Genomic DNA, 230686 nt, shown 5'->3' with positions numbered 1-230686 from the left:
GGACGACAATACCGCACGGATCTATCCGCTTGACCAACCGGACAAGGAAGAAACGGTCTCGCTCAACAGCTTGACGGAGCCTTCTCCTTTCAAGACGGACGGCGTCCACATGAACTGCGCAACCAATCGCGACTAAGCAGCATCAAAAACAAAACGGCCATGCTCATGATGACATGAGCATGGCCGTTTCCTGTAATGGAGTCTCTAAACTTGATTCTAGGTTATCAACCGATAGCCTAATCCCCATTTCGTTTGAATATATTCATCACCAGGCGAGTACTTCTCCAATTTTTCGCGTAATTTTTTGATATGGACAGGAATCGTATTAGGATCTGAAAATGTATCATATCCCCAAACATGTTGGAGGATCTGTTCTTTTGAAAAAACTTGATTCGGGTGCTGTATAAGAAGTAGTAAAATTTCGAACTCTTTTGCTGTTACCTTTACTTCTTTGCCATTTAAATAAACTATTTTGGCATCAGGTAAAACCTTAAGATCACGAATGCTCACTTCTTTAGTCTTTATTGATCCATTTATGTTTGCTTTTAAACGAGCATAATTCGATAGCTGTGCCTTAACTCGAGCAATTAATTCACCTGGATTAAAAGGTTTTACTAAATAATCTGTCGCGCCTAGTCCTAATGCTCTTACCTTGTCATATTCACCTTCTTTAGCAGAAATAATGATGATCGGAATATCGTAGAAAGGACGAATTTCTTTACAAATCTCAAACCCGTCGATACCCGGCAAGGTCAAGTCAAGAATCAGTAAATCGATTGAACGTTCATTGATTACTTTTAACCCTTCCTTACCATCATGCGCAACAATAACTGAAAATCCATTAATCTCTAGATAGTCTCTAACAAGAGAGGCAATGGACTCATCATCTTCAATGATAAGAATTTGCGACATATATTGTTACTCCTCATTGGATTCAATTTTTTCCTGTGATAAAGTAAACCAAATACTAAATCCATTTTTTCTTCCGCTGATAATTCCGCATTCTCCGCCCATTTCCTTAATTGTATATGAAGCAATGGATAGACCTAGGCCGCTTCCTTTAACCGTTTTATTATGTTTAGCTCTAAAGAAGCGATCGAATAGATAAGGGATTTCATCATCTTTTACACCTGGGCCATTGTCCGTTATTAGGATTTTTATTTTATTTTCATTCTCTGAAAGGTTAATCTGAATCTTAATTGGGTTACTGCAATACTTGATTGAGTTTTCCAAAATGTTGTTTAATACTCTTTTCAGGTGTTCCTCATCTGCATATACAAAAGGATTTGCAATGGCTTGTACATCCAATTCAATCTTGCCGTTATGTAATTGAAGCTGGGTATCATAGTTTTGAATAAACTCATGTAAATACGATATGATATGGATTCGATTCATTTTAAATGTCATTTGATGTAAATTGAGTTTGTAGAATAACACAAATGATCGATATAGTCTTTCTGTTTCGTCAATCTTTACTTTTATTGTGTCCAAATATGCTTTTTGTTTTTCCGGAGTGTTTGCGACACCTTCTAATAAGCCTTGAATATAACCTTTAGCAGCCATAAGCGGATTAGCGAAATCATGCGTAAAACTTGCTAATGACCATTTACGGACTTCTTCCATTTCCAATTGTTTTCGCATGCTTTCCTTAAGCCTTTTTCGCAAATCATCAAATGCGTTTGCTAAAACTGAAATTTCTCCTTTTCCAGAAGTCTTCATACTAAAATCCAAATCTCCATTTGTAACTCTAATCGTTGCATCCGTTAAAGTTTTTAATGGTCGGATCACTTTTCTTGAAATGATAATTGAAAGTACTCCATTTAATATCATGATCGCAATAAAAATATAAAGGATAAGCGCAGGATCATATCTAAGTAATAGTTTCATTATAAAAGTATGATTATTTATAACAAAAATAGTTCCTTCACTTCCATCATCAAATTGGAATGGATATGATTTCATCGTGTATGTACGATAATTGGATTTAATAACATGATTATCACCAAGTGAACCTGGATAAAATAGGATGTTTTTAGAAACATCTTTATAAAGATTACTTGTTAAATAAACGATTGTTGATCCGTGTGAAATTCCAACGTGAAGATTAGCTTCCTTTAAGGATTCATCTAATTGAACTAAATAATCATGATCAAAAAACTCACTTGGGTTATTCTTAGCTACTTCCAACAAGCTGTCAATTAATTGTTTATCATCAAGTGATTGATTGTTTGTATGATTTATATTCGAAAATAAATAAATATTCAATGTCGCATATAAAACATACAAAAAAAACAAAGTTAATGGAATAATAACGAGAAAGTAATTTAATAATACTCGAATTATTTTATTTGACTTAATAATCATCACTTGATTTCAAACCTCTCTATAAAAATCCCTGATAAAATCACATTTATGCTTAGTCTTCTCACTATCCAAAAACTTAAAACCAAATTCTGAAAATGGTTCTATCTATATCTCGAAAAGTTCGAATGACCAGAGGGCTTTATGGAGATCCCCTGGTCATTTAAAAGAATACTTTAATCGATATTTCGATATGGGTTTTGAGGTAACGTAAACCAAATCCGAAACCCATTCGATCTTCCGCTTTCAACTCCGATATTGCCACCCATCTCTTTAATTGCATGATAGGCGATTGCTAGTCCTAGTCCACTTCCTTTAACTGTTTTATTATGTTTAGCGCGATAAAAACGATCAAAGACATAAGGAATTTCCTCATCCTTTATACCCGGGCCGTTATCGGTCATTTCTATTCTAGTTTCATGATTGCTCTCTGTAAGCCTGATAGAAATCAGTAGAGGATTATTACAATATTTCATTGAATTTTCTAAGATGTTTCTCAATATCCGTCTTAGGTGCTCTTCATCGGCATAGATAAAAGGAGACATCTCGGGTGATTCCTCAAGTTTTATCGACCCGCCATGCAGTTGAAGTTGAGGGCTGCTTGTATTTACATAATCTTGAAGTAACGTGAAAATGTTAATTTTAGTTGAATTCATTTTCATTTGATGCGTATTTAATTTGTAGAAAAGAAGGAAAGATTTATACAAGCTTTCTGTCTCGTCTATTTTTATACTAATTGTGTTTAGATATGCTCTTTGTTTCTCAGGGGTATTTGCAACTCCATCCAATAAACCTTGTACGTAACCTTTTGCCGACATAAGCGGTGTAGCAAAATCATGAGTAAAACTTGCAAGCGACCACTTTCGCATCTCTTCTTGTTCCATCTGCAATTCCACACTGCGTTTAAGCTTCCTGCGCATTTTATCAAATGCAGATGCTAATTCTGAAATTTCTCCATTACCTGAACTCAGTATCTGAAAGTTCAAATCACCTTTTGAAATTCGTTGCGTAGCAACAGTCAATGAGACCAATGGTTTAATGGTTTGTTTTGAGATAATCACGGATAAGATCCCGTGTAAAAGCAAGACAAAAACAAATAAAGAAAGCAGAATGGATGGATCGTATCTTAACATGAGCTGCATAAAGAGATTTAAATTTTGATTATTAAATATTATTAAAGACCCAGGCGTACCATCCTTATAATGAAAAACGACTTCTTTATAAGCATATACTCTAAAATCCGTTTTAAATAAGAAATGATCTCCTATTGATTCTGGATATAATAGAACTTTAGTAAAAAATCGATTTGTTAGATAAATAACCGTTGTATCATGCAGTATTGCAACTTTAAGATTTGCTTTCTCCAATGTTTGGTCCAAAAGACTTATATAGTTTTGATCCGTGAACTTATCCGGCGTTGTTTCCGAAACTTTCATCAGATCCCGAATTAATTCTTCACGGATTTTTGCAGTATCGGAATTATGGTCAAATCCAGAGAAATAAAAAACATTTAACGATGAATATACAAAGAATAGTAGTACCAGCGAAAGTGGGACTATTAATAAATAGTAGTTCATTAGTACTTTAGAAAATCTTTTCGATTTAATCTTTATCATCTGACAGTCCTCCCTAAGTTTGAATTATATCGGGGGGACTTAAAGAAAAATAAAACAAAAAATTATTTTTTTATAATAAAATGGCCGGTACCATCAAGAAAAGCTTCGGGGTTCCGCTCCCCAAAGCTAAGGTTAATAAAATACTACGTTTACTGGTGCGGATATCGCTTCGTCTTCAAACTAGCTCGGTTGCATTATGGGGCATCGATTAAAGTCCAATTAATCGTAGCTGAATAATCTCCCGCATAAACGAAAGGATCGACTTTTAATAGAATGCCTTTATCATTATTCCAGTCTAGCGATACTTCTTGTGCGCTATCTGTGGTGTATGTGAACACAGTAACTGGTGTACCTAGGCTCATATTCGTTTCAAGTCCATTTACGTCAAAATACTTTAATGCATTAGTTAAATGATATCCTTCACTACCGATAAAATCAGTTGCTAAAGTTGCTGTGACACTCCACGAAGAACCTGTCCCACGAGTATCCTTCACACGAATATCCCAATCCATGCCTCTCATTGCCAACGTAGGTTGAGTAGGAATACTCATGTTCTCAAAGCTAATATTGGGAGCTGTATTCGTAAAACTTAACGTTCCCATTACCGTTTGCGTCGCAATACCACTGAATGTTCCGCCAGCTAAAGTTGTTGCCACCCATGTTAGTTGGTTCGTTCCCGCTGTACTCCACGTCAATTTGTTATTGCCATAAGTTCCGGTTGCCGTTCCAAACCCAACAGTCGGCGGCAAGCCGTCGGTATTCGCCAATGTAAAATCAACAGGAACGCCAACAACTCCATCTGTTAAGATAATGGCTTGATCCTCTGCATTAAATGTTATTAAGTTTGTTAGCGCTGATAGTGAACTAATATCACTGATGTGGTTTTTCGATATATTTAAATTCGTTAATTGCACCAGATTTGATATTGGACTGATATCACTGATTTGGTTGTCGCCTACATCCAAATAAGTTAATTGCGTCATATTTGATAATGGACTTAAATCACTAATCTGATTGCTGCCTACTCGTATTTGCGTTAGCTTTGTCAGATTCGACAACGGACTTAGATTGTTGATTTGATTGGCTGTCATCCATAAAATCTCTAAATTTGTTAGGCGCTCCATGCCTGCCAGGTCCAAAATGCCTTTATTTTCTCCTTCTCCCCGAATCTCTCTAATGGAATCTAATTCCGTTTGGGAAACGAAAGCGTAACTATCTGTCTTGCTTAACTTCGTTGCAATCACTTGTGCCAAAGCAGGATCTGGAAAAATGTCCATGACTCTTTCGCCTGTAACATCAACAGTCAGACTTTCAACATTCGATTTTCTATTCGAATCATCAACTGTATAGACAGAAACTTGTTGCGGGTCTGTTAAAATTGCACTCGGCGGGATATCAAATGAGTAATTTACAGGGTCTCCTTTTATTGCCGCATTAGGAGCATTTAAAGCAAATTGAACAGGAGTCCCGTTATTGATCTGGTAGTACAAATTAACGGTACTGCTATCCGTGTCGCTCCAATATCCAGATATCGTGAAGGGACTCCCGTAATTAAGCTGAACCGTGCTGTCTGCCCCGCTCAACGCAATCGATGGTGGATTTCCCACGAATATGTTTACATCAACTGATGAATAAGCGCCGAAAGTATCTGTTGAGATTACTTGAAACTTATTTTCTCCGACTTGTAACTTATCAGCTGTTATAAGATAACTCCACGGTACTGGATCTGTAGCTCCTCCATTATTAAGTGATTCCGTTTTGAGCTGCGCTCCATTTAGCCGATAATTCAAGTTGTTTATCGCATTGTCTGCATCAAACCATGTACCATTCATTTGCAAGTCTTCACCAACTGTTAGATAGATCGGTCCAACATTTTGCGTCGTGACAATCGGTGCATAGTTAGCGAGGATGCCATAGTTTACTGGCGCAGTATAATAATTCGCATTCTCTCCTTTAAAAGAAGCTGTTTCATAAATATTCGTCACCATAGCTGGTTTATTAGCCTTGACTTTAAAGGTAATGGACATCTCGTTTACGTCAGCATTTAAATAAGGGACAGTGTACGAAAGCGTTTGTCCTGACCAATAACTATCCGACAATACATTAGTACCGCTAGGCAGCGTCAATGTCATGGAACCAGGAATGTATGAAACATTGCCATTAATTACAGTGTTCGCTATGACATTGGTCCAATCTTGTTTACCGGATAAATATTTCGCATTAAGCGTGTAAGTGAGCTCCTCTCCTGCACTGACTTGAGCACCACCCATCACCGCAGTACCATCTGCTCTCTTAATCGTTTCATTCACTTCTGCATTTACTAATCCTGGGACCACATCAAATGCTACGCGGCTTGTTTGATACTTGCCTCCTGTCGAACCCGTGAATCCCCAATATACTGAAGTTGCCCCAAACACATTTTGAACATCGAGCGGCACATTTACGGGCGCTAACCCTTGTAACTGATACGTAAGCGCTGAGGTGGCTGCATTCCAATCTACCGTAAATTTGCGCCAGGTATCGTTGCTCAGCGTGCCTGGATATTGCACCTTATCAGGTGCATCAATATTCATATGTTTCATCGTTCTGGCATTGGTTTGAAACGGCCATACACCAAAAGTGAAATCGATATACGTTGAATCTTTTCCTGGATAACTCCATGCTACGTGGTCTCCCTTGTTAGCATTATTATCAAAAAAAGACTCAGAGCCCGAATTGTTTACCCAAGTATCGAACTCAACTGCAAAACTATTTTTAATCCCGTTTTTTGGTCCGCCGTAATTTGGGGACGAATAAACGCCAAGTCCTGCATTATAGTTCGGCGAGAGGGCATTCGTACCGTTTGGGTCATTATGCATGACAAAAGCCATCCCATCAGCCGCGTTTTCCATCTGATTTCCGAAATACAAATACATACTTGCATGGAAATCTTCTGTTAAGTCCAATTTATTTACTTCGGTTGACCAGATCCCCCCTACTTTGTTCGTTATATTGGGCGTTACTTCAACGATTTTATTATTTATTACCGTACTACTCGTTCCACTTGAAGGCGTAACGAAAATATTCGTTAAGTTTATTGCATTTGGCGGATTATCCCTAACTGTAGAAGCCGCTAACGTGTTGATGGGCCTCACGATGTCTAGCAGCACAGAGCTTGTCAACATGACTGAAATCAGACCAATGCGAAGAATTATATTAGGTAAATGATTCTTCATTTGTTACCCCTCTTTTATTCTTTCTGAGTAAAACGATGATAAACAAAATTAATGCTAGAATAATTACAGCTAAACCTATAAAAATAAGCATCAAATTATGATCTTTTTCTAATTCGACCGCTTTATCGTTGAGTTTTTTCGCTTCCGTATTTTTTATTTCGAACACCTTATCAAAATTCCATGTCGCATGGCCATTTGTTGCGGTTACATATAAATGATACTTACCTGGCTCTAATTTTTGGTTGTCCCAGTCAATCGGAAAATCAAAATTTGAATTGGGAGCCATCGATAAGTTTTTTTTCTCCGTTTGATGAAGCGTCTTGTTCGTTCCTTCTTTTGTGATTCTAGCTTCTACATCTAAATTTTTCACGATAACCGGTTTTACATTTTGCAAATTGGCGGTTACAACCGTATGATAATTCACCAAACCAGCCGTAACCTCATTTAGTTTTAATTCGGGAAATACGATTTTCGCTGTTTCCCTTAGCTTTGCGCCTACCACATAGGAATAAGCATTTTTTATTTGAATGTTCTTGTTATTTCTGACTTCCTCTTCCTTACCGTCACTTCGGTAAACATAGAATCCGCCCAGAATAATGCCATCAAACGTTTGCTTAGGCATTTGGATATCGAAAAATACTTTCTTGGATTCCTTTCCTTTCAAACTTACGGTTTGACTTGGAGAAATAATATCAGAAAATGCATGCTTCAATGAGCTATCATTCTCGTGGTTATGTTTGCTATAATCAATCACTCCGTTTTGATTGGTGATCGCCGCGTTAGGTTCAATCCTTACTTGGATCTCTTTATTTGAACTATTTTCTACTGTCAGCGATATTCTTTGTGATGACGAAGGATTCATTTGCAAATCAAAATAAGATAGATTTTTATCAATCTGGTTATCCGGAATATTGGCTCTAACTGAAAAATCCATTCCGGAAGCATGGGCAGGCTCAATTTTTGAAAACAACCCTAAGCCAGGTATTGAAGCGATTAAAAAAATAATGAAAAAAGCTTTTTTCATGATGTATCACCTACTCTGTCGAAATAATGAATGAAGAATGCATTTAAAAAACGTCAAACTTGGCTGCAACAATGTATTGCAGAACCAAGCTTGACTTAGAAGATTGCTTAATGATTCTCTCTGTCATTTACTTCCATTAAGGTGCGTCAACGAGTGTCCACGTTAATGTAGCCGTATAATTTCCAGCCAAGTTGCCTGCCGGAATGGTTAATTTAATTTGAGTCGGATCCATCAGATCAGCCCACGTTCCCATACCCGAACCTGCTTCAGCACTCATCAGGTCTACCGCTGTTCCCGCTGTTGTGTCTAAAGTCACTGCATTTAGAACCGGTGCGGTGGAAGTATTCCCACTAATCGTTTGTGCTGTACCCGCTGGTAGATAAATGGAAGCACCTTTCAACGTATTGCCACCGCTTGCAAAGGTAGAAGATGCCACTTGCAATTTCCATCCGGCACCCGTACCGCGTACATCCGTAACCTGAGTATTTGGATTAGATATCGTAGAAGCTACAGTAAGCGTTGTGTTCGAAACCTGCCATGAACCGAATTCTAAACTTGTGATATTATCAATTGTCAACGCGCCAATATTTCCTGTAGAACCATCTGGTACATTAGGATAAATCGGATCTACCGGCGTCGTAGGGGCGCCAGTTGTCAATGATACATGACCCGTAGAAGTACCTGTGTTTGCAGTAGCCGCGATTGCCGCCGGCGAAACTAAAGTCAATACGATTAGTAAACCTAAGACGCCACTGATTAAAGATTTCTTGATATTCATTTTTCAGTCTCCTTTTGTTTGATAAGAAATAAATAAGTACTCAAAATCCTCAAGATGCATGCTACAGTAAATGTTTTAAAAAAAAACAAAAAAATAATGAAGTAAATATTACCTGAGCTAGAAGATTACAGGCAGTAGACTCAAAACAAAAACCCCGGTTTCGGGGCTTTGTCTACATCTGTTCCTATCACTGAAGCACTATATACCGCTAAGTTTTTTCAACTGGTTTGGCGGGCTGTGGAGTTTTTCGTCTGTCATGATAAACTCGACGAATCTCAACGCTATTTGAGGATCAAATTGCCTGCCAGCGTTGGTTAAGATTTGATTTGCAGCCGTTTTCTTATCCAGGGGATTCCGATAATGGCGTTTCGATGTCATCGCATCAAATGAATCAGCAACCGTTACAATTTTGGCTGCCAATGGTATTTCATCTCCTGCAAGAGAATCAGGGTACCCTTTCCCGTCAAATCTTTCATGGTGATGCAAAATGATATCGGAGATCTTTGATTTCATGAGATGATTCGAATGTCTTAACAAATCAACCCCTGCCCTAGGGTGAGTCTTCATGATTTTCCATTCCGACGAGGTCAATTTGCTGGTCTTTTTTAAGAGCACCTCAGGAATTTGGGTCTTACCGATGTCATGAAGCAGAGCGCCAATGTAGACATTATTAAGTTCCTCAGAGCTTAGGTCGAATATATTAGCAAGAGTATAAGCGTAATTTGCTACGTTTATGGAATGCGTCCACGTAAAGCAATCAAATGCTTTAAGTTTACCGGCAAGTATAATAATGTCGCTTAGAGCCTTTGTATCGAATGTGTTGTTGTACTTGGAGGGTCCCCCCATCTTGACAGCAGGAACCTTGTTCTCTACGTCCAGTAATTTCACCTCATTGCACGAATTGACTAGAAAAGAGACTGTTGACTCAAGACGCCTAAATTTTATTCTTTCTAGACACTATCATTAAAAAATAAATTTTTTATTATTTTTATATTAAGCATAAATTTAAAGAGGCAAAAAAAGAGACCCGCAGCAACGGGCTGCAGGTCTTCAAGAAATATATATAATAGGGGGTTGAGTCTTATTATAGGCGCTCAAGATTAAAACGAGATGAAGTTGGCATTGCAGTTATATTACAATTGCATGTCAGTACATGACCAATCGTTGGAAATGCCGCCTTAAGCCAGTTTCGGATTCAGCCCGCCATGAAACGGAACGCCGATTTCCCAGTCAAGGTCGTCCGTGCACACATGCCGCGCGCCGCTGTAGGTGGTGCCGTCCTTGAGGAAGACGATCGCCATGGCGCGGCGCGGCTTATCCGTCTTGTTCGCATGGGCAAAATGGAACGTCATGCCGTCATGAAACGTGCAGCTGCCGGCCTTCATGCGGCAAATGACAGCCGTATTGCGGTCCACGTCTTTCGCGCCTTCCTGCTGAAAAATATCCTCCGGCGTTACAAGGTCGACGCCTTTCAAATTGCGGATCTTCTGCGATTTCGGCACGAACATCATGCAGCCGTTGTTCTCGTCGACATCGTCAAGCGCGATCCAGATCGAGAATGCGACCATCGGGTCCGTTTCCTTAACCGGCCAATAAGGGCGGTCTTGATGCCATGGCGTCACTTTGGAATCGCCGGGCATCTTCAGCAGCGCATGGTCATGGAAGAGACGGATGCCGTCAAAACCCGTCAGCTGCTTGCCCATGTCCGCGAACCGTTCACCCAGCACGAACCGTGCCATGCCGCCGTGATCACGCCACGTATTTACCCGCTGATTCAGCACCTTATAATAGGCGGCGCCTGTCTGGCTTGTCTGAAGGCCGCGCGCTCCCTCGCTGTGCATCGTCTCGTCCATATACTGCCGGAACTCAGCCAGCTCCTCGGGCGAAAGGATATTATCGATTTGCACGAAGCCATTTTCCCGGTAAAATCGCACCTGCTCGTTTGTCAGTTGAATTTTGGAATTCAGCATGCCCTCAAGTCCCCTTTGGATTCGGATTATACCTTCACTTTACACCCGAAACGGCCGTTCAACTTGGGGGATATGAGATAAAACTAAGACGATCTGCCAAAATCACTCCGATTATCGTTTCTGCTATCAGCCGATAATGACAGCGGCCACCTTACGAATGGCATGAATCACGTCGTCGCAATCCTCTTGCGACATTCGCTGATGGAGACCGATGCTAATTGCACGCCTTAAATAATTCAAGGTGACGGGGCACATATCCGGGTCGTAGCTCACGCTGCCCTTATATTCCGCGCAATTCCATGGAGTCCCGTTGGGTGAAGCCATTCGTTTATTCAAAATATAATCCCAATTCCGGTAAATATGGCGATCCGCAACGCCGCCGTTATCGACCGTCCCATTGGGGATCCCTTCGGCTTGCAGCGCTTTGCTGAACGTTCCGGCAGCCCGGCTGTCCGGAAGATAGAATACGATACTGACGCCGCAGTCCCCGGCCGGATCGACAACGCGCTGAAGCGCCAGCCCGGGAATAGGCGCCAAACCATCGGCAATCCGCTGCTTATTCTGCCGCAGCCGTCCCAGAATCGTGTCCAGCTTCTGTGCCTGCGCCAAGCCGAGCGCGCCGTTAATCTCGCTCATCCGGTAATTTTCGCCGGGAATGGTATCCACCCGCTCATCGCCGCCCCAGAACTGAAAGGCGCAGTCATGCTGATGTCCGGCGCGGATATAGCCCTCATGGCTGTTCGTTACGACCATCCCGCCTTCACCCGCCGTAATGACCTTATAATGCTGAAAGCTGAAGCAGCCGAAATCGCCGATCGACCCTAGCGCCCTTCCGAAATAAGAGCCGCCGTTCGCCTGCGCGACGTCTTCAATGACAGTTAAGCCGTGCTGCTTGGCAATAGCCGTGATTTCGTTCATTTGCGCCATAACGCCGCGCATATGAACGGGAATGACCGCTTTCGTGTAAGGCGTGATCGCAGCCTCGAACGCGGCGGGATCCATATTCAGCGTATCGTCGCATTCAACGATGACGGGAACGGCCCGCACCGCGACGACTGCCGCCGCCGTCGCAATAAACGTATACGCCGGAACGATCACTTCGTCTCCCGGGCCGATACCGGCAGCGGCCAACGCGCAAATAAGCGATGATGTGCCTCCATTGACGGCGAGCGCATACGATACGCCTAACCGATTCTTATAAAATTGCTCCAGCTGCGCCGTGAACGACTCTTCCCGCTTATTCATGAAACGGAACATTTTACGGGAGTCCAATGCCTTCAGCACATATTCCTTCTCCAGCTCGCCGATTTCGTCGGGGCCGTGGAAATGAAAGTTCCACGGCTTGCTGCGAACGGGCTTCCCCTGTTCGATCGCCAAACGCTCCACCGGAATCATGCCCCTTCCGTCTGTTAGTTAATAAATTCACTAAATAAATTATATAGGACTAAACGGTTGACGGTAAATAACAATTTGATCATATCCATAAGTCAATGTGACGGCAGGCATGAATTTTTCAAAACCATACGTATAACAACTAATTTAATCGATGTCGTATTCGACACCACGCGAAACGCTTGAATTGGATGGACAAACTGCCTTTACTTTCGCGATAATCCGGTCATATAATTTATTGTGTAAATCAATTTATCGAACGAAGGGGTGATCAAGAGGTGGCAAAGCTGTTAATTGGCTATGACGTCGAAGCGATGGATGAGCGAACGGACCGATTTCTGAAGAAGGCCATGCAGGTGCACGCCGAGCTTCGCTCGCCCGCGAGCATGTTCATCGTAGGGAAGACGCTGGAGCGGAATGCGGAGCAATGCCGGAAGGCGGCGGAGGAAGGATGGCTTGAGTTTCACCAGCATACGTATTCGCACGTGCTGCTCAAGACCGTCGTGCAAGAGAATGAAGAGGGAATTCAAGTGTTTCCCGGTGTTTCGTTCGAACAGGCTAAAGCAGATATCCTTCAAGGCCAGAAGGCGCTAAAGGATATCCTCGGAATCTCCTGTACGGGCCTGACGGCACCTTATAATTATTACCGCGGGCTAGGAGACCGTCTGGACTTGCTGGAGGTACTTCGCGAATGCGGCATCAAGATCATCCGATCGGCCGGGCGCAATGAACGCGATTGGCAGCCGGTTCCGCTGCAATGGCAGCCTTACTTTTATGCACCGCAAGGCTATCCAGAGCTATTGGAATGTCCGCTTCACGGCTGGCAGGATTGCATTGCGCGGGAACAGCTCGGGTGGGAAAACGTGGCCGGCTACGTTGAGTGGCTGAAACGCGACATTGACGAGGCCGTTCGGCTGGATCTGGACTTTGTTTACTGCAGCCACGATTGGAGCAGCCTTGCCTGCGATCCCGAATTGACGCATATTCGGGCGATGATCGCCTACGCCAAGGAGCGCGGCATGGAACTCATGAGTTACTCGGATTACTATGCGTTCAAAACCAGCCAAGCAGCTTCGATTTCGCAAGAGTAAGCGCGCCTGCGACGCCCTCGTCGCTGCCGAACGTGCTGCGTTCCATGAGCAGCCGCTGCGTCGCGAATCTGTTCGCGCGGAGCTTGATCGTCCTCTTCATTTCATCGAATACCGCCGGCAGCTGCTCAATGACGGGCCCGCCTACGAAGATGGCTTCCGGATTAAACAAATTCACCATGTTGCTTAACGCGATGCCGCAAGCTTCGCCTGCTTCGAGACAGGCGTCCAGCGCGATTTTGTCGTTTGTCTGGTATGCTTCCAGCAAAGAGTCGGATTGGCCGCCTTTCGCGCGGTAGGCCAACTCAATCATCGGATAGGTAATGATATTTTCCAGGCATCCGTAGTTGCCGCAGGTGCAGCGGATGCCTTTATTGTCGGCCGTAATATGACCGAGCAGGCCGGCAACGTTGTTCGATCCCCTCAGAAGACTGCCGTTCACGATAACCCCCGCGGCTATGCCGAAGCCAATCTGTACCGTGATGAGATGCTCCAGCTTCTTGCCTTTGCCTTCGAACTTCTCCGCAAGCGCCATCGTTCGGCCCCCCTCGTCCAAAAACAATGGACATGCGAAGGCTTGCTTCATGGATGCGGCCAGCTCGATATGGTTCCAGCCTTCTGCGTTGGGAATGTTAAGGATCCGCTGCAGTCCGGCATCCACGACGCCGGTCACGCCTACGCCGATCGCGTCGATGGAATCCTTCGCAATCCCGTTGTTTGCTAGGAAATCCTCGATATGCTCCAACAGGAACGCCGCTTTGTCATTGCGCTCGGCGAAATGCCGCATCTCCCATTCCGCCCGCGCATGAATGGTCAGGCTGTTATCCGCGACCGCGGCACGGATTTTGTAGCCTCCGATATCAACGCCCAGCAGCCGGTGCCTGTCGGCTCTCGCATAGAGGAGGACTTCCTTTCTCCCTAAACCGCTGCCGATCCGTTCGCCTTCCGCTAGGTAGCCTTGCTCCATCAGGGCTCGCGTGATTTTCGTCAGGCTCGCTTGCGACATGCCGGTTTCCTCGGACAACGCTTTGCGGGAGATGCCCTTTTCCAGGTTGATCAGCTTTAAGATCTGACTCGATGCGTCGCTCGGTTTCATCCTCAGGCTCCATTTCGCTACATAATTGAGTGCATTATAACATGAGCTTAAAGGTATGAGAATGCTATGCCTCTTCGAACCCGGGCCGACCGTCGTGACGCTTGCGCTCTTCACGATGGTCGGCCAATGGAACTCCTGGTTCGATAGCATGCTCTATATGACGAATCACGACAATTATCCGCTGGCAACGCTGCTGCAAACGATTGTTCAACAGGACTGCACGAAGCCATACGTGAAGCAGGGCATCGTGCTCGGGTCCGTAAAGGAGTAGTCGCTAGGTTCCCCCGCGGCTACCGAATTTCAAGTTCCACCGTCTGCCCCGCAGTCAGAACAAGCTCGACGATCGCGCTGCCAGAGCCCGCGTCGTACTGGACCTTGGCCGTCCTGCCGCCAACCTTCACGCTCGGCATGCTCGTTGCCGCCAGCTTGATCCGGCTTGTTCCCGCGCCCTGGACACGTGCCAAAATACATCCGCCCTCGCACTCGTAATCTAGTAAATCGATGCCATAGCCCTGCTGAATGATAAATGGATAAGGCTGCTTAGCAACGCGGCGGACAATCACATGCACCCGTTCATCGCCTTTCGCAGCGTCAACGGGCAATTTGTTCGTGCCGATGATCTTAACCCCGTTAACCTCGATCTCGCGTATATAAGGACCGCTTCCTTTCATCTCGATGTCGAAAGTTCGATTCAGGAGGCGCAGCCCCCTCAACGCCATCTCCTCGCCCGAATACGGGTAGAAGGTCAACCCTCCCGCTTCGAGCCCCACGCCGACAACGCCGTGGACTGCCGCCTGATACCAGCCGCGAACCGAGTAGCTGTGCCAGGCCCCCTTAAGTGAATTCCAGCGGTCGGCGTTCGGTTTATCCGTGTCGATATAGCAGGAAATGCCCTCGGGACAAGTGAGCTGCTTCGTCCAGTAGCTGACCCATCCGATCCACTGCTCGATCAGGTCCGTGCGGTTTTGATCATTGATTAACCGCATGTAATATTCGCCCGTAACCGGCCACCAGCAGTGGAGCTGGTTCGCATCCATGTCGAACGCCCGGGACCACGCCGGAATTTCCCTCAGCCCGGCTTTGCACACGATATGCCGCTCGAAGAAGTCGAGACAGTCCGCAGCCACCGGGCCCATCAGCTCGCCGCAGTAATGATTCTCCCATTTGACGGCGTTGGAGTTGAACGAGTCCCGCTTCTCAAGCGTCTTCGAATCGACCGAGCTGACGACGAACTTGCGGTCTTGGTCAAAGAACAGCTTCAGGAAGTTCCGTTCGATTTTCTCGAATACGTCCTTCGCATCCCTCGCCGCTTCCTCGTCCCCGGCCAGCTCCGCCAACGCTTCCATCGAACGCGCCGCGCAATACCAGATCGTGTTGTTCAAGCTGCTGATATCGTGCCCGGTCTCCAGCATGAAATACGGAAAATCAGGAAACAAGGAGGCGTCCTCGCACATGCCGGTTCCTTGTACTTCCTTGTTCAGGATAAGGTTGAAAATCCGCTTCGCGAACGGATACCGCTCCTGAATCTCCCGCAGTTCGCCTGTCGCCGCGTAGTACTGGTGAAGCAGCGTGATATACATGCTCTGCGCCGGCAGCGCGCTTACGCTGTTGAGAGCCATGTCATGCCTATAACTGTGTCCGATGCCGAACTGCGGATCCGCCGTCACTTCGTAGAAACGCAGCATATCCCGGATGAATGCCTGATCGCCCCAATAGAGGGAAGCGTAATTGCTCGTGATGCCGTCCCAGCCCCACACCCAGTACATCGTGTTTTTCGCTTTGATAGCGCCCGGCACGTCCGTCACCTTGGACGATTCATGGTACATCGGGGCCAGCGCGATAAAATCATTCAGCTCTTTAAAGGAGCTTACAAGCTCGGGGCTTTGGCGGCTCACCTGCTCGTAGCGCTCGAATTGTGCCCGGACCGCTTCCTCGATGCGCGTAAACAGGCTGCCGATTTTCCGGTGCAGGCTTTCGCGCTCAGGCGCGAACGCGACGATGAAGCTGTACGTCCGTCCGGGCTCCAGCGGCTCTTCGCCCAGGAGAACATACTTCTCGTTGTAAGGCCGCTTCTCGATGCGCAGCGGAAAATCCGCGCTCATGCCGATATGAAGCTCGGCGGAGCCGCGCGTCTCATTGGGATGAAGACCTTGGTTGTTGATCTCGATCTCGTCGCGATGCACGGGCGTGTCGGCCCATGAATCCTCGAATGTCCCATAAATCCCGTTGCCTGCTTCGCTGATCTCCCAAGGCTGCCAGGTCCGCTTCGCTCCGCGATCGTTGAAGCGAAAATCGCCGGCGTCCAGAGGCGTCAGCGCAAATTCCTTGTAGAACTCCAGCTTGAAGCGGAGATTCGCAGGCAGATCGGCTGGCGTGGCGAGCTGGAAGACGACCGCCTCCTCGATGGCCAGCACCCGGTGGCGGAAGACGGCCCCCGCTAAGGCGCAGCTTGACTCTACCCCGAACGGCCAGATCCGGGAATGCTCATAAGGAAGCTTTAACGTCGTTAAATCGTGCTGCACGAAAACGCGAAGGCCATCCCACAGCCGCTGCAGGAAAACCGTCGTGCTGCCGCGGTACGCCATCGGGTTATGATAGTCGATTTGGGTGACGGCATGCTCATCCAACTGAAAGCTTAAGCGGCTGTCCGAAAACCACCGCGGAGACTCCGGAATGCCTCGCTCGCATTCGATAATCCCTTTGTTCACCTTGTAATTCATGCCTCAGGTTGCACCTCCGCCGGTCGTTTCGCAAGCGTTAGAACCCAATCTTCGTTGTCGGGCGTCACGGTTCTCCACATCCAGCCGCAGCCGTAGCCGGAATATTGCCCTTCCGCCTCCCGCCATTCGCCCGTTCGCGGATTAAACCACCGGCCGTCGTACGGCTCTCCGGACCGCTCCAGGATATGTGCCATGACAGGTGCCGGAGCATGGCCTCCCGTAATGTAGATCACGTAGTATTTCCCCGGAACCGCGGCGCAGTAGACGCTGTTAGCCTGCTCCGTCGTGACCGCTTCGCGATTGGGCTCGAGCTCCCACCACTCGAACGACTCCATTAATGTCCTTAAGTGCTTCATCTGCGTCGAGCCGGGCAGATTCAAATCATGCTCCCAGAGATCCGGCCGTTCATCGTCGCGCCATTTGTCCGCTTCATCGCCGTCGAACAATGACCACATGCCGTGCGCCCCGTACGTTTGCCCGACGCAGCCTTGCAGCAACGACACATAGGCGGCAAACCGGATGTCACGGTCATCGATCCATCTGCCGTCGTCCATCAGCCGGTTCGGATGGTTCTCGTACCATGACTCGCTCATAATCGCCGGCTTTGCCGGCTGCAGCCGGTAATCGATCTCGGGCAGCGACTCCATGAAATTTTTAAACGCAAGGACATGCCCGACCTGAATGAGGTTAAAATCGTACCAGTCTTCGGCATGATAGTGCTGGCTCCCGCTATGCGGGGCAACGGAATGGACGGAGGTCGGATGCCCGTACGGATCGCAGCGGTCGATTTCTTCACCGAGTTCGCGCCAAGCCTGCACATCCCACGTGAACAGATACTCGCCGGCGGGAGACCAGCATACGTTAAATGCGGCATATCTGGCGACGATGTACCGGATATACGGTATTGCGGCCGCCAGCCGCATCGCTTTCAGTTCCTGGCCCCACATGGCCATCAGACAAGGCACGAAGCCCATATCGGCCATCAGCCTGACGCGCTCATCCACATGCTTGAAATAATCGGGATTGATCAAATCATATCGGCGGGTATACGGCGCCCCGCCTTCGTTTAAGTACGCACGGGGGGAGTAACCGACATACCCGGTGCTGTCTTCGTCGGTCTCGCCGCCCGTCGGATGGCCAACGACCATCTGGATGACGGAAAAGCCCTTCTCCTTGCGGTCTCGGAGGTAGGCCGGGAGCGTCCGTTCCATGTCGCACCTGGACGTGTGCGCCGCCCACAGCGTATCCCCGAGCCAGTAGAACGGGGTTCCGTCGGCATATTCGAAATGTCTCCCTCTCTCGTTAACGCGGATGAACCCTCTGCGGTTCGGATTCGCTTCAAGCTCCGTCCCGGTCCACGAACCGGCGTTCAGCCGCCCGCTCAAGCCATGAAGACCGCGGTCCTCCGGCCTGCTGCAGCCGGACTCCCAGCTCCACTCCCCCTCCGCGACAGGCGCGAACCGGACCTTCCACTGGCTGCCTCCGTCCCAATACCCCGGAACGAGGAGCTCTTTCCCGGACCCGCTCGAAAATCGAACCTGCAGCCGAACGTCCGTAAACGGATTGGCGTATTCGTACTCAGCCGTGAACGAGAGCTCTACGCACTCCCACACATGCGCTTCTATGCGATCCTTCAACGAAACCCCTCCTATTTATTTGCCGGAATAGGAAAAAGGCCGGCGCTTTCGCCGGCCTTTTTGCCCTATCGCGCTACTTGATATTGGCCAAGAAATCTTTATTGACTTCGTTGAAGTATTTCGTCATGGCCTCCAGCGATTTCTCGTCCGCGCCTTGCTGAACCGCGAGCGTTTGGAAATTTTTCCACATCGAGTCGAATTGAGCGTCATCCTTGGCTGCCAGCGTCTTCGTCAGCGCTTTCTCGAACGCGTCGCGGTTTTTCCAGAAGGCGTCCGCTTCAGGTACGCTGCCGAAGAAGTTCCAGATTTCGTGGCCTTTGTTCATGTAAGTCGCGAATTCCGACTGCGCTTCGCCCGGCAGGTTACCCGGGTCGAAGTAGGCCAGCGCATCCGCCGCGCTTGGCGTTCTGGTGTACGTGTTGTAAGGAGCCAGAGGGCCTGCGCCCCACATATAGCTTGGATAGTACGGCCATGCGGTACCGTAGCCGTCCGTCGTGGAAATGCGGGTGTTAAAGAGATTATAAGAGAGCTGCGCGCCGTTGGATTGATTCGTGTAAACCATCGCGTCTTCCACGTCTTTGTTGACGAATACGCGCTGGCCGTCCTTCTCCTCGAACAGTCCTGCGCTCTTCGGTCCCCACTCGTACATTTTCTCGCCCACTTCGGAGATCATGTAGTCCAGGAAACGAATGACTTGCGGCAGGTCTTCTTCGGCCACTTTGTCTTTGAAGACGAGGATCGAGAAGTTGATGCCGTTCTGCCCGTAAGGCATGATCGTTCTGGAGAAATCGACCGGCGCGTCAATCCACAGCTTTCTGTAACGATACGGCTTGTTCGCGGACTTCAATACGGCGGCATCCGGCGTATCGTACATGTAAGGCACCGCATATTGACCGTTGTTCAGCTTCTCGAGATGAGTCGCGTTGTTCTCAAGGAGCGAGTTCGGATCCATGACTTTGTCGCGGACAAGCTTGTTGAACTGCGAGATGCCGGATTTGAACCAGTCCTGCTGGAACGAGTACTTAATCGTCTTCGAAGCCTTGTCGTAGTAAGTAAAATAGTTGTTGTTCGCCGGAATCCGGTACAGGTTATTGAAGAATTGCGTCATCAAGCTCCAGTTGTCGCCGCCGCCGAATGCATAGCTGACTTGCACCGGCTTGCCGTTTTCCTTCAAGTCTTTCTCTTTGATGAGCGCTTGAACGTCATAGAGGAATTTGACCATGTCCTCGGTCGATTTGATCGGAACGTCGAAGATTTCTTCTTTGGTGAATTTGCCGCCGTTCTTGAGATACAAGGCGTCGATTTCGTCTTGCGTTTTGGCGTTCGGATACAGCATTTTCAAAATATCGTCGCGCACCCAGACCCAGTTGTAGCCTAGCGAGCTATTGAGAGAGCTTGGAGGAACGAATTCGGGATTCAGCTGCTTGATCGAACCGTCCGGGTTGCCCACCATCGACGGGAAGCCCCAGATTTTTTTGCCGTCCAAATATTTGGCCGTAATTTGCTCTTCGATCAGCGGGAATACGTCAAACGGCATCCGCTTCGCGACATGAGGCGCATATTGGGCGATCGCGTCGGTCAAGTCGTACACCTTGCCCGCTTTAATCAAGTCTTGGAAAGGTCCCATATCGCTGACGAACGCCAGGTCCGGCCAATCGTTGGACGCGTTCAAGAGGCCCATTTTGACTTTCACGTCTTGGCCGCCGTTATCGAACGAACCATCCTTATCGAAAGTCACGCCCGTCACGCGTTTGATTTCCGGCGTAACGACGTCTTTGTCCGAGGACGGACGTTTGGCGTCGCCGCTGCCGTGCGTATACCAGACTTTTAAGTTAAGCTGCTTGCCCGTCCAATCCGGAAGCACCGAGCTGTCGGCTACCGTGTCGAGCATATCGTAGTACATTTTTGGCGATTCGGTTGTATTCGTTTCCGTCTGGTCGGTGGTCTGCTCCGAGTTCGTGGTTGTATTCGCGTTGGTCGTCGTGCCGGTATTCTTGTTTTCGTTGCCGGCATTATTGTTACTTGAGCATCCGGCGATCCAAGTGGTGATCATGAGCGCCGCAATAATCGCGGAGAGTGCTTTTTTACGTCTATGCTTCATTCTTTAGCCTCCTGATTTTGACGTTATCGGTATGGCATGAGATAATAAAGCCGCATTACGAATTCCTTGAACATGTCCGGCAGCGTACAAAGGCCCGTAACGTTTGGCGACCGCATCGGCCTCGACACGCATTCCCGGCGTGTTCTTTTTTTTCCCTCCCTTCCTTCCCTCTCATGGCCCCTTGATCATACTGCTGCTGCTTCAATCGGCGAAGCCTCACCTCCTACATGAACTGAGACCTTATACGTTCAAATTCGGGTCGTTCTACTCCTTGACGGCGCCCAGCGTAACGCCCTTCACGAAAAACCTCTGCAGGAACGGATAGACGATAATAATCGGCAGCGAAGTCACGATGATATTGGCGGCCCGGATCGCCTGCGGCGTAATGTGAGGCTGACCGGACGAAATAACGGTAATATTTTTCATCAACGCCTCTTCCATCAGCTTGGCGACCCGTTCGCCCTCCTTCAGAATTTGCATGAGAATGTATTGCATCGTATACAGCTTGTGATCCGTCACGTAATACAGCGTCGTCGTCCAATCGTTCCAATGGTAAACGGCGGTCCATAGCGTCATGACGGCGATAATCGGCATCGACAGCGGCATGTAAACGCGGGTCATGATCGTCCAATCGTTGGCGCCGTCAATCCGGGCCGACTCGCCCAAACTGTCCGGAATCGTGTACAAGTAGGAGCGAATAATGACCATATTGTAGAGACTGAATGACACCGGAAGGATGTACACCCAGAACGTGTTTGACACATGCAGCTCGGAGTAGATCAGGTAAGTCGGAATCAGCCCGCCGTTGAAATACATCGGGATGATCAGGAAGATGAGGATGGCCCCTCTTCCCGCGACCTCCTTCAAGGTGAAGGCATAGGCACAGGCGAATTGGACGAGGACCGCGATCGTCGTTCCCGCCGCGACCCTCGCCAGGGATATCCAGAGCGCGTGGATCACTTCATCGTTCGCGAACAACAGCTTGAAGTTGTCGAGCGTGAACACACGCGGATAGATCGTAATGCCGCCGAACTGGGAATCGAGCGGGTCGTTGAATGCGAGAGCCAACACGTTCAGGAAGGGGAACACCATGATGAACACCAGCACCGACAGAAACGTGATATTGGCGGCTTTGAACACTTTATAAGAAGCGGATTCGTAGTTCATAACAACCCTCCAAAACGGCTGCGTTAAAAGATCGAAATGCGGGAAACTTTCTTGGCGATAAAGTTAGCGGATATCATGAGCGTGAAGGCGACCAGCCCCTCCACGAAACCGACCGCTGCCGCAGTCGAGTAATTCCCTTGCTGGATACCGGAAGAGAATACGACCGTCGAAATGACCGGGAAATCGATGAACGCATTTTGCATGCCGTAGACGAGCTCGAAATTGCTGCCGAACAGAGCGCCCAGCGTGAAGATCAGCATAATGACGGCCGTCGTCTTCATCCCGGGAAACGTGATGTGACGGTGCTGCTGGAACCGGTTGGCGCCGTCGATCTTAGCCGCCTCGTACAGGCTCGGATCGATGGAGGTGATCGCAGCGAGGAACACGATCGTGCCCCAGCCGACTTCCTTCCAGACGCTGAGGATGAGCAGCATCGGCACGAACAGCGCCTGATGGGACAAGAACATCGATCGCTCGGCATCCGCGCCGAGGAGCAGCAGCTTCAAGTCGTTGATCGGCCCGTCGACATCGAGCAAGGAGTACGTCAGCCCGACAACCGCGATCCAGGACAGAAAGTGCGGCATGTAGCTTAAGGTCTGTACGCTTCGTTTGAACAGCCCGTTCTTCAGCTCATTCATCAGCAGAGCAAGCAAGATCGGAGCCGGGAAGCTGACGATAATCATCAAGACGCTAAGGAGCAGGGTATTGAGGATCGCTTGCCTCAGCATCGGGACTTCAAAGACCTCTCTAATGTGCTTAAATCCGACCCAAGGGCTGTTCCACAAGCCGGCAAAAATGTTATGGTCCTGAAAGGCGACCAGAATGCCGGGCATCGGCAAATAACTGAAGATGAGCGTCAATACGATGGACGGAAGCATCAGCAGGTAGGCGAAATAGCTTTTCTTAAGCTTTCGCCTCCAATTCGGCTTCGCGGCCAGCTTGACGGGCCTTGCCACGTTCTCTGCGCGTGTTGTGACCGAGTTCACGTCGGGTACTCCCTCCTAAACGTAACTGTCCTTCATGGCACTAAGCATACCTCGTGAAAGCGCTTAATTAAAGTAAAAATACGGATGAACGATACAACAATACGGAAATGTTCATAAAAAAGCCTGCGCAGCAGCGCAGGCTTTTCGCGGTTATCGGGCAATTCCAAGCGGATATTCCGCATCGGCGGCGGCCGGCACCCGGATCAAAACCGTCGTCCCGTGGCCAGCCTCGCTGTGGATCTCCAGCATGTGCCGCTTCGGATAGAACGTCTCCAGCCGCTTAAGCACGTTCTTCATGCCGTAGCTCCCGAACTGGCCGCTTGCTTCGCCTCTGAGCAGCTGCTCGATCTTATCCTGCTCCATGCCGGCCCCGTTGTCGGAGATGGCGAAGACAACGTCATCGCCTCGTCTCTTGGCCGAGATGCGAATGACGCCGCCTGTCTCGCGTCCGTTGAGTCCATGCAGGACGGCGTTCTCCACGACCGGCTGCAGCAAATGCTTCAGAACGGGGCGCGCGCCGATGTCCTCGTCGCGTTCGATGCTATAGACGAAATCATTGCCGTATGCGAACTTCTGAAGCCGCAAGTATTCCTCGATCATGTCCAGCTCTTGCGTGATCGTTATGATGCCGCTTCCTTTGTTCAGGGCGATCCGATAATATTTGACCATCGAATTGATCGCGTCCTTTACCCGCATGTCCTCGCTGATCCACCGAATCGTCGACAACGTGTTGTAAAGAAAGTGAGGATTCAACCGTTCTTGAAGAAGCTGCGTTTCCAGCATCTTGCGTTCGAGCTCGTATTCCGCGATCCGTTTGTAATATTCTTTGACCCTCTGGATCAGTTCATAGAAGGAGTTGCCTATCTTTTCGAATTCGTCATGGTTGGAGTAGGTCAGCATCGTCTCGTCGTCGCCCATGAGGCTTTCTACGTTTTTGTTCAATTTGCGAAGCAGCGTCTCCAATCGCTTGGTCAAATAATGCGAGACGATCTCGACCGTAAACACCAGGATCGCAACAATGATCAGGAAAATCGCTCCGACCGAAACCCAGTACCACTTCAGTTCCTCAATCACGAGGCTTTTCGGAACATACCAGGAAATATGGCCAATTGGCATGTTCATGGGCTCGCTGAGGGTATAGAAGGAGGATTCCGGCTTATCCCCGGAGCCCGCTTTCAGTTTATAATCGCCATACTCCCCGGCTCCCTCGAATGAAATATAGCTCCCTTTGGGGATGTCATAAGGAAAGAAGCCGAGAAGCTCATTCAGCGGAATGCGCACTTCGATGATGGCGAGCGCTTTGTTAAGCGAGATTAATTTTTTATAGGCATAAATATAATCCTGGCTAATATCCGAATTGGCGTTCAGCTTCGCTTGTTTGATTTTCCACACTATATCTTCGTTTTTGGCGTTCAGGATCTCCTCTTTGAGACTCATTCCCGAGTGGCCCCGTTCTTTCTCCAAATTCGAAATGCTTCGTAAAAACTCGCCGTCGTAGTTCGTATCTTTAAGGGCGTAAATAACGATCTCCGTCTGGGTGTTCTCCGTCTTTGCCGCCTTCATGACGCTCTGGAGATAATCGCTGAAGTCCATGATGCCGACCAGATTCTGATCCGAGTTCGTCTCCAAATAGTTGATGATGTAGTAGTTGTTGTTGATAAACAGGATTTTATTGACGCTCGAAACGAGCAGCGCGTTGATTCCCTTCACGCTGCTCACAAGCTGGGCGTTCTTCTCGGCCAATATATCCTTCACCTTGCTGTTGTAGATCCGGCTCGTTAAGAACGAACCGAGCACGAGCATCGGCAGAAGCGCGAAAACGAAGATGATGATCGCGATTTTATGCCGGTACCTCAGCCGTTTAAATGTGGCCATACGCCCGCCTCCGGTTATGCGGCACGCCCCTCTTACAGGGGCAGTGCGGCTTTGCTTTTGAATTCAGCCGGCGTCATGCCGACGTTCTTCTTGAACGCGAGAATGAAGTAGGATGTATTCAAGTAACCGACGGCTTCGGCCACGGCAGCCACCTTGCTGCCCTCTTCCTTCAACAATTGCTTGGCCTTCTCGATGCGGAACTGGATGAGATAGTCGAAGATCGTCTGGCTGGTCTCTTTCTTGAACAGCCCATTGGCATGGCGGCCGCTCAAGTACACGGACTTCGATATATCCTCGATGGAGATTTGCTCATGGTAGTTGTCATGGATCATCTGCTTGATCGCGCCGATGACTTTGACGTTTCTGGAGGCGTTGCGGTCGGTTAACCGCTCTTTGATCGCCGCGAAGGTTTGCCGGACCCATTGGACGACGTCTTCCTTGGTGCTCATGCGGTTCAGCTTATCCCACGCCGCGGCATTGTCGCCAAAATGGCCGGGTTGATTCGATTCCAGCAGCAGAATGCCCGTCAGATGGGAGAACAGCAGCGCGAAGCCTTTCACGTAACTCTCGCCATGCTTGGCGCTTTCGTCGTTTAAGTACTTGCCGATGAACTCCTCGATGTCTTGGCCGCTGCCGAAGGACATGAGCGCTTTCATGTCCTGGTAGACGTCCTCGAGGCTTGGCATTTCCTCGAACGGACTATCCGAACGGTCGTCGATTTCCTCGAACAGAATGATCGGGTTGCTTCCGCTGTAGAAGCGCGTATTTACCGCTTTCTGCGATTGCTTGTACAGCCGCTCAAGCTCCGTCAGCTCCCTGGAGCAGGTGCTGATGCCCATCGTGGCCTGAATGCCCAGCTCCGCGCTTATCGACGTGTTCAGCTGCACCGCCGCATCGATAACGCCCTGCTTGTCGCCCTGCTGGTCGAAGACGATCGCCGCGTAATCTTCAGCCGAGAATTGGACCGGAACCATCGCTCGCTCCGGGGTTTCCGACCGGGCAATCCGGTTCTTGATGGAATAGGATTGAAAATAGGCGTCCATGGCGCTCTGGCGTTCCCGTTCGCCTTCCGCGCGGGGGCATTTGACGGAGATCACGCTCATCGTCGCATGTTCGATGATGGGGAGCGCAAGAAACTCGATCCGCTGCCGGATATCGTCTTCATTGCGGAAATTGCCGAGCAGCACTTCCTTCAGAAATTGCTCCTGAACGAGCGGCAGCATCCCTTCCAGCTGCTGCATCATCCGCTCCTTCTCCATCTGCTCGCGGTGCTGTTCCGTAAACTCGGCGAGCAGCTTGTGCAGCGCCCGCTCCAATTCATCCGCAATGATCGGTTTAAGCACATAGCCATAAATGCCGAGATCGACGGCTGACTTGGCGAATTCGAAATCGCTGTGGCAGCTGATGAAGATGATCTTCACGTCCGGATGGGACTGCCGGATGCGTTCGGACATCTCGACGCCGTTCATGAGCGGCATCGCAATATCCGTAATGACGATATGGGGTTTGAGCTCGTCTATTCGAGTAAGCGCTTCCAATCCATTGGCGAATGTACCGACGACTTGAATCCCGAGCGATTGCCAGTCGATCGATTCTTTAATGCCGTTCCGTTCGTACTTATTGTCATCCACGATAAACAATCTGAACATCGGCTTCACGACCTTATCACGGAATGCGTTGCTCCTTCCATAATAGAATAAACCGCTGCAGCGCATCAACAGCTGCAGCGGTTTATTGCGAAATTAACGCGAATAGGCCTCCCGGTATTGCGCCGGCGTAAGCAAGGAATGCTTCTTGAACACGCGCGTGAAATGCGCGGGCGAGCCGAACCCGACCTTGCGGGCGATTTCGTGCACCTTCAGGCGCGGCGACTCTTTCAAGTACCGCTTCGCCCTGGCGAGCTTCGCCTCGGCAACGTAATCGAACAGGGCGCGCCCGGTCGTCTGCTTATAAAGCCTGCACAGATAGCTAGGATTGAAGTAGACCGTTTCGGCCAGCTTCGACAGCGACAAATCCTCATCCAGATGCTGCTCGATGTAGGCATGCAGGCTCTCCAGCCAGCCGCCCTCATCCCGGCAGCCGGGACAATGCAGCAGCGCGCAGGCGAAGGAGCGCAAGTAATCGGCCGCTTGGCGCGCCGTGCTGTGGGCGTCCCACCGCAGCAGCGCGTCTGCGTCGAGCGGCTCAAGATTGGCCGCGGTGATGCCGTTCTTGTGCATATAAGCGAGAAACTGCGCGGCAAGAATCATATAGGCTTCGAGCCAAGCTTCTTTGTCCGCTTCCGGGATGGCCGCGAACAGCGAATCGAATTGCTTGAAATAAGCGTTTCGTTCTCCGCCTTCCAGGGAGGCTCTCAGGCTCTCTCCCCTTCTCAGCAGATCACCGAAGCTGATCGGTCTTGATTGTCCCATTTGCCGCACCCTCCTTAGGAGAAACGTTGGCGGAAGTCAGCATAGTCGGCCTCTTATTCCTTCACGGAGCCCAGCATAATGCCGGAGATGAAGAACCGCTGAAGGAACGGATAAACGAGCATGATCGGCAGCATGGAGGCGAAGATTTTGGCCGCGCCCAGCGTCTTGTCGGATACGGAAGCGAGGCGCTTCACGTCCTCGATCGACTTGATGAGCGTCGGGTCGATCCGCACGACGATTTGCTGCATGTACGTTTGAAGCGGAATGCTGTCCTCATGGTTTATGAACATCATGCCGAGCATGAATTCATTCCACACCGTCACGATCAGAAACAGCGTCGTTGTCGCAAGCACCGGCATGGACAGCGGCATGTAGATGCGGAACGCTTTATACCACGGACCGGCGCCGTCCATGGCGGCCGATTCGTCGAGCTCCTTCGGAATGCTGCGGAAATAGTTGACGATCAGGATGACGTTGAATACGTTCACGAGCATCGGCAGGACGAGCACCCAGAAGGAGTTCATAAGCCCCATCTGACGGATAATGAGATAGAACGGGATCAAGCCGCCGTTGAACATCATCGAGAAAATGAGCAGCCACATGTAGACGTCGCGGAGCTTAAACTCTCGTCTCGAACGGGACAGCGGATACGCCATCAGCAGCGAGATGAAGAAGCTGATGAAGCAGGTAATGCCGACCCGCTTAACGGAAATCCAGAACGACTGGAAGAATACGCTGTCTTCGAACAGCTTCTTATACGACTCTAAATTGAACTCTTTCGGAAAGACGGTGACGAAGCCGGCCATCGCTTTCGCAGGCGAGCTGAAGGAAATCGCCAGGTTGTGAATGATCGGAAACAAGGACGAGAACGAAATGAGCGCAAGCGCGGCAATGAGCAAAGCTTCAGCCGCCTTGGTGCCGAACGTTTGATTGCGGACCATGCGGAATTCCTCCTTCTGCTAGAAAATGCGATAGTTGGCGAACCGGCTGGCTAAGCCATACGAGATGATAATGAGAATGAAGCTGACGCCGGACTTGAGCAAGCCGATCGCCGTACCGACTTCGTAATGCCCCTCCTCAATACCGGCTCTGTACACGTACGTATCGATGATATCGGAAGAATCGTAGACGAGCGTGTTGTAGAGATTGAATATTTGGTCAAAGCCGGCGTTCAGCACGTTTTGCAAGCTGAGCGTACCGACCAGAACGATCGTGGTTGCGATGCCTGGAAGCGTGACGTACCGAAGCTTCTGCATCCGGGTCGCGCCGTCAATATCGGCCGCCTCATAGAGCGATGGATTAATGCCTGTCAAGGCTGCCAAGTAGATGATGGTGCCGAAGCCAAATTCCTTCCAAATATCGGAGCCGACAATAATCGAGCGGAACCAGAAGTTTTCGCCCAAAAACATAATTTCGTTAATGCCGAACATGCCAAGCATTTGGTTGACGATGCCGTCTACGGCAAAGAAATCTCTTAAGATACCCGCAAGCAAAACCCAAGATAAGAAATGCGGCAAATAAACGATCGTTTGCACCGTGCGCTTAAACCACTGGATACGCAGCTCATTCAGCATGAGCGCAAATACGATCGGAATGAGAAAACCGAATCCGATCTTCATCAAGGCGATGACGACCGTATTTTTAAAGACGCGAAGCGCTACCGGCGTATCGAAGAGGTAGGAATAGTTTTCCCAGCCTGTCCAAGGCGAACCCCAAATTCCTTTCGTCGGAATAAAATGCTTGAACGCCAGCACAATGCCGCCCATAGGCCAGATCGTAAACAGCAGTACGAGAATCATGCCGGGGAGCAGCATTAAGTTAAAATGGATTTGCTCAGACCATTTGCTGCGCATTCTGCACAACCTCCGCTTCAATGTCAATCTCGTTCCCAATTAGCAGGAGGACGCAAGACACTGCCTCGCGTCCTCCCACAATTCAAGCGTTATTTGCTTGCCTCTTCGTTGATCTCTTTCAAAATGTCGTCTCCGCCTTGCGCTTTCCAATCCGCTACGAATTGATCGAATTCAGCGTCCGCGTCGGCTTTGCCCATGATGATGCGGTGGTACGCTTTCATTTGCAGCTCGTTCAGCGCCGTCAGCTTCTTCTCCATCGTAGGCGTTTGGCCGTCGTATGCGGAGTAGACGATATTGGTCTCCAGCTTGGCAGCGGAACCCATCGCATCGTACCAGCTGCGCGTATTTTGCCATTGCAGCACGTTCTTGCTCGCCGCTTGCGGCTGGGATTGGAGCTCGTCAATAAACTTCTTGATGTTTTGGTAGGCGTCATTGTTCTTGAACGGCAGAGACGCCGGATCCTTCTCGCCGTTTACGGCCGCAACGATTTCTGCTGCTTGGTTAACGATAGCATCCGTGCTCATGATGGACATGCCGCCCCAAACCGTCGCTTTTTCGTTTGCGTCTTTATACTTTTCCTGCGTCGTTTTGATCCACCACTCGGTGCCGTCGTTCTCGTTGATCACGTTCAGCCATTTCATCGGCAGCTCTGGGTATTTGAAGCCTTTCTTCACGACCATGACGGATCCCGAAGTGTTCATTGCGCCCATGTTCAGCTTGCCGTTTGTTTTTGCCGGGATTGCATAAGGCTTCCAGTCCGCGTCAGGAACGTTTTGCAGCGTCATGAACAATGGGTACCATACGCCCCACCATGCTTGACCTACGATGCCTGCGCGGCCGCTCGCCAAAATTTCTTGCAGCTGTCCCGTATCTTTCAGTGCGAAATCCTTCTCGATCAGACCCTCTTTATACAGGTTCGCTATCACTTTCAAGCTGTCTTTGATTTGCGGCTGAATACCGCCGTATACGACTTGACCGGATGCATCTTTGTAGAACAGGCGAGGGAAGGCTTCGAATTGGTCGAAAATAAAGCCCGGTCCGAACAAGCCGTCCGTCTCCGTTTGCATTTGCATCGCGACCGGAATGGTCGTGCCGTTGCCTGCAGGGTCATTTTGTTTGAACGCCTTCGCGATCGCTTCAACGTCCTCGAGCGTCTTAGGCTCGGCCAGGTTCAGCTTCTTGCGCCAGTCATCGCGAATCCAGACAAAGTTGAAGTTTTCCAGGCTGCCCTGGCTAGGGATGCCATAGAGCTTGCCGTCGACTTTGTACAGGTCAAGTCCGCGGTTGTCTGCAGAAGCATATGCTTCTTTAATCGCCGGGGAAGCGTACTGCTCGTACACGGTTGTCAGATCCTCGATCATGTCCGCTTCAACGAGACGTTTTACAGTCGCTTGAACCTCTTGGATGCTTTTGCCGACGATTGTGAAGACATCCGGGATGTCATTACCGCCGATCGACAGGTCGAGCTTCTTCTTGTAAGCGTCGCCATCTTGAGGCGCCATCCAGACGAACTTCGGTTTTACGTTCAGCTTCTCTTCCATGAACTTGTTGAAAACGTTCTCTTCATACGATTCGCCTTCAGGGAACTTCGGGTTGTTCATCGTCGGTCTGATGGTCGTAAACTCAATCAGCTCCGGATACTTGCCGAACGGATCGGCAGCAACCTCAGGCTCGGCAGCCGGTTCGGTTGTATTCGTGCCCTCAGCCGTGTTGCTTGCTTTGTTGCCTTCCGCGGCGTTCGTTGCGGTATTGTTGTTATTGCCGCCATTTCCGCAAGCGCTAACAAAAACCATCAGCACAACGAAAATCAAACTTGCGAACTTTTTGATCATCCTGTCAAAAGCCCCTCTCTATGACAAAGAATATAGTGTTTGATTCGATTCCAATCATAACGTGGCGGAGCGTCGGGGCAATATGGAAAAAACGCACCTTCTGACTGAACATTGTCAGAACATGCGTCCTTCACCGTACAATTTTCACTTGTGAGGAGACATTTTTCACTTTGCAAGCAAAAACGGCTTTCCTATTTCAGTGCTGGAGGCCAGCGAAGGTAATCGCCGTAGACCGTTTGTTTCTCGCGGAATTCGCGCGGCGAGCGGCCCGTCTCCTGCCGGAACAGCTTGCGGAAGTATGATTCGTCGGCAAACCCGCAGCGCGCGGCGATCTCCTGAATGGCGATCCCCGTCTGCACGAGCAGCCGCTTGGCCTGATCCATGCGCAACATGCGCATGAAGTCATTGTAGGTCGCGCCTGTCGTCCGCTTGAAGCAGTCGCTGAAATACCCGCGGCTCAAGTGCACCGCCGCTGCCGCTTCTTCCTGTGTAATGCCCTCATCGAGCCGCAGCAGCGACCACTCGATCGATTGGACCATTCTCGCCGTAATGTCTTTATCGATGCCGCTCCCTTCAAGCATGCTTCGCAAGGAACGTCGGACGCGCTGCAGGAAATCCTGCCACTGCGCCCAGGTTTGAAGACCGCCGAGCTCGCCGAGCAGCTTCTCCCGCTCCGCCCAGCGCTGCATGCTTCTCCACGACCAAACGGTTTGATGCATGATGCCGCTTAGCTTATTCGGATCCGGCCGCTGCTCGGCAATTTGCGCCATCATGGACTGAAACGCTTCATCCTGGTAGAGCCAGTCGAATTGGCGCCAGTCCTTCACCCACTCCTCATTCGGCTGCTTCGTTTCCCAGAGCAGCACGTCCTGCATGGAATCGTGGACCGCGGATGCCTTGCCGGTATGCTCCAGCACATAGAAGGAATGGCGGCGGATATAAGTCTCCAGCAGCCCCTTGATCCGGCTTCGATCCTTTAGCGCGACCTGGTGCAGGCAGAACACCGCCCAGCGCGAGGACAGCTCCGCCTGGGACTCGGCTTCCGGCTGAAAAGCCAGCTCCTCCGTAAACCATGCGTTGCCGGGCAGCGCCACGAGCGGGCGATCCTTCAGCGCCGGCTGCGCATACAGCTCATGCACCTTGCAGTCGGGCTTCAACGCCAGCAGCAGCGTGACGGACGAATGCGCGGATGCTGCGGCTGCCGGCTGCGTGCGGACCGGTTTCTCTTCCTTATGGGCCAGCTTCTCGGCGATCCGGCCGAACAGCCTGTCCAACTTGTCGTCATCCAGCTCGGTCTTCACGATATAATCGATGGCGCCCAGGCGCAGCGCGTCTTGCACGTATTGAAAATCCTGATGGCAGGTCAGGATCGCCGTTTCCGTATTCGGAAACCGTTCCTTCACGGTCCGGATCAGGTCGAAGCCCGACATGCCCGGCATCGACAGATCGGTCACGAGCAAATCGACGTGCTCGTTCTCCATCCACGCAAGCGCTTTCTCTCCGCCTTCAAAATCGGCGGCAACCTCCATCCCATGCTTCTGCCATGGAAGAATATGAATCAGGCCTTTGCGCACAATGTGCTCGTCATCCACCAGAATGGCGCGGATCATGGCTGCTCGCCTCCTTTCCCTGTCCGTATGACAATCGTAATCGACGTACCGATGCCAAGCCGGCTCTCAATGCGCAGCCCGGAGCTTGGCCCGTAATACGCTTGAATCAAGCGGTGCACGAAGCTGAGGCCAATTCCCATGCCGACCGACCGCGATTCCGGTCCTTTCTCTTCCAGCAGCGATTGCAGCCGCTCCTCCGGCATGCCCTCCCCGTTATCGGACACGCACATCGTGATCCCGCCCTCGGGAAGAGGCTCGATGCTAACGCTGACCGTCCCGTTGCGGTTGCGGAACCCGTGATAAATGGCATTCTCGACGAGGGGCTGCAGCACGAAGCGCGGGATCATCACATCTACCGTCGATGGATCAACCTTCATCGCTACCTCGAACTGATGGCTGTAGCGGATGCTCTGCAGCGCGATATAATCGTTGATATTGTCCACTTCCTCACGCACGCGCACATGCGTCCCCTCTTTTCCAAGGTTATAGTGCAGAATGCGGGTGAAGTGCGTAATCAGCTTGACGATCTCGTTCTGCTTGTTCATCTTGGCAATAACTTGAACGGTGTTAAGCGTGTTGTGAATAAAATGCGGATTGATCTGATGCTTCAGCTTCTCGACCTCCACATTGCTCCTTGCCTTCTCCCGTCGCTCGATTTCCTTCAATAGATCGAATACCCGCTCCTTCATTGCGTAGAAACGGCCGAGCACCTCGTCGAATTCGCGGAGCCGAAGCCATTTTTGCGGACGGTAGGACGGGTTGTCGCCCACCCATTCAATCTCCCTGCGGAACACGTTTAGCGGCCTGTAGATAGTCCGCCAGCAAATATAAGCAAGCAGCAAGCTGAGCATCAGCGTGAACAAGCCGACGGTCACGAATTTGCCAAGCCAAGAGTTCAATTCCTTCTGAAACGCGTCTCCCTTCATGACGACCGCAAGCTTCCAGCCCTGATCGCTTTCCGCAATGAATCGCAGGTCTTTGACGCTCTTGTCTTCCGTCTTAAACTTGGCATGAAGCGGAAACCGGGCGAGATCCTCGCTGTAGACGATCTGATTGTCCGCGTTCAGCAGCAGGTGCTTGACCGGCTCGCCGTATTGCACATTCTCGAACAATCGCTTCAGCGTGTTGAAATTGCTTTCCGTATAGACATAAAAAGAGGTTTTGGTTCCGTAATCATTCACTTTGCGCGCGAGCGAAAATACTTGCGTATGGTCATTATTATATTTATCCGTCGACGGATGCGGGGCAAAATAAGAGACGCCGTTCGCCTCGAGCAGCAGCGGGTTATCGAACATGTCGATTTTGTCTATGATGGGGTAGCTTTGGATGAACGGACGCTTCTCTTTCTCGTCAACGAGCGCGATGACGCCGGCGAACGGACTCGTATAATTAATGAGCGACATCCGGTCCAGCACGCTGAGCAAAATATCCGTTTTGCGGATTTGATCGTCAGTCGTCAAATACTCTTGAATGCGGGACGTGATCGTCTTATCCAGCGCGAGCTGCTGGGAGGCGAAGTTCAAGTTTTTGAGAATATTGTCAAGGCTGGTCAATTCCTTCTTCAAATTCTCGTTAATCCCGCTTTTCAACTTGTTTTCCATAAAAGAGTGAAAAGAGTAGTACGACAATCCTCCAAGCAGGGCAAGCGGCACGATGGAGCTGAGCAGCAAAATGGCAATCAGCCGTCCCTTAATGGAGTCCCGCAGCATCGACAGCATAGGAATACCTCATTTTCTGTAGGAAATAGTACGCTCTTCGGTAACAAGCCATATTCGACTCGAAGCTTCTTTTTCCTCCCTTGTTCGTCAGGGAATTACAGGATCGCGGCAACACATTGGGACTCGATCCAAAACAACAGACTCCTACCAGTAATAACAGCTGGTAGGAGTCATTAGTCCAGGGAACGGTGAAAGGCGAACTCCGCCACCTGATAAAGTCTTTATAATGGAAGTTCACTTTTATTGCTATATAAGTTGCACTATCCTGTCCTTCAATATGACCAAGATTAAGAAACAAAAATTCGGATGTACTTGTAGTCTTTTATCATGAAAATTGATTCCGCTGTTTGCTTAATCATTTAAACTAAATACCGAAGATACACATACACGCTTGACATGATTATGGATATCAGCATTAAAGGTATGCCATATTTCAAAAAGGTCACGAATCGAATCGGGTATCCTTCTTTTCCGGAAAGACCGGCAACAATAAGGTTGGCGCTGGCTCCAATTAATGTACCGTTCCCTCCTAAGCACGCACCTAATGCAAGGCTCCACCATAATGGTTCCGAATTTTCAATCCCCATATTACCCATCTCTTGAATCATGGGGATCATCGTGGCAACAAAAGGAATGTTGTCAAGAAAGGATGAAGCAATTGCACTCATCCATAAAATTAACATTGATGATAAGACTAAATCTCCACCGGTGAGATCCATCGCCTTCGCAGCTAATTCCGCAATCACGCCGGTCTCTACCAGTCCTGAGACGAGCACAAAAAGACCAACAAAGAAAAAAATGGTCGTCCATTCAACTTTACTCAGAGCATCCTCCATTGCATGTTCGCCAGTTAATAACAATAGGATAAAGGCCCCCGCTAAAGCGACTGTCGCGGATTCCAGGTGCAGCATTTGATGCAGGAAAAAACCAATGATCGTAATTCCCATAACGCTTAAACACTTTACAAGCAATGCCCGGTCACTTAATACTTCCCTTTCGTCTAGTGCCATAATACTTTGCTGTAGCTCAGGCGTAGTCCGGATTTGTTTTCGAAATATCCAAATAAAAATAGGAATGTATACGACTATGATCATTGCGGCAATTGGGGATAAATTCACGATAAAATCCATGAACGTCAGCTCTTTAACCGCACTGCCGATCATGATATTGGGCGGGTCCCCGATTAAAGTAGCTGTGCCTCCTACATTAGAAGCGAAAATTTGTGTAATTAAATAAGGTACTGGATGAACACGAAGCTGCCTTGTGATGCTGAACGTGACCGGTACCATTAGCAGTACAGTCGTAACATTATCGAGAAATGCGGAGCCAATTGCAGTAATCAATAACAGTGATACCATAATTCGGACAGAATCGCCTTTTGCCAGCTTTGCTGCCTTTACGGCAATGTAAGTAAATAAGCCTGTTTTCGCCGTAATGCTCACAATGATCATCATTCCAATTAGCAAGCCTAATGTATTGAAATCTATATGATGCAGTGCATCCTCTTGATTGACAATTCCAAACATAATCATTAGAACAGCGCCAATTATTGCGATAATTGTACGATGAATCTTCTCAGAAATAATCAATGCATAAATGACTAAGAAAATAATAATAGCTGTCAATGCTTGATGTTCCATATTCCATGTGCCCTCCAAAATTCCTAATGTTTATTCATAACTATTTTTTATTTTTACTACGTGATGCAACATAAACAACAATCGAAGGCACAATCAACAAAGGAAGAACGGAAACTCCAGTTGATATCCTATTATTCGCATCTTCAGTAGTGACAAATTCGACAATTATTCCAAGAACAAATCCACAATAAATGAGGAGTATACACCAAGTAATAAAGAATTTTCTTATCATTTCCATGCAACTCCCACTATTTTCCTTATAAAAGACAAAAAGAGCCCTTGTTGACAGGCTCCACCAGTTCACAACTATTTAACTATTTTTCAAGAGTATTCTTAATTCATTAGCAAAGTTACGGATTGTCAAGAAAATGTGCCGACATGTCAATCCACTCTTTTTAAATACCCGTACCATAAACATGATCATTAATAGATGAATTGTAATCCCAATTGCAAAATAACACAATGCTAAATAAGATTGACCTTCAGCTCCCTCTAAAAAGGTCTTAGCCGGCCAATAGGTAGGAATCCATACCCCAAGCAACTGCCCCAGCCAATCCGACTTAAAATATGTCGCTCATACGATATATAAGCCCACCTATAAACGATATAGTTCCAAACGAATGCCTCAATCCGCGCAGGTTTGCTCCCTGAAAAACACGAAATTGTCAGACTGAATACATAATGCTGTCATTACCAAGAATACAAAATAGGAATATAGTAAATCTGACAGAGGTGAACTTGTTTTTATGTTCCGAAGACTCGTATATATGATCTTGATTGTCATATCCATGCTAGTAGCATCATCCCAAACTTTCGCTATTGAAAAGCCAAGTAAGATGCAGAAGGCACTGCAGAAGTTGGAGAAATCCCGGGTAGCTCAACTCAAATGGAATGAAGAGACTGACACCCCCAATCTGCTTACGGGCAGTTTTTCGCGTCCGTCAAATCACAGCCCTGCTTGGATTGCCTACGAATTTCTGAACAAATATAAAGCTTTGTATGGCCTTCAAAATCCCGTTCGCGATATGAAAGTCATAAAAGTTGAATACAATCCTGACAGGACATTCATTCATTTTCAACATCTGCTTTTTCAAATACCGGTATGGGGGGATAAACTAATCTTTGAGATCGGCAAAGATGGGGTCATTCGTCGTGTAGAAGGCACCATTTATCCTGATCTCGAAAAAATCCACTTTAATCGGCCCATGCACGCCGCTATCTCCGAAAAACAGGCTGTATCAAAGGCGCTTGCATCAATTGGAATCCATAACCTTCGGATCACAATGCCTGATTGTCAAGCGTATTACCTGCCTACCCGAAAAGGTACACCGCTCATCTATGTCGTGAAGGTTCGCCTTTCGGAACAGGAAAATAGTGTGAAGTTATTGTTTATCCATTCCCTTACCGGGAAAACCATCGATGAAAAAGTCGTGTCAGGATAAAGTTCACATTACGTCGTTATCCATTCTACACTTTGCAATAGGCGCTGCTTCATCATTTCAAGGACAAAATCGGCATAGAAATCCCGGCGTACAATAACCCGATACTCATGGTTCAATAGAACATAAAAAAATACATCCGTTATCACATCGTTTTCATCGAAAGCTTTTTGTACCTGTTTCATTTTCTTCGCATAAGGTTTTTCTTGCAGGATGTGGATACTGAACTCTACATCCTTTTCGTTTTGGATTTCCTGAATACGAATTATGTTTGAATCATATTTGTATGTCAACATCGTCAGAACCACCTTTCTTTAATTACATCAAGTATCTGAAATATAGATACACGCTTGATAAAACAATGGAAAATAACATCAGCGGAAATCCGACTTTCAAAAACTGTACAAATTTGATTGGATGCCCTTCTTTGGCCGACATTCCTGCAACGATTAAGTTGGCACTTGCTCCGATCAACGAACCGTTTCCTCCCAAGCAGGCACCAAGCGCAAGACTCCACCACAGCGGCTCAAGATTGCTTACACCCATATTTCCCATCTCTTGTATCATCGGAATCATCGTTGCTACGAAAGGGATATTATCCAGAAAAGCAGACGCGATGGCGCTCAGCCACAAAATCAGCATCGAAGTGGCAATTAAATTCCCTCCTGTCAATTCAATGGCTTGTGCTGCCAAACTGGCAATGACACCAGTTTCGATTAGTCCCGAGACAAGGACAAACAAACCGACGAAGAAGAAAATGGTCGTCCACTCCACTTTAGTAAGCGCACTCTCCATCATATGTTCTCCAGTAAGAAGAAGGAGCAAGAATGCACCCGCCAATGCGACAGTGGCCGATTCCAAATGCAGCAACTGATGAAGAAAAAAACCAAGAATCGTGAGGCCTAATACAGCCATGCACTTCTTTAACAGCTTTTGATCCGTGATTAACTCTTTTTCATTCATTTCCATAATGCTGTGCTTTAGTTCAGGGCTCGTTTGAATATGCTTGCGGTATAGATAGATAAAAATCGGAACGTAGGTTGCAATTACAATCACCGCGATAGGAGCCAGATTGTAGATGAACGCCATGAATGTTAATTCTTCCACTGCGCTGCCAATCATAATATTAGGTGGATCTCCAATCAGTGTCGCTGTTCCTCCGACATTAGACGCAATAATCTGAGTGATTAGATACGGCATCGGATTCACCCGCAGCTGACGTGTAATGCTGAATGTTACGGGGACCATGAGAAGAACGGTTGTTACATTGTCAAGGAATGCAGATCCTACGGCTGTTATCCCGACTAATGCAAGCAATATCCTCATCGGATCACCTTTGGCTTTCTTGGCTGAGAGCACAGCAATGTACTTAAACAGTCCTGTTTCTGCCGTAGTGCTCACAATGATCATCATCCCGATCAAAAGCCCAAGCGTATTAAAGTCGATGTGGTGAATAGCTGTTCCCTGATCGACAATTCCTACTCCAACCATCAATACTCCACCGATCATAGCTACGATTGTGCGGTGGACTTTTTCTGCAATGATCATGCCATAAATGACAAGAAATACCCCGATTGCTACAATAGCTTGTTGTTCCATGTTAACCTCCGTAGGGATGATATGACATAAAAAAACAAAAGGAGCCCGCTGTTGGCAGGCTCCTCCGGTAATCATCCATATTATGTTTGTAATTATCCCGATTATACGGTGAAGTCTTTGTATTTGTAAAGATACTAATGATATCCATCAATATGGCCTCCTCATTACCCCGTTCCATTAACCAATCATAATTTTCTCTTCAGGATAACGAAAAAGTCGTTTGTTTTCAGTTCGGGCCAGTGCAAAGGCTAGTGTTTCAAAATAAATTACTACTTATTCATTCTGACCAATAAGTATGTAATAAAAACCTCAGGTACTTCAATAAAATTCGTTAGTTCCAGCCGGCATATAAATACGAGATCTATCGTCATCTCGTATTTAACTTTATGCTTTGTCCACCGGACTCTTTAGGTCATTTCGTTGCTTTTCCACCAAAGGGAGGTATCTGGTACCTCTCTTTAGGCTTAGCCATAGGACGCCTTACTCTGGGAAGACTTCCTTAATCCGGTCGTACAGCAGCACGGCATCCTGCATCACATCGAACTCGCCTGTTTCCAAATACTCGATCGAGAAGCCGCCCTTATAGCCGCGACGCTTCAGCTCTTCCAGCACCAGCGACGTATCGACTCCCCCTTCGCCGAGGCGCACCTGCATCTTATCCTGCGCCGCATCCCGAAGATGGACATGTGCCGCGCGGTCCAAGAACACGAACGTCTCTTGCAGCGAAACCCCCTGCATGACAAAATGAGTCGGATCGTACACCAGCGGCAGCTCCGGCAGCTGCTCCATGAGGCGCAAACACTGCTCCATCGTCTCGAACGGACTGTTCACGTGAAATTCCAGCGCCATGGCGATACCTTCCTGTTCGGCAATCGCCAGCTGTTCCCTTAGGGATGCGATGCAATCATCCTGCATCGCCTGCCACGGCCGGGACCGGTCGGGCTGGCGCGGCTGAATGGCCGCCAGGCCGATACCGAGCGCCTTCATCCACCGGATGAGGCCGAGCGTTTCGGCTTTCCGCTTCTCCACGGACTCGGGCGAACGGTCATGCAGCTGCGGCGAGACGCCGCTGTTCGTCGCAACCGGGGTCAGATCATATTGATGCAGTAAATGTTTTGTCCTGTTAATTTCCTGCTCAAGCCCATCTTCCGTTACCAATGCGCTCGTGTTTACGTGGACCCAGCCGTCAATGGAGAGGATATCGACATTGCGGAAGCCGGCGGCAGAGATGGCTGCCAGCGCCTCCTCGAAGGAAGAGCCGCAGCGAACCGAAGTTGAACATGCGATTCTGCTGCTCATGGTGCCGTCACCGCTCCTTCCAGCATAAGATCCAGCGGGAACCGGTCCTGCTGAAGCGGCAGCTCCAGTCTGCGGCCAAGCCGTGCCGACTCATAGGCCGCCATGACAATCTCCATGACGCGAAGCGCGGTAGAGGCTGCAAGCGGATGAGGCTCCCCTGTGCGAATGGAGTCGGCCAGCTTGCGGAACACGCCCGGCAAGACGTCATTGTAGATATCCGGCGTATTCAGCTCGATCCCTCGGAAGCCCCCGGCTTGCTCATCCTGAATGAGCACATCCGGGTTCGCGCCGTCGCCTGCCCGCCAGAGGCGGCCTTGATCGCCGAACACTTCGATGTCCTGATAGCCGCGGCCAGGCAGCCGGGCATCGCCGGTCAGAAACTCCGCCCGAAGGCCGCTTTCGAACTCCAGCGTCACCATCATGCCGCTTTCCACTGCGTGTCCATACCGGCGTCCGGTAAAGATCGCGTAATCGTACTGATCCGGCAAACCCGGCTCCACGTCCTGTCTGAACATGGCGGCGAGCACCCATTTTACCTTGTCTTCGCCTGCGAGATAGAACAGCGTGTCGACGCTGTGCGTCCCGTCGCTTAGAAAATCGCCCGCGCACGAAGCCCGCATCAGATAGGGCTTGCCAATCGCGCCTTCCTCGATTTGCTGGCGCATCGTGATGAAAGGCGCGGACATCCGGCGCTGATGGCCGATAATGAGCAGTGCGCCGGCAGTCTCGCAGGCTTCCGTCATCCGGCGCGCATCCCCCATGTGAACGGCCATCGGCTTCTCGCAATAGATGGCTTTGACGCCCGCTTCGGCTGCCATGATCGTAAGCCGCGCGTGCGAGCCCGACGGCGTCGCGATGACCGCCACATCCGGCTGCAGATCCTGCAGCATAAGGGCAAAATCGGTATAAACCGCGGCGGAACCGCCTGTCGCGGCAGCCGCCTCGCGGGCGGTATCCGCGTTCAAATCGCATACGCCGGCCAGCTCGAATTCCGGCAGCGAGGCGATGGCTTTTGCATGGTTCAGTCCCATTTTGCAGCCGATGACGACTGCGCGCAATTTCTTTTCTTGGCTCATTGGACGATCTCTCCTTCTTGAGATGCTGCCGGACTGCCTGCGGCAGGCTCCAGCGATTGAATAAACTGCAGCGAACGCTCGAGGCACAGCTGCGGATCCATATCGGTCGGGGCGATCATTTCGACCTCGAGGACGAGCTTGTCTTTCAGCGGCGCATGCTTCATCAGCAGCTCATAGCATTCGCGCAGCGGCACGTCGCCTTCGCCGAGGACGGCGCCTTTCACCTCAAACTGCAGCGGATACACGTCCGGTCGCGGTCCGACGATATGATCTTTGAAATGAGTGCCGATCGTATACGGTGCAGCCAGCTCGAACGCAGGCAGCGGACGCTCCCCGATCAGGTACGTATTGCCGGTGTCGAGATAGATGTACAGCTGCTTGGTCGCCTGGCAGAGTTGGACCAGATCGGCAATATAGAAATCGCCATGGTTCTCAACGCCAAGGGGGGCGCCAAGCTCCGAGCAAATTGCCGCAAGCGGCGCCAGCGCCTCGGACACGCGCGCAAGCTTCTCCTCAAGCGGCAGCTTCCGATCGAACCTATGGCCGGCGCACATCTCTGTCGTGACGATTTGGCCCCGCATGAGAGGCAGCCATTTCCGCAGCTCCTCTGCGATTCGCTCCGTCTCCCGCTCGCGATCCTCCTTGCCAGCGTTCAAATAATCAAACTTGATCCGGGGCGTGAGCCGCAACCCGTGCTTTGCCAGCTCCTCGCCGACCCGGTCGCGCTCGGCGGCATCCATGCCGACGACCTCGGATAGGCCCGCTCCCGTCGTAACCAGACCATGACGTTTCAGAAAATCGAGCTTGCCCAGCATCGATCCGTACTCCCCTTGCCGAATGAATCCATGATACCAAACGAGTGCATATCCCCAAGTCAGCGGGCGGCGCGCAGTCCTGCCGTTTGACCAATTCGGGCCTGTGCCATTGGATAACATCATTGCAAAGCTTCATTCCTTCCATCCCTAAGCTTCAGCCGTCCGATGCGACAGCCTATGGCTTGATTGTAGCAAGTGCTCTATCTTGGTTCTATGCGCCAATCTTTACATTCATTGCTTTTCGTTTACATCATCATTAAAAACGGACATGCCCGCCGCGTCCGGCGAGCATATCCGTCTTCTTTTAGCGGACGTATTCCAGCAATCTTGCGAGCGCCACAGCAGCTTCCGCGCGGGAAACCGACTGCTTAGGGTTGAAATTGCCGTCTTCTGCCGACATCAGTCCGGCTGCTACTGCCGATTGGGCGTCATCCAGCGTACCCTCCGACAGCTGCTTCGCATCCTTCAGCACCATCGCTTCCGGATGCTTCACCGTACGGCCTGTGCCAGCCTCATAAGCCTGCACAAGCAGTACCGCCAACTGCTCGCGGCTGACAGACGGGCTGCCCGGATCCGGCGCCGCGTAGCCGGCAAACGCCGACGCGGAACGCGATTTCGCATAGGCCGCCAAGCGGTTCAACATCTCTTTCAGCTCGCTGCCTTTCAGGGCACGATTCGGATGGAAGCTTTCGCCGGCTTCCAGAACATCAGCGGCATACAGCGCCTTAACGGCTTCATACGCGAAATGATTTTCCTCCACATCCTGGAACGGCTGCGCATCGGTGCCGAGCAGCGACGTTAACGCTTCATATTTTGGCGTCTCCAGGTTAGCGAAAATATCCTCGGTCGCGCCCCACATGCCATAGCGGTTGTAGCCGCTTGTCAGCGTGAAGTACATGAACATGTCGCCGTTCTTGTCGAGGAAGTTGTTGCCGACATCGTAGGTGACGAGATCGCCCATTTGTTCCGAGCGGTGAGCGGCGATGCGGTTTTCCACGTTGATCGTGCTGCCGCCGCCGGAATCCGGACCGCCCTCATACGTGAACGACTTCAAACCGTACTGATCCGCCAAGCGGATCAAGGACATCTTGCTGCCATCCGGGCTGCTGAAGCGCTTGCTGTCCTCCTGCATCGCCGTCAACACCTCGGTTACCGATGCCGCGTCGCTCGCTGCGCTTGAATTGAAGTAAGGCGCGCTGCCGATCGCATAGAAATACTGTTTCGGATCGCCGTATACCTTGCTGACCCAGTTCAGCATATCCTCATACTGGTCCGGAATGATCGCGAACCAGCTCAATACCGGGCGAACCCGCGTGTTCAGCGCATCCTCGCCGAACACCGTTTGGAACTGCCGGCCGATCTCGATCAGCCGCTTTGCTACGCGGTGGCGCGTCCACGAGCGCTTCGCCGGCGTGTAATCCGCATCGTTCGGGTCGTCAAAATACGACTGCATCGTATGCAGACGCAGCACGGAATCTTCCTGCCCGCCTTCGGCGATCGCCGCCGCTTTGTTATAGGCTTGCTGGCTGAACAGGTCGTTCCATACCTCATTGGAATATTCCACATAGATGTCGATGCTAGGATCAAGCTTTTCCTTCAGCAGCTTCGCCAGCGAATTCACGTAATCGTCGCTGGCCGCCACCGGAATGTTGATCCAGATGTCTTTGCCCGTGCGGTTGGCCAGTTCAATGACATACTCCCAGGCCACGCCGTGGGTGCCGTCTTGAATCAGCTGCGTCGCATCGGTCGTCAGCTTCCGGTCGCTCCATTCCGTCTTCGCCGGATAAGCCGGATTGTTATTATTCGTGCTCAGCCAGTCCATGAAGCGAAGCGTGCCGAACGGCTGAAGCGCCTCCAGAAACTCTTTCGTAAACGTCTCTTTGCCGTCAAGCGAATAGCCCGGACGCATCAGCTTTACGTCGCTTACGCCGCCGTTCGTTTGCTTAAAGGTCATGAAGAGCAGGCCGCTTCCTTTCGGCAGCACGATATCCGCCGTCGTCGTGTTCGTCGGCGCGTCGTATTTCTGGTTCTCTACCGTGAACGGGCTGGAAGGGTCCATATTGCCAAGCACGGCTTGGCCTTTGAACTGCAGCTTGTATACGCCGCTAATGTCCGGGAACTTCTTAAACGGGTCATCGATGTCATTCAGCCATGCCGCGACTGGCCGATGATCGAAGAACACCGTTGCCGCATCCTCCAGAGGCCAGCCATTCGCATCGACCTGAACGCCCTCGCTGCCGTCCGCCTTCACCCACTGGCGCAGCGTTTTCGCCGCGTCGGCAAATTCGAAGCCGCGTCCGCCGATTCCTTCCAAACCGACGCCGATTTGGCCCGGATAGATGTGGCTTGGAGCCGCCGGAAGCGGCGTACTCGTATGGACATTCAACGAATTAGTGGCAAACGACTGCTGGCCGTCCTTGGAAGCCACTACCTTGAAATTGTATGAACCGCCAGACTGAAGGCCGTCCACCGTGAAGGATTCGTCCGAGGTTTCGCCCACCGCGGCATCATCTTTATATACCGTGTACGTCACATCCGGGTTCCCTTGCGGCTCCTCCCACTCCAGATCGACCGTCGTTTCCGCATTATCCGTAGAATGCAGGAAGGAAGGCGAAATCGCTTCTTTCTTCAAATCGTCGTCGGTCGAAACCTTCTCCAGCACGACGTCATCGAGGTAGAAGTCCGCGTTCGACCATTTTACGAGCAGCAGATTGGAATTAGAAGACGGGAACAGCTCAGGCGGAGCGGTAAACACCGTTTCCACGTAGTGGTATTCGCCATCGGAATTCGTGAAATCCAACTGCTGCGAGAAGCTCTTGCCGAGCGTCAGCTTCAAGTTCGCCCCGGGATCGCCGTTCACGAACTTATACCAAGCCCCGAACCGGTACGTCCGATTCGGTTCCACCGCGCCGAAATCAAGCCCGGTAATGCCGAAGCCTGCCGGAATCTTCAAGGCGTACTCTTGCCCGTGCGGCTGTTCTTTGCCGATCTGGATGTTGACCCAATTCGGCCAGCTAATGGCACCGCTTTCAAAAGTACCGTTCGGAACAAGGTTGCTTCCGTACACGACACCGTCGGCTGAAGTCCCGTCTGCTATCGCGTAAGAGTTCATTGGCGCGAGCAGCAGCATGGCCATGGCAAACGTGCCCAGACGTTTCTTCATGGTAAATCTTCCTCCCTGCATGTTTTTTCCTAAAACTTACATTACCTACATATTGTACAATCGCCGCTTGAGCCTGCCTATTGTATCCTGTTGACTTTCCTTGCTATCCATTAACCTTTTTCCTTTATTTTTTGATTTCCGTGCAAATAGAAAAACCGCCCTATTATTGAGCGGTTAATTCTCAACTGTTGTTCTCTGAGGGAGCTGAAACTGGCTGCTTATTGATTTCTCACAAGCTCCAATTAAGTCTTGGTAGCAGCGATCAATTAACGCTCCACTCTATATGAAAGCTGCCACTGAAGTGGGAGCCATACATGATGAGCTTGACCGTGCCGTCTTTATCGATTGGAAATTCAGCCCAGAATTTACTTTCATACTTAGCTTCATGGAGATTGTTTGACATCTGAACCTCATGTCCCTCTTCATCGAAAATCTTCATGTTATAACTTTGGTTGTTCTTATGTTCGGCTTCGATGGTAATTTCGAATTTTTTGCCTTTTTTAACTGCAATCGGGATCTCATGCTTCCCGTTAAATAACTCAAATGACGCGTCATAGGTTGTCTCGGTTTTTGTTTCAACCCATTGTTTTTTTACGGTGAAGTCGATCATCGAAAGCAGCAGCAGTGAAAGCGATATTACGATGGCAAACATATATCCAGTCTTTACGAAACGTTTTGCGAGCAATGTGCCGATAAAATATAGGAGTCCAAATATGAAATTTATAGCATATTGAAGTTCCTTATAGTCCGGATCAGTGCTAAACAACGTCACAAAGAACATCCCCGCGACAGGGTGAAGAACGATTTTAATGAGGATGTTCTTCTTGATCCAACCCGTGCATACGTCGATTAATACCGAGCAGATGATCATGTAAGCCGAGAGATATGCAAGCCCTGTCGAAAGCAAACCATTCGTAAATTCTACAGCATCAAAAGATCGACCGAGTAGCGAAAAGATTGCAATCAAGACGTAAATCAGTCCTGCGCCTGAGACTTTTGAAATTGCATAATGAATGATTCGAAATTGGTCCGGCCGAATTAGCATAAAGAACACCCCTTAGTCCAACTCGAATTTTTCAAAAAAGGTGTGCACAACACTATTGCCGTCAGACATATACCGACACAACTAATATAAATGCTTTCGTTTTACTTAGTTAGTACTATCTTTTTCTAGTACCACCATAATTTACGGGCTTCTGTGCATGCAAAAAGGCGACCTCACGGCCGCCTCTGCAATATAAAATCCCCATTTTCAATTAATCTCCCATGAATGCTTCCCGAAAGGGAGCGACAATCTGTGATCAGACGGATTCGCTTCACTGAACTCAAGCAACTATGAAAGCGTCTCCAATTTACTGCATTTTTGCCCACGGTATGGAATATGGTTTTAGTGAAACGTCGTACTGCAAATACCCACCGGGAAGGAAGGATGGCGTATGGCGGTTTCCAAATGCTGCGGCGCTGAGACAAAGGTTGAGTTTCGGCCGGATCGTCCTTTTATTTACGATGACCACTATGAATTGCTGATTCCAATGCTGGTATGCACCAAATGTGAGAAAGTTATTGGCCTCTTATCCGACAAAGCTCCTGAAGACCATGATTAATATCGCCAGGAAACTAGATGTAAAGGAGAATGTTTATGCAGCTGCAGAGAGCCTTGACCCCGAGTAGAAAAGCAGACCTCTTAACAGAATTGGTCCAGACGGTCAGTGGCTTGTTGTTGGTCGGTTTTCTATGGACACATATGCTGTTCGTCGGATCGATCCTGTTAGGCGTGGAAGCGTTTAACCGTCTTGCTGATTTTATGGAACAGTTCCGTCTATTGGATATCGCTGTCGTATTCGTTATCTTGACTGCCGGAGCCCATGTTGGAGCGGTATTGCGTCGGATTCCCAGCCGGTGGCAGGAACAAAAAATCGTCTGGAAGCACGCCCGGACCATTAAGCATAATGATACTTGGTCCTGGATTTTTCAAGCGGTAACCGGCAGCGCCATGCTTATTCTGATTACCATTCATGTGTTCGTCGTGGTCTATGCGGGGATTGATTCGAAGTTAAGCGCGGACCGCGTTCACTCGTGGATGCTTGCCTTTTACGCCGTTCTGCTGGTTTTAGCGGAATATCATGCCAGTGTAGGTCTATATCGGGCGCTTGTAAAATGGGGCGTCGTCAAACGTCACAGCCTCAAACGCGTATTAACCGTCATTACGATCTGCACGATCGGGTTGGGGCTTGCGAGCTTAGGTGTATTTTTTGCGTTGGGAGGTTCCTAATGAGTCGATATGACATGTTTAATACGGATGTATTAGTTGTCGGTGCCGGTTTGGCGGGTGAGCGCGCGGCGATTGAAGCGGCCACTCAAGGCCTGAATGTCATCATCTTAAGCCTGGTCCCTCCCAGAAGGTCCCACAGTTCAGCGGCGCAAGGCGGCATGCAAGCATCGCTGGCGAACAGCGCCATGGGCAAGGGGGACAATACGGATGTTCATTTTGCCGATACGGTCAAAGGTTCCGACTGGGGCTGCGATCAGGACGTCGCCCGCCTCTTCGCGGATAATGCGCCGATTGCCGTTCGCCAGATGGCTTACTGGGGAGTTCCATGGAATCGAGTGGTGCCTGGCAAACGCATGTATGACGGGAAGGAAATCGTTGAAGATTCGGAAAAAGAAGGACTGATCGCGGCACGGAACTTCGGCGGCACCGCCAAATGGCGTACATGCTATACAGCGGACGGCACCGGCCATACCCTTCTCTATACGATGGACAGTGTTGTCGTCAAATTGGGGATTACCGTTCACGACCGGACCGAGGTTCTGTCGCTAATCCATGACGGCACGCGCTGCAGCGGGGTGGTCGCAAGGTGTTTAAGAACCGGTAAACTGCGTGTGTATACGGCAAAATCCACTGTCATGGCCACAGGCGGTTACGGCAGAGTGTACGGCGCATCCACCAATGCGATCATCAACGAAGGAAGCGGCATGTTCGTCGCTCTGGAGACGGGTATTGTCCCTCTCGGGAACATGGAGGCCGTTCAGTTCCATCCGACAGGCATCGTCCCTACCTGGATTCTGATCACGGAAGGTGCGCGCGGGGACGGCGGATACTTACTGGATAAGGATCTGCACCGTTTTATGCCGGATTATGAACCAAATAAAAAAGAGCTGGCTTCGCGGGACGTGGTTTCACGGCGCATCATGCAGCATATTCGTAAAGGATACGGCGTCGACAGTCCGTATGGAGCCCATGTCTGGCTGGATATTCGGCATCTCGGCGCGAAACATATCAATACGAATTTGCGTGAAATTGCTAATATCAGCCGAAATTTCACAGGCATCGATCCTGTCCATGACCTTATCCCCGTTCGTCCGACGCAGCATTACAGCATGGGCGGCATTCGCACCAATATTGACGGTATGGCCTACGGGCTGGAAGGTTTGTTCGCGCTCGGCGAAGCCGCTTGCTGGGATATGCACGGATTTAACCGATTGGGCGGCAATTCCCTTGCGGAAACAGTTGTTGCCGGCATGATTATCGGGGATAAAATCGCTAAATATACGAAAGAAGCCTCTTTGCAGGTATCGTCGGGACTCATCGAAGAACAAGTTAAGCTGCAGGAAGACCGAATTCAGGGACTGATTCAGTGTCGCAATGGCAATGAAAATGTCTATCAGCTTCGCCGCGAAATGGAGCAAATCTTAAGCGAGCACGTCGGCATTTTCCGCTCGGAGCAGCCATTGATGAAAGCAGTCGGTCAATTACACGAGCTGCATCAAAGATCTTATTGCGTTGGTCTGCGCAGCGGCGGACTGGGCGGCGATCCGGAGTTGGCCTCCGCTTTACGAATTACTGGGATGATCCGGTTGGCCTATTGCATTGCCGCTGGAGCGCTCGCCCGCCAAGAAAGCCGCGGCAGCCACTTCCGGGAAGATTACCCGAAACGGGATGACGACAATTGGCTGCAACGAACCCTGGCCTATTGGCCGGCCGGATCGAATCAACCCGTGCTGAAATATGAACCCGTGAAAATAACCGAATTGCCGCCCGGCGACCGGGGATACGGTGAAGCGAGCGCTCAAGCGGCGAAAGTTTAGGCGAAGATGGAGGTGCACCAATAATGAGTTCACGACAATTGACTCTTCATATTTTTCGATATAACCCGGAAACCCCGAAGCAGCAACCGACAACCCAAACCTACTTGCTGCAAGAAGAACCGGGGATGACATTGTTTATCGCGCTGAACAAAATCCGGGAAGAACAAGATCCCGGCCTGAAATTCGACTTCGTGTGCCGGGCCGGCATTTGCGGATCTTGCGGCATGCTGATTAACGGTCGGCCCACCTTGGCTTGCAGGACGTTGACGAAGGATTTGCCGGCGAATATCACCCTCATGCCCCTCCCTGTGTTCAAGCTGCTTGGCGACTTATCTGTGGATACGGGAACTTGGTTCCGGGATGTATCCGTGCGGACGGAGGCTTGGGTACATACGGACAAAGCGTTTATCCCCGATGCGCAGGAAGAACGGATGGACAATGAAACCGCGCAGCAAATCTACGAAGTCGAGCGGTGCATCGAATGCGGCTGTTGTATCGGGGGCTGCGCCACGGCGAATATCAAGCCGAATTTCATCGGGGCCGCGGGGGTCAACCGGCTGTCACGATTCATGATCGATCCCCGAGATGAACGGAACGAGCAAGAATACTTCGATGTCGTCGGTTCCGAGGATGGGATCTTCGGCTGTATCGGACTCATGGCGTGTGACGACAATTGTCCGATCGGCATCCCTCTGCAGGGCCAACTTGCCTATGTCCGCCGGAAAATGGCGTTGGCCGGGTGGAGACGGTGACCTTCCCCGTTAGCTTAACGAATGGCAGCCCAACGTTGAACTGGCATTGAAGAAAGAAGCTATTCATCAATATCTATTAGGAAGTGAAGGGGGTAACAGCATCACGGTAGGCCTTCGCTAGCCTTCGTTCGGGACCTTCACCCTAGAGATGACGCCCATGCCGGGCGTACAACAAAAATAAGCTGGCGCCGCAACGGGCGCCAGCTTTATTTCGCCATATTACCCGACAATCCGGGCTGTCAGCCCTTCCGGAACGCGGACGTAATCAAACACACGCGCTCCCTGCCCGTCGGTATGCCATTTGACTTCAATCAGCCCGAGCGCGTGCGGAACCGCACCCTCGGCTTCCGTCACATCCGCCGTCTGCACATGGATCACAACTTCATCCGGCCGTTCGACCGTCGGCAGTTGAACGCCAAGCAAATTCGCGGACATGAAATAGGTCGGGCATGCAGACCAAGCGTGGCACAAGCTGTCGCTCAGATTGAAGTACTCCGGCGTCTGCCTCAGCCCCATCTGCAGGAACCAGCCCCAGCCTTGGCGCATCATCCGCTCTGCCGTATCGGCAAGTCCGATCAAATACAGCCCTTCAAAGATATAAAACGAGAAGCTCGGCGATACGAACACGCCGTCTTCCGGCCCGTACCCGTTCGCGAACAGCGATTTCAAATCACGGCGGACATGGGCGCGCACCGGCTCCAGCTGCTCCGGCGTCAGCACGCCCGCCCGCGCCGCGAACAGGCTCGCATGCGCGGAATGCGAAAGCTTCCGATCGTTGTCGCCGTAGCAGCCGCGCTCCTCATCCCAGAACGTTTCGCGGATGGACCGCTCCAGGATGGCGATTCGCCGCTCCAGCTCGCCAATCTCGTCTTGCCGGCCGATGACCGCAGCCAGCTTCGCCGCGCACCGAAGCGCAATCAAATACGTACAGCTAAACACGCAATGGATGCCGGTTATGTTGAGATACCCCTCCACAATGGCCAGATCGCCGTGGAAGCCGCCATAATGCGCCTTGATGCCGCGCTTGACGTCCCACTCCGCGTCCAGCAGCAGATCGTCCCGCTCGTCGGCGAGCTCATGGAACCAGGCCAGGTTACGCTGAATCGCATGCCAGTACGTCACAACCAGCCCGGCATCTCCCGTCTGCGCGTAGTAGGCCCAGAAGCCTTCCAGCGCATTCAGCGCAAAATCCGAAATCGTATAATCGCCCGTATTCGGGTACACGGCTCTGAACTTGCCGGTCGCGTCCGGCGACTGCCCCATCAGCTGAAGGCTGCGCCGCATCAGCGCGTGATCGCCGAACACCGCGAGATTGTTGTGATACTGGATGATCGTATCGCGGATATACTGCCCGCGCTCGCGCGTGACGCAGTCCGTGTAGGCATCCTCCATGTTCACCGCTTCCGTCCGCACGCCCATCTCCCAAATTTGCTCCAGCAGCGGGTCCGAGCAGCGGAACGAACCCTTCTTCTCCGTCGGATAGCTGGCTGAGCCGAGCTCCAGCGCCTTCAAGACGACGTCCTGCTTCGGCCCGCGCACCGTCAGCCGCACATAGCGGAAGCCCCGCGGCTGCGTCAGCCGCCAGTCCAGCTGCCGGCTCCGCTCGTCCGCGTAAGCGCGATCGCCGAGACCGTACCAATGGTAGTGGCGCAGATGTTTGCCGTCCGCGTTCAAATGCTCGCCATAGGTCAAATCAATCGTCGCGCCGCCCGCGCCTTCGAGCACGACCCGAGGAAGGACCAGCCTGGTCATGCCTAAATCAAGCAGCAGCGAGAAGCCATGAGGGTAATCCGCCAATTGGAACACGCGCTCTGCCAGTTCCTCAACCTTCAACGATTCAAAGGCAAGGCCATACGTATCCCAGCCGCTCGACATCGTCGGGCTTTCCCCATGCTCGCCGGCTAACACGTCTACCCAGCCTCCGATATCGGTCAGGTCATCCTCCGGCGCAAACGGCAGCTCCCGCCCGCTAAGCGCAGACGCATACTGCTCATGCGACACAACCGGAGTTCGGCGGAACTGAACGCTTCCGTCCTTATCCCGGTCCGCCGACACGATAAGCCCGCGGCCCTCGGGCAGCGCAAGATAGTGGTGATACATATCCTGAAGCGCATCGCATTTGGCAAAATACGAATTCCAGCCTTGGCGCAGACTTACGCGATGGTTCAGGCGCATGCTTTTGTCATCGGCATACAGGCCGGACGCAATCGGCTCGCCATTGATCCAGCTGTTCTGGTAGAACAGCCCGATCGTGATGTCAGCGGCCTCCGGCGAGTAGATCCACGTCTTCGCCGCCATGAAGCGGCTCGTTTGATCCGGCTCATGGATTTCGCTCACATGCGGCATCGGCACGCTGAACGAGCAGAGCAGCTCGCTCCGCTCGAGCGGCGCCGTGTGCAGCACCTTTTCCACCGGAACCGGCTCTCCGGACATATACGGGATCGCGCGCGGCTCCGGCTCTCCCCACGCTTCTTGATCGGCAAGCGGAACGCCGGCCTTCCAGCCGCCATCGTCGAATGCCGCGCCGCTCCAATCGCCTTCTTCCAAGCGCTGGTCGTAGCAGTCGCCCGCTTTGAGAAAGAGGCTCGATTTAGCCGCATAGCGGTAAGCCGCGGCGGGAGCCGCCTTCCATTCCGCTTTGCCCGTCGTCAGGTCAATCTGCGAGCCGTCCGCCAGCACGACCTCGCCCCAAGCGGTAAAACCGGCTTGCGAAAGCATCGTGATGAACGTTTTGTGCCCGACATAGTTGACCTGCACCGCGATGACATTGCGTCCTTCGCGCAGCAGCGCGCTTAAATCATGCGTATCGTAAACAGGATGCTTCGGGTCGAAGCGCAGCGAGCCCAAGCGGATAAACTCGCCGTTCACATAGAGCTGATAGGTCGTATCGGCAAACAGATGAAGCAGCGCCTTCTCCGGCTTGCTCTTCAAATCCAGCGTCAGCCTGAACCTCGCGTATAAATTGCGTCCTTGCCCGGACTCGTCGTACCAAATTGCAGCTGCCTGCATTCGTTCACACGCCCCTCTTTCCCTGAAATTTATTCGTAATCCCGCAATTTTCCGTCTTCATCCGCGGATTTCATCACTTTTTCGACGAGCCGCAGGCTCCGCAGCCCCTCTCGAATCGGACAGGCTTCCGGCCCTTCGCCGCGCAGCGCCGCGATAAATGACTCGTTCTCGGCCGCGTAGACATCCAGTTCCGAACCAACCTCCCGCCGAACCGGCTCCGCCCCGCCCGTAAAGATGAACTCCGCTTTATTGGCCCCCTTGAAGTGCGCGGTCAGCTTACTGCAAATGACCGTAAAACAGCTGTTCCATTGGCCTGGAACGGCGTTGTTGGAGGCGGTGATGGAAGCCATCGCCCCGGAGCGGAAACGGATCACCGCCGCGCTCGTATCCTCGACCGTATAGCCCTCCGCCTCTTGATGGTTCAGGTTCGCCGTAAAGCCGCTAATCCGTTCCGGCGTTCCGAAGAAATACATCGCCAGGTCGTACGTATGGATCGCCTGCTCGAAAACCTGGCCGCCCGACAGACTGCGGTCCCTCCACCAAGGCGAATGCAGCGAATTGCACTCATAGCGGCCGTCGAACAGCGTAGGGGCGCCGGCCGTCCCGTCGTCAATCAGCCGCTTCAGCTCCTGCACCGCTGTGCCGAAACGGTTGTGGTAGCCTACCTGCGACACAACGCCCGCTTCCTCAATCGCAGCTACCATCCGTTCCGCAATGTCCGTACTCAGCGCGATCGGCTTCTCGATGAAGACCGCAACGCCCTTGCGTGCCGCTGCTTCCACTTGCCCTTGATGGGCATACGGCGGCAGGCAAATATAGACCGCATCCAGCTGCTCCCGCTCCAGCATGGCGTCAAAATCGTCATAAGCGCGAGCAGCTCCCCCGGTGTGCGAAGCGCAGAACGCTTCCGCTTTTGCGTGCGTAGTGCCGCAAGCCGCCGTCACTTCGACTCCGGGCATGTTGATCAAATGTTTGGCGTGCAGCTGTCCCATCATGCCAAGTCCGGCAATGCCGACTCGAATCGCTTTTGCCATATCGATCGTTCCTCCATCACGGTTATAGTAATGTACCGCCCGCTATCCGGCTGGTACGGTATTTGAGCGGGGAAAGGCCGGTTTTGCTTTTGAAAAAACGGGAAAAGTCATCGATGTCCTCGTATCCCGTCAACCGCGCGATTTCCGCAATCGGGCGGCTCTCCGTCTCCAGCAGCTGCATCGCTCTGCGCAAGCGAAGCTGCAGCTGAAGCTTGGTCGGCGTGATGCCGAACAGCTTCTTGAAGCGCTCCGCGATATACGTCGGATGCATGAAGTAGCGCCCGCCAAGCTCGGCTAGGTCGACTCTCCGCTCCGGATGGTCGAGCAGTTCCGCCAGCATGCTCATGAATGGATCGGAATGCTCCGCTTTCTGCTGCACGTCCGGATGGTGAATGGCCGCGTCGATCAGTATCGCGACAAGCTCCAGCGCTTTGGCCTTCTTCATCAGACTGTTCGACAGCGAGGCCATCCCGTCCGCGATGCGGCAGTATTCGTGAAACGCCGCTTCGAACTTCTCGGGCTGGGGCAGGCGGAAAATAATCGGAAACCGGAACGCCTGCAGCGCGTCGATGCTCTCCGCAACCTGGAGCGTAAAATGCCACCACAGAAACTCCGTTTCCTCATCCGTGTCTTTCACGTGGTCATGCACCTCGAACGGAGGAATGAACACCACGTCGCCGGGGCCGGCATAGTAATCTTTGCCTGAGATTCGAAGCCTGCAGGAGCCGCTTTTGATGTACGAGACAACATAAAAGGGCAGCTTGCGGTTCACTTGCCGCATCTCGGTTCGCCTGTGCAAATCATGCCCCAGCATATGCAGCGAGGCTTTCTCCATCAAAGCAAGCCACGGATTGTCTTTCATGTCAGGACCCTCCACAATTTCCTTCTGCCTCGCAATGGTTGTCTATCCATCTATTATACAAACCGCTATCTCCGTCTCGTGAGGGAATTCTGTCCGCTGGTGGTGGATTTCCGTCCACTTCTTCGGCTTCGGATAAAACAAAAGCTCCGGCGAGACCGCCGGAGCTTGGAGCACATCATATTCATTAAAATTGAAGCGCGACCTGCAAGGACGGCTCCGCGTTGGCATCGAGCATCCGGTACGCTTCCGCAGCTTGCTCGAACGGGACCCTGTGCGTGACCAGCTCCGTCAGCTTGAGCTTGCCGGACAGAGCCAGCTCCATCACGGTCCGCTCCATGCGCAGCCGGTCCCAGCGGTTGGTCAGCTGCAAATTAATGCCGCTAATTTGCGAACCGATCAGCTGGATGCGGTTATGATGGAACTCTTCGCCGAGGAAGAGATCCTTTGCTCCGCCTTGATAAAACCCTGCCGTCACGACCCGGCCGTTATAGGCGACGGAGCGGATCGCCTCGTGAAGCGCGCCCGAAGCGCCCGAGATTTCAATGGCGATATCTGCGCCGCGATCCCCTGTGAGCGCCTTGATCTGGCTAGCCGCATCGGCCTCGCGCGAATTGATCGTATGTGCCGCGCCTAGACGTTTGGAAAAGCCGAGCCGGTAGTCATCCAAATCGATTGCAACGACTTCCGCGCCGTTCAGCCGTGCCAGCTGGGCGACAAGCTGCCCGGGCACGCCCTGCCCGAACACCGCTACCGTCTCGCCGACGTGGATATCCGCATCCAAAATCGCATTCAGCGCAATTGCGCCCATCTGCGAATAGATGCCTGCAAGCGGGTCAAGTCCTTCCGGCAGCAAATGATCGCGCGCGAAGCTCTCGGTCACGACATGCGTGCTTTTATGGCCCCAAGTGCCGTATACGACATCGCCTTCTTTAAGACCGCTAACGGCCGAACCCAACTCCGATACAACGCCAACCTCTTCATAGCCCCAACAGCCCCGGACCGGGTATAGGGAGGGTGCCTCTTCCGTTCGGTCCAAGAAGAGCCGGCGATCGCCGTCAAATTGCTTCTTCACGAACGGATTGATGCCGCGGTAAGCCGTCAACTGCGTACCGGCGCTAATGCCGGAGTACAAGGTGGACAGCCTCACTTCATTCGCTGCCAGCTGCTGCTCTTCGATCTCCACAAACGCGACTTCCTTCGGTGCGCTAAAATCCAAACGCAATGCCGCCATGCCCGTCAGCCCCCTCTATTCAGCTTGTTTCCGAATAACCTGATGCTATCGTAGCACTGGGCCAGCTGGTGCTCAATCTCGTAAGGCCAGCTATTTTTGTCATTTCTACATGCGGGCGCGTTCCACGCATCGCCGCGGATCAGAATCATCATTGTCACTTCGGCATCTTCCGGATTCCAGATCATGACATTCATAAAAATCCCGCTCTGCGTTATGATGCATAGAAAGTAGCCGGAAAGGAAACACCTCCATGTATTTCAAACAATTTTCCGAAAGCATTCCAAATCTGGACTCTATTCGATCATCCCGCGAATCGCAAATCGTCGCGCCGCCCGAGCACTGCCACGTCCTAATTGTTGTGCGCCGCGGCCATATCAAAATTTCATCCGGTCACAGCCCGGAGTCCTTCGTTTGCACGCAAGGCTATGCCGGTCATGCAGATCGAGGCCCTTATGTCGTTCAGGTACCGAATACGAAGCAAGCCGAATACACCGTCATCTACTATCGGATCCTTCCGGATGGCCGACATTGGGATCTCCATGGTCTTTTAACTACCATCAGCGAAATCAAAATCCACTACATGCTGGACGAACTTCTGAGAACGAATCAATTGGAATCCGTCCAAACCTTTTCGGGGGAGGAAGAAGCGGCCCAAATATGCCGCAAGCGTATGATGCTCGAGCGGATTTTGTTTATATTCATATACGAATCTCACATCCGTACGCCCGATGTGAATTCTTCCCACGCCATCGAAGAATCGATTTCCTATATCAACGAGCACTATATGCTGAAATTAACGCTTCCTATGCTTGCACGCCGGGCGGGAATGAGTGCCGGCCATTATACCGTGTTATTCAAACAGGCGACCGGTCGGACGATGACCGCATACTTACGCTCGATAAGAATCGAGAAGGCAAAGCAGATGTTCCGGGAAACCGGCCAATCCGCCAAGGAAATTGCGGGTCTCTCAGGGTTTACGGACTATTTTCACTTCAGCAGAGTATTCAAACAGGAAACCGGATTCTCCCCGACAGCCTTCCAGCAAACGCTGCTGGACAGGTAAAATCTAAAAATATAACAAACAACTTCTGAATTTTAGACATGTCCTTCTGAGCGCCGGTTAGCTACAATTCATTCAGGTGAGAATAATTATCATTTTCAGGAGGATTCGGAAATGCCCCGATTTATGAAAAGACTTAACAGCTTTACCGCACTCATTTTGCTTTTGCTGCTTGTTACCGCTTGCGGACAAACCGGGAGCAACAACCAAGCTGAAACGCCGGCTGCCAATACCGGCACCGAGACTTCGAAATCCGCCGACGGGTCGATTACGGTGGAAGATGCGACTGGCACGGTCACGCTGACCAAGAGGCCTGAGCGCATCATAACGATGGAATTCAGCTTCGCTGACGCGCTTGCCACATTGGGGGTTCAGCCCGTTGGCGCCGCCGATGACGACGATCCCGCTTTGTTCATGGATGAAGTCAAAAGCAAACTGACGAATTATACGTCCGTCGGTTCCCGCTACGAGCCGAACATTGAAGTTATCAGCTCGCTGCAGCCCGATCTGATTATCGTCGACCTGGTCAAGCATAAGGAGGTCATGGAGCAGCTGAAAGGCATCGCCCCGCTTCTCGTGCTTGACGATTATCAAGCCGATTACGAGCAAATGCTCAAGAACTATATGATCATCGCCAAAGCCGTCGGCAAAAAAGCCGAAGGGCAGAAGCGCCTTGAAGAACACGAAGCGAAAATCGCCGATGCGAAAAGCAAGCTCCAAAGCACGGATTTGAAAGTGCTGCCCGCTGTCGTCAATCCGAAAGGCTTCTTCGCCCATTCGGATCACGCGTACACAGGTTCATTCCTGGCCAAGCTCGGCTTCACCGATCCGGTTAAAGATGAGAACTCGTATCCGCAGCTGACACTGGAGCAGCTTGTGGAAACAAACCCTCAGGTGCTGTTCTTGATGCCGACCGAGAAGGAAACAATCGTCAATCAGTGGGAAGCAAACTCGCTGTGGAACAAGATCGATGCTGTGGCGAACAAGAAAGTATTTACGGTTGAACGCCGCGACTGGTCGCTCGCACGCGGGCTGATCGGATCCGAGAAAATGGCGTCGGATATCGTAAACAGCCTTGGGAAGTAAACGCTATGATTTCCTCATCGCATAAGGGAAAGCAGAACCGTCCGCGGTTCCTGCTCTTCCTTTTTTCCGTTCTGGTTGCTCTTCTCGCTATTGGTATTCTGTGCAGCTTAAAATGGGGACAAGCGCCGGTTTCATGGGGGGCGCTGTGGGATGCCGTTTCTTATCGTACCCATGATAAGACTTCCCTGTATATTCAGACGCTGCGCCTGCCTCGCGCGCTGCTGGCATGCATGGTCGGGGTGCAGCTTGCTTTGGCTGGCCTGCTGACGCAGCTGCTTGTCAAAAATCCGCTCGCTTCGCCGCATATTCTAGGAATCAACGCGGGAGCCGCATTCGCGGTCGTATTCGGCTTGGTTGCCTTCGCCGATTTATCGATGATGAGTACCGTCGCATTCGCCTTCTTCGGAGCTGCAGGCGGCGCGGCGCTTGTGCTCTCGCTTGCCGGAACGAGCCGCAACAGCTACGTTCGCATGGCTCTGGCCGGCATTACGATCCATTTCCTTCTGTCTGCGTTAACCGAGGGACTCATCATCCTGAATCAGGAAACGACGGACAGCATGATTTTCTGGCTTGTCGGTTCAGTCAGCCAGGCTGCCTGGAAGGATGTTCAGCTCCTTCTTCCCTTCTTCGCCGCAGGCCTGATTTTGGCATTCTTCATGCTTCCTTCCTTTAAACTGCTGCAGGTGGATGAGGAGATTTCGATCGGCATCGGCGGAAGGCTGTCGGTCATCCGTATCGTCGGCATGCTGCTTGTTCTTCTCCTGGCCGGATCTGCGGTTGCTCTGTGCGGGCCAATCGGATTCGTATGTCTGATCGTGCCGCATATCGCCCGATCATTGGTCGGCGGCAGGCTTACCGTGCTGCTGCCGCTGACGGGACTCCTAGGAGGCGTGCTGCTGGTTTACGCCGACTTTGTCAGCCGGTTCATCGCTTTCCCTTATGAATCGCCTGTAGGCCTGCTGACCTCCGCAATCGGAGCCGCGTTCTTCATCTACTTGGCAAGACGGAACGGAGGTGCTGCCGCATGATGAACAAGAACGCGATCTCTCTTCTTGCAGCGTTCCTGCTTATGATTATCCTATCGGTCGTGTCGATAAGAGTCGGGGCAGTCTCGGTACCGTTCAAAGAGATTTGGCTGACGCTTCAAACGCAGCCCAACAAATCCTTTTTTATCGTTCATGAGCTTCGTATGCCGCGCGTCGCAGTCGCCATATTGGCGGGTATCGGGCTCTCGGTAGGCGGAGTCATTCTGCAAAGCGTGCTGCGCAATCCATTAGCGAGCCCGGATGTAATCGGGCTGACTAAAGGGGCGGGTTTTTTGGCAGCCGCCGTTCTCTTCCTATTTCCCGCGTCACCAAGCTATTGGCTTCCCCTTGCGGCGCTCGCCGGGGCCTTTCTCGCATTCGCTCTGCTGCTTCTGCTAACCCGCAGGCTGACGCTTCCTCCGGCTACCCTTGCATTAGTCGGTATCGCCATCGGTGCCGCTTTTGGCGCCGGCACGCAATATTTAATCGTAAAGCATCCGAGAGACATTAGCCTCGCGCTGCTTTGGCTTGCCGGCAGTCTCTGGGGCAGAAACTGGCACGACGTGTGGACGCTGCTTCCTTGGATCGTCATTCTGCTTCCGGCAGCATGGCTTAGCTTCTCTAAATTAAACGTACTGCAGTTCAATGATATGACCGGCGCTTCACTTGGACTGAACATCTTTCGCGAGCGCTTCTTGCTTATACTGCTTGCCGTGGCGCTTGCCGGGATTTGCGTCTCCGCCGTCGGTGCGATCGGCTTCGTCGGCCTGCTCGCGCCACACATCGCGAGAAGCCTCGCAGGTCCGCGTCATCAGCGGCTCATACCGCTTGCCGCATTGATCGGAGCCGATCTGATGCTGCTGGGAGATTTCCTCGGCCGCATTATTATCGCTCCGAGGGAGGTGCCGGCCGGCATCATGACGGCCGTGATCGGCGCGCCTTACTTTGTCTATCTGTTAAGGCGGGAACGGCGTATGCGGTCAACTAAACAGGCTTGAAAAAGCCGGATACGAGTCCAACGACTTGTATCCGGCTTTTCTGTTCGTCTTATGAAGTCGTGCTGACTTCAACCGTTCGCGTTCCGGCATTCCAAGCTACCTGAATGCCAAGCAGCTTGCCGATATCGCTGACGGGTACGTACAAGCTTCCGCTCAACACGACTGGCGCGAAGGTCAACGGGGTTTGCCCGCTTCCGTCCGTTGCCTGCGCAAAAGCAGCGCCTTCCGTAAGCGTGAACGAGCGGTCGCGGTACGTGACGGTCACCTGCTTCGTTTGCGCGTTGTAGCCCGTTTTGGCGCCGATTTCATTAACCAGGAAGCGAAGCGGCACCAGCATGCGGTTGTTTGCGGTCACCATGCTTGGTTCGAATGCCTTTGCCTTTCCGTTGACGGTGAGATTAGCCTGCGCTTTCACGAATGCGCCTGTGCCGGGTCCGTTGCTGCTGACAGGTTTGCGAAGCTCGGCCGGAAGCGCGAATGCGTAGAGCTTCCCTTCCGCTTGCACGAGCAGCTTGCTTCCTGCAACTATGAACGGCGCATAACTACGGGCTTCCGTCTGGTAGCGGAAGAGCGCTTTGCCGGTCGCTACGTTCAGCGCATAAATTTCGCCGTCAGTCTGCCCGACATAGAGGCCGGAACCGATCAAATCGACCCGGCTGGCCGGATTGTCCAGCCCTTGGAAGTAGACGTACGACTTATCGAAGAGCTTGCGAGCATGCAGGCCGATATTATCACGATTTTTATAAATCAGCTTGCCGTTATAGGGACCGGCGATCCAAGCGCCGTCATCTTGGAAGATCTCCGCTTTGACGGCCGCCGGGTCGGCATGGAGGTTATATTTGAAGACCTCATTGTCTTTGGTGCCTACGTAAACATCGTTACCGTCGATAGCAAAATTGGAGGCATACTGGTACATCGGGTCTTCCCCTTGCTTGACCGGGACGAAAGATTTCGTCTCCAGTACGCGGCCCGAGTTCAGATCGACGATATCCAGATCCACGAGAAACTTGGTCGTATCGCTCTTCGGCCAATCGTTGACAAAATACAGCTTCTCTCCTTCAATCTTGAGCAGATTCGAATGGCTGCCTGGAAGGCGCCAGAACGTCTTGCCGTTTGCCTCGTCAATGGCATACGTAGTCGTGACGGTGATTGCGCCGGATTCCATCGCATGGACAAGCAGCTTGTTCCCGACCTTCATCGGGATGCCGTTGACGTCCGTATTGCGCCATTTTTCTTGCCCCGAAGCAAGGTTGACGGCGGCCAGCCCCAGTGATGAAGCGTAATAGAGCGTGTTCCCTTCCACCTTGAATTGGCCGAACGCCGACTTTTTGTTCGCTTGGTAGATGCGTTTGGAGGTGCCTTTCTTGGCGTCCAGCTGATAGACGGCTCCATCCTGCCCGGATATATAGAGGCGATTATCAAGCGCTTGAATCGATCCCGCCTGCAGCTTGGAGCCGAACGACCAGAGCAGCTTGCCGGTATCCAGGCTGCGCGCTTGCAGCACGCCGCCCTTAATGAGGTAAAAGGCTCCGCCGATCGTGACGACCGGGGGCTGATAACTGTTATCCATCGTCAGCTTGTCCAGGTCGGCCGTCCAAACGGGCTTGGCATAAGGGACTTTATTCCACGCGCTTGGCGTTGCTTGGGCGTCATAGCTTGCATTTGGATTGGACTGTGCGGATGCGGATTCGGCCTGACCGAGACCGGTGCCGGATACAATTAGACCTGCAGCTACGAGCGATAACGCGGTATGCTTCCATGTTTTCATTTTCATTATTACAGCATGCTCCTCTCTATTGGCGGATCATCACCTCTATAGACGGGAGGAGCGCGGAAATGTTACATGGGCCAAACTTCTTATGTCCGATTTGTGCGCATTGCCTTGAATTGTTTAATCCTTTTATCATTCATGAGATTCATATATTCTTCGGACTCCACGGCATATAACGCCACTTTGCCCTGTTCATCATGGTGAATGCCCCAACCGTAGCGCTTGCCCAATGAAGATGTCCGGAGACATGGCTGCCCTTTGGAGAAAAACCGATCGCGTGCAGCCTTCCGCTCCGCTTCCGGTATATGATTCCGCCGAGCGAATACTTCGAATAGCACATCTTCTTGCGTATAAAGGTAAGGATGGTTCGCTATCATCTCGTATTGCAAAACCGGAATAGTCTTAGAATCGCTCTTAGCTACCGGTATGACGGCCTCTCGGACAGGGCAATCATCAGCTACCTGTATAAACGCGCCGTAATGATTCATGTCCTTCATTTTATCTTTGTTCCTCCTTATGCTTTCAACCTTAGCGCAATTTTTGATCCGAACCGCGCATCATTCCCAGTATAAGCGGCGCATTCGAAGAAGTCTGTCGAATCGAATCAAAAAAGGATCAAACCGCATCTACGGTCTGACCCTTCCTTTAAACGCTCAGGCATTACGCTCCTAAAGCATGAGTCCTTATTCCCCTGAAGCGGTTTCGATTGCCGTGCCCGTCACATCGCCGTCTTCGTCAATATGCGATACGGCAGACAAGCCTTCATATACGGTAGCGATCACAGCGCAGGACACGGTCTCCCCCGGCTGCAAAATCCGATGCGTCCCGCGCTCGATGCCGTCCTGCAGCCCGACCGGATAACCGGTGCACGGCTCCAGTACGACCGTCTGCAGCTCCCTCCAGCCGCCGTAGGAAGCGAACAGCCAGCATGTCGGCAATACTTCGTTATCATAGCTGAGGCCAAACCCGATGCCCTCCCGCGTATGGGTCAAAGCGCACCAACCCGCCTGCATATCGGTCGCGTACTGAAATTCGCTGACGCCCGACGAATGAGGCAGAGCCCAGCGCATATCATGCGCGGCGCCGCTGTCATCCTCCGCATATGGCCACTGGTAAGCGAACGAGGTACGCCCCGTACGCGGCGTGCCGAAGCCCTCCACCTCCATATTGCGGGCAGGCAGATCGATGCGCGAATGCTCGTCCGCCGCCATCGCCGCATGCAGCTTCCACAAGTAAGGCTGCGGTTTGCGGCCGAGATTGGCGATCGTATGCGCGAAGCGCAGCTTCGCCTCGCCGGCGCGAAGCGTAATTCGCTTGCTTAGGCGAGTGGCGCTGATCGGCGTCTCCACCCACATGTGCAGCGTCGCTTCCTCTTCGTCGGCACGCTCCAGCGCATACTGCCACGGCAGCGTCCAAATCTCCCCGTGGTCCGGGAACATCTCGCCGTCGATCGCTTCCGCGATATCGTTCGGGTACAGCTCATCCCAACCGCCGAAGAAGTGATCGTCGTAAACGGTATGCAGCGCAAGCCGCCGCGGCTTCATCCGCGGGTGATGCCACAGCAGATCCTTGCCGAGCGGCTTGAACGTGATTTGCCACACCTTCGCACCTAAGTCCGGCATGACGATAACGCGAAGCAGATCATTCTCCATGACGACGGTCCGAATGTCGTTGTAGGTCCAATTGGTATCCACCTTGACGGTCACAGGCAAGTCCCCCTTTGAGCTGAGCTAATCCGTGATTGTTGCAAGCAAATCCTCGCGCAGCGGCGTGAACGTCTCAATGACCACCGTATCCTCGAGCGCTTTGACCTCGTGCACCGCATCGCCAGGCACATAGATTTGTTCGCTTGCGCCGACAATCGTCGTTTCGCCGTTCATGACCATCGCGATTTTGCCGCTGATCACGAAAGTGAGCTGCTCATGCGGATGCGAGTGGGCAGGCCCAATCGCGCCCTCGTCCAGCTTGATCATCATGCTCATGATCGATTTGCCGGGCGGAAAAATTTTACGGCTTATGCCGGCAAGCGGCGAGTGCCATTCCTCAAACCGCGGCATTACTGTTCACCTCCCGGAATCAGCAGTACCTTCGACACGTTCCCCGCCGATCCGAGCAGCGTCTCGAACCACTTCGCCCCTTCGCTCAGCGGCGCTTCGACAACGCCCTCGTCAAGCCGAATGCGTCCTTGCTCCAGCCACTGCAGCGCCGTGACGAAGTTAACCGCCGAATAGGCGAAGGAGCCGACCATCGTTACTTCGCTGCGGATCGCGATATTGATCGGCAGCGGGGATTCTTCCTCATGCAGACCCGTGAATACAACCCGGCCGCCAGCTGTGCATGCCAGAACGCACTGTTTGCGCGTCAGGCTGCCGCCGACGGCGTCAATGGCAATATTCACGCCGCTTCCGCCAGTCAGCCGCTTCACTTCCTCCAGCGTGTCAACGCCGGCCGGACAAATCGCATGCGCAGCGCCAAGCCGGCGCGCAATCGCCAGACGATCCTCGTTCATGTCTACGACAATGACGTCACGGACGCCATATTGAAGCACGGCCTGCAGCGACAGCAAGCCGATCGGACCCATGCCGATGATAAGCACTTTATCGTTTGGCTTCGCGGCAGCCAGCTCGGCAACGCGAACGGCACATGCCGTCGGCTCGGTCAGAGCCGCCGTCTGCAAGGTCATCGAATCCGGCACCGCATACACGAAGGAAGCCGGCACCTTCACATACTCCGCATTGCTGCCCGGCAGAGCCGCCGAAAGCAGCTTGCGCGACACGCACAGCTGCTGCTTGCCGCTTGCGCAGCGCTCGCACTGACCGCACGTGACGAGCGGATTCGCCGTCACGCGCTGGCCGATTTGCCAAGCTCCGGACGCTTCCGCCTTGCTGCCCATCGACGCGATCGTGCCGGAGAACTCGTGACCGAAGATCATTGGAGGCTTGCGGAGCGAGTTTTTGCCGAGATATCCGCTCAGCTCCGAGCCGCAAATGCCGGTAAAAGCCACCTTGATGACGATGTCGTCTTCCCCTGCCACCGGCGTTTCGACTTCGCGGATATTCATCTCTTTCGGGCCTTCATAAATCAGTGCCTGCATCATCAACCGTCTCCTCTCTGGATGAAAGAGGCGCAAGGATCCCAATGTCCCGCACCTCTCCCGTTCTTGTTAAAAAGTTATCGACAACCCGCCGTCAACCGGAATGACAGCACCGCACATATAGGACGCATCCTCGGAGGCGAGGAATGCGATGACGCCGGCCGCTTCTTCCGGTTGCCCCTGCCGCCTCTGGGCGATTTTGCCGCGGGCGACGTAAATGTCTTGAAACCAATCCGTTTCGTGCTCCTTCACGCCATCCACGACGGACATCGGCGTTTCGATGAAGCCTAGCGCGACGGAGTTAACCCGAATTCCGTGGTCGATCAGCTCCAACGCCGCGTTGCGCGTCAGCTGGTCGAGCGCTCCCTTGCCCGCATTGTAGCTGGAAGACTCGTAGAGCGCCCGGCTGCCGTTGATCGAGGACACGTTGATGATCGAACCTTGAATGCCTTTCGCCGTCATGATGCGAGCGGCAGCTTGCGTGCAGTGGAAAGCCCCGCTCACGATAATGTCGAACACCTTGCGCCACTCGCTCATCTCCGCGCCAAGAAATTTCATCGGTTCGAACGTTGCGGCGTTGTTCACCAAAATATCCAGCCGACCGAACTGCAGCTCGACTTGCGCGAACAAAGCGGCAACCGCCGCCTCGTCCGATACGTCACAGCTGATAAAACGAGCCGAATAGCCCTGCCCGGCCAGCTCGGCCGCGGCGCGTTCGCCGACGTCCGTGCGGCGGCCCGTGATGACGACCTTCGCTCCTTCGGAGGCGAAGCGGCTTGCCGTCGCGAACCCGACGCCCGTAGCGCCGCCTGTAATCAGCGCGACTTTACCGTCAAATCTGCCCGCTTTCCCCATGCGCGGCCGCCTCCTATTTCACGCGGTATTTGTCCACGATCGCTTCGTCGACCGTGACGCCAAGGCCCGGACGATCCGGCACATGCACATAGCCGTCTTTGAACGTGATCGGCTCCGACACCAAGTCGCGCGCAAGCGGCGACGTGGAGGTCGTATGCTCGATCATGAAGCCGTTCGGGATCGAAGCGGCAAAATGCGTGCTCGCCGCAACGAGAATCCCCGTCTTGAACGCATGCGGAACGACCAGCTTGTGGCGCTCATGCGCCATGTAGGCAATGCGCTTGCCCTCGGTCAAGCCGCCGCAGCGGCCCAGATCCGGCTGCACGATGTCGTGCCCGCCATCCTCGATCAAGCGGCGGAACGCCCGAACGCCGCTCTCTTGCTCTCCGCCCGCCACGCGAAGCGTCGTACGTCTCGACAGTTCCTTATAGTCTTCCAGATTTTCCGGATGCAGCGGCTCCTCGAGCCAGAATACGCCGTATTTTTCGTAGACTTCCGCCATGCGCAAAGCGCCCTTCAAATCCCATGCCAGCCCGCCGTCGATCATGACGTCGATGTCATCGCCGACCGTTTCGCGGATGGCGCGGATTTGCTGCTCGTCGAATTTAGGGTCGCGGCCGATCGGGCCCCAGCCGAATTTCATCGCCTTATAGCCTTCGGACGCGAATTGCCCCGCCAGGCGGACCGCCTCTTCGATCGTATCCGGCATGAGCGAGCTCGCGTATGCCTTCAGCTTGGAACGGTGCGTGCCGCCAAGCATTTCCGAAACGGGACGGCCCGCTTTTTTGCCTGCGATATCCCACAGCGCCATGTCGATGCCGCTCATGGCATGCATCGCCGGACCTCCGCGGCCGAAATAGATGGTGCCGCGGTACATTTTGTCCCACAAGCGGTCGATCTCCAGCGGATTTTCCCCGATCAAGAGCGAGCGCAGTCCTGTTGCGATGGAGTGGGAGGGCGGCGCGTCGATGCAAGCCTTCGCGACGAGCGGCACGGAGTCCACCTCGCCGTAGCCGACGATGCCTTCGTCCGTATGGATACGAATCATTAGCGTGTCTTGCGTGCCGTCGCAGCGTTCCGCATCCAAGTCCGGAATGCGCAGATAAACCGATTCCACTTCGGTAATTTTCATGACAGGTTCCCCCATTCTGAATTATTAAATATGTAAAAGAATTAGATTCTAAATCTATAGCGCTTTCACAATTGTAGTTCTGCCAGAAATATATTGTCAACAATATTTATTTATCGTGTGAATCGCAAATTGTTGACAAAATACAAAGCGTGTGCAATTTAAAATTTTTCACGTATACTAGAGTTAATGCGATGAAACAAGGGAGCAATCTAGCTATGGCTGAATTTACATTCAAGCAGCAAGCCAATACGTCGCTGCGCGAGAAAGTGACGCATGACCTGCGGGAGGCGATTTTGAACGGGCATCTTCTTCCCGGCGCGCGTATTAAAGAAATGGAGATTGCGGAGCAAATGGGCGTCAGCCGCGGCCCGATCCGGGAGGCCATCCGCCAGCTTGAGCGAGAGGGGCTGCTGCTTTCCTATCCGTACAAGGAAACGGTCGTCGCCGATCTTGACGCCGACGAAGTGCAGAATATTCTGATGCCGATCCGGTTCCATATCGAATGGTTCGTCGTCAAACGGTACCTGGACAAGCTTGATGACGGCTTCTTCGGCAAGCAGCAAGCGATTATAGACGAAATGAAAGCAGCGGTCGCAAACGGCGCCAAAAGCCGGCTCGTCGACCTCGACATTTTGTTTCACCAATCCATTCTGGAGATGGCTTCCGAGCGGACGGTCATGCTGACCTGGCAAAGCATCGTCAACCAAATCCGGCTCCACTTCTCCAAGAACCTGCCCTTCTACAACCTGGACCACATGGAGAAGGACCATCAAGAATTGCTCGATGCGTTCAAAACCAAGGACCTGGTGCTAATCCAGCAAGCGATTTTGAAGCATCTCGACAGCGATGACAATTTGCTGTGCTTTGCAAAATAAGCTCTCGCTTTGCTTTTCGTGCCGCTGGGGCCGGTGAGAGCACGTTTTCGTGCTCTCAGCTCGGCAGCACCGGCCGGGGCGCCGGTTTCGCTATGCGAGAGCACGATTTCGTGCTCTCGCTTTGCTTTTCGCGCGAAAGGTTAGTTTTAGAGAGCTGAGCGTCGGAATTATCGACTCTCAGTTTTTATTTGGGGCATTTTCGCCGATGAGAATCGGTTTTTCCGACTTTCGACAAGAGCGTTATTGGGCAGGTGAACCGCTGGAGCGACTCATGCTTTCGAATATCAAAAAAAACCCAACGAAGAACGGAACCCTTTCTCCATTGGGGTCTTCAACCTATCAAACGATCCGCACCGGCAGACGCGGGAGCTGGCGGGTTCGCTCGGCATAGTCGCCGCAGACGGCGTCGACTTGCTCGAGATGAACGCGGCGCTCCGGCGTAGCGCTGCTTAACATGGCCTGACCATAGTAGTGGTCACGGCGGTAATGGGAGTGAAGCAGGATGTAATGGCGCAGCTCTTCAATTTCCTCCGCCTCGAACCGCTCGCACAGGATCCACGAATGGGACGATCATCGTCCGCTTTGAGCCGTCATGCTGCTCCTCCAGCATCGGAAAAACAGCTTCGAACTCCTCCGTAATCCAGCTGATTTCATCCCTCAACAGTCCGGCAAACTTGATAAAGCCAAAGGCGTCGAAAAACGCAAGCTGCTCCTCCGTCAACTTCATCGCTTTTGCTCCTCCCATTGTCCATCCATCCTACAAAAGCGCTCCTGTCTACGCGTATGCAACCAACAATTCCTTTAAGCCGACCTCCGGCGCGGCAACCGGGAAGTATTCCAAGCCCATGTAACCTTCATACCCCGCCGCTTCGATCGCTTGGAAAATCCGCCCGTAATGCAGCTCGCCCGAGCTAAGCTCATGCCGTCCCGGATTGCCCGCCGCATGAAAGTGCCCGATCAGCTCCAGATTCGGAATGATGTTAGCCAGCAGGTTGCCCTCGGTAATTTGCTGGTGATAAATATCGAACACGAGCTTCACGTTCGGGCTTCCGACTTTACGTACGATATCAAACGCTTCCTCCGATGAAGATAAATAATAGCCTTTGTGATCGACAAGCGTATTGAGCGGCTCCAGCACGAGGGTGATGCCCGCTTCCTCAAGCAGCGGGGCGCCTGCGCTCAGTCCGTCCACGATCGATTGATGCTGCGCCTCCCGCGGCACATCCGCCAACTCCTGTCCCACAGTCGCGATCAGGGAGCGGCAGTCCAGCTGCTTTGCTGCAGCGATGGATGCCTTCAGCCCATCCAAAAAGGCATCTCGCGAAGAAGCGTCCACCAAATTCGCGTTTTTTACGCACATCGACGCGATGGTCAGTTTTTGCTCGCGGACGATTCGGGCAAGCCGATCCACATCCTTGTCCCACCACGACCAGAACTCGATCGCATCGTACCCGATCGCACGCACCTCTTCCAAGCTTGCAAAAAAATCTTTGCCGCCGTACACGGCATCCAAACAAACAGACAGCTTCATAAACAGCCTCTCTTGGCGCACTGGATTTGCCCTGCCTTGCCCTGCTCTTGCTTCGAAACGCGTTAGTCTGTTGTGCAAGCTCCTTCTGGTGTCGATTATAGGACTGCTCCGGCGGACTGTAAAGCGGATAATGGAAAAGGGCCGAGCGCCGGCATGATGCCGGCACCCAGCCCCTATTAACAAGACCAATCTTACCCTTTCACTTGAAAAGCTTCTTTCAAGGTCCGCAGCCCTTTGCTTGCGACCTCCAGTGCCGTCTGCGAGCCGAAGTCCGCAATGAACAGCTCCAGCGACAAAAAGCCGCGGTAGCCTGATGCATGCAGCGCTTCAGCCAACTCGCCGAGCGGTGCGATGCCTTCGCCCGGGAATACCCGCTCCGCATCCGTAATGGATTCCCTGCCCGGCGAAGCCGGATAGTCATTGGCATGCACGATGCCGATCTGGCTGCCGCTAAGCTGACGCAGGTCCTCGATGCTGCTGCCGCCGGTGTACATGTGGAACGGATCCAGCAGCACTTGAGCTTCCGCGATTCCGGAGGCTGCCATCACTTCTTTTGCCTCGTTCACCGTCGACAGCTTGCTCGCTCTGCCCCAGAATTCCACATAGACCTCAATGCCGATTTCGCGCGCAAGCGCCGTCAATTGGGCAAAAAATTGCCCCATGTCGCTCAAGGAAACGCTGGCTACATCGCCGAATGGCGGCGCAGCCGCAGCGCGGCAGCCCAGCTCCGCAAGCATGCGCAGCTCGCGCTCCGCTTGAACGAACGCCTCGGCGCGAACAGCCGGATCCGCGTCCGCCCATTTGAAGAAGGCGATCGCGTTCGCGAATGCCACGCCGCTGCTTGTCAATGCTTCACGAATTTGTTCGGACGTACCGCCGCCCGCTAGAAACGCTTCAATCTCCGAAACCCATAGCTCGATACCTTCGTAGCCCGCTTCGGCCGCAACCGCAATTTGCTCCAGCACGTTCAGCTTGAACGGGAACAAGGTCGAAGCGTTCAATGACGCTTGAAATGGAAACATGTCCTGGCTCTCCTCCTATTTTGGCTAACCGTTAATCTGTTTACAGCGTAACCGGCAGCGTTCTGCCTTCTTCGCAGCTTTGAAGCGCAAGCTCGATCAAGCGGATGGCATTTCTCGCTTCCTCCGGTTTTACGTTCAGCTCCGCTTCGCCGATGATATGGCGGTAAACGTTCTCGTAGTAGCCGGTATAATTTCCGTGAAACGTTTCGACAACGCCTTCAACATGGAGCCCGCCGACCGTCGAATTGAGTTTTCCCCAAATCTCGCGCAGTTCAATCCCGAAGCCGTAATCGCCAGGCATGCCGCCGCCAAGCAGCGTCGCTTCCTGCGGATCGGTTCCGTATTTGACGAACGAGCCCTTCGTGCCGTGCAGCACATATCGCGGGTTCGCCTCACGTACGAATTTGGATGACTTCACTCGTACCTTTAGCTGGTTGCCATAGAACAGCGTCACGTCAAAATAATCATGGGCCGATGCTCCTTCACGCTGAATGCGCACATCCCCGTTGATTGCATCCGGCACGCCGAATAGCGTCAGCGCTTGATCGAAAAAGTGTACGCCCAGATCGTAAAATACGCCCGTGCCCGGCTGCGAGCCTTCGCGCCAGTTCGTCGAATTCATGACCGGACTGAAGCCGTCCCAGGAGAACGTGGCTTCCCGCACATCCCCGATCATGCCTTCCGCTAGCAGCTTCTTGATCGTCAGGTAATCGCCGTCATAGCGGCGGTTATGGTACACGCTGAGCACCAAGCCCTTTTCTTTCGCAAGGGCAATCAGCTCGTCCGCTTCCGCAGCCGTCGGCGTGAAAGGCTTCTCCACGACGACATGCTTGCCAGCCAGCAGCGCATCTCTTGTGAACGTAAAGTGATCGGTGCTCGGTGTCGTGACGACGATAAGGTCGATGCTTGGATCCTCGTACAAATAACGAACATCGTTAACGACGTTAACCCAAGGGTATTTTTCCTTCGAATGCGCGCTTTTGCGCTCTACAACTGCGGCCAGCTCCAATCCTGGAACGGCATCAACGAACGGGGCGTGAAAAATGCTGCCGGCAAAGCCGTATCCGATCAGCCCGACACGGATATTTTTACTCATGTTCGACAAACTCCTATCAATGTGTAATTTAAAAATCTAGTTGATTATATCTCAAACCGAGCGGCAGCGGAGCAGGACGATCGCATGGAGCCGTGACCGCAATATGCTTGCCGCTCTCCGCGCTGTCCAGAATGCCCAGCGTAACATCCAGCACGTGGCGGGAAAGCTCTCCGCTTGCGCGGTGCGGTCTGCCCGATTGGATCGCGTACGCCATGTCGGCCACGCCGATGCCGCGGCTGTTCTTCGAAAAGCCGTGCGAATATGGGAATTCTTTGACCGTGCCGTTCGCTTGCTGCAGGATCACCGCACCGTCGAACATGTTCGGATCGTTGACGACCAGATTGCCCTCGGTGCCGTAGATTTCGAGACGCGGCGTATAGCCGAAGCTCTCTTTGCCGACCTGCAGGGTTGCCGACACGCCGCCGTCGAATTCGAGCAGCGCTGATGCGTGCATCGGCGCGGTTACCGGTACCGTTTCGCCATAACGGGGCGACTTCGGATTCGTCACCGTAAACTCGCGGTTCACGTTGCCTACCGAGCCCGATACTTTGCGGACCGGACCGAGCAGGTTGACGAATGCCGTCAAGTAGTATGGCGCCATATCGAAAAGCGGATCCCAGCCGGTTTGCAAATAGTTGTGGAATTGCGGGCGCATCGCATCATACGCATTGCCCATAATAATCAATCCGCTTGCCGCATACGGCGTGCCGATCCAGCCATCTTCAATCAGCTTGCGGCTGGTTTGCAGCCCTGCGCCAAGGAACGTATCGGGCGCGATCCCGACGCGCAGCCCCTTTTCTTGAGCCAGGTTCAGGACGCGGTCCGCATCCTCGCGCGTCAACGCAAAAGGCTTCTCCGCGTAGACATGCTTGCCGGCATTCAGGATTTGCAGGTTCACTTCCGTATGAACGGTAGGGGAAGTCAAATTGATGACAATTTCAATTTCAGGAATCGCCAGCAGCTCTTCGACGGAGCAAGCTTTTGGAATGCCGAATTCCTCTGCGCGTTTCTGCGCAGTCTCGATAAACAGATCCGCAATGGCGACGACTTCCAATACGCCGCCGAACATGCCCGTACAGTTTTCCAAGTAGATGCCGCTGATTGCTCCGCTGCCGATTACGCCCACTTTCGTTTTACGCATACGTCCACCCTTCCTAATGCGAGACCATTGGTTTATTCTATTAAACTTTTACCTGTTCAACTTCTCCCTTGATGTCCTTAACTCCTTCTTTTGAGCACCTCAAAAATTTGGCTGAAGCGAGGATCGGATTTTATTTTCCCTGTTCTACTATGGTAAAGTTTGAATTAGCAATGTAGTGATGCACACGGAAAAATCGCACCTGGCGGATCGTCCGCCTACGGGGAGGCAGAGGAAGAATGGAGTTGGAGCGAAATTTACAGCTGCGATGCAGCGACGGCTCAAGCCGGTATGCCATGGAATGGACGCCTCCGGAGGGCCTTCCGGTTAAAGCCGTCATTTGCCTTGTCCATGGCATGGGCGAGCACATTGGCCGGTACCGGCATGTCGCGGATATGCTTACCGAGGATGGCTATGCTGTCCTCGGGTTTGACCAGCTCGGCCACGGACAGACGGATGGCAGGCGCGGACATACGCCTTCGTACGAGGCGCTGCTGATCGGGATCGATGCGATGCTGGTTGAGGCGAGGCAGCGTTTCCCTCGCGCGCCGCTGTTTCTGTACGGGCATAGCATGGGCGGCAATGTAACGCTGAATTACGTGCTGCGGCGAAAGCCGGAGCTGGCCGGCGTCATCGTGACGGGTCCGTGGCTGATGCTCGCCTTCAATCCGCCGCCGCTCCAGATCGTCATCGCACGGATCGTAAACCGTCTGTTCCCGACGTATTCGAACAATCGGCCGATGGTCGGCGACCACCTCACCTCCGATCCCGTCATGATCAAAAGGTATCAGGAGGACCCGCTCGGCCACGGCTCCATCACGGCGCGCTTCTTCCTCAGCGTGCAAAGCGCCGGCGCGTGGGCGCTGAAGCATGCGGCGGAATGGCGGTTGCCGCTCCTGTTGATGCACGGCGGAACCGACAAGGTCACCTCCATCAAAGCGAGCCGGCAGTTTGCCGATGCCGCGGGCAATTCTTGCAACTTCATGGAATGGCCAGGGCTGAAGCACGAGCTCCACAACGAGCTTGATCGCGACGCCGTGTTCGACGTCATGAAGGAGTGGCTCGACGAGCGCCTCGAGAAGTAACGGGCTGCCGGATTTCAATGAAAAGAGAGGGAACCATTCCCTCTCTTTTGCCCATTCCGCCAATTTCCCACCCTTGTGCGGTAACCATTACCGCTCTTGCACTGATTTCAGCCAAATTCCCACCCTTGTGCGGTAACCATTACCGCTCTTGCTCTCACTTTGTCCCGGCAAAGGCCGCCGCCCCCAAACTCTCAGCTTCATTCTCCCCATAAATTACCGCCGGAAGACAGTACGGCCTTAACAAAAAAAAGCCGGGAGCAAGCCGCGAAAGCGGCCTTCTCTCGACTTCCCCAAGCTTCCTCTACCCGAGCACGATCCGGTCGTCCGCCAGCTGGCGGCCGCTGATCCGCTCGAATTCGCCGAGCAGCTGCGGGACCGTCAGGTCGCGTTTGCGCGACTCCGGAATGTCCAGAATGATGCGGCCTTTATCCATCATGATCAGGCGGTTGCCGAGTCGGATCGCCTGCTCCATGTTGTGCGTGACCATCAGCGTCGTCAAGCTCATGTCGCGGACGATTTCCTCGGTCAAGTCCGTAATGAGCTCGGCGCGGGCCGGGTCAAGCGCTGCCGTATGCTCGTCCAGCAGCAAAATTTGCGGCTGCGTGAACGTCGCCATCAGCAGGCTGAGCGCCTGCCGCTCACCGCCGGACAGCAGGCCGACCTTCGCGCTCATCCGATCCTCCAGCCGGATGCCGAGACGCGACAGCTGTTCGCGAAACAGCTTGCGCTTAGCCGCGTTGGCCCCCCAGCCGAATCCCCGCGCCTTGCCGCGCTTGTAAGCCATCGACAGGTTCTCCTCGATGGACATCGTCGGTGCAGTGCCCGCCATCGGATCCTGGAACACGCGCCCGATCCAGCGGCTGCGCATGTGCTCAGGCAAGTGGTGGATCGCCTTGCCGCCGATGCGTACCTCGCCGATATCCGGCTTCATGACGCCGGATATAATGTTCATCAGCGTCGATTTGCCCGCGCCGTTGCTGCCGATAACGGTAACGAAATCGCCAGGCTCCAGCTTCAGCTGAATGTTCATCAGCGCGATCTTCTCATCCGGCGTCCCCGGGTTAAACAGCTTCGATACTTGCGAAATATCCAACATTACGATCGACCTCCCTGACTGCCGGCCGCGGCTATCAATTCCTGCGTGCGCCTGCGTGCGACGGACTTCTGTTTCATCGAGCGCCGAACGGTTGGAATGACCAGTGCCCCTACAACTATAACTGCAGTAATCAATTTCAGATCGGACGTATCGAGGAATTCCACGCGAAGCGCCAGCGCCACGATAATCCGGTACACGATCGAACCGAGAATAACGGCCAGCGTAGCGCGAACAACGCTGCGAATGCCGAAGATCGCTTCGCCGATAATAACCGACGCCAATCCAAGCACGATTGTACCGACGCCCATCGACATGTCCGCGAAACCGGATTGCTGCGCGATCATGGCGCCGGAAACCGCAACGAGGCCGTTGGAAAGGCTGACGCCGATGATTTTGGTCGTATCGGTATTTGCGCCGAGGCTGCGGATCATCCGTGCATTGTCACCAGTCGCCCGCAGCGCTAGCCCGAGATCCGTATGGAGAAACGCATCCAGGAGCAGCTTAACCATAATAACTACAATAGCCAGCACGAGCAGGTACAAGACCGTATTTCCCTCAATGGACGTAAACAGCGTATCGGTATTCACGAGCGAAATGTTCGGCTTGCCCATAATCCGCATATTGACGGAGTAGAGCGCGATCATCATCAGAATGCCGGCAAGCAGCCCGTTCACTTTCCCTTTCGTGTGAAGAAGTCCCGTAACGGCTCCTGCCGCCAGGCCGCAGCCAAACGCGCAAATGGTCGCAAGCAGCGGACTGCCGCCATTCGAGATCATGACCGCAGCAACCGCGCCGCCTGTCGTAAAGCTGGCATCCACGGTCAAATCCGGAAAGTCCAAAATTCGAAATGTAATATACACCCCGATCGCCATCAAGGCATAGAGCAGACCGAGCTCAACCGCTCCGGTCAAAGATTCCAACATGTCCGTTCGCCTCCCCATAAAGTGAAAACGGAGTGAGCGACAGCAATCGCCCACCCCGTCATCTTGTGATGTTATTGGATAATGTTGTTCGCTTGATCCTTCACTTCGTTCTTCATGTCATCGGTTACCGTAATGCCTTGGGCTTCGGCAGCCTTCAGGTTCATAATCAGATCCAGCTTGTCCGGCACCGTTACTTTCATGTCGCCGATCTTCTTGCCGTTCTTCAAGATATCGACCGCCATCTGGCCGACTTGGTAGCCGTGGTCGAAGTATTTGAAGCCGACGGTTGCAAAAGCGCCCTTCTCAACCGTATCGCGGTCACTCGAGAAGAATGGAATTTTGTTGTCGTTCGCCACTTTGATGATGGAATCAACTGAGCTGACCACCGTGTTGTCGAGCGCGATGTAGAGCGCATCCGCGCGTCCAACGAGCGATTCTGCCGCTTGTTTAACCTCGGAAGTCGCTGCCGCCGGCGCTTTCTCCAGCTTTATGCCGTGCGCCGAAAGGGCTTTTTCCGCAAGGTCGGCCATGATGACGGCATTCGGCTCGCCTTCGTTGATAACCATGCCGACTGTCTTCACGTTTGTGAAGTGCTTCGCGACAAAATCCATCAGCTGCGTAATTGCCGCAGGGTTCGTGTCGGATGCGCCGGATACGTTGCCGCCCGGCTTCTCCAGGTTGCTTACGATTTTAGCTGCGAGCGGGTCCGTAACCGCTGCGAACAGGACCGGATTTTCTTTCTCTTCTTGAACGACTGCTAGCGCGGAAGGCGTTGCGATGCCCAGCACGAGGTCGTAGTCTTTGGATGCGATTTTTTGAGCGATCGATAAATTATTGCTGGCGTCTGCCTGTGCGTTTTCCAGATCAACTTTCAGGTTGTCGCCTTCCGTAATGCCGGCGTCTTTCAGCGCGGCCAGGAAGCCTTCACGGGTTGCGTCAAGCGACGGGTGTTCAACATACTGCGAAATGGCGATCGAATAGCTTTTGGAATCCGCAGAATTACCGGAACCGGACGAATTTTCGTTCTTCGCCCCGCAGCCGGTTACCGCTACTAGAGCTGCTGCAGAAACTAGGAGAGTTGCTAGCATCTTTTTCTTCACAATCATTACCCCTTCTACTGTTGTTTGTCTACTAACCACGTTAACGCTAATATGCTTTCATCCATGAAAGCGCCAAAGAGTTATTCCTATTTTAATAGGGCGACACAAATTCGTCAATTTGTTGACACGATATCGGTTTAAATTTTTATCGAAGATGTTGAATTTTAATGCAATAATACACATATTATCCCATTTATCGGAGGATTTGCCACAGGATAAAAGAAGAGCCGTTAGGTGAGATAGGGGATCGACCCATAGCACCTGACGGCTCTTCTTTTTTTGGGATGGGATTTTGGCGGTTAGGCTTCCTGCACGTGGGATCGCTCCCGCTTCTGAAGCACATAGCCGATGACGATCACAAGCAGGCCGATGATGAACGGAAATACCGTTTCGGCATATTCCGAAATTTTGTGCAGTACCGAGGAAATCCCTTTGTTTTCTTCGAGCATCTCTCCGGCGGTGTAGCCGAGAATGCCCGCGCCCAAAAAGATGAAGATCGGGAACCTGTTCAAAAGCGACATGATCAACTGGCTGCCCCATACGATGATCGGAATGCTGAGCGCAATCCCGACGGACATCAGCCAAATATTATTTTTGGCAATGGAGGCGATCGCCAGCACATTGTCCAAGCTCATAATAAAGTCGGCTGCCACGATAATGCGGATCGCTTTCCATAGCGACTGCGCGCCTTCGATATCTTTGCTCTCTCCGTCATCCTTCAGCAGCTGTATCGCCACCCAGATCAGAAGAAGCGCTCCGGCCACTTGGATGAAAGGGATTTTTAGCAAGTAGACGGCAACCGCGGTCAGCACGATCCGCAGCCCGACCGCCGCCATCGCCCCCCACCAAACCGCTTTCTTCCGATGATTCAAAGGTAAATTGCGGCTAGCGAGCGCGATGACGACGGCATTGTCGCCGCTAAGCACGAGATTAACCAGCATAATTTGCGCAAGCAATAAAAGGTATTCCATCCCTCAAGCTCCTTACGTCACATAGATTCTCATAGTAGCCCATTATCGCATAGACACGCTAAAATTGTCTATTAACGTAAGGTGCCCGGTAATAGCGTGTTTTATGGTTTCGGCAGCGAAATAGCCTCCATGCTGGCTCTGACGGTTGATTTCATAGCAGCGGCTCTAGAGCGAATAGAAACGCTCACTATCCACAATATTATCCACAATGTACCCACATTTCCTCATTTTTCTGGGGATAACTACCCGAGTTATCCCACACCGCAGCTTTTTTTCGAGGCCCTGCCGCCAACTGCGCCTGCAGCGAGCTGTGGATTACTGCCTTGCGAGTGCTTATACAGCTCCTCGTAATAGCCGCCGCGCCTTAGCAGCTCGCGATGGTTTCCTTCCTCAATGATCGCGCCGTTCCTCATGACGATGATCCGGTCGGCGCCCATGATCGTCGAAAGCCTGTGCGCGATGACGAGCGTCGTTCTCCCCTTGGAAACGACGTTCAGCGCTTCTTGAATGAGCTGCTCGGAGTGCGAATCCAAGTTGGCCGTCGCTTCGTCGAGGATGAGGATTTTCGGCTTGAACACGATGATCCGCGCGAACGAGATCAGCTGGCGCTCGCCCGCAGACAAGCCGCTCCCGCGCTCCGACAAACGAGTGTCGTAGCCGTCCTTCATCCGCCCGATCAGCGTATCGGCGCCGACCAGTTTGCAGGCTTCGATGACCTGCTCCCGCGTAATCGTCTCGTCGAACAGCCGCACGTTGTCGATGATGCTGCCGGAATACAGATACGGTTCCTGCTGCACTAAGCCGATCAACCGGTGAAGCGTCTCCTGCGGCAGCTCCCGCACATCGGTGCCGTCGATGCGCACATGTCCTTCCTGCACTTCGTAGAAGCGGCAGAGCAGACTGATCAGCGAGCTCTTGCCCGCTCCCGTCGTGCCGACAATCCCGATCATCTCCCCGGGCTGCACATGCAAATCCAGCTTATGGATGACAGGAATGCCATCGTTGTAGCCGAATTTGACCCCGTCAAAATCAATCTTCCCCTTCACGGCCGAAACGTCCACATTCCGGACTTTCTCCGCATCCTGCACCTCAGGCACCGTATCGAAAATATTCCAAATCCGGTTCAGCGACACCGTAGCGGACTGCAGCGTATTCCACTGCTGCGAAATGTTGTTGATCGGCTGGAAGAACTGGCGGATATAAGTAATAAACGCGAAAAGCACGCCGAACGGGATGCTCTCTCCGAGCACCGCATTGCCCCCAAGCCATGTAACGAACGCAACGGACAGGTTGCCGAGCATTTCGAAAGAGCGGTTAAACAGCACGTTCGTGCGAATCTCCCGCATATTGGAGCGGAAGTAAAGCTGGTTTTTCTCATCGAACTGCGTCTGCTGCTCGCGTTCCTGATGGAACACTTGAATGATGCGCATCCCGGCCAAATTTTCCGCTACGAACGCTACGAGCCGCGACAAATTGGTTCTTGCCATCTGGTAGGTCCTGCGCATGTAAGAGCGAAATGCAAAAGCATTCAGCGCAATAATCGGCAGCAAAACGAGGCAGTAAAGCGTCATCTGCACATCGAGCTGAAACATTAACGCAATAATGAATAAAAGCGTCAAGCCGTCGCGCAGCACGCTGAGCAGCACCGAGGTGAAGAACTGGTTGAGCGACTCCGTATCGCTCGAAACATGCGTAATGAGACTGCCGCTCGGCACGCGGTCGAAATAAGACATGGACTGCCGAGTAATATGGCGGAACAGTTTCTTGCGGATGGAGGCGACAATGCTTTGGCCGGCCAGCTGCATCAGGTTATTTTGCAAATAAGAAAAAACAAAGCCAAGAACCGAAAGAAGCAAATAAATGCCTGCAATGATGAAGAGCGTCTTCGCGCTGCGATCGCCTGCCATGAGGTGATCGTCAATCGCCACTTTAACCAAGTAAGGCTGCAGTAAATCCGCCGCAATCGCCACGATAATACAGCCGAACATCGCCAGAAAAGTCTTTCGGTGCGGCTTCGCGAACTGATACAGGCCCTTATAAGCCGCTTTGTTCGGCCGATTGTTCGAGTGAGCCGCGAGATCCGCGCCCGAATCCGTTTGTCTGATATCGATCGCTTTAGCCAACGCCGCTTCCCTCCTCTTGAATCGCATGCAGCATCGCATAGATGCCGTCCTGCTGAAGCAGCGAATGATGTGTTCCTCGCTGCACAATCCGTCCTTTGTCCAGCACGATGATTTCATCGGCATGCTTGAGCGCGCTGATGCGGTGGGCGATGATAATCGTCGTTTTGTTCCTGCGCTGCTTGCGTATCGTTTTAATAATGGCCGTCTCGGTGACGGCATCGACAGCGCTCACGCTGTCATCCAAAATCAAAATCGGCGCATCCATCATCATGCCGCGCGCAAGCGCGGTCCGCTGGCGCTGCCCACCGGATAGCGTTACGCCCCGTTCGCCGAGCTTCGTCTCGAAGCCATCCGGGAAGGACATGATGCTGTCGTGAATTTTTGCATGTTTAGCCGCCTTTTCCACCAGGGACAGCTCAGCGCTGCGCTTGTAGAAGGCAATGTTATCGCGGATCGTCGAGCTGAACAGAAAGCCGTCCTGCGGCACATAACCAATGCCGCCGCGCAGGTTCTCAAGCGTTAAGCTGCGCACGTCCTTGTCGCCGATCGTTATCGAGCCGGCCGGCGGATTGTAGACGCGAAGCAGCAGCTTAATGAGCGTGGTCTTGCCCGAGCCGGTCTTGCCGACGATGCCGAGCGTCTTGCCGGGCTCAAGGCGAAGCGAAATGTGCTGCAGCGCTTCTTCCGGCGAATCCGGATATGTGAAAGACAGATCATTGACGGCGAGCACCTCACGCGACCAATCGGCCTCGACGGCGGACGGCTCCTCTTCAATCTCCGGCCGCTTCGCCAGCAGATCGTTCAGCCGCTGGACGGAAGCTCGGGAACGCTGAATCGTATTAATCACGTTACCGATCGCCTGCAGCGGGTTAACCATCATCCGCACGTAGAGCGTCAAGGCGACGAAGTTGCCGAGGGTAATTGCGCCCGCGAGCGCGAGATAACCGCCGAAGGCCAGCGCAATGATCAGCGACAGCGCCCCAAGAAAAGGAATGAGCGCCTGAAAATAAGACGAAATCCGCACGAGCTTCAACTGGTTATCCTTAATCCGATCGACCGTCCGGCCGAACCGCTCGTTCATGATGTCTTCCACCGCGAATTTCTTCGTGACCCGGATGCCGCCGAATTGCTCCTCCGCCGATTCCGTCATCGCCCCCAGCGACTCCTGCACCTCAAGAGAGCGCTTCCGAATACTCGGACCGATACGGACCACGACCCAAGGAATGAAAATTAGCGGCGAAATACAAACGAGAATCTGATATACCGGAATGTTACTCAGAATCATCATGACGATGACGGAAATGATCAGCATTGTGGCGTTTGCCGTCTGGTTGACGCCCATCGCAATCGATTCCCTGACCGTCGTCACGTCGTTCATCACGTAGCTAAGCAGCTTCCCGACGCCGTTCTTGGAGTAATATTGCTCGCCGAGCTTGGTGAAATGGCCGAAAAGCCTTCTGCGCGTAAACCACTCAAACTTCCTGCCCACGTACATAATGTGAAATTGCCCGATGCCGCCCAGCACGCCGTACGCGACGCCGACCCAAATCAGAATTAAGCTGTAATGCAGTACGGCGTCCTTCGTAAGCCCGCCAAGCTGAAGCTGGTCGGTGAAATTGCCAAGTACCTTCGGATAATATGCCTGAAATAGATTTGCCGCAATCGAAAACGAGATGCCGGATGCGTAGATATACCATTTGGCACGAATATACGACGTAAGTAATCCCCGCTGGCCTTCCATGTAACAGCTCCTCTCCATTCCCATGAATTGCATATTTTCACACAATTTTAGAACCATATTTCCGCATACGCTTCCAGATTTATCAAGGGAATGCAACTTTGTAGGACGATGAAAAATTCACAATTATCACACAAATTACTCAGCAAAAAAGCCTCTACCGGAGGCCGGCATTTAGAGGCTTTAAGTGACGGCTAAATTAAGTGCTGCCTTGAACGGCGAGACGGATCTCAATCCCGGACGGGTCGCGTACGATGATCGTGCCGCGGTCGGTTCGCAGCGGGACGCTTGCGGCTTGCAGCCGCGCGAAGAGCGCCATTTGAGCTTCTTCCGTTGGAAGAACGATTTGAAAATACGCCAGGCCCGGCGCCGTTTCCGGAATGAGCGGTGCGCCGATACCGGCCCAAACGTTGAGCCCGATATGATGGTGATAGCCGCCTGCCGCGATGAAGAGGGCGGAATCCGCCATTTGCGCGACAAGCTCGAAGCCCAGCACATCCGTATAGAAATGCTCGGTCGTCGGCAGCTCGGTCACATGCAAGTGGATGTGGCCCATCGTCGTGCCCGCAGGCAGACCTTCCCACGGCGCATCCCCGGCTTCCGCCAGCAAGTCTTCCCGGTCTATGGGCTCTAGACCCATCACGATGTTCCCGTTCGCATCCCGCTTCCATTCCTCGCGCGGGCGGTCCCTATAAATTTCGATCCCGTTATTGTCGGGATCCGAGATGTACAGCGCTTCGCTCACGAGATGATCGGAATGTCCGACATGAATGCCGCTTGCCAGGAGGTTTCGCAGCGCAAGTCCAAGCGCTCGTCGGTCCGGCACAAGCAGGGCAAAATGATAGAGCCCCGCCCCCGACCGGCGCGGCAGAGGCGCCGCATTCGGAATTTCCCGTAAATGCAGCAGAGGCGCAGAACCGCCGGATACGCCAAGCGCAGCCGTACCTTCACCGCGTTCAAGCACCTGAAGCCCGACAACTTCGCGGTAAAAAGCGATCGAACGCTCTAATTGGCTTACCCGCAAATGCACGCTGCCGATTCTAGCCCCAGCATCAATTACAAACGACATTCCGATCACCTCATTGTTATAGATATTCCGCTACGATCTCTTTAATCCGGTCAAGTCCTGCCCACATGTCGCCGGGACCGTCGTAGATGAGCACGATCGCCCCGTTAAACTTAGCGGTGCGGACCGTTTCGAGACACCGGATAAATTCTTCGCGATCCGGCAATCCGTCGCCGTCGTACTGCGCTTTGGCGTGAACGGAAACGCTGCGCGGCAAGGTCAACGCGAACTCTTCGTACTTGGTCGGATACTTGAAATTGCCGAAGTCCGTAATAAAATCGGCCGCGTCGCCGACACGCTCAAGCAGCTTCACGCAGGATGAGCCGGTGGACGTAAGCGCTTTGAAATTTTCGGAAATGACGCGTACGCCCTTCTCCGTCGCATAGCGGCCAAGCTCGATCAGCGCATCTGCCGACATGCGGATCGCTTCGTCCTGATCCGGCTTGGCATCGCCTGCAATAATGCGAATTTGCTTCGCGCCTGCCAGCGCCGCGATATCGATCCATTCGCGCATGAACCGGATATCCTCTTCGCGCTTCATTGCATCCTCCGACGTCAAATCGCCGTAATCCAGCAGCAGCGTGTCAAAGGACAGGTTCGCGGCGCTGAACGCTTCCCGCAGCTGATGCAGATAAGCAGGCTCTACGGAAGGAAAATGAAAATGGCATACCTCGGCAGCTTGGTAACCCCTTCTTGCGAGCTCGGCGGGCAGCTCCAGCAAGGTGAGCGCCTGCGGCTGTTCTTGCACGCTTTGCTCATGCTTGCCGGTCTCGGCATTCCATGCCGTAAACCGCAGCGGACCGAGTAAGCGATGCAAGCTCCATGTACTAACGGATAAATAAGACACTGTACTACCTCCCCGATATGTGGATTTTTCATGAACACGAAATGTCTTTATCGTATCACAATCCGGAAAGTTTACCAATTTCGGGAAGCCGGAAAATAACCGATTTGAGGCCCGAATGGGGCAGTGATCCTTAGTGATCCATCCTTTTTGGCGTTTTGCTTATTCTTGTAAGTAGACACGCGGCTTGCAAGATTGTAAATACGCATTTCCATTTGGAAGCCCCGGCGGTTTTTCTTCCGGCTAACATGTTCATGGGAGGGTTCCTGGTATATAATACGGGTTGACTCTACTTGACTCATACATAACCTTCTGAATAATGGGGGAATGGATATGGATATCATCCAAATTGCGATGCATTTGATCGACGAGGATACCGACCAGCCGCGCTATCAGTTTGACGAGGAAGCGCTGCAGGAACTGATGAAGAGCATCGACGAGCTCGGTCTGCTCTCCCCGATCAAGGTGCGGACGACTGCAAGCGGGCGTTATAAAATCATCTACGGCAACCGGCGCTATAAAGCGAGCAAAATGCTCGGCAAAGAGACGATTCCCTGCATCGTATCGAATGCGACCGATGAAATGGAAATTTATCTCGAACAGATCGCAGAGAATTTGACGCGCGAAGGCTTCTCGCCGATCGAGGAGGCGGAAGCGTTCCATAAGCTGATGAACGAATCGAGGTTCAACAGCTCGATCAAATATCTCTCGAGCAAGCTCGGCAAGCCGGAGAGCTATATCAAAAACAAATGCGAGCTGCTGAAATTCGGAGGCTCCGTGCGCAAGCTGATCGTGAGCGGCACGGAAATCCGCAAGGATAAGCTGACCGAGGATCAGCTGCTGCCGATCAAGGATTTGCCGATCGAGCACCGCGATCCGCTCGCGCTCATTATCGCAAGGGACGAGCTGCCGGTCAGCGATGTGAAGAAGATCGCGAAGCTGTTCAAGGACAAGGACATTTCGTCCGGCACGAAGGACAAGCTGCTGTACAAGACCGGCCATGAGCTGCTGCAAACGTGGTCGACCGTGCAGCAGAACAAGGCGGAACGCGAGCGCGCCGCGGAGCTGAAGGCGGAGAGAGCCGAGGCTGCTGCTGCGGCGAAGGCCGAGAAAGCGCGGCTGGCGGCCGAGGCGGCGGCGAGTGCCGAGGCGGCGGCGAGTGCCGAGGCGGCTAGCGCGACTGGCGGTGCAGCGGGCTCGGGCGCAGGCGGCACAGCGCCGGACGCGGGCGCGAGCAGCGCAGCGGCCGCGGTTGCGAGCGGCCGCTCGGCGGGAGCTGCGCCGGGCGCAGGCGCAGCCGAGGCGCCGCTCACGGCGGACGCAGGCGCAGCTGCGGCGGCCCCAAGCGGCGCCGCCCTTGCCGCGGCAGCCGCCGAGGCGGCGACGGCCGCAAGCTCGGGCGCAGCTTTGGCGGCTGTGCTCGAGGAAGCGCGGCAGCTGTTGTCCGCGCTTCCTGCACCGGACCGCATGCCGGATACGGCGGCGTCCTACGAGCAGCTGAATGCTTTTGTCGCTGGCGTCGACCAGCTGCTGATTGAGCTGGAGCAGCGCGGGGCAGCCTGGCGCTCCCTCCGCGAACAAGCGGCTGCCCGCGCGAACGGACTGCTGCTATAACCTATTGCCTATTGGACGGCCTCCTGTGGTACTATTAGCAGGAGGTTTTCTTCAAGCATTTTTTTAGACGAGAAAGCGAGGATATATCCGAAATGAGAGTTGTTATCCTAGGCGGTACCGGCAATATTAGTACAAGCATTGTTCGTCTGCTGGTGGCGCAAGGCCACGAGGTAACCTGCTATAACCGCGGCCAAAGCGCCGTTCAATTGCCCGAGGGCGTTCGCATCATTAACGGCGACCGTCAAGATCGGGAAACATTCGAGAAAACGATGCAGCAGGAGAAATTCGACGCAGCCATCGATATGATCAGCTTTAACAAAGAAGATGCGGAGAGCAGCATCCGCGCGTTCCGGGGCGTGAAGCATTTTGTCCAATGCTCCACCGTTTGCACGTACGGCGTCGAGTATGAATGGCTGCCTGTCAGCGAGGATCACCGGCTTCGTCCGATCAGCGGATACGGCCAAGGCAAGGTTGATGCCGATAAGGCGCTAATGGAAGCCTATTACCGCGAAGGCTTCCCGGTCACGATTCTGAAGCCGTCCACGACATACGGCCCGGCCATCGGCATTCTCCGCCAAGTGGCGTGGGACTTCACATGGATTGACCGCATTCTTAAAGGCAAGCCGATTCTGATCTGCGGCGACGGCAAAGCGCTGCACTCCTTCCTTCATGTAGACGATGCGGCAAAAGCTTTCGTCGGCGTTCTCGGCAAGGCCCACTGCGTCGGCCAAACGTATAACGTCGTGCCTCGCGGGTTTATTACGTGGGAAGAACATCATAAGCTGGCGATGAAGGTGCTTGGCAAAGAAGTCGAGCTCATCGGCGTGCCGCTGCAAACGTTGAAATCGATCGATTCGGGCCGCTTCGGCATTTGCGAAGAGATTTTTGCGCACAACGACTACTACAGCTGCGAGAAGCTGATGCGCGATGTGCCTGAATTCGTGCCGACGGTATCGCTCGAAGAGGGCATGCGCCAAGTGTTCGACGTAATGAAGCAAGAAGGCCGTATCCCGAACTCCGATAACGAGACGTGGGAAGACGAAATTATCGCAGCGTGGCACGGAGCTTTTGCACCGCTGGCCAACGCCGCTAAAGCGTAATAAAACGGAAAGACCCTGAAGGCTCGCGGCTGCGCGGCCTCAGGGTCTTCTTTTCGTTAAGGGAGCAGCAATCGGTCCAATCCGATCGCGCTGATCAGCATCCGTTCCTTTTTACCGCCTAACAACTGCTGTGTCCAATCGACGTAGCCGCCATCGCCAATGTAATGCACCTGACCGCCAATCGTCGTCTTAATAGTAAACTGCAATCCTTTATAATACGCGTTGCCGTTCGGCTCCGGGTTGACGGTAACCGCCAGCTCCGGCGCCTGCTCCGCCAGGAACCGCACCGTTCGGGCGAGCAGCTCCTCCCCGTCGGGATAACCGGGACGGGCATTCAATATAATCTCGATCCCGGCCCCAAACTGCGTCTGGAACATATCGCGGTAAACCGAGATATGCTCCCACAACGCCTGGATCTCAAACGAGTAAGAGCCGCCGTCCCGTCCGGCGGTCACCATCGCATAAAGGCCGAAATGCGGCAAAAAGCCCGGCGCATCCGGAAATTTCTGCGCACGCACATGACGGTGGGTCGTACAGTAGCGGAGCAGGTCCGGCTCATTCCGCAGCTTTCCCGATTTGATGCCGTCCGCGATATGCAGCGCGATCAGGTTCGTGACATCCGCCACGACCTCCGTTCCCCGGAGGGCGGAAATGATTTTGTTCTGATCAGCCGGCGCGATCGCCGAGCAGGAGCCGAGCGGCGCGACAGGCGACAACTGCACCGGCTCGAACGCATGCCGCTTCGCGATCCGCAGCAGATCGATCTCCAGCTGCTTCAGCGCAAGCGGGTCGACGACGGCCGGCTTCACGAAGCGGTTCTCTTTGTAGCTGCGAAGAAGCTCGACGGGAGACCGCCGCGCCGCGCGCCGCCGGAACACCTCCAGCAGCAGCGTGTTGAAATCCGAGCCGGACAGTCGTTCGGCTAACGTCTCGATGAGCCCGTCCTGCCCCAATTCCCCGAGAATTCGGGCGAGGTCGCCCCGATCATTCTTTTTTTCTGTCGTCATGCAGGTTCCCCCCTCTTCCATTATTTAAACCCGAGTATACCCTATCCAACGGGGGAAAAGGAACAAGGCTGCCGTCTTCTGACAGCAGCATTTTTCGTGGGGGCAGCAGATCCATTTGCGCCAGTTATTGAATTATTGGCAGAAGGCTAAATGCGAGACCTTGCCAGTTGCTTTCGCCATTTTCAAATAGTCGGCGATTGTGTCTGGCAATCTTACCGAAGAGCCGCAATGTAGAACGAGCGTCCATTTGGGACACATCTTTGTCGAGATGCTCAGAGAGCAGCTCGTCAAGAAGAGCGCGAACCGAATTCCGGTCCCAAAAAGCCGCGTTCATTTCGCAATTGCCGAAAAGAGAATAGTGATGCAGGTTGCATGAGCCAACAGTGCCCCATTCTCCGTCGACTAGCATAAGCTTGGAGTGAATCCAAACCGGCTTACGGATACCATCGTCTCCTAAACCGGCGATGCCTGCTAATGTGAAATTACCGAATGCCGCTAGATTGGACAATTGTTCAGGGGCTTTGTCTTCCGCCGGCACTACGACAACAATTTCCACGCCGCGCAGCAGAGCTTGATGCAAGCACTCGATGATCTCCGGAACCGCGACATACTGGTTCTCGATATATATCGAAGTACGGGCTGCTTCTATTGCAGAGCAATACTGGTCAAAATTCGAGAGTTCGCCTGCTTCAATAGGAAAGGCAGAGCCTTGAGGCGCCGCATGTCTGTTGGCAAGCCGACCGCTATGGATCGTCCGCTGAATTTGAACGATGGCGTCTCCTCTTCGGCAAGGTACCCTTGTCGGAAATGCAAGATCGATTTCGCTGCCCGCGCCCCATCGTCCATCGGGCTGAACCCGTTCACTCGCTTCGTTCCAGCGCTGCACAAAATTATGATGGACATCGACCGTTGAGGGTCCGGCAAGCTCTATATACACATCATGATTTTGGCCTTCGCCGCGATGGCCGGGCGCGACCACTGAATGGGGATTGAGATTGATTCCTCCTAGAAACGCGGTCTCTGATTCAGTTCCGGCATCGATAAGCCAACTCTTCTGATGTTGGCAATATCCCGGCTGGGCTCGATCCCAACGGACGAGAATGGATGAATGGCTTGCTCTCAGCCTCTCGAAATGTTCAGAGTTCCCCCAAAAAGCATTTGTTTTCAGGTATTCCGTTTCTCGATCGGGGCGCCAGAAGATGACGCGAACGTCTATGCCTTTTTCGGCGGCCCGATTAAGGACATCGAGCGGCGTACCTCTTCCGTCCGGCATCCGGCACGTCGCCCACATAAACGTTACAGTTGCCCAAACGCTATGTTTTGCATGTTCAATCGCCTCGCAAACGCGGCGGAATGCAGGTTCTCCGTCGATGAGCGGGTACAGAACATTTCCGGGGCGAACGGGGTATGATGCACTCTGAGGGGGTGGGATGACTAAAGAGCTTATCGCCAAACGCTCGATCCAGCCCGGGTTGCCGCCGGCGGTCCGCATGCTTGCGAGCAGCCACCGCTTAGATCGTTCGTCAGTCACACGTCTGCAGTACACATCAAAATCATGCTCGTCCTCCGGCCGAGTACTCAAGCTTTTGAACAAGAGCTGCCAAGCCGGATTAACATAGGGCCAGGCGGCATCCCCTAAGGCGAAATCGCGAAGCGCCATGCGGATGGCCCGGTTTTTCCGAAAAATCACTTCATCGCCTTCCCGCTCGGTCACCAAAATCTCCAGAAACTCGCCGCCTTTAAATAAGTGCAGGCAATATCTCGGAAGTTCCATATCCGCGGGCGAGCGATAGGGAATCAGCCGGTGCTCGCCGGGTACCGCGACCTGAATATCCCATTCATGAAAATAGCCGACAGCATACGCGAGGTCCTCTCTGAACACGCAAATGTCCATGTCCTTATGCGTCCGGGTTTCCTCGCCGACGGCCATATCGATCGTCCAGCCTCCTGCAATGTACCAGGGCCGGCTAAACGCGGCCATGACTTGCTCTATATGCCGAAGCGCAGCAGCCCGCTGCAAATTGCCGCTCACCTGTCTACCTCCCCGCGTTCTCGTTCATTCCTGCTCGTCTACCCTTGCAATGATCCATCTCGCGAGTTCATCCCAATTTTTCCCGTCCGTATTGACTTCCATCGTCGCTACCTTGGACATACGCGCTTGCGCGCGCAGCTGCTCCTGGGTTTCCAGCAGTTCCCGGCATGCCTGCCCGATCTCATCGCGAGGTTTACCGGCCCATTCTGCCGGAACCCGGCTCTTGATCCGCTCTTCCGCTACCTCAGGCGAAATCGTTAGCAGGACGCATTTTCCGCCAAGCGCCGCCAGGTCCTCTTCAATGCCCGTAATTTCGGCAGGATCCGCATCTGCAAAAGCGACCCGGTGATTCAAATGGAACCTCTCCAGCACAAAAAACAACCCTCTAGATTTCCGTGAATGCGGTCCGAGCTGTACCGCCCACTCATTCAACTGCTTCAGCATCCCGACCCGGCTGCGCAGCAGCTCCAGATGCTCCTCGCGCGACAGCCTGACGAACGACCCGCGTACGAGATTTAAAATTTGCGAATAGTGCTCGCCGAGAACGACAACGCTGCTCTCCGCGGCCCCGTCCTCCGCCTGAAGCCGCTTGATGGCCCGCAGCAGCGAGGTTTTGCCTGCATTGGAGAAGCCTTCTAGAATGATGCCCCTGATGTTCAATCTGCTCTAGCCTCCTTTACGCGCAGCAAACGTTAGCCAATTGCCTCTAAACTCGATCACGCGGCCGTTCTTTTGTTCCACGATGCTTTGCGGAATCCAGCGTTCGATGCGGATCTCCCAATCCCGGTAAAGATCTCGCAGCATCCGGACCGCCTCTTCGGTATCCAAATAAAGCTCGATCATGCCTTGGCGCGCCGCGCCAAGCTCGACATCGCTTTCTATTACGCTGGTACTCATCTGCAGGCAATTAATTCCGCCAGGTCTCGTGCCTTGCATCATCCGCTTCACCACTGCTGCAAAAGCATCGCGGCCAGAAACATGCTCCAGACACGAACAAGCAACGATGTAGTCGTACGTATCCCGTTCGATCGCAAGGTGCTCGACGTCCGCAACTGCCGTTTGCAGCATAGAACGAACGTCATATTGCTCCGCATACTGCTCCAGCTTCTGAATGGCAATGGGCAGCAGATCGACGCAAACGATCGTTCCGCCGGCGTTCCGCTTCAACAGCTGCGCCATCGGTATGCTATTGCGTCCAATGCCGCATCCCAGATCAAGCACGTCCAGTCGCTCACCCTCGTCGAATTCCAACAGCTGCTCCATGACGGCCTTTACCGGCTTGGCCAGCCAGGTTCCGGGTTCAAACAGCAGCGTCTTGCGATAGAGCGTTGCATGGTAGTCGATTTCTTGCGCTCGCGCTTTCTGAAAATGAGTCATCTGTTGCCACTCTCCTTGCTACTCCGTCTGAAACCGCAGCACGTAAACGTCTTTATAGCTTTTAATCGTTTCTTCCACATTGGAGCTGGTGCTCATCTCGTTCTTGCCGTTATCCAGCACGATCACGCCTAATGCCTGCGGGCCGTTTCCCGTCTCCGTCCATTCGTTGACGAGCGGATAATTCATGCTGCTGTCGAACGTCATATTTAAAGCCGTGTACTTGGCACTGTAGACGCCCCTTCTGCCTTGCCTTACCCCCAGCGTCCACAGCTCCTTGTTATCCTCCAGCTTCATAGCCGTCAAATAGAGTCGGGTCAATTCGCCCTCCGGAGCATCCGTCAGCTGGCCGATCGCCATCGCGAGCAGCTTCTCTTTAAAGACGCCATCGACGTAATGATCCGTCCAGAAGCTCAGCTTGCCGAACTTAGCGATATCGCGCAATTCGAAAATCATAATCCGATCCGCGCCGGCAGCTCTTATAACGGAATAGTCCGTATCGGAAATGGTTACTGCTTTTACTGCCGCCGTCTCGGCCGTTATGGTCTCTATCGAGCTTGGTTCGGGCTCGGGTTCGACTGCATGATTTGCGTTACAGCCACCAAGCAGCAAAACCGCCAACATCAGCGGCAGCAGCATGTTCGCCATCTTCATCGTTCTAATCCTCCCGTATGCGCAGGTAGATCCTCTTTGGATTGGTTTATTCTGTTAACTATTCGCAAACGAATGAAGAATTTCCTTTTTTTAGAGAAAAAAGCCGAGTCCAAGGGCAATTTAGCCCGAGAACTCGGCTTTATTAACTCATTAACACGGCTAACGAACTCAGATGACGTTATTTCGGCAAAATAGCCTCATTCGGAAATCTAACGAACCTCAGAGACGCTATCCCAGGCCAAACTCGCGAAAATCGGCCCGAATCGGCAGAATAGCGTCACCTGGATTCGTTAGATTCAAACAAGGAGCGATTTCGGCGAAATAAGGTCAATACGGTTCGTTAGCCGCCGATGTGCTGGATGCCCGGCAAGTTTTTGGGCCGCTGCCCTTGCGGGTCAAGCCGCAGCCTTGCCGCAACTGCACGACGCTCAACATGGCGCCATCGCGCAACGCGCAATGCGGCGCAGCCGTTTCCGCTACCGCGCGGTACGCACCCACGGCGCAGCCCCGCCGTTTCCGCGCTGCGCCGCCTCGCGGCTGCCCCGGCTACGCTTCACGCTCCGGACGTCCGGCCATCCAGTCTTCAAGCGTTGCGACGCGCTCCGGATATTTGCCGCTCCGGCATAGGAAGCCTGCCCCGTGCTGCGGCATGGGGTCTTGGTCCGTCGGCTGATAGCGCAGATCGACGCTCCAGCGGACATGATCGGAATGGTTCGGCGTCGACATATGGAGCAGCCGGTCGTTGAACAGGATGGCGGTGCCTGCCTTGACCGGCAGCGTGACCGTTTGGCGTGGGCCAAGCTGGTGCTCGTGCAGCGCCGTATAGCCTGTGCCGCTGTACGTTTCCGCATGCCATTCAAGCAGCTTGGCGTTCTGGGTTCTCGGCTTAATGTGGAGACAGCCGTTCTCAAGGGTAGCATCCACGAATGAAATCCAGACGGTGATGACGGGATTGGCGTTGGAGTCCGGCCAATACGATTTGTCCTGATGCCATGGAACCGCTCCAGCGGCAACGCGCGGCACCTTCGGGCGCACATTGTAAACGGGACTGCAGAAAATTTCATCCCCGATGAGCGACTCGACCGCATCGATGATTTTCGGATTGCTTAGAAGGTGGTAGTAGCCTTCGATCCGGTCGCGCCAGCCTCGGCCAAACTTCAAAAAATCCTTATCCGTCAGTCCGTCGAAAAGCTTTGCCAGCCGGTATTTGAACGGCTCATTCTCCAGCTTATCCGTGATCAGCCCGTTCACGAATAGATCATCGGCAATCATGGACACCTTCTGTTCCATTGCCTGCCTCGGCGCCGCCATATCCTCGTCGTTTAGCAAATCTTCCAATACCAGATAACCGTCCCGGTTATACTGCTCAAGCTGCTCATTCGTCAAACCTCCACGCGTTTCGCGGTGTATAGCCATGCCACTACCTCCATAACATAGAGTCCTTTATGTGTTAACTATATCACCGCGCCGCTCAGCTGTATTTGGTCCCCCTTCCAAAAATTTATCAAAAGTTCCGCCTATCGAAAGCCTACTCTACCGTAATCATCGTATAGACCTCGCCGTTATAGCGGCTATCTACCACCGATTCATCAAGCGAAAAGTCGCAAAACGCCGAGATCAGATAGTTGCCCGGAGGCAGACGCAACTCCTTTTCCGCATAAAATTCACGCCAGAATTCGGCATCGGGATCATCCGCGCCGAAACCGCCGCTCTTGAAGAACGGATATTCAGTCGTAACCCCTTTTGCAAGCTTGGTAGAAGCCAGCTCCGACGTATTCGCCCCTTCCATCCGAAACGTTTTCCCGTCTGAAATGTTAAAACCGATGTACGTGCGGCCTCCCCATATCGTAATCGAGTCTTGTTCTCCGATATAGGTCAGGCTGGTTGAATAGACGATCGGCTCATCCTGGGCAAAGGTGGTTTTGGCAATGTTCAGCTTCATTTCGAACAAGTCGTCCTTATGCACCAGCTTCGGTGCAGACATCTTCGCCAATACGGCGGGATCGGCGGCGGCCTCTTCCTTCTCTTTGCGTCCGGAGCTTCCGCATGCCGACAATAGCAGAACAAACAGCAGGATGATGATCCTTTTCATCGATCGCGACCTCCCTGGTACAGTCTTCTTGATTTCAAGACGCTGCTCAGCGAGAAAAGGTTACCGCCCCCCTCTAGCTGCCCTCCCTATATTTCCGCGGCGTGACGCCGTTTACTTTCATGAACACGTTGTAAAAAGACGGCTCGCTCTGGTACCCGACGATCTCCGCAATCTCCTTCACCTGCAATTTCGTCGTGCGCAGGTAACGCTTCGCAGCCTCCATCCGGCAGTAAATGAGAAACTGGATGGGGCTGACGCCAATCTCGTCTTTGAACAGGTGCGCGAGATGATATTTGTTCAGATACGTTTCCTCGGCCAGCGACTCCAGCGTAAGCGGCGCGCTGTAATTTTCCTCGATAATCCGCTTTGCCTTCCAGACCGCTTCTTTAGCAGGCACGCGCGACCGTTCGGCAGCATCGCTATAGTGGGCAAGACGCGCCAGCTTGGCGAAGAGAATGCCAAGGTAATGGTTCGCGATTGTCTGCGACTCCGGCTCCTGCTTGCGAAACTCTGCAATGCAATCACGCATTAGCTTGCGAACGGCCGGCAGCTGGTCATGCAGCTGAAGCAGCGGCACCTCATGAGGAGGAAGAAAAAAGTCCGTCGCCAGCTCCCCGACTTGCAGACCGCGAAACCCGATATAGGTCGCGCGAAAAGGATGCTTCGTGGACAACTCCTTATGCCACACCCCACGGTGATAGATCAGCAGCGTGCCCGCCCCGGCCGTATAGCTTCTCCCGTCGATCTCAAACTCCCCTTCGCCCTCTTCGATCAGCAGCATCTCGCTGTTGGCGTCGTGCTTGTGCAGCTCCAGCATGAAGCAGTTCGCTCCGCCGCTCAAATCAAACGAACTGCCGCCCAGAAATACGGCCTGACTGCGAAAAATGGTCGGTTCCCCCACTTGATCACCCCCATGCAATATCGCAAGAATCGATAGCTTTTTGCCCAAGTTCTCTTATTGTTTCACCCGAATCGATGTCATACCCTAATATAGATAACGCTTGCAATCTATGATTACAGCATAATCCAGAACAAGAACGACGTACAACATTAAATAGTTTGCCAAGGAGCGTGCATGATGGTGCTCGAGTTCAAGAAGAGACAGCTGTCCGAGGAAAAATACGAGGCATGCGCCGTGTTCGACGTGAACGGCGATGGCATTCCCGACATCGTCAGCGGCGCCTATTGGTATGAAGGGCCCGGCTATGCGAAGAAGCATTTTATATGCGACGTGTTGGAAATCTCCGAATATCACGATGATTTCTCCGACTATCCGATGGATGTCGACGGCGATGGCCGGCTCGATATCATTACCGGCGCATGGTGGGGCGAAACGCTCCGATGGCGGCGCAATCCTGGCGAAACAGGCACTGCCTGGGAAACGTTCGACATCGACAAATGCGGAAGCATCGAGACGATCCGCTACTACGACATCGACGGGTGCGGGGTACCGGAGATCTTCCCGAATACGCCGGGCATGCCTCAGTCGTTCTACAAGCTTGTCCGGGATGCGGATGGGAAAGGAACCGGTGAGTTCCTTAAATACACCATTAGCGAAGGATCCAGCGGTCACGGCATGGGAATCGTCGATGTGAACGGTGACGGCCGCATGGATATTGTGCTGTCGGGCGGGTGGCTGGAGCAGCCCGAGGATCCTTTTGCCGGCTTGTGGACGTTCCATCCCGAATTCTCTCTGGGCAGCGCAAGCGTGCCGGTTCTCGGTTATGACGTGAACGGCGACGGACTGACCGACCTCATTGTCGGCCAAGCGCATGACTACGGGCTGCACTGGTATGAGCAAGGATGTGCCGCTGACGGCTCTAGGACGTGGACCAAGCACGAAATCGACATGACGGGCTCGCAGTTTCATGACCTATGGCTTGCGGATCTCGACCTTGACGGCGAGCCGGAGCTGATTACGGGCAAACGGTACCGCGCCCATAACGATGGCGATCCCGGGGCTCACGACCCTGTAGGGCTCTATTATTACAAAATAGATGGCGGCAAGTTTATGAAGCATGTGATCGATTTCGGGCCGGCTGGCGAGGCGTCGGGCGCAGGCATCTATTTTTGGGTGCAGGACCTGACCGGCAACGGCTACCCAGACATCGTCGCACCAGGCAAAGACGGTCTCTATTTATTTGAAAATCTCGGAAAAAGAGAGGATTAGCGATCATGAGCAAATTACGAATCGGATTTGTCGGCGGCGGCGGCATGGGGCAGATGGCGCACCTGAGCAACTATGCGGTGCTGAAGGATCAATGCGAGGTTGTCGCGCTGGCGGAGGTGCGGCCCCAATCGGCGGCTCTGGTTGCCCGGCGGTATGGGATTCCCGAAGTGTATGCAAACCACCACGAACTGCTTGCGAACGTGCAGGTAGATGCGATTGTCGCGCCGCAGCAATACCGGCATCACCCGGCATTGATTCCGGATATTTTGCGGGCGGGCATTCCGGTGTTTACGGAGAAACCGCTCTGCTTGACCGTTGAGGCCGGCCGGGAATTGGTGCGCATCAGCGAGGAAACCGGCACGCTTCATATGGTCGGCTATCATAAACGGTCAGACCCTGCGATGGAGCGCGCCAAGAGGGAAGTCGACGCTTGGAAGGCAAGCGGCGATTACGGCAAGCTGCGCAGCATCCGCGTTGTCATGCCTCCGGGCGACTGGGTTGCCGGGGCCGACATGCCGCTTAGCGCCGGCGATCCCTATCCTGCGCTTGTGCTTGAGCAAGGACCGGCGGATTATACGGAGCAGCAGACGCGCGAGCTGGATACGTTCGTGAACTACTACATCCATCAGGTGAACGCCATCCGCTTTTTCCTCGGCGAGAACTACAAGCTGACGTTCGGCGACCGCGCAGGCCTGCTGCTCGTCGGCGAGAGCGAGAGCGGCGTAACCGTGACGCTGGAAATGGCGACGTACCACACCTCTATTGAATGGCATGAGCAGGTGCTGTGCTCATTCGAGAAAGGTTTTGTCCGCGTAGACATCCCTGCCCCGCTCGTACGCCAGCAAGCGGGCAAGGTGACGATCTACAAGGACAATCCGCAGCTGGGCCAGCCGGAAATCGTGCAGCCGATCATGCCGAACGTTTCGGCCATGCGCAACCAGGCGCTGAACTTCCTCGCCGCCGTCCGCGGCGAACGCCCTGCGCCGTGCACATCCAAGGAGGCGCTGGAGGATCTCATCCTCGCCCGCTCCTATATCGATTTCATGTCCCGCACGTACGGGCAGCAGCCCGCGAGTACTTAAGGTACGGAACGGACTTCGCAGGCTGTGCCGGAATCCGCGCGGCTTTAGTAGGTACAGGCCCGTGCCACGGTCGAGTCGGCTAACGAACTCAGTCGTGCTTATTTAGGCAAAATGCCTGCGAACTCCAGAAGCGTTATTTGCCTCTGGAACACTCCAACTTGCTTTAATAACGTTAAATAAGGCTGGCGGAGTTCGTTAGGTCGTTAAAAAGGCCGTTTTCGCGAAAATAAGCACCATACGATTCGTTAGCCAACAGGCATGGCACGCAGTACGGTGAGCCGGCCACCCGGGCACCGCAAAAAAACGTTGAAGGAGCTGAAACGAGCGATGAGAAGAATCGCGATCATTGGCGCGGGCAGCATTGTATTTTGCAAAACGCTGATACTGGACATAATGGCGACGAAGGATTTGGAGGAGACGGAGTTTGTCCTGATGGCCCCGTCGACGAGCAAGACAGCGCAGGTGAAAGCTTTTGCCGATAAGGTCATTGCCCATAACGGCTTGAAATCGAAGGTAACGATTACGACGGACCGCCGGGAGGCACTGCGCGGCGCCAATTACGTCATCACCTCTTTCCAAGTCGGCGGCGTCGATCTCTTCGAGAAGGATTACAAAATCCCGCTCTCCTACGGCGTCGACCAATGCATCGGCGATACGCTCGGGCCGGGCGGCGTTTTCCGCGCGTTGCGCAGCATTCCGATCATTCTCGATGTTGCCCGAGACATGGAAGAGCTTTGTCCGGATGCGACGCTGCTGAACTATGTCAATCCGATGGCGATGATTTGCTGGGCGCTCGGGGAAACGAAGATCAAGTATGTCGGTCTTTGCCATGGCGTGCAGACGACGCTTGACCTCATCTCCGGCTATGTCGGCGTGCCGAAGCACGAAATCGACTACGTCTCCGCGGGCATCAATCATATGGGCTGGTTTACGAAGCTGTCGCATAAAGGGCAGGATCTCTACCCGATTCTGCGCGAGAAGTTCGAACAGCCGGAGTTTTACGTGAACGAAAAGGTGCGCGGCGAAGTGTTCCGCCATTTCGGCTATTTCATGACCGAATCGACCGGCCATCTGTCCGAATATGTGCCGTGGTTCCGCTCCAGCCGGCAGGCGCTCGACCTCTATTGCGACGAACCGTCCTTCGGCGGCGAAAGCGGCGCGTACTACACCTGGTGCACCTATGTAGCGAACAAGTACCGCGAGAAGGATGTGCTGGCCGACGAGCCGCTCGACCTCCCGCAGCGCAGCGTCGAGTATTGCGCCTATATCATCGAAGCGCTGGAAACGGGCCGCACCTTTAAATTCAGCGGCAATCTGCGCAACAACGGCATGATCTCGAACTTGCCGGACGACTGCTGCGCCGAGGGGCTCGTTTTCGCCGACCGCAACGGCCTGCACCGCACCGTTGTCGGCGAACTGCCGCCGCAATGCGCCGCCCTCAACATGACCAACATTAACGTGCAGCGCCTCACCGTGCTGGCCGCGAAGAGCGGCGATCCCGAAACGGTCGTGCAGGCGGTGGCGATGGACCCGCTCACGTCCTCCGTGCTCACGCTCAAGCAAATCCGTGAAATGGTAACGGAAATGCTCATCGCCCAGCAGGAATATCTGCCTCAGTTCGAGGGCAGGCTTCCGCGTCCGACGCCGACCGTCCATATCCCGGCGAACGTGCAGCGCGCAGAGGTGCCGATCGACCCGGCGCTTGCCGTCTACTCCCGGTTCGGTGAGCTGGCGAAGTAAAGCTGCTTGCAAAAAAATCCGCCTATCAATGGCGGTCAAATTGCAGATAAACCCGACGTTTTTCATAAAACGTCGGGTTTATCATTTTCGACACTGCATGAGGGCAAGCTTCTAACCTGTAACGGTTGTGACAGTGGTTAATTTGCATAAAAAGCCCATTAATTTTTTCTAACGGTTGCCAAAGAGCTTATTTGAGTATTTTCCAATAGCAATCAACCATTTTACAGCGAATAACGACGGTCACAACCGTTAGAATTTTAAAAGCAGTTATTTTCATGAAATAGGCACGCTGACAACCATTAAAGTTTGTTCCTGAATCAATTGAAAAAAAGGGCCACCGAGACTTTCTCGACAGCCCTTTTTTCAGTATCCGTTTATCGTAATGTTTTCAACGCGCCGCTCCAGGCGATAACCTGGTCCAGCATCGTATTGACCGCTTGTTCTTGATAAGCGGCCGGTTTGAAAATACTGAAGTTTTCAAAATCAGTCATTAAGGAAAGGCCGACTTGAGCGCGTACATCGGCGATATGAAGCTCGCCGACGATCAGCCTAAGATTCTCGATCGCGCGCGCGCCGCCGCTGCCGCCGTAGCCTACGAAGCCTGCCGCTTTATCCTTCCACTCATGGTAGAGAAAGTCGATGGCATTCTTGAGCGCTCCGGAAGTGGCGTGGTTATACTCAGGCGTAACGAATACGTAGCCGTCAAAGGAAGCAATTTTATCCGACCAAGCGATCGTATGCGGTTTGCTGTATTGTCCCATGGATGCAGGTACCGGCTCATCGAGCAAGGGCAAATTGTAATCCGCAATATCGACGAGCTCGAAGGTAGCGTCGCTGCGTTTGTTTGCAATCTCAGTCACCCATTTCGCTACAGCTTCGCCATTGCGGCCGGGGCGCGTGCTTCCTAGAATAATCGCTATTTTCAACATGTTAATTACCTCCGCGTATGTTATGTTTTTTTATCGCTATCGTTGTCTTGACGGTCCCGATCCTGAATGCCATACCCGATTTTCTTGAGCAGAACAATAAGCTGATGCTTCTCCTCATCCGTAACAAAGGACAGATTGCCGGTAATTGTTTGCACGTGCTTGGGAAAGATAACATCAAAGTAGCTTCGTCCTTCCCCGGTCAACGCGACATTCGTTTTACGCCGGTCACCCGGAATCGGAAGCCGCTCCACGAACCCCTTCTTCTCCAGCTTATCGACCACGTAAGTGATGCTTCCGCTTGGAATGGAGAAGGTGTCGCTTATTTTCTGGATGGGATGCGGACCCTTATTGTATAGAAACTCGATAATTTGGAAGGTTTCTATATCGAGGCCATAGCTCAAGATATCCCGTTCCAAGCTTCCGAACAGCGTGTTCACCATGTTTCTCATGACGCGTATTAACCTTAAATCAAGATCCGCACCTTCAGCATCAGGTTCAACCATAACTTAACCACCTTATCTTGCTTTTTTATACAAAGGATATTCGACTTCGGCAGGAACTTCAATTAGAAAAATGCGAAGCTTCTCTCCTTCAGGGCGAATGCTGATTTCTCCCTCTTGTTCGCTTTGAATGATCGCAAAGTCTTTTTGCTTGAAGGCAACGGGTTCTCGTCCGGATGACAAGAAGGAGCCGCCATCGCCTCTAATCGCCAATGCCGCAAGCGTCCGGTTTGGCATGATACGGTGGATATAGGATGCCCCCGGCTCAATCTCGACGTCGAACATCCGCGCATCCGCTACCAGCTGTTGGATGGGCGACTCTTCTCCCAATATCGTCTTTACGGTGACTCCGTCTTGACTCGACCGAGGAAACTGTTTGTGCTTGAACAACGAATAGGTTGGTTTACGTCTTACGGCATCGTTCAGATACGGCTCCAGCCAGATTTGAAAACTCTCGAAGCCGGCTTCCACGCTTTCGGCGTGTTGAAGTCCTGAACCGGCTTGCATGAGCTGAATATCGCCGGCCTCAAGGTAGCTTTCGGTGCCGAGCGTGTCTCTGTGAAGACCTTTGCCTCGAATGCCGTAGGAAAGGATCTCAAAGCCTTGGTGAGGATGAAACCCGATTCCTCCTGCTGACTCCGCATGACCCCAAGCCCAGTAGAATAGCGGTCCAAGCCGGACGGTAACAGCCCCCTGACCGGAGAATCCCAATGGTTTCTGTGCGTTTATTTTGCCGCCGTCGAAGGATTCTTTGCCTTGAAATTCAGGGCCTAAGATTTGAATGTTCACTTGAATTGCTCCTTTCATATCGTATGTTTTTGTTCAGCTTTATAAACGAATTATTCTATATTTATTTATCCTAATACTAGTTATTATAATTTTAGGATATATTGTTGTCAACATGTCATTTGGGCAATAAAAAAAAGCCTATCCGCTCATCCACACGGCGATGTCCGCCGTGAATTCGAGGGTAGGCTTTTCTACATTAGCTATTCATACAAACTATTTCTATACTCGCGTAACAGTCTTTCGCTCTCAACGAGCAGCTACTTCAGTTCCCGCATAACATCCCGCAGAAACTCCCATGTCCGCTCCACCGACGAAATCGACACATGCTCCTCCGGCGTGTGGAAATTGTACATGTTCGGACCATACGAAACGGCGTCAAGATAAGGCATTTTCTCGATAAAAATGCCGCACTCAAGCCCTGCGTGGATCGCTTTCACTTCCAGCGGCTTGCCGTATTTGCGCTCGTAAACCTCAGCGAACACCTCGCGCACCTTCGAATCCGAGCGGTATGGCCAGCCCGGGAAATAATGGTCGTGGCGGAACGGTACGCCTGTAACCTCGCCCAGCGTCTGCAGCTGCTGCAGAACGGCATCGAGCTGGGAACGGTGGGAGCTGCGCACGAGGCTTTCGAACACGATCTCGGTCTCGCGCATCGTGATCGTTCCGATATTGGTCGATGTCCGCACCAAGTTCTCGATCGCCTTGTTCATGCTCAATACGCCGCTTGGCATTAACTCAAGAAGCCTAATTACGGTCAGCTTCGTCTCCTCCGACAGCCAGCGCATCGAAGCCGCTCCGCCTTCGGACGCACGAAGCACCACTTCAACCCCAGGGTCCGATACTTCGAACTCATCCCGGAAGATCCGGTTCCACTCCGCTATTCGCGCCTCCGCAATACGCAGGCTTTCTTCGCTTAAACCGACGGCCGCTTCCGCTTCGCGCGGGATGGCGTTGACTTTCATCCCGCCGGAGATGCTCGCCAAATCGAACGCCGTATGCCGGCGCAAATCATCCAGCACGCGCCCAAGCAGCTTGTTGGCATTGCCGCGCTCATGGATGATGTCATCGCCGGAGTGGCCGCCCTTCAACCCTTGAACGGCGATCGTATACGCCGGCACACCGGTACCGGCACCGCCTTCCGCCCAATTGATCGGCATGGTATGAAACGCCGACGCGCCGCCTGCGCTGCTCACGAACAGCACGCCCTCCCGGTCGGAGTCGAAGTTGATGAGCAGCTTCCCGCTCAGCTGCGATGCATCGAGGTTCTCGGCACCGGCCATGCTTGTCTCTTCTTCGGTCGTCAGCAGAATCTCAAGCGCGGGATGAGCCAGCTCCTCCCCGGCATCGATCAAAGCCATTGCGAACGACACCCCGATGCCGTTATCCGCGCCGAGCGTCGTATCCTGCGCGTAGATCATGTCCCCGTCCAGCTTGAAGCGGATCGGATCTTTGGTAAAGTCATGCGCGGTCGATTTATTTTTCTCGCATACCATATCCAGGTGCCCTTGAAAAATAACGGTCGGCGCCTGTTCGTAGCCCGGAGAGGCCGGCTTTTTCACGATCACGTTATAACGCTCGTCTTGAATCGCCGTGCAGTTGCGCGCTTCCGCGAACCGGACGATAAAATCGCTGGCCTCCTTCTCGTTGCCGGACCCTCTCGGAATGGCCGACAGCTCTTCGAAGAAGCGGAGCACCTTGCAGTCTCCGGCGTACACTCTATTTTGCTCTACCATGGAAAACCTCCTTGGATATAGACGCAGATTCGGCCCGACTCTCCCCCGCGAGGCAAAGTCAGGCCGTCATCCTTCACTTCCTATTTGCAGTGTACCGTATGCGCGTCTAGGAATCCAGCGGCTCCGTATCTCCCTCTATGCTTCGGAAGAAGTCGAAGCTTCGATCCAGGCATCTCCGGTAATGCTCCTGTTGAAAGGATTTGTCGAACGGATTCATGAAGCCATGATCGGCATCTACGATCTCCACGGTCAGGTTCTTTTTTGAAGCTTGTAATTTTGCAGCCAAATCCGGTACGTCAAATGAAGTTTCATGCCGTGAAAAAAATAGCAAAGTCGGGCAATGAGGTTCCGTTTCAACGTAATTCCTTATGCGCGAGCCATAGAAGCCGATGACTCCATCCACCTGATCCTCGCTGCACAGCCATGCCAGCGTTGCGCCGGCACTAAATCCGACTAAATAAATCCGTTCGTAGCCTGCTCTATACTCGTTGATGATTTGCTTCACTTCTTCTTTGGCCTTGGCAAATCCGATTTCGCCGACAAAGTAGGTATGAGCAAGCTCTTCCTCGTCGTAGGAAAATGCTTCCCGATGGAGCAGGTTCGGGACGATGGCGTCAAAGCCCGCACCCAGCATCATCTCCTGGCAGGCAGCCATATGATCATTAACCCCGTAAATTTCGTGAAGGAGAATGACCAACGCGTGTTTTGTAAATTGATCCGTATTCATCGTAGTTCACAACTTTCATCTATTGGATTTCGCAAAGAGACAGCACTATTATACGAAACCTTCCAAGATAAACCAAATCGAGGTCCCGACATGCGCAAAGCCCGCACGATTGGCGGGCTTTGCGACACTCTTGTTATTCGATTACTGCTCACTGCCCTCTTGAAGGCTCAGCTTATCTTCCTCGTTATCGCGAATCGTCTTCTGCAGCACAAGGCAGGACACGATCAGGAATGCGCCGCCGATGGCGTAGTAGCCTTTGACGTAGAACGGCTCCTGCAAGTTAAAGAGGCCGATATATTCAGCAAGCACGGCGACCGCGAAACCGGCCCACGAGAGGAAAGTAAAGGCCGGCGTATTCCGGTTCCGGTGACTCGGATTGAACTCCTTCAAGAAGCGGTCTTCGTCGTTGTCGCGCGCAACCTTCTGCAATAGAAAAGAAGTAATGATCAGCAGAAATCCCGTTACGGCATAGTAGCCTTGCACGGAAAGCGGCTGCTCCAGCGTGTAGATGCCGATAAATTCGAAACCGCATGCCAGCACGAACGCAGCCCATGCCATAAACGTGTATGTTGGGGTGTTGCGGCGGCGGTAAATATTTTTGCGATGGTGCTGAGTTGTTGCCGTTGTATTCGTCATCGTTTCGATCATGGCTGATTAGCCCTCCCGTATAACCTGAAAGGTTATTTGATGACTTAAGCATACAACGGATAAAACGCAGCTATAAGTACCATCTTGTTCTAGTACCTGGTATTAACCCATGGTCCGGCGCAAAGGCAAGCCCTGCTCATCGAGGATGGCTACTTTACGTCATGGATCTCCGCCGCTTTCAACTCCCAGATCTCCATGGCTGCGATATGAACCTCGCCGATGGCCTGCAAATGGATGCCGCTGCTGTCATCCAAGGAAGGGTATACTCTTGCCGTGATGCAGGTTTCGTCCCCGGCAAACACTTCAATGATCGATTGGTCGACGAAGAAGCGCAGGTTTATCGTTTCAGCAGCGTCATCCAGGTTTAGCGCGCCGACTAGCGCAGTTTTGCGCACCTCCGGGAACAAGCTCGATTGCGTGCGATCGACTGCAACTGTACCTCCAGCAAAATCGACGCGCAATTCCGTCCGTTCCCGACCGCATGCCGATGCAAGCACCGAAACGATCAATTCGCCGGTTCCGGCGGCCGGCTTTTGGATGGTCAGCGAGCACTCGAAGGCGGTCGAGCGAACGCCCGTATCAAGCGGCGATGCGCCAACTCGCAGCTCCGTAAAGGTACGGCTTTCGCCCCGTAACGTTTCCGCCTCCGGGATCGGCGTTATGGATAGCTTGCCGTTCTCTTTCAGCTCCCCAATACGCGGCAGCGCTAACGCTCCTGCCCAATCCAGCGCAACCGGGAAGTTCTCCCCTCTGCTCTCCGGCACCCAGCCATGCAGAATGCGGCGGCCTTTCTCATCGACGAACCCCGTCGAGGCATAGTAACCATCCCAGCCTCCGAAGTCGACGGTGCCTTTCACTAGCTCCCCGGACAGTTTGTTATCGCGTATCACGCCGGAGACGTATTGAACCGGACTGCTAGGGGAATAGAACAAGACGGCCCGATCGCCGAAGCGGAACAGATGCGGACATTCGAAGATCGTTTCTTCGCCCAGATGGAAAATGCCGTTAAACGTCCAATTCTCCAAATCCGCGGACTGATAGATCAGCGCACAGCCTCTGCCTTCGTACGTGCCGCCAAGGAGCATCCTCCATTCGTCTTGTTCTTTCCAAACGTAGGGGTCTCTCCACTCCGTTACCTGCAGATCTCCGTGAAGCTCCGTTGTGAGCAAGGGATTGATCTCCCCAGGTTTGCGCCAAGCAAGCAAGTCATTGCCTTCGCCTTTGACCGTCCACTGCTGCGCTCCTGTCGTCGCGTTCCGTTCGCCTTCGCCAATGCTCGTGTAGAACAATCGGACCTCTTCGCCGTCAACAACCGAACAGCCGGAGTAGCAATGGAGCTCCCCGAGTTCAACCGACGGGGCCAGCGCAATCGGCAGCCTCTCCCAATGGATGAGATCCTTGCTCTTGGCGTGCCCCCAGTGGATGTCTCCCCAAACCGGTGCCGATGGATTGTGCTGATAGAACAAATGATACTCGCCGTTCAATTGAAACGGGCCGTTCGGGTCATTCATCCAATTGGCGGGCGGCGTAAAATGATACCTTGGTCGATAACGATCCATTACGTTCGCTCCTTCAGGGTGATCAATGATTTATTTGAATTGCACGCTCTTGCTAAGCTCGACGACCATCTTTGCGGCATTGGCCGTGCACAGCGGCTCGCCCAGGTACGTGAGGTTCGAAATCTCCACCTGCTCAATGCGATGTTCGGCGTCATAGCCGCGAATAATGGAAACCGGCAGCAAGCCGTCCGTGATCGCGATATCACTGAACCGAATATTGCGGACATGGCCGCGCTTGGCATCGCGCGAATATTGGGAGAACTGAACCTTAATATCGATCAGCTTCTCTTGGGAATCCTCTACGCGGATGTTGCTGTATAAGACGTTATGCACGTCTGCCCGGTCGCCGTTATGAATCGTGAACGTGCCGCCCGACTCATAGCCTTCGAACTCGCAACGGATCACGTCGCAGTCGCTGAATTCAATCTCCGAAATCGAAGCGCAGCGCGTTTCGTAGCCGATCTCCAGCGCGTTGCCCCACTCCGCGTTCCAGAAGACAGAGCGGGTGACGCGCACGTTCTTCACATCGTGCAAGCCTGCCGGATGGAAGTAGTCCACCGCTTTGATCGCGATACAATCGTCTTTAGAGCGGACGAAGGCATTTTCAACGATTACATTCTCGCAGCCTACGATATCGATCCCGTCGCCGGTTCCGGCATAGGTAAGGATGTTCACGTTCTTGATCGATACATCCTTGCAGCCCGTCGGCACGACATGCCATGTCGGACCGTCAATGACCGAAATGCCCTCGATAGTGACGCCCTGGCAGTCCGCGAGCATCATCATGAGATGCTTTTGGCTTCCGTCTTCGGCCGTTCTCCACAGAGAACCATCCAGGATTCCTCTGCCGCGAACGGCAATGTTCGAAGCTCCTTCGGCGAATATCCGGCCGTGCACGATAGATCCCTCTTCGATATAGACGGTCTCGCCGTCCGACAGGACGATTTCGCCGGCACGATGAACTTCTCCGCCCTTGAAGTAACGGACCTTTGGATCGGACGAATCCGGGCGCGGCGCCGTTTCCGGCGGGTTAATCCAAATGAATAACGGTTCCCGGATATGGCCGTCAAATTCGACGGACAGCTTTATAGGCGCTACTGCTTCAAACCGAAGCACGCCTCCTTGCCGAACAGGCTTAATGCCGTGACGGAGCGGACGGACGACAACCTCTTCGGCCGCACGGGTGTCCTCTATCTCAACCGTAACTCTCCCTTCGGCCGAAAGCAAAGCAAAGCCAGCCCCTTGACTGCCGTAAACAAATACGGGCTCTCCGTTGATCCAAACCTTGTAGCGGTCAGAGGCAGCGGCTGCTGCAGCAGGCCCCTGAAGTTGAATTCTCGCTTGCGTCATCGGTATACACTCTCCCGGAATGCTAGTTTTTCTTCATTCTAACAATGAAGCACGCTAGCCGTGAGAGAAACTTGTCCGCACTCCCTGGAAACTCATCCTATGCTTACATGCTTCTGCCGTGAAAACAGCCCCGCGAGCCAGGCGCATGGCGTTCCGGATTTCGCGGGGCTAATGGTTAACTATCTCAATTGAATCAGGACGTCAAACGGATAACGTCCGGCATTGCGCCCATAGAGAGCAAGACCGCCCTTCTCCGCCTCGAGAGTGAGCTTGAAGCTCCGGCTGCGGTCAAGCTTCGCCGTGATGCGGCTTGGCAGCGTCACGCTGCACAAGTAACCGTAGGAACCCGCCTCATCCAGCAGGTTATGCACCTCTTGATAGTGCCAAGACAGCACCCCTCTGCTGTCCGCCGGATTATCCGGCAGCAGGAAGGAGCCGACTCGCTCCCCGTCGATCAGGACATGGACGCGGGATTCATGGCGCTCTTCGTCGGTCATGTAATACGTGTTCCTATTGTATTCCACGTTAGCGGAAGCCCCGTGCATGAAGTCGATGCCATGCGCTCGATCCTTTGCGCCTTCGATATTGCGGGCGAGCAGCCGCTTCGCGCTCGCTTCGAAGCGGATATCGAGGTGGTGGATGGCCGCGTGCTCTGCAGCGGAAGGCAAGTTAATGTCATAAACGAATTGGCCTGCGCCGCCTCCGTTCGCTTTTTGCTCTTGAATCGCGTTCCACTGGATGCCAAAGCTTTGCTCCGAGAAGCCGGTTACCGGCTTGTTGACGAACCGGCCCTCCCCTTCGTAAACACCGTCTTCGCTGCCGCTGCGAACGTCGAAGGTAATGAAGTTGCGCGTCACGACATGGCCGTCGGCATCTTTCAAGCTAATGGCCAATACGGCGACTGCATCCTCATTCGGCAGGTTGATGGTAAGCGGCGAAGCGATCGGAGCGACGCCAAAGCCGTTCCAATCGAGCTGGACGGTGCCTTGATCCGATACCCTGCGAATGCCGAGGCTGTCATACCATACCTCATACACCAGCTCCAGCTGCTGTCCGTGATAGCGGTCCGAATAGCTCGAGCGAAGCAGCGGCACCTCCGCTTGCCCGCCTGCTTGAACGGTCTGGCAAGGCGGCGCATCGATCACGATAAAGTCCGCCGCATGCAGGTCGGCGATCGACATGCCCGGTACGAACTCCTCGTAGCCGAAATATTTGTCCGTGCCGTCCAGACGGTAATAGCCGTTAAACTCATTCGTCACATCGCGGAATTCGGTAAATACGAACCCGCACATTTTGTCATGGCGCCGGAATTCGTTCAGCATATACCGATAGTGCCAAGCCAGGTCGCTGTCGCCAGCTCCGCTGAGGAAGCCCCATACGTTGCCGCACTCGCTGTTCATAAGCGGAGCATCGGTTTGCACATTGCCCCCAATGCAGTTGAAAGACGAACCCGGATACGTTTTCTCCACAATCTCCGTTACATGCTCGCGCACCTGCTCATAGCCGTTGATATAGAAATGCCACGTATTGAGGTCCGTCTCCACATGGTCATAGTTGCACGGCGAGTTGTCCTCGACGATGCGGGTTGGATCAACCTGCTTCGCCCAGCGGTAGATTTCGCGCACCCACTCCTGCGTCTCCGGCAAATAGCTGCTCGGCTGGCCCTGCTCGCCGGTCAAGCCGCCCCCTTGCGGGTTCGTTTTCAGCCCCCAGGTTTCGTTGAACATGACCCAGCAGAAAACCGACGGATGGTTGAAGTCGCGGTCGATGATTTCGCTCGCTTCGCTCTCGTACGACGCACGGGCCGTCTCGTCCGGGTTGCCCCAGAAGCATGGCATATCTTCCATCACCAGCATGCCTAGCTTGTCGGCCCAGTACAGCTTCCGCGGCTCCTCCGGCTTGATGTGAATCCGGACCATATTCAGGCCGAGCCTTTTCAGCAGGTAAATTTCATTGCGCATTTCCTCATCGCTCGGGTACGTAAAATACCCTGTCTGGTGGTACGACTGATCCAGCGTTCCGTTCAAATAAACCGGCTTTTCGTTCAGCGTGATCCAACGGTAAGACCGGTCGTCGAACCGCGCCGTTCCAATTTCCCGGATGCCGAAATAGGTCTCGATCGTGTCGCTGCTTCCGGCACCTTCCGCCGTCAGCGTGATGGCTCCTTCGTACAGATGCGGCGTTTCCGGGCTCCATAGCTGCGGATCGCTCACGATGAACGACGTGTTGATCGTATTGCTTCCTGCTTCTAATTGAACGGAAGCTTGATGCTGCACGGTTTGATCGCCGAAACTGAACTTCAGCGCGGCTTCTCCCGCTTGATGGGCAACAATCGTCGCTTTCACGTCGACTGTGCCGTCGATCCGCGTCGTGAACTTCGCCGACTGCACGTACGTCTGCGGCCGCGCCTCCAGCCAGACCGGCTGCCAAATGCCGCGGATCTCGCCGTAGCCTTGTTTGCCGCGCGCTTGCGAGCTCCGGTCAAAATCTTCGGCGCGCACGACAATGCTGTTCTCCTCATCACGCTTCCACAAGCTGCTTACTTCGAACTCGAAGCTGCCGTAGCCGCCTGCGTGCGATCCGGCATGAATGCCGTTGACCCATACGTCGCAGCGGTAGTCGACTGCGCCGAAGCGTACGAATACGAGCGAGCCGCTCTCTGCCGGCGACCACGTAACGGTTTTCTTATACCAGCCGGTGCCTTTATCATCGCGGCCGATTCCGGACAGCGGGCTGGACCAGGAGAAGGGAACGATAATTTCCGAATCGAATTGGTCGGTCGGCTGAAGCGAACCGAAATCGCTTACAAGTTCTTCCGTGTCCAATCGGAATGCCCATGCGCCATTCAAATTCAACCAGTCTTGTCGTTGCCAGTCCGGACGCGGATATTCGGGACGCGGCATTTCCGTTTGTGCGGATTTTATTGCTTGAGCAGCCATCGGGGAAGCACAACCTTTCACATCATGGATTTGGATTTGCCCCCATTTTAGCACCGGTATAATAATTAGGCAATACATATTATACTTTTACAATACACCTGATATAGAGTACACTGATGTGAGAATAAAGCAGAACGATGAAGGGTTGAACCGCTCATGAGTGAACTGATCCAAGATTTGAACCGCTACCCATCTACCCGACTGATCGAGGTTGCCAAAGCGTTGTCCGGCGACGTCCGCTTGCGCATCCTGGAGGCGCTCGGCGAGAAGCCGATGAGCGTCAGCCAGCTTGCCGAAGCGCTTGGCGTCGCACAGCCGACGGTGTCCGTCAATGTGCAAATCTTAGAGAACGTGGACTTGATCACTTCCACGCTTGGCGCGAACCGCGAGAAGATTTGCACCGTCACTTGCCGCTCCATCCAACTGGATCTGCCCGTTAAGCTCGGCGAAGGGCTGCTGCGCACGGAGGAGCTGCGCATGCCGATCGGCATGTACGCCCATTGCTCCGTGCAGCCTACTTGCGGCATTGTTACGCGCGACTGCGTGCAGCTCGGTTCGGTCGACGATCCCCGCGCCTTCTATTTACCGGAGCGCGTGGATGCTTCCCTGCTCTGGTTCTCGGGCGCCGGTTATGTCGAGTATTACTTTGCCAATCCGATGCCCCCCGGCGTGACCATCGACGAGCTGCGCTTCAGCGCCGAGCTCTGCTCTGAGGCTGCCGGCTTCCGGATGGACTGGCCCTCGGATATTTCGCTATTCATCAACGACCAACTTGTCGGTACATGGACAAGTCCCGGCGATCTCGGCGACCGCAAAGGCAAACTGACGCCGGACAAATGGAAGAGCGGAACCGAATACGGAATGCTGACGGAGTGGCGCATTTCCCGGGAAGGCAGCCGCGTGAATGGCGCGACGTCATCAGACGTCACCGTGAACACGCTTGCCCTGCAATACAACAAGCCGATCCGCATCCGGCTTGAAGTCAGCGAAGATGCGGTCAACCGCCGCGGCCTCAACTTGTTCGGCGCCGACTTCGGCGACCACAGGCAGGATTTGCTGCTGTCGTTTATCCGGTATGCGGAGGCTTGAAAATCAAGCCGCAAAACAGAAAACGCCGCCTCGGCCAAATTCACCAATGAAGGTGCGATTTGTGCCAAAGCGGCGCGTGCTTCACGACCGTTACTTATTGTTAGTCTACCGGGAATGGTGGTTTTTTCAAGTTCGCGGGGCAATAGACCGCTCTGTCCGCACGATGCTCCAACCGACCTGATCATCCGCCGGATTCCACTCCACCCGGCCATTGAGATAAGCACCCGCTTCCAGCATCGCCTTAAGAAAATCTTTATGATACCCTGGCACCTTCTCATTCCGATCGATTCCGGCTAAATCAATCCAATGCGAGGATTGCTTCTCCGGCTCGCCTGATACAAGCACGCCTTCAACGCGGTGCGCTAGAAAAAAGAAACATACCGAGTGATAGTCCTGCCTTGTGAAGGTCACCACGCCTTTCAGCTCAAGCTCCGAAACAATCAAACCGGTCTCTTCCCGCATCTCTCTGGCACAGGCTTTTTCCAGTTTCTCTCCGAACTCTACATGTCCACCCGGAGGAATGTATTTTAGATAAGTTTTATAAGCTGGATTCTTCTTCTGAATCATAGCGATTTGGCGGTCTCGGATTGCAAGGCAAGATACTTGTACATGTATAGTCACGTGGGGCTCGTCCTTTCTTGAGGTCCGCTACAGGATAAATTTCCAGATCAACCAAGAAATCAAGGCGGATAGCCAAGAGATAAAGCCGAATACCATGACGATCTTGTTCTCGCTCCAGCCGTATTTCAAGCTAAAGTGATAATGGATCGGCGTCATACGGAATATGCGCAGCTTCGTCTTCTTGTAATACCAGACCTGTAAGATGACGGATAGTTGTTCGGCCAGATAAACTGAAAATAAGATGGGAATTAAAATTTCAACCTTCTCAATGACGGCCAAGAAGCTAAGAGACCCGCCGATTGCCAAGGAGCCCGTGTCCCCCATGAACGCTTTTGCCGGATAAATATTGTAAATAAATAAGCCTAGCAAGCAGCCGATCATGACTAACGAGAATGCCTGCACCTCAACCCTGTCGGATATGACGAAGAAGAAAAAGAAGGTCGGGATCGAAACATTAATGAGCAGGCCATCCAGTCCGTCCGTGAAATTAATCGCATTTGCAGAGCCAACTATAAATAACATCATAATGGCCAAATAAATCCAAGGGGGCAGTTCGAGAGTGTAGTTAATAAGGGCGATGCCGGTGCCCAAATCGAACTCCATCAGCAGAATCAGCAATAAAGCACAGGTAAAGCCAAACTGGAAAACCAGTTTCATTTTCCCCGAGATTCCGGACGGGTCTTGGAAGGCCGCTTTTTTGAAATCATCGAGAAAACCGATTAAACCGAACAACACGAACGTCGCGCCAATAAAAAGGATGAGCGGTTTCGGGTGGAAGTAGGTCGACGTGACAACGCCAATCAGCAGGATAAGTCCGGACATAAGCGGCGTGCCGCGTTTGGCTTGATGATCCGGCGGCAGCTCCTCGCGGATCGGCTGCGTAAGCTTCAAGCTGCGCAAACCCCAGATGAGCAGCGGGGTCAGCAGCGTGACGAGCAGAAACGATATTCCAGACACGCCAAGTATTGAGGTGTCCATAGGAGGTTCTCCTTCCCGAGTGCGGATTTGTCCATCGTCTTGCATGCTGCTTCTATATCAATCTAGCACTACTTGGAAAAAACATGCAACATAAAAAGCGATTGTTCCCACACAAAAAAATAGGATGAAGAGGGTGTGTAAACTTGGACAGCTTAGAAACCGTAAGAAGATTTTATGATGAAACCGTGCACGATGAATGGGAACGTCTTGATCGGCACAAAGTCGAGTACGAACTTAGCAAAAGGTACATGAATCGTTATATGAAGCCGAACGACAAAGTGCTTGATGTTGGCGGGGGTCCGGGGAAGTATTCGCTCTACCTTTCGGAGCTTGGCTGCGAGGTGACGTTGGCTGATCTTTCTCGGAACAATGTAGCCTTTGCGTTAAAGAAGGCAGAAGAACTCGGATTTCCCCTTCGCGGCGTGTGCGCCGATAGCCGTGATTTGTCAGCTATCGAAGATGGCCGGTATGACCATGTTCTCTGCATGGGTCCCATGTATCATCTGAAAGCCGAACAAGACAGGATCGGAACCATAAAGGAATGCCTGAGAAAATTAAAGCCGAATGGGATCCTATTTGTAGCTTTTGTTTCATCTTATTCATTCGTGTGGGATTATTTGATCCGAAATCCGGATTTGATCCTTATGGATGAGCGGAAAGCGCAACTGGATTGTATGCTTAACGATGTGGATTTCACCGGAGTAGGATTTACCGATAATTTTTTTATCCGTCCCAATGACGTGCTTCCGTTTTTTGAACAATTCGATCTGGTTAAATTGCATCTCATGAATTGCGAAAGCTTCTTGTATTTACGAGAAGCCGAGCTTCTTAACCAATCGCCTGAAGTTGCAGCTGCTTGGCTTGACTTGGCGGAGCAAGTTTGCGAACGAGAAGATTTACTGAGCATGGCCGAGCATTTCATGTATATTGCAAGAAAAAAGGGATAGAAGACAGGCGTGAACGGATCACGCCTTTTCAGCTTACTCCCCTAACAACCCTGCCGCCAAATAAACGCCCGTTCCCCACATGACAACGGCCGACATTTTGTTCAAGACGACCATCAGCCGCCCGGACTTGTCCAAATTGCCCGCCAGTCTTCCAGCCGCGGCAAGGCTGGTGAACCAGAGCCATGAAATAGCGATGCAAGCTGCCGCGAAGGCCGCCTTCTCCGCGCCTCCGTATTGGAGGGAGCCTGTCCCGATAACGCCCACCGTATCCAATATGGCATGCGGATTCAGGAGCGACACGGACGCGGCGAACGCAATTTGCTTCTTCGCTCCGAGCGCTTCGGAGGCCGAGTCCGTCCTGCTTGCCGTCTTGCTACGCCAAGTCATCCAGCCCATATAGAGCAGAAATACGATGCCCGCCGCAAACAGCGCCGTTTTCAGCCAGTCGAACTGCAGCACGAGGACGGACACCCCGAGAACCGCCAACAAAATCAAGATCGTATCGCAGACCGACGCCGTTATGATGACCGGCAGCGCCTTGCGGAACTTCGGCTGCGTCGCGCCTTGATTGAATACGAACACATTCTGTACGCCCAGCGGCAAAATCAAGCCCAAAGCAAGTATAAATCCATGAATGATTGCACCGATCATCTATCTTTACGCTCCAATCTAGTTGTCTACCCCGGCTTCTCCGCCAAGCGGTCAATGTGGGCCATCACCTCGCTCCAATTGGCGGCGCGCATGACGTACTCGCTTGTCACCATCCGGTTATACGGCTGGTCAAAGAGAATGATAGGCTTGCGCAATTGCGCAAACTGCTCCGCATAGTGAGGTCCATCTTCGATTAATACATCCACTTTAGAGGCAACGCAGACCTCGAGTTTATTTTCGACAAAAGCGATGTTATTGTACGTAATGCTGTGATGCTTGAGCCACTCCACCGTCACATCGCGGAACATCTCCGGCCTCGCCGTAATGATGGAGATCTCATGCCGTGCGGCAAGCTGCCGCAAGCAGTTGACCGCCGTTGGATACGGCACGGAGTTCCAATGAATCTCATGTCCGTATTTCGCATAAACGGCATCCCGCTCTTCCCGGCTCCAGCCATATTTCAGGTAGATATAAAACTCGTTCGCGTCGTCCGGGGTTAACGAGAGCCCCGACGCCAGATTATAATAGGTTACATGCGCCGAGGTCGCATCCAGAACCGTATTGTCTAAATCTATCGCAATATGCACAGCATCATCAGCTCCTTCTAGGCGGTGTTTGCCGATTCAGCATATTTACCCATTATCGGTTCCCTATTGCAGAAAAACAAGAGGTGTCAGCCATTATGAACGTCAATGAGATTCGCGATCAAGACCCTATCGATACCGAAGAAGAGCTGCGCCAGCTCATCGGTTACCCTAGCGAACTAGCGAGCCGGAAAACGATCCATTCGATCGACCGGCATTGCGCCGATTTTATAAGCCGTTCGCCCTTCCTCGTCATCTCCTCCTCCGACCGACTCGGTCGCTGCGATGCATCGCCGCGAGGAGATCAACCCGGATTCGTCCTTATTCAGGACGAGCACCGGTTAATCATTCCGGAAAGGCCCGGAAATAAGCGAATCGATACGCTGCGAAACATTCTTATGAATCCTTATGTCGGTCTGCTCTTCCTGATTCCCGGGCTTGGAGAAACCCTCCGCATAAACGGCCGGGCATCGCTTATGAAGCAAGCTGAGCTGCTGGAGCAGCTCGCCGTTAACGGCCGCAAGCCTCTGCTCGCCATCAGCGTTGAAGTGGAGGAATGTTTCATACATTGCGCCAAAGCGTTCATCCGATCCGGGTTATGGGAACCAGGCTCATGGTCGGATAAAGCCGCGCTCCCTTCCGCCTCCCGAATCATTGCGGACCATGCCGACCTTCCCGGAACTGATGCCGAAGCCATAGCACGCAGGCTTGAAGAAGGATATTCGCAGCGCTTGTACTAGCGGATGAGATCGAGAAAGCGGTTTCGGCACGTGTATCCCAATGTGGATAACTCAAGCTGTGGATATGTTCATACGGTTCTGATAGTTATACCCGAATCATGGTTTTTGGGTGTTGACACTGGGGATAACCTTGTGGGTAACTGTTAGCTTCCTGTGGAGAAGCGTGAATAGCCTTGAGGCAGCAAGCATTGAATCGTGGCTCATATCGGCGGCATATCCAATCGAGCCCGTTCTGTTCGAATGATTAACGACGCGAGAACGCGTTCGTCATCCAGATTTTGTGATTCGGCAACGTAGGACCAGCTTAGATAGCAATCCGGGATCAAACTGACTGCGATTTTACGACATTATTCGTGGTGCATAGGCAAAAGGAGGAGCGGTCCGCAGGGCCGCTCCTTCAGATTGTAAAGAATCCCACCATCGTATAATTGGCAGGCTTGTCGACTTTTATATGGTTAGCGTGTGCTCGGAAGCACGAAAGAGCGCCCGAAAATTTTAACGGATGCTCCAGCGCTTATTTGCACAAATATAGCCTTTCTTAAAATCTAACGGTTGCCAGAGGCGTTACTTGGCTCAAATCGGAAGAATTCGCTGCCCCGATCGCCAAATAGCGTTCCTGAGAACCGTTAGAATTTTAAAAGGGCCATTTGAGGCTAAATAGCGTGCGTGGCAACCGTTAGCGTATGCGCGGTAGCCTGAAGATCGCTGAACAGCGGCCATTCCTTCTTCTAATAATTAATAGGTAAACCATCGCATCAACCCGTCTGCCACAAGCTCATGCCCAGTCCGGTTAGGATGGTTCGACCAGGATAAGAGATCCGTCGGATCGCCTCCGTTTGCCCGGTAGGCTTCGAACAAGCCGAAGCTGTCCACAAGGCCGATCTCATACTGGGAAGCCAACTGCCGGATTTGCTCCCGGTGCGCACACAGCTCTCGCCAAGCTTCCGAGGATGGGTCGCGGTACGACGTATCCCAAGTCGGCGTCAGCAGAATCACCTTGCTTCCCGCAGCCAGCGCCTGCTCGATCATCGATTGCCAAGCCGTCCCGGCCGCCTTCAGCCCTAGACCTCTGTCGTTCAAGCCGTAATCGATGGTGACGACATCCGGCCGCAAGGAAAGCACTTCCCGGGCGAACCGTTCCGCCCCGCTTACGGCATGCTCGCCGCCGATGGCCGTCACGGTCACGTTGATCACGGCAAAAGGAAACCGTTCCTTCAGCTTCCGGTGCAGCAGATGCGGGTAGGCGTTAAAAGCATCTACTACAGGGGTTGCAAAATACCCGGCCGGCACGCTGTGCCCATGGCATGCTACCGTGACGCTCCGGTTATCCGGCCAATGCTTCATTAATTCCCCGACGGTATTGCGCAAATAGTGAACCGGTTCGGAAATTGTCAACGCTATTCCCCCTTGCAGGCACTAAGCGCGCCTTGGATGCTATCCATTTTCGCGGCATGCCCATGCATTCCCTGCCATTTCCGCAAAAGAGAATTCCATTTATAATAGAACAAACTACGATTAGGAGGCTGACCCTATGCCGCAACAACCAATGAACGGCCCTATCATTGCCACGCCTATGCTTGGGAAAATACTCTCCGGCTCCGATTTGGTTCTGGCCGAATGGACTGCAGATGGCTGCCCTCCGGGTACCGAGCCGATGCGCATCGCACCGCTCCACCGTCACCTTGAGGATGATGAAGCATGGTATGTGCTGGAGGGAACGCTTGCCTTCCAAATCGGCGACGACATCATCGAAGCCGGCAGCGGCAGCGCCGTCATAGCCCCGCGCGGAGTGAAGCATACGTTCTGGAATCCCAAGCAGCCCCCAGCACGTTATCTGATTATCATGACGAAACGGATCAGCGGGCTGATCGACGCCATTCACGCTGCGCAGCAGCGCAATCCCGCTGCGATGAAAACGCTGTTCGCACGGTACGAAAGCGAGCTGCTCGAATAGCAGCCGCTTAAATCATGCCATAAGATTTTAACGTCTTTAACCGTTCTACCGTGACGAAACCGCGCCATTCCGCTTCCGCTCCGGGACTTACAGCCGGCCAGCTGATCGGCCAGCCGCCGTCCTCCTGCTGCTGGCCGATCAGAGCATGAAGATGACGCTCGATTTCCCCCTGGGGAATAACTCTACCCGCATAGCTATCGCGTTTCGGCGCCCAATCCAGCACCTTATGCACATAGCCCTCAGCTTCCGGATCAAACTCGATGACGCCCGGCTGCTGCAGCCAATCATCTATTCTTGCCAAATAAACCGCTGCCTTCTCTTGATCTGAAGCATTCTGCAAGAACGTAATCCATTGTATACCGTCATGGAAACCGGACGGCTGCTCCTGCTCGAACACGCGCCATAAATAAGCCGTATTCCGCAGAAACCACTCTTCCTGCCGAATGTCCATCCTAGCATTCTGTTTGCTCAGATAGCCTATCAATAAACCCGTAGGATTCACCGAAGCGACATCATCCCGCTCCACTCCCCACCATGGAGCATGCGAGTAGTCCTTCGCGTTGCAGAAGACGAATGGCATCCCTCCATCCGGCAGCGTAATGCCGCGGACATAACGGATGATGCCGTCCAGCAGCTCAGCATCGAGGCAGCCGACCTCATCCATGAGCGCAAGCGCCACTTCAGTAGGGACCGGCTGGCTGTACGGACAGCGGATATCCGGCTCAAGCGCATGGCCAAAGCCGCCGTCCGGATTTTGATACGCCCGAAGCGCGCCAATCACCGACTCTTTCGTTCCATCCTCGAATAAAAACTCGAATCTTTTGCGGTCAATAAGCCTCGCATTCTTGTACAAAAACGATTTTGCGCGTCCCAAAACGCTGTTGTCACTCATGATTTCATCCTCCTCTTCGTATCCTTCATCTAACCTTCAGTCGTATGTCCCGAGCCATATCTGCCGCATAACCGTTTCGCCATGCCAAACAGCGCTTCCTTCAGATGCGCAGGCGCTTTCACCTCGGCATCCATGCCCAGCGTAAAAAAGAACCGTTCCGCCCAGCTCCGCTCGGAGGCCGGACAAATGAAATCCAGCTCCCACGTCTCCTCGTCAACTTGCCTGACGCTATCGCCGATATGGAGGTCCTGCTCCGCAAGCAGCGCCCCCCGATAGGTCAAGCTGGCGATAATGCGTGTAGATGACTCCTCTTCCGCTTCAGCAGGCCGCTCCAGCAAGCTGGCCATACGAGCCGCTTCATCGGCTGAGAGCTCCATCGCCTCCACCTCGATCATCCTGTCAATCCGAAACGTCCGCCATTCGCCGTGCGTCACCGAATAAGCTTCGCTGTACCAATAGCCGTGGGCGGTATAAATTTTGCGCGGCCAAAGCTGGAGCCACCGCGTCTGCTTCTCGGAGCGGTAATGAACGCGAATCCACCTGGCTTCCGCCGTGTGGGCCAGCAGCTCGGACAAATAGGGCGACTGCACGCTTCGCTGCGGCACCTCGACCTCCACAACCGCGAGCTTCGATTCGATGTACTCGAGCGTTTGCTCCGGCATGACGGCCTTCAGCTTATCCAGCACGGTCCACCTCGCCTGGCGAAACGGGGTATCCGCCATCTTCGTCAAGCTGCTCAGCGCGAAGAACACGGCTAATGCCTCCCCGGCATCCAGCTGCAGCGGCGGCAGCCGGAAACCGTCCATCAGCCGGAAACCGCCCGAAGGACCGCTTACGGCATAGATCGGAACGCCCATTTCGGAGAGCGACTGCATATCCCGCAAAATCGTCCGTTTCGTTACCTCGAACTTCTCCGCCAATCGCTGCGCGGTTGCCGGCTCCTGCTGCAGCGCGATCAGTATCGCCATCAGTCGGTCCATTCGTTTCAAACCCGCATCCCCCGTTTCTGGTACCAGTATATCACCTTATTGGTGACATCTAGTTTGTCACCAAATTCGATTGCAAACATATGTTCGCTATTGTATGATGGAAATATCAGCCGGCCATAATGAAACGGTTGACCTAATCATAAAGGAGCGAATACGATGATTACCACATTGATCCCTTACCTCGTGATGAACGGAAATGCTTCCGAAGCAATTGATTTCTACAAAGAAGCGCTGAATGCCGAGGTCATGTTCGTGCAAACCTTCGGCGAGATGCCGCATGATACGCCGCTGACGGAGGAATCCAAGAGCTTGATCGGACATGCCACGATTAAAGTGGGTCAAACGGACTTGATGCTCTCCGACGCGTTCCCGGGCATGCCGCATCAAATCGGCACCCAAGTGACGATCTGTCTGTGCACAAGCGACGTGAGCACGTCCAAGCAAGCACTAGCGGCGCTTGAACAAGGCGGCCAAGTCGGCATGCCGCTGACGGAGACGCATTTCAGCCCAGGCTACGCGATTGTAACCGACAAATTCGGCGTTACATGGCAAATTTACACGGAAGGCCAGCACTAACCGCTGCCGCCTTAAACAGGAAGACACTGCCTCGCATCAAGCGGGCGGTGTCTTTTTTTCTTTTTCGAGCTGAATTAGATAAAAATTACATAAAAAAATGTCTCTTTTTGTCGGATTTATTTCATCTATGTGCAATTTGCTTCTGATATAATAGAATCATCTAGTCCAAATGGCGTAAACCTATTGATAAATGAACATATGGATTCCAATGATGCTAGGCCTTATACTACTAACTTAGGAGGGAAATGCGGTTCAATGAATTATCTTTATTTTTCCATCGGATCATCAATCGAGTATTTCTCGGTTTTCGTGCTCATGTTCACGTTATTCCGCTTTCCCGTTACAGAACGGCTGAACATCACCTTGATCGTTTCTCTCATGATGAGCCAGGTATCTTACTTCTCGCGGCTCATGCCGGAGATCGGAGACTTCTCATCCTACATACAGCTTGGCCTGCTCGTCATTGTACTATGGATCTTGTTCCGGGTTCCGCTTTATTACTCGCTGATCATGAATGCGGCGGCTTTCATCGTCGGCTTCGCCATTCAGGGGCTGACCTTGCTGATCCTGTCGTTGTCCGGTACTCCCCTTGAGTTCGTGACAGGCACGCCGATCATTTCCGCAGCGGTCCAGCTGCTAACCGCCGCTATCGTGTTCGCGATTAGCCGAACCATCTATATCAAGCACTGGGGGTATGATTACGTGCCGGCTTCGCACCGCGCGAACGTCAGCATTACCGGAACCAACGCGATCCTGCTCGTTGTCGTCGTGACGAGTTTGGTCGTCGCTGCAGGCGCAGGGCTTGTCCTGAGGGGCAATTTCAAAGACTATGCGATTGTCGCAAGCGTCATTTTTCTGCTAACGATTCCTCTATTTCTGCACTACTCCATTAGAAAAGACAAAGAAGACGCTGGATAGGAATCGTTATTACTCTGAGAAGGAGGTGATAACGATGCAAAAAAAGGCTTATCAAGTCCTGGCGGCAGCCATTATCGGCATTTCGTCTTTGTTTGTACTGACAGGTTCGTATTTCCTTTTGCACCAACCGCGCATTCCACAAGAATTAAGAAAGAAGGGCGTGTAATATGAAGATACCAGTCGTAAAAAGATACAATAAAAAAGAGTTCGATATCGTTTTTATTGATCTTGAGGACGTTCTTCTTATGCGCAGCTACCGCGGTGAGGTATACTATCAAACAAGAGAAGGTCTTTACAGTCAAATCTCCACCTTTGAAGAGCACGAGCGCTTCTTGGTAGGCGAAGGCTTTAAGAAGGTCGATCGCTGTTATGTCGTACAAATGGATCAAGTGGAGTTTTTTGATGAAATTCAGCAGCGTCTTTACTTCGTGAAAAAACCAGTAAATAGCGATTCGCCAAGCGCACCTGTTTCCGGCGCTCATCTGAAGGAAGTGGAGCGGCTCTGCAAGGATGCAGAAACGCCAGCGGTCCGGAATGATTTGGCCGGCGGATTATCGACATCATAGTTTAGCATATATACATAAAGCCTTCTTCACCGAGTACGGGAAGAAGGCTTTTTTATTATAGGGCGGCTTGAATGGCGGTCGCCCGGGCACGGCGAATGCGCAGCGCCATGAGCGAAGCCAGCAGGCAGAAGAAGCCGGACACGACGAAGGGCACCGTATAGCTGCCCAGCCAATCCCGCAGCAGCCCCGCTTCGTAAGCCGCAACGGAGGCGCCCGCTTGATGCGCCACCACGACCCAGCCGAAGATCATCCCCGCCTTCTCCTTGCCAAATGCATCCGAAGCCAGCTTCGCGGTCGGCGGCACGGTCGCGATCCAGTCGAGCCCGTAGAACACCGCGAACACGGTCAGCTGCGTGTAGCCCGTGCCGAGCGCGTAAGGCAGGAAGATCAGCGACAGTCCGCGCAAGCCGTAATACCAGAACAACAGCCACCGACTGTCGAAACGGTCGGAAAGCCAGCCGGAGAGCGTCGTGCCGACGAGATCGAACAGTCCCATCAGCGACAGCAGGCCTGCCGCGGTGACGATGGGAATCCCGTAATCGCCGCAAGCCGGGATGAGATGCGTGCCGATCAGTCCGTTCGTGGAGAAGCCGCAGAAGAAGAACGTGCCGGCAAGCAGCCAGAACGTCCCGCTTCCCGAAGCGGCAAGCAGCGTTTGAATCGGCGTGAAAAACAGGTTGCCCGTAAACGGGACAGGCTTTGCGGTCTCCGTCGTGCCGAGTGCGGCCGCACCGACATCGTACGGATGGTTGCGCATCCAGATGCCGACGACCGGCGTCAGCACGAGCAGCACCCCTACCACCGTGTAGACGGCGGTTCGCCAGCTGATGTCCTCCGTCAGCTTCGCGAGCAGCGGCAGGAAGAGCAGCTGCCCGGTAGCGGCGCTTGCCGTGAGCAGGCCGATAACGAGCCCTTTATGCGTGACGAACCAGCGGCCGGCGACCGTCACGCCAAGCACGTTCGCCAAGGAGCCGGTGCCGATGCCGACCATAACGCCCCACAGCAGCGTCATTTGCCAGATCGACGTCATGAACGGCGTCAGCGATAGGCTGATGATCAGCAAGAGCATGGAAATGACCATCACCTTGCGGACGCCGTACTTCGCCATAAAAGCCGCCGCGAACGGTCCCATCAAGCCGTACAGCAAGATGCGGATCGAGACGGCGCCCGATACCGCGCTGCGGTCCCAGCCGAATTCTTGTTCAAGAGGCAGCATAAGCACGCTCGGCACGGAGTTGATTGCCGCGGAAACGAGCAAGGTCAGAAACACGATGCCGACCACAACCCAGCCGTAATAGAGCCTAGATGACGTTTTAACCATGTTGCCCACTCCCTTCTATTTCAGCTTATAGGCCATGAGCGCCATTTCGAGGCAGCGCCGTTTATCGGTCTCAAGGAAGTCTTCTCCCAGCAGCATAGCCAATTTATCCAATCGATTGTAGAGCGTCTGCCGGTGGATGTGAAGCCTTGCGGCCGTCTCCTGCTTCGAGCCCATGCACGCGAAATACGCATCCAGCGTCTCGATGAGCTGGAGATGATGCTCCCGGTCATAGGCCAATAATGCCCCTAAATGATCCTCCACATAGGCAGCGAGAAAGGACAGCTTCGGTACAGCCTTCAGCAGCTGGTACACGCCTAGCCGGTCGTAGAACATACATCCCTCATAAGCAGGCACGCTCCGCGCGACGTCGATGACCTGCTGCGCCTCCTCATAGCTTCTCGCCGATTCGGAAATTTGCGCGCGCAGCTTGCCGAAGCCGGCATACAGCTTGAGCGATGATGAGTGCTGCTCGCGCGTCGATTCTCTAAGCTCTTCGATCAGCCGCAGCAGCGTCGCCTGAAAGTTGGACGGCGAATCCATGTGCAGCGCTTCTCTGGCGCAGAGCGTATAGATGCGGTTGTTCTGCATCATGACCAAGCTGTTCAACCCAAGCTTCTTGAGCAGCTGTCTGACCAAAATAAGCAGGTCCTGCTTATCCGCTTCGATCGTGATCGGCTCGCTATCGGCTGTGTGCTGAATTTCGATAATGCCTCCCGCGAACAAATACTCCCCCTTGCTCAGCTGGCGAAGTCCCATTCTAGACAGCGCCTGATCTTCATTCTCGATCCGGTTGTTCATAATATCCAGAATAAATTCGTTATGGTCGCGCGACAGCTTCTCTTCCAGAAACTCCGTGCGCAGCGTAATCGCGGCAACGGCTTTGGTCGTGTAATCGAGCAGCAGCGTGAGCGACTCGGTAATTTCGGGCTTGTTATGAAGGAGTACGCCTACGTAGGAAAACGTCTGGCCGAAGCAGATCACCGGCTGTACGACGAGCAGCTGCTGCGCATTCATCGGCAGCATGGACACGTCCTTGGCCGAAAGCGCCTTGGCATCCATTTGACGCTGCAGGAAACCGGAAATCGGACTGGAGGCTTTCGTCGTGAGCGCAGGATAAAAAATGCTGTGATCGAGCGAGGAGAAATACAACACCTGCCGCCCGGTCTGCTCATGGAACGCTCTAAGAATCTGCGCGATGCCTGTGCTCTCGATCGTTAGGCGTTGCAGCTTTCTGGAATACACCTCAAGCTCCTTCAGAAACTGATGCTGCCGGTTGATGAGCAGCGCATGAATGTCCTGCGTAATTTCGACGAATCGGACCGGCTGCTCGAACACGATCAACGGAAACTGGTGCTGGTCCGCCAGTTCCACGATTTCCTTCGGGATGGCGTCGACGGTAGTTTTCATCTCGATGCATAGCCCCGCCGCATGCTGATCGATCAGCTGCTTCATATAGGCGAACCGGTCCTGCTCGTTCTGCTTGAGCCAGAGCCCTGTTGTTAATATCAAATCGTTCGGGCTTACAAATGGAGCCACGTTCGTTATTTCGAGCACATGCACCCAGCCGACGGGGCGATGCATCCCCTCCCGCCCGGCAGCCAGCTTCGCGGAGCGGAAGATCGGCCTCGCCAGCAGCTGGCCAATATCGAATTTCAATGAAGTGTCCATATTTTCAACCCCCGATTAGACAAAATGTCTATAATGGCTAGTCCCACTATACAAATATGTCTATGATCCCGTCAATCCGCTTGATGTTTTGTACGATGAATAAGTGACAAGCCGATTTTATAATGAAGCTATAAAGTTCCCATTACGACTAACGAGGAGCGAAGGATCATGAAGATCGGCGTACCGAAGGAAATCAAAAACAATGAATGCCGTGTCGGGGTAACGCCATATGGCGTAAAGGAATTCGTGCAGGACGGCCATATCGTCTATGTCGAGACAAACGCCGGCCTGGAAAGCGGCTTTACCGATGCCGAGTACGCGCAATCCGGCGCTATTATCGTGACGGACGCCGCATCCGTATGGCAGCAAGCGGACATGATCGTGAAAGTAAAAGAACCGCTCCCTAGTGAATACCCTTATTTTCGAGAAGGTTTAATTCTCTTTACGTATTTGCACCTCTCCGCGGATCCGGCCCTAGCAAAGGCGCTGGTGGACGCGAAGGTGACCGCCATCGCTTATGAAACCGTCAAAGAAGGCGGAGCGCTGCCGCTGCTTACGCCAATGAGCGAGGTGGCCGGCCGGATGGCGGCCCAAATCGGCGCGCAGCTGCTCGAACGCCCCAAAGGCGGACGCGGCATTCTCCTCTCCGGCATTCCCGGCGTGGCCCGCGGCAAGGTTACCATTATCGGCGGCGGTGTCGTCGGCACGAATGCGGCCAAGATCGCCGTAGGCTTAGGCGCGGATGTAACGATTCTCGACCTTAGCGCGGCGCGTCTGCGCCAGCTCGAGGACCTGTTCGGCAATCAAGTGCAGACGCTGATTTCCAGCCGGCACAATATCGCGCGCAGCGTAGCCGAAGCCGACCTGCTCATCTGCGCCGTGCTCATTCCGGGCGCGAAAGCACCCGTCCTCGTATCCGAAGACATGGTGAAATCGATGAAGCGAGGAGCCGTTATCGTGGATGTCGCTATCGACCAAGGCGGCAGCGTCGAAACGATCGACCATATTACCACCCACGATAATCCAACTTATGTGAAGCACGGCGTTATTCATTACGCCGTCGCCAACATGCCGGGCGCCGTGCCGCAGACGTCCACCATCGGACTCACCAACGCTACGATGCCGTATGCGATGCAAATTGCCCGCAAAGGCGCGTTCCCAGCCATCCAAGACAGTCCCGCCCTGCAAAGCGGCACAAACATTATCCATGGCAAAGTGACCTACAAAGCCGTAGCCGATGATCTTGGTTATGCATACACTCCTCTAGCCGAAGTGCTGGAGCTGCATACCGTTCACATATAATCAGCCTCTTCATTTTTTAAACCCCAACGCCAAGCCCCCTTGAGAAAGTCTCAAGGGGGCTTGGCGTTTGTAGAAGTATGTCCGGGTTTCTAACGAACCCATTTGTGCTTATTTCGCTGAAATTTGCTTAAAATGCGAGCTAACGAACCTAGGAAGCCTTATTTTGCAGAAATCGGGTGATTTGCGGTCATTCTAGAGGAAATAAGGTGTCTGAGATTCGTTAGCACCGCAATTATAGTGATATTTCCAAATAAGCTCTATGAGGTTCGTTAACGATCCCTCACGATTCATCCTTGGACTTTCGGAAGCTTCACTGTCACGTAAGTACCTTCACCGGCTTCGCTCATAATGCTTAATCCATAACCGTTTCCGTATTGAACTCGAATTCGCTCCTGCACATTATAAAGTCCGTAGCCTTTTGACTGCTTCACCAGCACCTCATCCACTAATTCTTGGGTCATGCCCGGACCGTTGTCCCGCACCGTAAACACGATATAATCATGCAGGCTTGCGCCGCTGATCCGCAGAAGTCCTTTGCCTGTCCGCTTCTGGTCGATCCCGTGCTCGATGGCGTTCTCCACGATCGGCTGGAGCACCAATTTGATCATCTGGCAATCCAACATTTCCTCATCAATGTCGTATTCAACGTCAAACTCGTAATCGTGCATAATCAGCTGCATCTCGATGTAAGACTTGGTGTTCAACAGCTCGTCCCTCACGGACATAATGTCCTTGCCCTTGTTGAGCGAGGTGCGATAGAAGGTCGACAGCAAGCCGGCTACGTCGCTGATATCCTCTGCCCCTGCCGAAATCGCCTTCCAGTTGATGACCGAGAGCGAGTTGTATAGAAAATGCGGGTTGATCTGCGACTGCAGCGCCCGAAGCTCCGCTTCCTTCTGGCTGATCTGGTTCTTGTAGCCCTCTTCGATGAGCACATTGATGCTGGCAAGCATTTTGCCGAACCGAAGCTCGAGCTCCCCGATCTCGTCTCTGGCCTGCACCCGGGAATCGATGTTAAAAACACCCTGCTCGACCATCCGCATCTTCGTGTTCAATTGGCCGATACGGCTCACGAACAATCGCGAGAACAGCCAGATGATCCCGAACAAAACGATAAAGCAAATGCCTTCGATCACGATGGTGGCGCGAATGATTTTCCAAGGCTGAAAGGTTACCGCGTCGGAGGAGGCAATGAGCGAGAGCGTCCAGCCGGATTCATGAATCGGCCTGCTCAGGACCAAGTCCCCGCTGCTTTCGCCGCTTGCCGGCAGCTTTACTGACGGCTTGCTGGCGTAGACGACCTGCTGATGCGCATCCGTGACGGCGACGGTAAACTCGCGTGAACTCGACTCTTTCAAGGAATTGGCGAAGAACTCCGGTTTGAGCTCCATGTAGACTAGATTTCCCTTATCCTCTAACGTATCGCCGAATATGCGCCGCACGCCGAACACTTTGCCGTCCTGCGCATACCAGTTTGTCTCGGACGACTTCATGGCCTCGTCAAACCAGAATTCATGCTCCACCTTCGCAATCGGGATGATCGAGTTCATGCGTTCGGTAATGTTATTGCCTGTGTAGATCATAATGCGTTTAATATCGTTATTCAGAAACAGCGTCGTATCGAGCAGCGGGTCCACGTTTTCGCTGAGATCTTTATACATCGTGTAGTAATCCGAGTACGCATCGTTGAAAATATGGGCAAACACCGGGTTGTACGCAACCAGCTCAATCGCCGAATTGAACCGCTGCAGCTTGTAACTCAAATTGTCTTCCATTTTGCTGAGGCTGTCCTGCAGGACAACATTCGCTTGCTGCAGCTGCAGCTGCCTCGACTGCTGATACGAATATGCGCCAAGCAAGGCAAGCGGGATCATAATGACCGCCAAGTAAGAAACGAACAGCTTCCGCTTCATACTGGCGTTTCTCATAAATGCCGGAACCATGGACCGATCCTCTCTCCCCTCGCGCTAACAGCCGGCTTTCCGTTCATTATAGGGGAAATCCATGATTCAGGAGTAGAGCAGAAAATTCCAATTGGCCAAGCTGCGGCCCGGCTTTACTCTTTCACCGCACCAAGCACAATACCGCTTACGAAATATTTCTGCAAAAACGGATAAATCAGCATAATCGGCACCATCGAAACCATGACTTTAGCGGCGTTAAGCAGCTGGCTCGAGATGTTGGACAGCCGTTTGACTTCCTCGGGATCCGTCGTATTCATGATCGAGCTGAGGTTCACGATCAGCTGCTGGATATACGTCTGCAACGGCCAGTTTTCCTTATGCTGCATCAGAATCATGCCGTCGAAGAAGGCATTCCAATGACCTACGATGGAAAACAGCGTGACGGCTGCCAGCGCCGGCAGCGAGACCGGCACGAATACCATGAACAATGTTTTCCACGGTCCTGCGCCGTCCATGTTCGCCGCCTCTTCCAGCTCCTTCGGAATGCCCTTGAAGAAGTTCATGAGCAGGATCACGTTGAAGACCGGCACGGCCGTAGGCAGCACAAGCGCCCAAATCTTGTCGAGCAGGCCAAGCGAATGGATCGTCATATACCATGGAATGAGTCCGCCGCTGAACAGCATGCAGAACACGATAAACCACATATAGATGTTGCGGCCCGGAAACAGCTTGGCTGATTTGGCGAGCGGATAGGCCATGAGGACCGTGATAATGAAGTTAATGGCGCCGCCCAGGAGCACCCGTTCCACCGACACCCCGAAGGAGCGGAAGAAATCGCGGTCGCCTAGCACCTGTTTGTAGGCACTCACATTGAGATCGACCGGCCAGAAATAAACTTGACCGGACATTGCGGCAACCTTGCCGCTGAACGAAATGGCGAGCGTATTCAGTATCGGAGCCATCGAGAAGAAGGCGACAACGGCTAGCATGCAGTAAATGACGGCATCAACGATACGGTTGTTTCCTCGAATCATCATGAGTGATCACTCCTAAAAAATCCGGTAGTTCGCAAAGCGCGAAGCGAGCGTATAAGACAGTGTAATCAGCAGGAAGCTCACAACGGATTTAAGCAAGCCGACTGCGGTTGCGAGGCCGTACTGCGTCTCCAGCAAGCCGGCGCGGTACACGTAAGTATCGATAATATCCCCGGTCTGATAAACGATCGGGTTGTACAGGTTCAAGATTTGCTCAAAGCCGGCGTTCAGCACGTTGCCGAGGCTTAGCGTCGCGAGCAAGATTACGGTCGGCAGCAGGCTTGGAATCGTTACGTACAGCAGCCGCCCGAACCGGTTGGCGCCGTCAATCGCGGCCGCCTCGTACAGATTCGCATTCACGGAGGCCAGCGCCGCGATATAGATGACGGTGCTGAATCCGAATTCCTTCCAGACGTCGCTGGCAACGACGATCGGGCGGAACCAATGGTTGCTCTGCAGGAACATGATGGGCTCGAAGCCAAACAGCTGAATGATGTGGTTAATAATGCCGTCCAAGCTCAATATGTTTATCATCACGCCGGACAGAATGACCCATGACATGAAATGGGGCAAGTAGACGATCGTTTGGATGGTCCGCTTGAATTTGACGCTGACCACTTCATGAAGCAGCAGCGCGAACAGAAACGGGACGATCAAGCCGGCTATTATTTTCATAATCGCTATGACCAGCGTGTTGACGAGGATGAGCTTGCTGTCGGGCAAGCTGAACATATAAGAGAAATTCTCGAGGCCAACCCAATCGGAATGGAACAATCCCAACGTCGGTTGATAGTCTTGAAAGGCGATCAGGATGCCGAACATCGGAATAATGCTGAACAAAATCAGAAAAATAATGCCGGGCAGCAGCATGAGATGATAGCTCCATACATAGGACCGATTAAACATGCGATCTCCACCTATACGTGTTGTAGTAAGAAGGGTATCGCTCGCTTACCGGCAAGCAAGGATACCCTTCTCGTTTCGATTTACTTGATCGACTCTTCTACTTCTTTGGCTACCGTATCGCCGCCGGTGCTCTTCCACGTCGTGACGAACTTGTCAAAATCGTCAATCGGCGCTGCGCCCGTAATGATGCGCAGGAACGTTTCGTTCTCCAGCTTGTCGAGGTTCGCGCCTCTCTTCACCATGGTTTCGGTCGAGCCGTAGAAGATCGGGTTGACCTTCGCGATTTCTTTGGCGCCCGTTACCGCACCGGCAACGTAGAACGCGAGAGAGTCCGCGAAAGCAGCAATATCCTTCTTCGGTTCTTTATGGTTCTTCAGGATCGAATTGACGCGCGGAATGAGGCGGGCCGGCAGATCCTTCATGTCGTTGTCCTGCAGCACCTTGTCATAAACCGGAATGTCGCGGGCAAGCGCATCCTGGAAGTCCAGCTGCAGGTTCAGCGGGTAGTTGAGCCAGCTGACGCCCTTATCCTTGTAAATCTCCTGCGATGCAGGGTCGATCAGACGGATGCCTTCGTACTCGACGCTGAGCATTTTCAGAGCCGCTTCCGGATGCTCCGCGTTCTTGCTGACGACCAGGAACGTGCCCGAAGGCGCGGATGGTACGACATTGCGTTTGCCCTCGCCGTCAACCGGACCCGCTACCGGAACCCACTCCGCGTTCGGATCAGCCTTCACGTTATCCGACAGCATCCAGCCGGCGAACCATGGCGCGAACAGAATCCCCGCTCTGCCGCTGGATACGAGACCGGCGTTGTCTTCCCATTTGCGCGTCAGGAACTCTTTATCGATCAGGCCGTCTTTATACATCTCGCTCAGCTGAGCAAGGGCCTGCTTCGTTTCAGGCGTTGTCGAGCCGTATACGACATTGCCGCTGTCATCTTTGAACCAGCTCTTCGGATAGGAGTGGTTCAGGTTGAAGATCGGGTCGAAGGTGAAGAATCCGCCATCGCCTACTATGGATTTGTCGCCAAGAAGGCCGACCGTGTCCGGCTTGCCGTTTCCGTCCGGATCTTGTTCCTTGAACGCTTTGGCAACCGCCTTCACGTCTTCGATGGAGGATGGCACCTTCAGGTTCAGTTTGTCTAGCCAGTCCTTGCGGACCCACAGCAATTGGTAGCTGCCGTCGATGTTCGTATTCGGCAGGCCGTACAGCTTGCCATCGATGCGGCCCGTATTCAGCACGCGGTCATCGGAGTACGAGCTGTAATACTCTTTAATGAGCGGGGAGCTGTATTTCTCGTAAATGTCCGTCAGGTCTGCCAGCGATCCGGCCTTGGCCAGCCGCTTGAACTGCTGCTCGTTGACGACCATAATGTCCGGGATGGTGCTGCTTGCGATCGTCAGGTTCACCTTCTGGTTATACGCGTCCATGTCTTCGACGGAGAACTCGTACTTCACTTTCACGTTGAGCCGGTCTTCGACGTATTTCAGAAACTTGTTGTTCTCCAGCGTATCGCCGTCCGGAAGGTTATTGCCGGATACGCCTTGTCTGCCAAGGGAGACCGTAATCTGTTCGTCGTATTTCGTAAACGGTCCGTCGTCTTTTGCTGCGGGCTCTGTATTTGTTGCGGAAGCATCATTCGAGCCGGTCTCCGAGTTGGCAGCCGCAGCTTGATTGCCGCTCTCATCGGCGTTATTCGAGCCGCAAGCCGTTAAACTCATCGCAACCGATGCACATAGTAACAAACTTAGCGCTTTTGCTTTCATCGTCATCCCCCAAGTCCAAGTTTTTTCTTTACAGGTTCATTATATAAAGCAACCGTTTTCATCCTCTATGCGAAATTTTTTCGAATGGACATCAAATTTTTACGATGCCGATTCCCGGTATTTAGCCGGACTGACCCCGTGATGATTGCGGAAAATCTGAATAAAATACGAGGAATTGCTGTAGCCGAGCGACTCGCTGATATCGATGATTTTCATATTCGTGCGCGTCAATAGCTCCACTGCCTTCTCCATGCGGACATGCGTGATGTAGCGGACCAAGCTGCGCCCGGTCTCCTTCTTGAACAAGTAGCTCAAGTAGCTTGGCGTCAAATGAACCTGCTCCGCAATGGCCTCGAGGGATAGATCCTGACTGTACCCCTTCTCGATCAGCTTCTTGATGCCCGTAATGAGCTTGCTTGCCGAATCATCCTTCCCGCTCTCGTCTTTGGCGGGCAACAGGCGTTCGATTATCGATCCGATTAACGCTTTCAGTTCCGTCAGCGAGCCTGCCCGGAAGATTTGGTCGACATAGACGCTGATATCCTCGATGTCGGCACGCCCTTTATCCGTCTTGGCATACACCCGCTTCACCAGTTCGGAGCAAATGAATTTCGTATAAATGACGGACAGCTTGCCCTTCGAACGAAGCGCAGAGAAAAGCAAATCCACGCCATAAAGCGCGCCATGCGCATCATGGCCCTCTACATAGCCGTATATGCGCTTCAGCATGGACTCCACCTCCTGCTCGTCCAGCGCCGGCTGCTCTTGCGTCTCCTCGCCCGTAAACAGCACCGGATTCCCTTCGGCAAAAAATTTGTAGTCGATAGCCGCTTCCATCTCGTTAAAGACGTCGCTCAGCCTGTCCAGCCGGTTCACGGGGCGGCCGACGACGATGCCGGCTCCGGCTGCCGCGAAGCTATCGTCCATGCCGCGAACGATGCCGTCCGCGAGCGGAAGCAGCTCCTCCTTCCCGAGCATGCGGCTGCTCTTGACGAGAATCGCGCTTTGATGCTCGTTTAAGTTCACGTAATCGTGGTCATACGGAATAAAACCGCTCATAAGCGCGGTAAACGGGGCATGGTGATTGTCAAAAAACCGACTGCCGCAGTCGATCAGCATCAGATGCAGCCAAGCCGCATCCGCGTCGTGCTCTTGATGAACGACACCGTATAGAGCGTCCATAAGCACCTTCTCGCGCTCATACGCCAGCCCCCTGTTATATCCCTCTAGCAACTGTTCGTTCTTGATCCGATCCTCGCGCTTCCGGTCGCACGCCTCGATAACCTGCTTCATCACGGTCATGAATTCCGGAATCTGGATCGGCTTGAGCAAGTAATGGTTCACGTTTGTCTTCAGCGCCCTTCGTGCGAACTCGAAATCGCTGTAAGCGCTGTATATAATCATCGGAATGTCCGGCTTTAGGCTGCTCACCCGCTCCGAGAACTCGAGGCCGTCCATAAAAGGCATTTTAATATCGGTGATGATAAGATCGATCTGCTGTTCTTGGACGATGGCGAGCGCGGCTTCCCCGTTCTCGGCAAGCACCGGTTCAAGCGGAAACCGATGGCGTCTGATCAGCTGCCGGATTCCTTCGCGTTCAATCCGCTCGTCGTCGACAATTAAGATACGGTACATCACGGATCCCCCGATTCGTTAAGTTTGTCACTTGCTATGCCAAAAAAGGGCGTATCTCCGAAAAAGCGCTGAAAAACGACATTTCAGGCTCTCCCAAAGATAACACCCCTGCTGCTCGTTTGCCTATCCTTACTTTGATCGGAACGAAATCGTTTCCAGGTTCAAACTGTGGCAAATCTGCGCCGCCTTCTCCGCGGAATCGATGTGGCTGCCCCATTCGACGGTATATCGGAACTCATAGAAGCCGCCGAGCGTCGCTTTGAAGTTCGTCTCCCAATAGTTCGTGAGCACCCATGCGTACAGAGGATGCTTCACGCCCGCCTCCTGCTGGCCGTGAACCTGACGCTCCCCGTAAGCAAGCGTTCCCGTTTGCATCAGCGGCGTATCCGGCGTCGCGATCAGCAGGCCGAGGCCTGGGGAAAGAACGGACAGCCCCTCTTGAATGCAGTAGAAATCAAGCCCCGTGCCCGGCAGCTGATCGACGCCCGGACGAATGTGCGCGCCCGCCTTCTCAAACCACAGCTCGCTGTCATCCCGACCACCCGCGAACGGAAGCGAAATGTACACGTTCTCCGGATCCCATACGCTGTCCTTATGCATCCGAACGGACACTTCGACGCGCGGCTGGGTACGGAACACTTTCAGGAACAAGGAAAAGTAGCTCAGTCCCTTGAGCTGATAGGTAAGCTCCACGATGCCGTAGATCGGGCCGTTCGTTACCTCCCGCACGCCGATCAGCTCGCCGGCCGTGCGCTCCACGTTCATCCCTTTGCGGTTACGGCCCATGATGCGGCGGACGTTCGCCATTTGCTGCATTTTGCCGGCAGGGGTCACCTCGTAGACCGGAGTGAATGCCGCGTGCGCGCTGCCTGGATCGATAAGCTCCTTGCCCGTTTCTTTATCCAGCCAGCTGACGATGCCTGCTCCGGCTCTCCAGGCAATCCGCACAAACGGCGATTCGATGGCGTTCTCGCTGATACGCAGCTTGGCGGCCTTCTCCTCGTCTCCGAGATGAACCAGATTCGGAATATCGTGAATGCCGTCATTGCCGCGCAGCCGCGTGCTGCTTGTCGTGCGCGAGTCCGATTGAACGGCAGGCCGGATTTCGTACACCCGCTCCTCATTCGGCTGCAATTCGATCATGATCGCGAATTGGTTGCCGCGACTGACCGCCTCCAGCTGATGCGGAATGATGCTGCCCGTTTCCGTGTCCACGATCTCAAGCCCATCCTTGAAATACGACGGCTCCCACTGATCCTCCATATAGAAATGAGCCAGCGTCCGTACCGCATAATCGAATGAGTTGATCACTTTGTACGTAAAAGCCCGGTTCGGCCGCAGCAGCGCATCGCCCCACTCTACGAGCACGCGGTCCAGCGCCGTATGAACGGCACGGCTTGCATTTGCAGCGTATGCTTCCTTGCGCAGTCCCAGCTCCTGCACCATGAGATGCCACGGCTCGCGTACCGAGGAATGGTAGCCCCACGTATGCTCGGCATACATCATCAGCTGCTGCTCCGCATCGCGAACCGCGGCTTCTCCTGCGAAGGCATGCTGCGGATCGAGCCGGTTGACCGCGCCTAGCATACGTTGCGCATTGCGGAAGATTTGGGTATGGATGGCCGTCGACGCCACGCCGTCGGACCACCAGTCCGGCCAGTCGCCGCGGTAGACCGGAATCGGCACATCCTGCCGCTTGACCAGATCGAAATACCGGTTCAGCGTCGTCATTTCAATTTCGACGCGTTCGCCGTGCTTCGCGTTCCACTCTTTGATGAAGCTCATCACTCTGCCGTTCGGTGCCGCGTTATCGCGCAGCAGCCCCATGACGTTGACGAGGAGGAACGGATACGGATAATTCTCCGCCTCCAGTTGGTTCAAATACCGCGAAATGCGCGTCTCCGCCAGCTTCATGTAATCGTCCGGAATGCCCCACACCGGCGTCTCGTCCTTGATCGTATACGAAAGCGCGCCGTCGGGATTGAGGCCGAGGTCGTTGCCCATCATGTAATGCTCGCCGTTCCACACAAGCAGGCGCTGGCCCTTCGGCGTCTCCCAGTAGAACGGGATTTGCTTGCGACCGACGGCAAACATGCCGTGATGCGTATGGACACAGGAGAGCAAATGCTCGATTCCCGCATCGGCCATCGCTTGCGCATAGCCCCAGCTGTAGCCGTTGATGTCGGCGGTCATCGCCGAGCGTACCGCAGGAAGACCGTGCTGTTCGGCGAACGCTCCCGCACGCGAAAGCATGCCGCGCAGCAGATCGTAGTTAATGAGCTCCGTCATATTGAGGTAGGTACCCGATAATTCGATATCGCCCCTGCGCAGCGCGGCGACGAATTGCTCCTGCTCCTCCTCCGTCGCTTGCTCCAGAAACTTCTCCACCGCCCAGAACGTTTCGCAGGTCCATTTGTAGCCCTCCCACTCGGGATGCGCATCGGTGCGCGAGTTATTGCAAATAGCGATGGCCTGACGAATAAAGTCTACATGGTACTGTTCGATCTTCTCTTGCCTTTCCGTGTAGCCGATATCGGTATGAGAATGGTGGATCACATAGATTTTCCAATGCTTTTTGTTCGATTTCATAAGGACGGCTTCTCCTTTGCGCTCAAAATGAATAGGTTACTTCTAATTGTAGCGGCATTGGAGAATCGTTCCTATAATGGTTTCTTTCGAAATATAATAGTTTTTTTAGATGTTTAATCGAGTGCTGCCGGCTAATAACCCGTCTGCCGTGCAGGGATTGCGGTCCTGCGGTGCAGCTTTCGGTACCGTGCGGGCGTCATGGCGAATCTCGCCGCAAACACTTTGTAAAAATAGCTGAGGCTGCTATAGCCGCAATCGAGTCCGATATCGACGATGGCGGTCTCCCCCTGCTTGAGCAGCAGCGCGGCATGCAAAAGCCTCTGTTCATTGAGCCATTCCGTTGGCGTAAGACCGAAATATTTGCGCATTTCCCGGCATACGTGTTCAGGCGAATAGGGAGCCAGCCGGTAGAAGGCGCCGATCCCTTCGGTGACGCATTCCCGCTTGCACGCTTTGGCAAGCAGCTCGTTCAGCCACCTGGGCGCATCGGGATGGTTCTCCGCGCGCGGCGGGGCGAAATGCTGGACAAGCAGCTGGGTGAGCAGTCCGCGCGCTGCAGACCGGATAGCGGCCTTATGGTCAGCGTTGATCGTACTGATACGCTCGTATTGACCAATGAGCCATGCAACTTGCTCCGGCATCAGGCTGCATCGCGGCGGCAGCGCCGGGTCGATTAGCCTTGCCGGCTCGAAGCCCTCTCCCAAGTAGGCAAAAGTCTCCTCCATCATGGACGTTCGGAAATTAATGTTGAGCAGCTCCACTTCCTCATCCCCGAATCGCTCGTAGCTGTGCACATCGGCAGGGCGGATGAACACGAGCTCCCCTTCCGTCAGCAATTGCTTCACGCCATTAACCAGATGATAAACGCTGCCCTCCGTAATCAGAAAGCATTCATAGAAGTCTTCGTGATCATGCACAATCGTCCAATATTGCAGCTTGCGGTGATAGTAGAATTCCGTTTCGAGCTGTGGATGGATAAGTTCTTGCGCGGTTAGTCGCAGCATTGGCAGACGCCTCCCATATGCCCCCATTATATCAGCAGAGAGCAAATCCGAATCAGCAGAAACGAAGATTCGTCGTCGCTTCGGATGATACGCTATCAGCAGAACGAAATATAGCAAGGAGATGAACAGACGATGCTGCGAATTCCGCTCCACGAAGAATGGCAATTGACGCATGAAGACTTGTCCTCGGGTCCGTCCGAGGCTTACCGCGTGCTTGGCAAAGAAACCGGATGGCTGCCCGTCGCCAAGCTTCCCTGCGACATCCACATGCCGCTGATCGAACAAGACCAGATTAAAGACCCGGTTCTCGCCGATTACTGCTTCGCCGCGGAGTGGACGGAAACGAAGTCCTGGTGGTTTATGAAGCGTTTCTCGCTTGGCCCGGATACGCTTTCGCGAGAGCGCATAACGCTCCATCTGGAAGCGCTCGATTCGGAGGCCGACGTTTGGATGAACGGCGTCCATCTCGGTCATCACCGCAGCGCCTTCTACCCGTTCCGCGCCAACGTCAAGGAGAAGCTCCGCGAGGGAGAAAACGTGCTGCTCGTCCGGGTGACGTCTGGACTGGAGCACGTGTCCGCCCAGGACATGGTCATGACGGCCGGAACGCTCGCGGAAATCGAGAACGCGACCATCGGCAAGCGCGGCGACGACCGGCGCGCCAATGTGCGCAAGCCGCAGTTCGTCTACGGCTGGGACTGGGGTCCGCGGGTGGCGACGACGGGGATCGTCGGCGGCGCCTGGCTGGAAGCGGACAGTACCATCGCCATTCGCAACGTAAGCGCCGTGACGCTTGAAGCCTCGGCTGGCGGCGGCGCGGCACTTTTGCGCGTTGAAGTGGAGGCGGAGCAGCTCCACGCTTTCAAAACGCGGGAAGCGAAACTGTCGCTGCGGCTGCTGCAGCCGGATGGAAGCGGCGCAGCCGCGGCCGAGGCAAACGAGCAGCTATGCCTGCGCTCCGGCCTCAACTATCTGGCCTACGAGATTGAGGTGCCGGATGCCCGGCTATGGTGGCCGAACGGCATGGGCAGTCAGCCGCTCTATACCGTTCAAGCTTCGCTCGCTTGCGGGGACGAGCTGGCGGTTTATTCGGATGTACAAATCGGCATTCGCACGGTGCGCATCAATACGGACCTTGTCCTTTTCGGCGACGATGAGGCCGAGCGGCAATTTACGCTGGAAGTGAACGGCGTGCCGGTTTTCTGCAAAGGCGGCAACTGGATTCCGGCCGACTCGATTATCGCCAGGGTCAGCGACGAGAAGTACGAGACGCTAATTAGCGAGGCGCGGGGGGCCGGCTTCAACATGCTGCGCATTTGGGGCGGCGGCCACTATGAGCGGGATATTTTCTACGAGCGCTGCGATGCTTACGGCATCTTGGTGTGGCAGGACTTCATGTTCTCCTGCGGCAAATACCCCGACCACCTGGACTGGTATAAGCAAGAGGTGACCCTGGAGATCGACTATCAAACCCGGCGGCTGCGCAATCATGCCTCGCTTGCGCTCTGGTGCGGCAATAACGAGAACCACTGGGGCTTTGACGAATGGTGGAACGGTACCCGGCACCCGGACTTCTATGGCGGATCGGTCATTTACAATGAGATCGCGCCTGCGCTCATCCGTAGCAACTGCCCGCATATTCCATACTGGAACAGCTCGCCTTACGGGGGCGAGCATCCGAACGGCAACGCGATGGGCGACCGCCACCATTGGCATGACGGCACGATGAACGCGGATATGCAGCGGCGCATCACACCGGAGATCTATGACGAGGTGCAGGCGAAGTTCATATCGGAATACGGCTATATCGGGCCGTGCCGGTTGTCGACGATCGAGACGTATTTTGACGGGGCGGCCATCGACACGGGCAGCCGCATTTGGGGCCTGCATACGAATACGTTCGAGAAGGATACCGTGAGCGCCGGCATCCGGAAGCATTATTCGGATCGCGACGACCTTTCGCTCGATGACTATCTGCTGTACGCAGGACTCTGCCAAAGCCTGATGTATCAATATTCGCTTGAATCGATCCGCAGCAAGCCGTTCTGCTCCGGCGCCCTGTTCTGGATGTACAACGACTGCTGGGGCGAAGTCGGCTGGACGATCGTGGACTACTACTTGCGGCGCAAGCTGAGCTACTATGGCGTTCGGCGTGCATTTGCCCCGGTGAAGCTCATTCTCCGCGAGCAGGCGGGCATGGTGGAGGTGACCGCCATTAACGAGACGGATGCGCCGATCGCGGAAACGCTTGAATGCGGCTTCCTCTCCTTCGACGGCCATGAGCGGCGGACGGAACGGATCGACCTCGTCATTCCGGCGCGTTCTCGAGGCGTGCTGCACCGGTTTGCCAAGGAATCGCGCAGCGGCGGCGTATTCGCGGCTATTCCATGCGGGACCGGGGGTACGCCGATCCTCCAGCCGGCGATTCTTCGCCCGGGGGATACGCGCACGCTCGGTCTGCCGGACGCGAAGATCAGCATCCTGTCCGTCGCAGCCGACGGCGAAGACCTGCTGGTCACGTTAACGTCGCAAACCTTCGCTCATGCGGTACATTTCAGTCTGCCTGATGATCTCCGGCTGAGCGACCATTATTTCGATTTGCTGCCGGGCGAAACGCGTACGATTACGATCTACGGCGGAGCGACGCTCGAATTAGCGGGATTAACCGTTCGCGCTATTAACTAGACAGCACAAACGAAACGGCGGCAGTCAAAGACTGCCGCCGTTTTTCTTAGGCTTGAGAAACCTGGATTTTATCAAAATAAGCCGTGCCCGGGTACCACATGTTCGTAGAATATTGAAGCTGCGAGATATTGCTGGACGATGCCATCACTGGCGCGTTCGTCAATACGGCTGTCCCGTTGATCGAGAGATTGAACGTGCCGGCGGCCAAATTGACGACAATGCGGACATCGTACCATTGGTTCGCGGCGTAAGACACCGTCGTATCCGTCCATGCGATGCTGGAATTGACGTAGCCGAACTTTCCGTTGTCCCGGAAGGCGATTTGCACGATCGGCGTTCCGCTGCTGTTCAGCAAAATCGGGCCGGAGATGAGCGCGTTGGTCTGATTCGCCATCATGCGCGTATCCACGGTTACCGTTCCCGCAGCCGCCGCGAACGTTTTCGTCGCGGAGGCTCCGCCTGAACCGTAGGTCGTCTGCGTCAGGGCAAGCGCACGGTTCGTCGCGTTCGCTCCGTCGGCAGCCTGCTGCGCCGAGGCCGAAGCGCCGGTGGCGCTGACCGTCCACCCCGAAGGCATTTGCCCGATCGTCGTGCTATCGAAGCTTTCCGCATAAAGGCTCGTTTTGGCCTGGACGGAGCTGCTTGCCGCCGACAGATTGTTTGCGGCATCGTAAGCTTTTACCGTATACGCGTACGAGGTGTTCGCCGTCAATCCGCTGACCGTATAGCTCGTGCCGGTTGCAGTCCCCGCTTCCGTGCCGTTCCGGTACACCTTGTATCCGGTCACGCCCACATTGTCGGTCGAGGCCGTCCACGTCAAGGATGCGGTCGTATCCGTTACCGAAGCAACGGTCACGCCCGTCGGAGCCGTCGGCGCTTGCGTATCCCCGCCGCCCCCGCTGCCGGTGCCGACTTGGATATTGTCAAAATGAGCCGTGCCCGGATACCACATGTTCGTCGCGAATTGAATTTGCGAAATGCTGCTGGAAGACGCCATTACAGGTGTATTCGTCAACACGGAAGTGCCGTTGATCGATAAATTGAACGTGCCTGCCGCCAAATTGACGACGATATGAACATCGTACCATTGGTTCGCCGCGTACGACATCGTCGTGTCCGTCCACGCCATGCTCGAGCTGACATAGCCGAACTTCCCGTTATCCCTGAAGGCGATTTGCACGATCGGCGTTCCGCTGCCGTTCAGTAAGATCGGGCCGGAGATAAGCGCATTGGTCTGACTCGCTTTCATGCGCGTATCGATCGTGACCGTTCCGGTTGCCGCCGTGAACGTCTTCGTCGCGGAAGCCCCGCCCGAACCGTAGGTCGATTGCGTCAAGGCAAGCGCGCGGTTCGTCGTATTCGCTCCGTCGGCAGCTTGCTGCACCGAAGCCGAAGCGCCGGTGACGCTGACCGTCCACCCCGAAGGCATTTGCCCGATCGTCGTGCTTTCGAAGTTCTCCGAATATCCGCTGCCCGAACCGGCCGTTGTCGTCGCCTGAACGGAATTGCTCGCTGCCGACAGGTTGCCCGCGGCATCGGTCGCTTTTACCGTATACGTGTACGCGGTGCTTGCCGTTAGTCCGCTGTCCGTATAACCGGTGCCTGCAGCGGTACCAACTTCCGCGCCGTTTCGATACACCTTGTAGCCGGTGACGCCTACATTATCCGTCGATGCCGTCCATGTCAACGAAGCCGTCGTATCCGTCACCGATGAAGCTGCCAGGCCGGTCGGCGCGCTTGGAGCCATCGTGTCGCTGCCTCCCGATACAGCCGTCGTCGCGGTGACCGCAATATCGTCGACAAACGCATAGCCGCCGGTTGTCGGCTTATAGCCGTAAATCGTCACGCTCGTGTTCGCTGAGCCCGTCGTAAACGTGAAGTTCTTCTCTTCCCATGTCGTTGCGGTCGTTTCCTGATACGAATCCGTGCCGCCATAGTTCTTCACGCCGAGTCTCACGGATTGACCGCTCGAGCCGGCCCGCAGGAAGCCTCTGACCGCATAGGTCGTATTCGGCTGCAGCCCGGTGATCGTCTGCTCGATGCCGTCTGCGCCCGTACCTAAGCTGATGCCGGTTTCCCACTGCCATCTCGAGGAAATCTTCTGGCCGGAGTAGTCGAATGCGGGCTGCGCCGTCTGCGAGTTCGTTTTCGTCCACCCGTATAAGCTGTCGATATTAGGCTGGCGCATCCGGTTCAGGTCCAGCCGGCCGTTAACGACCAGATTTTTGTAATCCGTATCCACGAGCTGATAGGTTGGGTTCGGCGGATTAGAGAAGTTGACGCCCGCCGTCCAATCTGCCCCGCCGGATTCGTACGCTCCCGCATCCGGTGCAGAGCCGACGTAACCGTCGGTAATCCCCCGGATCGGCGTTCCGAAATTGATGGCGTCCGAGCCGCCTACGTACTCGAATTGGTTATTCCCCGTGCCCACTACGCTGTCATTCACGGTCGTCGTAGTTGAACCGTTAATGATATCGACCCGGTCCGCCACGTGCCAGAAGTACGAGGAGCTCGCATTTTTCGTGCCGGTTACTCTCACTTTCATGGTATGCTGGCCGGCACTCAGCGTCGGGCTTGTGTAGACAAGCGTGTTGCCGGTATGGGTCGCTGAATACGTATCGACCATGGTCTCCGTTCCGCCGTCGATCGATACGCCTACAATGCCCATGAGGGTATCCTTCTCCGAGTACAGCTTGATCTGGGTGCCGTTAAACCGGACCTGGTAATAAGCGCCGGCCGTTGCCGAGAAATGATTGTCGCCCTGATAATCGAGCGCATTGCTCGCCGTCGCCCAGGTTTGCAGCCGGAAATCGTTCGCCGACGTGTTCACGTAGTTCGGATTGCCGGAGGTCAAGTTGTTGGAGAAAAGCGCCCCGATGGTCGATGCTCCCGTATCGAGCGCATCGGTCGCAATATTGTTGACGATCCGGTCCTTGTAGGCGTCGATGCCATACGATGGGAAAGATACATAAATATCCGACGTATTGTAGGTCGTATTGTTATAGATCAGGACATGGTCGGAAAAATGGTTGGCGATGATGCTGTGCCAAGGCAGGCTCCAGGTGACGTTTTTGTACACGAGCGCATCCGTCGTATGTTCGTCTAAGTAGATGCCCCCGACCCAATCCCCGCGCGTTCCGTTCGGCCCGTTATAGCGGTATCCGCTGCCGTGCCAATAATTGTGGTGAATTTCCGAGTTGCCCAGACCGTTATGCGCGGTGTACAGAAGTCCGGTATCCGTGGCGAAATAGTTTCCGTCATGGAAATTGTTGTACTGAATGACGCTGCCGTAGAACTCGCCGCCGATTAACGATCTTCCCGAGTGATACACCTCGTTGTGGCTGATCAGATGGTTCATGCCGAGGATTTCGACCGCCGAATTGAATACGATCGGCCCATACGTCCCGTCATGGATCAAATTGTTGACCAGCTTGTTGCCCGATCCCGAAATCGTCACCAGCGCGCCGGACGAATACTGCAGTTCGCTGTTCTTAACCGTGCTGTTCGTCCCGCATAAGCAAATGCCCGCGGAGTAGGTGACGCCTTTATTGAACTCGGATAAATATTTCGCGTTAATCCCGTCGATCACATCGTTGTTGCCGTTCGTCATATCGATCGTCGCGGCAAACAGGTTAATTCCGCTGACCGTGATGTACGATTTGCCCGTTAAGTCGAAAGCCAGATTTCTCGCTTTTACTTCCACCGTATGATTGGCTGGCGTGTCGCTCGCTGTCGTGCGCAGGTACAGAGTTCCTGTCGTTTTGTCATAGTACCACTCGCCAGGATAGTCGAGCGCGGCAAGCTTGCCCATGATGTAGTATTCAGGCGTGCCAAGACCCCAGTCGGCCAAATCGATTACGCTTCCGGGCGGCTCTTCTTTGCGGAACTGCATATAAATGATGCCTCCGGAGGCACTTGTCAATTTTACATCCGCGGAATACGTAAAATCCTTCGCCGTCGTATTGGAGAAGTACCACGACGATCCCGAGGTAGTCTGCGGCTGGGTATATCCGGTTAATGTCGTGCCGTTGGCCGTCCAATAGCCTGCCGATTCATCCTTGGCCCAGCCTTTAATGTTGCTGGCGAAGTTCGGCGTGTATCTGCCCGTTGGCTGATTCGGATTTTGGCTTGTAATCGTGGCGTTCACGTTCGTAAAGGTTGCCGTTGCTGCGATTGACGCGTTGTTCGATTCCACGCCTACGCCGAACGAGCCTTCCTTCAGCGCCGAATCCGTCGCCGTAATGACCGGCGTCGCGCCATTGTTTAAATACACGTTCAACGAGCTGCCGGATGCGGTTACTTTCAGGTTGTAAGTTGTATTGGTTTGTACGGTCACATTCGAGCTGCCTAGTTCGGAGCCGTTGGCGCCGAGCAGCTTTAACGTATTGTCGTAGGAGGATAATTTGAGGCTGTAAGCGGATTGCGAGGTTTTCAAATTCAGTTGCCCCTGCGTATACGTGGTGCCGAGCGCGCTGCTGAAGTTCCATGCGCCGGAATCCGCAATAAACAGAGCCGCATTGTCCCAATATCCGTTCGCTTGCGTCAGATTGACGGGATCGACCAGGACGCCGCGGTTCGTTTCCGGATATTTCGCCAGGTACAAATTAGGATCATACAGGTTGCCCACTGGAGTATTCGGTGAGCGGGCCAAGAAGTTGGCAACGCCGTCGACATAGACCGAATCGAGAAAATCCCCCATGTTCAGGCTGGTCGACGTTTTGTAAATCGAGCCCGAATGCACGGTCCAAGGGCTGGTGACGGGATCGGCGCCGCTGACGGTGACGTTCGCTCCGGTATCCGGCATAAACGTGATCGGGCTGCCTGCCGATCCCGAATTGGCCGGTTTGACGGTCTCGCGGTACGTACCTGAGCGGATTTTGACCGTGTCGCCGGCAGCGGCTATGCCCGCCGCCTTGCTTATTGTTTTCCATGGACTGCCTGTACTGCCGTTGCCCGTTGCGTCATTCCCGTTGACTGCGTCAACATAGTACGTGCTTCCTGCTGCGGATGCCTGCCGGGGCGGCGAAACCATCAACATCCCAGAAACCAGCGCGGTAATCAGCCCCAACATCAGAATCCTTTTGCCCATTAATCCACATCCTCTCACCTTAAACGTATTTATTTCAAACCCCGTAATCGAGGCCTGAAACCGGAGTAGTGAATAGAACCGGCTGCGACACCTTCCTTTCTATAAGCTGATGAATTGAGTATAGACGAGGAGCGGAATGAAGGATAAGAGATTTAACTACGATTTTTGGACTGGGCGGATTGGACGGGCAAGGAAACGATATCGAAGCGAGATATCGGGTCTAATGAACTTGCCTGCTACTAGGGTCATATAAGAAAAACTTGGAAAATTTAGTGCCATTCACCTGATTTTCCGGGAGGTCATCTAAGAACCAAAAAATTAATGTATGATATTGGAGAATAGAGATTCTGAACCGAAGGAAGGGTTAAGCTTTGAACCGAAACTCGACAAGCAACCACAGTTCCCGAGCCGAACGTTCGCGGAAAAACAAGACTACTTCTCTGCTCTTACAGGCAACCGTGGCGACCCTGCTCATTAGCGGCGGAATTCTGTATAGCGTTTATGCGAACCTATCCGGTTCGGCTCAGGAGCAACCTGCCGTAAGCGAGAACACTACCACAGTCGTGGCACCAGCCGAAAATGACGCCGCTCCTTCGACGGACCCAGACACGGCTACGACCGGAGATGTGCAAACAAGCAGCTTGCATGCCTCTGAGACAGCAGCGGTTGAAACCGTTCATGCGCCTGCGAAAGCTGCGGATCCAGCTAGCTCGGCAAAGGGAACATCCGCACCGAAGCAAGCACTCAGCAGCGGCAAAGCTTCCTCTTCTAAACCATCGAGCCAAGCAGCAAAGCTGCCGAAGACCTACGTCATCAAAAAAGGGGACACGTTGTCCACTATTTCCATGAAATTCTACCATTCGAAACAGCACGTGGCCCTTTTGGCGGAGTACAACGGCATTTTGTTTATCAATGAGATGAACGTCGGGGAAACCATCAAGATTCCCGCGCTATCCTCGAAAGCGGCATCCGGACCGGGCAAGCAGAACGTCGACTACTCGAAAGTAAAATTGCCGGCAACCTATTTGGTCCGCGTCGGCGATACATTGTTCACGATTGCGATGCGATTCTATCAGTCTCAAGATTATGTAGAATTGCTGGCGAAACACAACAAGCTGAGCACGACCGAAGGTCTGAAGGCGGGAACCGATCTTATTATCCCCGCTATCCCGACTGCGAAGAAGGTTGCTTCAACCAAACATGTCATTCAGGAAGGCGAGACGCTTTCCAGCATTTCCAGAAAGTACTACGGCTCCAGCAAATACGCGAAATCTATCGCCGCCTATAATCGGTTGTCGGACAATGACGTCGTGAAGAGCGGGGATGTATTGAGCATCCCGAAAGTTCCTTCTATCTGAAGAAAAGAGGCTGCCGAGGTTTGATATGCTCCCCAAATAGTAGACAGGTAAAATAATAAAAGCCTGATGCTAGGAGGGGAGCATTTTTTCATGCCAAAAAATCAATACCATGCTGAAGAGAAGCTGTCCATTATCGAAGAGATCGAGCGTGGCGAACTTGGGATTATGGCCGCTACTTATAAATATGGGATATCAAAAACAACTTTGGTTAAATGGCGGCAACGGTATGAGGTCTATGGATTTGAAGGGTTAGAGGTTCAAACGGGCAACAAGTACAAGATTGCGAGCCGGACACAGCTTTCTGACTGGGTGAAGAAGTATAATAGTCATAGCAGCTTAAATGCTTACAACGAGGGAGCAAAGGCTATGACGATGAAACGTTCAACAACTTGGCAGAACGACTGGAGATTGTTCAGTACTGCCTCACACATAACCAGGACTACGGGAAGACAGCGGAGCAGCATCAAGTTTCCTACCAGCAAGTTTACCAGTGGGTAAAGAAATATCAGACCGGTGGGCAGGATGCCCTACAGGATGGCCGAGGACGAAAAAAGGCAGATGAGGAGTTAACCGACGCAGATCGTCAGCAGCTTGCATTGAAGAAGCTTGAGGCTGAGAATGAGCGTCTACGGGCAGAAATTGCATTCTTAAAAAAGTTAGAGGAACTGGAAAGAAGGCGACGCTAAGTCAAGTACGTCAAGAAAACATCTATCTTGCTATTCAAACTGTTCAGCAAAAAAATCAAACTAGCGTGAAGGTGCTTTGTGAAATAGCTGAGATCCCACGTTCGAGCTATTACAAATGGTTGCATCGCAAGCCGAGCGCTCTTGAGCTGGCGAACCAACAACTTGCAGAAGCGATGATCTCGTTGTACGAAAAGGTTGGCGGCATATTACAGGCAAAACTAAACGGCCTCAGTCCGATGGAATTCAGGACGAAGGCCGCTTAATTGATTTTATTTATTTCGACTGTCTACTTGACGGGGTGCTGTTCAGTTCGGCAGCCTTTTGTCGTCATTCTCTATTCGTCCTCGTCCTCGTCCGCGAAATACGTGCACTTAAAGCGCTCCGTGCCGGGATACTTCTCGCCTAAACTCTCCACCGTAAACCGGCTGCTGCGATAAAAGTCGGCCGCTTCCTCGTCCGTTTCCGCCTGCAGCGTAGACGGCTTCTCCAACTCCAGCAGCTCCAAAATCATGCCCCTGCCGTAGCCCTTATACCGTTCGGCCGGATCAACGGAAATATGATCGATCTCAATCGTGCCGCCGCCCGCATCGTGGTAGCCGATGAGGCCGATAATCTCATCCTCGGATTCGTAGCCCAGCAGCCTCATCGCGTCATCGTTCTTATACCGCTGCACCGCCCGCTCCAGATGCTCCGGATCGGGGAATACCGCCCAGCCGAGCAGATCCCGGATCGCTTCTTCGTCCAGTCTTGCTTTAATATCAATCAACATTCGGTCTACCGCCTTTATTAGGGTAACTATGCTATGAACCGAATTATACCATAATCGGCTTCATCGGCGCTTCCCTCCTGAACCGGACACCGCTCGGCGGATGGATGAGCAGGAGAATGGTTGCGGGAACCAGAACCTATTAGAAATAAATACAGGACAAGTCATGGAGGATGGATGAACGATGGAGAACACGCTCATAGATGAAGTATTTCAAGCGGCTCAAACAGGGGATGCCGCAAAGTTGAACGAAATGCTGGCGGCTCATCCGCAGCTTGCCAATACCGAGAACGGCCAAGGTCTTACGCCGCTTGGCTACGCGGCGCATTTCGGGAAAGCGGCTGCCGTGCATACGCTGCTGGATCGCGGGGCTGCAGTGAATGCCGTGTCGCATTCGAAGGTACCTTTCATTCCTTCGAATACCGCGCTTCATGCGGCAATTGCGGGGGAACGCAGCCTGGAAGTCATCAAGCTGCTGCTGGCGCATCAGGCGCAGACTACGATTGCCGACAGCAACGGACATACCGCTCTGCACGTGGCCGCATTTCATGAAGACAGCGCAGACATCATCCGCCTGCTGCTCGCACACGGCGCCGATGTCCATGCTTGTCGGGCTGGCGGGGATACCGCCTTGTCGCTAGCCGTCAAGCAAGGCAATACTAAGGTGGCGGAGCTGCTTCGGTTTCATGGAGCAGTCGATTAGGAGCAGGCTGGCTGTAACGAACTCCAGAATGCTTATTTGAGCAAAAGTGGTGAATTGGAGTGCGTAACGAACTCCAGACGCCTTATTTCGTGCAATGATGGCCGATTTTGCACCAAAACCACGAAATAGCGCCGCTGGAGTTCGTTAGATTCCGATGCGAGTCATTTTCGGATCATTAAGCACGATTGAGTTCGTTAGCTCGGACCGAGGCTTTTCGGGGCGGACGCAGCTGACCGCGTGTTTCCGTGCTCTCAGCAATCGCCGCCCCAGCCCGAAAAGCACAACTTAAAAAGTCCTGCCCGGTATTACCGAGCAGGACTTCACTATACCGGCACCGGCTGAAGCGCATCCTGCGCAGCCGGCTTATTGATGTAATACCCTTGAATGCCCCAGCAATCGAGTGCCTTCAGCATGTGATACTGCTCCGCATCCTCTACACCCTCGGCAATGACCTTCAAATTGAGCGCCCCCGCCATGACGAGCATGGCGGAAAGCAACGATTCGTTCATGTTCGCGATGAAGGATCGGTCGATCTTCAGCGTGTCGATCGGCAGCAGCGTCAGCATGCTCAGCGAAGAATAGCCCGTCCCGAAATCGTCCAGCGCAATGCTGAAGCCAGCGGACCGCAGCAAGCCCAGCGTCTGGCGAACTCCCTGCGAGTCGTGAATGACGGTGCTCTCCGTCAACTCCAGCTCAACCGCGTGGGGCGGAACCCGCTCCTCCTTCATAATCTCAAGGATCCGTTCCACGAAATCCGGCTCACTCAACTGCACGCTCGAAATATTGACCGCCACCTGGATCCCCTCATCGTAGCGGCTTTTCAGACGATGCCAATCTTGGCACGCCTTGCGGAGCACCCAATAGCCGATCGGCACGATAAGCCCGGTTTCCTCGGCGACCGGAATAAACTGGCACGGCTGAATCATGCCCGCATCCGCCCGCTTCCAACGCAGCAGCGCTTCGGCGCCGATGACCTTCTCCTGCTGAGGGCTGTAAATGAGCTGATAGTGCAGCTCGAATTCTTCCTCTTCGATGGCCCGCACCAGCGCCAGCTCGTGGATGAAATTCTCGACATGGTCATACTTGAAATTCGCTTCGTAGACATGGAAACTTTTGCGGCCTGCTCCCTTCGCGCGATAGAGCGCAATGTCGGCTTGCTTGAGCAGCGTCGGAATATCCTCCTGATCCTGCTTCAAGGCTATGCCGATACTGCTGTTCAGCTTAATCTGCTGGCCGTTGATGGCAAAGGGGGCCTGGAAGACATCCATGATCCGCATTGCCAGCTGCTCCGGCTGCGGCATGCTAACGTCCGAGGCTACGATAAACTCGTCACCGCCGAGCCGAACGAGCGTATAAGCCTCGTGAAACGCCCCGTTCAAACGGGCGGCCACCTCGACAAGCACCGCATCCCCGGCGTCGTGGCCGAACGTATCGTTAATGTTTTTAAAATAATCCAGATCAAAAAGGAACAGCGCCTCGGTCCCTTTCATTTTCTCCAGCAGAAATCTACGGTTGTACAGCTTCGTCAAATCATCGTGATAGGCATAGTCGAAGAGCAGGTTCTCATAGTTTTTGCGGGCGGTAATGTCCCTCGTAACGCTGATGACGTAGTCGACCTCGCCATGCTCGCCAAAAATCGGGGACAGCACCGATTCCCCGCTCATCATCCCGTTCGGCATGACGATCCCGTCCTCGTACCGGATGGGGGTCCGTTCCGTAAGCACGTTCGAATATTTCTTATATAAATAATCCGCCATAGGACCTGAATAGCGTTCGTAGATGGTTTTGCCCGCATCCGCCATCGTAATCCCGGTCATTCGGGTAGCGGCTTGGTTGACATAAAAATAAGTCAGTTCGCGTCCATCCGCCTTCATGACGAAAATGCTGTCTTCAAGCCCATCCATCATGCGGCTGAGCTCCAAATGAAACTCATAGGGGTGGTTCATCCCTGTTCAACTCCTTATGCGGTACCTCTTGGATGTTCACATAACCATTCCCAATACTTCTGCAATTAGAAGCTTTTTCCCTTCTACTCCGGGCTATTCGGCACGTGAATATTTCATCCCCTTAACGAAGCGTCCCTCTCGACAATGCCGGTTAAATATTGCATGCTTAGGGGTATAGCGAAAAACAAAAAGAATGGAGGACAATCGAACATGGATTTAGGGTATCGCAATCGTACGGTTATCGTAACGGCGTCTAGCAAAGGACTTGGCAAAGCCTCCGCCCTCCGCATCTCGGATGAAGGCGCGAACGTCGTCATCTGCGGCAGAAATTCAGAAACGATTGAGGCAGCTGCAGCCGAGATCCGCGCGGCGACCGGCGGAGAAGTGCTTGCGTTGCGAGCCGACGTCTCCTCGCCATCCGATATCGAGGCGCTCATTGCTTCAGCCGTAGAGCGGTTCGGCCGCATTGACGGACTGGTTTGCAACGCGGGCGGCCCACCTGGCGGGACGTTCGCGACGATTACGGACGAGCAGTGGGAGTCCGCGTTCCAACTGAACGTCATGAGCGTCGTTCGGCTTGTCCGGCACGCGCTGCCGCATTTCCCTGCCGAGGGTGGCCGAATCGTCTACGTCTCCTCGACTTCGATCAAGCAGCCGATTCCCGGCCTTGTGCTCAGCAACTCGCTACGGCTCGGCGTGCAGGGGCTGATCAAGACGCTTGCGAGCGAGTTGGCTCCGCGGCAAATCTTCATTAATGCGGCAGCACCCGGCCGGTTCGCGACCGACCGCGTCCGCTCGCTGGACGAGGCCAATGCGTCAGCGGCGGGTATCGCCTATGAAGCGCAGCGTGCCCGGTCCGAGAGCGAAATCGGCGTTGGCCGCTACGGCGACCCTGCGGAATTCGCCCGTTATGTCGCCTTCCTCGCATCGCCTGCGAACAGTTATATGACCGGACAAGCGTTGATGGTCGACGGCGGATTGGTAAAAGCGTTATAGCCCTGTTGCAAGGGATGCCTCACAAGCGGCGAATAACCGCTCATGAGGCATCTTTTTTAGGACGGCTTATTCCATGTATCCTTCAATGGCACAATCCGGTTAAACACGAGCCCGCCTTCTCTTCCGCTGTGCTTCTTATCCACGCAGAAGAACCCATGGCGAAAGAATTGCACCTTATCCTCCGGTTGGGCATCCCGGGCAGACGGCTCAAGCAGCGCGTCCTTGACGATCACAAGCGAGTCCGGATTGACCGCTTCATCCCAGCTGCCGTCCTCGCCGGAAGGCGCGCTCTCGCTCTTCAGCAGTTTGTCGTACAAATGCACGTCCGCCTTCACCGTATGTGCCGCCGACACCCAATGTATCGTACCCTTCACCTTGCGGCCGGCAAAGCCCGAACCGCTCTTCGTAAGCGGATCGTACGTGCAGCGAAGCTCGATGATCTCCCCGGTCTCCTGGTCTTTGACCGCTTCCTCGCAGCGGATGAAATACGCTCCCTTCAGCCTGACTTCGCCGCCCGGAACCAGCCGGTGAAACCCTTTCGCCGGCTCCTCCATAAAATCATCCTTCTCGATATAGATCGTCCGCGAGAAGGGCACCTCCCTGCGGCCCAGCCCCTCGTTCTCCGTGTTATTTTCGATCGATAGCAGCTCCCCGGCAGTCGTCTCGGGATAATTCATGATGACCACCTTAAGCGGTCTCAGCACAGCCATCACGCTGATCGTCGATGCCTTCAGCTCCTGTCTCAAGCTATGATCGAGCAGCGAGATATCAACCGTGCTCTGGGTGCGGATGCTGCCAATCTCCTCGATAAAGCGGCGTATGCTCGCCGGTGTATAGCCTCTTCTGCGAAGTCCCCGCAGCGTCGGCAGCCGTGGATCGTCCCAGCCGTCCACATAGCCGCCTTCGACGATCTGTCTGAGAAATCGCTTGCTCGTCACCACGCCCGTCAAGCTTAGACGCCCGAACTCCCTTTGCCGCGGCGGCTCCGGTATCTCCAGCTCCTGGAACACCCATTCGTACAGCGGACGATGATCCTTGAATTCGATAGAGCATAAGGAGTAAGTCACGCCTTCAATCGCATCCTGGATCGGATGGGCAAAATCATACATCGGGTAAATGCACCAAATATTTCCCGTCCGGTAATGCTCCGCATGGATGATCCGGTATAGGACGGGATCGCGCAGGTTCAGGTTAGGCGAAGCCATGTCGATTTTGGCTCGGAGCACTTTGGAGGAGGTCGGATAGCTCCCCTTCTTCATGGCCTCGAATACCCGCAGATTCTCTTCGACGGACCGATCCCGGTAAGGGCTGTTCCGGCCAGGCTCCGTCAAGGTCCCGCGGTAATCCTTGATTTCATCGGGGGTCAGTTCGCACACATACGCTTTTCCCCGTTTGATGAGCGAAACCGCCGCGTTATAGATCGCATCCGAATAATCGGAGCCGTAGTAAATATGCCCGCCGGGATCGTAACCGAGCCATTTGATATCCTCGATGATCGCGTGGACGTACTCGAGATCTTCCTTGAGCGGGTTCGTATCGTCGAAGCGCAAATGGAACTTCCCGCCGAACCGCTCAGCCGTCGTATAATTCGTGTGGATCGCATACGCGCTCCCAATATGGAGATAGCCGTTCGGCTCAGGCGGAAACCGCGTACACATGCGCCTCGCGAACGGCCCCCGTTCTAGCTCATCCATAATCAGCCTCGATAAAAAATGTTCATTCTCCATGGCTGGCGCCTCCTAATGAATGGTTGATGCGGCAAGAACCGCGCAAAACAAAAAAAACTTCACCCCCAAGACAAGTTGTCTTGGGGACGAAGTCGTTCGCGGTGCCACCCCAGCTTCATTAATATGTCGCCATATTAACCTCTTCAAGTACGACGCCCGCTTCCCAGCCAAGGCGGTTATACTCTAGCTCTGTAACGGGAGCTCCCGTCCTGCCATCCCCCTTTACGGTTCCGGCAAACTGCTCAGAGGCTTGGTTCGGGAACTGGCTCTTTGCTCCTTCTCAGCTGCCGGAGCTCTCTGTTAAAGAACGGTCGTTCCTTACTCTTCTCGTCATCGCGTTTTGAATATGAGTTGGTTAGATAATACCAGAATATTTCATTTCCTGTAAACTGCAACGGATAGGCAATAAAATGTACGATATCTATAGATTGCCCGATGCCGGATTCCCGCGATGCAGCGCAGCGATGCGCGGCGCTCTCCGGGCCACCGCTTCGGCGGAGCAGCTTGCTTGCACAAGCACCGCCGATGCGTCATCGCCGACGGCCGGCCAAACGCGCTGCCCTTGGTCGTTCAGCGGCAGCACGCCGCCGGTAATAAACCGAAGCGCGCGGGACAAGGAGTACTCGTCCGACATGCCGTATGCCTCAGCCAGACGGCCGGCCTTCTCCAGATTGTCGCCGTTGCCGAACGGCGACCAGTGATCCGTCAGGCTGTCCGTTCCCAGCTCGACGCGGACTCCTTTGCTGTGCAGCATCGGAATCGGCATGACCAAACGGCCGATCGGTACCGTGGACGCAATGGAAATGCCCGCTTCCGCGAAACGCTCCGCCAGCTGCTCCGACTGGGCGGCCGTACCGCTGGCAAATCCGAAGGCGTGACTGACCGTCACGCGGCCCTGCCACCCGGCATCGATGGTCATGTCCGCAAGGCGGTTCATCGTTGCATAGCCGGCCTCGCCTTGCTCATGAAGGTGCATATCGATGCCCGCTCCGGTCTCGACCGCCAGCTCCATCATCGCATGCAGCGACCGCTCCAAGTCGCCGTCCACGGAGGTCGGGTCCAGCCCGCCGACATGCGTCGCTCCCATTTCGATGGCTTGTCTCACCAGGCCGATCGAATCCGAACGCAACAGCCCATGCTGCGGAAACGCCACAAGCTCGTAACCTAGCTTGCCTACATATGCCGCTAGCGCTTCCTGCGCGACCTCGAGTCCCCTAAGGCCGCTCGTCGGCTCAATGTTGACATGGCCCCGGAGATGCGTGGAGCCGTGACCCAGCAGCAGCTCGATAATTTGCTTCGCCCGGTCTACGGCGACGGGCAGCAGCTTCGGAAGCAGCATTTTCTCCTCTTCGATCCGGTCGAAAATGCTGCGTGCCGGCTTCACCGCCTGCCATGGACCGCCGTAATACGTCTTGTCCAGATGAATATGCGCATCCCTGAACGCCGGGAGCAGCAGCATGCCTTTCGCGTCCCGCTTCGGACGCTGATCGCCGGCCGGGATCGCTTCGAAGGAAACAGCCTCGATTTGGCCATCCGCAATCAATAGATTTGCAAGCGCCGTTTCAGTTTGGGCCACATGCCCGTTCTCATGCCGAAATCCGGTTTCGAGCCGCACGTTGTGCAGCCAATATGACGTCGCGATACTCATAATTGATTCTCCCATCTTCATTCGATGAAATGTAGGTCTCGATCTCATTTACCACAGTTTGGCGTGCGGGAAATCAAAGCGCGGATGCGCCCGTTTACGCCGCTATATATCGTATCAATCCTAGCAGGGCAAAGGCAAATAAGACGGCGCAATGAAACAAGCAGACATCGGCAATTTACCGGCGTCTGCTTATGTTTGTTGCAGCGATGGCCTCACGTTACTTCTTATCGACCTGAAGCAGAGTTATATTTTTGACTGCGTACGTATCCTTCAGCTTCTCTTCATCCAGGACATTCAGCTTCACCAGACCTGCGATCTTAGACGTGTCCGGCTTGGACAGCAGCCGCCACACCTCCAGATCGGGAACCGCTTCGAACAGCTTGCCCTCATCGTATTCCTTCCGCTCCTGATGGATGACCTTGACCCGGTATTTCTCGGTTTCCAGTTCGGACACGCTCTGCTCGGAGCAATGGTTCAAAATATGCCCGCGCAGCTCCGCCATCTCCTGCTCGATCTCCTTCTGCTTCCGCTTCAATTGGAAGTACCGTTTGACTTTCTTGTCCACTAGTTTCACGCTCCTCTGATACATACCTATGCAGAGAAAGCGCCGGATATTTGGTTTACATGATGCAAAATCGCCTCAAGTCAGCTCGTAGCTTCCTCCCAAGGAGGCAGGGAATCGGTACATGCCGCCCGGCAGCCGCTCAGCGTCAATGAGGTTCCCGTCCCCGTCCGTAATCGTGAGCGGCCGCTCCGAACGAATCGTGCAATGGCCGCCGGCATGCGCCTTTACGGCAGCCCTGTTCAGTTTGCCTGCCTGCCAGTCGATAGCCACCTCGAAGCCGCCGCGCGCGCGCAGCCCCTTCACCGACCCCTCCTGCCACGCATCAGGCAGCGACGGCAGCAGGTGCAAATAGCCCTGATGGGATTGCAGCAGCAGCTCGGCGATGCCCGCCGTAGCGGCAAAGTTGCCGTCGATTTGGAACGGCGGATGGGCATCGAACAGGTTCGCGTACACGCCGCCGCGGTGATAGTTGTCCGGCTCATATTCATCGACCAGCTGAAGCAAATTGTTCACGAAGCTAAGCGCCCGGTTACCGTCGCCGAAGCGTGCCCATAGGCCGATCTTCCAGCCGAGGCTCCAGCCGGTTCCGCCATCCCCGCGGCGTTCCAAGGATTGGCGAGCCGCCGCGAATAGCTCCGGCGTGTCCGCTTCCGTCAGCTGGCGGCCCGGATATACGCCGAATAAATGAGAAACATGGCGGTGGAACTGGTCCTCATCTTCGAAGTCCTTGTACCACTCCTGAAGCTGGCCGTGCTTGCCGATCTGCAGCGGAAACAGCCGCGCTTTCGCTTCCGCCAGCTCCGCGCTCCACTCGGCATCCACGCCCAATTCTTCCGCAGCCTCCATGCAGTTCGTGAACAAGTCCCAGATGATCGACAGATCCATGGTGGATGCCACGCTCACGCCGGAGTACCCGCCATCCGCCGCGAATTTATGCTCCGGCGACGTGGAAGGGGACGTGATCAGCCGGCCTTGTTCATCCTCGATGAGCCAGTCCAGACAGAACAGCGCCGACTCTTTCATGATCGGATAAGCCTTATTCCGCAAGAAGTCCTTGTCTCTGCCGAAGGCGTAATGCTCCCATAGATGCTGCGCGAGCCATGGCCCTCCCATCGGCCAAAGCGCCCAGACGGCATCGCCTTGCCCGAAATCGCCGACCGGCGCGGTATGTCCCCAAATGTCGGTATTATGATGGGCTGTCCAGCCCCGGGCTCCGTAATGGACGCGCGCCGTTTCCCGGCCGGTCGCCGACAGCTTCCCGATCAAGTCCAGCAGTGGCTCGTGACACTCGGCCAAAGCGCATGTCTCCGCCGGCCAATAATTCATTTCCGTGTTGATGTTAATCGTATAGTTGCTGCTCCACGGCGGCCTCGTCTCCTGATTCCAGATGCCCTGCAAATTCGTCGCCTGCGTTCCCGGACGCGATCCCGCAATCATCAAATATCGCCCGTAGTCGAACAGCAGCTTCACAAGCCCGTAATCGCGGGCTCCGAATTGCTTGATCCGACGGTCGGTCGTAAGGTCCTCCCCGTTTACCGGCGATTTATCAGCGCCTAATTGCAGCTGAACCCGGTCGAACAGAGACCGGTAGTCCTGGATATGCCGCGTGCGAAGCTCTTCATATGGGCGGCTCAGCGCCTGCCGGATACGCTCAGCCGTCAACTCAGGCGGCTTCTTGCCATGACCGAAGTCGGTGTCCGCGCTAAAGATCAAGACGGCGCTCGTCGCGCCGGTCACCCGCAGCCCGTCATGGCCCGCTTCCGCGGTGCCTCCCTGGACGACTGCCGCCAGCCTTCCGGCAAACCTTATTGCCTTGGTAGACTCCTCGCTGCCGTAACGAATGGGCTCGTCTACAGTCTGGTAGCTTGGCGCGACATACTCGGGAGCCATTCCGGTCATCAGCAGCTCTTCTCCGTCTTGCCCCGTGCGGTGGCGAAGCGGACTGCTCAGCTTGGCATGGAAGCCAAGCTTGCCCGGATGGCTCGATGCCAGCCTGACGACGATGACTTGATCCGGATGCGAGGCAAACACCTCACGCTCGTACGCCACGTCCCCGATGCGGTAGCTTACCGTGGACAGCGCTTCATCGATCCTCAGTTCTCGGCGGTAGTCCCGCGCAATATTGCCATGATCGAACTGCAGCTGCAGATGGCCGAGCGGCATATACGATTGCGTATAAGCCCCCATCATGCGCTTGCACATCTGATCCGCCTCGACATACCGCTCCTCCGCAAGCAGGCGGCGGACTTCCGGCAGCGCCGCAAGCGCCTCCGGGTTGTTCCACCCTTCGCCGGGTCCCGACCACAGCGTATCTTCGTTTAACTGAAGCAGTTCGTTTTCAATGCCGCCAAAAATCATCGCGCCTAATCGGCCGTTGCCGATCGGCAGCGCTTCCGTCCATACGCGGGCAGGTCTTGAATAATGCAGTTTCATATTCGTCTTCGCTCCTTTTCGTGGTTGAGGACACATGCTTCTTACAATTGGCTAGACGGAACCGAAATCCTGCACGGCAGCTTAATCCAAAAAGAAAAGCCCGCGTTCTCAGCGGGCTTGTCATCAATCTGAAGCATGTAAGCTGCGATTAGGCAAGCGCAAATTTGGATTGCCCGCGTTTTTGCGGGATAATCCGATGCCGATTCGTCCAATGATATAGCTTCCCCATGTGAATCGGTTTAGCAGCGAAATCGCAATCATCGATCCGGCAAGGGCAAATACGAAGAAAACGACTAATCTTACTAGACTGTTATCAAACACAAGAACCCGTTCACCGACTGAAAGCACCAATGGGTGCAGCAGATAGATTCCAAATGAATATTGGCTGATTTTCACAAAAAATGCAGGAATCGTTTTAAACTTAGATGCTAAGATGATCAGCGTGAACGCCATGCTCAGCGTAAAGAAGATCAGGTCAAAGCGTTTTGAAGATAAAACGGGAATAATGTTTTGTTCAAGAAGATAAATGGAAACAAAACCTGTTAGAGGGACCAATGCAAAGATATAATATCTAAATCGATTGAGTTGGTTTAAAAATGCGGCATAATTTTTTCCTAAATAATAAGCAATGACAAAATAGAAAATCCAGCCTAGGAAAGGAATCCTGTAATATCTCTCCCAAATGAATAACGCAATCTCGTTACTAGGCGGGCTGATTAGATTAAAGAATGCCAGATACATAACGTTAACGACACCGGCCGTTACTACGATCCATAGAGGTCTAAAGCGGTTAAACACATGGCGGATAAATAAAATATGCAGCAAATAAAATTGAAAAATAATGATGACAAAATAGGCGGGTGTTTCGCCTAGAAGCAAGCCGCTGGCCAAGTTCAAACCAAGCGATGCCTCATTCCCGTCTCCGCTTAGCGAGAATGTACTTTGAAGAGAATACAACAGGACAAAACAGAGATAAGGGACCGCGATATAAAGAATTCGTTTCTTCAGAAATCCTTCTGGGGTTTGCGTCGGATAAGCGTTGGCCAAGACGATCTCGGAGATGATGATGAACGCTGGCGTACCGAATGAGAGAATCAATCTTAAAGCATCGATAAAGCCGCCATCCGATTCATAAATTTTTGTTACGCAATGTAACAACACAATGCTCAGACATGCGATCGCCCGAAGAAAAAACACTTCGTTTATGATGTTCTTTTTCATATGACGCTTCTCGCCTCCATGTATATTAGCGTATTTTTGCGTCGCTTCTTGTAGGAATGGAACGTTTTACGCTTTGTATACAGATCGTATCAAATAGAAGGCGAGAAGTAAATATAAAACTACAAAATGTAGTTTCAAATTTTATTTTACATTCCCCCCCTTTAGATCTCCGCGGGGGTTTAATCCTACGATTCGTAGTATTTATTCTTTATTCTCTTTCTTGCTTGGTTTTCCTCCGCAAGGATGATTTTTTACAAAACAAAAAGGAGCGGCAGAAGCCGCTCCGCATTGCTTAGCCCATGGTTCATGAACAACTGCTAAAAACAGCTGCAGTCAATAAGACAATCGAAGAGATCGAAAATATGATCGAGTGATATTCAAACAGAGGCACTTTAATTTCTTGATCCGGAACTACCACTTGTTGAATACGGTAGTTAATGGCAACATCGGCGAAGCCAATGCCGACGGATTGCTTTTTCGCCAATTGAGAGCTTTGAAGCAGAATACCGGCCAAATCTCTGGATGTTCTCATTTTCCGAATCGAGTTTTGGTCCGCTAATAGCTCCATCCAAACCATGATGTAGTGAGAAAACCGACGAAGGATCGGAAAATAAGGCAAGCTCATCTCTAGAGTCCGAAGAATGAGCGAACGCAGCGGGTCTCGATTTCGGCAATGCGAATATTCATGCCAGATGACGGTATCCAATTCCCGATCGGAAAATTGCCGGATTACTTTTGTGGATAAGATAATCCGCGGGATCATGAAGCCGCATGTCATGGCCACGAAAGACTCCTCTTCGATAACGATGATCCGAAAGCCTATGTTCTCAAACTTTTGATTCATCTTTTGTGTATATTGCTTATGTACTTTTATGTTTACTTTTCTACTCCATTTAATCTCATAAACGAACTGCTCCAATAAAAACCAAAGAGCCTTTAAGCCGCCATACACCGTAAGAAAAAAGAGTCCATGAAAAACCAATTTATCGAATGGGGTCGGTTTTCCTAAAATGTGATGCAGAATTCCCCATTGCGGGTTATAGCCAAAAAATTCTTGAAGCCATAGCAACAGGATTTGAAACCATACGACAGCACCAATCAGAAGAGCCAGTCCAAACGTCAATTGATTTTTTATTCTCATAAAGGATCACGCTTCCACTCGCTAAGTCTCGCTTCCAGCAGACTGAGCAGCTTCGGATCAACCTTTTGAACCGCGTCAAAAAAGTGGTTAACCACCAGCTCGCCGTATTCGTTCAGCAAATCTTCGGTCATCGCCCTCGTCTGCTCTTCCAGAAATTCGTCCTTGCTTTGGACCGAATTATATTTGCTTAACCGGTTTCGACCGGAACCGGTCGTTATTTTTTGCAAGTGCCCTTTTTCATGAAGGCGATTCATAACGGTCATCACCGCGTTGTAAGAAACATCCTCTTTAAGAAGCGATTGAACCTGTTTCGTCGTAATTTCCCCGCGTTCCCAAACGATTCCCATAATTTGCGCTTCAAGATAACCGAAAAAACGATTCAGTCCTTCTTCGTTTATTCTAATCCGAGGTACTTTCAAACTACCAGCCTCCTTCTATAGTCTCATAGTATCATAATAGAACGACTCCGAACGTCACATTTAACGCCGCTAAACAAAAAAAAAATGACCTCGAAGCAGCAGCGCCGCCCCAAGGTCCTTGCATGTATGCTAATCGGTTAACGCGGCCATCTCTTCTCCTTCGGAAGCATGGCCGGGAACGGCGCATGCGGCTCCATCTGGTACCAGTAGGCCACGGATGAAATATCGTCCGAACGCTCGAACAGCCCTTGATGGTCATGCCCGATCTGCTGGACGGTGACTTTCAGGTCGGATTCGAAACGGATCGGATCCGGCAGGTGCCAGCGGTACATGCCGTGCATCGGCACGTTGTGACCGTACCATGGATCGATCTTCGCCGTCTCCTTATAGAACTTATAGCCAAGGAACGGCGTAGAATACGACTCCGGCCCGTCCTCGCCGGCAAAGCACCAAGCGCCGCCGACGTAATCCTCCGTGCCGGTGCCGCAAATCGTCGGCCACTCATCGTCGCCGTCCATATAAAACTTCAGCTCGCCTTCGCCCCACCAGTTCCGCTCCAAGGCCGCCCAGGCCAAGTACGTCCCGATGTATTGGCCCGTGCCTTTGACATTGTCCAGAATGGTGTAGTCCTTCGCGATTTCGGTCACATGCTCCCTTCGCCACTGCGCGTGGAAATAAGCCGTGTTCTCCGGCAGCTCGTCCATCAGCGTATAGTTAAAGGTATAAAAGAAGGCGCCGATATCGTAGGCATGCTGGTTCTCAATGGTTATGGTAGCCGATTTGCGGAACGGCATCGGAAAATAGCAGTTCATGCCGCCCGTCGGGTTGACGGAAATCGGCATCGAATTGACGATCGTGCGCGTCGCAAAGCCATTGCAGAAGAAATCGCCCAGCGGCACTTCGACTGAAGGCTCCGCTTCCCCGTCCCAATAGATGCGCAGGATCAGGTCGCGCAGCACGAAGCTCGCTGCAAATCCCTTCTCTTGCGTCTTGTCGGTTACCGTGATCCAGAAATGCTGAAGGACGCCCGTACCGTCGATTTGCGCCAGCGTGACGGTTTCACCTGCTTTTAGCCGGATGCAAGGGCGGCCTTTGCGGCCCTGTCCGAGATTGCTGTAATCTTTGCCTCCCTCGCCTTTGGCGCCCGTCGGATTCTCGGCCGTAATGGAGCGGCTTTTTCCTTTGGTTACGAATGGGGCGGTCGATAAGTCATAGGTAAATCCGTTCATGTTATGCACCTCATATGTTGTAGTTAAATAAATGCCGATGTAGCTCCGTCCGCAAAAATGCTGGCGCCCGTAATGGCCGTCGACTCGTCCGAAGCGAGGAAGAGCACGACGTTCGCGATTTCGCGAACGGTGGCCATTTTGCCGGTCGGCTGCTGCTGCTTGATGATCGGATACAGCTTATCCATGCCCCCAAGCTCGACGGCGAGCCTCTGGTTCAACTCCGTATCGACCCAGCCGGGACAAATGGCGTTGCAGCGGACGCCTTCTTCCGCATACTCGACCGCGATCGCTTTCGTGAGGCCGATAATGCCCGCCTTCGATGACGTGTATCCGGCATATTTAGGCTCCGTAAGCGTGGACATCACGGATGACGTGTTGATGATGGAACCTCCGCCTCGCTTCAGCATCTCCGGGATAACCCGCTTGCTGAGGAGGAACATCGCTTTCAAGTTGACGTCCATGACGCTGTCCCATGTTTCTTCCGCCATGTCGAGCACGGACACGACCGGCATGATGCCGGCATTGTTGAACAGGATATCGATGCCGCCGAATGCGTCGCGGCCGGCCTCCAGGACGCGGTCCGCCGTTTCCGACAGCGACACGTCGCCTGCAACCGCCACGACGGAAGCGCCGCCGGCCTTCAATTGCTCCGCCGCTTCCAGCAGCCTTGCCTCGTTGTTATCCACCAGCACCAGCTTGGCGCCTTCCTCGGCGAACCGCTCGGCCGTACCTCTGCCGATGCCGGATGCCGCGCCGGTTATGACGGCGACCTTGCCTGACAGTCTGTTTCCTGACATTTTCAATCCGCTCCTCTTTCAAAATATCGCAGCTGCTGCTGCAGCGCAGGCTACCGGCACGCCACCGTACCATCCGAGCGAAAATCGCTCGCGCCCGCAAAACCTCCGCCGTTCGGCAGCCGCCAGATGATATTCCCTCTTCCGAACAAGCCGCTCGGACGGCAGCCTGTCGTCAACTGGTGGCCTCTTCCGGTTAGGTCGCCGGAAACCTCTTCGGGCAAGCTGCCCTCCATCTGAAACGAAAGCTCCTCCATCCACTGCCAGCGCGGCGCATCCAGCGCCTGCTGAGGATTCATGGCGAAGTCGACGGTATTCATGACCGTTTGCACGTGGCCTTGCGGCTGCATGAAGCCTCCGACCATGCCGAACGGTCCGATCGCCTCGCCGCCTTTGGTGAGAAACGACGGAATGATCGTATGGAAGGTTCTTTTGCCCGGCATGAGACAGTTGTCATGCTTCGGATCAAGCGAGAAGTTATGGCCCCGGTTCTGCAGGCTGATTCCGGTTCCGGGGATGACCACGCCGGAGCCGAAGCCCATATAATTGCTTTGGATCAGCGACACCATGTTCCCCTCGTCATCCGCCGTGCACACATATACCGTACCGCCCTTGGAAGGCTTGCCGACGAACGGCTTCAGGGCTGTTCTGCCAATAAGCCGTCTGCGCTCATCCGCATACGCGTCGGAAAGCAGGTCCTCGACCTTGACCTTCATCATCCGCGAATCGGTAATATAGGCTTTCCCGTCCGCGTAAGCCAGCTTCATCGCTTCAAACTGTTTATGCAGCGTGTCTGCCGAGTACGGGCTCTCGAATTCAAAGCCTTTTAAGATATTTAATGCCATTAACGCGACAAGCCCTTGGCCGTTCGGCGGAATCTCCCACACGTCGTAACCGCGGTAGTTCACGCTGATCGGCTCCACCCATTCCGGCCGGAACGCTTCCAGGTCGCTTTTGCGGAGATAGCCGCCGTGTTCGCGCATGAAACGGTCGATCTTCTCCGCATACATCCCTTCGTAGAACTCGGCCGCGCCGCTCTCGGCGATGCGCCGCAGCGTTTCCGCATGATGGGGCAGCCGGAACCGCTCGCCTGCCCGGGGGGCTTTGCCGTTATCGTCGGCAAACGCCGCGAACCAGGTCCGCACCTCCGGTACTTTAGACGCGGCGTAAATATCAACGTGAAACCGCCATGCCTCCGCTGCCAGCGTGGCCACGTTGAAGCCTTCTTCCGCGTATGCGGCAGCCGGCGCCATCACCTCCGTCAGCGCGAGCCGTCCGAAGCGCCGGCTCAATTCCGCCCAAGCGCCTGGCGCCCCCGGCACCGTCACCGGGATGACGCCTTGGGCAGGCATCTCCTTGAAGCCGCGCTCCGCCAGCTTTTCCATCGAAATCGCCGCGGGCGCGGGCCCGCTTGCGTTCAAGCCGTGCAGCCTGCCGCCGCTCCATACGAGCGCGAACGTGTCGCTGCCGATGCCGTTGTTGTTCGGCTCGACAACGGTCAAGCAGGCTGCCGCCGCAACCGCCGCATCGATGGCGTTGCCGCCACGCTTCAGCATGTCGAGCCCAGCCTGAGCCGCAAGCGGCTGGGACGTGGATACCATGCCGCGTCCAGCATACGTGCTGTACCGCATGGAAGGATACGTATATTGCTCCGCATTGAACATGTTTGTTCAGCTCCCCTCGCAAAAGCTATGCCTCTCTACACCTTCGCCGTCGTACCGAAACGCTCCTTCATGCCGGACAAATAAGGCAGCGACAAAATATCGTCAAGCAGCGCATTCGCCTGCTCGATAGAACGCGTCCACGGGTCCATCATAATCAGTTGCAGCAGCAGCTCCCGGCTGCCGCTCTCGAACGCCGCCAGCTCGATTTCGATCGGAGCGACCCGATCCCTCAGCGCGAAGGACAGCAGCGGCTGCGGAAGTCCCTTGGTCGGCAGTCCCTCTACGCCGGCCGCCGAGACGCGGCATGGCACCTCTACCTGAAAGTCCTGCGGAATGCCTGGCACGAAGTTGCCGTCATTTAAGATGTTCAAGATAATCGTGCGCGGCGAATCGCAGACAATCGCTTCGATGAACGGAATCATCGGTTCCTTCGAGTGCGTCATCGAAATCATTTCGCTAACCGCGCGGGTTTTATCCTCCGCGATGCTTTTGATTTTGCGCGCTTCTTCCTCGCCGTGGCGGAAATAGCCTTCGTACCATTCAGCAGGGTCCTCCTTCCACTTGCGCTCCGTTTCGTCGTCGGCATGGTACCAGTGGCCCCAAGCGCCTCCGCCCGGATTGCCGGTATCGCCGATCGGATAGGCGCCGAACTTGCGGTACAGGTCGACCATCTTCGGCCCCATCGAATCACAGTCGCGGCACTCGCGGAAATGCGCCTCCGATTGTTCGTCGATCCAGCGGTCGAGCACAGGAAAGGCATCTTCGCCTTTATGTTTAAACTCGGTTAACCATATAAAATGATTTACGCCCGGCACTTCGAATTCGATTTCATTCGGGTCGAGACCCAGCCTCCGGGCGATGTAGCGCACCCCATTGGAGCCGTGGCAGAAGCCGGCGATGTTAGCTTTCGAATATTTGCGCTTCAGATAGGTGACACCGGCGCTGACTGGATTCGCTACGAGCATGAACCAGGCATTCGGGCAAATCTCCAGCGTATCCTTCAGCACATCCTCCATTAGCTCCAGCTGGCAGTAGTTGATCCAGAAGCCTTCATCATGAACGATGTGCAGACTTCCTCCAAACCGGTAGCCGTGTTTGCGGGCGATAGCCCAGCCGTCCTTCAACCGCTGGTGGCCGCCGACCAGCGCGGCCAGAATGACAAAGTCCGCCCCCAAAAGCGCTTCCCTGCGGTTCTTCGTCTTCAGAAGCGTAAGCTCGGCGCCCGCTTCGGCGGCCAAGCGCTCGCACAGCGCATGCGCGCTGTTCAAGCGATCCTCATCGATGTCCATAAAATGAACCGTGCTGCCCGCAAGACTCGGCGTTAAACACAAATCCCGAATCATGCTGAGCGAAAATACCGTCGTTCCCGCGCCTATAATGGCGATTTTGGCTGGCATATCCGACTCCTCCTGTAATAGGGAGTTTGACGAATGTCAAACTCTCTCCTCTAGTGCTTATTCTTCATATCCTTCAGCACGGCTTCCATCGCTTCCAGCGTGTCGTCGATGTCTTGCTCCGTATGGCTGTAGCCGATGGAGTTTCGCTTGATGTTCATTGGCATTTTGAAGATGCCCCGCTCAATCAGCTTCTTCCGGTAAGCGACGTAGAACTCCGCGTCGTTATGTTGAAGATCGGCGTAATGCTTCGGCTCGAAGCCCATGAAGTACGTCGTCCAGACCGATCCGAAGCCGGCGACGTACGCTTCGATGCCGAGCCGGTCAAGAATCTCGCGCAGACCGCCGCGCATCCGGTCGCCAAGCCGAAAGACATGCTCGTGAACCGGCTCGTTCTCCATCATCTCGATCGTGGCGATCGAAGCGGCCGTTCCGACGGCATGGCCATTGTAGGTGCCCGCGAACCAAACGTCGCCGCCCGGCTGCGTATTAAAACGCTGCATGTATCGCTTTTTGCCGGCAACGGCGGCAATCGGGAAGCCGTTGGCCATCGCTTTGCCCATCGTCGTCAGATCCGGCGTGACGCCTGCCACCTTTTGAAAGCCGCCGATGTCATGCCGGAAGCCGGTGATGACCTCGTCGAAAATAAGCAGAGCGCCATAATCGGTGCATAACTGACGGAGTCCGGCCAGGAATCCCGGCTGCGGAAGAATGCAGCCGACATTGTGCGGAATCGGCTCGACGATGAGCGCGGCGATTTCGCCTTTATTTTGGCGGAAGGTCTCTTCTACGTTTTCGAGGTCGTTGAATGTGCAGATCAGCGTATTGTCGATCGCTTCATCCATCATGCCTGCGGAACCCGGGTCGCGGGTGCCGATTTTGTCCCAGGCGCTCAGCATATTGCGCGCGACGTAATCGTGCCAGCCGTGGTAGCAGCCTTGGAATTTAATCAGCTTCTTGGCGCCGGTAATGGCTCGCGACAGCCGAATCGCATGGTAGGTTGCCTCCGAGCCGGAGTTGCAGAACAGCACCTGCTCCGCGGATGGCACGTGCTTGGTGATTTTTTTTGCCAGTTCGATCTCCAGATCGGTCGTCCCGACGCCGAATAGATCCGTGCGGCCCAAAGCCTCGATAACCTTGCCGTTGACATAAGGATGATTATGGCCGAGTATGAACGGTCCGAACGCCGCCTGGTAATCGATATAACGGTTGCCGTCCGCATCGTACACGTAGGCCCCTTCCGCGCGCGTAAAAATCAGATGCGGCTCCACATTGCGGATGGACGTGTGCACGCCGCCCGGCGAATAAAGCTTCGCTTCTTCATACAGCCGCAGGCTTTCCGGATAATTTTTCATCGTGTTGGCACCTCTTCTTCGTTCAGTATTATAAAAATAAATTCACTATACTGAATATAATGCGGTATAATCGAGAGTGTCAAGGTACGCCATGCTGATAGATTAAGGGTTAATGATATGATAATCTAGGTAAATAACAGACACGAAACGGGGAATCCGCACTTTGACGACTAAAAAAGACTACTCAGTTCCGGCATTAGAAAAGGCGATCATGATACTGAACGAAATTAGCGAAACCGGCGAATTATCCATTACCGAAATGCATCAGCGGCTGCAAATTCCGAAATCGACGACCTTCGTCATTCTGAGCACGCTGGAGAAGCATCATCTTATTGAGAAATGCGCCGAGGGCAAGTTTCGCTTAGGCCCGGCCGTTCTTCATTTGGGTGCGGCGTTTGCCCGTCAAACGGACATTCGCGCCGTTGCCCGGCCACATATGGAGCTCCTTGTCCAAGGCACGCCGTTTACCGCTCATCTAGCGACGCTGGTCGGCAATCAGCCGGTCTATATCGACAAAGCGGAAGGCGACGGCTTCGTCCGCTTCGCGACGACGATCGGACAATCGCTGCCGCTGCACGCCTCGGGCGTCGGGAAGGCGCTTGCCATCGGCATGAGCGACGAGGAAATTGCGAACGCCGTTGAATCCAAGCTGGAGCCGCTGACCGGCAAGAGCTACCGGACGATCGAAGAAGTGCTCGAAGATATCCGAATGGCGCGCAAGCTCGGCTATGCCGTTGAAGACGAGCAGATGGAGGAAGGCATCCGCTGCATCGGCGCTCCGATCTGCAATGCATCCGGCAAAGTCGCCGCTTCGGTGAGCATCACGGCGCTCGCGAAGGATTTGCCGGTGTTCAAGCTTCAGCAAATCGGCGAGCGGGTCAAGCAAACCGCCGACTCGATTTCTAGGGATCTGGGCTACGCTCCAGACCCGCATTCGACGCAAGAGAACGGTTGACACCCTCTTACTCCCACTTTATATTCAGTATATAGAACAAGGTTCACATGAATGAACATTAATATAAAGGTGGGAGTATTGATGCTTCAAGCCGGTACAGCCCGTGCAGTCATAACCTCGCCGCTTACCGTTCCCCATGCGGGATGGGGCGCGCAAACCCATGTTTATCCCGATGGCGTCCATTACGACCTATGGGCAACCGTTCTTTGTCTTGCCGAAGGCGAAGAGCTCGTCTGCATCGCCGATCTTGATCTTTGCTATTTAACCATGCCGCAAGCGGATCGCCTTCGGGAACGCATCGCTTCCGCGCTTGGCATCGACCGTTCCCGCGTAAGGATATCAACCTCCCACACGCACGCAGGCCCGTTTATCCATTCGAATTGGTATAAGGATCATGATGCGACTCTCGATTATATCGACGGTCTGTTCGAGACCGTTGTCCGCTGCGCCGCCGAAGCTGCGCAGCATCGCGTTCCGGTTCGCGTTGCGGCGGGCTACGGCGAATGCGGCATCGGCAAGCGCCGCATTCAGAAGCTGGACAACGGCCGCATCATTACAGGCTACGACCCGGCTGGCGCGACCGATCCCACCGTCGGCACCGTTAAGATCGAGGCCGAGGACGGCACCTTGCTGGCAAGCCTGCTGCACTTCGCCTGCCATCCGACGACGCTCGGCCCGGACAACAAGCTGCAGAGTCCGGACTACCCCGGCGTTGCCCGGCGCGTGGTCGAGCAGCTGTCCGGCGGGCATTGCCTGTTCCTTCTAGGCGCGGCAGGCGACATCGGGCCGGGACCGGAAGGTTTCAGAAGCGATTACGCGGCCGTCGACCGGATGGGGACGATTCTCGGCTGCGAAGCGGCTAAGTCGCTGCTCCAGCTGGAAACCGTCACGCCGAATTGGCAGTTCGACCGCGTCGTAGAATCCGGCGCCTCACTGGGACTATGGACAAACAAGCCCGGTGTTTCGTCGGATAACGGCCGAATGGTCGTCGCCTTGAGGACCGTCGAGCTCCCTCTGAAGCCGCTCATGCCGACCGTTGATGCGGAGCAGCAGTTTTTGGCCCATCAGTCCCGCATGCAGGAGCTGATCGAGCTAAGCGGCTCGGAAGACGAAATCCGGGACGCCACGTACAAGGTCAAGCGCTCCCATAAAATATGGCAGCAGTCGCTGCACTACTACGGCCAAACCAGCGCCTCGATCGAGGCTCATTTTGTCGCCGTTTCGGGCATCGTTCTTGCCGGCGTGCCGGTGGAGCCCTTTTCCTTTACGGGCAAGCAGATTCGGGAAGCCTCCCCTTTCGCCTGCACGCTGTTCGGCGGATACACCAACGGCTGGCTTGGCTATCTGCCGACGGCCGACCAATATGCGGTTGGGGGCTACGAAATCGAAACGTCGCCATTCGCGGAAGGAGCGGCGGAGCATTTTGCGAATGAAATCATAGCGATTCTGCACGAGCTTCATCATCAACACGCGAGCGGCTGAAACGGCCTAAATACCATCACCGACAAGGACGTGATTCCGACATGTTTCCCTCGCTTCCTTTTATGAAAAAACAGCTTGCCTCCCTGATCGGCGAACAATTCACGCAAGGGAGGAACACATCCGGCTATCTCGAGCGGCTGGAGCAGCTTCCCGAGAGCTACGACGCATACCTGGCTTTTGCCGCAGCTATCGCCGACTTGCCGATGCGCGAAGACTGGCCATACGTCGAGCCTGAGACTTGGGAGGACATTAAAGCAGCCTGCGATCCGAACCGGCCGCTCGGCCTGCTGCGCGAGATCGACCCGGACGATAGCCGCCGTCGCGTCGAAACCGCCTTTCTTGCCTCCGTTTGTGGATCAATACTGGGCAAGCCGCTTGAGGTGAATCCCACGCTGCCTGAGATGAAAGAAGCGTTTACGCAGGCCGGTGAATGGCCGCTCGCCGATTACGTTTCCGAGCCGATGCTGCGCGCGCTCGGCAAGAGCCATTGGAGCTGGTTCGAAACGACGCGGGACCGGATTCGCCACGTTGCCCCGGATGACGATGTCAATTACACGCTTATCGGCATGCTTGCCATCGAGCAATTCGGCACCGCGTTTTCCAAACGGAATCTCCGCGATCTATGGCTCAATCATCTGCCGCTCAGCACGACCTTCGGGCCGGAGCGCGTGATGCTGATCCGTTCCGGCATGAGCTATCTGGAGCACGATAAGCAGCCGTTTGACCATACCGAGCTGGAAGCATGGCCGAGTTTGCTGTCTCCCGGCTCCGAGCTTTGCGGCGCGGCGATCCGTGCGGATGCCTACGGCTACGCTTGCCCCGGCAATCCGGCGCTGGCCGCCGAACTCGCCTGGCGCGACGCCAGCTTCACGCACCGCCAAACCGGCGTGTATGCCACGATGTTCATCGCCGCGGCGATTGCCGCCGCGCAGGTACTCGATAACCGGCTCGCCATCATCGACACGGCGCTGCAGTTCGTGCCGCAACGCAGCCGCTTCTATGAGATAGCGGCCGACTGCCGCGACATCGCAGCCGGCACGGACGATTGGCTGGCAGCCTATGAGCGCATGCGCCAGAGCTACGGCGATTACAGTCACTGCCGCATTTATTTCGAGATCGGCACGTTAATCAACACGCTGCTGCACGCCGAAAACGTCGGCGACGGCATCTGCAAGCAAGTGATGCAGGGCAACGACACCGACAGCTTCGGCGCGACGTCCGGCTCGCTGCTCGGCGCGTATTTCGGTCCGGATGGGCTCGACTCGCGCTGGCTCGCCCCGTTCGGCGACACGATCCATACGGGCCTCGCCAATTTAAATGAGACGTCGCTGTCCGTACTGGCCGCCCGCGTCTCCCGGCTGCCGGAAATCGTTCGCACCGGCTCCAGCCGCATCGAACCGAGCGAGTTGTATGTGTTCGGGAACGTGATTGAATAAGTAGTTTAGCAGAGACGGAGCTGGTGCTCCGTCTTTGTTTATCCTCCCACTAGACTCTCTTTAGGCGCATCTAGCGCGCTCCCAGAACCCCTCTCTCTCCCACTAAACTCACTTTCGGCGAATGTAGTGCTCTGCGGACTCTACTTTCTCCCACTAAACTCACTTTTGGCGAATGTAGTACTCTGCGGACTCTACTTTCTCCCACTAGACTCACTTTTGGCGAATGTAGCGCTCTACGGACTCTACTTTCTCCCACTAGACTCACTTTTTAGCGAATGTAGCGCTCTACGGACTCTACTTTCTCCCACTAGACATATTTTCGGAGAATGTAGCGCTCTGCGGGCTCTTCTTTCTCCCACTAAACTCACTTTTGGCGAATGTAGCGCTCTGCGGACTCTACTTTCTACCACTAGACTCACTTTTTAGCGAATGTGGCGCTCTACAGACTCTCTTTCCCAAACTCGAAATAAGCTAGAGAGGTAACTGTTACCTCACATCGGGCAAATTCCGGCTAATCGATCAAAAGAGAGGTAACTGTTACCTCACATCGGGCAAATCCCGGTCAATCGACCGAAAGAGAGGTAACTGTTACCTCACATCGGGCAAATTCCGGTCAATCGACCGAAAGAGAGGTACCTGTTACCTCACATCGGGCAAATTCCGGCCATTCGAGCATAAGAGAGGCAACTGTTACCTCACATCGGGCAAATCCCGGTTAATCGACCGAAAGAGAGGCAACTGTTACCTCACATCGGGCAAATCCCGGCCATTCGAGCATAAGAGAGGCAACTGTTACCGCTCTTAAAGCATATCCCCCATATCCCAAGAAGAGACGGAGCAAACACGCTCCGTCTCTTCTCCAACAGTTACCTGTAATGCTCGGCCATATCGCGGTGATATGGCAGCGCCAGGATTTCATCCAAGAACGCGTTAGCCTGAGCGGCCGATCCCGACCATTTGTCCGTCAGCACCAGCTCCAGCAGCATGTCGCGGCTTCCTTTATTGAAGGCTTCCAGCTCCAGCTCGATCGGCGCAACCCGATCGCGTAGAATATGGGCGACAATCGGCTTCGGCAGCCCCTTGTTCGAGATCGGCTGGATGCCCCGCTTGCTGCACAGCGCCGACACTTCGACCTGAAAGTCGGTCGGAATGCCCGGCACGTAATTGCCGCTGTTCAGCGTATTGACGACGAACACGCGCGGGATATCGCAAGCGATCGATTCAATGAGCGGAATCATGAGCTCATCGGTCAAGACCGGCGGGAACAGCTCGGTTACCTTAACGCTAGGATCCTCGATCGCACGCTGCAACTGCCCCATGCTGTCGCTCAAATTGTCGAAGAACCGGTTCCACACGCCCATCGGGTTCTCGCTCCAACGCCGCTCCTCCGCCTCGTCGGTATGGTACCACCATGGCCACGATGCGCTGCTCCAGCTCGCCGTATCGCCGATCGCGAACACGCCGTGCTTCTTGTACAGATCGATCCGCTTGGGCGTGAACGGCCAGTTTTCGCCGCCGGCGGCCCAGAACGCCTCCGATTTCTCCTCGATCCACTTATCGAGCAGCGGGAAAGCGTCCTCCCCTTTATAATAGAAGTCCGTCAGCCACAGATGGTGGTTAACCCCCGTAACCTGATACGTTATGTCTTTTTTCTCAAGCCCAAGCGCCTTCGCAACGTTATACGTATCGACATAGCCGTGGCACAGGCCGACTACCTTCGCTTGCGGATATTTGCGCATCACATGGGTGACGCCCGTAATAACCGGATTCGCCAGCATCAAATGCCAAGCATCCGGGCAAATGTCCAGGATATCTTCCGTCAGCGATTCGAAGAACTTCAATTGGTAGTAATTAATCCAGAATGCCTCATCGTACAAAATATGATAGCTGCCGCCAAGCTTATAGCCGTGCTTCATGGCGATTTCCCAGCCCTCGCGCATGCGGCCGTAGCCGGCCGTTAGCGCCGTGTTGATGACGAAGTCCGCGCCTTCCAGGCATTCGCGCCGGTCCAGCGTCTTTTTCAGATCGAGCTTTACGCCGCGCTCCTCCGCATATTTCGTGCACAGCGCATGAACGTTGTCCAGCCGCTCCTGGTTAATATCCATAAAATGAATGGTGCTGCCTTCCAGGCTCGGCGTCAGGCAGATGTCCCGAACCATCCCGATGGCGAACGTGCTGCTGCCCGCACCGATAATGCTTATTTTGATCGGCTTCATGTCAGCCTCCTATAGTTTTATAATTTGCTCCGCATAGGTCGCCGCGTTGCGGAAATCAGGCATCTCCATCTCCCGGCCGCCGTTCATGACCGAAAGCTCGGACAGCAAAGCAACGGCCGTCCACTCGCAGGCGTCATATACGTCGATCGCCGGCTTGCATTCCCCGTTTACCGCACGGACGAAGTCCTGCGCGATGAAGAAGTCGCTGCCCCAGTGTCCTGCTTTTTTCTGCTCCTCGGTCATGTTCCTGTAACGCTCAGGCATATAGTCGCTGAAATCCGACAGCGGCCGCCATCTTTTCTCGCCCGGCTGCTCGCCTTCGGGGCCTTCAATCCAAATTTTATGATCGTCGCCGAAGCCGCGGGGCGCCTCGTAGCAGCCCTTCGTTCCTTGCAGCGAATAATAGGTCATGTTATGAGGACGCTTGGAGATGCAGTCCAGCCGAAGCTTGATCAGCTTGCCGCTCGCCATCTTGAGCATCGTAATGGTCGTATCCTCCTGACGAAAGCGCGGGTCCGTGTTCCAGCCGGTTCCGTAACAGGACACCGAACGAATCCGGTCCCCTTGAAACCATTGCATGACCGGGCCCAAGCTGTGCGTCGGATAATATGCGCCTCTCTTGCCGAGCTGCCAATATTTGCGCCAAGTCGGCTTCGCGTTCTCCCTCACCTCGGTATCCCGGTTATACCGAAAAGCCAGCTCGCGGATATCGTGGATGTATTCGCCTTCGCCAAAATAAATATCCCCGAACAGCCCTTGCTTCGCCATATTCAAAATCATCTGATTTTGCGGAATATAGCAATAATTCTCCGCGAGCATGTAGGTGAGCCCGGTCTCTTCTACCGTTTCCTTCAGCCACCACAGCTCATCCATCGTCACGCCCGCCGTCACCTCGCTTAGGACGTGCTTGCCGGCAAGCAGCGCCTGGATCGATTGCGGAACATGCAGCTGCATCGGCGTCGAGACGACGACCGCGTCGATGTCCGATTCCAGCATATCTTCATACACGCGGTACGTGCGCGGAATGCCATTCGCCTCGGCAGCCTCCTTCAAGTAAGCTTCGTCCAGATCGCACAAGGCGACGACCTCCGTGTCCGGCAAGCTCTTGAAGCCTTGCAGCGCGCTCAACCCCCTCGCACCGACTATCCCGATCTTCAACGTCACTCGCTGTCGCTCCCTTCCCATTTTGCTTCCACTGTATATAGATCCTCATAGGATGGAATGCCGATTTCTACAGAGACCCTATCCCCATCCCCGTCGAAGCGAAAGGTCATATGCTGACGGAAGCCCGTTTCGATGCCCTCGTTATGCAGCACGAACGTCGTCTCGTCCTGCCAGCTGCCTCTGCGTCCGACCGTGTAAGTCGGCAGCATGCACGGCAGAAGCGTGGAAAAATCGTGCACCATGGCAATCTGCTCCGCCGGAATGTCGATATTCGGCCGCACGGAGCTGATCCGGTAACGGTTATCCAAGCCGAACGCATGTCGCCGAACGCCGCTGCCGATGCCGATAACGATATCCGCTTCCATCGGGCGCCCCGTATCGAAATCGAACGTCACCGTCTCGATGCCGCTTCGGCTTGGCTCAAATCGCAGCGTCCGGCCGGAGATCCGCTTCGCCATGCCGGGAAGCTCCCGCGTTGTAATAACAGGCGCTTGCTCAGCCTGCAATGCGCGTATCTCTAGAAGCGCCAGCGCCTCGGGATTTGCAGGCAGCGGGCTGTCCGACACGATCGCCTGCGTAAACAGGCCGACCGGAAGCTCATAGCCGCCTCCGTTCGTGACGGCGACGACAAGGTTCGCTTCGAGCACGACGTAGATATACTGCCCGCCGTAGCCGGAAGCGGCATATCTGCGCTCTTCCTCGAACACCCACCAATGATAGCCGTAGCCGTTGTCCGTCCGTTTTTTCGTGGATGCCCGTACCCACTCTTCCGTAACGATGCGCTTGCCCTGATACTGGCCTTCGTTCAAGTACAGCATGCCGAACTTGACCATGTCGGATGGCTTCAAATTGGCGCCGAAGCCGCCGATCAAGATCCCTTGCGGATCGGTGATCCACGAGTAGTCGGTAATGCCAAGCGGACCGAACAAGCAGCGGTCGGCAAACCGGCTCGTCGGCATGCCCGCGACCTTATCCAAAATGGCCGTGAGCAGGTAGGATCCGCCCGTGTTATAGCAGTAGACCGTTCCCGGCTCTTCCGCCATCGGTTTGCTAAGCACGTAGCCGGCCCAATTGTCGCTCAAAACGCAAGCCTTCAGATCGGTTTCGTCGTCCCACTCGAAGCCGCCGGTCATCGTCAGCAAGTGCTCGATCGTAAGCGCGTTCTTCCGGGGATCCGTATTAAAGCCCGCATGCTCGGGAAAGAAATCGAACACGCGCTGATGAACGCCTTCAAGCAGTCCCTCCTTGATTGCAATGCCGATTAATGCGGAGGTTAAGCTCTTCGTTACCGAAAATACATTATGAAGCGTATCGCTCGTATAGGGATAGAAGTAAGTTTCAAAAACGGGCTCGCCATTCCGAACCGCATATACGCCATGCGTTTCGCAAAACTTCCCGCCTACGATCTCGTCGAATACGCGCGCCAATTTGGCGGAATCCATCCCCTGATCTTCCGGAGATGCCGTATAATGCTTCTTCATACGCCCTCCCTCGAGAAGCCGTCGCCCGGCTTATTCGGCTTGACGGAATTTCCGGGCGATGAATTGCCCCGGCGATAGCCCCTCTTCTTTTTTGAATATCCGAATAAAGGTATTGGTATTATTGCAGCCGACCCGCGCGGCGATATCGTTCACCGTGCAGCCGCCTTCCTCCATAAGGAGCTTGGCTTGCGCAACGCGGTAGGAATTCAAGTAGTCCTTGAAGTTCTGGCCGACGTTCGCTTTAAACATAAAGCTGATATAGTTCGGCGACATCTTGACATGCTGGGCCAAATCCTGCAATGAAATATCCCGTACGTACTGGGTATGAACGAATTGCAGCATGCTGTCGGTGAGCAGATGGTCAAGCGACTTGCTCTTCCGATCCGAAGCCTCGAAGATTTGAACGAATACGAGCATGAGCGCTTCGATCAATTGCTCGCTGCTGCGGCACTGCTCCAGCCCCTTGATCGGCGATTCCTCCTGGAACAGCTCCTCCATGGAGCAATTCAGCTGCTGGGCGATCCGGTAAACCGTCGACTGCATCGCATACATGAATTGATGGAACGAGCTGCGATCCATGTGATCGAAATCGAACCGGCCCACCAAGCTTTGCAAAATATGCCGTACTTCGTGCTCATTGCGGGAAACGGCTGCGTTAATCAGGTTTTTCTCCAGATCCAACGGGTAATAAAAGCCCGTTGCGCCCGCCTTCTCCAAATCCTGCTCCGTCAGCAGGTGCTTGCGGTTCATCGGCATCAGCTGCTCCATGACCCGCAGCGCCGAGTGATACGACATCACGGCATCCTCGACGCTGTCGGCTTGATTGCCTAGCGCAACCGTCATGCGGATCGGATACGCACGATGCACCTCATGTATAATCCGCTGCAGCATGGCCGGAACATCGATGTCCTCCGGATCAAAGAGCAGAAGCGCTTGACGGTTGGCGTCGATTTTGACCCATTCGGCGCCTGGCGCAGCTTCGGTTTCGTTGCCGATCAGCGTTTCGAGCCCTTCGATAATTTGGTGATCGATCATAAATCCGCCATATTCATCCGATAAGTGCAGCAGCGCGACGCAAACGGGCACATCCAGCAAATGCTTCATATTCATCTGGAGCAGCTGTTTGGCCGCATCGTCCTTGGACAGCACCCCGGTAATCAAATCGCGCAAAAGCTTGCCGCGCAGCGGCTCGCGGTAGCGGTGCAGCTCCGTGCTGAGCTCCTGGTTGCTGCGGCGGATCGTATTCGTAATGTTCCGGATCATGCCGAATTCGTCCTGCGATTCCGCAAGCGAAGCCTGCTCGTTTAAGGAATCGCCAATGACCTGGCGCAGCGTGCGCCGCACGGGACGATACGTCATGTAAGCGATCGCGACGGCGAAAACCGCTCCGACCACAATCGTGATGAGCGCGACCAAGACCGACTTGATCTTCAGCTGCTTCGCCTCGGCGGAGGAAACGGGAACTTCCGGCAGATAGGAAACGATCCAGTTCGGAAGCCGCTTTGAAGCGAGCGTATAAGCGCCGTTTCCGGCCGAGACCGAATCGGCGGCCGAAGCGCCTTTACTGACAACCACCTCATCTCCGATGGACAAGGAGTAGGAATCGTTGCCGCCCTGCGGAAACAGCGTGGAATTTTTAAAGGAAATAAAGTAATAGACGTTTACCACGCCATTTTCTTTCAGCGTGAAGACCAGATTCACTTCATCCACGCCTGAGGTCTTCGATTCCGTCTTCCATGTCTGCAGGTTGTAAACGTTGAGCGTCTGGCTGCTAGTCATGGCGGACAGCTTCTGCAGCACGACATTCGCGTCGAGCCCGCGCTCCGCCAAATATTTGTCGACGCCGACCGTATACTCCGGGGTTATAACCGTTTGAGCGCCGCGCCTCAAGACGTCGATCTCATAGCCAAGGCGCGAGAACACGGCAAAATGGGCGCGCAGACGGTTATACACCTGCGTATTGACATAGCCGTCCTCGCCGTTGCTGCGCGAATAGTTGAGCAGCTCGGAAGACGATTTCAATGTAAACAAGGATTGGATGGCGTTCTCCAGCTTGAAGTCGATATTGTCCCTCACCTGCTCCAGCATGCCTTCATGCCGCTGCTTCAACTCTTTGTTCATGAGCTGATTGCTTTCGATATAGTAATAAATCGAAGCGACTCCGCCGCAGAACACAGCAATCAGCAGGCAAGAAAACACCAGTTTAATCAAGTAAAGTCCACGCACTCGCATGTTGATCGCCATCCTTTCATCCTGTATACGCTTCCACGCTTGCCGTACAAAAAACTCGATAACCGGGAGGTCCGCCCCGTTTCGGCTCGGACTTCCCGGTTTCGTGTGGCTTTATTTTACATATCGGTCATAAGCCGCTTGTTGAATTTGCACCATCTCGTCAAGCCCCATTTCTTTCATCTTGCCGACGAAAGCGTCGAAGGTCTTGTCGTCTACAGGCTGGTTGCCCATGACCCATTTTTGGAACATTTCGTTGACGTACGTATTAATAGCGCCGAGAATCTCGTCGTACCGTTTTTGCTCGTCTTCCAAATAGGACAGAACCGGGAATTGCTCCCTTGGATAGTTGCCTTCCGTGTACATCTTGAATGCTTCATTGACGATCGGCGTGTTTTGGAACCGGCTGAACGTGGGATCGACCGTATGCGGGTATTCGAGCTGCGCGCCTACCAGGTTCAAGTTTTCAAGCAGGTTGCCTTCCTTGACCTTAGGCGTCAGATCGATGTTGCCGCTGGCATCGGCGGTATAGGTTTCGTCCTTCACGCCGTAGTTCGCAAGCTGTTCGCCTTCTTTGCCGTACCAGAAATCGAAGTATTTGATCGCTTCGACCGGATGCTCGCTCTTCGAGCTGATTCCCCAGCCGTGCAGCAGGTACGTGGAGTTTTTCGTTTCCTCTACGTGCTGGCCGCTCACGTTCGCAGGAGGCGCAATCGGCTGCATTTTGAAGCCAGGCACCTGCTCCGCGAGCGTCTCGTTGAACTTCGTCGAGCTTTGCATGAAGTCGTGCGTCGAGCCGCCGACGTTCGCGCCGAACAACTCTTCTCTCGCTTGCGGGCCGCGGGTGAAAATTTCTTTGTCGATCAAGCCTTCCTTATACCACTTCGCAATATTTGTTAACGCGTCTTTGAACTGCTGTTCGGAAGGTCCCCATGCGACTTTGCCGTCGCGCAGCTTCCAGCCGTAATCCGCGTCCCAGAAGATCAGCAAATCTTGTACGCCGCTCGTGTTTCGGCTCATGTACGGCACTTCGTCGGCCTTGCCGTTGCCGTTCGGGTCTTTTTCCTTAAACGCCTTGAGCGTGTTGTAATAGTCTTGATACGTTTGCGGTACCGGCAGCTGCAGCTTATCCAGCCAGTCCTGGCGGATCATCCAGCCTTTAGCGACAATGTTGTCCTGCGGCACGACGGATGGAATAAAGTACATTTTGCCGTCCGAAGCAAGGGCGTATTTCTCGATGCCCGGATCCGCGTCCATCATTTTCTTGATATTCGGCGCGTATTGGTCGATGAGATCCTTCAGGTCGATCAGCACGCCTTCCGGACCTTGCTGCCTCATCCAATCATGGAAGCCATGAATAATGTCCGGCAATTCGCCGGAAGCTAGCATAAGGTTAGCCATCTCGTAGCTGTCCGTACCCGTTGTCGGCGTCGTACCGTGCAGGGAAACGTTCGTCAGCTTCGCGGCTTCCTTGAAGACGGACCAGTTGTCGTCAAATGCCCAGCGGTTGCCGTAATGCATATGGATCGTCAATTGAAGCGGATCTTTCGTAATCAGGCTGCCTGCAAGCGTCTCTTCTGCCGGCGCGTTTGCCGCATTCGTTGCGTCGGCTTGGGATGTGTTCGCCGCGTTTGATTCGTTTGCGTTGTTCGACGCTTCATTGCTCGTTGTATTGTTGTCTTTTGAGCAAGCGCTTACTAAACCGGCAAGCAGAACAGTGCAGGTAAGAATTGTCAACCATTTGCGTGTTTTCAATGAAACCCCTCCTGATTTGTATTTACTATTCTAAGAGCAAAGCCCGGAGAATACTAGCCTGTGACGGGGAGTTTGACGATGTCAAACTCTGTCAGCTCAACCTTTAAGCGATCCAATCATAACGCCTTTGACGAAATGCTTCTGTATCATCGGATAAACCAGAATAATCGGGATGACCGCCACCATGATCGTGGCGTAAATGACCGTTTCCGGCGAATAAGGCATGACGTCCATCGTCTTCTTGATTTCCTCGGGAACCTGGAGCTGCACGATGATTTTATTCAAGTACACCTGCAGCGGTATTTTGCTCTCCGAGCGCAGGAGAATCATCGCCATAAAGTAAGAGTTCCAGTGTCCGACCGCGTAGAACAACCCGATGGTCGCCAAGGCAGGCCGGGACAGCGGCAGAAATACCTTCCACAGAATCGTCCAGTCGTTCGCGCCGTCAATCTTCGCCGATTCTTCAAGCTCCTCCGGAATTTCCTGCAGGAACGTCCTGAAGATAATCAGGTTCATCGCCGATACCGCACCGCCAAGCAGAATCGCCCACCGGCTGTCCATGAGGCCGAGATCCCTATAGTTCAAGTAAGAAGGAATCAGCCCCGCCCCGAACAGAATCGTAAAGGCGATGAAGAAACCGAAGAAGCTGCGGCCCGCGAGTCTCCGCTTGGACAGCGGATAGGCTCCCATGGCGGTAAGCAGCAAATTGATCGACGTACCTACGACGGTGTAGAAAATCGTATTGCCGTAAGAGATCCAGATTTGCTTTTGCTCAAAAACTTTCACATAAGATTCCACGTTCGCTTCGACCGGCCACAGCCACACTCTTCCTGCCGACACGCTTTCCGACGAGCTGAAGGAAGCCGACAGCACGTAAATGAACGGATACAGGCAGCAGATCGCAAGCAAGCCTAGCAAAATAGCGTTGATAACGGGAAACCAATCTTGCTTCTTTTGTCTATTCATCCTTATCACCTACCATAATCCGTTACCCGCGAATCTTCTGCTGATCCAGTTCGCGATTACGACCAGTACGAAGCCGACCGTGTTCGTAAACAAGCCGACGGCTGCGCCTAAGTCATAGTTGCCTTGCGATAATCCCGTTCTGTACGCATATGTGCTGAACACATCCGCCGTCTCGTAAGTCACCGGCTGGTAGAGAAGAATGATTGCTTCGTGCCCGACCTCTATGAAATTGCTGATATTCAGCAGCAGGAGCACCAGCACCGTCGGCAAAATGCCCGGAAGGCTGATCGACCAAATCTTTCTCCAGCGGCCCGCTCCGTCAATGGAAGCCGCTTCGTACAGTTCGGGATTGATGCCGGCCAGCGCCGCGATATAGATGATGGCGCCGATCCCGATGTTCTGCCAGATGTCGAAGGACAAAATGTAGACCGGTCGGAACATTTCCGGCAAGGTGAGAAAATACACCTTCTCGAATCCGAGTTTATCGAGAATGATATTGATGAGACCGTTCGTCGGAGCCAGAAAATTCGTGACGATCCCCGCCACGACGACCACTGAGACGAAATACGGCAAATACGTTAGCGTTTGAATGATCCGTTTATAGCCGTAACTTTTTACCTCGTTAAGCATCAAGGCCAAAATAATCGGAGCCGGAAACGCAATCAGGGTCTGGGTCAAGTTCATCATGATCGTGTTCTTTAAGTTGCGGAAAAAATACGGACTTTGGAAAAACCGTTCAAAATTTTCAAACCATACCCACTCGCTGCCCCTAATTCCTTTGAACAACGAATAGTCCTGAAACGCGATAACTAAGCCGCCCATCGGCTTATAAACGAAGATGACGTAATACGCCAACACAGGTATCAACATGAGATACAGCAGGCGGTCTCTTTTGAGATGAAAGATGACTTTCCCCGCCAATGTCCGTCTAGTCGTCCCGCTGTTACGCTCGGGTGCGGTCTTCGCCGATCCCTTCAACATGGCCTCTGTTCTCAATGCCTATGTTTCCCCCTTCCTTCTGTCGCAGTTATTTTTGCAAGCGCTTTACACCTCCAATACAACACCATTTGAACCCACGTGTATATGATGATTCCTTCCTGTTCATATCGAAAAGTTACGAATGAAGATGATCGGAAGTTTTCGAAATCCCGCATGAATACTGGCCTTTTCCGAGGAACGCCCGGGTTGTGCCGTCTGGCAGCGCAAGCTCGATCGGAACGTTCGGCCCCTCCACGCGAATGGCGAATTCACCGTCCTCCAGCCTCCACTCGACGGATACCGGACCCTTCACCGTCGCTACTTTTCCTTTGGCCCAAGTCAGCTTGCCGAGGACCGGACGAACGACGATTCTCTCGAAGCCCGGCGCTCCCGGCGAAACCCCCAGAATACGGGCCGAGAACTCCGATAGCGGCAGCGCGCTCCAGCCATGGCAGTCGCTTCGCGGCCCTACGATGTCTTCCTCGGGGAAGGTCGTGAGCTCCAAGCCGATGAATTTACGCCAGCGTTCCCAATACGCCGTCCCGATTTCGTCGTATAAACCGGTCATATCCAGTGCTCGCAGCAGCTGGTACGTCATCGGCAGCGAGATCACGGGCAGGCTTTCAACGCGAAGCGCCCGCCTGAGCAGCCGCCGGGCCTCGTCCCCTTCGATCAACCCGGACAGGACGGCCCATACTTGCGGGTGCTGGCTGAAGCTGCCGCTATTCGGCGCATCCTCGAACAGCTGTCTCTCCTCCGACCAGCAGGCCCGGATAACCGCCTCATTGACGTCCGTTGCTTTGTCCCGGTACTCGGCCGCAAGCTCGCCCCAGCCGGAATGCTGCATCAGATCGGCGGCGGCGTTCAAGGCCGCTGCGTACATCAGACTGTGCAGCGTCATCGGCTGATCCTTCGGCAGCGGCGGCGCTCCGCCCGGCCATTCGTTCACCCAATCGAAATGGGTCCAGTACCGCGGCGGCATTCCGCCGACAAGCCCTTCCGCCGTCCGCTTGCGCTCGAACCAATCCAGCAGCGCGATGACGGTCGGACGATACCGGCGGACAAGCTGAAGATCGCCAAAGTAAGCCAAATGCTCCTGCAGCATATAAATCCAATCGAACGAGAAGGCCGGTATGATATGCGTGTACATGGAAGGCGTACGGCACTGCAGCATGCCGCTCGGCAGCTGCGAGCTGTGAAAGTCATGCAGCGCGCGCCGAGCCATCCGGTCATCGGCGCTGATGCCGTACTGGTAGCGCATCATGAGGCGCGTATCCTTCGTATATTGAAGCTGCTCGTAATACGGGCAATCCTCGTACGTTTCATGCATGCACAGCTGAAGCGTGCGGATGCCCATCGTCCACATGGCGCGGAATTGCGGATCGGAGCAATCGAATTCGCTCTCTACCTCCAGCGGATAGCCCGTTTCGCGGTAACGGATGCTTGTTAACGAGAGCTCTTGCAGCCCGGTCTCGATTTCAAGCCGGATAAACCGGAAGGTGCGGAACCAGAACGGCTCGTAGGCTTCCGGCTTCCGGTCTTCCGCGCCGCTGCCTGTCCCGGCAACCCGATAGGTATCATATTCGCCCATCAGCTTGCCGCCCTCGGTTTGGTTCCGGATGCCCTTAATCCGCTTGCCGCGCGTTGAATTCTCCGGCTCGTAGCACTCCGAGCACAAGAGCCGGAGCACAGCTCCTTGTCCTCCCGTCATTTCGAGCCGGATGTAACCGGTCGTCAGCTGGCCCGCATCGAGCTCCACGACCATGCGGCTGTTCGGCGGAAGCTCCAGCCCCTGCGGCGTTGCTGATTCTGATGCCGGTCCGAGCATGGAGGAGAGCGCCGCTTCCGCAGCGCCCTCCAGATAGGTAATGCCTTGGAAGCCGTTCGTCCGCTCGTAGAGGGGCGGAATCGGCCGCGGCTCCAACGGCCATGCCGATAGTTCGCCCCAATCATTGCGCACATCATAGAACGGAACTGCGGCCGGCCAATGGCTGTCATCGTACGCCGACGTTTCCCAGCCCTGCGGCTGCTTCTCGCCATCGACGCTTTCCAGACCGCCGGCCCACTGGATCATCGGTACGGGCACATAGCCGTAGCCTTCGTCCTTCAAGCAGCGCCAGGAGCTGTCCGTGTCCAGCCGCTCGATCAGCTCGCCGCCGGCCGCCGTAACCGCTCCTTCCAGCAGAAAGCCGCCGGCTTCCGAGCGCCATACCGATACCGGACCGTGCTCCGCCATCCGCCAAGGGCTTGTGCCCCCGTAATGCAGCGCCTTCGCCGCGAGCACGTTCCGCCCCGGCAGCAGCTTGCCGCTGAGATCGACCGTTTCGTAATAATGTGTATAGGCATCGCCCTTGCATGGGCCGACCGATACCGGCTCCCCATTCAGGTACAACCGATATCGGCTGTCGGCGGATACATGCACGGTCAGCTTGCAGCCTTCCCCGTTCACCATGAAGCTGCGCCGGAAATAAACGAGCTCGTGATCGCGAGCATGCGGCAGCTCCTGCCGCCATATCCATTTGGCTTGCCAATCTCTCATATCTTCCATGGCATTACCCCTCCATCCATTCGCCGTTTGCTGTCGTGACGATATAGCCTGTTACTTGCGGTTCTGCGTCTTGCGCGGGCATCTTGCTGCCGAACGAAGGTCCGTACCAGGCAAGCCTGAGCTCCGCCGTCTTGCCCTGCCACTCGGGGCGGACCGGCATGCGCAGTACCCAAGCGTTTCCTTCATGCAGCGTATTCCATTCCCAGCCGTGCAGCGGGAAGGTCGGGCTGGCGTCGATCAGAGGCAGCTCCTCGCCTCCTTCGACCGATAACCATGCGACGGCAACCTCCTGCATAAGCGGAACCTTCACGCCTTCGGGCAGCCGGCAGACGACAGCCAGATAGGAGCCGTCGTACGCTTGCTCGATCGTGAATGAATTCGCGTAAAGCTGAACCGGCTTGCGGGCCGTTAACAGATTGTTGCCTCGCCATTGCGAACGGTCGGCCTCAACCGGCTGCCCGTTTTTGCGTTCCTTTATTGAAATGTTCTGGACAAGCACGCCGCTCACATGCATCCGGACATAACGGACCTTCGCGCCAAGCGCCGGGAAATCTCCGGCGATTAAGGACGTGAAGGATCTGTGGAAGCCTTGGCGCTCGCGGAATACGACTGCGTGACATGGTACCCACGATAAGCCGTCAGCCGAAGCTTCGATGAGCACTGGATCGGCAAGCCGCCTGCCCTCATCCTCCTCGAATACGCCGCCCGGCGAACGCTGCGAAAGGGTAATTTCGATGCCGGAGGCATCGATCGGTTCGCCCAGATCGATCCGCCAGATGTTGTCGAGATGCTTCCAGTGCCACGGATCGCCCCATGCGGTTTGATCGTCACCGTCCCAGGCATTGGCGGCGATGCCGTGCAGCTTCTTGATTTTGTCCCGGAACGCTTCTCGGACAGCGGTAATTTCCGGATACGCGGACGGTGCGAGGCGCTGCAGCAGCTGTTCCTCCGCAGGGTCGCTGCGCAGCGCGAACTTGGTCCGTTCCGCGGCGCCTTCGGACGCGGCATCCAGCAGCTCGCGCTCAAATCGGCCGAGGCAAATGGACGCGCTGGACATACGGTCAGCTAGAAGCGTCGAAAGCACGGCCTCGCAGCCTTCATCGCAATCGCTTTCCGCCGGCACGAGCTCAACGAGCGCCACGCCGAACGGATGCAGCTCGACACGCAGCTTGCCGCCGCTGCTTACGATTGCGCTTGGCAGCTCGCCGTCCAGCCGCCATGGATAGCGCATCACCGCTTTGACCCGCTTCGCCCCCGGGTTTAACACCTCGTCCACCGCGATTTCTTTGCACGCTTTATCCCATGAATCATTCATGATGCAAAGCAGCGCCCGCGAAGCGCCATGGCGATGAATGTACATATTTAATGACGAATCGAACTTCGTCTGCGTACGCGATGCGCGGAACTCATCCGCCAAACGCAGCAGCCTGCCGAACGCGGTCAGCTCGGCTTCGTTCAGCAGGAACAGCGTTCCGTACGCTTCCGGGGACAGCATCAGCGAACGGCCGAACGCATGAATGACCGTCTCGTCCGCCCAGCCCGCCACATCGCCGTTGATGCAAATGCCGCAATCTTCCAGCAGCTCGCTGTAGACGCCGAAGTAGGTCGGCTCGCCGAAGCCGTGCTGGGCATAGCGGGTGAACAGCCGCGGCTTGTCGTGATTGACCATGTGAACGTCGGGATAAGTTTCACGGCCCTCCCACAGCGTGGAGTCCAGAATCGTCAGGATGTACGGCGAGTAGCTGGCACGATGATTAATGACGAGAAGCGCCGGGTTGATCTTGCGGCACTCGGCGATCAGCCGTTCGAGCCCCCGCATGGCGTGCTCGTTTTCGTACGGATCGTCGCCAAGCAGCTGGGCCACGGCGGTATCCAGCTTGATGAGCGACACATTCCACTCCCGCACCATGCGGGTTACGTCCTCGATCCGCTACTCCACGCGGCTTCCCTTCTCGCCGAACTCGTTCGGGCCGATCCAGATGCCGAATTCCATGCCCATGTCCTTCACCCGATCGGCGTGCGGCTTCAGCCCGTTCGGCAGCAGCTTCTCGTGCATGAGCCGGTATCGTTCGTAGCCGTAATGGTTCGTTTCAATCACGCCCGCATCGACGGCGTAAATATCGAAATGGATGCCGAAAGCGGACTTGGCGCGCTCGAAGAAATCGAGATTCACCTTCAGCTCCCGATCCGTCATGCCTTCCCAGGAATGGGTCAGCCACGAGAAATAAAAGCTCGCCCGTCTTGTTTCCCTCCCGCGCAGATCCTTCAAATGCGCGAGGAACCGCTCCGACATGCGGCCCTCCTCGCAGGCGCCGACCGTGACCGTACGGCTCCGGAACGTCTGCCCCGGCGCCAGCGTATCGGCGCAATACTGCCGGCAGGTGATCCGGCCGCCATCCGTCAGGACGTCCGCAACGGGCCAATCGACGCCAAGAAAGAGGCGATTGCCGATATTGACCGGGTAGCCGGTGGCGTGATTGACGTCCTTCTCCTCCATCCAGTCCGCTTCTCCAAGATCTAGCCGGATGCGCTGTTCAAATTGGCGGACCGGCGCATCCGCCACAGCGTCAAACAGGTCGATATGGCGAAGAGCCACTTCGCTCTCGCCTTCATTCACAAGCTCGAGCCGCCAGCTGGCCTTATGCTCCTCCACGCGATAGATCCACGTAAGGCGCAGCGCGAACTGCTCGTCTTGCAGCCGGAACACGACGGCTTCCCCGCCGTCCTTGCTTTCACGGCCGACCCAAGCAAAATCGCTTATATGCCGCACAATCGACCCGTCGCCCAAATACAGCTTCGGATCGTTTCCTTCGAACCGGAACGCCCGCTCCTCCTGAAACGGGTTCACAGCGCTGATGCCAAACGATGCGCGCTCCTCGAATCGGAAGAGCGAATGCTGCTGGATAGTTGTAGTCATGGTCTTATCCCTCTCCATCTTAGTGAACAGAAAGCCCGCAGCTCGGCTTAATACCGGTCGCGGTACTCCTGCGGGGTCATCTTGGTATATTTCTTGAAAAACCGCGAGAAATAGGCCGGCGAATCGAAGCCGACGGCCTTGCTGATATCGGTAATGCGCAGCTGTCCGCTCTTTACGAGCAGCTCCTTCGCTTTGCCGATCTTCGCTTCGGCAATGAAGTCGGTCAGAATGCTGCCGGTAATTTGCTTATACAGCCGGCACAGGTAGCTCGGATTGAGCGAAACGACCTCGCCCAGTCTCGTCAAGGACACGTCCCCGGACAGATGCTGCTCGATGTAATCGTGCAGCCGCAGCACCAGCTCGTTCGTCCGCTCTTCCTGTTCGTCGCTGCGGTGGCTGAACAACTCCGCCGCGGCGTCGAGCAAATACCAGACCGCCGCGGCTTCGCCCGCATGGCGCTCATAGTGGAACAACAGATCAAAGCGCGCCGGGAGCTCGCCTTCCCTTCTCCTCCGCAGCCGGTTCACATACGCGTAAAGCCTCAACGCCACGGCGTAGTAGGTTTCCTTGCGCAGATCGCCCCGGCCCGAGGGGATCCCGGCGAAGGCTTCCAGCACAAGCTTCCGGAATTCCTCTTGCTTGCCGCCATCCAGCAGCCGGTCCATCATCTCCGCTTGGCCCGGTCCCGACAGCAGCAGCTGCTCCGCCGATTCTGCGGCGGCTTCGCGCGACGCCCGGGCGTCCGCATTCTCCAGCACGAGCATTTCGCCGCCGGTTCCAAGACCCTCCGCCAGCAGCAGCGAGAACTCTCGCACCTTCGCGGCCACGCTGTGCCAGGGGGCCGGCGCGCTCCCGGCCGCGATGGAGACCGGTTGCTTCAAGAGCGACCGGCAGGCGCTTTGAATCGCATCGATCGTGCCGTGCACGAAGGAGACGCAGCGGCTCCAGCTTTCATCCGCCGCATCCCCTGCTGCCCCAGGCTGCATGAACCAGATGAAATCGCCGGCGTCGCCGATCACGGCCTGAAACCGTATGGCTGGCGATAGAAACTCCTCGGCGATATTTTGTATGCCGTACAACAGCAGCGACCGGTCATAGGGACCAGCCGCATGCTTCCACTCATCCACTCTGCCGATGGCAAGCAGACAGTCGGCGGCGGCGTCAAGCGGAATGCCGAGCTCCGCGAACTTCTGCGCCCGGCTCTCCATCGATAACGTCTCTCCCTGAGCCAACCGCAGGAGCAAATCCTTCTGCAGCACCGGAATCGCCGCTCTGAGGCGTTGTTTAACGCCCTCAATCAAACGGCTCTCCTCCGAATCCTCGCTGCATTTGCGGATCGCCCGGCGGATTGCCGCGACGATCTTGGCTTCGTCCTCCGTTTTAAGCAAGAAGTCGACGGCCTCGCTCCGCAGCGCGGACTGGGCGTAATCGAATTGGTTGTAGCCGGTCAGAAAAATGATTTTCGTCCTCGGCCACCACTCCCGCACCTTCTGCGCAAGCTCCAGGCCGCTCATGCCGGGCATTTGAATATCGGTAAGCAGAATGTCCACCCGCGTCGATTGCAGCCGCGCGACCGCCTCAGTTGCGGAGTAGGCGCAAAAAACGTCCAACTCGTACTCCTGCATATCTTCGCAGAGATCCTGCAAACCGCTTACGATGTAAGGCTCGTCATCCACAATCATGATTTTGAACATCGAACCGCCCCCTTTGGTACGGAATGACAATGTCGACGCGAAGGCCCCCGCCGGCGCCCTCGGACAGCCGAAGGCCGGCTTCCTCGCCGTATTTCAATTGCAGGCGCCGATGAACGTTGATCATGCCGGTGCTCTCCAAACCTTCCGACCGGTCGTTCAGCGCCTTCTCCAGCCTCGCAATGGCGACTGCGTCGATTTCCTGCCCGTTATCCTCCACGCTGACGATTACCTGCTCCCGCTCCAGCCGGAAGCCGATCGTTACCGTGCCGCCCTCCGGCCTGTTCTCGACGCCGTGCTTATAGGCGTTCTCGATGATCGGCTGTATGATGAGCCGCGGAACGGTTACGCCTTTCGCCTCTTCCGGCAGCTGGCCGAACTCGGCCTGAATCCGTTTGTGAAAGCGTATATTTTGAATTTCCGCGAAGGACCGTGAGAAATTCGCTTCATCCTCCAGCGGAATTTCTTCTTTCGTATCCCGGGTAATAAACCTGAAATATTCGCCCAAGTGATTCGCGAAGGGCATCAAATTGTCGTAGTCCTGCAGCTTGATCATTCTGCCTAGCGTAAAGAAGCTGTTGTACAGAAAGTGCGGATTGATTTGGGATTGCAGCTGTTTGAGCTCCGCCTTCTGCGCTCTGTATTTATGCACGTAGACGTCCTGGATGGACGCTTCGAGCCGCCTGACCATCTTATTGAATTGCGCATACAGAAACCGGAACTCGTCGTTGCTCCGGTGCTTGATATCCAGTCCCAAATTGCCGAGCTCCAGCATTCGGAACGCGACGATCATAGCTTTAAACGGCTTGTGGATCAGCCGGTGCATCCAAAAGGAGTAGAACAGGATGACCACCAGCGACAGCAAGGACAGCAGCCACAGCCAAATGCGATACTGCTTCAGCGGCCCAAGCACTTCGGCCTCCGGAATGAATTGCAGCAGCGTTGCGTCCAATCGGCCGGATTGCTGTTGCGCGACGATGAACCGCTGACCGTCCAATTCAATGGTCGTCAAGCCTTCACGGCCTTTCATCATCTGCTCGAACGCTCCTTCGAGCGCGGCCGGAAGCTTCTCGCCCGCGCCTTGATCAATGCGCCAATCGAGCGAATTGCCAAGCAGTACCATGCCGCCGTCATAGTTGCCGCTGAAGCGCGTCAGCTCCGATGCGATCGCGCTTCGGCTCAACTCCAGCGACAGCAGGGCGATCGGATCGCTGCCTTGGCCGAGGTCGGGCTGCCGCTTGACGATAAACAGACGGTTGTTCCACTCAACGATTTCGCCCCTCTTTCTCCGGTCGCTCGTGACGAGGCCGTCGAACGTCTTCCTTTCCAAATCATCGACCAGCCTGTCGGACGAAATCGTGCGGCGAATGAGCGGAATATATGCGGAAGCGCTGCGGATAAAGCTGCTCGAATTGCGGATCATCAGCAGCTTGCGCTGCAGGTTCAGAATCGCGGTCCGCCGTTCGTTCTCCGACAGCACGGGATCCGCGACGCTCAAGTAGAGCAGGTCGTTGTCGACGACCATCTCGTACTGCAGACCGATCATCCGGTCGAGCTCCGCCTCCAAGGTGTTCATGTCGTACCGGACCTTCGTTTGCAGCATCGTCGTGATTTCCTCCCGGACGCTTGCCGCTCCCTTCAGGTTCAGTACGAGCCCGATCGCGAACATCGGAATGACCACGGCGAAGAAGGAAAGCATGATTTTAATAAAGATCGGATCATACGGAGAGCTTCTCAGCCGTTTCATTCCACGTTCCTCCCTCGGTTATTCCTTCACGCTGCCCAGGACGATGCCTTTGATGAAATACTTTTGCAGAAACGGGTAAACGAGCAGAATCGGCAGCGCCCCCATGAAGATCTGAGCCGCCTTCGACGTTCGCTCCGATACCTCGGCGAGCGAATCAAGGCTTTGAGAAGCTACCCGAAGCAGATCCTGCTGGATGATTACCGTTTGCAAATAGCTTTGCAGCGGATAATTTTCCGGACGGTTCATGAAGATTAAGCCGTCGAACCAAGAATTCCAATGGCCAACAATCGTAAACAGAACGATCGTCGCCAGCGCAGGCGCGGAAAGCGGTACCAAAATACGCCAAAGTACGGTCCAGTGACCCGCTCCGTCCACGAACGACGCTTCCTCAAGCTCGCGCGGCAGGCCGCGGAAGAAGTTCAGCAGCAGAATGACGTTGAACACGGGCACGGCACCGGGAATAATCAAAGCCCAGATCGTATCCATCAGATACGTTTTATTTACGATCATGTACGTCGGAATGAGCCCGCCGCTGAACAGAATCGTCAGCACGAAATACCAGGCATATGCCGTCCGGTACTTGAAATCCCGTACTTCCTTCGCGAGCGGATAAGCGATTAAGATCGTTAAGAACATATTGATCAGCGTGCCAAGCCCCACCCGCTTCAGCGTTATGAGGAGCGCGTCCACAAAAGCCGGCTTGGACAGCACGTAGTCGTACGATTTGAAGGTGAAGCCTACCGGCCAGAACAGGACGGAGCCGGCCGCCGCGGCCGTTTTGGAGCTTAGCGAAATCGCCAGCACATGAATGAACGGGAGAATGCAGAGCAGGGAGATGCCGATTAAGAACGTATAATTAGCCGTTTGAAACACTTTTCTGCTATCGAGTTGAGCTCGCATGTCACGCACCGCCTTCTTTTAGAAAATGCGATAGTTGGCCAGACGATAAGCCAGCAGGTAAGATACGGAGATGAACGCCAGCGACACGATCGATTTGAACAGCCCGACCGCCGTAGCCGGTCCGAATTGCGCGTCGACCAAGCCGAGCCTGTACACGAACGTGTCGATAATATCACCGCTCTCGAATACTTGCGGGGAATACATGTTGAAGATCTGGTCGAAGCCGGCGTTCAAAATGTTCCCCAAGCTCAGCGTCGTCAGGAGCACGATGATCGGCATCATGCCCGGCAGCGTAATATGCCACGTCTGTTTCCACCGGTTCGCCCCGTCGACGATCGCCGCCTCGTACAGGTTCGGATTGATGGACGTCAGCGCCGCCAAATAGACGATCGTGGCGAAGCCGAATTCCTTCCACAGGTCGGTGACGACGACCGTAAACGGAAACCAGCGGTTATCCCCGAGAAAATATACCGACGGCAGCCCGATTCCTTCGAGCACGCGGTTCACGATTCCGGAGGAAGGCGAGAGCACGTCGATCAGAATGCCTCCGAGAATGATCCAGGACAGAAAATGCGGCAAATAAATGAGCGTCTGGATGGACCGCTTGATGAACGTCTTGCCGATCTCGTTCAGCAGGATCGCGATCCCAATCGGCACTACCAGTCCGGCGACGATCTTCATCAGGGCGATGTAGACGGTGTTGTACAGCACCTGAAAGGTGCTTGGCAGGTCGGAGATATACGTAAAGTTCCCGAAGCCGACCCACTCCGAACGGAAGAAGCCAAAGGCCGGCTTGAAATTTTGAAAAGCCATAATGATCCCGAACATCGGCCCGTAGCAGTAAATAAGGACGAGAATCGCGCCCGGCAGCAGCATGAGATGCAGCGGCATTTCCTTGATCCGTTTGCTTCGCATCGCGGTTCACCTCGGTCTGTAGGATTTAAAATCTGCCGATAAAGAAAAAGAAAGGCAGTTGTTCCTGCCTGTCTTCTCCTTTATCTATTGGGGCCTCGGCAGGCAGCTCCGGCCTATTTGTTTGTCGCGTACCAGTCGTTGACTTCCGTCGTCATCTGATCCCCGCCTAGGCTCTTCCAGTCCTCGACGAATTTATCGAACGTATCGAGCGAAGCGCCCAGAATGATCTTCGTAAACGTCTCCAGCTGCATCTTCTCGAGCGTCGCCTTCTTCTCGACCATCGTCTTCGTTGGCGCGCCGTAGAACTTCGAGATCTCCAGGCTCTGCGTTTTGTCCTTATACATTTCTTCGATCACCTTGTACGAGCTGTCATGTCCGAACACGCGCAGCGTTCCCCAGCCCGCGCGGTCGCCGCCGTTGAAGGAGACGATTTTGTCGTAATAGCCCTTCTGCTCCGGATTGAGCCCCGCCGGATCGTTCGCGTCCAATGCGGCGGTCACCTTCTTGTAGTGCCCGAAGTTGCCGCCGACCGGGTTCGACCCTGCGTCCATGACGACGCGCTCGAAGAAGTGCTCGTACGTTTTATCGCCAACGACTTCGCTGTGGAATTTCGTCGCGTCCGCATTGCCGCTAAACAGCTTCTCGTTGTCCAGGTTAAACAGCTGGATGAGCGCTTCCGGATTCTTCATCTTCTTGTTTGCTACCGTGAAGCGGTCGAATTCGATATTGACGCTGTTCTTCGCCGGCTGACCGTCCGCCGATACGAGCGGCCATACGCCCCAGTCCGCTTGCGCGTTGTTCGTCACGCTGTCCTGCAGCGGCCAGAGCGAATTCCAGAGCGCGCCGAAGTTGACGCCGACTTTGCCGGCCGTGAAGTCTTCGCCGACCTTGTTGCTATCCTTGACGCCGAATTCGCGGTCAATGAGCCCTTCCTTGTACCATTCCTGCAGCTTCGCGAGCGCTGCTTTCACTTCCGGCTGAATCGAGCCGTTGACGAGCTTGCCGTCCGCACCTTCGATCCAGATGCCCGGATACGCATGGAAGGCGCTGAACACGCCGGACGAAACGCCGACGCCGTTGCCGTACAAATCCTTCGTGAGCGCGATGCCGTACGTGTCGGCCTTGCCGTTGCCGTCCGGGTCCTGCGTTTTGAACGCGCGCATGACGTTCTCGAGCTCCTGGAACGTCTTCGGCGGCTGCAGGTTCAGCTTGTTCAGCCAGTCCGTCCGCACCCAGAGGAAGCTCAGTCTGCCGTCGTAGTCCTCATCCGGCGGAAGCGCCATTAATTTGCCGTCGAACGTCGCGGAGGCTTTGGCGAGTTGGCCCATCTCAATCGATTTTTTGGTCAGCTCGGAGCCATATTTCTCGTAAACGTCCGTCAGATCGGCCAGCATGCCGGCATCGACAAGCTGTTTCAGCTGCGAGGCGTTGACTCTGAACACGTCGGGCAGGTCGCCGGAGGAGATCGCGATATTGAGCTTCGCTTCGAATTGGTCCTCTGGCACGATCCAGTTGTACTTCACTTTGACGCCCAGCTCTTCCAAGTACGCCTTGGTGTAGTTGTTGTTCTCGAAATCTTCGCCCTCTTTGAACGCCATCGACGATGGCTGGTCCCGAATCGCCGTTACCGTAATCGGTGGATCGAATTTTCCTGTCTCGTCTGTGCTTGACCCGCCATTGTTCCCCTCATTGCTGTTGCTGCTGCACGCCGTCACCAGCATTACCGTCGCCGCCAACTGCACAAGCATGATCTGTTTCCATCTCGCCATATCGTCCGCCTGCCTCCTTGATTGGGATTGTGGATGTGTACGACTCCAAGATAGAACGGCGGCGGCGCGTTGTATACGCGAACTTCTTTACGCCGCTTGCCCGATTTTGACATCGGAGCGAGAAAGTCAAGATAGCGCAATGGAAGTCAAAAATAAGCTTCGTTTATGGGGCGCTTATTAGCCTCCGGTCTCCCCCGGCTTGCGCGTCCGCCACTCGTCTCCCCACAGCTTCGTGCAGCCGCCGAACGCCTTGCGGTATTCCTGCCTCCAGTAGTGAATGTCATGCAGCGTGATCGCCGGTTTGTTCTGCCGCTCTGCCCGGCCAGGTAGTTTCCCGAACGGCTTGTGCGGCTCGGTCTGGTACCAGTACGCGACCGTCACGATATCCAGCGTCAGGCAGTTGTTATGTCCGTGCTCGATGCTGCCCCGCAAGGATTTGTCAAAATAAATCGGGTCCTCGAGCAGAAACCGGTAACTGTGCGTGCGTCCAAGAAAGCCGCCGATCTTATCCGGCACTTTGGCATAGCCGAAATACGGGTGCAAATACTGTTCGTCCGGGCAATAGGCCGTGTTGAAGAAATCCTCGGTTCCCGTGCCGTGCAGGGAGCCCGGCCATGCCTCGCCGTCGATCATCCACATGTCGTCGCCTTCGCCGTACCACATCGTGCTCGGGTTATCCACGTAATACTGGAGCCCGACAAAATGGCCTTTGCCCTCGATATCCGCGAATACATAATTGTGCTCATCGCTCTGGTTTGGCCGCTGCGGCACGAGCCCCAGATGCTCGTTCTCTCCTTGCTCTGGATCCGCGTCCGTAAGCTCGCGCCTCCACTGGGCGTGGAAACGTCCGGCATCATCGGGGATTTCGTCATGTTCTTCGTAGTCGATATAGAAATAGAGCGAATCCAGCTCTTGGTCGGATTCGTTATCGACGACAATGACCGCGCCATTGCCGAACGGCATCGGGAAATAGCAGTTCAGCGCGTAGCCCTTTCTCGGCGCCGCGGCCAGCGGCAGCGACGTGAAATTGTACTGCTCGCCCCAGCCTTGGCCGAAGAAATCGCCAAGGGGGGACTCCACGCTTGGCTCGGTCTCTCCATCCCAATACATGCGGATGACCGCATTGCGGCGGATCATCGGATCGGGCGAGCTGTGGGTCATCCAGATGTGACGGATAATGCCCGCCCCTTCGATCCGCGCCAGTTCCTTCCTCGTGCCCGGCGGCACGGGCACGGAATCGTCATTCCCGCCTGAACGGTCATAGCTGGAAATCCGCTTGCTGCGGACGCCTGACCGAAGCTTATATAGATCATCCATTTGTTTCATGTCTTCATTCCCTCCATTTGCTTGGCTGCTTGCCTGATCAGGCGCTCGCCATCCATGAACGCGCTTTCTTGTTCGTAGTTTGATGTTCGCTTTCGGCAGGACGAAAGTAAATCTTCAAAATCTACGATCGTATCGATAATTCAATAAACGCAGAAAAAGCCAGTATCGGCGGGGTGCCGGCACTGGCCTGGGTTTGGCGGGTTTTACATCATTTACTATTTTCGCATGCGGTACTCATGGGGAGTGACGCCGATCTGTTTACGGAACAGCTGAGAGAAATACGAGGCGTTCCCGATGCCTACCTCCATGCCGATCATCTCGATCGGAAGGGCGGTCGCGCGAAGCAGCCGGCAGGCTTCCTTCAAGCGCCGGGCGATCAAGTATTCGGTAATGCTGCTACCCGTCTCGGACCGGAACACGCGGGAGAGATGGAACTTGGACAGGTGCAGCGCGCCCGCCATTTCTTCGAGATCAAACTTTTCTTGGTAGCGCGCGTTTATCCACTTCATGATTTGCTCGGAATGCCTGGCGCTTCCGCCCGGTACCGCCCCTCCTTCCGGGGCTGACTGCTCCGCCATCGTACGAATGAGCTGGACGAGCTGGGCAAAGAACAGCGTCCCTTCTTCCGATTGCCAACCCGCGGTCCCTCCGATCCGATCGGCAAAATAACGAAGCAGCTGCTCCAGCAGCTCTCCTCGCTCACCGAGCTCGAACGCTTGACGGACAAGCCGCCCCTGCCACAGCTGCATGAAGAAACGGTGCAGCTCGGGGAACGCGCGAAGGTGCTCCTCCAGCACCGGCGGCATGAAATGCAGAATGGTGCGCTCGTAAGGCGCTTCGGCATCGATCTCCGCATGAACCCGGTGCAATTGATCGGGCTGGAAGAAGAACAGCGTACCTGCCTTCAGCTCGTAGGTCCGCTCCCGAACGACGACCTTCCCCCGGCCCCGGTGCACGTACAGCAGCTCGGCTGCTAGATGGCTGTGGTAGTAGCCGTCGAAAGGCCGGTCCGACCTCAGCCGGTAATCGAACGCGAAGGGTCTCGCGCTGCTCTCGAATGCATCTTTGCCGCTCATCATTCCGCTCCCCTCCAACATAGCAATAGAACAACATTTTCGCGCAACGGGCCAAGATCGGACTCGGTTTCCCGCTAGTACAATAAGCTTATATCTTTTTAACCGAGGTGAACGAGAGTGATGGATGCTTTATATTTCACTACCATTATGGAACGACTGCAGAAGAAAGTGGACGGCATGATCGTCCGGATCGGAGACAAATGTCCCGAAGCCGCGGGCAGCGACGGCATTTACCGGCATCGGGAGCCGGATTACTGGACGTCCGGATTCTGGCCCGGCCTGCTGTGGGTCATGTACGCCCAGACGGGCAAGACGCACTATAAGGAAGCGGCATGGAATTGGGATGCGCGGCTAAGCCAGTATCTGAATAAGCCTACCCAGGAAATTCATCACGACGTCGGCTTCCAATTTCTGTCCACGGCCGTCATTAAACATAAGCTGACCGGCGATCCGGAGGGCTTGCGAATCGGCCTTCAGGCCGCAAGCTTCTTGGCCGGGCGCTTCAATCCGGCCGGCAATTTCATCCGCGCCTGGAACTATCATTTTACCGGCTGGGCGATCATCGACTGCATGATGAATCTGTCGCTGCTGTTCTGGGCCTCGGAGATGGCGGACGATCCCCGCTTCAAGCATATCGCGGTCCGTCATGCCGATACGGCGCTGCAGCACTTCGTTCGCCCTGACGGCTCCGTGAATCATATCGTCAGCTTCGATCCGGAGAGCGGCGCGTTCATCGAGGCGCTTGGCGGCCAAGGCTACTCGCCGACGTCCGCGTGGAGCCGCGGCACGACATGGGCGCTGTACGGCTTCGCCAATGCGTACAAATATACCGGCGATGCGAAATACTTGGACGCTTCCAAGCGGGTCGCCCATTTCTTCCTTGCCTCCTTGCCGGAGAACGGCATCCCGCCATGGGATTTCCGCGCGCCAAACGCCGGTTCGGAGCCTAGAGATACGTCCGCTGCGGCGATTGCGGCATCAGGCCTGCTGGAGCTTGCCAAGCTGGTTCCCGCGGAGGAAAGCGGCTATTATTCCGACTGGGCCGCCCGGATCGCGCGGTCGCTGACCGAGCATTATGCAGCCTGGGAGCAGCCGGAGCACGAAGCGATCTTGCTGGAAGGGACCGGACATAAGCCCGCGAACACGAACATCGGCGTCTCGCTCATTTACGGCGATTACTTCTATGTGGAAGCGGTCGCGAAGCTGAGCGGCTGGACGGGAGCCGTCTACTAGAGCTTGGCATAGACGATTTCGATCGGGATGCCGGTCGGATCGTCCATGGGAGGGTCGTTCGTTAACCGCACTAAACGATCGGGATTCTCATGGATTCGTTGTGCCGTCAGCGCAAGGACCGTCGCATCGAGAACATCGTCGATCTTGGCGGACATATCGCCGCTCCAGACCAGACTTCCATTCGAAGCAACATACTCGATGAAGTTCGGGAAGCGCGTTTGGATAACCGCGAGCCGTTCGAAGATGCCGGGCAGCCGATGCTTGCTCGAGAAGCTGTCCCGATTCGATAATGCCATAAAACATAGCTCGGGATGCGCCTCCAAGGCGATCGACCGATCCGGCAGGCTAAGTACGAACTCGCGTACATTCGCGATCCTCGGCACCAGAGCATAGCCGGGCGGCGTCAGCTTGAGCCCCGTGTCCCGAACGTTAAAGCCATTAACGGCATCGTACAGCGCCTGAGGCGTCAGCTTCACATCCGCGGATTGCCGCCGCTGCCATTCCGCCAGCGCATCGTAGCTGGGCGCATGGAAGCATCGCTTCTTATTGGCCGGGCCAAGAAACTCCATCGCCAATTCGTCGGGGCGGCGTTTGCCGCCGCCGCTAAGCCCAAGCGGCATATCGATCAGCAGCTTCCGGCAGCCGGCGCCGTATTCCGCCCATAGCTCTTCCAACTGCGCGACTTGAACATATCGAATCGTTGGCTTTCCTTGGTCGCGGTCAACTAGCGCGGCAACCCATTGATTTTGGGATCCGTCAACTCCGATATACATGGTTAGCTTATATCCTCCATTTTGAAATGCCCTTAATAGCTTCTTCGCGAAGCCATTAAGGGCATTGTTATTCATTCATGCGTCATGCGCTAGCCTCTGCCCACGACCGGCGGCACGAAACGGACTTCCGTATCATCGGCAGGCCGCAGGAACGACAGGTCGCATCCCTCGTGCGCCTGCAATACCGTATCGTTAAATAAGCGAGGGTACCCTCTCTTATGCTTGGCGTCCGCAGGCTTCCAAGCCTTCTTCCTCTCCGTGAGCTCTTCATCGGAGATCGCCAGCGTCAGCCGGCCTTCCCCGATTTCGATTTCGATCCAATCCCCGGTATGAACAAGCGCCAGCGGGCCGCCGGCGGCAGCTTCCGGCGATACGTGCAAAATAACGGTGCCATAGCTCGTTCCGCTCATCCGCGCATCGCTGATCCGCACCATGTCGCGCACGCCTTCGCGAAGCAGCTTTCGCGGAATCGGAATCGCTCCCCATTCCGGCATTCCCGCTCCGATCGGGCCGCAATTGCGAAGGATCAAGACCGTATCGGCATCGACGTCCAACGACTCGTCCGCCAGCTGGTCTAACATGAGCTCGTAATCGTCGAATACGAGCGCCCTGCCGCGGTGCCGATCCCGAAGCTTCGACGCCGACAGCTTCAATACCGCGCCGTCCGGCGCGAGGTTCCCCTTCAGCACCGCGATGCCCGACACCGCCGATACCGGCCGCTCCGGCGATACGATGACATCGGTGTGACGCGGCGACTTGGCGTAGGCTTCTTGAATGGTCGTGCCAAGCGCCGTCAAGCTTTCGCCGTGCAGCCAAGGCAGCAGCTCGCGGATGACCGCGGGAAGCCCGCCCGCATCGAAGAAGTCGTCCATGCCGTAGCGGCCGCTCGGCTGCAGATCGACGAGCAGCGGCACGCCCTTCGACAGCTCCGCGTACCGCTCCAGCGGGATGCGAATGCCTAGCCGCCCGGCAATCGCGGTCAAATGAATGACCGCGTTCGTCGAACCGCCGAGCGCCGCGAGCAGCCGGATCGCATTGTCGAAGGCACGCTCGGTCAGCAGCTTGTCTACCGTCAGGCCTTCGCGCACCATTTCGACGATACGCTTGCCCGTTTCCTCCGCCGCGATCTTCCGCGAGGAATGCGAAGCCGGGATGGTCGATGTGCCAGGGAGCATAACGCCGAGCATCTCGGCCAAGCTCTTCATCGTCGAAGCCGTGCCCATGACCGGACAGCCGCCGCGCGAGCAGGACATGCACTGCTCCAGCTCCCGGACATCCTCATCGCTTAACTTGCCGGCTGCATACTCATCCATGTAGGTCCACAAATCTGTGCCGTAATGGACCGGTTTGCCGCGGAAGCTTCCGGAGGCGCGGTGGCCCGCCGCAAGCATCAGCGCCGGCAGCCTGCTGCTGGCGGCTCCCATGAGCTGCGCCGGCGTCGTTTTATCGCATTCGCAGAGCAAGACAACGCCGTCGAGCGGCAGTGATCGAATTTGCTCTTCTACATCCATCGCCATTAAATTGCGATAAGGCAGGTCGGACGGCTTCATGAAATCCGACGGCGTCGTGATCGTGTGCATTTCAAGCGGGTAGCCTCCGGCCAGCAGGATGCCCCGCTTTACGTATTCGACCAATTCCTTATGAGGCATGTTGCAGCTGTTTAGATCATTCCAAGAATTAAAGATGCCGATCACGGGCTTGCCCACGAAAGAGTCCGGGACATGGCCGTTCGACCGCATCGCCGAACGGTGCTGAAACCGCGTTTCTGCCGACGGATGGTCGAACCAGGCCTCGCTTCTAAGCTTCATCTACTTTCCCCATCCCATAGAAGTTTCGAATATCGCCCTAAAAGTAGCACGCGGCCACAAGGGTGTCAATTGCGCGAGGCACACCTATTTTTACGTTTGATCTCGATTTCTTACGTTTCATTTACTTGTTTGCTGCCACCCGCAAAAAAAAGCCGAGCCCGCTCAGATTTCCGCCTGAACAACCCGGCTTTCCTATCCTTCATCATGGAACAGTTCATCCAAAACCTTCTCCCTGTTCTCCAGAAATCGTCTCGTCACAATATAATGCAGCGTATCCTCGTAACGGATCTCCTCCACCGGCTGCTCGTCGAAATTCAAAATCCGCGCATCGGGATACCCAAGCAAGATCGGAGAATGCGTAGCAATGATAAATTGCGCTTCATGCTCCAGGTCCTTGATGATCCGCAGAAGGGCTAACTGCCGCGCAGGCGACAGCGCCGCCTCAGGCTCGTCCAGCAGGTAGATCGCTCGTTTGCCGAAACGGTTGTTAAACAGGGAAAGAAACGCTTCCCCGTGCGATTGCTTATGCAAGGAGCGCCCGCCGTAGTATTGCAGGCTCCCCGGCATCGTGTCCAAATGCGAGGCAAAGTGGTAGAACGTTTCCGCCCGCATAAAGAAGCCGTTCGTAATCTTCGGCATCCACGAGAGCCGGATGTATTCGCCCAAGCCGGAATGCGACGCATCGACGTCATACGCATTATTCCGGCCGCCGCCCGCCGTATTAAACCCGCACTGATACGCGATTGCCTCCAGCAGCGTCGATTTCCCCGAGCCGTTTTCCCCGACGAAGAACGTCACGTTCGTCTCAAATGCCAGTGATTTCATCTGCTGCAGCGCCGGAACGCTGAACGGATAATCCGTCGATCCTTCCGGATTCATAAGCTCAAGCCTTCGCAGAAACAATCGATCACTCCCCTTTGATCGTAAACACGCCTACTTGCTCTTAATCAGCAATCGCACCGCCTCGGCAACCAGCTCGCTCGTATCGCCGCCTGATTGTTGTTCCTCACGCAGGCATTGCTCCAAGTTCTTCGCCACAATGTACGCAATCGCTTTATCCGCGGCGCTGCGAACGGCGGATATTTGCGCCACCACGTCTTTGCAATGCTTCTCTTCTTCCATCATATTAAGCACGCCCCGGACCTGACCTTCCAGCCGCCGCATGCGCTTCTTTAAGTCATCATCGTAAATGTTCACGCGATCCCTCCATCCATACCCCCACCCGTACACGTTCTATTATGACCCGAAAACAAAACGATCACAACTTCTTCGGCTACTCGTCCGGCAAGAGATTCATGCCATAAACAAAGAGGCCCGCCTATTACCGGCGGGCTTCTGCTTCATAGCTCTCATTCATGTACTTAACCCGGCATCCTTCTTAAGCCAGTTAACAAAATCCCGCTGATTCTCTTCCGATACACCATGGTCAGTCGGGTAAAGTTTAAATTCCAGGCGGTTCGTATGGTCCTTCAAATATTCCGCCGTCTCATGGCCGATACGAACAGGAAATACCGAATCATATTCACCATGTGAAATAAATACGGAAACATCCTTCACGCTTCGAATTGGATACTCCGACTTCACGAAGTCAGGAATATATCCATTTAACGCAACGATTCCCTTCAGCTGCTCCCCCATCACCAGCGCAAGCGTCATGGATAGAATTGCGCCTTGGCTAAACCCGAGCAAATACCGTTTGCCAGGATCAATCGGATACTTCTCCGTTGCATAATGAATGAATCCTTCGAGCTGCTTGACCGCGTCGTCAAAGATCTCCCGTATGGGATTGCCTAGACTTTTCAGCTCGTAATACTGGTAACCGGCGCCGAGCGGCAAATTGCCGCGAATGCCGATGACAATGAAATCCTCAGACAGCGGAGCGGCTAAACCGAACATATTTCGTTCATTCGAGCCTTTGCCGTGCAAGGTAAAGATGGTCGGATATTTCTTTCCCGGCTCCAGGTTGAGCGGCATGTGAATGTCGTATGGATACATCGGTTGCATTGTGGATCCACCTTCCTTTACGCACTGCGTTTATTCATCATCATACGATCGATGGAAAGCGGAGTCTTATCGGCAACAACCAAATACAACGTCACCAAAATAAATCCGAGATCCAGCTCATATCCGGCCATTTGACCGTTACCAAGAAGTCCGGCCGACAGCTTCGTCGTGGCAATAGCGCCGAGGAGCATGACGACAAACAAACCCGATACATAGCGAGTGAACAAGCCCGCAATCAGCATGATCCCGCCCGCTAACTCAAGCACCGCAACGACGTAAGCCAAAAATCCGGGGACGCCGATCGAGCCAAAAAATGCTTCAACATTACTCAGCCCCATTTTAAACTTGTCTATTCCGTGGAACACGAATATGATTCCCATCACCACACGCATCATGGTCGATATAACTGCAGTCTTTGACATTCGTTTTCTCTCCCCCCATAAAATATTAGTAATAAAGAAATAAATTTTATATAAGTAATTTAAAACGAAACGCTTTGTCCTGTCAATGGAAAAATTACTATTAGCGAATTATATTCAGTATTACAAATATTTAAGCAGCGCTATTCTGTTACTACTAGCTAGGCATCGGATCAGGCGATTTCACATAGGGTGATAAAGGAACGAAGGTCTTCTGATAAGGGAGCTGAGGAAATGGACTTTGAGAACGGCGCGCTCTATGAGCTCCGATTTTGGCTGCAAGTGCTAGGGGATCATGCGAGATTTATCCGGGATGCGCTGGCTCCGGGAGAGGCAGCGGAAATAACCAGAGCACAGCAGTTCGTTCAGGCCTACGATAGCTTGTTGAATTCGGCAAGGCAGAACCTGGATCGCGCGGGCATTGCTGCCTTGCTTAATATGGCGAATCCGTTGAACGTGCAATTTCGCGCGTATAAGCTTCATTTGCTGAAGCGGTCGCTAACGGGAACGATCGTCATTTCGCTGGCTCCTACGTTTTTGAATCACAATGTCAACGAGCTCGACGAAGCGATGCGCGTATTTGCGGCGCTGACGCGCAGCCAGCTGCCTCCTCCGGGACCGGCGCTTCACCAGCATTTATTATGGCTTCATGACGCGATCGGCCACGCGGGCATCTTGTCGTGCCAATTCGATCTGGTAGAGAAGGCTTGGAAAAACAGGAGCGATGCATTCGAACGCGACTTCGAAGCCTTCTATCTCAAAGCGATCGAGCTTGCGGGTTATATGCGAACCGAATTGACGGATTTCCCTGCATTGCGCCGATTCAATCAAGACGCGAATGCCGTTATGCTCATCTTCATGAAATTTCTGTCCGAAGTGGAGGAGCTCACCGAGGGCAAAGAATTGCTGAGCACGTTATCACTGCTGATCCCCGATCATATGTACCGGGAAGAATGCTACTATTTACAAAAGCTTTCTCAAGCCGCCCAAGGCGTGCCTCGTCCCGTTTGCGATCCTGCCAAGCCTAGAGCCGGGAACTAATCGATCCTCCGTCTGAATAGCGAGCAAAGCAGCAGAACCAAAGGAATCAACAATTGGAAAGGCGCCGAAAGCCATGGCCATATATGCTTTTGAAACGCGATCACGTCCAGTTGATTCGGATGAAGAAACATAGACAGCTCTAACAGAGCGAGCCCGAGGGGCACGATGTAAATCCGGTAATTCCGGCTCCCAACCGTCTGCGCCAGAGCTAAAGAGGCCGCAAACAGACAGACGGTCAGCTTCGTGAATTCGCCGAACACCCAAACGGTAAATACGATCGGCTCGATTCGTTCGAAAAAGTCCCCTACGGAGATGTACATCGAGCTCGTATACGCTGGGAGTATTTGTTTGCTCGCGAGCTCGCCCAATACCATGATATTGATGAAATGGCTTACGATCAGGAAGACGCCGGACATTCCGATGGCGGAGAGGACGGTTTTTTTTACTCTTGCTGCTCTGTTCACGAAAGGGATGATCATGACGAACAGCACCGTCTCTCCCAGAGGGAACGTCGCGATTTGCGCGGCTCCATCGAAGACGGACCGCCAGCCCGCTTCCAATACGGGAAACAAATTGCCGGGCATCATATCCGGCATCAATAATACTGTGAATAGAATGCTCTGCAAGACGACGAAGAGCATTAAGATGAGCGCGCATCTGCAAATGACTTCAATCCCTTGATAAGCGGCCCATGCCGAAATCGAGATCATGATCACGCTGATGACGACGCCTGGGGTTCGAGGCAATAGCACGGTCGAAGTAAGATCTTCGAAATTGCGCAAAACGTAAGCCCCTAGCTGGAAGCCGTAACAGGTGTATAAGAGCCCGACTGCTTTCCCCGTCCAAGCTCCAAGCAGGGTCTGGGCGATTTGGACAACCGACTTTTGCGGGTATGCTCTGCAAAGCATCGCATAGACCCAGCCGATACAGAGTCCGCCAAGGGTGCCGATTACGGCGGAGATCCAAGAATCATGCCCCTTGGTGTACCCGACGGGCAACGACATCGAGCTTGCTGTCATGAATACGAACATGAGCGTCCAAAGCTCCGTATTCGAGATAACGTTGTTTTGTCCAGAACTTTTCATCCGCGAATCCCTTTCTCCGATCCATCATTTCACCCACGCCGAGAGCCACTTTTCCAGCATCATCGTGGGACTCATGAGCGGAATGCCCATCGTCAAGCATACGCCGACTATGACCGACATCGATAAGATGAGCCCCACCGTTACATAATCCTTCGTTTGCGCCGTCTTTTTCATCAGCTTGAATTGGATCCAAAGAAGAACGACAACGAAGAAAACATACATGATCGCCATCATCATTTTTCGGCGTCCAGGGATGAACTGATCATGCCGGCTCTTACCAAGCGGATCTTGGTGGTCACGGAAACGTCCGCTTTAGAAAAAACCGTATCCCATTCCTCCCTCACGCTTTTCCATGCTCCATATTGGTATTGGTGGACCATCAGACCAAATCCAAATACGTCGGATTGCCATTCCGTTTGGGCTTTCTTCACGGTACGAAGCGTTTGCTCCGTAATCAATTTACTAAGTCCTTGTTCGATCCGGACCACGTCTTCCGGCCGGCTGATATCCAGTTTGGCAGTCGTTTCATGAAGCAGGCCCTGCCCGGTCAGCTCGATACGAATGTTTGCTTTGCCCGCCTTAATGACCGTTTTAATTTTTCTCTCCGTTTTTTTCAACACAACGCCGACGCTGCCTCCTGCCTCCGGAATTTCATCGGCTACATACTCATGCTTTAATTCGCCTTTTATCCACCTGAGGCTTCTCGTTTCGATGTCGTCGAGGTAGCCGACCAATTTGAAATTTTTCATGACCGCCGTCGACGAAAGGCGAAATACGTTTTTCTTCTGCATTTCCTCTTCTTTTTGCCTAAGCTGCGATACAGGTTTCTTAATCTCTACCGCTCCCAGAACGGGCACGATTCCTTCTCGTTCCTGGTTCATCAAGAAGTCCCGGAACGTAACGGCCGTGCCGACTTGGTTTCGCTCCAATTCCCGAACCTCCTCGGACGGTATGCGTTCGAAAGGATGATCCGTGCTGAGCATGTCTATGCCCTGTTTGCCTTTGGCGACAACAAGGTAAGTGCGAAGCCGGGTTGCAGGGTCCCTGGAGTAGTAATCCATGATATCTTTGATTCCTTTTCTGGCGAGGGCTTCACCGATAAAAACAACCTGGCGATGTCCTTTGAAAAATTTCCGCGAAAGCTCCAGCTGATCCTTTCTCTCTACATCGTAAATATTCGTTCCCGTTTCGGAGATGATGTAGTACGTCTTGCCCAGCGTTCCCGATGTCGATCCCCCTTCGGACGGGATCGGAACCTGAATCGAAATAAGGAGACGGCCGTCTTCGGATAGATCCAGCGCGGAGGCAATAAAAAAGGCGACGTCGTTCATTTCCACCCTGTCCCAGCAACCGCTCAGGAGGGGAACCAACAGCAGCAAGACGAGCGTTCGCGTTTTCTGGTTCGACCTCATTCCTCCGCTGCTCATTACGGCTCTTGTCCTTTCGGTATGCGGGTGCTGCGCTTCCCATCCAGCTGCGGACGGAAATGCATGGTCCATAACGGGGCCCGAAATATAGAATCCTTAAGTCCTTGGAAGTTAACCGGTGCCGTGGGAAATAAATAGGGAACGCCAAGCGACTTGAGGCCGGATAGGTGAATTAAAAGGCAAAGAAACCCTGCCGTAATGCCGTAGAGTCCGAACATGCCGGCAAGCAGGATCATCGGGAACCTCAGAATCCGAAAAGCGAACGAGAAATTATACCGGGGGATGGCGAACGACGCAATGCCGGTTAACGACACCACGATGACCATCGGGGCCGAAACGATGCCGGCTTGCACGGCGGCTTGGCCGACGACAAGACCGCCCACGATGCTGACGGCTTGGCCGACTTGTTTAGGCAAACGAACGCCTGCTTCGCGCAGGCCCTCGAATGTGCTTTCCATCAACAGCGCTTCTACTAAGGCAGGAAACGGCACGCCTTCCCTAGCGGCAGAAACGCTTAATAATAGCTTCGTCGGAATCATCTGCTGATGAAACGTGGTTAACGCTACATAGATAGAAGGCAAGAACAGCGCTACCATGGTTAAAACAAGCCGAATGAAACGAATCAAATTGGCGAATAGGACACGGTCGTAATAATCCTCTCCCGCTTGAAGAAATCCCCAGAACGTCATGGGGCCGCTGATGATGAAGGGGGAGCCGTCGGTCAAGATCGCGACTCGCCCCTCCAATAATGCGGATACGACATAATCCGGCCGTTCCGTAACGAGATATTGAGGAAAAGGAGAAAACGAGCGTTCTTCGATAAATTGTTCGATATACCCCGATTCCAACACGCCGTCGATCTTAATGTTCCGAATTCGGGACCTGACTTCTTGGATAACGGCTTCATTCGCAATATCTTCGATATAGGCGATCGCCACATCCGTTTGCGTGAGTTCCCCTACGGTTAACGTTTCGATTTTCAGCCTGGCGGATCTTATTCTTCTGCGGATCAGACTGGTATTGGTCCGAATGCTTTCGGTAAACGAATCGCGGGGACCTCGGATCGTGGTTTCCGAGGAAGTCTGCTCGACCGACCTTGTCTTCCCGCCTGGGACGTTAAGAATGAGTCCTTCCGTTTGGTCTGCTATCAAGATGACAATGGAGCTTTTCAATACATCCAGCACGATGCTTGAAATATTCGATGCCCGTTTCACTTGGCTAACGGAAATAAATTGGTTTTGCAGAAAAGTAAGCAGGTCTTGCCCAGCATCCAGTTGCTCGGGTGAACTGCTTAACATGAGCGGCTTCAGCAGCGATTCGTCCAGCTGTTTTTCGTCGATTAATCCGTCTATATAGAAGAGGAGAGCATTCTTTTGTCCCCCGATTTGAAAGGAGCGAAATACCACGTCCGAGCAAGAATGAAACAGGTTCTTGAATACGGCTTCGTTTTCTTCCAATGAGGAGGTTAATACGCTGCTTTTCGCATCGTTCGTCGGCGCTTTATCTTGGTACACTTTCGACATTGGCTGCATCCCTCCACCTTAAACATGGGTAACGATTAGAGGTAGTATGAGCCCTGGGTAACCAAGTTATGAAAATATTGGACAACCTTCTTAAGCAGCTTTTCTGATGTGGACGGCAGCATGAGGCATTTTCGATTCTCGAAGTCATTCATCACAGCATTCCCGACAACATCTCCGCGTCCAAGCCTACGCCTCCAACCAAAGAGGATCCCCGGCTTCGCTGCCAAGGCAATCCGAGAAAATAAAGCCCTTGGACGGATGTCACTCCTTGATGATGAATTACATTTCCGCTTCCGTCCATCAATTTCGGAATACGGATCCAGCTATAATCGGAGCGGAAGCCCGTCGCCCAAATAATGTTGTCGACCACAAGCGGAATATCGGAGCCATCGAATGTGACTCTGTTCCCCTGCATGCTTGCCGCCCTGGGCATCATGTTGATCTTTCCCTGCTTGATGAGTCTTTTGAGCTCCTGTCCGAATATCGGATCGCCTTGGTTCTGAAACCATCTCCCTCGCCAACCGTCTGCTGCGGCGTAAAGAAGTCCTGTTTTCCTCAGCCACAAAAAAATGCTCTTTCCAAGCAGCTGCTGCGGCATATGCTTTATCGGATGCCCAGCCGATAGAAACACCTTTCGGTCATGGCATAATTCAGCTGCGATCTGGGCGCCGGAGTTGCCCGAGCCAACGACAAGAAGGGACCCGGGGTTCAGCTGCGATGGATTCCGATACTGCGAGGAATGAATATGATAGACCTCTTCTGCTGCATTCGCAGCCATACTGGGAATATACGGCCGTTGAAACGGGCCTGTCGCCACGACCACCTTTCTCGCAAGGTATTCCCCATCCTCCGTAACAGCCCTAAATCCATCTTCGATCTTCTCTAACGAAATCACCGTTTTCCCCAACTCGACCGGCAGGTCGAAATGGTTGGCGTAGTTCTCCAAATAATTGGCGATCTCATCCTTTGAAGGGTAGCCGTTGGGGTCACCTTTTAATGCTAGTCCCGGAAGAGAGCTGAACCACCTTGGCGTAAACAATACTAACGAATCATATCGGTATCGCCAAGTATCACCTAAGCGTTTCTCTTTTCCGAGAATCATAAAGGATACTTTCTGCCGCTTTAAATAGTATCCCAGTGCTTGCCCGGCCTGCCCGGACCCGATGATCAAAACTTCAACATGACGCAAAGCCATCATCCCCCTCTCTAGTACTCTATCGGATTCGTTCTCTATTTGCTAAAGCTCGCAGAGAATCCCGCCAAACAGCGGGATCGAGGTTTTTTAGCAAGCAGCCCAACGCACCGTTTTTAAGCGCTTCATGCCGAAAGGCAGGGTTGTCGGATGTGGTCACCATGACCATTTTGATGGCCGGATGCACTTGCATTACCTTATACCTCCGATAAATTCTTACTGAATTTATCGTACATAAATGGATGGATCCTCAACACGCAAAGTTTTGTTGTGGTCACGCAAAGTTTTGCGCTCTCGACTTCGCCACATCAATCTCGATAAAAAGTAAAGGCAACCGATCGTCATGGCCGGTTGCCTTGTGTTGATTGAACTAAATCAAGAAGCTACTATTCAATTTTTTGTTTACTGAGGCTCACCTTGGAGGCCTATCGCCTTATTGTACGCATCGAGAATTTAGCGCGCCACCGGTGCTGCTCCATATGCGCCAAATCCGCCTTCGGGAACCCGGCGGCGGCCAGGAAGTTTATTTCAACTCATTTATTTGTTTTTCTAAATCTTCAAACCGTTCCAATTGTGAATGTTCATACTTCTTTAGGATTCTAATGTGCGAACTGTATGAGATTTTTAGTATTTCTTGTGCTAGAACTAAACTAAAATCTTCTTCTTTTTGTGAGAAACCTTTTGATTTCTCTATTAACGCAGGAAGTCTCTTTAATATTCTATGTAAATCCTTAAGGTATTCCTTTTCGAAATCATAAGTCATTTAACAGACATCCTTTCGATAGGAGAATGCACAGCTTTTAAAAAGCACACAGTACTATGATAATTATTCCTTTAACTTTATCAGATATCCAATTATACGTTAAAAATTTAATCGGTGCTTATTGGAATTATTTCAATAACTTGTTGGAAGCTAGTAGAGACCATTTTATAACCTTGTTGAACTGCATACATGTCTTTAACTAATTCTTTGTTTTTATGATTTAATACAATATAAAAACCGCGAGATTTTATGATTCTGTCATACTTTTCGTAGTGTTTGTTCTCCACTTCAATATTCGTGACTTTACCTTTTGTAGTTTTATAGTCGCTCAGAACTAATTCGGATTTTCCTTGATTATTCACATATATAAGATCGATTACAGCATCCTGTGATAGCTTACTAATAGATAAAGTATTGTAATCTTCGTTAGTATATGGAATTGAATCGATTAAATTAACATTAACTTTGTTTCCTTTATTATTTAGCCAGGAGAGCATTGGATATACATTTTTATATTCTTCTTGTTTTAGGTTTAGCTCATGTTTAGTCAAGTCATTTACGTAGTCTTCTATATTTGTTTTGTTATCTTCTATATACCAGCGAAAAACCCCAAGACTTGCACCGGTATACATATTTTTGGCGTCTTCAATAATAGGAAAGAGGATTAGCTCTTCACTCAGTTCACTGTTCCATTTAATGGAGAAATTTACTTTGCTCGATTTATTCTTTTTTGATGGTACTTTTAAGGCACTATACCATTTACTATCTCCCTTTAGTTTTATCTCAACATTCTCTCTACCTTGGAGAGCAATTAATGTTATATCAGTGTCAACTTTTGTATTATCAAAAAGAAAGGAAAGATCTAATTGCTCTACTTTATCGGATTTTAATTTATAATACTGGTATTGTTTTGTAGGAATGGTAATGATATTAGGATCATCAAAAACCATTCTATAATATATATTAGGAGCCTGAGAATTTTCTATTTTATTTAATATTTGGTGTGGTTCGATTTGTTTTTCACTAACAATTAATGTTCCATTATTGTTAGAGGCTATATTAGTGTTATCAGTAAAACTACAAGAACAAAGAACGATACTCATAACTATCAAAAAAAGATATTTCAACTATTACCCACCTCTATTGATTAAAATTGAACATCCCCCCTCATATCGAAGGGGGATGTAAAGCTATTTAATAATTATTGCCATCAACGGTATACGCCGTGAAAAAGTCAGAACCATTGGTTATAGTATGATTTGAAAATGCTTCCCAATAACCTCCTACGGTTGACTCCGCTAAGAAATAGGCTTCAGCATCAAAACCCGCTAATCCTAAAGCCTGATCGCTTTGGCCGAGATAGGCGCCTTCATGAAAGAGGGATGTGGTAACTGAAGCGACATAAGTAATACTTTTTGGATCTGTAACTCCAGTTGCACTGTATTCCCAAATCGTAATTGTTGAACCTGGGACAAAATTTGAAAAAGCTCTGTTTAATAAACTTTCTCCTGTTGCCATGGTTGTAAACGATCTGGTTTGAACTGAACTATCAATACCGAAATCAATTTTCTGTGAATATTGACTGCGATCCACGTCAGCGGGAATACTCCCACTAGCAAAAACATTTGAGCTTGCAGCCAGTATCATAATAGAGCCACAGATTGTAGCAATAGTCTTTTTCATTTTAAAACCTCCGTTTTTTTATTTTTCTAACAATGAATAATTTACCAGATGACTTTTAAAATGGAATTTTTAAACTATGAAAATTTCGTTATATATGCTTGAAGTTTTTTAAAGAAGAAGAGGGCGCGCAAAAAACAAGAACGACCCCGCAAAAAAATGCGGGCAGCGCTAAAACTACACTCGAATACGGTGCAGTGAATCAGGGAATCGTATGAAAAATAATGCTAAGAGTGAGGTGTTATTTACGATGGTTAAATCCAAATGGTTGATCGCAGTGGCGGGACTCACGCTTGCTCTATCGCTCAGCGCCTGCGGCGGCAACAATACCAATACTAATACTGACGGCGGAACGACAACGAATACGCCTGACAATTCGGCGGGTTCGAATACGAATGCAGGCGGCGGTACCGTAGATGCGGCTGCAGCCGAAGAGGTTTATAAGAGCAATTGCGTAACTTGCCATGCAGCGGATTTGTCCGGCGGCGCAGGACCGAACCTGCAAAAGGTCGGAAGCGCCTTGAAAAAGGATCAAATCTCGCAGCGCATCCATGACGGAGGCGGCGGCATGCCGGCTTTCGGCGGTCAGCTGAGCGATGCAGAAATCGCCAATCTCGCCAGTTGGCTTGAAGCAAAGAAGTAACCATATGAAAAAAGGGTTGCTCGCAAGGTCAGATGATTGACCTTGGAGCAGCCCTATTTTTTTGATCAACTACCGTCTTCCCGACCCTTATCGAATCTCTTTGAATATTCATCACCCAGCCGACGCAGCTGCTCGACTTCCAGGCGGTTGGTTGCCGTTAGCGATTGCCCTTGCAAAATCCGGCAGGAAACATTTGTAAGAATACCTTCCAGCATGAGATGGTACTTGGCGTTTGCAGGATACAGCTGTTTCTCGATAAGGGAGCTCAAGCTTAAAAAATCGGACAGTCGAACCGCCTCGCCGACGCTCTCCTTCCAGTTTTCCAATAGCCAGACGTACAACTCGGGGTGAAAGTTAGCCATCACGCCACTGTAGCCAACCGCTCCCAGCTTCAAGGTTTCCAGCAGGGTCGCCGAATTGGCGTTATAGATCTGCAGTCCGCTCCCCTTCACCGTTTCCAGCTTGATCCGAATATCTTCGATATCGCAGCTGGTATCCTTAAGAAAGCGAAAGCGTCCTTGGTCGGCGCACCATTTAATCGTCCTAGGAGATAATAGTCGCTTATAAGGATACGGGCACTCGTACAAGCCAAGCGTAATTTCCTCCGGAAGTTGCCGCAGCAGCTTCTCCAGCCGCTCAATCCAGATGTCGTCGGATTCATCTTGCCCTGCAATCCGATTCGTGATCAGTACTAAAGCGTCGATTCCGGTTTCGGCCATCCTATTCAATTCCCTAACCTGATCCTCAAACGATTCGGAAATATGGCCGGATGCGATGACAGGCGCACGCCCCGCGGCCGTACGTTTAACGAACGAGGCCAGAGCTGCCCGTTCTTCCAGAGTCAGATAAAACATTTCGCTGGATTGGCATACCGCAAATAATCCATGCACACCGCGTTCCATGTACCAATTGACCAGCTTCTCCAGCCCGGAATAGTCGATCCGGTCATCGCTCGTGAATGGCGTGACCATCGTTGGCCATACGCCGCCGTTCATCTCCATTAGCAATTGGCCCCCCTCTCCTATTAATCATACATCCAGCGTCAATTTCCAGAAGGCGATCCGATCCCGCTTCCACGTATAGGTGATATATAACTCGTTGCCTTTGGAAACGATTGCCGGGTACGAATATTCACCCGGTTCATTCTCCAGCACGAATTCATCGCCCCAAGTAAGGCCGTTATCGCGCGAGAAGCGCACCACAAGCGGAGTTCGCGGGCTATCCGTCGCATAACCGCTAACGGGGTTAAAGACCAACGCCAGCCTGCCGTTATCCATCAAAGCCGCATCGATGCCGCTATTGTTATTAGGAAGCTGCGTCGGGTACGCCTGGCACCACGTCCGCCCGTTATCTTCCGAGTCGCTGCGGAAAATCAAGCCCTCCGTGCTGCGCAGCAGCATATGTACGCGTTCTCCGCCCGAAGACCACAAGGTTGGCTGAATGAGCCCCTTGGCAAACCAATGGTCAGTGCCGACATACGACGGCAGATCCATTGGCACAAGAGCGCTCTTTGTCCATGTATGGCCGTTATCGCGCGAAATATCAACGAATGCTTCCCAAATTTGCTTTCCGGCAGCATCGGGATCATGACGCTCCACCGAAGCAGGCGCCAATATCGTCCCATCCGGCAACGTAATGGGTTTATTCCGTACGGGACCGCGGCCCCCGATATCCCCAGGAACTAAATCCCTCGGTTCCGTCCATGTGACCCCGCCGTCCACGGAGCGGCTTACGCGCGTAAACCAGTCCGTGATCTCATGGCCCACTTTGTAGAACAACGCCATCGAATCCCCTTGAGCGAACAATACCGGGTTCCAGTGGGCAATGCCCGCCTCATCCGCCGCCTTATACGGAGCGGACCAGACGCCGCCCTCACGCCTTGACATCCAGACCGCCACATCGCTGGACTTTTCGTGCTTGCCGGCAAACCATGCCGCGACCGCGTCGCCGCTCGGCAGCACGGCAACCGTCGATGCATGGCTGCTTTGGAACGGCTGCTGCCCTTCTTTAAAAATATATTGCTTCTCGGCCGTAATCCGGTTCATCATCTCCACTTTCCACTCACGCTCCATCCATTTTGATTGCAAGCCGCTGCAAGTCCATCCGATTACATCATACCTATCGAAGTGCCGCTAGAACAATTGACTTCTTTCGCGAACCTCTCCATTTTCGACGATCTCCAGATCTCTAACGCCAGAAGAGACCTTTAATACAATAAAAAAAGGTTGCCCTTTTAGGACAACCTCATCTGAAAGTGTGAGTTATATTTGCAAATGGCATAAAAAGTCCCCCAAATCAGGCATTAATATAACAACGAAATGGCACTTTGTATACTCGCTATTGGCATAAACCATTAAATCTATATCTTTAAATGTCATTAACCGGATTCATTGACGGTGATGTCAAATTGACATTAATCGAATGATCGTTTATTATAGGATTATGAGACACAAAGACGAAAATAAAAACGAAGCAATTTTTCAAGCGACGATTCAGCTTTTGAATGAGATTGGCTTTTCCAATATCTCCATGTCGAAGATTGCCAAACGTGCCAACGTTTCTTCATCGACCATTTACGTCTATTTTGATAATAAGGAGGATATGTTAGGCAAGCTTTATATGAATGTCAAACAAAAGCTTAGCGCAAACGTACTAGCCGGGGTTAATGATTTGATGCCGGTTAAGTCCGCGTTCGAATTGGTAATTCGAAATCAAATTGATTTCCTTATTAACCACAAGGACGAGTTTCTATTTCTCGAACAATTCAGCAATTCGCCACTGATTCAAATTTTATGCCTCGAAGATACGGCTCCGATGTTTCAGTCGTTGATCGACTTAGTAAACAGAGGAAAAAAAGAGAAGCTGCTTAAAGAACGCGATCCATTGATGTTGCTAATGCAGGTTCATGCACCAATCTCGGGACTTGTTAAAATGCATTTAAATGATGAGTTTAGATTGGACGAGAAAAACATTGAAGAGTTAATTGAAATGATTTGGGATGCTATTAAAGCATAAAGCATCCCTTCGTTTTTATCATAAAATAAACGATCGTTCGATTAAAAGGAGAGAAAATAGTGAAAAAAGCATTGGGGGTTATAATCCCAATTGCAATGCTTGCAATAGTAGCTTTGTCGTTATGGTATGTTAGCACTCGTTTATACAATTTATTTGAGCTATCTTCCTACTGGTTGATATTAATTGTTGTTGCAGCATCTGTTGCCGGCTCATTAACTGCCATTATTGCGGGAGTGAAATCATCAAGTAAGGTTGTTGGAATTTTCAATGTAATAAGCGGTTATTTCATTATGTTTTACGTGTATACGCTATTCATGCTACTTATCCTCCAAGCTATTCAGCTCATTTGGAACCTACCCGCAGATTTGGGCGCAACGTCAGTTTTGGTTCTTGCGGTGTTTATAACCTCAATAGGTGCTTGGAAAGCTTCTGTTTTCACAGTAAACACAGCAGAAATCAGAATAACCGGACTTAAAAAAGAGGTCAAAATCATGCACATCTCCGATGTGCATCTGGGTCATCACAACGGGCGGGATTATCTAGCCAAAATCGTGAGAGAAACCAATGCTCATAATCCGGATTTCATTCTTATCAATGGTGATTTAGTCGATTCGAATGCTGGACTGTTGCCAGGCGTGCTTAAACCGCTAGCTAACTTTAAAGCGCCGGTTTATTACGTAGGAGGAAACCATGAGAAGTACATTGATAATGATCGTGTGCTTGAGCTGATTAGACAGCAAGGCGTGCGTACTCTCCATAATGAAGTTGTTGAGACACATGGTCTTCAACTGGTTGGGCTTGATTATATGAATGCCGACGAGAACACCTTCGATATGCATGCGTCCGACCACTCGCAAACCATCAAATCGACTTTGTCGGAGCTTATGTTAAAGAAGAATATGCCCACTGTCCTCATGCATCATAGTCCAGTTGGCATGCAATACGCAGAAGAAGCTGGCGCCGACTTGATGCTGTCAGGACACACACATGCTGGACAGGTATTCCCCTTTAGTATGCTCAACGAGTTGATATTTACGTACAATAAAGGGCTGCATCAACACGGCAACACGAAGGTTCTTGTATCTTCAGGCACAGGAACGTATATGCTGCGAGTTCGATTGGGTACTTCCAACGAGATCAACATGCTTCGGCTGTTGCCAAGTAAGTAGTTCTCATCATTTATAAACGAACGTTCGAAAATCATAAGAGCATGTGCTCTAAAAGCAGGAGGAAATAATCATGCAAAAAATCATACTCATCACAGGTGCTACTGACGGAATCGGAAAAGTTGCTGCTAAAGCTTTGGCAAAGCAAGGGCATAAGGTCATCATTCACGGGCGCAACAAAGAAAAGGCGCAAGCGGTACGAGATGAAATCAAACGTGAAACAGGCAATAATAAAATTGATACCATTATAGCTGATTTGTTTTCATTAGCCGATGTTAAGAAGATGTCGGAGGAGTTCAAGTCGAGATATGAAAGACTCGATGTCCTTATCAATAATGCTGGCGCGATATTCGGTAAAAATCGCGAAACGACCAAAGAAGGATTAGAGAAAACCATGACACTTAACGTCTTTTCGCCATTGCTTTTAACGGAGCTGTTGATGGATGTTTTAGTTAAAAGCCCCTCTGCGAGGATTATTAATACTTCTTCAGCCATGCACAGAAGATCTGCTAAACCCGATTTTAGCGATTTGCAACTCGAAAAAAGGTATAGCTCATCCGGTTCTTATGCTTTATCGAAACTATATTTGATCTGGTTAACGCAACATTTGGCAGCTCAGCTTAAAAAACAAGGTATTAGAAATGTAACTGCTAATGTTTCACATCCAGGTGCTGTCGCGACTCAATTTGGACAAAGCAATGACAAAGGATTCTTTATCAATCTGGTCTTTAAGGGCGCGATGGGATTATCGAGGATAATTCGAGTATTGGGTGATCCTGAAAAAGGAGCTGCAACCACCGTCTATTTGGCAACATCACAGCAAGTAGAAGGTGTATCTGGTAAGTTTTTCGATCACAAAATGAAAGAAGAAAAACCACAGGATAAACATTATTCGAAAGAAAACGAGCAAAAACTCTGGGATTCCTGTATGCGGATCATTAGCCCGTATTTGAAATAAGAAACTAAGCTAATAATGTTTTGAAAAGGTGCATCAGCGCCTGGACCGAACATTTTGAGGAAGTATCCACCAAAACAAAACTTAAGATCAAAAGCTCATCGATCACGGTACGATGAGCTTTTTTGATTTTAGATGGAACCAAGCCCTTTGATACATGCAAAAAAATAGCCAGACGTGTATTGCGACTCCGGTCAAGCCTTAATGAGAAAATGTTCGCAAAATACAAAAAAAGCCCGTAATGACTGGTGTTTGTCATTACGGGCTCTCAATTTTTATGCCATTTTGTAATATAGCTCTATGGGTTAAACCCTTATTCCACCGTAACGCTTTTCGCAAGGTTACGCGGCTTATCAACATCGTTGCCGCGAGCCAGCGATGCGTAGTACGCGATCAGCTGCAATGGAACAACCGACAGAGCCGGTGCAAGCAGCGGCAGCGTCTTCGGAATCGCAAACAGCTCATCCACCGATTTAGCCACTTCTTCCTCGAAGCCTTCGTTCACAACGCCTAGTACGTGAGCGCCGCGAGCTTTAACTTCTTTAATGTTGCTAAGCGTCTTCTCGTACAGGTCCTCTTGCGTAATAAGCGAGATCACCGGAATTCCTTCCTCGATCAGAGCAAGCGTACCGTGCTTCAGTTCACCCGCCGCATAGGCTTCGGAGTGAATGTACGAGATTTCCTTCAGCTTCAGTGAGCCTTCTTGCGCAACCGCGAAGTCTACGCCGCGACCGATAAAGAACAGGTTATTATGCTTCGAAAGGGAATTTGCAACTTGCTTAAGCACAGTCGCTTTCTCGAGAATGCTCTCTACTTGTTCAGGCAGTTTGTGCATCTGCTCAACAACTTCTGCAATGAATTCGCTGTCCTTCGTGCCCAGCGTTTCAGCAAAGAACAGGCCGAGCAGATAGAACGCGATCAATTGGGACGTGTATGCTTTCGTCGAAGCAACCGCAATCTCAGGGCCGGCTTGCGTGATGATGACATCATCCGCTTCACGGGAAACCGAGCTGCCTACGACGTTCGTGATCGCCAGAACGCGCGCGCCGCAGCGTTTTGCTTCACGAAGAGCCGCCAACGTATCGGCTGTTTCACCGGATTGGCTAACTACGATCACGAGCGTATCCGGAGTGATGATTGGCGAGCGGTAACGGTACTCCGATGCGACGTCCGTCTCAACCGGGATGCGAGCCAGGCTCTCGATAACCGTTTTACCAACCAAACCAGCGTGCATCGCCGTACCGCATGCTACGATGTGGATCTTGCGGATCGCGCGAATCTCGTCCGCAGTCATGCCGATTTCGTTTAGCTCTACGGAACGGCCATCATCCGAAATACGGCCCATCATCGTGTCGCGGTAAGCTTTTGGCTGCTCGTAAATTTCCTTCAGCATGAAGTGATCAAATCCGGCTTTCTCCGCCGTTACCAAATCCCAATCGACATGGAATATTTCCTTGGAAATATTTTCTCCATCGATCGTCATCAATTCGACGCCGTTTTTCGTCAAGATCGCCATCTCGCCGTCATTCAGAATATACACGTCGCGCGTATGCTCCAGAATCGCCGGGATATCCGATCCGATGAAGTTCTCGCCATTGCCAATCCCGATAACGAGCGGGCTTGCAAAGCGTACCGCAACGAGACGGTCCGGTTCATACTCCGTCAACACGCCCAGGGCGAATGCGCCGCGCATCCGTTTAACGGCACGCTGTACAGCTTTCACGATGTCGCCGTCATACTCGTCTGCTACGAGGTGAGAAATAACTTCTGTGTCCGTTTCCGATACGAACTTGGCGCCTTTCGCGATGAGCTCATCCTTCAAGTCCAGGTAGTTCTCGATAATGCCGTTGTGCACGACGGAGAACTTATGCGAGTTGTCCGTATGCGGGTGGGAGTTTACGTCCGACGGCTTGCCGTGCGTTGCCCAACGTGTATGGCCGATACCGACGGAGCCTTCAAGCGGCTGTCCGTCCAGCTGCTGCTCCAGGTTCACGAGACGGCCGATCGACTTGCGCACTTCGAGACCGTTCTTCGTGAAGACCGCAATCCCCGCCGAGTCGTATCCGCGGTATTCCAGCTTTTTCAAGCCCTCGATCAAAATATCTTGCGAATCCCGTTTACCAATATATCCAACAATTCCACACATATGAATAGACCTCCGAAAATGGGTATTTCCCCGGCATTTCGGATGCCGACTAATCAGTAACGACGGCACAAAGCTGTCTTTTCGCCGGCATCGTTCCTGCAAAGGATGAAAAAGGCAATAAGAAAGAAGAGCACCTAGTGTGCAATTCAAAAAAATGATTTCAATCACATGTAAACACAGCGATAGAGACAACCCCTATTCGGGTGGCTGCCGCTTGCCGTACAATCTTAAATCCGCACACGATGGCCTCCGTTGCCAACTGATGCGCTTCTACTTGCTATGGAGCATTTTACCGACCCTTTGTCAGCCCGGTCGCCCGGTCTATTTGAGTATCGGCTTACGGTCAAATGCAATACCGGGAGGTCCCCGCCGATCATTCCGAACACCTCCACCTCGTCAGCTTGCCGCTCAATACAGCCGATTGCCCGCACAGCCATTTCCGGATGGCCACGCAGCAGCCGCATCAAACTCCTCGCAAGCTCTGGCGCTTAGTGAATCCTCTAACCCCTACCCTCGCTTTCGCTTCCTGAATGATACTTCTCCTACTATATTCAATTTTATGCGCCGTTGCAACAAATAATTTAGGGAATCGTTTACATTTGCCTATTTTTATGTTATTAAACCAAAACAACCCCAGACACGCGTATCAAACGCATTATGTCTAGGATTGTCCGTTTTTCGAAAGTTATGTTTGCGGACTCGCAAAAGCCGGCAAATTTCTATTCGGCGCCAAGTTCCGAGCGCACTGTATCCACGATGCGGTTTACATAGGCCTCAACCTGCTCTTTATCCGGCCCTTCCGCCATAACCCGGATCAACGACTCCGTACCCGATGGACGCACGAGCACACGGCCGTTATCGCCGAGCTCCGCTTCCACCTCTGCGATAGCCGCTGCGATGGCAGGATTGTTCTTATACGCGCTCTTATCCGCTACGCGTACGTTCACAAGCACCTGCGGATATTTGCGCATCAGCGCTTTTTGCTCGCTTAGCTTCTTCCCGGCAGCCACTAGAGTATCCGTCAATTGCAGCGCGGTCAGAATGCCGTCGCCTGTCGTATTGTAGTCAAGGAAAATGACATGGCCGGACTGCTCGCCGCCCAGATTAAAGCCGCCGCGGCGCATTTCTTCCATAACATAGCGGTCGCCAACAGCCGTTTGAGCCGTGTTCAGACCAATTTTGCCTGCAGCCTTGAAGAAGCCGATATTGCTCATAACCGTCGTAACGACCGTATCATGCTTCAGCTTGCCGGCCCGCTTCATAGCATCCCCGCAGATGCACAAGATGTAGTCGCCGTCGACTTCTTCGCCGTTCTCGTCAATGGCGATCAGGCGGTCAGCGTCGCCGTCGAAGGAGAGGCCCAGGTCTGCGCCGTGCTTCAGCACTTCCTCGCGCAGATGCTCCGGATGCGTCGAACCGACGCCATCGTTGATGTTCAGGCCGTTCGGCTCTGCGCCGACAGTGATGATTTCTGCACCCAGCTCACGGAATACCGTTGGGGCGATCGAATGCGCAGAGCCATTCGCGCAGTCAAGTACGATCTTTAACCCTGCGAAAGATTGCGTAACCGTCGTTTTCAGGAAGTCGATAAACTGGCGTTTTGCGGATTCATCCACCGTTACCGTACCGATATCTCCGCCCTCCGGACGCGGCAGTTCATCTACATCCGCATCCATCAAACGCTCGATTTCCAGCTCCGTGTCATCCGAAAGCTTATAGCCGTCTCCGCCGAAAAATTTAATGCCGTTATCTTCTACCGGGTTATGCGAAGCCGAAATCATAACGCCAGCATCCGCGCCAAGCACGCGCGTTAAATAAGCGACAGCCGGTGTCGACACGACGCCGAGACGTACAACGCTGGCTCCGATGGACAACAAGCCTGCAATAAGCGACGCTTCCAGCATCGGACCCGAAATTCGTGTATCCAATCCGATAACGACCTTCGGCTTTTCAACCTGTCCGGCCAGTACATAACCGCCGCAGCGGCCGATTTTATAAGCAAGCTCAGGCGTTAGCTCGCGGTTGGCAACACCGCGAACGCCGTCTGTTCCGAAATATTTTCCCATTGTTTAGAATCCCCTTTATAAATATATAATATCTCAAAATAATGAACTTGCTTCGCCGCTAAGGCGCCGCCGCTTCGGAATTCAAACTCTTCTCTCCCGCAGCGCCTTCGCCGGCAGCCCCATCTCCGGACGGCGCTTTACCGCCGTCCACTTCTTCACCGTTTTTCGCCGACTCTGAATCGGTTCCCTCCGCAGCCGGAGTGTCGGTACTATCCTCGGAGCCCGGCTGAGCGATCGTAGCCGTGCTATCCGTAATCTCCACCGTAATCGTAATCGGCGCGTTCGGCGCCTGCTCCACGAACCGCGGCAAATGCATCTCAAGCGGCACTTCGTGACTGCCCGGCCCAAGCCCTGTAAGATCGGCAATCAACTGAACGTCCTTGCCCTCTAGCTTGGCAAGTACGTTCGACGCTCCTTTTACGATTGCATCGACCATGCCGTTCAGAGGCAGCGTCACCTTGGCGTTTAAGCCTTCGGAAAGCCCGATCATCTTAACCGGCAGATGGGACATTACCTTCGTTTCGGCCGGTACGATTTTATAATCAAACGATATCTTCTGAGGATCTACGTTGGCAATGCCTTCCATGGGCGGGATATCGAGCTCCATCGTACCCGATTCCTTCAGCTTCGACAAGTCAATCGTGATGCCGTCATAGTAATCGTACTTGTCCAACACGTCCTTCGGCCCGTATACCGTAATCTGGTCGATGCTCTGGCTAAACGACGACATCGCTAAGCCGTCCGGCAAGGATCCCGTGAATCCGACCTGCAGCGGCAGCTTCTTAAACGGCTTCGTAATCGGGATTTCCACCTCGACCACGCTCGGACTGATGATGGCGTCCGTCAGCTCGTTGCCGTCCTTATCGTAGGCGACGAGCTTCACCTTCTTGTCGTTCACCGTTTCTTCTTCGCCTTCGACCGAAATCGTGCCGCCGACCGAATCGACCAAAGTCATCTGATCCTTCGGCAGCGTCACGTGAACGCGGTTGTTCGGCTTCACGACAGGTTGTCCGATCTTGTACCCTTTGCCTGGCGTACCATCGATCTTTAACGAGACTTCATATTCTTTCGTAACAATGCGTTCCAGCACGACCGTTACACTGCTTGGCGATACGTCGATCAGCTCTAGGCCCCGCGGTAAATTCACTTTAACCGGCAGCACCCTGCGGCCTTCGAGAGCCTGGCTTAGATCCACCGTGACCTCATAATCGTTACTGGTCGATGCAATGAGAAAATCGGACCGCGATCCCCTCACCGTCAAATGGACGGCACCCGGATCGAGCAGCCGCAGTGCATAATTTTTATCATCCATCCCAATCGGCTTCACTTGAACCGCATCGATTTCCTGCGTTTCCGTTAGCGTAGCCACCGTATTGGGTGTTTTTTCGGAATCGAAATGAACGACGGCCCACATCAGAATCCCGATCATGAGCGAAATGACTTTGATCGCCGTCGGGTGGCTCAGCCACTTATCCATGCTGACTGCCTCCTTTCCGTTTCCAGAAAGGCGTTTTAGCTCCTTGACGCTCGCGTTCCTTGGAGTTCGGGTTCAGCTCCTCGAACAGCTTCGAGATTAGCGATTCTTCTTTAATGTCGCGAACGATCATGCCGCCGACCGCGAGCGAAATCTGCCCGGTTTCCTCCGATACGACGATCGATACGGCGTCGCACACCTCGGTCACGCCGATCGCCGCACGATGCCTTGTTCCAAGCTCCTTGCTGATGAATGGGTTCTCCGAAAGCGGCAAGTAGCAGCCCGCCGCCATAATTTGATTGCCTCGGATGATCACGGCGCCATCATGCAGCGGCGTGTTCGGGATAAAAATGTTTATCAACAGCTCCGAGCTAACCATCGACTCCATTTGAATCCCGGACTCGATGTAATCCGACAGGCCCGTATTTCGTTCAAACACGATCAGCGCGCCGATTTTACGTTTAGACATATAATTAAGCGACTTAATGATCCCGCCGATACGTTCGCTGATGTCCCGCTCCACAACGGACGAACGGCTAAACAAGCTGCCGCGCCCCAATTGCTCCAACGCCCTGCGAAGCTCCGGCTGGAATATGATCAGAATCGTAACGACCCCGAACGTAAACATTTGATTCATCAGCCATTTGAGCGTATACAGATTGAACCAAGTGCTGATGGCCCAAGTGGCTACCAGGACAATAATTCCTTTGAGCAGTTGAACCGCCCGCGTCCCCCGGACAAGCAAAATGAGTTTATAGATTATATAGCTAACGACGGCTATGTCAATAAGATCCTTGATCCATTCTTTCCAGGTCAAATCTGCAAAATAGTTCATCTGCCAACCCCCAAAGACTAAATGCCTAGGCACTTTAATCCTTTTATCGGATTTCTAACTTTATTATTTTCTAGAACCGGGGAAGCAAATCCTTTTTTTTCACAAAAAAACCTCCCGCAAGAGGAGGCAGTCATACATTAATAGGCCAAACTGCTGATGGAATGTGTAACTTTGTACCAAAACCAGTCCAGCGCCTGGTCAATCTGCTTCACTTCTCCGGATATATGAGCGGTAGAGGCTTGATACAGTGAACCCGAGATCACCGTAACGTCCCCTTCGACCTCGCCAAGTACGTTCGCTTTGCCGTTTTCCACAGTTAGATCGCCTTTTACATGCGCGCCTTCGGGCACCGTTACCGTATCGCCTTCAATGACAACTTCGGCAAGATCTGCGCCGCGGACGGTCAAATCGCTCTCCTGCTGCCACATCGCGAGGAAGCTCGAGAACATCACAAGGGCAAATACGGCGGCAACCGAGACGGCCGGATGTCTGCGAACCCAGCTGGCAAAGCCCGTTCTGCGGCGTTTCACCGGCAGCGAGCTCATGATGCGGTCGGTTAAGTGCGCGGATTGCTGAGGCGTCATGGCGATATGCGAATCCATCAGCTTATGTGTCAGCGCTTCCGTCCGCTCCAGCTGCTCCAGCCTGGTGCGGCAGCTTTGGCAGGCATCTATATGAAGCTTTAACTCAGCCACATCGTCATGAGTCAGTTCATCATCCAAATAATCATGCATCAGCATGACGGCGACGTTGCAATTCATAGCAGCCATTCCTTTCTTCGTTAGTTGCAGTAATATACGTTACGTTTCTGGCGTGGGGATGTTTCACTTTTTTTTCGATCCGCATCCGTTAAAAATAACTCATTATGCCTGCCTATAGCTTATGCTCGAGCTTCTTGCGGAGGAACTCCCGGCCGCGATGAACGCGGGTCTTCACGGTCGTTACCGGCATATCGAGCACATCGCCGATTTCCTGCAAGGACAGCTCCTCCAGATATCGGAGCACCATTACGGACTTATACTTGGCCGGCAACGTCTCGATCGCCTGATGAATGATGCGCTGCGTATCGGACAGCAGCATCTCGCTCTCAGGCGTACGGTCGTCGCTCGGAATCATAGCGTATCCATCCAAGCCTTCGTGCTCGCCGGACTCCGCATCGAGCGAGTATACGGGCTTTCTCTTGCGTAGACGGTCAATGCACAAATTCGTTGCAATCCGATAGATCCAGGTAGAAAATTTCAACGTATCGTCGTAGCGCTCTAAATTTTTGTACACACGCAAAAATACATCCTGCACAACGTCCTCCGCTTCCTGACGGTTGTACAGCATCCGATATGACATATGGTAAAGCTTGTCCTGATAAAGCTCCACGAGCTCGGCAAAAGCCCGCTGGTCGCCTTTCAAAGCTAACTTCGCTAACCTCGCCTCAACTGATTTCAATGCTTCTCCTCCAAACGCGCCGAGTCCTGCTCCCGTTTTAGCGGTCGACACCTCGGCTATTCCGATCCCCGCTACAATGAGCGCAATACCAATTATACGCCAAACGACGACAGCTGCCGCTTGTCCCGACTTTCCCCGGCCATGTCCGCTTCCAAATGCTGTCTAGCAAGATGGTAAGCCATGTAAACTGAAAAAGCAATACTCGATCCCGCTTCAAGCAGCCGCCTCCCTCACCAAGATGACTAGCGGACAATGTAAAAAAGGGCTGGACCCCGGGCGGACAAACAGTCGTCCGGGCGTCCAGCCCTTATATTGATTTAATGCTTCACCAGTGGTCGAATGCTGACAGGATCCGATACCCGATCCCTATTAGCCCGTATTACGAAGTCCAGCCGCAATTCCGTTGATCGTGAGAAGCACTTCACGGAGCAGTTCCGGAGCTTCGGCTTCGCCTTTGGCCCGAATCTCGCGCAGCTCCTTCAGCAGCTGCACTTGCATGTAGCTCAGCGGATCGACGTACGGGTTGCGCAGTCGAATCGACTCTTGGATAACCGGAACGTTATCCAAAATTTCCGCTTGGCCGGTAATTTGCAGGATGAACGACGATGTGCGTGCGTACTCTTCTTCGATTTGCGTGAAAATACGATCGCGAATCGCAGTATCCGATATCATGCCGGCATACTCTTTCGCGATTTGCAAGTCCGCTTTCGCAAGCGCCATTTGCAGATTGTCGATGAGCGTCGTGAAGAACGGGAACTTCGCATACATAACGCGGAGCGTCTCCATACGCTTCTCGTCGCCCGCCACATATCCTTGCAGCGCCGTACCGGCCGCATACCATGCTGGCAGCAAGTACCGGCTTTGCGTCCACGCGAACACCCATGGGATGGCACGTAGATCTTCAAAGCGGTCGCTCCCTTTACGCTTCGCCGGGCGGGAGCCGATATTCAGCTCGCCAACCTCCGGCAGCGGCGTCGATTCCTTGAAGAACGTCATGAAATCCGGATCGCGGAAAATCAAATCCTGATACTTCTGCAGCGCCGTCTCCGAAATGCCGCGCGCGATTTCTTCCCACTCTGCCGTTGCCTCGGCTTCCTGCTCAGGATACTTTGCAAGCCGCGATGCCGTGACAAGCGCCCAAGTCGCTTGTTCCAAGCTGCGGTATGCGATACCTTTCATTGAGTACCGGGACGAGAGAACCTCCCCTTGCTCGGTAATCTTGATGCCACCGCCAACTGTGTGAGGCGGCTGCGCAAGAATACTGCGGTTCAGCGGCATGCCGCCGCGTCCAAGCGCTCCTCCGCGCCCGTGGAAGAACTTCAGTTTCACGTCGTATTTCTTCGCTGCGCTCGTAATGGCGTTCAGTGCTACGCGCAACTCCCAGTTCGCGGTAACCACGCCGCCGTCTTTGTTGCTGTCGGAGTAGCCTAGCATGATTTCATGCAGGTTGCCGCGCGCTTCAACGGATTGACGATACACCGGCAGTGCAAACAGCTGCTCCATGATGCCAGGCGCCGCATGCAGGTCGTCGATCGTTTCGAAGAGCGGTACCGCCTGCAGCGTACAGCGAACGTTGCCGTTTGCTTCTTTGCGGAACAGACCGACTTCCTTCGCAAACACCATAACCTCCAGCATGTCGCTCGCGCCCTGCGTCATACTGATCAGGTAGCTGGAAATACAGTTCACGCCGAACTCCGCTTGCGCGCGGTAAATCGTATGGTACACGTCCAGACACTCGCGCGTGCTCTCGGAATAATCAAAATGCGGCGATGTCAGCGGACGCGGATCATTCAGCAGATTATGCAGCAAATCGATTTTCTCTTCTTCGGACAATGACGCATAATTATCCACAATGTTCATATTCGCGAGGACCTCGGTCATCGCGCTCTCATGCTCTTTGCTGTGCTGACGAACATCCAGAGCGGCCAGGTGGAAGCCGAACAGTTCCACTTGACGAATGAGCTTGCGGATATGCGTATCCGCCACATAATCGGCAAAATGATGGCGCAAGCTTCTGTCGATAATCAGCAAATCCGACTTCAGCTCATCTGCGCTGTTGTAGCGCATGGCCGTGCCTTTGAGCGAATCGTCCAGCGTATTCGCCAGCTTCTCCAGCATATAGCTAATCTTCACTCGGTATGGCTCTTTCTCATTACGCCACAGATCCACGCTGCGAAGCTCGACCTGTTGGCGATCCTTCTTGATCGATTGCAACAGTTCTTCGGTAACCTCGATGATGTTCGTGCTGAAGCTGAGCTGGCCCATCACTTCTTTAAGAAGCTGCTCGTACTTCTTCAACGCAAGGCCGCGCTGAAGCGTCAGCGTCTCCCAAGTGACTTTGGCCGTTACGGAAGGGTTGCCATCACGGTCGCCGCCGATCCAGGAACCGAATCGAAGGTACGTAGGCACGTGCCAGCGCTCGGAAGGGTAGTACTTGTCCAAGCAGCGCTCCAGCTCCTCATACACGCTAGGAAGCACTTCAAACAGCGTCTCGTCAAAATAATACATCCCGTTGCGGACTTCATCGATTACGGTAGGCTTGCGGTCGCGAAGCTCGTCCGTTTGCCACAAAGTCAGCACTTCGTTAAGAAGCTTCTCACGCAATTTCTCGCGCTCACGGTAGGTCAGCGTCGGATTGTCGAGCTCCATCACATCAGCCGCAATGCGCTGATGGATGTCAAGCACGGCACGGCGCGTAGCTTCCGTCGGATGCGCCGTCATTACGAGCTCAAGGGAAATATCCGCAATAATGCTGCGAACGTCCTCTACTTCAATACCTTTATCCTTTAGAACCTGAATGGCGCTCTCAATGGAGCCCGGCTGCACCTTCTCACCAGACGAACGCTCGTAATCGCGTTTCCGGCGAATCCGATGATTCTGCTCCGCAATGTTGACCAGTTGAAAATAAATCGCAAACGCGCGAATGACCTGGTGGCGCGTCTCCGGATTCAGAGCATCGATAACGGACGCAAATTCCTCGTACAGCTCCGGCAAAAACTGTGCGCGAAGCGCCTTACTCATCTCACGGATCTTCTCTACGTTCTCAAGAAGCTCATGACCGCCTTGGTGAACGAGTACATCCCCAAGAATGTTGCCCAAAAATCGAACGTCTCGGCGAAGCAAGTTATTCGATTGCGGTCGGTTGGTTGTGACTGTTCCAGCATGTTCCGACATTTCAAATCCTCCTCCAGGTTTTGCGAAAGCAAAACCACCTCATAAGCATAATCTTCGGTTTTAACGCATGAATTCTACTTAAGATGTGTATTTATACGACTTACTCTCAGATTTCCGGTCAAAAAATCATCAACATAAGCCACTTCTACCCGTTTTGTCGGTTTTTAACTTTAACCATCATACTACAAATCAACAGTCGGTTGAAGCTTTTTCACGCATGGAAGAAAAAGGATGCTTTTGTATAAAAATAAAAAGCCTTGGATGACCAAGGCTCTGAATGTCATTATGGAGCGGGTGATGGGAATCGAACCCACGCTATTAGCTTGGAAGGCTAAAGTTCTACCATTGAACTACACCCGCAAAAGAAATGGTCGGGATGACACGATTCGAACATGCGACCCCCTGGTCCCAAACCAGGTGCTCTACCAAGCTGAGCTACATCCCGTTATGAAAATGGCGTGCCCTGAGAGATTCGAACTCCCGACCTTTTGATTCGTAGTCAAATGCTCTATCCAGCTGAGCTAAGGGCACATATGGAGCGGAAGACGGGAATCGAACCCGCGACCCTCGCCTTGGCAAGGCGATGCTCTACCGCTGAGCCACTTCCGCATGTGTCAGTCACTTTTTCTCAAGCGCGACAAGTAATAATATATCATGGGCGCATCTTAATTGCAACCCATTTAACTAAAAAAATAAAAAAAAATCGCAATCGCTAACGAGTAGTTGCAGCGCCAGCGACTGCAGCGAATTTATGAAGCTTCGTTCCTAGACCGACACACTGATTGGAACCGCGATCCTTTGCTGAATCGCCTCAGGCGCTGCTCCGGCGTCCTTTGGGGCCAACGCATAAGGCAAACAAAGCGGAACGCCCGTGCGGGGATCTTGAATGATATCCGCTTCGATGCTGAACACCTCACGGAGTATATCCTTGTTCATTACAGTAACCGGAGACCCTTCTCCGACAACTTTGCCGCTCTTGATCGCAATCATGTGCTGCGCATACCGGGAGGCATGGTTCAAATCATGGACGACCATCACGATCGTTCTGCCGGCCGTTTCGTTCAAATGCTGCAGCAGCTCCAGTACTTCAAGCTGGTGGGTCATATCGAGGAAAGTCGTCGGCTCATCGAGAAAGAGCATCTCCGTCTGCTGCGCCAGCGCCATCGCAATCCATGCGCGCTGGCGCTGGCCTCCGGAGAGTCTATCGATTGGACGGTCTGCAAACTCCCCCATCCCCGTCTTCTCAACCGCCCACTGGATAACAGAGCGGTCCTCCTTGCTCAGGGAGCCGAATCCCTTCTGATAGGGGAACCGGCCGTAGGAAACAAGTTCAGACACGGTTAAACCGTCCGGTGCGGTCGGATTCTGCGGAAGAATGGCCAGCTGCTTCGCTACTTCCTTGGTGGATTGCTTGTGGATCGATTTTCCGTCCAGAAGGACCGATCCAGCTGAAGGAGACATCAACCGTGCCAATGTCTTTAGAATCGTCGATTTACCCGAACCGTTAGCACCTACAAGCGCAGTAATTTTCCCCTTAGGGATCATAATATTTAAATTCTCGACGATCAGACGTTCTTCGTAGCCAATATTGAGTTTCGATGTCATGAATGAGTTCATTAAATTCGCACTCCTTGCAGGATGCCCTCCTGCTTGAACATATTTCTCAATTGAACACTCTATAATTATGATAATCATTCTCATTGAATGCGTCAAGTGGTATGGCTTCCCTTTGGATCAGGCATGAAAATCAAAATGATGGCCAACATCGAGTCCGAAACATCTCTCAATGGACTAGTTCTTCAGCAGCAACAAGCCTCAAACTGTGAATAACTATGCCAGTGTTTACGGGCACCGCCGCCTTATCCACAAAGTTATCTACAAAGTTATACACAAAAAGACCCTTTCATAAAGGGTTTCTTGTTTTCGATGCGCGTAGAGGGACTTGAACCCCCACGGTCACCCGCCAGATCCTAAGTCTGGTGCGTCTGCCAATTCCGCCATACGCGCAAGTATGAAATTCCATTCTCGAAATGAAAATGGTGAGCCATGTAGGACTCGAACCTACGACACCCTGATTAAAAGTCAGGTGCTCTACCAACTGAGCTAATGGCTCGTAATAATGGCTGGGGATCTAGGATTCGAACCTAGGAATGACGGAGTCAAAGTCCGTTGCCTTACCGCTTGGCTAATCCCCATTATACTGGTGGAGGCTGACGGGATCGAACCGCCGACCCTCTGCTTGTAAGGCAGATGCTCTCCCAGCTGAGCTAAGCCTCCGTAGAGGAGAGTTATGGTGACCCGTAGGGGATTCGAACCCCTGTTACCTCCGTGAAAGGGAGGTGTCTTAACCCCTTGACCAACGGGCCTCTTGATGAAAAAAATGCTGGAGCTCTCAACCGGGATCGAACCGGTGACCTCATCCTTACCATGGATGCACTCTACCTACTGAGCTATGAGAGCAAAATGGCTCCCCGAACAGGACTCGAACCTGTGACAACTCGATTAACAGTCGAGTGCTCTACCAACTGAGCTATCAGGGAACGAAAGGATTGCGGGCAACTTGTCACCCTGAAAACTGGATACGAACCTTTGCGAAGGTTTCTTGCTTTAGCTGTTTATTCGAAGTATTTAGGATAAGCCCTCGACCGATTAGTATTCGTCAGCTCCACGCATTGCTGCGCTTCCACCTCG

The 230686-nt window shown here is 53.5% G+C and carries 188 protein-coding genes, 11 tRNA genes, 2 pseudogenes, 1 riboswitch and 1 other annotated feature (1 of these 203 cut by a window edge); of the genes and pseudogenes, 42 read left to right on the top strand and 159 right to left on the bottom strand.

Going from position 1 to position 230686, the window contains the following annotated elements:
* A protein-coding gene (locus DL346_RS25835) for an H-type small acid-soluble spore protein (protein WP_112885276.1) crosses the window boundary here: on the top strand, nucleotides 1-136 show its 3' portion. 95 nt of this gene lie to the left of the window's left edge; only the last 136 of its 231 coding nucleotides appear in the window; its start codon lies off the left edge, out of view; it ends in the stop codon at nucleotides 134-136.
* Nucleotides 137-216: 80 nt separating this feature from the next.
* On the opposite strand, the gene DL346_RS25830 is transcribed toward DL346_RS25835, so the two are convergent.
* The 9 genes from DL346_RS25830 to DL346_RS25790 all read right to left on the bottom strand — a co-directional run bounded on the left by DL346_RS25830 (nucleotide 217) and on the right by DL346_RS25790 (nucleotide 12350).
* Complete coding sequence (locus DL346_RS25830; protein ID WP_112885275.1) at nucleotides 217-912, bottom strand: response regulator transcription factor; 696 nt, start codon at nucleotides 910-912, stop codon at nucleotides 217-219.
* A 6-nt stretch (nucleotides 913-918) separates the two neighbouring features.
* Nucleotides 919-2364 carry a HAMP domain-containing sensor histidine kinase gene (locus DL346_RS25825; RefSeq protein ID WP_240633444.1) on the bottom strand — a complete coding sequence of 482 codons (1446 nt, stop codon included), beginning with the start codon at nucleotides 2362-2364 and terminating at the stop codon, nucleotides 919-921.
* Between the two features lie 173 nt (nucleotides 2365-2537).
* On the bottom strand, nucleotides 2538-3977 hold the full coding sequence (locus tag DL346_RS25820) for a HAMP domain-containing sensor histidine kinase (RefSeq protein ID WP_112885273.1): 1440 nt from the start codon (nucleotides 3975-3977) through the stop codon (nucleotides 2538-2540).
* Nucleotides 3978-4171: 194 nt separating this feature from the next.
* A complete protein-coding gene (locus tag DL346_RS25815) occupies nucleotides 4172-7192 on the bottom strand; it encodes a lectin-like domain-containing protein (protein WP_112885272.1) in 3021 nt (1006 codons plus the stop codon).
* Complete coding sequence (locus DL346_RS25810; RefSeq protein WP_112885271.1) at nucleotides 7173-8216, bottom strand: WxLIP family cell surface protein; 1044 nt, start codon at nucleotides 8214-8216, stop codon at nucleotides 7173-7175. The genes DL346_RS25815 and DL346_RS25810 overlap by 20 nt, the downstream gene beginning before the upstream one ends.
* 136 nt (nucleotides 8217-8352) lie before the next feature.
* Nucleotides 8353-8994 (bottom strand): WxL domain-containing protein, encoded by a 642-nt coding sequence (locus DL346_RS25805; RefSeq protein ID WP_112885270.1) that lies wholly within the window; start codon nucleotides 8992-8994, stop codon nucleotides 8353-8355.
* 198 nt (nucleotides 8995-9192) lie between these two features.
* A complete protein-coding gene (locus tag DL346_RS25800) occupies nucleotides 9193-9882 on the bottom strand; it encodes an HD-GYP domain-containing protein (protein ID WP_133257574.1) in 690 nt (229 codons plus the stop codon).
* A 290-nt stretch (nucleotides 9883-10172) separates the two neighbouring features.
* Entirely contained in the window at nucleotides 10173-10964 is a 792-nt protein-coding gene (locus DL346_RS25795; protein ID WP_112885268.1) for a phytanoyl-CoA dioxygenase family protein, read from the bottom strand.
* Nucleotides 10965-11090: 126 nt separating this feature from the next.
* Nucleotides 11091-12350, bottom strand: a complete 1260-nt coding sequence (locus DL346_RS25790) for a DegT/DnrJ/EryC1/StrS family aminotransferase (RefSeq protein WP_165822678.1) — start codon at nucleotides 12348-12350, stop codon at nucleotides 11091-11093.
* A 284-nt stretch (nucleotides 12351-12634) separates the two neighbouring features.
* Between DL346_RS25790 and DL346_RS25785 the strand changes: the two genes are divergently transcribed.
* Nucleotides 12635-13447 (top strand): polysaccharide deacetylase family protein, encoded by an 813-nt coding sequence (locus DL346_RS25785; protein ID WP_112885266.1) that lies wholly within the window; start codon nucleotides 12635-12637, stop codon nucleotides 13445-13447.
* Here the strand turns inward: DL346_RS25785 and DL346_RS25780 are convergent.
* On the bottom strand, nucleotides 13410-14540 hold the full coding sequence (locus tag DL346_RS25780; protein WP_165822677.1) for an ROK family transcriptional regulator: 1131 nt from the start codon (nucleotides 14538-14540) through the stop codon (nucleotides 13410-13412). The two genes, DL346_RS25785 and DL346_RS25780, sit on opposite strands and share 38 nt — an antisense overlap.
* Nucleotides 14541-14637: 97 nt before the next feature.
* Here DL346_RS25780 and DL346_RS29955 point away from each other — a divergent pair.
* Nucleotides 14638-14766, top strand: a pseudogene (locus tag DL346_RS29955) (carbohydrate ABC transporter permease); the annotation flags it as partial.
* Between the two features lie 64 nt (nucleotides 14767-14830).
* On the opposite strand, the gene DL346_RS25775 reads toward DL346_RS29955, so the two are convergent.
* From DL346_RS25775 to DL346_RS28850, 15 genes are all read right to left on the bottom strand, one after another.
* A complete protein-coding gene (locus DL346_RS25775; protein ID WP_112885264.1) occupies nucleotides 14831-17260 on the bottom strand; it encodes a glucosidase family protein in 2430 nt (809 codons plus the stop codon).
* A complete protein-coding gene (locus DL346_RS25770) occupies nucleotides 17257-18897 on the bottom strand; it encodes a glycoside hydrolase family 140 protein (protein ID WP_112885263.1) in 1641 nt (546 codons plus the stop codon). Before DL346_RS25770 ends, DL346_RS25775 begins: the two co-directional genes overlap by 4 nt.
* 73 nt (nucleotides 18898-18970) lie before the next feature.
* On the bottom strand, nucleotides 18971-20998 hold the full coding sequence (locus DL346_RS25765) for a type 2 periplasmic-binding domain-containing protein (RefSeq protein WP_112885262.1): 2028 nt from the start codon (nucleotides 20996-20998) through the stop codon (nucleotides 18971-18973).
* 264 nt (nucleotides 20999-21262) lie between these two features.
* A complete protein-coding gene (locus DL346_RS25760) occupies nucleotides 21263-22165 on the bottom strand; it encodes a carbohydrate ABC transporter permease (RefSeq protein WP_112885261.1) in 903 nt (300 codons plus the stop codon).
* Nucleotides 22166-22188: 23 nt separating this feature from the next.
* A complete protein-coding gene (locus DL346_RS25755; protein WP_112885260.1) occupies nucleotides 22189-23151 on the bottom strand; it encodes an ABC transporter permease in 963 nt (320 codons plus the stop codon).
* Nucleotides 23152-23301: 150 nt separating this feature from the next.
* Nucleotides 23302-25026: a sensor histidine kinase gene (locus DL346_RS25750; RefSeq protein ID WP_112885259.1), complete on the bottom strand. Its 1725-nt coding sequence runs from the start codon at nucleotides 25024-25026 to the stop codon at nucleotides 23302-23304.
* 32 nt (nucleotides 25027-25058) lie between these two features.
* Nucleotides 25059-26675: a response regulator transcription factor gene (locus DL346_RS25745; protein WP_165822675.1), complete on the bottom strand. Its 1617-nt coding sequence runs from the start codon at nucleotides 26673-26675 to the stop codon at nucleotides 25059-25061.
* 93 nt (nucleotides 26676-26768) lie between these two features.
* Nucleotides 26769-27437 carry a helix-turn-helix domain-containing protein gene (locus DL346_RS25740; protein WP_112885257.1) on the bottom strand — a complete coding sequence of 223 codons (669 nt, stop codon included), beginning with the start codon at nucleotides 27435-27437 and terminating at the stop codon, nucleotides 26769-26771.
* Between the two features lie 53 nt (nucleotides 27438-27490).
* Nucleotides 27491-28378, bottom strand: coding sequence for a carbohydrate ABC transporter permease (locus tag DL346_RS25735; RefSeq protein WP_112885256.1), 888 nt, complete (start codon nucleotides 28376-28378; stop codon nucleotides 27491-27493).
* Between the two features lie 18 nt (nucleotides 28379-28396).
* Nucleotides 28397-29290, bottom strand: coding sequence for an ABC transporter permease (locus DL346_RS25730; protein ID WP_112885255.1), 894 nt, complete (start codon nucleotides 29288-29290; stop codon nucleotides 28397-28399).
* An 89-nt stretch (nucleotides 29291-29379) separates the two neighbouring features.
* Nucleotides 29380-31122 carry a type 2 periplasmic-binding domain-containing protein gene (locus DL346_RS25725; RefSeq protein WP_112885254.1) on the bottom strand — a complete coding sequence of 581 codons (1743 nt, stop codon included), beginning with the start codon at nucleotides 31120-31122 and terminating at the stop codon, nucleotides 29380-29382.
* 191 nt (nucleotides 31123-31313) lie between these two features.
* Nucleotides 31314-32732 carry a response regulator gene (locus DL346_RS25720; protein ID WP_112885253.1) on the bottom strand — a complete coding sequence of 473 codons (1419 nt, stop codon included), beginning with the start codon at nucleotides 32730-32732 and terminating at the stop codon, nucleotides 31314-31316.
* Nucleotides 32729-34450 (bottom strand): cache domain-containing sensor histidine kinase, encoded by a 1722-nt coding sequence (locus DL346_RS25715; protein ID WP_112885252.1) that lies wholly within the window; start codon nucleotides 34448-34450, stop codon nucleotides 32729-32731. Before DL346_RS25715 ends, DL346_RS25720 begins: the two co-directional genes overlap by 4 nt.
* Nucleotides 34451-34607: 157 nt before the next feature.
* A riboswitch (Fluoride riboswitch) is annotated at nucleotides 34608-34669 on the bottom strand.
* A 140-nt stretch (nucleotides 34670-34809) separates the two neighbouring features.
* On the bottom strand, nucleotides 34810-36090 hold the full coding sequence (locus tag DL346_RS25710; RefSeq protein ID WP_112885251.1) for an ArsB/NhaD family transporter: 1281 nt from the start codon (nucleotides 36088-36090) through the stop codon (nucleotides 34810-34812).
* Between the two features lie 40 nt (nucleotides 36091-36130).
* Nucleotides 36131-36322, bottom strand: a complete 192-nt coding sequence (locus tag DL346_RS28850) for a hypothetical protein (RefSeq protein WP_133257573.1) — start codon at nucleotides 36320-36322, stop codon at nucleotides 36131-36133.
* A gap of 535 nt (nucleotides 36323-36857) precedes the next feature.
* Here DL346_RS28850 and DL346_RS25705 point away from each other — a divergent pair.
* Entirely contained in the window at nucleotides 36858-37532 is a 675-nt protein-coding gene (locus DL346_RS25705; RefSeq protein ID WP_133257572.1) for a hypothetical protein, read from the top strand.
* Between the two features lie 8 nt (nucleotides 37533-37540).
* On the opposite strand, the gene DL346_RS25700 is transcribed toward DL346_RS25705, so the two are convergent.
* The 7 genes from DL346_RS25700 to DL346_RS25670 all read right to left on the bottom strand — a co-directional run bounded on the left by DL346_RS25700 (nucleotide 37541) and on the right by DL346_RS25670 (nucleotide 46526).
* Nucleotides 37541-37825: a hypothetical protein gene (locus DL346_RS25700; protein WP_112885249.1), complete on the bottom strand. Its 285-nt coding sequence runs from the start codon at nucleotides 37823-37825 to the stop codon at nucleotides 37541-37543.
* Between the two features lie 22 nt (nucleotides 37826-37847).
* Entirely contained in the window at nucleotides 37848-39128 is a 1281-nt protein-coding gene (locus DL346_RS25695) for an ArsB/NhaD family transporter (RefSeq protein ID WP_112885248.1), read from the bottom strand.
* 480 nt (nucleotides 39129-39608) lie between these two features.
* Nucleotides 39609-40427: a sugar phosphate isomerase/epimerase family protein gene (locus tag DL346_RS25690; RefSeq protein ID WP_112885247.1), complete on the bottom strand. Its 819-nt coding sequence runs from the start codon at nucleotides 40425-40427 to the stop codon at nucleotides 39609-39611.
* The gene (locus DL346_RS25685; RefSeq protein ID WP_112885246.1) at nucleotides 40424-41503 is read right to left on the bottom strand and encodes a Gfo/Idh/MocA family protein; all 1080 of its coding nucleotides are present in this window, start codon (nucleotides 41501-41503) and stop codon (nucleotides 40424-40426) included. Before DL346_RS25685 ends, DL346_RS25690 begins: the two co-directional genes overlap by 4 nt.
* Nucleotides 41500-42441: a sugar phosphate isomerase/epimerase family protein gene (locus DL346_RS25680; RefSeq protein ID WP_112885245.1), complete on the bottom strand. Its 942-nt coding sequence runs from the start codon at nucleotides 42439-42441 to the stop codon at nucleotides 41500-41502. Before DL346_RS25680 ends, DL346_RS25685 begins: the two co-directional genes overlap by 4 nt.
* Before the next feature lie 181 nt (nucleotides 42442-42622).
* Nucleotides 42623-45481, bottom strand: a complete 2859-nt coding sequence (locus DL346_RS25675) for a carbohydrate binding domain-containing protein (RefSeq protein ID WP_165822674.1) — start codon at nucleotides 45479-45481, stop codon at nucleotides 42623-42625.
* 262 nt (nucleotides 45482-45743) lie between these two features.
* Entirely contained in the window at nucleotides 45744-46526 is a 783-nt protein-coding gene (locus DL346_RS25670) for a hypothetical protein (RefSeq protein ID WP_112885243.1), read from the bottom strand.
* Between the two features lie 594 nt (nucleotides 46527-47120).
* Between DL346_RS25670 and DL346_RS25665 the strand changes: the two genes are divergently transcribed.
* Genes DL346_RS25665 through DL346_RS25655 form a run of 3 tightly spaced genes read left to right on the top strand, consistent with a single transcriptional unit; the run spans nucleotide 47121 to nucleotide 50322 of the window.
* Nucleotides 47121-47753 carry a succinate dehydrogenase/fumarate reductase transmembrane subunit gene (locus DL346_RS25665; protein ID WP_165822673.1) on the top strand — a complete coding sequence of 211 codons (633 nt, stop codon included), beginning with the start codon at nucleotides 47121-47123 and terminating at the stop codon, nucleotides 47751-47753.
* The gene (locus DL346_RS25660) at nucleotides 47753-49570 is read left to right on the top strand and encodes a fumarate reductase flavoprotein subunit (protein WP_112885241.1); all 1818 of its coding nucleotides are present in this window, start codon (nucleotides 47753-47755) and stop codon (nucleotides 49568-49570) included. Before DL346_RS25665 ends, DL346_RS25660 begins: the two co-directional genes overlap by 1 nt.
* 23 nt (nucleotides 49571-49593) lie before the next feature.
* A complete protein-coding gene (locus tag DL346_RS25655; RefSeq protein ID WP_112885240.1) occupies nucleotides 49594-50322 on the top strand; it encodes a fumarate reductase iron-sulfur subunit in 729 nt (242 codons plus the stop codon).
* Between the two features lie 219 nt (nucleotides 50323-50541).
* Here DL346_RS25655 and DL346_RS25650 read toward each other — a convergent pair whose 3' ends face one another.
* The 5 genes from DL346_RS25650 to DL346_RS25630 form a co-directional block, all read right to left on the bottom strand.
* Nucleotides 50542-53331, bottom strand: a complete 2790-nt coding sequence (locus tag DL346_RS25650) for an alpha-L-rhamnosidase-related protein (protein WP_112885239.1) — start codon at nucleotides 53329-53331, stop codon at nucleotides 50542-50544.
* Nucleotides 53332-53360: 29 nt separating this feature from the next.
* On the bottom strand, nucleotides 53361-54365 hold the full coding sequence (locus tag DL346_RS25645; RefSeq protein ID WP_112885238.1) for a Gfo/Idh/MocA family protein: 1005 nt from the start codon (nucleotides 54363-54365) through the stop codon (nucleotides 53361-53363).
* Between the two features lie 22 nt (nucleotides 54366-54387).
* Nucleotides 54388-55227 carry a helix-turn-helix transcriptional regulator gene (locus tag DL346_RS25640; RefSeq protein ID WP_112885237.1) on the bottom strand — a complete coding sequence of 280 codons (840 nt, stop codon included), beginning with the start codon at nucleotides 55225-55227 and terminating at the stop codon, nucleotides 54388-54390.
* Nucleotides 55228-55411: 184 nt separating this feature from the next.
* Nucleotides 55412-56458: a zinc-dependent alcohol dehydrogenase gene (locus DL346_RS25635; RefSeq protein WP_112885236.1), complete on the bottom strand. Its 1047-nt coding sequence runs from the start codon at nucleotides 56456-56458 to the stop codon at nucleotides 55412-55414.
* Between the two features lie 5 nt (nucleotides 56459-56463).
* On the bottom strand, nucleotides 56464-56652 hold the full coding sequence (locus tag DL346_RS25630; protein ID WP_112885235.1) for a hypothetical protein: 189 nt from the start codon (nucleotides 56650-56652) through the stop codon (nucleotides 56464-56466).
* Nucleotides 56653-56708: 56 nt separating this feature from the next.
* Here DL346_RS25630 and DL346_RS25625 point away from each other — a divergent pair, with 56 nt between their 5' ends.
* From DL346_RS25625 to DL346_RS25610, 4 genes are all read left to right on the top strand, one after another.
* Nucleotides 56709-57521, top strand: a complete 813-nt coding sequence (locus DL346_RS25625) for a helix-turn-helix domain-containing protein (protein ID WP_112885234.1) — start codon at nucleotides 56709-56711, stop codon at nucleotides 57519-57521.
* A 111-nt stretch (nucleotides 57522-57632) separates the two neighbouring features.
* A complete protein-coding gene (locus DL346_RS25620) occupies nucleotides 57633-58604 on the top strand; it encodes an ABC transporter substrate-binding protein (RefSeq protein ID WP_240633422.1) in 972 nt (323 codons plus the stop codon).
* A 5-nt stretch (nucleotides 58605-58609) separates the two neighbouring features.
* Nucleotides 58610-59632, top strand: a complete 1023-nt coding sequence (locus tag DL346_RS25615) for a FecCD family ABC transporter permease (protein ID WP_112885233.1) — start codon at nucleotides 58610-58612, stop codon at nucleotides 59630-59632.
* The gene (locus tag DL346_RS25610; RefSeq protein WP_112885459.1) at nucleotides 59632-60627 is read left to right on the top strand and encodes a FecCD family ABC transporter permease; all 996 of its coding nucleotides are present in this window, start codon (nucleotides 59632-59634) and stop codon (nucleotides 60625-60627) included. Before DL346_RS25615 ends, DL346_RS25610 begins: the two co-directional genes overlap by 1 nt.
* Nucleotides 60628-60676: 49 nt before the next feature.
* Here the strand turns inward: DL346_RS25610 and DL346_RS25605 are convergent, their stop codons facing one another.
* The 7 genes from DL346_RS25605 to DL346_RS25575 all read right to left on the bottom strand — a co-directional run bounded on the left by DL346_RS25605 (nucleotide 60677) and on the right by DL346_RS25575 (nucleotide 67479).
* Entirely contained in the window at nucleotides 60677-62401 is a 1725-nt protein-coding gene (locus DL346_RS25605) for a stalk domain-containing protein (protein WP_112885232.1), read from the bottom strand.
* Nucleotides 62402-62484: 83 nt separating this feature from the next.
* The gene (locus tag DL346_RS25600; RefSeq protein ID WP_112885231.1) at nucleotides 62485-62895 is read right to left on the bottom strand and encodes a DUF6157 family protein; all 411 of its coding nucleotides are present in this window, start codon (nucleotides 62893-62895) and stop codon (nucleotides 62485-62487) included.
* Between the two features lie 186 nt (nucleotides 62896-63081).
* The gene (locus DL346_RS25595; protein ID WP_112885230.1) at nucleotides 63082-64104 is read right to left on the bottom strand and encodes a DUF4432 family protein; all 1023 of its coding nucleotides are present in this window, start codon (nucleotides 64102-64104) and stop codon (nucleotides 63082-63084) included.
* Nucleotides 64105-64128: 24 nt separating this feature from the next.
* Complete coding sequence (locus tag DL346_RS25590) at nucleotides 64129-64455, bottom strand: cupin domain-containing protein (protein WP_112885229.1); 327 nt, start codon at nucleotides 64453-64455, stop codon at nucleotides 64129-64131.
* Nucleotides 64455-65495 (bottom strand): zinc-dependent alcohol dehydrogenase, encoded by a 1041-nt coding sequence (locus DL346_RS25585; RefSeq protein ID WP_240633421.1) that lies wholly within the window; start codon nucleotides 65493-65495, stop codon nucleotides 64455-64457. Before DL346_RS25585 ends, DL346_RS25590 begins: the two co-directional genes overlap by 1 nt.
* A gap of 66 nt (nucleotides 65496-65561) precedes the next feature.
* Entirely contained in the window at nucleotides 65562-66347 is a 786-nt protein-coding gene (locus tag DL346_RS25580; RefSeq protein ID WP_112885228.1) for an SDR family NAD(P)-dependent oxidoreductase, read from the bottom strand.
* Between the two features lie 13 nt (nucleotides 66348-66360).
* A complete protein-coding gene (locus tag DL346_RS25575) occupies nucleotides 66361-67479 on the bottom strand; it encodes a mandelate racemase/muconate lactonizing enzyme family protein (protein WP_112885227.1) in 1119 nt (372 codons plus the stop codon).
* 215 nt (nucleotides 67480-67694) lie between these two features.
* Here DL346_RS25575 and DL346_RS25570 point away from each other — a divergent pair, with 215 nt between their 5' ends.
* On the top strand, nucleotides 67695-68354 hold the full coding sequence (locus DL346_RS25570) for a GntR family transcriptional regulator (RefSeq protein WP_165822672.1): 660 nt from the start codon (nucleotides 67695-67697) through the stop codon (nucleotides 68352-68354).
* Between the two features lie 520 nt (nucleotides 68355-68874).
* Here DL346_RS25570 and DL346_RS25565 read toward each other — a convergent pair.
* From DL346_RS25565 to DL346_RS25545, 5 genes are all read right to left on the bottom strand, one after another.
* Nucleotides 68875-69099 (bottom strand): hypothetical protein, encoded by a 225-nt coding sequence (locus DL346_RS25565; protein ID WP_133257571.1) that lies wholly within the window; start codon nucleotides 69097-69099, stop codon nucleotides 68875-68877.
* A gap of 30 nt (nucleotides 69100-69129) precedes the next feature.
* Complete coding sequence (locus DL346_RS25560; RefSeq protein ID WP_112885224.1) at nucleotides 69130-69885, bottom strand: hydroxypyruvate isomerase family protein; 756 nt, start codon at nucleotides 69883-69885, stop codon at nucleotides 69130-69132.
* Nucleotides 69886-70076: 191 nt separating this feature from the next.
* The gene (locus tag DL346_RS25555) at nucleotides 70077-70907 is read right to left on the bottom strand and encodes a sugar phosphate isomerase/epimerase family protein (protein ID WP_112885223.1); all 831 of its coding nucleotides are present in this window, start codon (nucleotides 70905-70907) and stop codon (nucleotides 70077-70079) included.
* A 40-nt stretch (nucleotides 70908-70947) separates the two neighbouring features.
* Nucleotides 70948-72003: an oxidoreductase gene (locus DL346_RS25550; RefSeq protein ID WP_112885222.1), complete on the bottom strand. Its 1056-nt coding sequence runs from the start codon at nucleotides 72001-72003 to the stop codon at nucleotides 70948-70950.
* 28 nt (nucleotides 72004-72031) lie between these two features.
* Nucleotides 72032-73144 carry a Gfo/Idh/MocA family protein gene (locus DL346_RS25545; RefSeq protein ID WP_112885221.1) on the bottom strand — a complete coding sequence of 371 codons (1113 nt, stop codon included), beginning with the start codon at nucleotides 73142-73144 and terminating at the stop codon, nucleotides 72032-72034.
* Between the two features lie 236 nt (nucleotides 73145-73380).
* Here DL346_RS25545 and DL346_RS25540 point away from each other — a divergent pair, with 236 nt between their 5' ends.
* Nucleotides 73381-74226 carry an alpha/beta hydrolase gene (locus DL346_RS25540; RefSeq protein ID WP_112885220.1) on the top strand — a complete coding sequence of 282 codons (846 nt, stop codon included), beginning with the start codon at nucleotides 73381-73383 and terminating at the stop codon, nucleotides 74224-74226.
* Nucleotides 74227-74527: 301 nt separating this feature from the next.
* On the opposite strand, the gene DL346_RS25535 is transcribed toward DL346_RS25540, so the two are convergent.
* The 8 genes from DL346_RS25535 to DL346_RS25500 form a co-directional block, all read right to left on the bottom strand.
* Entirely contained in the window at nucleotides 74528-75322 is a 795-nt protein-coding gene (locus tag DL346_RS25535; protein ID WP_112885219.1) for an ABC transporter ATP-binding protein, read from the bottom strand.
* Nucleotides 75322-76245 carry an ABC transporter permease gene (locus DL346_RS25530; protein WP_112885218.1) on the bottom strand — a complete coding sequence of 308 codons (924 nt, stop codon included), beginning with the start codon at nucleotides 76243-76245 and terminating at the stop codon, nucleotides 75322-75324. The genes DL346_RS25535 and DL346_RS25530 overlap by 1 nt, the downstream gene beginning before the upstream one ends.
* A 71-nt stretch (nucleotides 76246-76316) precedes the next feature.
* Entirely contained in the window at nucleotides 76317-77351 is a 1035-nt protein-coding gene (locus DL346_RS25525) for an ABC transporter substrate-binding protein (RefSeq protein WP_206098591.1), read from the bottom strand.
* A gap of 293 nt (nucleotides 77352-77644) precedes the next feature.
* Nucleotides 77645-78316 carry a TerC family protein gene (locus DL346_RS25520; protein ID WP_112885217.1) on the bottom strand — a complete coding sequence of 224 codons (672 nt, stop codon included), beginning with the start codon at nucleotides 78314-78316 and terminating at the stop codon, nucleotides 77645-77647.
* Nucleotides 78317-78567: 251 nt separating this feature from the next.
* The gene (locus DL346_RS25515) at nucleotides 78568-80439 is read right to left on the bottom strand and encodes an ABC transporter ATP-binding protein (protein WP_240633420.1); all 1872 of its coding nucleotides are present in this window, start codon (nucleotides 80437-80439) and stop codon (nucleotides 78568-78570) included.
* Nucleotides 80432-82180: an ABC transporter ATP-binding protein gene (locus tag DL346_RS25510; protein WP_112885216.1), complete on the bottom strand. Its 1749-nt coding sequence runs from the start codon at nucleotides 82178-82180 to the stop codon at nucleotides 80432-80434. Before DL346_RS25510 ends, DL346_RS25515 begins: the two co-directional genes overlap by 8 nt.
* A 196-nt stretch (nucleotides 82181-82376) precedes the next feature.
* A complete protein-coding gene (locus DL346_RS25505; RefSeq protein WP_112885215.1) occupies nucleotides 82377-83246 on the bottom strand; it encodes a VOC family protein in 870 nt (289 codons plus the stop codon).
* A gap of 16 nt (nucleotides 83247-83262) precedes the next feature.
* Nucleotides 83263-84090, bottom strand: a complete 828-nt coding sequence (locus DL346_RS25500) for a sugar phosphate isomerase/epimerase family protein (RefSeq protein ID WP_112885214.1) — start codon at nucleotides 84088-84090, stop codon at nucleotides 83263-83265.
* A 330-nt stretch (nucleotides 84091-84420) separates the two neighbouring features.
* Here DL346_RS25500 and DL346_RS25490 point away from each other — a divergent pair, with 330 nt between their 5' ends.
* A complete protein-coding gene (locus tag DL346_RS25490) occupies nucleotides 84421-85701 on the top strand; it encodes a ParB/RepB/Spo0J family partition protein (protein WP_112885212.1) in 1281 nt (426 codons plus the stop codon).
* Between the two features lie 92 nt (nucleotides 85702-85793).
* A complete protein-coding gene (locus tag DL346_RS25485; protein WP_112885211.1) occupies nucleotides 85794-86801 on the top strand; it encodes an NAD-dependent epimerase/dehydratase family protein in 1008 nt (335 codons plus the stop codon).
* A 56-nt stretch (nucleotides 86802-86857) separates the two neighbouring features.
* On the opposite strand, the gene DL346_RS25480 is transcribed toward DL346_RS25485, so the two are convergent.
* The 9 genes from DL346_RS25480 to DL346_RS25445 all read right to left on the bottom strand — a co-directional run bounded on the left by DL346_RS25480 (nucleotide 86858) and on the right by DL346_RS25445 (nucleotide 94861).
* Nucleotides 86858-87808 (bottom strand): hypothetical protein, encoded by a 951-nt coding sequence (locus DL346_RS25480; RefSeq protein ID WP_112885210.1) that lies wholly within the window; start codon nucleotides 87806-87808, stop codon nucleotides 86858-86860.
* 124 nt (nucleotides 87809-87932) lie between these two features.
* Entirely contained in the window at nucleotides 87933-89840 is a 1908-nt protein-coding gene (locus DL346_RS25475; RefSeq protein ID WP_112885209.1) for a phospholipase D-like domain-containing protein, read from the bottom strand.
* A gap of 24 nt (nucleotides 89841-89864) precedes the next feature.
* Nucleotides 89865-90500 (bottom strand): ATP-binding cassette domain-containing protein, encoded by a 636-nt coding sequence (locus DL346_RS25470; protein ID WP_112885208.1) that lies wholly within the window; start codon nucleotides 90498-90500, stop codon nucleotides 89865-89867.
* Nucleotides 90501-90506: 6 nt separating this feature from the next.
* A complete protein-coding gene (locus DL346_RS25465; protein WP_112885207.1) occupies nucleotides 90507-91217 on the bottom strand; it encodes a class I SAM-dependent methyltransferase in 711 nt (236 codons plus the stop codon).
* Between the two features lie 18 nt (nucleotides 91218-91235).
* A complete protein-coding gene (locus DL346_RS25460; RefSeq protein ID WP_112885206.1) occupies nucleotides 91236-91868 on the bottom strand; it encodes a hypothetical protein in 633 nt (210 codons plus the stop codon).
* A gap of 327 nt (nucleotides 91869-92195) precedes the next feature.
* Nucleotides 92196-92366, bottom strand: a complete 171-nt coding sequence (locus DL346_RS29190) for a hypothetical protein (protein ID WP_165822671.1) — start codon at nucleotides 92364-92366, stop codon at nucleotides 92196-92198.
* A gap of 48 nt (nucleotides 92367-92414) precedes the next feature.
* Nucleotides 92415-93284: a phytanoyl-CoA dioxygenase family protein gene (locus tag DL346_RS25455; RefSeq protein ID WP_112885205.1), complete on the bottom strand. Its 870-nt coding sequence runs from the start codon at nucleotides 93282-93284 to the stop codon at nucleotides 92415-92417.
* A 112-nt stretch (nucleotides 93285-93396) separates the two neighbouring features.
* Entirely contained in the window at nucleotides 93397-93960 is a 564-nt protein-coding gene (locus DL346_RS25450; protein WP_112885204.1) for a hypothetical protein, read from the bottom strand.
* Nucleotides 93961-94033: 73 nt separating this feature from the next.
* A complete protein-coding gene (locus tag DL346_RS25445; RefSeq protein WP_112885203.1) occupies nucleotides 94034-94861 on the bottom strand; it encodes a helix-turn-helix transcriptional regulator in 828 nt (275 codons plus the stop codon).
* Nucleotides 94862-95035: 174 nt separating this feature from the next.
* On the opposite strand from DL346_RS25445, the gene DL346_RS25440 reads away from it, so the two are divergent.
* The 3 genes from DL346_RS25440 (at nucleotide 95036) to melA (ending at nucleotide 98952) form a co-directional block, all read left to right on the top strand.
* On the top strand, nucleotides 95036-96130 hold the full coding sequence (locus DL346_RS25440; protein ID WP_240633419.1) for an FG-GAP repeat domain-containing protein: 1095 nt from the start codon (nucleotides 95036-95038) through the stop codon (nucleotides 96128-96130).
* Nucleotides 96131-96135: 5 nt separating this feature from the next.
* A complete protein-coding gene (locus DL346_RS25435; RefSeq protein ID WP_112885202.1) occupies nucleotides 96136-97212 on the top strand; it encodes a Gfo/Idh/MocA family protein in 1077 nt (358 codons plus the stop codon).
* A 327-nt stretch (nucleotides 97213-97539) separates the two neighbouring features.
* Nucleotides 97540-98952, top strand: coding sequence for an alpha-galactosidase (gene melA / locus DL346_RS25430; protein ID WP_112885201.1), 1413 nt, complete (start codon nucleotides 97540-97542; stop codon nucleotides 98950-98952).
* A 374-nt stretch (nucleotides 98953-99326) separates the two neighbouring features.
* On the opposite strand, the gene DL346_RS25425 is transcribed toward melA, so the two are convergent.
* The 10 genes and pseudogenes from DL346_RS25425 to DL346_RS25385 all read right to left on the bottom strand — a co-directional run bounded on the left by DL346_RS25425 (nucleotide 99327) and on the right by DL346_RS25385 (nucleotide 110126).
* Complete coding sequence (locus DL346_RS25425; protein WP_112885200.1) at nucleotides 99327-99881, bottom strand: NADPH-dependent FMN reductase; 555 nt, start codon at nucleotides 99879-99881, stop codon at nucleotides 99327-99329.
* A 20-nt stretch (nucleotides 99882-99901) separates the two neighbouring features.
* Nucleotides 99902-100384, bottom strand: a complete 483-nt coding sequence (locus tag DL346_RS25420) for a MarR family winged helix-turn-helix transcriptional regulator (protein ID WP_112885199.1) — start codon at nucleotides 100382-100384, stop codon at nucleotides 99902-99904.
* 12 nt (nucleotides 100385-100396) lie between these two features.
* Complete coding sequence (locus tag DL346_RS25415; protein ID WP_240633418.1) at nucleotides 100397-101170, bottom strand: pirin family protein; 774 nt, start codon at nucleotides 101168-101170, stop codon at nucleotides 100397-100399.
* A gap of 257 nt (nucleotides 101171-101427) precedes the next feature.
* Complete coding sequence (locus tag DL346_RS25410) at nucleotides 101428-102903, bottom strand: aminoacyl-histidine dipeptidase (protein ID WP_112885197.1); 1476 nt, start codon at nucleotides 102901-102903, stop codon at nucleotides 101428-101430.
* A 106-nt stretch (nucleotides 102904-103009) separates the two neighbouring features.
* The gene (locus tag DL346_RS25405) at nucleotides 103010-103630 is read right to left on the bottom strand and encodes a dienelactone hydrolase family protein (protein WP_112885196.1); all 621 of its coding nucleotides are present in this window, start codon (nucleotides 103628-103630) and stop codon (nucleotides 103010-103012) included.
* 141 nt (nucleotides 103631-103771) lie between these two features.
* Nucleotides 103772-104020 carry a YiaA/YiaB family inner membrane protein gene (locus DL346_RS29615; protein ID WP_240633443.1) on the bottom strand — a complete coding sequence of 83 codons (249 nt, stop codon included), beginning with the start codon at nucleotides 104018-104020 and terminating at the stop codon, nucleotides 103772-103774.
* A gap of 30 nt (nucleotides 104021-104050) precedes the next feature.
* Nucleotides 104051-104188: pseudogene (locus tag DL346_RS29950) on the bottom strand (YiaA/YiaB family inner membrane protein); the annotation flags it as partial.
* Between the two features lie 239 nt (nucleotides 104189-104427).
* The gene (locus DL346_RS25395; RefSeq protein WP_112885195.1) at nucleotides 104428-105837 is read right to left on the bottom strand and encodes a glycoside hydrolase family 32 protein; all 1410 of its coding nucleotides are present in this window, start codon (nucleotides 105835-105837) and stop codon (nucleotides 104428-104430) included.
* 30 nt (nucleotides 105838-105867) lie between these two features.
* Nucleotides 105868-107187: a glycosyl hydrolase family 28 protein gene (locus DL346_RS25390; protein ID WP_112885194.1), complete on the bottom strand. Its 1320-nt coding sequence runs from the start codon at nucleotides 107185-107187 to the stop codon at nucleotides 105868-105870.
* Nucleotides 107188-107366: 179 nt separating this feature from the next.
* Nucleotides 107367-110126, bottom strand: coding sequence for a glycoside hydrolase family 2 protein (locus DL346_RS25385; RefSeq protein WP_112885193.1), 2760 nt, complete (start codon nucleotides 110124-110126; stop codon nucleotides 107367-107369).
* A 156-nt stretch (nucleotides 110127-110282) separates the two neighbouring features.
* Here DL346_RS25385 and DL346_RS25380 point away from each other — a divergent pair, with 156 nt between their 5' ends.
* On the top strand, nucleotides 110283-111215 hold the full coding sequence (locus tag DL346_RS25380) for an ArsR/SmtB family transcription factor (protein ID WP_112885192.1): 933 nt from the start codon (nucleotides 110283-110285) through the stop codon (nucleotides 111213-111215).
* 126 nt (nucleotides 111216-111341) lie between these two features.
* On the opposite strand, the gene DL346_RS25375 is transcribed toward DL346_RS25380, so the two are convergent.
* Both DL346_RS25375 and mraY read right to left on the bottom strand, forming a co-directional pair.
* Nucleotides 111342-111836 carry an NUDIX domain-containing protein gene (locus DL346_RS25375; protein WP_165822670.1) on the bottom strand — a complete coding sequence of 165 codons (495 nt, stop codon included), beginning with the start codon at nucleotides 111834-111836 and terminating at the stop codon, nucleotides 111342-111344.
* A gap of 27 nt (nucleotides 111837-111863) precedes the next feature.
* Nucleotides 111864-112814 (bottom strand): phospho-N-acetylmuramoyl-pentapeptide-transferase, encoded by a 951-nt coding sequence (mraY, locus tag DL346_RS25370; protein WP_112885190.1) that lies wholly within the window; start codon nucleotides 112812-112814, stop codon nucleotides 111864-111866.
* 143 nt (nucleotides 112815-112957) lie between these two features.
* On the opposite strand from mraY, the gene DL346_RS25365 reads away from it, so the two are divergent.
* Nucleotides 112958-113761: a class I SAM-dependent methyltransferase gene (locus tag DL346_RS25365; RefSeq protein WP_112885189.1), complete on the top strand. Its 804-nt coding sequence runs from the start codon at nucleotides 112958-112960 to the stop codon at nucleotides 113759-113761.
* Nucleotides 113762-113794: 33 nt separating this feature from the next.
* On the opposite strand, the gene DL346_RS25360 is transcribed toward DL346_RS25365, so the two are convergent.
* Together DL346_RS25360 and DL346_RS25355 are read right to left on the bottom strand one after the other, a co-directional pair.
* Complete coding sequence (locus DL346_RS25360; protein WP_112885188.1) at nucleotides 113795-114412, bottom strand: LysE/ArgO family amino acid transporter; 618 nt, start codon at nucleotides 114410-114412, stop codon at nucleotides 113795-113797.
* A gap of 26 nt (nucleotides 114413-114438) precedes the next feature.
* Nucleotides 114439-114999: a 5' nucleotidase, NT5C type gene (locus tag DL346_RS25355; RefSeq protein ID WP_165822669.1), complete on the bottom strand. Its 561-nt coding sequence runs from the start codon at nucleotides 114997-114999 to the stop codon at nucleotides 114439-114441.
* Between the two features lie 95 nt (nucleotides 115000-115094).
* On the opposite strand from DL346_RS25355, the gene DL346_RS25350 reads away from it, so the two are divergent.
* Nucleotides 115095-115736 carry a pyridoxamine 5'-phosphate oxidase family protein gene (locus DL346_RS25350; RefSeq protein WP_112885186.1) on the top strand — a complete coding sequence of 214 codons (642 nt, stop codon included), beginning with the start codon at nucleotides 115095-115097 and terminating at the stop codon, nucleotides 115734-115736.
* Between the two features lie 735 nt (nucleotides 115737-116471).
* Here DL346_RS25350 and DL346_RS25345 read toward each other — a convergent pair.
* The gene (locus DL346_RS25345) at nucleotides 116472-117131 is read right to left on the bottom strand and encodes an SGNH/GDSL hydrolase family protein (protein ID WP_206098590.1); all 660 of its coding nucleotides are present in this window, start codon (nucleotides 117129-117131) and stop codon (nucleotides 116472-116474) included.
* Nucleotides 117132-117267: 136 nt separating this feature from the next.
* Between DL346_RS25345 and DL346_RS25340 the strand changes: the two genes are divergently transcribed.
* Nucleotides 117268-117690 carry a cupin domain-containing protein gene (locus DL346_RS25340; RefSeq protein ID WP_240633416.1) on the top strand — a complete coding sequence of 141 codons (423 nt, stop codon included), beginning with the start codon at nucleotides 117268-117270 and terminating at the stop codon, nucleotides 117688-117690.
* Between the two features lie 7 nt (nucleotides 117691-117697).
* Here DL346_RS25340 and DL346_RS25335 read toward each other — a convergent pair whose 3' ends face one another.
* Both DL346_RS25335 and DL346_RS25330 read right to left on the bottom strand, forming a co-directional pair.
* Nucleotides 117698-118582, bottom strand: a complete 885-nt coding sequence (locus tag DL346_RS25335) for a prenyltransferase/squalene oxidase repeat-containing protein (protein ID WP_112885185.1) — start codon at nucleotides 118580-118582, stop codon at nucleotides 117698-117700.
* 29 nt (nucleotides 118583-118611) lie between these two features.
* On the bottom strand, nucleotides 118612-119562 hold the full coding sequence (locus DL346_RS25330; protein WP_165822699.1) for an HTH domain-containing protein: 951 nt from the start codon (nucleotides 119560-119562) through the stop codon (nucleotides 118612-118614).
* Nucleotides 119563-119727: 165 nt separating this feature from the next.
* On the opposite strand from DL346_RS25330, the gene DL346_RS25325 reads away from it, so the two are divergent.
* The 4 genes from DL346_RS25325 to DL346_RS25315 all read left to right on the top strand — a co-directional run bounded on the left by DL346_RS25325 (nucleotide 119728) and on the right by DL346_RS25315 (nucleotide 121631).
* Nucleotides 119728-120147 (top strand): VOC family protein, encoded by a 420-nt coding sequence (locus tag DL346_RS25325; RefSeq protein ID WP_112885183.1) that lies wholly within the window; start codon nucleotides 119728-119730, stop codon nucleotides 120145-120147.
* Between the two features lie 255 nt (nucleotides 120148-120402).
* A complete protein-coding gene (locus DL346_RS25320; protein ID WP_112885182.1) occupies nucleotides 120403-121065 on the top strand; it encodes a hypothetical protein in 663 nt (220 codons plus the stop codon).
* A 34-nt stretch (nucleotides 121066-121099) separates the two neighbouring features.
* Nucleotides 121100-121231 (top strand): AgrD family cyclic lactone autoinducer peptide, encoded by a 132-nt coding sequence (locus tag DL346_RS28730; RefSeq protein WP_121497983.1) that lies wholly within the window; start codon nucleotides 121100-121102, stop codon nucleotides 121229-121231.
* Nucleotide 121232: 1 nt separating this feature from the next.
* Nucleotides 121233-121631: a LytTR family transcriptional regulator DNA-binding domain-containing protein gene (locus tag DL346_RS25315; RefSeq protein WP_112885181.1), complete on the top strand. Its 399-nt coding sequence runs from the start codon at nucleotides 121233-121235 to the stop codon at nucleotides 121629-121631.
* 55 nt (nucleotides 121632-121686) lie between these two features.
* Here the strand turns inward: DL346_RS25315 and DL346_RS25310 are convergent, their stop codons facing one another.
* Both DL346_RS25310 and DL346_RS25305 read right to left on the bottom strand, forming a co-directional pair.
* Nucleotides 121687-122952, bottom strand: a complete 1266-nt coding sequence (locus DL346_RS25310) for an MFS transporter (protein WP_112885180.1) — start codon at nucleotides 122950-122952, stop codon at nucleotides 121687-121689.
* Between the two features lie 15 nt (nucleotides 122953-122967).
* Nucleotides 122968-124620 (bottom strand): PucR family transcriptional regulator, encoded by a 1653-nt coding sequence (locus DL346_RS25305; RefSeq protein WP_112885179.1) that lies wholly within the window; start codon nucleotides 124618-124620, stop codon nucleotides 122968-122970.
* A gap of 168 nt (nucleotides 124621-124788) precedes the next feature.
* Here DL346_RS25305 and ald point away from each other — a divergent pair, with 168 nt between their 5' ends.
* The gene (ald, locus tag DL346_RS25300) at nucleotides 124789-125922 is read left to right on the top strand and encodes an alanine dehydrogenase (RefSeq protein WP_112885178.1); all 1134 of its coding nucleotides are present in this window, start codon (nucleotides 124789-124791) and stop codon (nucleotides 125920-125922) included.
* A 287-nt stretch (nucleotides 125923-126209) separates the two neighbouring features.
* Here the strand turns inward: ald and DL346_RS25295 are convergent, their stop codons facing one another.
* From DL346_RS25295 to DL346_RS28845, 7 genes are all read right to left on the bottom strand, one after another.
* Nucleotides 126210-127865 carry a sensor histidine kinase gene (locus DL346_RS25295; RefSeq protein ID WP_112885177.1) on the bottom strand — a complete coding sequence of 552 codons (1656 nt, stop codon included), beginning with the start codon at nucleotides 127863-127865 and terminating at the stop codon, nucleotides 126210-126212.
* A 113-nt stretch (nucleotides 127866-127978) separates the two neighbouring features.
* The gene (locus DL346_RS25290) at nucleotides 127979-128860 is read right to left on the bottom strand and encodes a carbohydrate ABC transporter permease (protein WP_112885451.1); all 882 of its coding nucleotides are present in this window, start codon (nucleotides 128858-128860) and stop codon (nucleotides 127979-127981) included.
* Nucleotides 128861-128875: 15 nt separating this feature from the next.
* Nucleotides 128876-129766, bottom strand: a complete 891-nt coding sequence (locus DL346_RS25285) for an ABC transporter permease (protein WP_112885176.1) — start codon at nucleotides 129764-129766, stop codon at nucleotides 128876-128878.
* An 80-nt stretch (nucleotides 129767-129846) separates the two neighbouring features.
* Nucleotides 129847-131535: an extracellular solute-binding protein gene (locus DL346_RS25280; protein WP_165822668.1), complete on the bottom strand. Its 1689-nt coding sequence runs from the start codon at nucleotides 131533-131535 to the stop codon at nucleotides 129847-129849.
* Nucleotides 131536-131634: 99 nt separating this feature from the next.
* Nucleotides 131635-133170, bottom strand: coding sequence for a response regulator transcription factor (locus DL346_RS25275; protein WP_112885174.1), 1536 nt, complete (start codon nucleotides 133168-133170; stop codon nucleotides 131635-131637).
* A 129-nt stretch (nucleotides 133171-133299) separates the two neighbouring features.
* The gene (locus tag DL346_RS25270) at nucleotides 133300-135759 is read right to left on the bottom strand and encodes a glycoside hydrolase family 38 N-terminal domain-containing protein (RefSeq protein ID WP_112885173.1); all 2460 of its coding nucleotides are present in this window, start codon (nucleotides 135757-135759) and stop codon (nucleotides 133300-133302) included.
* Between the two features lie 131 nt (nucleotides 135760-135890).
* Nucleotides 135891-136763 (bottom strand): helix-turn-helix transcriptional regulator, encoded by an 873-nt coding sequence (locus DL346_RS28845; RefSeq protein WP_165822667.1) that lies wholly within the window; start codon nucleotides 136761-136763, stop codon nucleotides 135891-135893.
* A 132-nt stretch (nucleotides 136764-136895) separates the two neighbouring features.
* Here DL346_RS28845 and DL346_RS25255 point away from each other — a divergent pair, with 132 nt between their 5' ends.
* Nucleotides 136896-139448 carry a beta-mannosidase gene (locus DL346_RS25255; protein ID WP_112885171.1) on the top strand — a complete coding sequence of 851 codons (2553 nt, stop codon included), beginning with the start codon at nucleotides 136896-136898 and terminating at the stop codon, nucleotides 139446-139448.
* Nucleotides 139449-139494: 46 nt separating this feature from the next.
* Here the strand turns inward: DL346_RS25255 and DL346_RS29795 are convergent, their stop codons facing one another.
* Entirely contained in the window at nucleotides 139495-144537 is a 5043-nt protein-coding gene (locus DL346_RS29795; protein ID WP_276311584.1) for a fibronectin type III domain-containing protein, read from the bottom strand.
* A gap of 563 nt (nucleotides 144538-145100) precedes the next feature.
* Here DL346_RS29795 and DL346_RS25230 point away from each other — a divergent pair.
* The 3 genes from DL346_RS25230 to DL346_RS29945 all read left to right on the top strand — a co-directional run bounded on the left by DL346_RS25230 (nucleotide 145101) and on the right by DL346_RS29945 (nucleotide 146581).
* The gene (locus tag DL346_RS25230; protein ID WP_165822666.1) at nucleotides 145101-145895 is read left to right on the top strand and encodes a LysM peptidoglycan-binding domain-containing protein; all 795 of its coding nucleotides are present in this window, start codon (nucleotides 145101-145103) and stop codon (nucleotides 145893-145895) included.
* A gap of 90 nt (nucleotides 145896-145985) precedes the next feature.
* Entirely contained in the window at nucleotides 145986-146393 is a 408-nt protein-coding gene (locus DL346_RS25225; RefSeq protein WP_165822665.1) for a helix-turn-helix domain-containing protein, read from the top strand.
* Nucleotides 146285-146581, top strand: coding sequence for a helix-turn-helix domain-containing protein (locus DL346_RS29945; RefSeq protein ID WP_112885168.1), 297 nt, complete (start codon nucleotides 146285-146287; stop codon nucleotides 146579-146581). Before DL346_RS25225 ends, DL346_RS29945 begins: the two co-directional genes overlap by 109 nt.
* A gap of 334 nt (nucleotides 146582-146915) precedes the next feature.
* Here DL346_RS29945 and DL346_RS25215 read toward each other — a convergent pair whose 3' ends face one another.
* Nucleotides 146916-147350, bottom strand: coding sequence for a GNAT family N-acetyltransferase (locus DL346_RS25215; protein ID WP_112885167.1), 435 nt, complete (start codon nucleotides 147348-147350; stop codon nucleotides 146916-146918).
* A gap of 181 nt (nucleotides 147351-147531) precedes the next feature.
* On the opposite strand from DL346_RS25215, the gene DL346_RS25210 reads away from it, so the two are divergent.
* Nucleotides 147532-148050, top strand: a complete 519-nt coding sequence (locus DL346_RS25210; RefSeq protein ID WP_112885166.1) for an ankyrin repeat domain-containing protein — start codon at nucleotides 147532-147534, stop codon at nucleotides 148048-148050.
* A 323-nt stretch (nucleotides 148051-148373) separates the two neighbouring features.
* Here DL346_RS25210 and DL346_RS25205 read toward each other — a convergent pair whose 3' ends face one another.
* Entirely contained in the window at nucleotides 148374-149996 is a 1623-nt protein-coding gene (locus DL346_RS25205) for a putative bifunctional diguanylate cyclase/phosphodiesterase (protein WP_112885165.1), read from the bottom strand.
* 210 nt (nucleotides 149997-150206) lie between these two features.
* Between DL346_RS25205 and DL346_RS25200 the strand changes: the two genes are divergently transcribed.
* Nucleotides 150207-150992, top strand: coding sequence for an SDR family oxidoreductase (locus tag DL346_RS25200; protein ID WP_112885164.1), 786 nt, complete (start codon nucleotides 150207-150209; stop codon nucleotides 150990-150992).
* Between the two features lie 56 nt (nucleotides 150993-151048).
* Here DL346_RS25200 and DL346_RS25195 read toward each other — a convergent pair whose 3' ends face one another.
* From DL346_RS25195 to DL346_RS25140, 12 genes are all read right to left on the bottom strand, one after another.
* Complete coding sequence (locus DL346_RS25195; protein WP_112885163.1) at nucleotides 151049-152719, bottom strand: glutamine--tRNA ligase/YqeY domain fusion protein; 1671 nt, start codon at nucleotides 152717-152719, stop codon at nucleotides 151049-151051.
* A gap of 79 nt (nucleotides 152720-152798) precedes the next feature.
* Nucleotides 152799-153062: a binding site (T-box leader), on the bottom strand.
* 78 nt (nucleotides 153063-153140) lie between these two features.
* Nucleotides 153141-154361 (bottom strand): amidohydrolase family protein, encoded by a 1221-nt coding sequence (locus DL346_RS25190; RefSeq protein ID WP_112885449.1) that lies wholly within the window; start codon nucleotides 154359-154361, stop codon nucleotides 153141-153143.
* A gap of 223 nt (nucleotides 154362-154584) precedes the next feature.
* A complete protein-coding gene (locus tag DL346_RS25185) occupies nucleotides 154585-154932 on the bottom strand; it encodes a hypothetical protein (RefSeq protein ID WP_240633414.1) in 348 nt (115 codons plus the stop codon).
* 75 nt (nucleotides 154933-155007) lie between these two features.
* Entirely contained in the window at nucleotides 155008-157365 is a 2358-nt protein-coding gene (locus DL346_RS25180; protein ID WP_112885161.1) for a glycoside hydrolase family 95 protein, read from the bottom strand.
* A 123-nt stretch (nucleotides 157366-157488) separates the two neighbouring features.
* Nucleotides 157489-158586, bottom strand: coding sequence for an acyltransferase family protein (locus DL346_RS25175; protein WP_112885160.1), 1098 nt, complete (start codon nucleotides 158584-158586; stop codon nucleotides 157489-157491).
* A 304-nt stretch (nucleotides 158587-158890) separates the two neighbouring features.
* Nucleotides 158891-159709: a M56 family metallopeptidase gene (locus DL346_RS25170; RefSeq protein ID WP_165822664.1), complete on the bottom strand. Its 819-nt coding sequence runs from the start codon at nucleotides 159707-159709 to the stop codon at nucleotides 158891-158893.
* A gap of 14 nt (nucleotides 159710-159723) precedes the next feature.
* Nucleotides 159724-160146, bottom strand: coding sequence for a BlaI/MecI/CopY family transcriptional regulator (locus DL346_RS25165; RefSeq protein WP_112885158.1), 423 nt, complete (start codon nucleotides 160144-160146; stop codon nucleotides 159724-159726).
* 137 nt (nucleotides 160147-160283) lie between these two features.
* Nucleotides 160284-161375, bottom strand: a complete 1092-nt coding sequence (locus DL346_RS25160) for a glycoside hydrolase family 172 protein (RefSeq protein WP_112885157.1) — start codon at nucleotides 161373-161375, stop codon at nucleotides 160284-160286.
* 23 nt (nucleotides 161376-161398) lie between these two features.
* On the bottom strand, nucleotides 161399-162172 hold the full coding sequence (locus DL346_RS25155; protein WP_112885156.1) for an SDR family NAD(P)-dependent oxidoreductase: 774 nt from the start codon (nucleotides 162170-162172) through the stop codon (nucleotides 161399-161401).
* A 50-nt stretch (nucleotides 162173-162222) separates the two neighbouring features.
* Nucleotides 162223-163833: a gamma-glutamyltransferase family protein gene (locus DL346_RS25150; protein WP_112885155.1), complete on the bottom strand. Its 1611-nt coding sequence runs from the start codon at nucleotides 163831-163833 to the stop codon at nucleotides 162223-162225.
* Between the two features lie 35 nt (nucleotides 163834-163868).
* Nucleotides 163869-165230 carry a family 4 glycosyl hydrolase gene (locus DL346_RS25145; RefSeq protein ID WP_112885154.1) on the bottom strand — a complete coding sequence of 454 codons (1362 nt, stop codon included), beginning with the start codon at nucleotides 165228-165230 and terminating at the stop codon, nucleotides 163869-163871.
* A gap of 50 nt (nucleotides 165231-165280) precedes the next feature.
* Nucleotides 165281-166582, bottom strand: coding sequence for an aspartate aminotransferase family protein (locus DL346_RS25140; RefSeq protein WP_112885153.1), 1302 nt, complete (start codon nucleotides 166580-166582; stop codon nucleotides 165281-165283).
* A gap of 163 nt (nucleotides 166583-166745) precedes the next feature.
* Between DL346_RS25140 and DL346_RS25135 the strand changes: the two genes are divergently transcribed.
* The 3 genes from DL346_RS25135 to DL346_RS25125 all read left to right on the top strand — a co-directional run bounded on the left by DL346_RS25135 (nucleotide 166746) and on the right by DL346_RS25125 (nucleotide 170455).
* The gene (locus DL346_RS25135; protein ID WP_133257569.1) at nucleotides 166746-167537 is read left to right on the top strand and encodes an IclR family transcriptional regulator; all 792 of its coding nucleotides are present in this window, start codon (nucleotides 166746-166748) and stop codon (nucleotides 167535-167537) included.
* A gap of 81 nt (nucleotides 167538-167618) precedes the next feature.
* Nucleotides 167619-169019 (top strand): hypothetical protein, encoded by a 1401-nt coding sequence (locus DL346_RS25130; protein ID WP_112885151.1) that lies wholly within the window; start codon nucleotides 167619-167621, stop codon nucleotides 169017-169019.
* A 41-nt stretch (nucleotides 169020-169060) separates the two neighbouring features.
* The gene (locus DL346_RS25125) at nucleotides 169061-170455 is read left to right on the top strand and encodes an ADP-ribosylglycohydrolase family protein (RefSeq protein ID WP_112885150.1); all 1395 of its coding nucleotides are present in this window, start codon (nucleotides 169061-169063) and stop codon (nucleotides 170453-170455) included.
* An 866-nt stretch (nucleotides 170456-171321) separates the two neighbouring features.
* Here DL346_RS25125 and DL346_RS25120 read toward each other — a convergent pair.
* The 17 genes from DL346_RS25120 to DL346_RS25040 all read right to left on the bottom strand — a co-directional run bounded on the left by DL346_RS25120 (nucleotide 171322) and on the right by DL346_RS25040 (nucleotide 196136).
* A complete protein-coding gene (locus tag DL346_RS25120) occupies nucleotides 171322-172671 on the bottom strand; it encodes a family 4 glycosyl hydrolase (protein WP_112885149.1) in 1350 nt (449 codons plus the stop codon).
* 9 nt (nucleotides 172672-172680) lie between these two features.
* Entirely contained in the window at nucleotides 172681-173835 is a 1155-nt protein-coding gene (locus tag DL346_RS25115; protein WP_165822663.1) for a Gfo/Idh/MocA family protein, read from the bottom strand.
* Nucleotides 173832-175316 carry a serine hydrolase domain-containing protein gene (locus DL346_RS25110; protein ID WP_112885147.1) on the bottom strand — a complete coding sequence of 495 codons (1485 nt, stop codon included), beginning with the start codon at nucleotides 175314-175316 and terminating at the stop codon, nucleotides 173832-173834. Before DL346_RS25110 ends, DL346_RS25115 begins: the two co-directional genes overlap by 4 nt.
* A gap of 30 nt (nucleotides 175317-175346) precedes the next feature.
* Nucleotides 175347-177548, bottom strand: coding sequence for a helix-turn-helix domain-containing protein (locus tag DL346_RS25105; protein ID WP_165822662.1), 2202 nt, complete (start codon nucleotides 177546-177548; stop codon nucleotides 175347-175349).
* A 111-nt stretch (nucleotides 177549-177659) separates the two neighbouring features.
* Nucleotides 177660-179300 carry an extracellular solute-binding protein gene (locus DL346_RS25100; RefSeq protein ID WP_112885145.1) on the bottom strand — a complete coding sequence of 547 codons (1641 nt, stop codon included), beginning with the start codon at nucleotides 179298-179300 and terminating at the stop codon, nucleotides 177660-177662.
* A gap of 96 nt (nucleotides 179301-179396) precedes the next feature.
* Entirely contained in the window at nucleotides 179397-180266 is an 870-nt protein-coding gene (locus DL346_RS25095) for a carbohydrate ABC transporter permease (RefSeq protein WP_112885144.1), read from the bottom strand.
* Between the two features lie 9 nt (nucleotides 180267-180275).
* The gene (locus DL346_RS25090) at nucleotides 180276-181262 is read right to left on the bottom strand and encodes an ABC transporter permease (RefSeq protein WP_240633412.1); all 987 of its coding nucleotides are present in this window, start codon (nucleotides 181260-181262) and stop codon (nucleotides 180276-180278) included.
* Nucleotides 181263-181380: 118 nt separating this feature from the next.
* Nucleotides 181381-183792 (bottom strand): alpha-L-rhamnosidase-related protein, encoded by a 2412-nt coding sequence (locus DL346_RS25085; protein WP_112885142.1) that lies wholly within the window; start codon nucleotides 183790-183792, stop codon nucleotides 181381-181383.
* 4 nt (nucleotides 183793-183796) lie between these two features.
* Nucleotides 183797-185701 (bottom strand): discoidin domain-containing protein, encoded by a 1905-nt coding sequence (locus DL346_RS25080; RefSeq protein ID WP_112885141.1) that lies wholly within the window; start codon nucleotides 185699-185701, stop codon nucleotides 183797-183799.
* 21 nt (nucleotides 185702-185722) lie between these two features.
* A complete protein-coding gene (locus tag DL346_RS25075; RefSeq protein WP_112885140.1) occupies nucleotides 185723-186709 on the bottom strand; it encodes an alpha-galactosidase in 987 nt (328 codons plus the stop codon).
* 47 nt (nucleotides 186710-186756) lie between these two features.
* Nucleotides 186757-188403, bottom strand: coding sequence for a response regulator transcription factor (locus DL346_RS25070; protein ID WP_112885139.1), 1647 nt, complete (start codon nucleotides 188401-188403; stop codon nucleotides 186757-186759).
* On the bottom strand, nucleotides 188378-190147 hold the full coding sequence (locus tag DL346_RS25065) for a sensor histidine kinase (protein ID WP_112885138.1): 1770 nt from the start codon (nucleotides 190145-190147) through the stop codon (nucleotides 188378-188380). The genes DL346_RS25070 and DL346_RS25065 overlap by 26 nt, the downstream gene beginning before the upstream one ends.
* A gap of 18 nt (nucleotides 190148-190165) precedes the next feature.
* On the bottom strand, nucleotides 190166-191047 hold the full coding sequence (locus tag DL346_RS25060; RefSeq protein WP_112885137.1) for a carbohydrate ABC transporter permease: 882 nt from the start codon (nucleotides 191045-191047) through the stop codon (nucleotides 190166-190168).
* A gap of 18 nt (nucleotides 191048-191065) precedes the next feature.
* Nucleotides 191066-191962 (bottom strand): ABC transporter permease, encoded by an 897-nt coding sequence (locus tag DL346_RS25055; protein WP_112885136.1) that lies wholly within the window; start codon nucleotides 191960-191962, stop codon nucleotides 191066-191068.
* 113 nt (nucleotides 191963-192075) lie between these two features.
* On the bottom strand, nucleotides 192076-193731 hold the full coding sequence (locus tag DL346_RS25050; protein ID WP_112885135.1) for an extracellular solute-binding protein: 1656 nt from the start codon (nucleotides 193729-193731) through the stop codon (nucleotides 192076-192078).
* A 177-nt stretch (nucleotides 193732-193908) separates the two neighbouring features.
* The gene (locus DL346_RS25045; protein ID WP_112885134.1) at nucleotides 193909-195057 is read right to left on the bottom strand and encodes a glycoside hydrolase family 172 protein; all 1149 of its coding nucleotides are present in this window, start codon (nucleotides 195055-195057) and stop codon (nucleotides 193909-193911) included.
* A 215-nt stretch (nucleotides 195058-195272) separates the two neighbouring features.
* Nucleotides 195273-196136, bottom strand: coding sequence for an AraC family transcriptional regulator (locus tag DL346_RS25040; protein WP_165822661.1), 864 nt, complete (start codon nucleotides 196134-196136; stop codon nucleotides 195273-195275).
* Nucleotides 196137-196253: 117 nt separating this feature from the next.
* On the opposite strand from DL346_RS25040, the gene DL346_RS25035 reads away from it, so the two are divergent.
* Nucleotides 196254-197366, top strand: coding sequence for a glycoside hydrolase family 88 protein (locus DL346_RS25035; protein WP_112885132.1), 1113 nt, complete (start codon nucleotides 196254-196256; stop codon nucleotides 197364-197366).
* On the opposite strand, the gene DL346_RS25030 is transcribed toward DL346_RS25035, so the two are convergent.
* The 6 genes from DL346_RS25030 to DL346_RS25005 form a co-directional block, all read right to left on the bottom strand.
* Nucleotides 197363-198139: a DUF429 domain-containing protein gene (locus DL346_RS25030; protein WP_165822660.1), complete on the bottom strand. Its 777-nt coding sequence runs from the start codon at nucleotides 198137-198139 to the stop codon at nucleotides 197363-197365. The genes DL346_RS25035 and DL346_RS25030 overlap by 4 nt on opposite strands.
* A gap of 89 nt (nucleotides 198140-198228) precedes the next feature.
* Nucleotides 198229-199947, bottom strand: a complete 1719-nt coding sequence (locus DL346_RS25025) for a dihydroxy-acid dehydratase (RefSeq protein WP_112885130.1) — start codon at nucleotides 199945-199947, stop codon at nucleotides 198229-198231.
* Between the two features lie 192 nt (nucleotides 199948-200139).
* Nucleotides 200140-200826: an AAA family ATPase gene (locus tag DL346_RS25020; RefSeq protein WP_112885448.1), complete on the bottom strand. Its 687-nt coding sequence runs from the start codon at nucleotides 200824-200826 to the stop codon at nucleotides 200140-200142.
* Between the two features lie 54 nt (nucleotides 200827-200880).
* Nucleotides 200881-201144: a metal-sensitive transcriptional regulator gene (locus tag DL346_RS25015; protein WP_112885129.1), complete on the bottom strand. Its 264-nt coding sequence runs from the start codon at nucleotides 201142-201144 to the stop codon at nucleotides 200881-200883.
* Nucleotides 201145-201300: 156 nt separating this feature from the next.
* Nucleotides 201301-201951 carry an alpha/beta hydrolase gene (locus tag DL346_RS25010; RefSeq protein ID WP_112885128.1) on the bottom strand — a complete coding sequence of 217 codons (651 nt, stop codon included), beginning with the start codon at nucleotides 201949-201951 and terminating at the stop codon, nucleotides 201301-201303.
* Between the two features lie 17 nt (nucleotides 201952-201968).
* The gene (locus DL346_RS25005) at nucleotides 201969-202373 is read right to left on the bottom strand and encodes a DoxX family protein (RefSeq protein WP_112885127.1); all 405 of its coding nucleotides are present in this window, start codon (nucleotides 202371-202373) and stop codon (nucleotides 201969-201971) included.
* A 231-nt stretch (nucleotides 202374-202604) separates the two neighbouring features.
* Here DL346_RS25005 and DL346_RS25000 point away from each other — a divergent pair, with 231 nt between their 5' ends.
* Nucleotides 202605-203411 carry a DUF2935 domain-containing protein gene (locus DL346_RS25000; protein WP_112885126.1) on the top strand — a complete coding sequence of 269 codons (807 nt, stop codon included), beginning with the start codon at nucleotides 202605-202607 and terminating at the stop codon, nucleotides 203409-203411.
* Here DL346_RS25000 and DL346_RS24995 read toward each other — a convergent pair.
* From DL346_RS24995 to DL346_RS24960, 8 genes are all read right to left on the bottom strand, one after another.
* Nucleotides 203408-204496 (bottom strand): GerAB/ArcD/ProY family transporter, encoded by a 1089-nt coding sequence (locus DL346_RS24995; RefSeq protein ID WP_112885125.1) that lies wholly within the window; start codon nucleotides 204494-204496, stop codon nucleotides 203408-203410. The genes DL346_RS25000 and DL346_RS24995 overlap by 4 nt on opposite strands.
* A gap of 24 nt (nucleotides 204497-204520) precedes the next feature.
* On the bottom strand, nucleotides 204521-204733 hold the full coding sequence (locus DL346_RS24990; RefSeq protein ID WP_112885124.1) for a hypothetical protein: 213 nt from the start codon (nucleotides 204731-204733) through the stop codon (nucleotides 204521-204523).
* Nucleotides 204730-205923, bottom strand: a complete 1194-nt coding sequence (locus DL346_RS24985) for a Ger(x)C family spore germination protein (RefSeq protein ID WP_165822659.1) — start codon at nucleotides 205921-205923, stop codon at nucleotides 204730-204732. The genes DL346_RS24990 and DL346_RS24985 overlap by 4 nt, the downstream gene beginning before the upstream one ends.
* On the bottom strand, nucleotides 205923-207446 hold the full coding sequence (locus DL346_RS24980; RefSeq protein ID WP_165822658.1) for a spore germination protein: 1524 nt from the start codon (nucleotides 207444-207446) through the stop codon (nucleotides 205923-205925). The genes DL346_RS24985 and DL346_RS24980 overlap by 1 nt, the downstream gene beginning before the upstream one ends.
* A gap of 151 nt (nucleotides 207447-207597) precedes the next feature.
* Entirely contained in the window at nucleotides 207598-208635 is a 1038-nt protein-coding gene (locus DL346_RS24975) for a flavin-containing monooxygenase (protein WP_112885447.1), read from the bottom strand.
* Nucleotides 208636-209161: 526 nt separating this feature from the next.
* Nucleotides 209162-209401, bottom strand: coding sequence for a hypothetical protein (locus DL346_RS24970; protein ID WP_112885121.1), 240 nt, complete (start codon nucleotides 209399-209401; stop codon nucleotides 209162-209164).
* Nucleotides 209402-209508: 107 nt separating this feature from the next.
* The gene (locus DL346_RS24965) at nucleotides 209509-210528 is read right to left on the bottom strand and encodes a hypothetical protein (protein WP_112885120.1); all 1020 of its coding nucleotides are present in this window, start codon (nucleotides 210526-210528) and stop codon (nucleotides 209509-209511) included.
* Nucleotides 210529-210595: 67 nt separating this feature from the next.
* Entirely contained in the window at nucleotides 210596-211084 is a 489-nt protein-coding gene (locus DL346_RS24960; protein WP_112885119.1) for a hypothetical protein, read from the bottom strand.
* 247 nt (nucleotides 211085-211331) lie between these two features.
* Here DL346_RS24960 and DL346_RS24955 point away from each other — a divergent pair, with 247 nt between their 5' ends.
* Complete coding sequence (locus tag DL346_RS24955; protein ID WP_112885118.1) at nucleotides 211332-211724, top strand: c-type cytochrome; 393 nt, start codon at nucleotides 211332-211334, stop codon at nucleotides 211722-211724.
* A 65-nt stretch (nucleotides 211725-211789) separates the two neighbouring features.
* Here DL346_RS24955 and DL346_RS24950 read toward each other — a convergent pair whose 3' ends face one another.
* Both DL346_RS24950 and DL346_RS24945 read right to left on the bottom strand, forming a co-directional pair.
* Nucleotides 211790-212725 (bottom strand): dihydrodipicolinate synthase family protein, encoded by a 936-nt coding sequence (locus DL346_RS24950; protein WP_206098589.1) that lies wholly within the window; start codon nucleotides 212723-212725, stop codon nucleotides 211790-211792.
* 27 nt (nucleotides 212726-212752) lie between these two features.
* Entirely contained in the window at nucleotides 212753-213811 is a 1059-nt protein-coding gene (locus DL346_RS24945) for a sialidase family protein (RefSeq protein ID WP_240633410.1), read from the bottom strand.
* A gap of 355 nt (nucleotides 213812-214166) precedes the next feature.
* On the opposite strand from DL346_RS24945, the gene DL346_RS24940 reads away from it, so the two are divergent.
* The 3 genes from DL346_RS24940 to DL346_RS24930 all read left to right on the top strand — a co-directional run bounded on the left by DL346_RS24940 (nucleotide 214167) and on the right by DL346_RS24930 (nucleotide 216863).
* On the top strand, nucleotides 214167-214739 hold the full coding sequence (locus tag DL346_RS24940; protein WP_206098587.1) for a TetR/AcrR family transcriptional regulator: 573 nt from the start codon (nucleotides 214167-214169) through the stop codon (nucleotides 214737-214739).
* 59 nt (nucleotides 214740-214798) lie between these two features.
* On the top strand, nucleotides 214799-215908 hold the full coding sequence (locus DL346_RS24935; protein WP_112885114.1) for a metallophosphoesterase: 1110 nt from the start codon (nucleotides 214799-214801) through the stop codon (nucleotides 215906-215908).
* A gap of 70 nt (nucleotides 215909-215978) precedes the next feature.
* On the top strand, nucleotides 215979-216863 hold the full coding sequence (locus DL346_RS24930) for an SDR family oxidoreductase (RefSeq protein ID WP_240633408.1): 885 nt from the start codon (nucleotides 215979-215981) through the stop codon (nucleotides 216861-216863).
* A 310-nt stretch (nucleotides 216864-217173) separates the two neighbouring features.
* Here DL346_RS24930 and glmS read toward each other — a convergent pair whose 3' ends face one another.
* From glmS to DL346_RS24835, 19 genes are all read right to left on the bottom strand, one after another.
* On the bottom strand, nucleotides 217174-219006 hold the full coding sequence (gene glmS, locus DL346_RS24925; protein WP_112885112.1) for a glutamine--fructose-6-phosphate transaminase (isomerizing): 1833 nt from the start codon (nucleotides 219004-219006) through the stop codon (nucleotides 217174-217176).
* Between the two features lie 719 nt (nucleotides 219007-219725).
* Nucleotides 219726-221072 (bottom strand): phosphoglucosamine mutase, encoded by a 1347-nt coding sequence (gene glmM, locus DL346_RS24920; RefSeq protein WP_112885111.1) that lies wholly within the window; start codon nucleotides 221070-221072, stop codon nucleotides 219726-219728.
* A 58-nt stretch (nucleotides 221073-221130) separates the two neighbouring features.
* Complete coding sequence (locus tag DL346_RS24915; RefSeq protein WP_112885110.1) at nucleotides 221131-222549, bottom strand: CdaR family protein; 1419 nt, start codon at nucleotides 222547-222549, stop codon at nucleotides 221131-221133.
* On the bottom strand, nucleotides 222542-223381 hold the full coding sequence (gene cdaA / locus DL346_RS24910; protein WP_112885109.1) for a diadenylate cyclase CdaA: 840 nt from the start codon (nucleotides 223379-223381) through the stop codon (nucleotides 222542-222544). The genes DL346_RS24915 and cdaA overlap by 8 nt, the downstream gene beginning before the upstream one ends.
* A gap of 137 nt (nucleotides 223382-223518) precedes the next feature.
* Nucleotides 223519-224142, bottom strand: a complete 624-nt coding sequence (locus tag DL346_RS24905; RefSeq protein ID WP_112885108.1) for an anti-sigma factor family protein — start codon at nucleotides 224140-224142, stop codon at nucleotides 223519-223521.
* Between the two features lie 112 nt (nucleotides 224143-224254).
* Nucleotides 224255-224821, bottom strand: coding sequence for an RNA polymerase sigma factor SigW (sigW, locus tag DL346_RS24900; RefSeq protein WP_112885107.1), 567 nt, complete (start codon nucleotides 224819-224821; stop codon nucleotides 224255-224257).
* Between the two features lie 369 nt (nucleotides 224822-225190).
* On the bottom strand, nucleotides 225191-227995 hold the full coding sequence (ppc, locus tag DL346_RS24895; protein WP_112885106.1) for a phosphoenolpyruvate carboxylase: 2805 nt from the start codon (nucleotides 227993-227995) through the stop codon (nucleotides 225191-225193).
* A gap of 286 nt (nucleotides 227996-228281) precedes the next feature.
* Nucleotides 228282-228355, bottom strand: a tRNA-Gly gene (locus DL346_RS24890).
* An 8-nt stretch (nucleotides 228356-228363) separates the two neighbouring features.
* A tRNA-Pro gene (locus tag DL346_RS24885) sits at nucleotides 228364-228440 on the bottom strand.
* Between the two features lie 9 nt (nucleotides 228441-228449).
* Nucleotides 228450-228526 (bottom strand) — tRNA-Arg (locus DL346_RS24880).
* Nucleotides 228527-228529: 3 nt separating this feature from the next.
* A tRNA-Gly gene (locus DL346_RS24875) sits at nucleotides 228530-228604 on the bottom strand.
* Nucleotides 228605-228760: 156 nt separating this feature from the next.
* A complete protein-coding gene (locus DL346_RS24870) occupies nucleotides 228761-229612 on the bottom strand; it encodes an ABC transporter ATP-binding protein (protein WP_112885105.1) in 852 nt (283 codons plus the stop codon).
* A 310-nt stretch (nucleotides 229613-229922) separates the two neighbouring features.
* Nucleotides 229923-230002: transfer RNA gene (locus tag DL346_RS24865), tRNA-Leu, on the bottom strand.
* 30 nt (nucleotides 230003-230032) lie between these two features.
* A tRNA-Lys gene (locus DL346_RS24860) sits at nucleotides 230033-230108 on the bottom strand.
* A gap of 7 nt (nucleotides 230109-230115) precedes the next feature.
* Nucleotides 230116-230190: transfer RNA gene (locus tag DL346_RS24855), tRNA-Gln, on the bottom strand.
* A gap of 6 nt (nucleotides 230191-230196) precedes the next feature.
* A tRNA-Val gene (locus tag DL346_RS24850) sits at nucleotides 230197-230272 on the bottom strand.
* A gap of 14 nt (nucleotides 230273-230286) precedes the next feature.
* Nucleotides 230287-230361: transfer RNA gene (locus tag DL346_RS24845), tRNA-Glu, on the bottom strand.
* 18 nt (nucleotides 230362-230379) lie between these two features.
* Nucleotides 230380-230455, bottom strand: a tRNA-Thr gene (locus DL346_RS24840).
* A 4-nt stretch (nucleotides 230456-230459) separates the two neighbouring features.
* Nucleotides 230460-230535: transfer RNA gene (locus DL346_RS24835), tRNA-Asn, on the bottom strand.
* Between the last annotated feature and the right edge of the window lie 151 nt (nucleotides 230536-230686).

Origin of the sequence: Paenibacillus montanisoli, assembly GCF_003268025.1 — a bacterium.
Classification (GTDB): Bacteria; Bacillota; Bacilli; order Paenibacillales; family Paenibacillaceae; genus Paenibacillus_Z; species Paenibacillus_Z montanisoli.
Note: the sequence above shows the minus strand (reverse complement) of the source record. Positions and strands in the feature narration are given on the sequence as shown.

What these genes read in the sequence shown, in the direction of transcription:
- DL346_RS25545 (WP_112885221.1), bottom strand. Translation starts at nt 73,144, where the DNA reads ATGCGTAAAACGAAAGTGGGCGTAATCGGCAGCGGAGCAATCAGCGGC.
- DL346_RS25120 (WP_112885149.1), bottom strand. Translation starts at nt 172,671, where the DNA reads ATGAAGCCGATCAAAATAAGCATTATCGGTGCGGGCAGCAGCACGTTC.
- DL346_RS24980 (WP_165822658.1), bottom strand. Translation starts at nt 207,446, where the DNA reads ATGTCGAAAGTGTACCAAGATAAAGCGCCGACGAACGATGCGAAAAGC.
- DL346_RS25390 (WP_112885194.1), bottom strand. Translation starts at nt 107,187, where the DNA reads ATGACGCAAGCGAGAATTCAACTTCAGGGGCCTGCTGCAGCAGCCGCT.
- DL346_RS25570 (WP_165822672.1), top strand. Translation starts at nt 67,695, where the DNA reads ATGGCTGAATTTACATTCAAGCAGCAAGCCAATACGTCGCTGCGCGAG.
- DL346_RS25590 (WP_112885229.1), bottom strand. Translation starts at nt 64,455, where the DNA reads ATGCCGCGGTTTGAGGAATGGCACTCGCCGCTTGCCGGCATAAGCCGT.
- ppc (WP_112885106.1), bottom strand. Translation starts at nt 227,995, where the DNA reads ATGTCGGAACATGCTGGAACAGTCACAACCAACCGACCGCAATCGAAT.
- DL346_RS25750 (WP_112885259.1), bottom strand. Translation starts at nt 25,026, where the DNA reads ATGGCCACATTTAAACGGCTGAGGTACCGGCATAAAATCGCGATCATC.
- DL346_RS25215 (WP_112885167.1), bottom strand. Translation starts at nt 147,350, where the DNA reads ATGTTGATTGATATTAAAGCAAGACTGGACGAAGAAGCGATCCGGGAT.
- DL346_RS25330 (WP_165822699.1), bottom strand. Translation starts at nt 119,562, where the DNA reads ATGGACCGACTGATGGCGATACTGATCGCGCTGCAGCAGGAGCCGGCA.
- DL346_RS25440 (WP_240633419.1), top strand. Translation starts at nt 95,036, where the DNA reads ATGATGGTGCTCGAGTTCAAGAAGAGACAGCTGTCCGAGGAAAAATAC.
- DL346_RS25630 (WP_112885235.1), bottom strand. Translation starts at nt 56,652, where the DNA reads ATGAATGTCATGATCTGGAATCCGGAAGATGCCGAAGTGACAATGATG.
- DL346_RS25615 (WP_112885233.1), top strand. Translation starts at nt 58,610, where the DNA reads ATGATTTCCTCATCGCATAAGGGAAAGCAGAACCGTCCGCGGTTCCTG.
- DL346_RS25200 (WP_112885164.1), top strand. Translation starts at nt 150,207, where the DNA reads ATGGATTTAGGGTATCGCAATCGTACGGTTATCGTAACGGCGTCTAGC.
- DL346_RS25325 (WP_112885183.1), top strand. Translation starts at nt 119,728, where the DNA reads ATGATTACCACATTGATCCCTTACCTCGTGATGAACGGAAATGCTTCC.
- DL346_RS24960 (WP_112885119.1), bottom strand. Translation starts at nt 211,084, where the DNA reads ATGAAAAAGACTATTGCTACAATCTGTGGCTCTATTATGATACTGGCT.
- ald (WP_112885178.1), top strand. Translation starts at nt 124,789, where the DNA reads ATGAAGATCGGCGTACCGAAGGAAATCAAAAACAATGAATGCCGTGTC.
- DL346_RS25210 (WP_112885166.1), top strand. Translation starts at nt 147,532, where the DNA reads ATGGAGAACACGCTCATAGATGAAGTATTTCAAGCGGCTCAAACAGGG.
- DL346_RS25830 (WP_112885275.1), bottom strand. Translation starts at nt 912, where the DNA reads ATGTCGCAAATTCTTATCATTGAAGATGATGAGTCCATTGCCTCTCTT.
- DL346_RS25715 (WP_112885252.1), bottom strand. Translation starts at nt 34,450, where the DNA reads ATGCTGTCGATGCTGCGGGACTCCATTAAGGGACGGCTGATTGCCATT.
- glmM (WP_112885111.1), bottom strand. Translation starts at nt 221,072, where the DNA reads ATGGGAAAATATTTCGGAACAGACGGCGTTCGCGGTGTTGCCAACCGC.
- DL346_RS25435 (WP_112885202.1), top strand. Translation starts at nt 96,136, where the DNA reads ATGAGCAAATTACGAATCGGATTTGTCGGCGGCGGCGGCATGGGGCAG.
- glmS (WP_112885112.1), bottom strand. Translation starts at nt 219,006, where the DNA reads ATGTGTGGAATTGTTGGATATATTGGTAAACGGGATTCGCAAGATATT.
- DL346_RS25740 (WP_112885257.1), bottom strand. Translation starts at nt 27,437, where the DNA reads ATGGGACAATCAAGACCGATCAGCTTCGGTGATCTGCTGAGAAGGGGA.
- DL346_RS25550 (WP_112885222.1), bottom strand. Translation starts at nt 72,003, where the DNA reads ATGAGTAAAAATATCCGTGTCGGGCTGATCGGATACGGCTTTGCCGGC.
- DL346_RS25105 (WP_165822662.1), bottom strand. Translation starts at nt 177,548, where the DNA reads ATGCGAGTGCGTGGACTTTACTTGATTAAACTGGTGTTTTCTTGCCTG.
- DL346_RS25465 (WP_112885207.1), bottom strand. Translation starts at nt 91,217, where the DNA reads ATGACTCATTTTCAGAAAGCGCGAGCGCAAGAAATCGACTACCATGCA.
- DL346_RS25270 (WP_112885173.1), bottom strand. Translation starts at nt 135,759, where the DNA reads ATGAAATCGAACAAAAAGCATTGGAAAATCTATGTGATCCACCATTCT.
- DL346_RS25815 (WP_112885272.1), bottom strand. Translation starts at nt 7,192, where the DNA reads ATGAAGAATCATTTACCTAATATAATTCTTCGCATTGGTCTGATTTCA.
- DL346_RS25605 (WP_112885232.1), bottom strand. Translation starts at nt 62,401, where the DNA reads ATGAAAATGAAAACATGGAAGCATACCGCGTTATCGCTCGTAGCTGCA.
- DL346_RS25520 (WP_112885217.1), bottom strand. Translation starts at nt 78,316, where the DNA reads ATGGAATACCTTTTATTGCTTGCGCAAATTATGCTGGTTAATCTCGTG.
- DL346_RS24985 (WP_165822659.1), bottom strand. Translation starts at nt 205,923, where the DNA reads ATGAGCAGCGGAGGAATGAGGTCGAACCAGAAAACGCGAACGCTCGTC.
- DL346_RS25125 (WP_112885150.1), top strand. Translation starts at nt 169,061, where the DNA reads ATGTTTCCCTCGCTTCCTTTTATGAAAAAACAGCTTGCCTCCCTGATC.
- DL346_RS24970 (WP_112885121.1), bottom strand. Translation starts at nt 209,401, where the DNA reads ATGACTTATGATTTCGAAAAGGAATACCTTAAGGATTTACATAGAATA.
- DL346_RS25485 (WP_112885211.1), top strand. Translation starts at nt 85,794, where the DNA reads ATGAGAGTTGTTATCCTAGGCGGTACCGGCAATATTAGTACAAGCATT.
- DL346_RS25175 (WP_112885160.1), bottom strand. Translation starts at nt 158,586, where the DNA reads ATGAAAAAGAACATCATAAACGAAGTGTTTTTTCTTCGGGCGATCGCA.
- DL346_RS25350 (WP_112885186.1), top strand. Translation starts at nt 115,095, where the DNA reads ATGAACGTCAATGAGATTCGCGATCAAGACCCTATCGATACCGAAGAA.
- DL346_RS25820 (WP_112885273.1), bottom strand. Translation starts at nt 3,977, where the DNA reads ATGATAAAGATTAAATCGAAAAGATTTTCTAAAGTACTAATGAACTAC.
- DL346_RS28845 (WP_165822667.1), bottom strand. Translation starts at nt 136,763, where the DNA reads ATGCTGCGACTAACCGCGCAAGAACTTATCCATCCACAGCTCGAAACG.
- DL346_RS25095 (WP_112885144.1), bottom strand. Translation starts at nt 180,266, where the DNA reads ATGAATAGACAAAAGAAGCAAGATTGGTTTCCCGTTATCAACGCTATT.
- DL346_RS25080 (WP_112885141.1), bottom strand. Translation starts at nt 185,701, where the DNA reads ATGGTGCGGGAGTGGAATGTGTCGCTCATCAAGCTGGATACCGCCGTG.
- DL346_RS25455 (WP_112885205.1), bottom strand. Translation starts at nt 93,284, where the DNA reads ATGGCTATACACCGCGAAACGCGTGGAGGTTTGACGAATGAGCAGCTT.
- DL346_RS25070 (WP_112885139.1), bottom strand. Translation starts at nt 188,403, where the DNA reads ATGTTCAAAATCATGATTGTGGATGACGAGCCTTACATCGTAAGCGGT.
- DL346_RS28850 (WP_133257573.1), bottom strand. Translation starts at nt 36,322, where the DNA reads ATGATAAGAAAATTCTTTATTACTTGGTGTATACTCCTCATTTATTGT.
- DL346_RS25735 (WP_112885256.1), bottom strand. Translation starts at nt 28,378, where the DNA reads ATGGTCCGCAATCAAACGTTCGGCACCAAGGCGGCTGAAGCTTTGCTC.
- DL346_RS25805 (WP_112885270.1), bottom strand. Translation starts at nt 8,994, where the DNA reads ATGAATATCAAGAAATCTTTAATCAGTGGCGTCTTAGGTTTACTAATC.
- DL346_RS25130 (WP_112885151.1), top strand. Translation starts at nt 167,619, where the DNA reads ATGCTTCAAGCCGGTACAGCCCGTGCAGTCATAACCTCGCCGCTTACC.
- DL346_RS25555 (WP_112885223.1), bottom strand. Translation starts at nt 70,907, where the DNA reads ATGTTTCCATTTCAAGCGTCATTGAACGCTTCGACCTTGTTCCCGTTC.
- DL346_RS25385 (WP_112885193.1), bottom strand. Translation starts at nt 110,126, where the DNA reads ATGGCTGCTCAAGCAATAAAATCCGCACAAACGGAAATGCCGCGTCCC.
- DL346_RS25040 (WP_165822661.1), bottom strand. Translation starts at nt 196,136, where the DNA reads ATGATGAGCGGCAAAGATGCATTCGAGAGCAGCGCGAGACCCTTCGCG.
- DL346_RS25640 (WP_112885237.1), bottom strand. Translation starts at nt 55,227, where the DNA reads ATGAAAGACAATCCGTGGCTTGCTTTGATGGAGAAAGCCTCGCTGCAT.
- DL346_RS24930 (WP_240633408.1), top strand. Translation starts at nt 215,979, where the DNA reads ATGCAAAAAATCATACTCATCACAGGTGCTACTGACGGAATCGGAAAA.
- DL346_RS25665 (WP_165822673.1), top strand. Translation starts at nt 47,121, where the DNA reads ATGCAGCTGCAGAGAGCCTTGACCCCGAGTAGAAAAGCAGACCTCTTA.
- DL346_RS24940 (WP_206098587.1), top strand. Translation starts at nt 214,167, where the DNA reads ATGAGACACAAAGACGAAAATAAAAACGAAGCAATTTTTCAAGCGACG.
- DL346_RS25150 (WP_112885155.1), bottom strand. Translation starts at nt 163,833, where the DNA reads ATGTTCAATGCGGAGCAATATACGTATCCTTCCATGCGGTACAGCACG.
- DL346_RS25585 (WP_240633421.1), bottom strand. Translation starts at nt 65,495, where the DNA reads ATGATGCAGGCACTGATTTATGAAGGCCCGAAAGAGATGAATATCCGC.
- DL346_RS25560 (WP_112885224.1), bottom strand. Translation starts at nt 69,885, where the DNA reads ATGAAGCTGTCTGTTTGTTTGGATGCCGTGTACGGCGGCAAAGATTTT.
- DL346_RS25620 (WP_240633422.1), top strand. Translation starts at nt 57,633, where the DNA reads ATGCCCCGATTTATGAAAAGACTTAACAGCTTTACCGCACTCATTTTG.
- DL346_RS25745 (WP_165822675.1), bottom strand. Translation starts at nt 26,675, where the DNA reads ATGTTCAGATTGTTTATCGTGGATGACAATAAGTACGAACGGAACGGC.
- DL346_RS25425 (WP_112885200.1), bottom strand. Translation starts at nt 99,881, where the DNA reads ATGTTGAAAATAGCGATTATTCTAGGAAGCACGCGCCCCGGCCGCAAT.
- DL346_RS25655 (WP_112885240.1), top strand. Translation starts at nt 49,594, where the DNA reads ATGAGTTCACGACAATTGACTCTTCATATTTTTCGATATAACCCGGAA.
- DL346_RS25285 (WP_112885176.1), bottom strand. Translation starts at nt 129,766, where the DNA reads ATGTTTAATCGGTCCTATGTATGGAGCTATCATCTCATGCTGCTGCCC.
- DL346_RS25510 (WP_112885216.1), bottom strand. Translation starts at nt 82,180, where the DNA reads ATGGAAGGCCAGCGGGGATTACTTACGTCGTATATTCGTGCCAAATGG.
- DL346_RS25795 (WP_112885268.1), bottom strand. Translation starts at nt 10,964, where the DNA reads ATGCTGAATTCCAAAATTCAACTGACAAACGAGCAGGTGCGATTTTAC.
- DL346_RS25480 (WP_112885210.1), bottom strand. Translation starts at nt 87,808, where the DNA reads ATGACGACAGAAAAAAAGAATGATCGGGGCGACCTCGCCCGAATTCTC.
- DL346_RS25025 (WP_112885130.1), bottom strand. Translation starts at nt 199,947, where the DNA reads ATGAAGCTTAGAAGCGAGGCCTGGTTCGACCATCCGTCGGCAGAAACG.
- DL346_RS25610 (WP_112885459.1), top strand. Translation starts at nt 59,632, where the DNA reads ATGAACAAGAACGCGATCTCTCTTCTTGCAGCGTTCCTGCTTATGATT.
- DL346_RS25010 (WP_112885128.1), bottom strand. Translation starts at nt 201,951, where the DNA reads ATGCAACCGATGTATCCATACGACATTCACATGCCGCTCAACCTGGAG.
- DL346_RS29795 (WP_276311584.1), bottom strand. Translation starts at nt 144,537, where the DNA reads ATGGGCAAAAGGATTCTGATGTTGGGGCTGATTACCGCGCTGGTTTCT.
- DL346_RS25290 (WP_112885451.1), bottom strand. Translation starts at nt 128,860, where the DNA reads ATGATTCGAGGAAACAACCGTATCGTTGATGCCGTCATTTACTGCATG.
- DL346_RS25205 (WP_112885165.1), bottom strand. Translation starts at nt 149,996, where the DNA reads ATGAACCACCCCTATGAGTTTCATTTGGAGCTCAGCCGCATGATGGAT.
- DL346_RS25685 (WP_112885246.1), bottom strand. Translation starts at nt 41,503, where the DNA reads ATGAGCCAAGAAAAGAAATTGCGCGCAGTCGTCATCGGCTGCAAAATG.
- DL346_RS25600 (WP_112885231.1), bottom strand. Translation starts at nt 62,895, where the DNA reads ATGAAGGACATGAATCATTACGGCGCGTTTATACAGGTAGCTGATGAT.
- DL346_RS25195 (WP_112885163.1), bottom strand. Translation starts at nt 152,719, where the DNA reads ATGGAGAATGAACATTTTTTATCGAGGCTGATTATGGATGAGCTAGAA.
- DL346_RS25780 (WP_165822677.1), bottom strand. Translation starts at nt 14,540, where the DNA reads ATGAAACCGAGCGACGCATCGAGTCAGATCTTAAAGCTGATCAACCTG.
- DL346_RS25020 (WP_112885448.1), bottom strand. Translation starts at nt 200,826, where the DNA reads ATGAATCCGGAAGGATCGACGGATTATCCGTTCAGCGTTCCGGCGCTG.
- DL346_RS25775 (WP_112885264.1), bottom strand. Translation starts at nt 17,260, where the DNA reads ATGAATTACAAGGTGAACAAAGGGATTATCGAATGCGAGCGAGGCATT.
- DL346_RS25075 (WP_112885140.1), bottom strand. Translation starts at nt 186,709, where the DNA reads ATGACTACAACTATCCAGCAGCATTCGCTCTTCCGATTCGAGGAGCGC.
- DL346_RS25695 (WP_112885248.1), bottom strand. Translation starts at nt 39,128, where the DNA reads ATGGAACAACAAGCTATTGTAGCAATCGGGGTATTTCTTGTCATTTAT.
- DL346_RS25180 (WP_112885161.1), bottom strand. Translation starts at nt 157,365, where the DNA reads ATGAAACTGCATTATTCAAGACCTGCCCGCGTATGGACGGAAGCGCTG.
- DL346_RS25680 (WP_112885245.1), bottom strand. Translation starts at nt 42,441, where the DNA reads ATGATGTTATCCAATGGCACAGGCCCGAATTGGTCAAACGGCAGGACT.
- DL346_RS25055 (WP_112885136.1), bottom strand. Translation starts at nt 191,962, where the DNA reads ATGCGAAGCAAACGGATCAAGGAAATGCCGCTGCATCTCATGCTGCTG.
- DL346_RS25565 (WP_133257571.1), bottom strand. Translation starts at nt 69,099, where the DNA reads ATGGGAGGAGCAAAAGCGATGAAGTTGACGGAGGAGCAGCTTGCGTTT.
- DL346_RS24870 (WP_112885105.1), bottom strand. Translation starts at nt 229,612, where the DNA reads ATGAACTCATTCATGACATCGAAACTCAATATTGGCTACGAAGAACGT.
- DL346_RS25650 (WP_112885239.1), bottom strand. Translation starts at nt 53,331, where the DNA reads ATGCAGGCAGCTGCAATTTGGTACGACGAGTCCGGGCAAGGACGCAAT.
- DL346_RS25575 (WP_112885227.1), bottom strand. Translation starts at nt 67,479, where the DNA reads ATGAAAATTACCGAAGTGGAATCGGTTTATCTGCGCATTCCGGACTTG.
- DL346_RS25395 (WP_112885195.1), bottom strand. Translation starts at nt 105,837, where the DNA reads ATGGATCGTTATCGACCAAGGTATCATTTTACGCCGCCCGCCAATTGG.
- DL346_RS25760 (WP_112885261.1), bottom strand. Translation starts at nt 22,165, where the DNA reads ATGAACTACGAATCCGCTTCTTATAAAGTGTTCAAAGCCGCCAATATC.
- DL346_RS25530 (WP_112885218.1), bottom strand. Translation starts at nt 76,245, where the DNA reads ATGTTGGAATCTTTGACCGGAGCGGTTGAGCTCGGTCTGCTCTATGCC.
- DL346_RS25005 (WP_112885127.1), bottom strand. Translation starts at nt 202,373, where the DNA reads ATGTCAAAGACTGCAGTTATATCGACCATGATGCGTGTGGTGATGGGA.
- DL346_RS25635 (WP_112885236.1), bottom strand. Translation starts at nt 56,458, where the DNA reads ATGGCGGCATTGCGTTTGGATTTTAGCGCACCGAAGGAAGTCGCGTTT.
- DL346_RS25225 (WP_165822665.1), top strand. Translation starts at nt 145,986, where the DNA reads ATGCCAAAAAATCAATACCATGCTGAAGAGAAGCTGTCCATTATCGAA.
- DL346_RS25085 (WP_112885142.1), bottom strand. Translation starts at nt 183,792, where the DNA reads ATGGAAGATATGAGAGATTGGCAAGCCAAATGGATATGGCGGCAGGAG.
- DL346_RS25660 (WP_112885241.1), top strand. Translation starts at nt 47,753, where the DNA reads ATGAGTCGATATGACATGTTTAATACGGATGTATTAGTTGTCGGTGCC.
- DL346_RS25160 (WP_112885157.1), bottom strand. Translation starts at nt 161,375, where the DNA reads ATGAACGGATTTACCTATGACTTATCGACCGCCCCATTCGTAACCAAA.
- DL346_RS25410 (WP_112885197.1), bottom strand. Translation starts at nt 102,903, where the DNA reads ATGGTAGAGCAAAATAGAGTGTACGCCGGAGACTGCAAGGTGCTCCGC.
- DL346_RS25670 (WP_112885243.1), bottom strand. Translation starts at nt 46,526, where the DNA reads ATGCTAATTCGGCCGGACCAATTTCGAATCATTCATTATGCAATTTCA.
- DL346_RS25315 (WP_112885181.1), top strand. Translation starts at nt 121,233, where the DNA reads ATGAAGATACCAGTCGTAAAAAGATACAATAAAAAAGAGTTCGATATC.
- DL346_RS25420 (WP_112885199.1), bottom strand. Translation starts at nt 100,384, where the DNA reads ATGGTTGAACCTGATGCTGAAGGTGCGGATCTTGATTTAAGGTTAATA.
- cdaA (WP_112885109.1), bottom strand. Translation starts at nt 223,381, where the DNA reads ATGAACTATTTTGCAGATTTGACCTGGAAAGAATGGATCAAGGATCTT.
- DL346_RS25645 (WP_112885238.1), bottom strand. Translation starts at nt 54,365, where the DNA reads ATGGCAAAAGCGATTCGAGTCGGCATTGCCGGACTTGGCATGATGGGA.
- DL346_RS25810 (WP_112885271.1), bottom strand. Translation starts at nt 8,216, where the DNA reads ATGAAAAAAGCTTTTTTCATTATTTTTTTAATCGCTTCAATACCTGGC.
- DL346_RS24995 (WP_112885125.1), bottom strand. Translation starts at nt 204,496, where the DNA reads ATGAAAAGTTCTGGACAAAACAACGTTATCTCGAATACGGAGCTTTGG.
- DL346_RS25730 (WP_112885255.1), bottom strand. Translation starts at nt 29,290, where the DNA reads ATGCGCAGCAAATGGTCTGAGCAAATCCATTTTAACTTAATGCTGCTC.
- DL346_RS25675 (WP_165822674.1), bottom strand. Translation starts at nt 45,481, where the DNA reads ATGAAGAAACGTCTGGGCACGTTTGCCATGGCCATGCTGCTGCTCGCG.
- DL346_RS25335 (WP_112885185.1), bottom strand. Translation starts at nt 118,582, where the DNA reads ATGAGTGACAACAGCGTTTTGGGACGCGCAAAATCGTTTTTGTACAAG.
- DL346_RS25525 (WP_206098591.1), bottom strand. Translation starts at nt 77,351, where the DNA reads ATGATTGTGAAGAAAAAGATGCTAGCAACTCTCCTAGTTTCTGCAGCA.
- DL346_RS24990 (WP_112885124.1), bottom strand. Translation starts at nt 204,733, where the DNA reads ATGATGATGGCGATCATGTATGTTTTCTTCGTTGTCGTTCTTCTTTGG.
- DL346_RS25625 (WP_112885234.1), top strand. Translation starts at nt 56,709, where the DNA reads ATGTATTTCAAACAATTTTCCGAAAGCATTCCAAATCTGGACTCTATT.
- DL346_RS25255 (WP_112885171.1), top strand. Translation starts at nt 136,896, where the DNA reads ATGCTGCGAATTCCGCTCCACGAAGAATGGCAATTGACGCATGAAGAC.
- DL346_RS25035 (WP_112885132.1), top strand. Translation starts at nt 196,254, where the DNA reads ATGGATGCTTTATATTTCACTACCATTATGGAACGACTGCAGAAGAAA.
- DL346_RS25535 (WP_112885219.1), bottom strand. Translation starts at nt 75,322, where the DNA reads ATGTTGGATATTTCGCAAGTATCGAAGCTGTTTAACCCGGGGACGCCG.
- DL346_RS25045 (WP_112885134.1), bottom strand. Translation starts at nt 195,057, where the DNA reads ATGAAACAAATGGATGATCTATATAAGCTTCGGTCAGGCGTCCGCAGC.
- DL346_RS25690 (WP_112885247.1), bottom strand. Translation starts at nt 40,427, where the DNA reads ATGAGCAGCAGAATCGCATGTTCAACTTCGGTTCGCTGCGGCTCTTCC.
- DL346_RS28730 (WP_121497983.1), top strand. Translation starts at nt 121,100, where the DNA reads ATGCAAAAAAAGGCTTATCAAGTCCTGGCGGCAGCCATTATCGGCATT.
- DL346_RS25460 (WP_112885206.1), bottom strand. Translation starts at nt 91,868, where the DNA reads ATGAAGATGGCGAACATGCTGCTGCCGCTGATGTTGGCGGTTTTGCTG.
- DL346_RS24950 (WP_206098589.1), bottom strand. Translation starts at nt 212,725, where the DNA reads ATGGAGATGAACGGCGGCGTATGGCCAACGATGGTCACGCCATTCACG.
- DL346_RS25145 (WP_112885154.1), bottom strand. Translation starts at nt 165,230, where the DNA reads ATGCCAGCCAAAATCGCCATTATAGGCGCGGGAACGACGGTATTTTCG.
- DL346_RS25065 (WP_112885138.1), bottom strand. Translation starts at nt 190,147, where the DNA reads ATGAAACGGCTGAGAAGCTCTCCGTATGATCCGATCTTTATTAAAATC.
- DL346_RS25060 (WP_112885137.1), bottom strand. Translation starts at nt 191,047, where the DNA reads ATGCGAGCTCAACTCGATAGCAGAAAAGTGTTTCAAACGGCTAATTAT.
- melA (WP_112885201.1), top strand. Translation starts at nt 97,540, where the DNA reads ATGAGAAGAATCGCGATCATTGGCGCGGGCAGCATTGTATTTTGCAAA.
- DL346_RS25450 (WP_112885204.1), bottom strand. Translation starts at nt 93,960, where the DNA reads ATGAAAAGGATCATCATCCTGCTGTTTGTTCTGCTATTGTCGGCATGC.
- DL346_RS25505 (WP_112885215.1), bottom strand. Translation starts at nt 83,246, where the DNA reads ATGTCGTTTGTAATTGATGCTGGGGCTAGAATCGGCAGCGTGCATTTG.
- DL346_RS25310 (WP_112885180.1), bottom strand. Translation starts at nt 122,952, where the DNA reads ATGGTTAAAACGTCATCTAGGCTCTATTACGGCTGGGTTGTGGTCGGC.
- DL346_RS25540 (WP_112885220.1), top strand. Translation starts at nt 73,381, where the DNA reads ATGGAGTTGGAGCGAAATTTACAGCTGCGATGCAGCGACGGCTCAAGC.
- DL346_RS25825 (WP_240633444.1), bottom strand. Translation starts at nt 2,364, where the DNA reads ATGATTATTAAGTCAAATAAAATAATTCGAGTATTATTAAATTACTTT.
- DL346_RS25295 (WP_112885177.1), bottom strand. Translation starts at nt 127,865, where the DNA reads ATGGTTCCGGCATTTATGAGAAACGCCAGTATGAAGCGGAAGCTGTTC.
- mraY (WP_112885190.1), bottom strand. Translation starts at nt 112,814, where the DNA reads ATGGACACCTCAATACTTGGCGTGTCTGGAATATCGTTTCTGCTCGTC.
- DL346_RS24915 (WP_112885110.1), bottom strand. Translation starts at nt 222,549, where the DNA reads ATGGATAAGTGGCTGAGCCACCCGACGGCGATCAAAGTCATTTCGCTC.
- DL346_RS25725 (WP_112885254.1), bottom strand. Translation starts at nt 31,122, where the DNA reads ATGATCAAAAAGTTCGCAAGTTTGATTTTCGTTGTGCTGATGGTTTTT.
- DL346_RS25490 (WP_112885212.1), top strand. Translation starts at nt 84,421, where the DNA reads ATGGATATCATCCAAATTGCGATGCATTTGATCGACGAGGATACCGAC.
- DL346_RS25765 (WP_112885262.1), bottom strand. Translation starts at nt 20,998, where the DNA reads ATGAAGCATAGACGTAAAAAAGCACTCTCCGCGATTATTGCGGCGCTC.
- DL346_RS25140 (WP_112885153.1), bottom strand. Translation starts at nt 166,582, where the DNA reads ATGAAAAATTATCCGGAAAGCCTGCGGCTGTATGAAGAAGCGAAGCTT.
- DL346_RS25305 (WP_112885179.1), bottom strand. Translation starts at nt 124,620, where the DNA reads ATGGACACTTCATTGAAATTCGATATTGGCCAGCTGCTGGCGAGGCCG.
- DL346_RS25110 (WP_112885147.1), bottom strand. Translation starts at nt 175,316, where the DNA reads ATGAAGAAGCATTATACGGCATCTCCGGAAGATCAGGGGATGGATTCC.
- DL346_RS25380 (WP_112885192.1), top strand. Translation starts at nt 110,283, where the DNA reads ATGAGTGAACTGATCCAAGATTTGAACCGCTACCCATCTACCCGACTG.
- DL346_RS25405 (WP_112885196.1), bottom strand. Translation starts at nt 103,630, where the DNA reads ATGAATACGGATCAATTTACAAAACACGCGTTGGTCATTCTCCTTCAC.
- DL346_RS24905 (WP_112885108.1), bottom strand. Translation starts at nt 224,142, where the DNA reads ATGAATTGCAACGTCGCCGTCATGCTGATGCATGATTATTTGGATGAT.
- DL346_RS25280 (WP_165822668.1), bottom strand. Translation starts at nt 131,535, where the DNA reads ATGAAAGCAAAAGCGCTAAGTTTGTTACTATGTGCATCGGTTGCGATG.
- DL346_RS25710 (WP_112885251.1), bottom strand. Translation starts at nt 36,090, where the DNA reads ATGGAACATCAAGCATTGACAGCTATTATTATTTTCTTAGTCATTTAT.
- DL346_RS25580 (WP_112885228.1), bottom strand. Translation starts at nt 66,347, where the DNA reads ATGGGGAAAGCGGGCAGATTTGACGGTAAAGTCGCGCTGATTACAGGC.
- DL346_RS25720 (WP_112885253.1), bottom strand. Translation starts at nt 32,732, where the DNA reads ATGATCCGCGCCATTCTGGTGGATGACGAGCACATTGTGCGCAAAGGC.
- DL346_RS24955 (WP_112885118.1), top strand. Translation starts at nt 211,332, where the DNA reads ATGGTTAAATCCAAATGGTTGATCGCAGTGGCGGGACTCACGCTTGCT.
- DL346_RS25030 (WP_165822660.1), bottom strand. Translation starts at nt 198,139, where the DNA reads ATGTATATCGGAGTTGACGGATCCCAAAATCAATGGGTTGCCGCGCTA.
- DL346_RS25360 (WP_112885188.1), bottom strand. Translation starts at nt 114,412, where the DNA reads ATGATCGGTGCAATCATTCATGGATTTATACTTGCTTTGGGCTTGATT.
- DL346_RS25155 (WP_112885156.1), bottom strand. Translation starts at nt 162,172, where the DNA reads ATGTCAGGAAACAGACTGTCAGGCAAGGTCGCCGTCATAACCGGCGCG.
- DL346_RS25000 (WP_112885126.1), top strand. Translation starts at nt 202,605, where the DNA reads ATGGACTTTGAGAACGGCGCGCTCTATGAGCTCCGATTTTGGCTGCAA.
- DL346_RS25275 (WP_112885174.1), bottom strand. Translation starts at nt 133,170, where the DNA reads ATGTACCGTATCTTAATTGTCGACGACGAGCGGATTGAACGCGAAGGA.
- DL346_RS25700 (WP_112885249.1), bottom strand. Translation starts at nt 37,825, where the DNA reads ATGTTGACATACAAATATGATTCAAACATAATTCGTATTCAGGAAATC.
- DL346_RS25320 (WP_112885182.1), top strand. Translation starts at nt 120,403, where the DNA reads ATGAATTATCTTTATTTTTCCATCGGATCATCAATCGAGTATTTCTCG.
- DL346_RS25340 (WP_240633416.1), top strand. Translation starts at nt 117,268, where the DNA reads ATGCCGCAACAACCAATGAACGGCCCTATCATTGCCACGCCTATGCTT.
- DL346_RS25050 (WP_112885135.1), bottom strand. Translation starts at nt 193,731, where the DNA reads ATGGCGAGATGGAAACAGATCATGCTTGTGCAGTTGGCGGCGACGGTA.
- DL346_RS25705 (WP_133257572.1), top strand. Translation starts at nt 36,858, where the DNA reads ATGATCTTGATTGTCATATCCATGCTAGTAGCATCATCCCAAACTTTC.